Source organism: Actinoallomurus bryophytorum, assembly GCF_006716425.1.
Classification (GTDB): domain Bacteria; phylum Actinomycetota; class Actinomycetes; order Streptosporangiales; family Streptosporangiaceae; genus Actinoallomurus; species Actinoallomurus bryophytorum.
The window spans coordinates 227,429-451,602 of record NZ_VFOZ01000003.1 but is presented as its reverse complement, the minus strand read 5'-3'; the positions used below and the strand labels follow the sequence as shown (position 1 = coordinate 451,602).

At 71.1% G+C, this 224,174-nt stretch carries 222 protein-coding genes, 3 pseudogenes and 1 riboswitch (1 of these 226 cut by a window edge); of the genes and pseudogenes, 111 read left to right on the top strand and 114 right to left on the bottom strand.

The window, feature by feature from the left end; genetic code table 11:
* Positions 1-14: 14 nt before the first annotated feature.
* Both FB559_RS43455 and FB559_RS43450 read right to left on the bottom strand, forming a co-directional pair.
* On the bottom strand, positions 15-701 hold the full coding sequence (locus FB559_RS43455; RefSeq protein ID WP_141964076.1) for a TylF/MycF/NovP-related O-methyltransferase: 687 nt from the start codon (positions 699-701) through the stop codon (positions 15-17).
* Between the two features lie 324 nt (positions 702-1,025).
* The gene (locus FB559_RS43450) at positions 1,026-1,277 is read right to left on the bottom strand and encodes a chaplin (protein WP_141964074.1); all 252 of its coding nucleotides are present in this window, start codon (positions 1,275-1,277) and stop codon (positions 1,026-1,028) included.
* A gap of 302 nt (positions 1,278-1,579) precedes the next feature.
* Between FB559_RS43450 and efeO the strand changes: the two genes are divergently transcribed.
* The 6 genes from efeO (at position 1,580) to FB559_RS43420 (ending at position 8,790) form a co-directional block, all read left to right on the top strand.
* Positions 1,580-2,701, top strand: coding sequence for an iron uptake system protein EfeO (gene efeO / locus FB559_RS43445; protein WP_141964072.1), 1,122 nt, complete (start codon positions 1,580-1,582; stop codon positions 2,699-2,701).
* Positions 2,698-3,921 (top strand): iron uptake transporter deferrochelatase/peroxidase subunit, encoded by a 1,224-nt coding sequence (gene efeB, locus FB559_RS43440; RefSeq protein WP_141964070.1) that lies wholly within the window; start codon positions 2,698-2,700, stop codon positions 3,919-3,921. Before efeO ends, efeB begins: the two co-directional genes overlap by 4 nt.
* 382 nt (positions 3,922-4,303) lie before the next feature.
* Positions 4,304-5,596, top strand: a complete 1,293-nt coding sequence (locus FB559_RS43435) for a hypothetical protein (RefSeq protein ID WP_141964068.1) — start codon at positions 4,304-4,306, stop codon at positions 5,594-5,596.
* A 345-nt stretch (positions 5,597-5,941) separates the two neighbouring features.
* The gene (locus FB559_RS43430) at positions 5,942-6,706 is read left to right on the top strand and encodes an SGNH hydrolase domain-containing protein (protein WP_141964066.1); all 765 of its coding nucleotides are present in this window, start codon (positions 5,942-5,944) and stop codon (positions 6,704-6,706) included.
* Positions 6,707-6,965: 259 nt separating this feature from the next.
* Positions 6,966-7,847 carry an EamA family transporter gene (locus tag FB559_RS43425; protein WP_141964064.1) on the top strand — a complete coding sequence of 294 codons (882 nt, stop codon included), beginning with the start codon at positions 6,966-6,968 and terminating at the stop codon, positions 7,845-7,847.
* A 103-nt stretch (positions 7,848-7,950) separates the two neighbouring features.
* Positions 7,951-8,790, top strand: coding sequence for an SAM-dependent methyltransferase (locus FB559_RS43420; protein WP_246122947.1), 840 nt, complete (start codon positions 7,951-7,953; stop codon positions 8,788-8,790).
* A 28-nt stretch (positions 8,791-8,818) separates the two neighbouring features.
* Here the strand turns inward: FB559_RS43420 and FB559_RS43415 are convergent, their stop codons facing one another.
* Complete coding sequence (locus FB559_RS43415; protein ID WP_141964060.1) at positions 8,819-9,349, bottom strand: MarR family winged helix-turn-helix transcriptional regulator; 531 nt, start codon at positions 9,347-9,349, stop codon at positions 8,819-8,821.
* An 87-nt stretch (positions 9,350-9,436) separates the two neighbouring features.
* On the opposite strand from FB559_RS43415, the gene FB559_RS43410 reads away from it, so the two are divergent.
* On the top strand, positions 9,437-10,327 hold the full coding sequence (locus FB559_RS43410; protein WP_141964058.1) for a VC0807 family protein: 891 nt from the start codon (positions 9,437-9,439) through the stop codon (positions 10,325-10,327).
* Between the two features lie 77 nt (positions 10,328-10,404).
* Here FB559_RS43410 and FB559_RS43405 read toward each other — a convergent pair whose 3' ends face one another.
* Together FB559_RS43405 and FB559_RS43400 are read right to left on the bottom strand one after the other, a co-directional pair.
* On the bottom strand, positions 10,405-11,085 hold the full coding sequence (locus FB559_RS43405; RefSeq protein WP_141964056.1) for an esterase/lipase family protein: 681 nt from the start codon (positions 11,083-11,085) through the stop codon (positions 10,405-10,407).
* Positions 11,086-11,171: 86 nt separating this feature from the next.
* Positions 11,172-13,913 carry an AAA family ATPase gene (locus FB559_RS43400; protein ID WP_141964053.1) on the bottom strand — a complete coding sequence of 914 codons (2,742 nt, stop codon included), beginning with the start codon at positions 13,911-13,913 and terminating at the stop codon, positions 11,172-11,174.
* A gap of 297 nt (positions 13,914-14,210) precedes the next feature.
* Here FB559_RS43400 and FB559_RS43395 point away from each other — a divergent pair, with 297 nt between their 5' ends.
* From FB559_RS43395 to FB559_RS43360, 8 genes are all read left to right on the top strand, one after another.
* Positions 14,211-15,686 (top strand): M1 family metallopeptidase, encoded by a 1,476-nt coding sequence (locus FB559_RS43395; protein ID WP_141964051.1) that lies wholly within the window; start codon positions 14,211-14,213, stop codon positions 15,684-15,686.
* 436 nt (positions 15,687-16,122) lie between these two features.
* Entirely contained in the window at positions 16,123-17,079 is a 957-nt protein-coding gene (locus FB559_RS43390; protein ID WP_185792770.1) for a MetQ/NlpA family ABC transporter substrate-binding protein, read from the top strand.
* Between the two features lie 49 nt (positions 17,080-17,128).
* Positions 17,129-18,199, top strand: coding sequence for a methionine ABC transporter ATP-binding protein (locus FB559_RS43385; protein ID WP_141964049.1), 1,071 nt, complete (start codon positions 17,129-17,131; stop codon positions 18,197-18,199).
* 1 nt (position 18,200) lies between these two features.
* Entirely contained in the window at positions 18,201-18,860 is a 660-nt protein-coding gene (locus tag FB559_RS43380) for a methionine ABC transporter permease (protein ID WP_141964048.1), read from the top strand.
* A gap of 138 nt (positions 18,861-18,998) precedes the next feature.
* Positions 18,999-21,479 carry a PEP/pyruvate-binding domain-containing protein gene (locus FB559_RS43375; RefSeq protein WP_221640754.1) on the top strand — a complete coding sequence of 827 codons (2,481 nt, stop codon included), beginning with the start codon at positions 18,999-19,001 and terminating at the stop codon, positions 21,477-21,479.
* Entirely contained in the window at positions 21,476-22,468 is a 993-nt protein-coding gene (locus FB559_RS43370; RefSeq protein ID WP_141964043.1) for a class I SAM-dependent methyltransferase, read from the top strand. The genes FB559_RS43375 and FB559_RS43370 overlap by 4 nt, the downstream gene beginning before the upstream one ends.
* 75 nt (positions 22,469-22,543) lie before the next feature.
* Positions 22,544-25,492: a helix-turn-helix transcriptional regulator gene (locus FB559_RS43365; RefSeq protein ID WP_185792769.1), complete on the top strand. Its 2,949-nt coding sequence runs from the start codon at positions 22,544-22,546 to the stop codon at positions 25,490-25,492.
* Positions 25,493-25,690: 198 nt separating this feature from the next.
* On the top strand, positions 25,691-26,767 hold the full coding sequence (locus FB559_RS43360; RefSeq protein WP_246122946.1) for a class I SAM-dependent methyltransferase: 1,077 nt from the start codon (positions 25,691-25,693) through the stop codon (positions 26,765-26,767).
* On the opposite strand, the gene FB559_RS43355 is transcribed toward FB559_RS43360, so the two are convergent.
* Positions 26,745-29,579, bottom strand: coding sequence for an ATP-binding protein (locus FB559_RS43355; RefSeq protein ID WP_246122945.1), 2,835 nt, complete (start codon positions 29,577-29,579; stop codon positions 26,745-26,747). The genes FB559_RS43360 and FB559_RS43355 overlap by 23 nt on opposite strands.
* Before the next feature lie 157 nt (positions 29,580-29,736).
* Between FB559_RS43355 and FB559_RS43350 the strand changes: the two genes are divergently transcribed.
* The 3 genes from FB559_RS43350 to FB559_RS43340 all read left to right on the top strand — a co-directional run bounded on the left by FB559_RS43350 (position 29,737) and on the right by FB559_RS43340 (position 32,530).
* A complete protein-coding gene (locus tag FB559_RS43350) occupies positions 29,737-30,078 on the top strand; it encodes a DUF5713 family protein (RefSeq protein ID WP_141964039.1) in 342 nt (113 codons plus the stop codon).
* A gap of 77 nt (positions 30,079-30,155) precedes the next feature.
* Positions 30,156-30,626 carry a hypothetical protein gene (locus FB559_RS43345; RefSeq protein WP_141964037.1) on the top strand — a complete coding sequence of 157 codons (471 nt, stop codon included), beginning with the start codon at positions 30,156-30,158 and terminating at the stop codon, positions 30,624-30,626.
* Between the two features lie 467 nt (positions 30,627-31,093).
* Positions 31,094-32,530: an FAD/NAD(P)-binding protein gene (locus FB559_RS43340; RefSeq protein ID WP_185792768.1), complete on the top strand. Its 1,437-nt coding sequence runs from the start codon at positions 31,094-31,096 to the stop codon at positions 32,528-32,530.
* Positions 32,531-32,544: 14 nt separating this feature from the next.
* Here the strand turns inward: FB559_RS43340 and FB559_RS43335 are convergent, their stop codons facing one another.
* Both FB559_RS43335 and FB559_RS43330 read right to left on the bottom strand, forming a co-directional pair.
* On the bottom strand, positions 32,545-32,769 hold the full coding sequence (locus FB559_RS43335; RefSeq protein WP_141964033.1) for a hypothetical protein: 225 nt from the start codon (positions 32,767-32,769) through the stop codon (positions 32,545-32,547).
* Positions 32,770-32,812: 43 nt separating this feature from the next.
* On the bottom strand, positions 32,813-33,316 hold the full coding sequence (locus FB559_RS43330) for a hypothetical protein (RefSeq protein ID WP_141964031.1): 504 nt from the start codon (positions 33,314-33,316) through the stop codon (positions 32,813-32,815).
* Between the two features lie 141 nt (positions 33,317-33,457).
* Here FB559_RS43330 and FB559_RS43325 point away from each other — a divergent pair, with 141 nt between their 5' ends.
* The gene (locus FB559_RS43325) at positions 33,458-34,138 is read left to right on the top strand and encodes a pyridoxine/pyridoxamine 5'-phosphate oxidase (RefSeq protein WP_141964030.1); all 681 of its coding nucleotides are present in this window, start codon (positions 33,458-33,460) and stop codon (positions 34,136-34,138) included.
* Positions 34,139-34,216: 78 nt separating this feature from the next.
* Here FB559_RS43325 and FB559_RS43320 read toward each other — a convergent pair whose 3' ends face one another.
* From FB559_RS43320 to FB559_RS43305, 4 genes are read right to left on the bottom strand one after another with little or no spacing between them, the layout of a single operon-like run.
* Positions 34,217-35,986 (bottom strand): ABC transporter ATP-binding protein, encoded by a 1,770-nt coding sequence (locus FB559_RS43320; protein ID WP_246122944.1) that lies wholly within the window; start codon positions 35,984-35,986, stop codon positions 34,217-34,219.
* Complete coding sequence (locus FB559_RS43315) at positions 35,983-37,659, bottom strand: ABC transporter ATP-binding protein (RefSeq protein ID WP_246122943.1); 1,677 nt, start codon at positions 37,657-37,659, stop codon at positions 35,983-35,985. Before FB559_RS43315 ends, FB559_RS43320 begins: the two co-directional genes overlap by 4 nt.
* 35 nt (positions 37,660-37,694) lie before the next feature.
* Complete coding sequence (locus FB559_RS43310) at positions 37,695-38,885, bottom strand: ArgE/DapE family deacylase (RefSeq protein ID WP_141964028.1); 1,191 nt, start codon at positions 38,883-38,885, stop codon at positions 37,695-37,697.
* Positions 38,882-39,820, bottom strand: a complete 939-nt coding sequence (locus FB559_RS43305) for a methionyl-tRNA formyltransferase (protein WP_141964026.1) — start codon at positions 39,818-39,820, stop codon at positions 38,882-38,884. Before FB559_RS43305 ends, FB559_RS43310 begins: the two co-directional genes overlap by 4 nt.
* A 94-nt stretch (positions 39,821-39,914) precedes the next feature.
* Here FB559_RS43305 and FB559_RS43300 point away from each other — a divergent pair, with 94 nt between their 5' ends.
* Positions 39,915-41,213, top strand: coding sequence for a lysine N(6)-hydroxylase/L-ornithine N(5)-oxygenase family protein (locus tag FB559_RS43300; RefSeq protein ID WP_141964024.1), 1,299 nt, complete (start codon positions 39,915-39,917; stop codon positions 41,211-41,213).
* Between the two features lie 28 nt (positions 41,214-41,241).
* Here the strand turns inward: FB559_RS43300 and FB559_RS43295 are convergent, their stop codons facing one another.
* The gene (locus FB559_RS43295; protein ID WP_141964022.1) at positions 41,242-41,961 is read right to left on the bottom strand and encodes an SDR family oxidoreductase; all 720 of its coding nucleotides are present in this window, start codon (positions 41,959-41,961) and stop codon (positions 41,242-41,244) included.
* A 78-nt stretch (positions 41,962-42,039) separates the two neighbouring features.
* On the opposite strand from FB559_RS43295, the gene FB559_RS43290 reads away from it, so the two are divergent.
* On the top strand, positions 42,040-42,519 hold the full coding sequence (locus FB559_RS43290) for a winged helix-turn-helix transcriptional regulator (protein WP_141964020.1): 480 nt from the start codon (positions 42,040-42,042) through the stop codon (positions 42,517-42,519).
* A 304-nt stretch (positions 42,520-42,823) separates the two neighbouring features.
* Complete coding sequence (locus FB559_RS43285; RefSeq protein WP_221640753.1) at positions 42,824-44,206, top strand: WS/DGAT/MGAT family O-acyltransferase; 1,383 nt, start codon at positions 42,824-42,826, stop codon at positions 44,204-44,206.
* A gap of 13 nt (positions 44,207-44,219) precedes the next feature.
* Here the strand turns inward: FB559_RS43285 and FB559_RS43280 are convergent, their stop codons facing one another.
* Positions 44,220-44,894, bottom strand: a complete 675-nt coding sequence (locus tag FB559_RS43280; RefSeq protein WP_141964016.1) for a response regulator transcription factor — start codon at positions 44,892-44,894, stop codon at positions 44,220-44,222.
* Positions 44,895-44,931: 37 nt separating this feature from the next.
* Positions 44,932-45,411: a hypothetical protein gene (locus FB559_RS43275; protein ID WP_141964014.1), complete on the bottom strand. Its 480-nt coding sequence runs from the start codon at positions 45,409-45,411 to the stop codon at positions 44,932-44,934.
* 58 nt (positions 45,412-45,469) lie between these two features.
* Between FB559_RS43275 and FB559_RS43270 the strand changes: the two genes are divergently transcribed.
* On the top strand, positions 45,470-46,807 hold the full coding sequence (locus FB559_RS43270; protein ID WP_141964012.1) for an ATP-binding protein: 1,338 nt from the start codon (positions 45,470-45,472) through the stop codon (positions 46,805-46,807).
* Positions 46,808-46,816: 9 nt separating this feature from the next.
* Here the strand turns inward: FB559_RS43270 and FB559_RS43265 are convergent, their stop codons facing one another.
* Positions 46,817-47,914, bottom strand: a complete 1,098-nt coding sequence (locus tag FB559_RS43265; RefSeq protein ID WP_141964010.1) for a LacI family DNA-binding transcriptional regulator — start codon at positions 47,912-47,914, stop codon at positions 46,817-46,819.
* Between the two features lie 136 nt (positions 47,915-48,050).
* On the opposite strand from FB559_RS43265, the gene FB559_RS43260 reads away from it, so the two are divergent.
* The 6 genes from FB559_RS43260 (at position 48,051) to FB559_RS43235 (ending at position 55,407) form a co-directional block, all read left to right on the top strand.
* Entirely contained in the window at positions 48,051-48,911 is an 861-nt protein-coding gene (locus tag FB559_RS43260; protein WP_141964008.1) for an ABC transporter permease, read from the top strand.
* Between the two features lie 12 nt (positions 48,912-48,923).
* Positions 48,924-49,940 carry an ABC transporter substrate-binding protein gene (locus FB559_RS43255; RefSeq protein ID WP_141964006.1) on the top strand — a complete coding sequence of 339 codons (1,017 nt, stop codon included), beginning with the start codon at positions 48,924-48,926 and terminating at the stop codon, positions 49,938-49,940.
* Positions 49,941-49,948: 8 nt separating this feature from the next.
* On the top strand, positions 49,949-50,767 hold the full coding sequence (locus FB559_RS43250; RefSeq protein ID WP_246122942.1) for an ABC transporter ATP-binding protein: 819 nt from the start codon (positions 49,949-49,951) through the stop codon (positions 50,765-50,767).
* A 221-nt stretch (positions 50,768-50,988) separates the two neighbouring features.
* Entirely contained in the window at positions 50,989-53,061 is a 2,073-nt protein-coding gene (locus tag FB559_RS43245; protein WP_141964002.1) for a PQQ-dependent sugar dehydrogenase, read from the top strand.
* A gap of 141 nt (positions 53,062-53,202) precedes the next feature.
* Complete coding sequence (locus tag FB559_RS43240) at positions 53,203-54,264, top strand: LamG domain-containing protein (RefSeq protein ID WP_246122941.1); 1,062 nt, start codon at positions 53,203-53,205, stop codon at positions 54,262-54,264.
* A 63-nt stretch (positions 54,265-54,327) separates the two neighbouring features.
* The gene (locus FB559_RS43235; RefSeq protein WP_141964000.1) at positions 54,328-55,407 is read left to right on the top strand and encodes a hypothetical protein; all 1,080 of its coding nucleotides are present in this window, start codon (positions 54,328-54,330) and stop codon (positions 55,405-55,407) included.
* On the opposite strand, the gene FB559_RS43230 is transcribed toward FB559_RS43235, so the two are convergent.
* The 10 genes from FB559_RS43230 to FB559_RS43185 form a co-directional block, all read right to left on the bottom strand.
* Complete coding sequence (locus FB559_RS43230) at positions 55,373-56,629, bottom strand: glycosyltransferase family 87 protein (RefSeq protein WP_185792767.1); 1,257 nt, start codon at positions 56,627-56,629, stop codon at positions 55,373-55,375. The two genes, FB559_RS43235 and FB559_RS43230, sit on opposite strands and share 35 nt — an antisense overlap.
* Positions 56,630-56,790: 161 nt before the next feature.
* On the bottom strand, positions 56,791-57,258 hold the full coding sequence (locus FB559_RS43225) for an SAM-dependent methyltransferase (RefSeq protein ID WP_141963996.1): 468 nt from the start codon (positions 57,256-57,258) through the stop codon (positions 56,791-56,793).
* A gap of 84 nt (positions 57,259-57,342) precedes the next feature.
* Positions 57,343-58,422, bottom strand: coding sequence for a methyltransferase (locus FB559_RS43220; protein ID WP_141963994.1), 1,080 nt, complete (start codon positions 58,420-58,422; stop codon positions 57,343-57,345).
* Between the two features lie 182 nt (positions 58,423-58,604).
* Entirely contained in the window at positions 58,605-59,570 is a 966-nt protein-coding gene (locus tag FB559_RS43215) for an N-acetylglucosamine kinase (protein WP_246122940.1), read from the bottom strand.
* Positions 59,567-60,829 (bottom strand): 6-phospho-beta-glucosidase, encoded by a 1,263-nt coding sequence (locus FB559_RS43210; protein WP_141963990.1) that lies wholly within the window; start codon positions 60,827-60,829, stop codon positions 59,567-59,569. The genes FB559_RS43215 and FB559_RS43210 overlap by 4 nt, the downstream gene beginning before the upstream one ends.
* The gene (locus FB559_RS43205; RefSeq protein WP_141963988.1) at positions 60,826-61,722 is read right to left on the bottom strand and encodes a carbohydrate ABC transporter permease; all 897 of its coding nucleotides are present in this window, start codon (positions 61,720-61,722) and stop codon (positions 60,826-60,828) included. The genes FB559_RS43210 and FB559_RS43205 overlap by 4 nt, the downstream gene beginning before the upstream one ends.
* A gap of 13 nt (positions 61,723-61,735) precedes the next feature.
* The gene (locus FB559_RS43200) at positions 61,736-62,659 is read right to left on the bottom strand and encodes a carbohydrate ABC transporter permease (RefSeq protein WP_246122939.1); all 924 of its coding nucleotides are present in this window, start codon (positions 62,657-62,659) and stop codon (positions 61,736-61,738) included.
* A 30-nt stretch (positions 62,660-62,689) separates the two neighbouring features.
* Positions 62,690-64,012, bottom strand: a complete 1,323-nt coding sequence (locus tag FB559_RS43195; RefSeq protein WP_185792766.1) for an ABC transporter substrate-binding protein — start codon at positions 64,010-64,012, stop codon at positions 62,690-62,692.
* A gap of 50 nt (positions 64,013-64,062) precedes the next feature.
* Positions 64,063-65,256, bottom strand: coding sequence for an ROK family transcriptional regulator (locus FB559_RS43190; RefSeq protein ID WP_141963984.1), 1,194 nt, complete (start codon positions 65,254-65,256; stop codon positions 64,063-64,065).
* Between the two features lie 138 nt (positions 65,257-65,394).
* On the bottom strand, positions 65,395-65,925 hold the full coding sequence (locus tag FB559_RS43185; RefSeq protein ID WP_141963982.1) for an FHA domain-containing protein: 531 nt from the start codon (positions 65,923-65,925) through the stop codon (positions 65,395-65,397).
* Positions 65,926-66,194: 269 nt separating this feature from the next.
* Here FB559_RS43185 and FB559_RS43180 point away from each other — a divergent pair, with 269 nt between their 5' ends.
* Both FB559_RS43180 and FB559_RS44445 read left to right on the top strand, forming a co-directional pair.
* Positions 66,195-66,842, top strand: a complete 648-nt coding sequence (locus FB559_RS43180; RefSeq protein WP_141963981.1) for a hypothetical protein — start codon at positions 66,195-66,197, stop codon at positions 66,840-66,842.
* A 15-nt stretch (positions 66,843-66,857) separates the two neighbouring features.
* Positions 66,858-67,019: a hypothetical protein gene (locus FB559_RS44445; RefSeq protein WP_185792765.1), complete on the top strand. Its 162-nt coding sequence runs from the start codon at positions 66,858-66,860 to the stop codon at positions 67,017-67,019.
* A gap of 107 nt (positions 67,020-67,126) precedes the next feature.
* Here FB559_RS44445 and FB559_RS43175 read toward each other — a convergent pair whose 3' ends face one another.
* The 5 genes from FB559_RS43175 to FB559_RS43155 all read right to left on the bottom strand — a co-directional run bounded on the left by FB559_RS43175 (position 67,127) and on the right by FB559_RS43155 (position 71,952).
* Positions 67,127-68,281, bottom strand: coding sequence for a cytochrome P450 (locus FB559_RS43175; protein WP_141963979.1), 1,155 nt, complete (start codon positions 68,279-68,281; stop codon positions 67,127-67,129).
* Between the two features lie 46 nt (positions 68,282-68,327).
* Complete coding sequence (locus tag FB559_RS43170) at positions 68,328-68,837, bottom strand: SRPBCC family protein (RefSeq protein ID WP_185792764.1); 510 nt, start codon at positions 68,835-68,837, stop codon at positions 68,328-68,330.
* A gap of 97 nt (positions 68,838-68,934) precedes the next feature.
* Positions 68,935-69,933 carry a zinc-dependent alcohol dehydrogenase gene (locus FB559_RS43165; RefSeq protein ID WP_141963975.1) on the bottom strand — a complete coding sequence of 333 codons (999 nt, stop codon included), beginning with the start codon at positions 69,931-69,933 and terminating at the stop codon, positions 68,935-68,937.
* Positions 69,934-69,944: 11 nt separating this feature from the next.
* On the bottom strand, positions 69,945-71,117 hold the full coding sequence (locus tag FB559_RS43160; protein WP_141963973.1) for a mandelate racemase/muconate lactonizing enzyme family protein: 1,173 nt from the start codon (positions 71,115-71,117) through the stop codon (positions 69,945-69,947).
* A 52-nt stretch (positions 71,118-71,169) separates the two neighbouring features.
* Entirely contained in the window at positions 71,170-71,952 is a 783-nt protein-coding gene (locus FB559_RS43155) for an IclR family transcriptional regulator (RefSeq protein WP_141963971.1), read from the bottom strand.
* A 198-nt stretch (positions 71,953-72,150) separates the two neighbouring features.
* Here FB559_RS43155 and FB559_RS43150 point away from each other — a divergent pair, with 198 nt between their 5' ends.
* The 5 genes from FB559_RS43150 to FB559_RS43130 all read left to right on the top strand — a co-directional run bounded on the left by FB559_RS43150 (position 72,151) and on the right by FB559_RS43130 (position 77,774).
* Positions 72,151-73,086 carry a U32 family peptidase gene (locus FB559_RS43150; protein ID WP_221640752.1) on the top strand — a complete coding sequence of 312 codons (936 nt, stop codon included), beginning with the start codon at positions 72,151-72,153 and terminating at the stop codon, positions 73,084-73,086.
* Positions 73,087-73,282: 196 nt separating this feature from the next.
* On the top strand, positions 73,283-74,422 hold the full coding sequence (locus tag FB559_RS43145; protein WP_141963969.1) for a sugar ABC transporter substrate-binding protein: 1,140 nt from the start codon (positions 73,283-73,285) through the stop codon (positions 74,420-74,422).
* The gene (locus FB559_RS43140) at positions 74,422-75,459 is read left to right on the top strand and encodes an ABC transporter permease (RefSeq protein WP_141964199.1); all 1,038 of its coding nucleotides are present in this window, start codon (positions 74,422-74,424) and stop codon (positions 75,457-75,459) included. The genes FB559_RS43145 and FB559_RS43140 overlap by 1 nt, the downstream gene beginning before the upstream one ends.
* Complete coding sequence (locus FB559_RS43135) at positions 75,456-76,223, top strand: ATP-binding cassette domain-containing protein (RefSeq protein ID WP_141963968.1); 768 nt, start codon at positions 75,456-75,458, stop codon at positions 76,221-76,223. Before FB559_RS43140 ends, FB559_RS43135 begins: the two co-directional genes overlap by 4 nt.
* A gap of 54 nt (positions 76,224-76,277) precedes the next feature.
* Positions 76,278-77,774: an aldehyde dehydrogenase (NADP(+)) gene (locus FB559_RS43130; RefSeq protein WP_141963966.1), complete on the top strand. Its 1,497-nt coding sequence runs from the start codon at positions 76,278-76,280 to the stop codon at positions 77,772-77,774.
* 61 nt (positions 77,775-77,835) lie between these two features.
* Here the strand turns inward: FB559_RS43130 and FB559_RS43125 are convergent, their stop codons facing one another.
* Positions 77,836-78,324, bottom strand: a complete 489-nt coding sequence (locus FB559_RS43125) for an aldo/keto reductase (protein ID WP_221640750.1) — start codon at positions 78,322-78,324, stop codon at positions 77,836-77,838.
* Between the two features lie 13 nt (positions 78,325-78,337).
* Positions 78,338-78,913 carry a methyltransferase family protein gene (locus tag FB559_RS43120; protein WP_141963964.1) on the bottom strand — a complete coding sequence of 192 codons (576 nt, stop codon included), beginning with the start codon at positions 78,911-78,913 and terminating at the stop codon, positions 78,338-78,340.
* 73 nt (positions 78,914-78,986) lie between these two features.
* Here FB559_RS43120 and FB559_RS43115 point away from each other — a divergent pair, with 73 nt between their 5' ends.
* Positions 78,987-79,193 carry a hypothetical protein gene (locus FB559_RS43115; protein ID WP_141963962.1) on the top strand — a complete coding sequence of 69 codons (207 nt, stop codon included), beginning with the start codon at positions 78,987-78,989 and terminating at the stop codon, positions 79,191-79,193.
* A gap of 10 nt (positions 79,194-79,203) precedes the next feature.
* Here FB559_RS43115 and FB559_RS43110 read toward each other — a convergent pair whose 3' ends face one another.
* Entirely contained in the window at positions 79,204-80,640 is a 1,437-nt protein-coding gene (locus FB559_RS43110) for a KamA family radical SAM protein (protein ID WP_246122938.1), read from the bottom strand.
* Between the two features lie 125 nt (positions 80,641-80,765).
* Here FB559_RS43110 and kdd point away from each other — a divergent pair, with 125 nt between their 5' ends.
* From kdd to FB559_RS43080, 6 genes are all read left to right on the top strand, one after another.
* On the top strand, positions 80,766-81,803 hold the full coding sequence (gene kdd / locus FB559_RS43105) for an L-erythro-3,5-diaminohexanoate dehydrogenase (RefSeq protein ID WP_141963960.1): 1,038 nt from the start codon (positions 80,766-80,768) through the stop codon (positions 81,801-81,803).
* The gene (gene kamD, locus FB559_RS43100; protein ID WP_141963958.1) at positions 81,800-83,392 is read left to right on the top strand and encodes a lysine 5,6-aminomutase subunit alpha; all 1,593 of its coding nucleotides are present in this window, start codon (positions 81,800-81,802) and stop codon (positions 83,390-83,392) included. Before kdd ends, kamD begins: the two co-directional genes overlap by 4 nt.
* Positions 83,389-84,207 (top strand): lysine 5,6-aminomutase subunit beta, encoded by an 819-nt coding sequence (kamE, locus tag FB559_RS43095; RefSeq protein WP_246122937.1) that lies wholly within the window; start codon positions 83,389-83,391, stop codon positions 84,205-84,207. The genes kamD and kamE overlap by 4 nt, the downstream gene beginning before the upstream one ends.
* Entirely contained in the window at positions 84,204-84,596 is a 393-nt protein-coding gene (kal, locus tag FB559_RS43090) for a 3-aminobutyryl-CoA ammonia lyase (protein WP_141963956.1), read from the top strand. The genes kamE and kal overlap by 4 nt, the downstream gene beginning before the upstream one ends.
* A gap of 445 nt (positions 84,597-85,041) precedes the next feature.
* Positions 85,042-86,622, top strand: coding sequence for an apolipoprotein N-acyltransferase (gene lnt, locus FB559_RS43085; protein ID WP_246122936.1), 1,581 nt, complete (start codon positions 85,042-85,044; stop codon positions 86,620-86,622).
* A gap of 3 nt (positions 86,623-86,625) precedes the next feature.
* The gene (locus FB559_RS43080) at positions 86,626-87,378 is read left to right on the top strand and encodes a polyprenol monophosphomannose synthase (protein WP_221640749.1); all 753 of its coding nucleotides are present in this window, start codon (positions 86,626-86,628) and stop codon (positions 87,376-87,378) included.
* A gap of 7 nt (positions 87,379-87,385) precedes the next feature.
* On the opposite strand, the gene FB559_RS43075 is transcribed toward FB559_RS43080, so the two are convergent.
* Together FB559_RS43075 and FB559_RS43070 are read right to left on the bottom strand one after the other, a co-directional pair.
* Positions 87,386-88,009, bottom strand: coding sequence for a DJ-1/PfpI family protein (locus FB559_RS43075; RefSeq protein ID WP_141963952.1), 624 nt, complete (start codon positions 88,007-88,009; stop codon positions 87,386-87,388).
* Positions 88,010-88,024: 15 nt separating this feature from the next.
* Positions 88,025-88,993, bottom strand: a complete 969-nt coding sequence (locus tag FB559_RS43070) for a GlxA family transcriptional regulator (RefSeq protein ID WP_141963950.1) — start codon at positions 88,991-88,993, stop codon at positions 88,025-88,027.
* Positions 88,994-89,165: 172 nt separating this feature from the next.
* On the opposite strand from FB559_RS43070, the gene FB559_RS43065 reads away from it, so the two are divergent.
* The gene (locus FB559_RS43065; RefSeq protein WP_221640747.1) at positions 89,166-89,678 is read left to right on the top strand and encodes an FxsA family protein; all 513 of its coding nucleotides are present in this window, start codon (positions 89,166-89,168) and stop codon (positions 89,676-89,678) included.
* Between the two features lie 162 nt (positions 89,679-89,840).
* Here FB559_RS43065 and FB559_RS43060 read toward each other — a convergent pair whose 3' ends face one another.
* Positions 89,841-90,185 (bottom strand): RNA polymerase-binding protein RbpA, encoded by a 345-nt coding sequence (locus FB559_RS43060; RefSeq protein ID WP_141963948.1) that lies wholly within the window; start codon positions 90,183-90,185, stop codon positions 89,841-89,843.
* 308 nt (positions 90,186-90,493) lie between these two features.
* Here FB559_RS43060 and FB559_RS43055 point away from each other — a divergent pair, with 308 nt between their 5' ends.
* Positions 90,494-91,777, top strand: a complete 1,284-nt coding sequence (locus FB559_RS43055) for an MFS transporter (protein WP_141963946.1) — start codon at positions 90,494-90,496, stop codon at positions 91,775-91,777.
* Between the two features lie 250 nt (positions 91,778-92,027).
* Here the strand turns inward: FB559_RS43055 and FB559_RS46040 are convergent.
* Together FB559_RS46040 and FB559_RS46385 are read right to left on the bottom strand one after the other, a co-directional pair.
* Positions 92,028-92,177 (bottom strand): annotated as a pseudogene (locus FB559_RS46040) (IS481 family transposase); the annotation flags it as partial.
* Positions 92,178-92,599: 422 nt separating this feature from the next.
* A pseudogene (locus tag FB559_RS46385) lies at positions 92,600-92,779 on the bottom strand (helix-turn-helix domain-containing protein); the annotation flags it as partial.
* A 110-nt stretch (positions 92,780-92,889) separates the two neighbouring features.
* On the opposite strand from FB559_RS46385, the gene FB559_RS43045 reads away from it, so the two are divergent.
* Positions 92,890-93,852 (top strand): zinc-binding dehydrogenase, encoded by a 963-nt coding sequence (locus FB559_RS43045; protein ID WP_141963942.1) that lies wholly within the window; start codon positions 92,890-92,892, stop codon positions 93,850-93,852.
* A 19-nt stretch (positions 93,853-93,871) separates the two neighbouring features.
* On the opposite strand, the gene cynS is transcribed toward FB559_RS43045, so the two are convergent.
* The 3 genes from cynS to FB559_RS43030 are packed head-to-tail and all read right to left on the bottom strand — an operon-like array spanning position 93,872 to position 96,566.
* Positions 93,872-94,315, bottom strand: a complete 444-nt coding sequence (gene cynS / locus FB559_RS43040) for a cyanase (protein ID WP_141963940.1) — start codon at positions 94,313-94,315, stop codon at positions 93,872-93,874.
* Between the two features lie 35 nt (positions 94,316-94,350).
* The gene (locus FB559_RS43035; protein WP_141963938.1) at positions 94,351-95,769 is read right to left on the bottom strand and encodes an MFS transporter; all 1,419 of its coding nucleotides are present in this window, start codon (positions 95,767-95,769) and stop codon (positions 94,351-94,353) included.
* The gene (locus FB559_RS43030) at positions 95,766-96,566 is read right to left on the bottom strand and encodes a glycerophosphodiester phosphodiesterase family protein (protein WP_141963936.1); all 801 of its coding nucleotides are present in this window, start codon (positions 96,564-96,566) and stop codon (positions 95,766-95,768) included. Before FB559_RS43030 ends, FB559_RS43035 begins: the two co-directional genes overlap by 4 nt.
* Positions 96,567-96,943: 377 nt before the next feature.
* Between FB559_RS43030 and FB559_RS43025 the strand changes: the two genes are divergently transcribed.
* Positions 96,944-97,156 carry an EF-hand domain-containing protein gene (locus FB559_RS43025; RefSeq protein ID WP_141963934.1) on the top strand — a complete coding sequence of 71 codons (213 nt, stop codon included), beginning with the start codon at positions 96,944-96,946 and terminating at the stop codon, positions 97,154-97,156.
* A gap of 52 nt (positions 97,157-97,208) precedes the next feature.
* Here FB559_RS43025 and FB559_RS43020 read toward each other — a convergent pair whose 3' ends face one another.
* Both FB559_RS43020 and FB559_RS43015 read right to left on the bottom strand, forming a co-directional pair.
* Complete coding sequence (locus tag FB559_RS43020) at positions 97,209-97,751, bottom strand: TrmH family RNA methyltransferase (RefSeq protein WP_141963932.1); 543 nt, start codon at positions 97,749-97,751, stop codon at positions 97,209-97,211.
* Positions 97,748-98,377: a class I SAM-dependent methyltransferase gene (locus FB559_RS43015; RefSeq protein ID WP_141963930.1), complete on the bottom strand. Its 630-nt coding sequence runs from the start codon at positions 98,375-98,377 to the stop codon at positions 97,748-97,750. The genes FB559_RS43020 and FB559_RS43015 overlap by 4 nt, the downstream gene beginning before the upstream one ends.
* A gap of 264 nt (positions 98,378-98,641) precedes the next feature.
* Here FB559_RS43015 and FB559_RS43010 point away from each other — a divergent pair, with 264 nt between their 5' ends.
* Positions 98,642-100,075, top strand: a complete 1,434-nt coding sequence (locus FB559_RS43010) for an amidase (protein ID WP_141963928.1) — start codon at positions 98,642-98,644, stop codon at positions 100,073-100,075.
* Positions 100,076-100,200: 125 nt separating this feature from the next.
* Positions 100,201-100,650, top strand: a complete 450-nt coding sequence (locus FB559_RS43005) for a hypothetical protein (protein WP_141963926.1) — start codon at positions 100,201-100,203, stop codon at positions 100,648-100,650.
* A gap of 38 nt (positions 100,651-100,688) precedes the next feature.
* On the opposite strand, the gene FB559_RS43000 is transcribed toward FB559_RS43005, so the two are convergent.
* The 3 genes from FB559_RS43000 to FB559_RS42990 all read right to left on the bottom strand — a co-directional run bounded on the left by FB559_RS43000 (position 100,689) and on the right by FB559_RS42990 (position 103,667).
* On the bottom strand, positions 100,689-101,636 hold the full coding sequence (locus FB559_RS43000; protein ID WP_141963924.1) for a VWA domain-containing protein: 948 nt from the start codon (positions 101,634-101,636) through the stop codon (positions 100,689-100,691).
* Positions 101,637-101,700: 64 nt separating this feature from the next.
* Positions 101,701-102,666: a DUF58 domain-containing protein gene (locus FB559_RS42995; RefSeq protein ID WP_141963922.1), complete on the bottom strand. Its 966-nt coding sequence runs from the start codon at positions 102,664-102,666 to the stop codon at positions 101,701-101,703.
* The gene (locus tag FB559_RS42990; protein WP_141963920.1) at positions 102,663-103,667 is read right to left on the bottom strand and encodes an AAA family ATPase; all 1,005 of its coding nucleotides are present in this window, start codon (positions 103,665-103,667) and stop codon (positions 102,663-102,665) included. The genes FB559_RS42995 and FB559_RS42990 overlap by 4 nt, the downstream gene beginning before the upstream one ends.
* A 158-nt stretch (positions 103,668-103,825) precedes the next feature.
* Here FB559_RS42990 and FB559_RS42985 point away from each other — a divergent pair, with 158 nt between their 5' ends.
* Positions 103,826-104,593 carry a hypothetical protein gene (locus tag FB559_RS42985; RefSeq protein WP_141963918.1) on the top strand — a complete coding sequence of 256 codons (768 nt, stop codon included), beginning with the start codon at positions 103,826-103,828 and terminating at the stop codon, positions 104,591-104,593.
* A 2-nt stretch (positions 104,594-104,595) separates the two neighbouring features.
* Here FB559_RS42985 and FB559_RS42980 read toward each other — a convergent pair whose 3' ends face one another.
* Positions 104,596-105,594, bottom strand: a complete 999-nt coding sequence (locus FB559_RS42980) for a protein kinase family protein (protein ID WP_141963916.1) — start codon at positions 105,592-105,594, stop codon at positions 104,596-104,598.
* A 729-nt stretch (positions 105,595-106,323) separates the two neighbouring features.
* Here FB559_RS42980 and FB559_RS42975 point away from each other — a divergent pair.
* Positions 106,324-107,211 carry a LysE family translocator gene (locus tag FB559_RS42975; protein WP_141963914.1) on the top strand — a complete coding sequence of 296 codons (888 nt, stop codon included), beginning with the start codon at positions 106,324-106,326 and terminating at the stop codon, positions 107,209-107,211.
* A 648-nt stretch (positions 107,212-107,859) separates the two neighbouring features.
* Positions 107,860-109,266: an MFS transporter gene (locus FB559_RS42970; RefSeq protein WP_141963912.1), complete on the top strand. Its 1,407-nt coding sequence runs from the start codon at positions 107,860-107,862 to the stop codon at positions 109,264-109,266.
* Here the strand turns inward: FB559_RS42970 and FB559_RS42965 are convergent.
* The 5 genes from FB559_RS42965 to FB559_RS42945 are packed head-to-tail and all read right to left on the bottom strand — an operon-like array spanning position 109,227 to position 114,577.
* On the bottom strand, positions 109,227-110,261 hold the full coding sequence (locus tag FB559_RS42965) for a tyrosine-type recombinase/integrase (RefSeq protein ID WP_141963910.1): 1,035 nt from the start codon (positions 110,259-110,261) through the stop codon (positions 109,227-109,229). The genes FB559_RS42970 and FB559_RS42965 overlap by 40 nt on opposite strands.
* Positions 110,262-110,299: 38 nt before the next feature.
* On the bottom strand, positions 110,300-111,082 hold the full coding sequence (locus FB559_RS42960; protein WP_141963908.1) for an FAS1-like dehydratase domain-containing protein: 783 nt from the start codon (positions 111,080-111,082) through the stop codon (positions 110,300-110,302).
* The gene (locus FB559_RS42955; protein WP_141963906.1) at positions 111,079-112,236 is read right to left on the bottom strand and encodes a CoA transferase; all 1,158 of its coding nucleotides are present in this window, start codon (positions 112,234-112,236) and stop codon (positions 111,079-111,081) included. The genes FB559_RS42960 and FB559_RS42955 overlap by 4 nt, the downstream gene beginning before the upstream one ends.
* A 14-nt stretch (positions 112,237-112,250) precedes the next feature.
* Positions 112,251-113,507: an acyl-CoA dehydrogenase family protein gene (locus FB559_RS42950; RefSeq protein ID WP_246122935.1), complete on the bottom strand. Its 1,257-nt coding sequence runs from the start codon at positions 113,505-113,507 to the stop codon at positions 112,251-112,253.
* Between the two features lie 17 nt (positions 113,508-113,524).
* Complete coding sequence (locus FB559_RS42945; RefSeq protein WP_141963904.1) at positions 113,525-114,577, bottom strand: amidohydrolase family protein; 1,053 nt, start codon at positions 114,575-114,577, stop codon at positions 113,525-113,527.
* 98 nt (positions 114,578-114,675) lie between these two features.
* Between FB559_RS42945 and FB559_RS42940 the strand changes: the two genes are divergently transcribed.
* Positions 114,676-115,038 (top strand): DUF488 domain-containing protein, encoded by a 363-nt coding sequence (locus tag FB559_RS42940; RefSeq protein ID WP_141963903.1) that lies wholly within the window; start codon positions 114,676-114,678, stop codon positions 115,036-115,038.
* 5 nt (positions 115,039-115,043) lie between these two features.
* Here the strand turns inward: FB559_RS42940 and FB559_RS42935 are convergent, their stop codons facing one another.
* The gene (locus FB559_RS42935) at positions 115,044-115,493 is read right to left on the bottom strand and encodes an oxidoreductase C-terminal domain-containing protein (RefSeq protein WP_246122934.1); all 450 of its coding nucleotides are present in this window, start codon (positions 115,491-115,493) and stop codon (positions 115,044-115,046) included.
* A gap of 114 nt (positions 115,494-115,607) precedes the next feature.
* Positions 115,608-116,210, bottom strand: a complete 603-nt coding sequence (gene folE, locus FB559_RS42930; RefSeq protein WP_141963899.1) for a GTP cyclohydrolase I FolE — start codon at positions 116,208-116,210, stop codon at positions 115,608-115,610.
* Between the two features lie 140 nt (positions 116,211-116,350).
* On the opposite strand from folE, the gene FB559_RS42925 reads away from it, so the two are divergent.
* On the top strand, positions 116,351-117,040 hold the full coding sequence (locus FB559_RS42925) for a helix-turn-helix transcriptional regulator (RefSeq protein WP_141963897.1): 690 nt from the start codon (positions 116,351-116,353) through the stop codon (positions 117,038-117,040).
* 35 nt (positions 117,041-117,075) lie between these two features.
* On the opposite strand, the gene FB559_RS46990 is transcribed toward FB559_RS42925, so the two are convergent.
* A complete protein-coding gene (locus FB559_RS46990) occupies positions 117,076-117,276 on the bottom strand; it encodes a VOC family protein (RefSeq protein WP_425455138.1) in 201 nt (66 codons plus the stop codon).
* A 308-nt stretch (positions 117,277-117,584) separates the two neighbouring features.
* Here FB559_RS46990 and FB559_RS42915 point away from each other — a divergent pair, with 308 nt between their 5' ends.
* From FB559_RS42915 to FB559_RS42900, 4 genes are all read left to right on the top strand, one after another.
* Positions 117,585-119,234, top strand: coding sequence for an ABC-F family ATP-binding cassette domain-containing protein (locus tag FB559_RS42915; RefSeq protein WP_141963895.1), 1,650 nt, complete (start codon positions 117,585-117,587; stop codon positions 119,232-119,234).
* A gap of 160 nt (positions 119,235-119,394) precedes the next feature.
* A complete protein-coding gene (locus FB559_RS42910; protein WP_141963893.1) occupies positions 119,395-119,742 on the top strand; it encodes a DoxX family protein in 348 nt (115 codons plus the stop codon).
* Between the two features lie 139 nt (positions 119,743-119,881).
* Positions 119,882-120,610: a hypothetical protein gene (locus FB559_RS42905; protein WP_141963891.1), complete on the top strand. Its 729-nt coding sequence runs from the start codon at positions 119,882-119,884 to the stop codon at positions 120,608-120,610.
* A 17-nt stretch (positions 120,611-120,627) separates the two neighbouring features.
* Positions 120,628-121,248, top strand: a complete 621-nt coding sequence (locus tag FB559_RS42900; protein ID WP_141963890.1) for a hypothetical protein — start codon at positions 120,628-120,630, stop codon at positions 121,246-121,248.
* 462 nt (positions 121,249-121,710) lie between these two features.
* Here FB559_RS42900 and FB559_RS42895 read toward each other — a convergent pair whose 3' ends face one another.
* Positions 121,711-122,811, bottom strand: a complete 1,101-nt coding sequence (locus FB559_RS42895) for an epoxide hydrolase family protein (protein WP_141963888.1) — start codon at positions 122,809-122,811, stop codon at positions 121,711-121,713.
* A gap of 111 nt (positions 122,812-122,922) precedes the next feature.
* Between FB559_RS42895 and FB559_RS42890 the strand changes: the two genes are divergently transcribed.
* The 6 genes from FB559_RS42890 to FB559_RS42865 all read left to right on the top strand — a co-directional run bounded on the left by FB559_RS42890 (position 122,923) and on the right by FB559_RS42865 (position 129,257).
* Positions 122,923-123,387, top strand: coding sequence for a MarR family winged helix-turn-helix transcriptional regulator (locus FB559_RS42890; protein ID WP_141963886.1), 465 nt, complete (start codon positions 122,923-122,925; stop codon positions 123,385-123,387).
* Positions 123,388-123,447: 60 nt separating this feature from the next.
* Positions 123,448-124,470, top strand: coding sequence for a tyrosine-type recombinase/integrase (locus FB559_RS42885; protein WP_141963884.1), 1,023 nt, complete (start codon positions 123,448-123,450; stop codon positions 124,468-124,470).
* A gap of 265 nt (positions 124,471-124,735) precedes the next feature.
* Positions 124,736-125,983: a cyanophycinase gene (locus FB559_RS42880; RefSeq protein ID WP_185792762.1), complete on the top strand. Its 1,248-nt coding sequence runs from the start codon at positions 124,736-124,738 to the stop codon at positions 125,981-125,983.
* 80 nt (positions 125,984-126,063) lie between these two features.
* Positions 126,064-127,026 carry a ribonucleotide-diphosphate reductase subunit beta gene (locus tag FB559_RS42875; RefSeq protein ID WP_141963880.1) on the top strand — a complete coding sequence of 321 codons (963 nt, stop codon included), beginning with the start codon at positions 126,064-126,066 and terminating at the stop codon, positions 127,024-127,026.
* 2 nt (positions 127,027-127,028) lie between these two features.
* Positions 127,029-127,481: a hypothetical protein gene (locus tag FB559_RS42870; protein ID WP_141963878.1), complete on the top strand. Its 453-nt coding sequence runs from the start codon at positions 127,029-127,031 to the stop codon at positions 127,479-127,481.
* A 129-nt stretch (positions 127,482-127,610) separates the two neighbouring features.
* A complete protein-coding gene (locus tag FB559_RS42865) occupies positions 127,611-129,257 on the top strand; it encodes a class I adenylate-forming enzyme family protein (RefSeq protein ID WP_246122932.1) in 1,647 nt (548 codons plus the stop codon).
* Between the two features lie 5 nt (positions 129,258-129,262).
* On the opposite strand, the gene FB559_RS42860 is transcribed toward FB559_RS42865, so the two are convergent.
* A complete protein-coding gene (locus tag FB559_RS42860; RefSeq protein WP_221640746.1) occupies positions 129,263-129,607 on the bottom strand; it encodes an ArsR/SmtB family transcription factor in 345 nt (114 codons plus the stop codon).
* A 92-nt stretch (positions 129,608-129,699) separates the two neighbouring features.
* On the opposite strand from FB559_RS42860, the gene FB559_RS42855 reads away from it, so the two are divergent.
* Positions 129,700-130,761: a cation diffusion facilitator family transporter gene (locus FB559_RS42855; RefSeq protein ID WP_246122931.1), complete on the top strand. Its 1,062-nt coding sequence runs from the start codon at positions 129,700-129,702 to the stop codon at positions 130,759-130,761.
* A gap of 7 nt (positions 130,762-130,768) precedes the next feature.
* Here FB559_RS42855 and FB559_RS42850 read toward each other — a convergent pair whose 3' ends face one another.
* From FB559_RS42850 to FB559_RS42840, 3 genes are read right to left on the bottom strand one after another with little or no spacing between them, the layout of a single operon-like run.
* Complete coding sequence (locus tag FB559_RS42850) at positions 130,769-131,713, bottom strand: SDR family NAD(P)-dependent oxidoreductase (protein ID WP_141963874.1); 945 nt, start codon at positions 131,711-131,713, stop codon at positions 130,769-130,771.
* A gap of 34 nt (positions 131,714-131,747) precedes the next feature.
* A complete protein-coding gene (locus tag FB559_RS42845; protein ID WP_185792761.1) occupies positions 131,748-132,329 on the bottom strand; it encodes a TetR/AcrR family transcriptional regulator in 582 nt (193 codons plus the stop codon).
* Between the two features lie 41 nt (positions 132,330-132,370).
* Positions 132,371-133,006, bottom strand: coding sequence for a TetR/AcrR family transcriptional regulator (locus tag FB559_RS42840; protein ID WP_221640745.1), 636 nt, complete (start codon positions 133,004-133,006; stop codon positions 132,371-132,373).
* Positions 133,007-133,077: 71 nt separating this feature from the next.
* On the opposite strand from FB559_RS42840, the gene FB559_RS42835 reads away from it, so the two are divergent.
* On the top strand, positions 133,078-134,448 hold the full coding sequence (locus tag FB559_RS42835; RefSeq protein ID WP_141963869.1) for an MDR family MFS transporter: 1,371 nt from the start codon (positions 133,078-133,080) through the stop codon (positions 134,446-134,448).
* A gap of 40 nt (positions 134,449-134,488) precedes the next feature.
* On the opposite strand, the gene FB559_RS42830 is transcribed toward FB559_RS42835, so the two are convergent.
* The 3 genes from FB559_RS42830 to FB559_RS42820 form a co-directional block, all read right to left on the bottom strand.
* Positions 134,489-135,337 carry an RCC1 domain-containing protein gene (locus tag FB559_RS42830; RefSeq protein WP_141963867.1) on the bottom strand — a complete coding sequence of 283 codons (849 nt, stop codon included), beginning with the start codon at positions 135,335-135,337 and terminating at the stop codon, positions 134,489-134,491.
* Positions 135,338-135,383: 46 nt separating this feature from the next.
* A complete protein-coding gene (rox, locus tag FB559_RS42825) occupies positions 135,384-136,811 on the bottom strand; it encodes a rifampin monooxygenase (protein ID WP_141963866.1) in 1,428 nt (475 codons plus the stop codon).
* A gap of 351 nt (positions 136,812-137,162) precedes the next feature.
* Positions 137,163-137,792 carry an IMPACT family protein gene (locus tag FB559_RS42820; RefSeq protein WP_141963864.1) on the bottom strand — a complete coding sequence of 210 codons (630 nt, stop codon included), beginning with the start codon at positions 137,790-137,792 and terminating at the stop codon, positions 137,163-137,165.
* Between FB559_RS42820 and FB559_RS42815 the strand changes: the two genes are divergently transcribed.
* The 3 genes from FB559_RS42815 to FB559_RS42805 all read left to right on the top strand — a co-directional run bounded on the left by FB559_RS42815 (position 137,686) and on the right by FB559_RS42805 (position 139,929).
* A complete protein-coding gene (locus tag FB559_RS42815) occupies positions 137,686-139,104 on the top strand; it encodes an MFS transporter (RefSeq protein ID WP_342781063.1) in 1,419 nt (472 codons plus the stop codon). The two genes, FB559_RS42820 and FB559_RS42815, sit on opposite strands and share 107 nt — an antisense overlap.
* A 100-nt stretch (positions 139,105-139,204) precedes the next feature.
* Positions 139,205-139,606 carry a YciI family protein gene (locus tag FB559_RS42810; protein WP_246122950.1) on the top strand — a complete coding sequence of 134 codons (402 nt, stop codon included), beginning with the start codon at positions 139,205-139,207 and terminating at the stop codon, positions 139,604-139,606.
* Positions 139,528-139,929, top strand: coding sequence for an RNA polymerase sigma factor (locus tag FB559_RS42805; RefSeq protein WP_221640743.1), 402 nt, complete (start codon positions 139,528-139,530; stop codon positions 139,927-139,929). The genes FB559_RS42810 and FB559_RS42805 overlap by 79 nt, the downstream gene beginning before the upstream one ends.
* A 242-nt stretch (positions 139,930-140,171) precedes the next feature.
* Here FB559_RS42805 and FB559_RS42800 read toward each other — a convergent pair whose 3' ends face one another.
* A complete protein-coding gene (locus tag FB559_RS42800) occupies positions 140,172-140,678 on the bottom strand; it encodes a cupin domain-containing protein (RefSeq protein WP_141963860.1) in 507 nt (168 codons plus the stop codon).
* A gap of 315 nt (positions 140,679-140,993) precedes the next feature.
* The gene (locus tag FB559_RS42795) at positions 140,994-141,530 is read right to left on the bottom strand and encodes a dihydrofolate reductase family protein (protein WP_141963858.1); all 537 of its coding nucleotides are present in this window, start codon (positions 141,528-141,530) and stop codon (positions 140,994-140,996) included.
* Positions 141,531-141,619: 89 nt separating this feature from the next.
* Between FB559_RS42795 and FB559_RS42790 the strand changes: the two genes are divergently transcribed.
* Both FB559_RS42790 and FB559_RS42785 read left to right on the top strand, forming a co-directional pair.
* Positions 141,620-142,123 carry a MarR family winged helix-turn-helix transcriptional regulator gene (locus tag FB559_RS42790; protein ID WP_141963856.1) on the top strand — a complete coding sequence of 168 codons (504 nt, stop codon included), beginning with the start codon at positions 141,620-141,622 and terminating at the stop codon, positions 142,121-142,123.
* 478 nt (positions 142,124-142,601) lie between these two features.
* Positions 142,602-142,829 (top strand): hypothetical protein, encoded by a 228-nt coding sequence (locus FB559_RS42785; RefSeq protein WP_141963854.1) that lies wholly within the window; start codon positions 142,602-142,604, stop codon positions 142,827-142,829.
* Here FB559_RS42785 and FB559_RS42780 read toward each other — a convergent pair.
* Complete coding sequence (locus tag FB559_RS42780; protein ID WP_141964179.1) at positions 142,820-143,764, bottom strand: NADP-dependent oxidoreductase; 945 nt, start codon at positions 143,762-143,764, stop codon at positions 142,820-142,822. The two genes, FB559_RS42785 and FB559_RS42780, sit on opposite strands and share 10 nt — an antisense overlap.
* A 102-nt stretch (positions 143,765-143,866) precedes the next feature.
* Here FB559_RS42780 and FB559_RS42775 point away from each other — a divergent pair, with 102 nt between their 5' ends.
* Entirely contained in the window at positions 143,867-144,433 is a 567-nt protein-coding gene (locus FB559_RS42775) for a TetR/AcrR family transcriptional regulator (RefSeq protein WP_221640742.1), read from the top strand.
* 112 nt (positions 144,434-144,545) lie between these two features.
* Here the strand turns inward: FB559_RS42775 and FB559_RS42770 are convergent, their stop codons facing one another.
* Positions 144,546-145,637, bottom strand: a complete 1,092-nt coding sequence (locus tag FB559_RS42770; protein ID WP_246122930.1) for a tyrosine-type recombinase/integrase — start codon at positions 145,635-145,637, stop codon at positions 144,546-144,548.
* A gap of 149 nt (positions 145,638-145,786) precedes the next feature.
* Between FB559_RS42770 and FB559_RS42765 the strand changes: the two genes are divergently transcribed.
* Genes FB559_RS42765 through FB559_RS42755 form a run of 3 tightly spaced genes read left to right on the top strand, consistent with a single transcriptional unit; the run spans position 145,787 to position 148,837 of the window.
* Positions 145,787-146,686: an alpha/beta fold hydrolase gene (locus FB559_RS42765; RefSeq protein ID WP_141963850.1), complete on the top strand. Its 900-nt coding sequence runs from the start codon at positions 145,787-145,789 to the stop codon at positions 146,684-146,686.
* A 55-nt stretch (positions 146,687-146,741) separates the two neighbouring features.
* Positions 146,742-147,911 carry a coiled-coil domain-containing protein gene (locus FB559_RS42760; RefSeq protein ID WP_141963848.1) on the top strand — a complete coding sequence of 390 codons (1,170 nt, stop codon included), beginning with the start codon at positions 146,742-146,744 and terminating at the stop codon, positions 147,909-147,911.
* 35 nt (positions 147,912-147,946) lie between these two features.
* Complete coding sequence (locus tag FB559_RS42755; RefSeq protein ID WP_141963846.1) at positions 147,947-148,837, top strand: carboxylesterase family protein; 891 nt, start codon at positions 147,947-147,949, stop codon at positions 148,835-148,837.
* A gap of 9 nt (positions 148,838-148,846) precedes the next feature.
* On the opposite strand, the gene FB559_RS42750 is transcribed toward FB559_RS42755, so the two are convergent.
* On the bottom strand, positions 148,847-149,470 hold the full coding sequence (locus FB559_RS42750; protein WP_141963844.1) for an NADPH-dependent F420 reductase: 624 nt from the start codon (positions 149,468-149,470) through the stop codon (positions 148,847-148,849).
* 33 nt (positions 149,471-149,503) lie between these two features.
* Complete coding sequence (locus FB559_RS42745; RefSeq protein WP_037738440.1) at positions 149,504-150,238, bottom strand: SDR family NAD(P)-dependent oxidoreductase; 735 nt, start codon at positions 150,236-150,238, stop codon at positions 149,504-149,506.
* A gap of 144 nt (positions 150,239-150,382) precedes the next feature.
* On the opposite strand from FB559_RS42745, the gene FB559_RS42740 reads away from it, so the two are divergent.
* Positions 150,383-150,973 (top strand): TetR/AcrR family transcriptional regulator, encoded by a 591-nt coding sequence (locus FB559_RS42740; RefSeq protein WP_141963842.1) that lies wholly within the window; start codon positions 150,383-150,385, stop codon positions 150,971-150,973.
* Positions 150,974-151,136: 163 nt separating this feature from the next.
* Here FB559_RS42740 and FB559_RS42735 read toward each other — a convergent pair whose 3' ends face one another.
* Complete coding sequence (locus FB559_RS42735) at positions 151,137-151,460, bottom strand: YciI family protein (protein ID WP_141963840.1); 324 nt, start codon at positions 151,458-151,460, stop codon at positions 151,137-151,139.
* A gap of 53 nt (positions 151,461-151,513) precedes the next feature.
* Positions 151,514-152,137, bottom strand: coding sequence for a dihydrofolate reductase family protein (locus tag FB559_RS42730; RefSeq protein WP_141963838.1), 624 nt, complete (start codon positions 152,135-152,137; stop codon positions 151,514-151,516).
* Between the two features lie 439 nt (positions 152,138-152,576).
* Between FB559_RS42730 and FB559_RS42725 the strand changes: the two genes are divergently transcribed.
* Genes FB559_RS42725 through FB559_RS42715 form a run of 3 tightly spaced genes read left to right on the top strand, consistent with a single transcriptional unit; the run spans position 152,577 to position 155,208 of the window.
* The gene (locus tag FB559_RS42725; RefSeq protein ID WP_185792760.1) at positions 152,577-153,440 is read left to right on the top strand and encodes an ABC transporter substrate-binding protein; all 864 of its coding nucleotides are present in this window, start codon (positions 152,577-152,579) and stop codon (positions 153,438-153,440) included.
* The gene (locus tag FB559_RS42720; RefSeq protein WP_141963834.1) at positions 153,437-154,435 is read left to right on the top strand and encodes an amino acid ABC transporter permease; all 999 of its coding nucleotides are present in this window, start codon (positions 153,437-153,439) and stop codon (positions 154,433-154,435) included. Before FB559_RS42725 ends, FB559_RS42720 begins: the two co-directional genes overlap by 4 nt.
* A complete protein-coding gene (locus FB559_RS42715; RefSeq protein ID WP_141963832.1) occupies positions 154,432-155,208 on the top strand; it encodes an amino acid ABC transporter ATP-binding protein in 777 nt (258 codons plus the stop codon). Before FB559_RS42720 ends, FB559_RS42715 begins: the two co-directional genes overlap by 4 nt.
* Before the next feature lie 82 nt (positions 155,209-155,290).
* Here the strand turns inward: FB559_RS42715 and FB559_RS46380 are convergent, their stop codons facing one another.
* The 3 genes from FB559_RS46380 to FB559_RS42705 form a co-directional block, all read right to left on the bottom strand.
* Positions 155,291-155,425 carry a hypothetical protein gene (locus FB559_RS46380; protein ID WP_281286374.1) on the bottom strand — a complete coding sequence of 45 codons (135 nt, stop codon included), beginning with the start codon at positions 155,423-155,425 and terminating at the stop codon, positions 155,291-155,293.
* Positions 155,422-155,703 (bottom strand): RNA polymerase sigma factor, encoded by a 282-nt coding sequence (locus tag FB559_RS46025; protein WP_342781062.1) that lies wholly within the window; start codon positions 155,701-155,703, stop codon positions 155,422-155,424. Before FB559_RS46025 ends, FB559_RS46380 begins: the two co-directional genes overlap by 4 nt.
* A 114-nt stretch (positions 155,704-155,817) precedes the next feature.
* Complete coding sequence (locus FB559_RS42705) at positions 155,818-156,576, bottom strand: GbsR/MarR family transcriptional regulator (RefSeq protein WP_141964175.1); 759 nt, start codon at positions 156,574-156,576, stop codon at positions 155,818-155,820.
* Between the two features lie 222 nt (positions 156,577-156,798).
* Between FB559_RS42705 and FB559_RS42700 the strand changes: the two genes are divergently transcribed.
* Positions 156,799-157,461, top strand: coding sequence for a DUF4097 family beta strand repeat-containing protein (locus tag FB559_RS42700; RefSeq protein WP_141963828.1), 663 nt, complete (start codon positions 156,799-156,801; stop codon positions 157,459-157,461).
* Between the two features lie 80 nt (positions 157,462-157,541).
* Here FB559_RS42700 and metH read toward each other — a convergent pair whose 3' ends face one another.
* The 3 genes from metH to FB559_RS42685 all read right to left on the bottom strand — a co-directional run bounded on the left by metH (position 157,542) and on the right by FB559_RS42685 (position 163,257).
* On the bottom strand, positions 157,542-161,165 hold the full coding sequence (metH, locus tag FB559_RS42695) for a methionine synthase (protein WP_141963826.1): 3,624 nt from the start codon (positions 161,163-161,165) through the stop codon (positions 157,542-157,544).
* A 14-nt stretch (positions 161,166-161,179) separates the two neighbouring features.
* Positions 161,180-161,258, bottom strand: a riboswitch (S-adenosyl-L-homocysteine riboswitch).
* A 182-nt stretch (positions 161,259-161,440) separates the two neighbouring features.
* Positions 161,441-162,097: a response regulator gene (locus FB559_RS42690; protein WP_141963824.1), complete on the bottom strand. Its 657-nt coding sequence runs from the start codon at positions 162,095-162,097 to the stop codon at positions 161,441-161,443.
* A complete protein-coding gene (locus tag FB559_RS42685) occupies positions 162,094-163,257 on the bottom strand; it encodes a sensor histidine kinase (RefSeq protein ID WP_141963822.1) in 1,164 nt (387 codons plus the stop codon). The genes FB559_RS42690 and FB559_RS42685 overlap by 4 nt, the downstream gene beginning before the upstream one ends.
* A 133-nt stretch (positions 163,258-163,390) precedes the next feature.
* Between FB559_RS42685 and FB559_RS42680 the strand changes: the two genes are divergently transcribed.
* The 5 genes from FB559_RS42680 (at position 163,391) to FB559_RS42660 (ending at position 168,201) form a co-directional block, all read left to right on the top strand.
* On the top strand, positions 163,391-164,467 hold the full coding sequence (locus FB559_RS42680) for an alpha/beta hydrolase (protein WP_141963820.1): 1,077 nt from the start codon (positions 163,391-163,393) through the stop codon (positions 164,465-164,467).
* A complete protein-coding gene (locus FB559_RS42675) occupies positions 164,464-165,606 on the top strand; it encodes an acyltransferase family protein (RefSeq protein ID WP_141963818.1) in 1,143 nt (380 codons plus the stop codon). The genes FB559_RS42680 and FB559_RS42675 overlap by 4 nt, the downstream gene beginning before the upstream one ends.
* Positions 165,607-165,650: 44 nt before the next feature.
* Positions 165,651-166,472 carry a pentapeptide repeat-containing protein gene (locus tag FB559_RS42670; protein WP_246122929.1) on the top strand — a complete coding sequence of 274 codons (822 nt, stop codon included), beginning with the start codon at positions 165,651-165,653 and terminating at the stop codon, positions 166,470-166,472.
* A gap of 71 nt (positions 166,473-166,543) precedes the next feature.
* Positions 166,544-167,272 carry a Clp protease N-terminal domain-containing protein gene (locus tag FB559_RS42665; RefSeq protein WP_141963809.1) on the top strand — a complete coding sequence of 243 codons (729 nt, stop codon included), beginning with the start codon at positions 166,544-166,546 and terminating at the stop codon, positions 167,270-167,272.
* On the top strand, positions 167,269-168,201 hold the full coding sequence (locus tag FB559_RS42660; RefSeq protein ID WP_141963802.1) for a serine hydrolase domain-containing protein: 933 nt from the start codon (positions 167,269-167,271) through the stop codon (positions 168,199-168,201). The genes FB559_RS42665 and FB559_RS42660 overlap by 4 nt, the downstream gene beginning before the upstream one ends.
* Before the next feature lie 63 nt (positions 168,202-168,264).
* On the opposite strand, the gene FB559_RS42655 is transcribed toward FB559_RS42660, so the two are convergent.
* On the bottom strand, positions 168,265-169,212 hold the full coding sequence (locus tag FB559_RS42655; protein WP_141963797.1) for an alpha/beta hydrolase: 948 nt from the start codon (positions 169,210-169,212) through the stop codon (positions 168,265-168,267).
* 88 nt (positions 169,213-169,300) lie between these two features.
* Between FB559_RS42655 and FB559_RS42650 the strand changes: the two genes are divergently transcribed.
* Both FB559_RS42650 and FB559_RS42645 read left to right on the top strand, forming a co-directional pair.
* Positions 169,301-170,239, top strand: a complete 939-nt coding sequence (locus FB559_RS42650; RefSeq protein WP_141963795.1) for a hypothetical protein — start codon at positions 169,301-169,303, stop codon at positions 170,237-170,239.
* Between the two features lie 43 nt (positions 170,240-170,282).
* Entirely contained in the window at positions 170,283-170,843 is a 561-nt protein-coding gene (locus FB559_RS42645) for a GNAT family N-acetyltransferase (RefSeq protein ID WP_141963792.1), read from the top strand.
* A gap of 3 nt (positions 170,844-170,846) precedes the next feature.
* Here the strand turns inward: FB559_RS42645 and FB559_RS42640 are convergent, their stop codons facing one another.
* Positions 170,847-172,316: an AlkA N-terminal domain-containing protein gene (locus FB559_RS42640; RefSeq protein WP_141963790.1), complete on the bottom strand. Its 1,470-nt coding sequence runs from the start codon at positions 172,314-172,316 to the stop codon at positions 170,847-170,849.
* Positions 172,317-172,474: 158 nt separating this feature from the next.
* Here FB559_RS42640 and FB559_RS42635 point away from each other — a divergent pair, with 158 nt between their 5' ends.
* Positions 172,475-173,185, top strand: a complete 711-nt coding sequence (locus FB559_RS42635; protein WP_185792759.1) for a DedA family protein — start codon at positions 172,475-172,477, stop codon at positions 173,183-173,185.
* Positions 173,186-173,193: 8 nt separating this feature from the next.
* Here FB559_RS42635 and FB559_RS42630 read toward each other — a convergent pair whose 3' ends face one another.
* The 3 genes from FB559_RS42630 to FB559_RS42620 form a co-directional block, all read right to left on the bottom strand.
* Positions 173,194-173,700, bottom strand: a complete 507-nt coding sequence (locus FB559_RS42630; protein ID WP_141963787.1) for a universal stress protein — start codon at positions 173,698-173,700, stop codon at positions 173,194-173,196.
* 4 nt (positions 173,701-173,704) lie between these two features.
* Complete coding sequence (locus FB559_RS42625; RefSeq protein ID WP_221640740.1) at positions 173,705-175,018, bottom strand: arsenic transporter; 1,314 nt, start codon at positions 175,016-175,018, stop codon at positions 173,705-173,707.
* 93 nt (positions 175,019-175,111) lie between these two features.
* On the bottom strand, positions 175,112-175,885 hold the full coding sequence (locus FB559_RS42620) for an SDR family NAD(P)-dependent oxidoreductase (protein ID WP_141963785.1): 774 nt from the start codon (positions 175,883-175,885) through the stop codon (positions 175,112-175,114).
* Positions 175,886-175,937: 52 nt separating this feature from the next.
* Between FB559_RS42620 and FB559_RS42615 the strand changes: the two genes are divergently transcribed.
* Positions 175,938-176,405: a MerR family transcriptional regulator gene (locus FB559_RS42615; RefSeq protein ID WP_141963783.1), complete on the top strand. Its 468-nt coding sequence runs from the start codon at positions 175,938-175,940 to the stop codon at positions 176,403-176,405.
* 71 nt (positions 176,406-176,476) lie between these two features.
* On the top strand, positions 176,477-177,112 hold the full coding sequence (locus FB559_RS42610; protein WP_221640739.1) for a VanZ family protein: 636 nt from the start codon (positions 176,477-176,479) through the stop codon (positions 177,110-177,112).
* An 80-nt stretch (positions 177,113-177,192) separates the two neighbouring features.
* On the opposite strand, the gene FB559_RS42605 is transcribed toward FB559_RS42610, so the two are convergent.
* Positions 177,193-178,161, bottom strand: coding sequence for a CU044_5270 family protein (locus FB559_RS42605; RefSeq protein ID WP_141963781.1), 969 nt, complete (start codon positions 178,159-178,161; stop codon positions 177,193-177,195).
* 44 nt (positions 178,162-178,205) lie between these two features.
* Positions 178,206-178,814, bottom strand: coding sequence for an RNA polymerase sigma factor (locus tag FB559_RS42600; protein ID WP_141963779.1), 609 nt, complete (start codon positions 178,812-178,814; stop codon positions 178,206-178,208).
* A gap of 266 nt (positions 178,815-179,080) precedes the next feature.
* Here FB559_RS42600 and FB559_RS42595 point away from each other — a divergent pair, with 266 nt between their 5' ends.
* The 4 genes from FB559_RS42595 to FB559_RS42580 all read left to right on the top strand — a co-directional run bounded on the left by FB559_RS42595 (position 179,081) and on the right by FB559_RS42580 (position 181,494).
* The gene (locus FB559_RS42595) at positions 179,081-179,902 is read left to right on the top strand and encodes a helix-turn-helix domain-containing protein (protein ID WP_141963777.1); all 822 of its coding nucleotides are present in this window, start codon (positions 179,081-179,083) and stop codon (positions 179,900-179,902) included.
* Positions 179,899-180,012, top strand: a complete 114-nt coding sequence (locus FB559_RS42590; RefSeq protein ID WP_141963776.1) for a DUF397 domain-containing protein — start codon at positions 179,899-179,901, stop codon at positions 180,010-180,012. The genes FB559_RS42595 and FB559_RS42590 overlap by 4 nt, the downstream gene beginning before the upstream one ends.
* Before the next feature lie 38 nt (positions 180,013-180,050).
* The gene (locus FB559_RS42585) at positions 180,051-180,818 is read left to right on the top strand and encodes an SDR family NAD(P)-dependent oxidoreductase (RefSeq protein WP_246122928.1); all 768 of its coding nucleotides are present in this window, start codon (positions 180,051-180,053) and stop codon (positions 180,816-180,818) included.
* A gap of 79 nt (positions 180,819-180,897) precedes the next feature.
* The gene (locus tag FB559_RS42580) at positions 180,898-181,494 is read left to right on the top strand and encodes a hypothetical protein (RefSeq protein ID WP_141963774.1); all 597 of its coding nucleotides are present in this window, start codon (positions 180,898-180,900) and stop codon (positions 181,492-181,494) included.
* Here the strand turns inward: FB559_RS42580 and FB559_RS42575 are convergent.
* Positions 181,491-182,432: a helix-turn-helix transcriptional regulator gene (locus FB559_RS42575; RefSeq protein ID WP_141963772.1), complete on the bottom strand. Its 942-nt coding sequence runs from the start codon at positions 182,430-182,432 to the stop codon at positions 181,491-181,493. The genes FB559_RS42580 and FB559_RS42575 overlap by 4 nt on opposite strands.
* A gap of 105 nt (positions 182,433-182,537) precedes the next feature.
* Between FB559_RS42575 and FB559_RS42570 the strand changes: the two genes are divergently transcribed.
* Positions 182,538-183,269, top strand: a complete 732-nt coding sequence (locus FB559_RS42570; RefSeq protein WP_141963770.1) for an alpha/beta fold hydrolase — start codon at positions 182,538-182,540, stop codon at positions 183,267-183,269.
* Here FB559_RS42570 and FB559_RS42565 read toward each other — a convergent pair.
* Positions 183,258-183,770, bottom strand: coding sequence for an SRPBCC domain-containing protein (locus FB559_RS42565; RefSeq protein WP_185792758.1), 513 nt, complete (start codon positions 183,768-183,770; stop codon positions 183,258-183,260). The genes FB559_RS42570 and FB559_RS42565 overlap by 12 nt on opposite strands.
* 195 nt (positions 183,771-183,965) lie before the next feature.
* On the opposite strand from FB559_RS42565, the gene FB559_RS42560 reads away from it, so the two are divergent.
* Positions 183,966-184,424 (top strand): SRPBCC family protein, encoded by a 459-nt coding sequence (locus FB559_RS42560; protein ID WP_141963766.1) that lies wholly within the window; start codon positions 183,966-183,968, stop codon positions 184,422-184,424.
* Positions 184,425-184,436: 12 nt separating this feature from the next.
* Here FB559_RS42560 and FB559_RS42555 read toward each other — a convergent pair whose 3' ends face one another.
* The 4 genes and pseudogenes from FB559_RS42555 to FB559_RS42540 all read right to left on the bottom strand — a co-directional run bounded on the left by FB559_RS42555 (position 184,437) and on the right by FB559_RS42540 (position 187,734).
* Positions 184,437-185,342 carry a DUF2510 domain-containing protein gene (locus FB559_RS42555; protein ID WP_185792757.1) on the bottom strand — a complete coding sequence of 302 codons (906 nt, stop codon included), beginning with the start codon at positions 185,340-185,342 and terminating at the stop codon, positions 184,437-184,439.
* A 99-nt stretch (positions 185,343-185,441) separates the two neighbouring features.
* Positions 185,442-186,800 carry a pyridoxal phosphate-dependent decarboxylase family protein gene (locus FB559_RS42550; protein ID WP_185792776.1) on the bottom strand — a complete coding sequence of 453 codons (1,359 nt, stop codon included), beginning with the start codon at positions 186,798-186,800 and terminating at the stop codon, positions 185,442-185,444.
* A gap of 184 nt (positions 186,801-186,984) precedes the next feature.
* Positions 186,985-187,357, bottom strand: a pseudogene (locus FB559_RS42545) (hypothetical protein); the annotation flags it as partial.
* Positions 187,358-187,401: 44 nt separating this feature from the next.
* Positions 187,402-187,734: a hypothetical protein gene (locus FB559_RS42540; protein WP_185792755.1), complete on the bottom strand. Its 333-nt coding sequence runs from the start codon at positions 187,732-187,734 to the stop codon at positions 187,402-187,404.
* On the opposite strand from FB559_RS42540, the gene FB559_RS42535 reads away from it, so the two are divergent.
* The gene (locus FB559_RS42535; RefSeq protein WP_141963756.1) at positions 187,690-188,349 is read left to right on the top strand and encodes a TetR/AcrR family transcriptional regulator; all 660 of its coding nucleotides are present in this window, start codon (positions 187,690-187,692) and stop codon (positions 188,347-188,349) included. The genes FB559_RS42540 and FB559_RS42535 overlap by 45 nt on opposite strands.
* Here FB559_RS42535 and FB559_RS42530 read toward each other — a convergent pair.
* From FB559_RS42530 to FB559_RS42520, 3 genes are all read right to left on the bottom strand, one after another.
* Positions 188,333-189,562: a cytochrome P450 gene (locus tag FB559_RS42530; protein WP_141963755.1), complete on the bottom strand. Its 1,230-nt coding sequence runs from the start codon at positions 189,560-189,562 to the stop codon at positions 188,333-188,335. The two genes, FB559_RS42535 and FB559_RS42530, sit on opposite strands and share 17 nt — an antisense overlap.
* A gap of 79 nt (positions 189,563-189,641) precedes the next feature.
* Positions 189,642-191,246 carry an FAD-dependent oxidoreductase gene (locus tag FB559_RS42525; protein ID WP_141963753.1) on the bottom strand — a complete coding sequence of 535 codons (1,605 nt, stop codon included), beginning with the start codon at positions 191,244-191,246 and terminating at the stop codon, positions 189,642-189,644.
* 71 nt (positions 191,247-191,317) lie between these two features.
* Positions 191,318-191,971 carry a TetR/AcrR family transcriptional regulator gene (locus tag FB559_RS42520; protein WP_246122927.1) on the bottom strand — a complete coding sequence of 218 codons (654 nt, stop codon included), beginning with the start codon at positions 191,969-191,971 and terminating at the stop codon, positions 191,318-191,320.
* Positions 191,972-192,043: 72 nt separating this feature from the next.
* Between FB559_RS42520 and FB559_RS42515 the strand changes: the two genes are divergently transcribed.
* Positions 192,044-192,973, top strand: a complete 930-nt coding sequence (locus FB559_RS42515) for an ATP-binding cassette domain-containing protein (protein ID WP_141963751.1) — start codon at positions 192,044-192,046, stop codon at positions 192,971-192,973.
* A complete protein-coding gene (locus FB559_RS42510; RefSeq protein ID WP_141963749.1) occupies positions 192,963-193,700 on the top strand; it encodes an ABC transporter permease in 738 nt (245 codons plus the stop codon). The genes FB559_RS42515 and FB559_RS42510 overlap by 11 nt, the downstream gene beginning before the upstream one ends.
* A 12-nt stretch (positions 193,701-193,712) precedes the next feature.
* Here FB559_RS42510 and FB559_RS42505 read toward each other — a convergent pair whose 3' ends face one another.
* Complete coding sequence (locus FB559_RS42505; protein WP_141963747.1) at positions 193,713-194,279, bottom strand: peroxiredoxin; 567 nt, start codon at positions 194,277-194,279, stop codon at positions 193,713-193,715.
* A complete protein-coding gene (locus FB559_RS42500) occupies positions 194,279-195,274 on the bottom strand; it encodes an EamA family transporter (RefSeq protein ID WP_141963745.1) in 996 nt (331 codons plus the stop codon). Before FB559_RS42500 ends, FB559_RS42505 begins: the two co-directional genes overlap by 1 nt.
* Before the next feature lie 93 nt (positions 195,275-195,367).
* On the opposite strand from FB559_RS42500, the gene FB559_RS42495 reads away from it, so the two are divergent.
* Complete coding sequence (locus FB559_RS42495; RefSeq protein WP_141963743.1) at positions 195,368-197,800, top strand: hypothetical protein; 2,433 nt, start codon at positions 195,368-195,370, stop codon at positions 197,798-197,800.
* 102 nt (positions 197,801-197,902) lie between these two features.
* Positions 197,903-198,685, top strand: coding sequence for an alpha/beta fold hydrolase (locus FB559_RS42490; RefSeq protein ID WP_141963741.1), 783 nt, complete (start codon positions 197,903-197,905; stop codon positions 198,683-198,685).
* A 251-nt stretch (positions 198,686-198,936) separates the two neighbouring features.
* Here FB559_RS42490 and FB559_RS42485 read toward each other — a convergent pair whose 3' ends face one another.
* Positions 198,937-200,391, bottom strand: a complete 1,455-nt coding sequence (locus FB559_RS42485; RefSeq protein ID WP_141963739.1) for a DHA2 family efflux MFS transporter permease subunit — start codon at positions 200,389-200,391, stop codon at positions 198,937-198,939.
* Positions 200,392-200,536: 145 nt separating this feature from the next.
* A complete protein-coding gene (locus tag FB559_RS42480; protein WP_185792754.1) occupies positions 200,537-201,385 on the bottom strand; it encodes a hotdog domain-containing protein in 849 nt (282 codons plus the stop codon).
* Between the two features lie 180 nt (positions 201,386-201,565).
* Here FB559_RS42480 and FB559_RS42475 point away from each other — a divergent pair, with 180 nt between their 5' ends.
* Positions 201,566-202,405, top strand: a complete 840-nt coding sequence (locus tag FB559_RS42475; protein WP_141963736.1) for a nuclease-related domain-containing protein — start codon at positions 201,566-201,568, stop codon at positions 202,403-202,405.
* Here FB559_RS42475 and FB559_RS42470 read toward each other — a convergent pair.
* The 7 genes from FB559_RS42470 to FB559_RS42440 form a co-directional block, all read right to left on the bottom strand.
* Complete coding sequence (locus FB559_RS42470; protein WP_246122926.1) at positions 202,384-203,520, bottom strand: acyltransferase family protein; 1,137 nt, start codon at positions 203,518-203,520, stop codon at positions 202,384-202,386. The genes FB559_RS42475 and FB559_RS42470 overlap by 22 nt on opposite strands.
* 418 nt (positions 203,521-203,938) lie before the next feature.
* Positions 203,939-204,142, bottom strand: coding sequence for a DUF3040 domain-containing protein (locus tag FB559_RS42465; protein WP_141963734.1), 204 nt, complete (start codon positions 204,140-204,142; stop codon positions 203,939-203,941).
* 204 nt (positions 204,143-204,346) lie between these two features.
* Positions 204,347-205,210 carry a carbohydrate ABC transporter permease gene (locus FB559_RS42460; protein ID WP_141963732.1) on the bottom strand — a complete coding sequence of 288 codons (864 nt, stop codon included), beginning with the start codon at positions 205,208-205,210 and terminating at the stop codon, positions 204,347-204,349.
* Positions 205,207-206,133 carry a carbohydrate ABC transporter permease gene (locus tag FB559_RS42455; RefSeq protein WP_141963730.1) on the bottom strand — a complete coding sequence of 309 codons (927 nt, stop codon included), beginning with the start codon at positions 206,131-206,133 and terminating at the stop codon, positions 205,207-205,209. Before FB559_RS42455 ends, FB559_RS42460 begins: the two co-directional genes overlap by 4 nt.
* Positions 206,133-207,482, bottom strand: a complete 1,350-nt coding sequence (locus FB559_RS42450; protein ID WP_141963728.1) for an extracellular solute-binding protein — start codon at positions 207,480-207,482, stop codon at positions 206,133-206,135. The genes FB559_RS42455 and FB559_RS42450 overlap by 1 nt, the downstream gene beginning before the upstream one ends.
* A 123-nt stretch (positions 207,483-207,605) precedes the next feature.
* Complete coding sequence (locus FB559_RS42445) at positions 207,606-209,033, bottom strand: extracellular solute-binding protein (RefSeq protein ID WP_185792753.1); 1,428 nt, start codon at positions 209,031-209,033, stop codon at positions 207,606-207,608.
* A 121-nt stretch (positions 209,034-209,154) separates the two neighbouring features.
* Positions 209,155-210,105: a helix-turn-helix transcriptional regulator gene (locus FB559_RS42440; protein WP_141963724.1), complete on the bottom strand. Its 951-nt coding sequence runs from the start codon at positions 210,103-210,105 to the stop codon at positions 209,155-209,157.
* 64 nt (positions 210,106-210,169) lie between these two features.
* Here FB559_RS42440 and FB559_RS42435 point away from each other — a divergent pair, with 64 nt between their 5' ends.
* Both FB559_RS42435 and FB559_RS42430 read left to right on the top strand, forming a co-directional pair.
* Complete coding sequence (locus tag FB559_RS42435; RefSeq protein ID WP_141963723.1) at positions 210,170-210,547, top strand: putative quinol monooxygenase; 378 nt, start codon at positions 210,170-210,172, stop codon at positions 210,545-210,547.
* Entirely contained in the window at positions 210,544-211,143 is a 600-nt protein-coding gene (locus tag FB559_RS42430) for a YdeI/OmpD-associated family protein (protein ID WP_141963721.1), read from the top strand. Before FB559_RS42435 ends, FB559_RS42430 begins: the two co-directional genes overlap by 4 nt.
* Before the next feature lie 33 nt (positions 211,144-211,176).
* Here the strand turns inward: FB559_RS42430 and FB559_RS42425 are convergent, their stop codons facing one another.
* Positions 211,177-212,571 (bottom strand): glycoside hydrolase family 10-like protein, encoded by a 1,395-nt coding sequence (locus tag FB559_RS42425; RefSeq protein ID WP_246122925.1) that lies wholly within the window; start codon positions 212,569-212,571, stop codon positions 211,177-211,179.
* A gap of 256 nt (positions 212,572-212,827) precedes the next feature.
* Between FB559_RS42425 and FB559_RS42420 the strand changes: the two genes are divergently transcribed.
* The gene (locus tag FB559_RS42420; RefSeq protein WP_141963717.1) at positions 212,828-213,913 is read left to right on the top strand and encodes a site-2 protease family protein; all 1,086 of its coding nucleotides are present in this window, start codon (positions 212,828-212,830) and stop codon (positions 213,911-213,913) included.
* A 3-nt stretch (positions 213,914-213,916) separates the two neighbouring features.
* Here the strand turns inward: FB559_RS42420 and FB559_RS42415 are convergent, their stop codons facing one another.
* A complete protein-coding gene (locus FB559_RS42415) occupies positions 213,917-214,327 on the bottom strand; it encodes a DUF6924 domain-containing protein (protein WP_141963715.1) in 411 nt (136 codons plus the stop codon).
* Positions 214,328-214,413: 86 nt separating this feature from the next.
* Here FB559_RS42415 and FB559_RS42410 point away from each other — a divergent pair, with 86 nt between their 5' ends.
* Together FB559_RS42410 and FB559_RS42405 are read left to right on the top strand one after the other, a co-directional pair.
* On the top strand, positions 214,414-215,442 hold the full coding sequence (locus tag FB559_RS42410; protein WP_425455137.1) for an Rv2578c family radical SAM protein: 1,029 nt from the start codon (positions 214,414-214,416) through the stop codon (positions 215,440-215,442).
* Positions 215,443-215,465: 23 nt separating this feature from the next.
* Positions 215,466-216,110 (top strand): spermine/spermidine synthase domain-containing protein, encoded by a 645-nt coding sequence (locus FB559_RS42405; RefSeq protein WP_246122924.1) that lies wholly within the window; start codon positions 215,466-215,468, stop codon positions 216,108-216,110.
* Here the strand turns inward: FB559_RS42405 and FB559_RS42400 are convergent.
* From FB559_RS42400 to FB559_RS42385, 4 genes are all read right to left on the bottom strand, one after another.
* Positions 216,086-217,030, bottom strand: coding sequence for an SRPBCC family protein (locus FB559_RS42400; RefSeq protein WP_141963713.1), 945 nt, complete (start codon positions 217,028-217,030; stop codon positions 216,086-216,088). The two genes, FB559_RS42405 and FB559_RS42400, sit on opposite strands and share 25 nt — an antisense overlap.
* Positions 217,027-217,362, bottom strand: a complete 336-nt coding sequence (locus tag FB559_RS42395; RefSeq protein ID WP_141963711.1) for an ArsR/SmtB family transcription factor — start codon at positions 217,360-217,362, stop codon at positions 217,027-217,029. The genes FB559_RS42400 and FB559_RS42395 overlap by 4 nt, the downstream gene beginning before the upstream one ends.
* Before the next feature lie 137 nt (positions 217,363-217,499).
* Positions 217,500-218,411 carry an LLM class flavin-dependent oxidoreductase gene (locus FB559_RS42390; protein WP_141963709.1) on the bottom strand — a complete coding sequence of 304 codons (912 nt, stop codon included), beginning with the start codon at positions 218,409-218,411 and terminating at the stop codon, positions 217,500-217,502.
* Positions 218,412-218,477: 66 nt separating this feature from the next.
* Positions 218,478-218,933, bottom strand: coding sequence for an Lrp/AsnC family transcriptional regulator (locus tag FB559_RS42385; protein ID WP_141963707.1), 456 nt, complete (start codon positions 218,931-218,933; stop codon positions 218,478-218,480).
* A gap of 93 nt (positions 218,934-219,026) precedes the next feature.
* Here FB559_RS42385 and FB559_RS42380 point away from each other — a divergent pair, with 93 nt between their 5' ends.
* The 3 genes from FB559_RS42380 to FB559_RS42370 are packed head-to-tail and all read left to right on the top strand — an operon-like array spanning position 219,027 to position 221,372.
* Positions 219,027-219,875, top strand: a complete 849-nt coding sequence (locus FB559_RS42380) for an LLM class flavin-dependent oxidoreductase (RefSeq protein WP_141963705.1) — start codon at positions 219,027-219,029, stop codon at positions 219,873-219,875.
* Between the two features lie 2 nt (positions 219,876-219,877).
* Complete coding sequence (locus tag FB559_RS42375) at positions 219,878-220,303, top strand: nucleoside deaminase (RefSeq protein WP_185792752.1); 426 nt, start codon at positions 219,878-219,880, stop codon at positions 220,301-220,303.
* Positions 220,304-220,343: 40 nt separating this feature from the next.
* On the top strand, positions 220,344-221,372 hold the full coding sequence (locus FB559_RS42370; protein ID WP_141963703.1) for a zinc-binding dehydrogenase: 1,029 nt from the start codon (positions 220,344-220,346) through the stop codon (positions 221,370-221,372).
* 4 nt (positions 221,373-221,376) lie between these two features.
* Here the strand turns inward: FB559_RS42370 and FB559_RS42365 are convergent, their stop codons facing one another.
* The 3 genes from FB559_RS42365 to FB559_RS42355 are packed head-to-tail and all read right to left on the bottom strand — an operon-like array spanning position 221,377 to position 223,850.
* Positions 221,377-222,246 (bottom strand): ABC transporter permease, encoded by an 870-nt coding sequence (locus tag FB559_RS42365; RefSeq protein ID WP_141963701.1) that lies wholly within the window; start codon positions 222,244-222,246, stop codon positions 221,377-221,379.
* Positions 222,247-222,249: 3 nt separating this feature from the next.
* Positions 222,250-223,230, bottom strand: coding sequence for an ATP-binding cassette domain-containing protein (locus tag FB559_RS42360; protein WP_141963699.1), 981 nt, complete (start codon positions 223,228-223,230; stop codon positions 222,250-222,252).
* The gene (locus FB559_RS42355) at positions 223,227-223,850 is read right to left on the bottom strand and encodes a PadR family transcriptional regulator (RefSeq protein WP_141963697.1); all 624 of its coding nucleotides are present in this window, start codon (positions 223,848-223,850) and stop codon (positions 223,227-223,229) included. The genes FB559_RS42360 and FB559_RS42355 overlap by 4 nt, the downstream gene beginning before the upstream one ends.
* A 221-nt stretch (positions 223,851-224,071) precedes the next feature.
* Between FB559_RS42355 and FB559_RS42350 the strand changes: the two genes are divergently transcribed.
* Positions 224,072-224,174, top strand: the start of a protein-coding gene (locus FB559_RS42350; protein WP_141963695.1) for an isochorismate synthase. 1,124 nt of this gene lie beyond the right edge of the window; only the first 103 of its 1,227 coding nucleotides appear in the window; the start codon lies at positions 224,072-224,074; its stop codon lies off the right edge, out of view.

Genomic DNA, 224,174 nt, shown 5'->3' with positions numbered 1-224,174 from the left:
CGTACGCGGGTGACTCAGGCGAACGCGTGCGTTCCGGAGACCTGCGCCGGGTCCCGGCGCAACACGCCCATCCCGTACGCGTACTCCTCGGGCAACGCGAAGTCGGCGCAGAACCGCTGGAAGCCGTCGCGGGCGCGGAACTTGGTGTGAGGGTCGCAGTCGTCGACGAGCACCATCCCGCCCGGCGCCATGAGAGGCCATACCTTCCGCAGCGCGGCGTGTACCGGCTGGGACAGGTCGACATCGACGAGAACCGCCGAGATCTCCGGTGGCAGGGCCTCTGGTGCCATGGTGACGATGTCGGCCCGGATCAGCTCGACGTCGGGAGCCCCGAGCTGCCGGAGGATCTGCCGGACCAGGCCGTGGGAGGACGCGGCGAACCCGTGGCGGACCGCCTCGGGCGTGCCACGCTCGGCATCGTGGTCGAACTGTTCCGGCACGAACCCGTTGAAGGTGTCGATCGCCACGTAACGCTTGCGCACCCCGATGTTGCGCAGCAGCTGGTCGCAGTGGGCCGAGGTTCCGCCCGACGCGCAGCCGATCTCGACAACGGCTCCGGGTACGTCCGCGGTCTCGATGAGCGCCTGCGACCACAGATAGAGGCGTTCGGGGCTTAGCTGTGAAAGAGGTCTGCGGTACAACCAGCGGGCAAGGGCCCGCCGGCGCAGATAGGTGAGCCGGTCGCGTGTCGTCTTGGCCATGTCGGTTTTCCTTACTATGCCGGTGCTTCAAAGCGGCCACTGCGGATGAAGTTGCCTGGATTCTGGCACGCCGCGACCGGACGAATCAGGCGCCGATCCTAAAGTTCCGAAATGGATTAACCAAAAATGGCTTCTGAAAGGCGAAACGCTGCTACAAGGCCGTCGACCGGTCTCGCCGGAAACGGAGCCCCCTGCGTGATCGGCGTTCATTCGCGACATTCTGAGTGCTCGGAAATGGCTGCTTCGAGGCAAAGACGGCGGACCCCCGCACGCAGATCGTGCGGGGGTCCTGATAAGCCGGTGACCTGGGGTCGTCGGCCGTGGTCAGAAAATCGGGTAGCGGTGACCGTGGCCGACCGAGGCGCCGCCCCTGCAGCGGGAACCGGCCGAGCCGAGAACCGCGAGGGCGTTGCCGCAGGCGTTGACCGGGATGGAGACCGGAATCACTGCCTGGTTTCCGGAGAGCAGCCCACCCGCGCCACTCGTGTCGTTGTCGGCATATGCGGGTGAACCGAGCAGCAGGGCACCAGAGGCAGCGGCCGCCACTACGCCTGCCGCAGCGAACTTCTTGATCACGTGCATCCTCCCGTACATCGCGAATTCACGGCCGCTGGAGAAGCAGCCGCACGCAAGGTAGTTAGGCAGAGGCTCGCCGTCGTCGCCACCCTGACTCGGAGCACATTGCTAAATCATTATTCGGCGTCGTCTGTCTTGACCGCTTCCATAGCGACGGCGTAGGGGGCTTCAATATTCGGGGCGGGGTCATAAAGTCGTACGCGCGGTGCTTGACGTTATGAGATTAAGTAAGGCTAAGTTAGGCACGCCTGGCCTGAGTAAGGCACCCTAGTCCGATTTATTGTCGTCTTGCTGGAGATCTCATGCGTCCCGTTCGCCCGCTTGCCACCGCGAGCGCCGTCTTCGTGTCATTTTCGGTGCTGTCGGCGTGTGGGAAGGACGACACGGTGTCCGGCGACGGCGCCGCGGTCGAGGTCACCGCGACCGATTCGTCGTGTGAGGTCGGTGCTAAGACCGGTGCGGCCGGTGCGACGACGTTCAAGATGACGAACAATGGTTCGCAGGTCAATGAGCTGGAGATCCTCGCTCCGGACGGCAAGATCGTCTCGGGACGAGAGAACATCGGCCCCGGTACGGGGGCGGAGGTCACCGTTTCTTTGGAGGCGGGTACGTACCGGGTCCTGTGCAGTGCCGGGATGACCGGCAGGGGCCCCTCGCAGGCGTTCACGGTGACGGGTAAGGGTAAGGCGACCGATCCGCGTCTGGATGCCGCGGTCGCGGCGTATCGGGTCTACATCGGCGCGCAGGTGGACGACACCCTCGCCAAGACCAAGACGTTCGCCGCGTCGGTGTCGAAGGGTGACATCGCCGGCGCGAAGGCCGAGTTCGCTCCGTCGCGGTTCGGGTGGGAGGCGATCGAGCCGGTGGCCGAATCGTTCGGTGATATCGATCCCAAGACCGATACCCGTGAGGCCGACCTGGAGAAGGGTCAGAAGTGGACCGGGTGGCACCAGATCGAGAAGGCGTTGTGGAAGACGAAGTCGTTGAAGGGTGAGGGCCCGTACGCTGATGATCTTGTGAGGAACATCGAGACGTTGAAGGTCCGGGTGGGTACCGCGTCGATCACTCCCACCTCGATGGCCAATGGTGCCAAGGAGCTTCTGGACGAGGTCGCGACGGGGAAGATCACCGGTGAGGAGGACACGTTCTCTCACACCGATCTGAGTGACTTCAAGGCGAACGTGGATGGGGCGCAGAAGGCGTTCGAGCTGCTCAAGCCGGTCGTGCAGGAAAAAGACGCCGGGCTGACCGGTGACCTGACCGACGAGTTCGCGAAGGTGCAGAAGCTGCTGGGCAAGTACAAGAAGGGTGACGGGTACGTCTCTTATGACACCGTCGGTAAGGCGCAGCGCAAGGAGTTGTCCGATGAGGTCAACGCCCTGGGTGAGCCGCTGTCGAAGCTGGCGGGGGTCGTCGCGCGGTGACGGAGGTCAGCAGGCGCAGGTTGCTGGGGTATTCGGGTGCGACGCTGGCCGCGGGTGCCGCGGCCGGCGCCGGTCTGGTCAGCGTCGCCCAAGCCCACGAAGGGCCCTCTTCCGGTAACGGCCCGGTGCCGTTCTTCGGGGCGCATCAGGCCGGTATCGCCACCCCGGTCCAGGACCGGTTGCATTTCGCGTCGTTCGACGTCGTCACCGACGACCGCGACCGTCTGATCCGCATGCTGAAGGAGTGGACCGCCGCCGGCGCGGCGCTGACCGCCGGGCACCCGTACGGGTCGGCGGCGGGTGGCCTGCCCGAGTCCCCACCCGATGACACCGGAGAGGCGCTCGGCCTGCCGCCGGCCCGGCTGACGCTGACGGTCGGGTTCGGGCCGGCGTTGTTCGGGTCGGGGGGTAAGGACCGGTTCGGGGTGAAGGCGCGGCGGCCGGCGCCGCTGATCGATCTGCCGCATTTTCCTGGTGACAATCTGGCCGCTGATCGTAGTGGCGGGGATGTCTGTGTTCAGGCGTGTGCTGATGATCCGCAGGTGGCGGTGCACGCGATCCGTAACCTGGCGCGGATCGGTTTCGGTGTGGTGGCGGTGCGATGGTCTCAGCTGGGGTTCGGGAAGACCTCTTCCACGACGCCGGACCAGCAGACGCCGCGGAACATGTTCGGGTTCAAGGACGGCACCCGAAACATTCCCGGCGATGACCACGCGGCGCTGGACCGGTACGTGTGGGCGTCGGCCAAGGACGGTGCCGGGTGGATGGACGGCGGGTCATATCTGGTCGCGCGGCGGATCCGGATGCACATCGAGACGTGGGACCGTACCTCCCTCAAAGAACAGCAAGACGTCTTCGGCCGGATGAAAGGCGAAGGCAACCCCTACGGGGCCCCACGCGAACACGACCCTGTACCGCTGGCGAAGCTGCCCGCGGACTCTCATGTCCGGCTGGCGCACCCGGACAGCAACGGCGGTGTTCGGATCCTGCGCCGGGGTTATTCCTTCACCGATGGCAGCGACGGACTCGGGCGCCTGGACGCGGGCCTGTTCTTCATCGCCTACCAGCGAGACCCCCGAACCCAGTTCGTCACCCTCCAGAACAAACTCGCCGCCACCGACCACATGAACGAATACGTCCAACACGTCGGATCCGGCATCTTCGCCTGCCCACCCGGCATCCGGAAAGGCGGATTCTGGGGAGAGACCCTCTTCACCTAGATTTTTTCGGACAATAAGGCGAATAGGGCATGAAGAGTCTCCGTATTCATCGGAGAACCGAGTGTCAGTGCCGGCCGCTCTATGTAACCGCGTTCTGGACATTGATTCCGCATTCCGATGAACAGCCTATAGTGCGCTTCCGTTCACAGCATCCGAGTTTTCGCACAACGATCAAGAAATTATGCATTATCGATTCGCTTTACGAAAGTAGAGTGCATGTATTACGGGGGACTGGTCGAACTCAATAATTGGCGCGGGTAAGCAGCACATCATGCATAACTTCTTCAAGCACAAGCCCGGCGGCAGGCGAATCTACCGCGGCCCAGAATTGCTGCATCGACCACGTCCACTCCTGGTGGCGGCCGCAGCCCTTGTCCTGAGCATGGCCGTCGTGGACGGGCTGCCCGCGCACGCGGGCCCGCCCACGCGTGCGCTCCCGGCAGCGGGAGTCAACACGGGCGTCGACGGCTTCGCCCCGAATCTGTACACCACGGTGAACGGCCAGATTCGCCAGGCATGGGTGCTCGCCCACCACGGCTACGCGCCTGAGGACACTCCGAAGGTCTCATGCATCGACGTCGACACTGGCGACTTCTGCACCGACGCCACCGGCAATCCCACGACCTGGCCCAAGCCGCTGAACACGACACCGAAGCCGCTGGGCTCGGGGAACACCGGGGACCTGTCCACGACGCAGGCCCCCAACGGCGTGATCCAGACCGACGCCGCGCGGGTGCTGCGCTTCCCTGTGATCACGCAGTCGCCGAACTCCACCTTCAGCGGCGGTTCGGTCGGCATCGGCTGCCTGAACATGCAGTTGCAGGCCAACTGCCAGTACGCGCCGCTGGCGCCGCTCACCACCCAGGTGGGCAGCAACATCAACGGCATCAGCGGGCTCGTTGCGATTTCAAACAGGATCTACGCGCAGCTCACCAACGGCCGGATGGCGTGCTATGACGTCGCCAGCGCCCTGCCCTGTCCTGGGCAGCCGTTCACCACCAACAGCCCGCCGAGCAACGACCTGGCGGGCCTGGGGCCGTCCAACTACAGCGGTTCCGTCGTCGGGATCAGGAACCGGATCTACACGATGTCCAACGGCCTGCTGGCCGACACGAACACCAGTCCGCACATGCCGACGCTCACCTGCTTCGACCCCGCCACGAACGCGCCGTGCGCCAACTGGACCACCCGGGTCATCTCGAATCCGGCGGTCTACCAGGCGCTGGCGGTGTTCCCCAGCTTCAACCCGCAGGGTGCGGAGACGGGGCTGTGTGCCGTCACCACAAAACGGACACCCGGCGTACTCCTGAACTGCTTTGACTTCAACGGAAACGACGCGTTGGTCCCGGCGGGACTTCTTTCGATCTTCCCCAGCACGGGCACTTCGGCGGTCGTCTTCCCGCCCACCGTGACCCAGGTCAACGGTACCCAGCGCAGTTACTTCCCGTTCTACACGCAGGACAATGTCCACAAGGGTGGCACGGCTTGTTACAACTGGAACGCCCAGGCGCCGTGTACCGGTTTTGCGAACCCGCGTAGCCATCCCTTGGTCAACGGTGGGCTGACGCATGACTACGGCTACGCCTACAACCCGCAGAACAACTGCATGTACGGCATGGGCCACTACGCCTATATGTTCAGCTTCCAGCCTGATGGCGGTGCCGCTCCTTGCTGATCACCACGATTCTGTTCTGATCGACTGACAATGGCGTTCCCTGCCCGGGTACCGACCGGGCGGGGAACGCCTTTCGCGAGCGAGTCACTCCCAGCATCATGAACAATAGTTGTGTGTAAATCGGTAACTGAAAACGCCAATAGATGATGTGGCAGCGGCTGGGGTTGTGCGGTTTGTATGCGTTAAAATCCAAGCTCGCTGGCAATGGGTTCGGAAGTGTATGGAAGAAGTCTGGTTAAAATGGTATCGACATATATTTGCGGCGTTCTCTCGCTGGCGCTGGCAGTGAGCCTTGGTGCGATAACGCCAGGGCTGGCGCCGGCGGAACCGGTGCCTCCGTATCACATGAACCTGCCGAAGCCGACGCCCGCGGGCGGTGACACGAGCCCCTTCATCGTCACCGGCTCGTCGTCCGCGCCGTCGGCGCCGACCGTGGCGGTGATCGGGGACTCGGTCGCCCGCGACTACGCCTACTACCTGGCACGCCGGCTCGGCCCGCGCGGCGTGCGAGTGATCGACGGAGCGCTGACCGCCTGCCCGGTGGGGACCCTGCCGCTCGTCGCCATCTACCCGGACGGGGACAGCAGGCCGCTCCGGGCCGGCGCGTGCCCACGGCTCGTCGCGGCCAAACAGGCGGCACTGACTGCGACGTACGCGCCGGGACTCGTCCTGTGGCAGTCGATCACGGAGATACGGGGCATTCGCCTGCCGGATCGGTACGTTCCCCCCGGGACCGATGAATGGCGTCGACGGGTGCTGGCGGAGTGGGACGACACCCTCCGTCGCGTCACCGCCCGTGGTGCCAAGGTCGTCGTGATCCTGCCGCTGTGGTACGAGCACGCGCCCGCGGCCCGTCTCGACGCGCCCGGCCCGAGCATCGACAAGATCCGGGACCTCTACGTACGTTGGGCGACGCTCCACCGGGACAAGGTGAGCCTGGTCGATCCCGCCCCGGTCGTCTGCCCATCCGGCCCGCCCTGCGGGCTGGTGAACGGCGTGGACTTCCGGCCGGACACCATCCACTTCGACGACCAAGGCGGTGTTCAGGTCGTGGACTACCTCATCGCGCACGTGCCGGAGCTGGCACGAGTCGCCGCCGGACGGGGGTGACGGCGGCTCCTTCGCGGGAATAGAAGCCTGGGGCCAGCCACGCTGCGGATCGGACCCGCGAGCCTTCACGTCGCGGTGGCCCGGAATACCAGCCGTAGGTGGCGGACATGCCCGCCACCGATCACGCGGGTGCGCCGGACTCTGGCGTCCGGCAGACCCGTGCCGCTGCGGGGAACCTATGCAACCAAGCGCACCAGTGCCTCATCGCAGGCAGTTACTCGGAGCCGTCCTCGCCGGCGCGGCGATGACCGCCTGTGCGATGGGAGACGCCGTCAGCTCGCTCGCATTCGACCGGATGTCACCCGTGGTGGCCGGCGCCCTGGCGACCGTCTTCGGGAGCGTCGTCTTCGCCCTCTGGGCTGGACGGAGCGTGCTCGGCCGCGTCGTCGTCGGGCGCCTCCCCATCCGCCTCGGTCTCCGGAAGGCGTTCCAAGAGGTCAGGGTGCCGAAAGGCATGCCACTGCTGATCCTGCGGCTGGCCGTCGGCAACGCGATCGTGTTACCGGCGACGTACCTGTCGCTGGGGAGGCTGCACAGCCTGGAGACGGTGATCTCCATTGCCTTCGGCGGCCCGGTGATGGTGACCGTGTGGGGGCTGCTGTTCCCGAGAACGGGTCCCCGGCGGATCAGCGGGCTGCTCTGTCCGCTGCTGGCGGCGGTCGCGATGCTCGCGCTCACCCGCCCGTGGACCGGCCAGTGCGACGTGCTGGGCTTCGGGGCGGCACTGGTGGCCGCGGCCTGCGGCTGGAACCTGTTGAAGGTGTCCGGACGGATGGAAGAGGCCGGAAAGCTGGCCCATGGAACGGCCATCGCCGGGCTGCTGTCCTCGGCCATGCTGGCTCCGCTGCTCATCCTCGCGGAAGCGCACCGGACGACCGGTCACGTGCTCGGCATCTGCGCGGCGTCGGGCCTGCTGTCCGGGTTCGTCGAAACGGTGCTGGGGGTCCTGGCCCTGAGGTTCATCGCCGAAGAGACGTTCGGGGTCCTGACCGGCCTCGAACCGGTCGCCAGTCTGTTCGTCGGGTGGCTGTTCCTGAAGGAGCAGATCACGGTTCTGGCCTCGGCCGGCGTCCTGCTCATGGTCGCCGCCGGCTCCTGGGCGGTCTGGTCCGAAAAGCGGCTCAGAGAGCAGATCGGTTGACCTTCACAAGCGGGTCGAAGTAATGGCGAAGCCTGACGGCTACGCTAAGCGCCGACATAGCGTGATATCGGCATCGCGGGTCCATGCCGTTGAGGAGCACACCGTGAACGACCAAGGGGCAGACGACTCGTCCGCCGCCGGTGGAAACGTGGCGCAGATCAACACGAAGGTGGCGCACCCGGCGCGTGTGTACAACGTCTGGCTGGGCGGCAAGGACAATTACGCCGCTGACAGAGACGCGGCCGAGCAGGCCGTCGCCGCCAACCCCGACATCCGGCCCGCCGTGCACGCCAACCGGGCGTTCCTGGGCCGTGCTGTGCGCCATCTGGCGACCCAGGCGGGAATCAGTCAGTTCCTCGACATCGGCACCGGTATTCCGACCGCCGACAACACCCATGAGGTGGCCCAGCGCGCGGTGCCGGAATGCCGCATCGTCTACGTCGACAATGACCCCGTGGTGCTGGCCCACGCACGAGCCCTGCTCACCAGCCGGCCGGAAGGCGCCACCGCCTACATCGACGCCGACCTGCGCGACACCGGCACCATTTTGCGGCAGGCCGCGGCGACACTGGACTTCTCCCGGCCGGTCGGGCTCGTTCTCGTGGCGATCCTGCAGTACATCGCGGACGCCGACGATCCGTACGGGATCGTCACCCGGCTCCTGGGCTCACTGCCGCCGGGCAGTCATCTGGTGATCTCGCACCCCGCGAGCGACATCGGCGCCGAGAAGGTCGCCGAATCGATGCGGCGTTACAATGAGCGTGCCGGCCACCGCGAACAGGCGACCCCGCGAAACCATGCCGGGGTCACGCGCTTCTTCGACGGACTGGACCTGCTCGAGCCCGGGGTCGTGCGGCTGCCCCAGTGGCGGCCCGGCGCCGAGGCCGAGGAGACGCGCGAACTGCCCATGTGGTGCGGCGTAGGAGCCAAGACCACGACGTGACCACGGGCGCGGCCCCTCCTGAGACGTCTCAGCCGTGGGTGTCCGGCCGCCCGGGATGCGACGAGGTGCCCGGGCCGGCCCCGGACTCGTCCAGGTCCATGATGCGCCGAGTGTTGGCCACCAGCGTGTCGGTGGTCCGGGTTATCCAGTCGGCGATCGCACGGAGTTCGGCGTCGTCGTACCTGGCCGCCGTGTTCGCCATGTCCTCGATGAAGGGCCCGAACGCGGTGGCCATCAGCGCATCCATCCGCTCGTTCGGCAGTAGCCGCACGACGACCTTGCGACGGTCGTGCGGGTCACGTGCGCGCCGGACGTAGCCGGCGTTCTCGAGCCGGTCCACCAGACCGGTGACGGCGCCGGTGGTCAGGCCCGTGTGCTCCGCGAGCGCGCCGGCCGTCACCGGTCCCAGTTGCTGGAGCACGTCGATGCACTTTCGCTCGACCGAGCTGAGACCCACGAGTTTGCCGACGGCCTCATGGAACACCACGAGCGCCGTGGCGAACTTGCGCCCGAGCAGCGCGCCCGCCGCCTGATCGTCGGGAAGGGCACCTTGCGTCATCCCCTCAATATAGCTTAGCCTCTAAATACCTCAGCAACTAAGAGACTTATTGAGAGAGATACTTGAGAAGAGCCCAGGAGACGTCCCATGCCTGAGATCGGCGCAGGACGCAAAGCCGCGTACTTCGCACTGATGATCGCGAACGTGGCCGTCGACCTGCTCGTCCCGACGCTGGTCCTGGTCGCCCTCGCCCCGACCGGGATGCCCGCCGCGGTGCGGCTGGCCATCGGCGGAACCCTTCTGACCGGGAAGGCGATCGGCGGGCGAGTCGAAACCGGGGAGTTCCGCTGGAGACCGGCCACGGTCGCGGCGCTCGTGCCCACCGCCGCCATCGCCGGCTGCTACCTCGCCGGTATCGGCGACATCGCGAGCATGGTGGCAGGCGCGATCGTCTCCGGTGCGATCGTCGTCGGTGATCTGCTGCGAACTCGACCGCACGGCAAGGCCGGACGCCGGATCGACGGCTTCGCCATGCTGGTGCTGATCGAGGTCACGGCCAGCGTCGTGCTGACGTCGATCAGCGGCGACGCGCGCTTCGTGCTCGCCAGGACCTCGATCTACGTCGCCATCGGCGGAGTCGTCGTCCTGGCGACCACCTGGTCGGATCGGCCGTGGATGCGGATCGCCCTCAAGCCCGTGGCCTCGAAGGGCGACCCGGTGCGCGCCGAGGCGTTCGACCGGGCATGGCGGAAGTCGCGGCGGTTCCGGATGCTCTACCGGGCGATGACCGCCGGTCTCGGCGTGGTGTTCCTGGCCGACGCGGTGCTGCGCGTCGTGGTCGTCTACAGCTACCCGGCAGGAGCCGTGGTCCAGTCGTCGCTCACCTCACAGCTTCCCCTGATCGTTCTGATCGGCCTGTGGTTCGCCGCCGGCCGCGGCCTCGCGGTACCCCGCGCCGAACGTTTGCTCGACGCCGAGCTGGCGAGCTCACCCGCCGACGACGTCGTCTCCGAGGCGACCCCTCGCCGGCGCATCTGACGGGCGAGCACGAACGCCCGCGCGGTGAGAGGCCGGGCCACGGCGCCGCCGTGGCCCGGCCTCTCACCGCGCGGGGGTCAGGTTCCTAGGAACGTGCGCACCGCCGCGAGTGTCGTGGTGTCGGTGAGGTATCCGATGTGGGTCTGGCACGCCACGTTGTTGTTGGTGGCGCCGTTCAGCCGGGTGCTGGTGTAGGGGATGATCACGCCGTCGCAGGCGGAGTACCAGGTCGCGTACCTCGTGTTGCCCGGTGTCTCGTCGCCCGCGGTCACGGTCTGGATGAACGAGGAGCCGGGGAGCATCTCCACGCACGACGGGTTGATCGTGCACGCGGAGGCGAACGTCGTGCCGTGGTTCGCGCCGGCGATGGAGGCGAGGTGCCGGACGTACGGCTGGCCGCCGAGCTCGTTGATGTACCACTCGCTCACCAGCCCGCCCATGGAGTGGTTCACGATGTCGACCTGGGAGGCTCCCGTACGGGACAGGACCTGCTGGACGTAGGACCTCAGCGAGGCGGCACTGGTCTTGTTGGACTGCGCCCAGTTGTACTGGAAGGCGTACATCTCGGTGCTGGTGTACCCGCCGGCCGCGAAGACCGACTCGGCCGTGGTCCAGTTGGACGCGCTGCCGCTGTAGCCGTGGACGAAGACGACGGGGATGTGGGTGGCGGCGTTCGCGGTACCCGTCTGCCCGACGGCGAGCAGGCAGGTGAAGGCGGCGAGAACGACCGCGAGGAAGGTGCCGAGGGATCGGCGCATGGTTCCTCCTGGCTGGGGACTGAGGCGATGGGCGAAGTCTCATCCGGCGCCGGGTGCGCCGCATCGGCGAAATCACCAGTCCTCGGTCAGCTGAAGAAACGCGGAAGTTCGACTCGGGAGCGGATGCCGAGCCGTACGAAGACGTTGCGCAGGTGATGGTCGACGGTGCGGTGGGACAGGACGAGCCGCGCCGCGATCTCACGGTTCGTGGCGCCCTCGGCGGCGAGCCGCGCGATCTGGCGCTGCTGGTTGGTCAGCTCCCCGGCGTCCTTCGGCGCCATGGGCGGGGCGGTCTCCCCGGCCGCGCGCAGCTCGGCACGTGCGCTCCCGGTCCAGTGCTCCGCGTCGTAGTACTCGAAGATCTGCAGGGCGTTGCGCAGGTGCTCACGGGCCGCGCGCGGCTTGCGCCCGCGCCGCAGCCGGTGCCCGTACAGCAGCTCGGTACGCGCCGTCTCGAACGCCGAGTCGCCGCGAAGATGCAGCCGCAGCGCCTCGCGGAAGTGCTCGTCCGCCTCGGCGTCGTCGCCGGCCAGCAGCGCGTGGCAGCGGTGGGACAGGGCGAGGCGCACGGAGTTGCGGGTGCTGGTGGCCCATCGGTCGAAGACCTCCAGGGCCTGGAGCGCGCCCTTCCTCTCGTCGCAGCGGACGGCGGCCTCGACGAAGTGCGGGGTCGCCATCACGTGCACCACAGGGTGGGCGTGCCAGGTGCCCGCCATGAGCCGGATGCGTCCCGCGGCGTCTGCCGGACGGTCCTCGATCAGCTCCAGGCAGGCCAGCGCCCAGGAGGTGAACGCGCCGGGCCGCGCGAGCCCACGCCTGGTCGCGGCGTCCGAGACCGCGTCGAGGCGCAGCCGGGCGGTGTCCTTGTCGCCCTGCAACGCGGCGAGCAGCGCCATCGTCGCCAGATGGTCGACCGCGTGGTTCTCCTGACCGGCGGCGCGGGCCAGCCGGAGGCCCTCCAGGGAGTGCGCGGTGGCGGACGGGTAGCGGCCGAGCCACAGGTCGGCCATGGCGAGGTAGGCCAGCGCCCACGGCTTCACGGCGGCGTCCGGGCCGGTGCCGAGCCGCACCGCCTCGCCGGCCAGCTCGTGCGTGCGCCGGTCGTCTCCGAGGATCAGCGCCGCCATGCTCGCCCACACCTTGGAGGCACAGTCGTCCGTGGCGTCGGCCAGCCGCACCGTACGGCGCAGCGGCTCGGCCGCCTCGTGGTGGTGCCCCTGGTACGTCGCGGCCATCCCCTCGAAGTGGGCGAAGAGCAGCTCGGTGTCGGGCGCCTCGTGCCGCCGTCGCAAAACCGCGGCGCGCTCGGCGATCGCGAGGTAACGCCGCAGGTCCCCGCCCAAGCAGCTCGCCTCGCCCGCGTACGCCAGCGCCACGACCGCGCTCCGGCGGTCGTGGTCGGCAAGGCGGGCCGCCGCGTCGAGGAGCATCCGTGCCCCGGTGGCCGGCCTGCCGTCGCGCAGCTCGATCTCACCTCTCAGCAGGTCGGCGCGCCCGCGGAGCCGTCCCTGCCGTGCCGCGGGCGTGAGCTGGCGGACCAGAAAGCGCGAGCGCCTGCTCCGGCCGGCCAGCCAGGCGTCGGTCGCCGCCGCGAGCAGCATGGTCGCCTGCTCGCCCCGGTCGCGGGTCAGGGTCGCGGCACGCTGCCAGGCGCGCGAGGAGTCGGTGTACCGTCCGGCCGCCCCGGCCTCGGCCGCCGCCTCGCACAGCTCGGCGGCGAGCCCGTCGTTCGCCTCGCAGGCCAGTGCGGCCCGGTGCCAGACCTGACGGGCACGCTGCCGGTCGTCGTCGAGGACCCGCGCGAGCAGCTCGTGCACGGTGTTGCGCTCGGACAGGGGAGCGTCGGCGTACAGCGCGCTGCGGATGACCGGACTCGGCACGGTGATCGACTCCCCGTCGACGCGCACCAGCCCCCACGCGCGTACGGCCTCCAGCTCGCGCAGGTCGAGGCGGTCGGCCAGGGCCGCACGGGTCAGGGTCCTGCCGTCGAGGCGGTCGTCGGCGACGGCCAGCAGGGCCAGCCGGCGCGCGTCGGGCGACAGCCGGAAGAACCGCCGCCGGTACACCGCGCGTAACTGGCTCTCCGGCGGCAGCGTCTCCGGAGGCGGCTCGTCACCGGAGAGCTGGCCGGGCGTCAGCGCGGCGGCCATCTCGACCAGCGCGAGCGGGTTGCCGCCGGTCAGCTCGGTGAGCCCCGCCGCCAGGTCCTCGGTGACGCCGATCGGGCACCGGTCGGTGAGGACCTCCGTGCTCGCGGTCTCGTCCAGCGGGGGCAGCGGCAGCCGGGGTATGCCGGCGAGCCGGTCCCGCTCGGGCGTCGTCACGTGCTCGTTGTGCGCGGCGAACAGCATCACCACGGGCCTGTCGCCGAGCCGCCGCGCGGTGAACGTCATGGCGTCCAGTGACGCGCGGTCCAGCCAGTGCACGTCGTCGAGCCAGCACAGGACGGGGCCCGAGTGTGATGTTCCGGTCAGCAGGGCGTGCACGGCGGTGCAGAGCGTGTAGGGGTCGACGGCGCCGTTCCCGTCGAAGACGCGGGTGAGGGCCTCGGCCTGGCAGGCGGGCAGGCACTCGATCCGGTCCGCGAGCGGGCCCAGCAGCCGGTGCAGGCCGGCGAGTTCGAGCGAGGACTCCTGCCGGATTCCGCGGATGCCGAGCGTCCGGAAGTCCGCGCCCGCCCTGCGTACGGCGCATTCGAGCAGCGCGGTCTTTCCCATGCCGGGCTCGGCGAGAAAGGAAAGCGCGCCGCCCCTGCCGGAACGGGCTCGCGTGAGCAGTTCTTCCAGCACGGCGATCTGGTGGTCGCGACCACGTAACACAACGGACACATGTGCCAGTTTCACGCGTCCGCACGAGAAGGAAAAGCGCCAGGCCAGGTGAGGACGAGTGCGCCTCGCGTACGGGGGGACGGTCCGGGGCCCGCCTTTCCGGTACGGGACCTGCTCATGGGCGCGGGGGAGCGCGCCGGCCGGGTCGCGTTCTTGACCAGAGACCGTGACGGTGAGTTCTCGAAAGCGTTCGGCGGCGTTCTTCGCCCGGCGCCTCGGGGTGACGCTCCAGGGCTGGCGCGGTAGGTTCCCTGGTATTTCGACAACCTAATCCGGAAATGCGAAGGAGAGCCCCAGATGCGGAAAACGCCGCTTCTTGCGGTCGCCGTCGGTGCTGCCGGCGTTCTGCTGTTCGCCACCGCGGCGAGCGCCGCCGCGCCAGGAGCGCCCGGTATCGGCGACCCGTACTATCCGGACTACGGGAACGGCGGATATGACGTCTCGCACTACGACCTCGGCCTGAAGTACCAGCCCGCCACCGACACGCTGCAGGGCACCGCGAGGATCACGGCGCGGGCCACCCAGGACCTGTCCCGTTTCGACCTCGACTTCCTGCTGGACACCCAGGCGGTCACGGTCAACGGCCGCAAGGCGTCGTTCACCACGTCCGGCGCGCACGAGCTGGTGATCACCCCCGCCCGTGTCCTGCGAAAGGGCGCGTCGATCGCCATCACGGTGACCTACTCCGGCGTGCCGTCGACGAAGAAGTACAACGACTACGTCGGCTGGGCGAAGACCCCCGACGGCGCGGTCGCGGCGCAGGAGCCCGAAAGCGCCTGGTGGTGGTTCCCCAGCAACGACCACCCGCTCGACAAGGCCACCTACGACATCACGATCACCGTGCCCGAAGGCCTGCAGACGATCAGCAGCGGCGAACCCCACGGCGCCCGTACGGCGGGCGGCTGGACCACGTACAAGTGGCACGAGGCCAAGCCGGAGGCGACCTACCTGACCACCCTCGCGGTGGGCAAGTTCGAGATCCACCAGGGCCGCACCAAGAGCGGCCTGCCCGTGATCACCGCCTACAGCCCCGACGTCGACCCGGCCCTGCTCACGGCGGCCAAGGCCAGCGTCGAGACCACCGGTGAGGTCATCGACTGGGAGAGCACGGTCTTCGGTCCCTACCCCTTCACCTCCGCCGGCGGCTACGTCCCGAACGTCACGTCGCACTTCTCGCTGGAGGAGCAGACCCGGGTCTTCTACAGCCCTGCGGCCTTCTCCACCGGTGTCCGGCCGTACCTCATCGTGCACGAGAACGCCCACCAGTGGTTCGGCGACAGCGTCTCGCTCACGACCTGGCGCGACATCTGGCTGAACGAGGGCTTCGCCACCTTCGCCGAGTGGCTGTGGTCGGAGAAGACCGGCCAGGGAACCACCGCCGAGGTCGCGCGGCAGACGTACGACAGCTACCCGGCCGACGACCCGTTCTGGCAGGTCAAGGCCGGTGACCCGGGCCCTGGCGACAACCAGTTCGACGACGCCGTCTACGACCGCGGCGCCCTGACCCTCCAGGCCCTGCGCGCCACGGTCGGCGACGCGAAGTTCTTCACCATCCTCCGCGCGTGGGCGACCCTCCACCGTTACGGCAACGCCACCACCGCCCAGTTCGAGGCGCTGGCCGAGAAGATCTCCGGCAAGAACCTGGGGAGCCTCTTCCAGACCTGGCTCTACACCACCGGCCGCCCTGCCGCCCCGCCCCAGCAGGTCGCCCTGAAGACCACTCCCAAGAGCTGGAAGGAGATCCGCCAGACGCGGACTCTGGAGGCTCACTGACCCGCCACCCGTCGGTGATCATGCGGTCCCTTCCGTAAGGGTCCGCATGGTCACCGACGGGGCGTGCTCGCGTCGGCCTGGCCACTTGCGAGAGAAATACCTACTTAACTAGTATGAAAACCATGCTTTCCAGTCAGCCGCGCCGGCGGAGCCGCGCGACCGCGACCATCGGGTGGTCGCTCGCATCCGGCGAGACCAGGGTCTCGCCGGCCGGCAGACCGCTCCTACGTGAGGTGCTGCTGACCAGTCGACGCGTGGTCGACTACGCGCACGTCGCGAGCAGCCTCTGTCGCCGATGAGACCGGCACGGCGTCGCTCCTGACGACGTTCGCCGCTCGCGTGCCCATCCACGCGATTGCTCCCTTTCACTCCCCGGCGGCCGCCGCACGTGACGGTGGCCGGCCGGTGCACTCATCGATGAACCCCGGAGGTTGTTGTGTCCGATTCGTCCACGCCCAGCGAACCGGCGGACGAGCCCCAGTTGCCGGAACGCCGCTCCAGCGGCAGGCGACGCATCAACTGGATCGTCTCGGCCGTGGTCGTGGCCGCCATCGTCGTCGTCGCGGTCGTCGTCGCCGTGACCGGCGGCTCCGACGACGCGAAGACGGTACGCATCGGTGTCGCCGACGCGTCCGAGCCGTACTGGAAGACCTACGCGGCGCTGGCGAAGAAGCGGCTGAACGTCACCGTGACGTATGTCAACTTCAACGACTACAGCCAGCCGAACCCCGCGTTGAAACAGAAGCAGCTCGACCTGAACCAGTTCCAGCACATCCAGTACCTGGCGAACTACAACGTCACCGCGCACGAGGACCTGCAGCCCATCGGCGCGACGGCGGTCTACCCGCTGCCGCTCTACGCGCTGAAGTACCACGCCCCGGCCGCGCTGCCGGACGGCGCCAAGGTCGCGATCCCGAACGACGCGATCAACGAGGCGCGCGGGCTGCTGGTGCTGCAGGCCGCCAAGCTGGTGACGCTGAAGAACGGCGGCACCGCGTTCTCCAGCACCTCCGACATCACCTCGCACCGGGTCGACGTCGTCACCCTGGACGCGTCACAGACCGCGCGGGCCGTACTCAACGGCTCGGCGGCCGCGGCGATCGTCAACAACAACTACGCGACGAGCGCGAAGCTGGCGAAGTCGGACGCGATATTCCAGGACGACCCGGCCAGCCCGATCGCCGCCCCGTACGTGAACCTCTTCGTCTCCCGCGCCGCGGACAAGGACAACCCGACGTACCTGAAGCTGGCCGCGCTGTACCACGACCCATCGGTGGAGAAGGGCGTCCAGACGGCCAACGGAGGCACCGCGGTGTTCCGCGACGTGACGCCGGCGACGTTGCAGGCGGAGCTGAAGACCGTCCAGGCACAGGCCCAGGCGGCGCAGAAGTAGGAAAAGGAGAGGTGGCCCGGACCGTACGGTGCCGGGCCACCGGTGCGATATGTCCGTCACCACCAGAGACGCCGAGCCGGCCGGCTCCGAGCCGTACGTCCGTATCGAGCACGTGACCAAGCGTTTTCCCGGGAACGGCCGGCGCGGCACGCCGTTGACCGCGTTGCGCGATGTGAGCCTGGAGGTCGCCCGCGGCGAGGTCTTCGGCGTCATCGGCCACTCCGGCGCCGGCAAGAGCACGCTGGTACGGCTGATCAACGGCCTGGAGACGCCCACCGAAGGGCGGATCCATGTCGGGCCGCACGAGGTCACGGCCCTGTCCGAACGCGATCGGCGAAACGTACGGCGCGACATCGGCATGATCTTCCAGCAGTTCAACCTGTTCCGGTCGCGTACCGTCGCGGGCAACGTCGCGTACCCGCTCAAGGTCGCCGGAGTCGGGCAGCCCGAACGCGACCGCAGGGTGGCGCGGCTGCTGGACTTCGTGGGGCTGCTGGACCGTGCCCACGACCATCCGGAGCAACTGTCCGGCGGGCAGAAACAGCGGGTGGGGATCGCACGGGCCCTGGCCACCGAACCCTCGCTGCTGCTCGCCGACGAGGCCACGAGCGCGCTCGACCCGGAGACGACGGGCGAGGTGCTCGCCCTGCTCCGGCGCATCAACCGCGAACTGGGCGTCACGATCGTCATCATCACCCACGAACTGGACGTCATCCGCAGCATCGCGGACCGGGTGGCGGTACTCGACGGAGGCGAGCTCGTCGAGTCCGGGAGCCTGTACGAGGTCTTCGCGCACCCGAGCACCGAGGCCGCCGCCCGCTTCGTCGGCACCACCCTGCGCGACCGTCCGTCGGCCGCGACGCTGGCGCGGCTGCGGCGCACGCACTCCGGGCGTCTCGTCACCGTACGGGTGCGCGACCGTACCGGCTTCCAGACCGCGCTCGCCGCCACGTTCCTGCGCCACGAGGTCGCGGCGGAGATCGTCTTCGGCGGCATCAGCGAGCTGCAGGACAGACCTGTCGGGAGTCTCACCTTCGAACTTACGGGGCCGCCGGACGCCGTGGACGCGTCGCTGGCGGCGCTGCGGTCCGACGGCGTCGAGCTGACGGAGGAGGACTGAGATGCACGAGTTCCTCACCAACCTGCCGGTCTTCCGGCAGGCGATCGGGCAGACCTTCTACATCGTGGTCATCTCGGTGGTGGCCGGTGGTGTGCTCGGCCTGGCCATCGGGCTCGTCCTGTACGCCACCCGGCCGGGCAACCTCATGGCCAACCGGCCCGTGTACGTCGCCGTCAACGTCCTCGTCAACGTCGTACGGCCGATCCCGTTCGTCATCTTCCTCACCGCGATCCAGCCGCTGATGCTGAACACCCTCGGCACGACGATCGGTACGAACGCGGTCACCTTCGCGCTGTCGCTGTCCGCGGCGTTCGCGGTCAGCCGCATCGTCGAGCAGAACCTGCTGACGGTCGGCCCCGGCGTGATCGAGGCGGCGCGCGCGGCCGGGGCCCGGCCGGTGGGCATCATCGTCACGGTGCTCATCCCGGAGGCGCTCGGTCCGATCATCCTCGGCTACACGTTCATCTTCGTCGCGGTCGTCGACATGTCCGCGCAGGCCGGGCTCTTCGGCGGCGGTGGCCTGGGCGACTTCGCGATCACCTACGGGTCACAGCGCTACAACTGGCCGATCGTCTACATCACCGTCGCCACGATCGTCGTGATCGTGCAGGCGGGGCAGTTCCTCGGGAACCGGCTCGCCCGCCGGGCGCTGCGCCGCTGACCCGCGCGGGGGACGAGCCGATCCACCGCGGCCTCAGGTCCCGGCCATCGCCCGACGCGGATACGTAGGGATACGTATCGGCCGAGGCGCCGGCGCAGGCCGATGCTGGACGTATCCGATCGGCGAAGGAGCGGTGCTGTGGTCGGTCAGCGGACGTGCGACATCGTGGCTTTGGACGAGGCCGGCCGGCTGGGTCCGGCGGAGGCCGGGGGTAAGGCGGCGAGTCTGGGCCGGCTGCGGGCGGCCGGGTTCCCGGTGCCGGACGGCTTCGTGATTCCGGCCGGGACGCTGGACCGCGCGCTGGTCGGCGGTCGTCTCGACGACCGGTTGGCGGCGGCCGTCCTGACCGCGGCCGGGCGGCTGGGGGGCGGACCGCTGGCCGTGCGTTCCTCGGGCGTCGAGGAGGACGGCGAAGACGCCTCGCACGCCGGGCAGTACGAGACCGTGCTGGACGTGAGGGCCGGGGAGCCGCTGCTGGCGGCGGTGGTCGCGTGCTGGACGTCAGGTCGCCTGGCGCACGTCCGCCTCTACCGCGAGGCCCACGGCCTGCCGCAGGACAGCCGGCTCGCGGTGCTCGTCCAGCGGCTGGTGCCCGCCGAGGCGGCCGGCGTGGCGTTCACCGCCAACCCGGTCACCGGCGAGCGGGGGGAGGTGGTGGTCAGCGCCGTACACGGTCTGGGGGACCGGCTCGTCTCCGGGGCGACCTGCCCGGACGAATGGGTGGTGCGGGGCGGTACGGCGACCTGTGGTGCGCACCCGGAGGACGCGGTCGACGCGGCTCAGGTCCGATCGGTCGCCGAGCTGGCCCGGCGGGTGGAGGCGCACGAGGGCGTACCCCAGGACATCGAATGGGCGCTCGCCGAGGGCGGGCTGTTCCTGCTCCAGGCCCGGCCGATCACCGCACTACCGGAGCCCCTCCCCGAACCGGTGCCGGTCCCGGTCGAGCCGCCGCCCGGGTACTGGACCCGCGAGGCCACACACGCTCCCCAGCCGTGGTCGCCGTTCATGCGGGCCCTGTTCGAGGTGCGCACCCGGGCCTTACGGGACGCGTTCGCCGAGCATGGTTTCCTGCTGGAGGGCTTGGACGTACGCGACATCGGGGGCTGGGAGTACTTGCGGCTGGTGCCACTGGGCGGCAAGGACCGCGGTGCCCCGCCGAGCCGGCTGTGGCCGCTGCTCATCCGATGTGTGCCGGCGCTGCGGAGGCGGATCCGCACCTGTGTCCGCGCGATCCGCGCGGACACGGCGGGGCGGCTCGTCGAACGCTGGGAGGACGTCTGGCTGCCGGAGTTCGCCGGCCGGTTCGCGCGGCTGCGCGATGTCGACCCGAGCGGCTACTCCGACGAGGAGCTCGACCGGCACCTCGACGCCGTCGTCGCCCTGCACGACGACGGCGACTTCGTGCACATGCGGCTGCACCCGGCGATCGGGCTGATGCTCGCCGACCTCGCGGTCACCTGCCGCGACCTGCTGGGCTGGGATGACGCGCGAGCCTTGACGCTGTTGTCGGGTCTTTCCCGGCGTTCGACCGAGCCGGCGCGCCGGCTCGCCGACCTGACCGCGCTCGCGGCGGCCCGCCCGGCGGTACGTGAGCTGGTCGAGCGGGCCGGTCCGATGACCGAGCCGCGGACCGGCGCGGACGCCGAGTTCACCGCGGCGCTCGCCGTCTACCAGCGTGAGTACGGCTGCCGGGCGGTGCGCTACGAGGTGGCCGATCCGACCATCGCCGAGCTCCCCGGGCTCACGCTCGGGCTGATCCGCGACCAGCTCGCCCGGGGCTACGACCCGCGGGCGGAGGACGCGACGTCCGAAGCGTGCCGCGCCGAGGCCGAGCGCGAGGCCCGCGGCAGGCTGGCGGCGCGACCGCCCGCCGATCGGCGGCGCTTCGAGCGGGCGCTCACCCGCGCCCGGCGCGCCTATCCGGTCCGCGAGGACAACGAGTTCGTCACCGTCAGCGGGCCGATCGCGCTGGTACGCCTGGCCGCTCTGGAGTTCGGCCGGCGGCTCGCCCGCCGAGGCCAGATCGTCCACCGCGACGACGTGTTCTTCCTGGAGCCGGCGGAGGTTCGCGCCGCGCTGCGCTCCGGTGACGACCGGCGCGACCTGGTCGTGCGGCGCAAGGGCGAGCGGGCCTGGGTGCTCGCCCACCCGGGGCCGTCCTCGTACGGCAGGGATCCCGGACCTCCGCCGTCGCTGGACCCGCTGCCCGCCGAGGCGCGGTTCGCCATGAAAGCGCTCCTGTGGCTCGTGGACCTGGTCCTCGGCCCCCAGGCGCAGGCCGGCGTCCCCGTGGACGGTGATCGGCTGCAGGGCATCGGGGTTTCCGCCGGGCGCTACACCGGGCCCGTTCGCATCGTCCAGGACGAGGGGGAGTTCGGGAAGATCCGTGCCGGCGACGTACTGGTCTGCCCGATCACCTCTCCGGTGTGGTCCGTGCTGTTCCCCAGCATCGGCGCGCTGGTCACCGACACCGGCGGTCTGCTCTCCCACCCGGCGATCATCGCCCGCGAGTACCGGGTGCCGGCCACCGTGGCCACCGGGCGCGCGACCCGGCTGCTGCGTGACGGCGAGCTGGTCACGGTCGACGGCACGGCCGGCACCGTGGAGCGTGTGTCGTGACCGCCGCCGTCCCGTCCTCCCCGCCGCGACCTGCCACCGGGTCCGATTTCCTGGCCGAAGCCGCGACCGCGACCGCCGCGCTGGCCGCCGCCGAACGCCTCGGGGTCCTGGACCGGCTGGACCGCGGCCCGGCCGACGCCGCCGCGCTGGTCACCGACTGCGGCCTCACCTGCCGCGCCGCGCCGCTTCTGCTCGACGTGCTGGCCGCGGTCGGAGCGGCGACCCCGGTCGGCGACGGCAGCTACCGTGCCGTCCGCGGCATCCGGCGGCTCGGCGAAATGCTGCGGCTCACCGCCGCCGGGCTCCCCGACGTGCTCCGCTCCGGCGTTCCGGCGGTCGCCACCGACACCCGGTCCGGTGCCGAACAGCTCTACCCCGGCACCATCGACCACCTGGGAGCACTGATGGCCGATGCCGCCGCCCAGGCCGCCGCCCATCTGGCGTCCGCGGCCGTACCCGGCGCGGTGCTCGACGTCGGGGCCGGCGCCGCCCCATGGAGCCTGGCGCTGGCCCACCGCCTGCCCCGCTGCCGGTTCACCGCCCTGGACCTGCCCGCGGTCCTGGCCACCACGCGTACCACCGTCGAGGCCGCGGGCCACGCGACCCGCTTCACCTTCCTCGCCGCGGACATGTTCACCGCCGACCTGCCCACGGCCGCGTACGACCTGGTGATCGTCGGCAACGTCTGTCACCTCTTCGACCCGTCGGCCAACCGGCGGCTGCTGGCCCGGCTCACCCGTACGCTGCGGCCCGGCGGAACGCTCGCCATCCTGGACATCCTGCCGGACTCACGCGGCACCGACCGCCGCTGGCTCGCCCTCTACGCGCTCGGCCTCCACGCACGCACGACCAGCGGACAGGTCCACCCGTACGCCGCCTACCAGGAGTGGCTCGCCGAGGCCTTCCTCGTCTCCGTACGCCGCCACGACCTGCCGACCACACCTCCGCTCACCCTCCTCACCGCCCACCTGCCAGACCGCGCGCCGTAGGTGTTGGTCCTGTCCGCGATTCCGGAGACGATAGGAGCTGAGATGCTCCTTCGGGGGACGACCGGGAGGACGCGGATGGCAGGCGCTGCGGGACGCGGCCCGGCAGACGTCCCCCTGGTGGGGCGTTCCGCCGAACTCACGCGCGTCCGCGCGGCCGTGGATCGGGTGGCCGCCGGGCAAGGCCGCATGCTCCTGCTCGCGGGCCCGGCGGGGATCGGAAAGTCCCGGCTCTTGGACGAAGCGACCGCGCTGGCGGGGGACCGTGGCTTCGTCATGCTGCGAGGCGGCGCGCGGGTCCTGGGCCGGGGTTTGGCGTACGCGCCGATCGTGGAGGCGTTCGGGCCCTATCTGCGCGCTCTGACACCAGGCCGGCGGGTCCGCCTGCTGGACGGGCTGGCGGATCTGGGGCGGCTCTTCGCGGATCTGCATCTGCCTCCGGCGGAGCCGCTGGGCGATCCGGCGCTGGAGCGCACAAGGCTGTTCGAGGCGGTGGCGCGGCTGCTCGCCCGAATGGCCGAGCGAACACCGGTGGTACTCGCCGTGGACGATCTGCACTGGGCGGACACCGCCACGGCCGAACTCCTGCACTATGTGGCGCGGGGCGTCAGCGGGCACCTGATCCTGATACTCGGCGCCTACCGCAGCGGCGAGGTCGCCGGGCAGCCGGCGCTGCAGGCACTGGTTCAGGATCTGCGCGGGGCAGGGCTTGCCGAGGAGCTGATGCTCGGCGGCCTGACGCCGGAGGCGATCCGATCGCTCGCCCGAGCCGTTCTCGGCGGCGAGCCTCCGTCCGCACTGGTGGAGTTGCTGGCGGCGCGGGCCGCAGGCAGCCCTTTGGTGGCGACCACGATGGTCAGTGAACTCGTACGCAGCGGCGGCCTGTTCCGCAGCGGCGGCGCCTGGATCCTGGGGCGAAGCGCGGGGGAACTCGTCCCGATCCTCGTCCGCGACCTGGTCCACGGCCAGCTGCGGCGCGCGACCGACGAGCAGCGGAACCTCCTCGAACTCGTCGTGGTCGCCGGTGACGCGGCGATGTTGCCGGTGCTCTGCGAGGTGGCGGGCACCGGGGAGGAAGACCTCGTCAGCCGGCTGCGCGACCTGCGTGACCTCGACCTGGTGTTCGAGGTGACCGACGGACGGGACCTGGTCTACCGCACCGCTCACCCGGTGTACGCCGAGGTGATCTATGCCGAGCTGCCAGAGGCGGTCCGCCGCCGCCGGCATGCCGACGTCGCGGCCGCGTTGGAGCGACGAGAGCCGGAAGACCTCGCGTTGCTCGCCCCGCACTATCGTGACGCGCACGACCAGGTCGGGGCCGAGCGCGCACTGGAGGTGCTCACCCGCGCAGGTGAGCGTGCGCTCGACGTGCTGGCGGGCAAGGACGCCGCAGGTTACCTGGAGGCGGCCCGATCGCACGCCGATGACCGGGCCCCGGGGCTGCTGGAGCGCCTCGGCGACGCGCAGCAGATAGGCGGTCATCTCGACGCCGCGGTCGCAGCGTGGAAAGAGGCGCTGGAGGCGTACCGGCGATCGGGAGATCACGCGGCGGTGGCGCGGCTGTCCCAGCGGCTCGCGTTCGCGGTGTGGGATCAGGGTGAGTTCGAACGGGCACAGCGACTGCTGGCCGAGGGCCTCGCGGCGCTTCCGGCGACCGAACCGGATCTCGGACTCGGCCTGCGCGAGTCCCAGACCCGGCTGCTGATCCGGATCGGCGACCTCCCCGCCGTGAAGGCCGAGGTGGGCCGGCTACGGGCGGCGGGGGAGCACGCGGGTTCGCTGCGGACCATCGCCGTGGCGGACATGATCGACGGCGACGTCCAACTTCGGGACGGGCCATCTCCACGAGCCCACCAGACCTGCCTGCGCGCCCTGACCGCCGCGGAACGGCTGGCGGACCCGGTCCTGATAGAAGAGATACACCGGCCTCTGATGATGATCGAGCTCATGCTCGACGGACCCGGGCCGGCGCGTCGCCGGGCGCTGTACGCACTGCGGCTGGCCCGCGCCTCCGGGGTACCGACGCTGGAGATGGCGTCGCGGTTCCTGCTCGTGCTCGTCGACTTCCACGGCGGCGACTGGGAGCAGGCGCAACGCGGCGCCGTCGAAGTCCTCGCGCTCGGGCACCGGGTGAGCAACGTACGTGCCGTCGTCGCCGGTCTGATCGTCCAGGCGCTCGTGCTCACCTTCCGTGGCGACATCGCCGAAGCGGCGGCCTGCCTGGCAGAAGCACGTACCGTCCTCGGTCCCCGGCCCGCGGACCGCCGGATGGTCACCCTGATCCAGACCGTAGAGGCCCAGATCGCGCTGGAGCGCGGAGATCCGGACCAGGCCGTCGCCGCGGCCGCCGACCTGGACACGAGCTGGCTGATGTCGCCGGCGTTCAGCCTGGCCGTGCTCGGCGGCACTCAAGTCGCCGCAGGCGGGCTCGACGCCGCGCTCGGCACGGCCGACCGGCTCAGGCGGTTCGGACCACGGGCGCGGTACGCGGCGGCACTGGCCGATGAACTCATGGGCCTGGTCCACGGCGCGCGGGGCGACCGGACGGCGGCGCTGGACGAACTGGGCCGCGCGGTCGAGCGGTTCACGACGCTCGCGATGCCCTTCGACGCCGCGAGGTGCCGGCTGCAGTGGTCGCTCGCCGCCCCGCCGAAGCGCCGGGACGAGGCGGTGGCCGCGGCGCAGAGCAGCCTGGCGGTGTTCACCGAGGTCGGCGCCCGCCGCTACGCCGACCGGGCACGCCGCCTGCTCCGCGACCTCGGAGCACGGCCCGCGCAGCCCCGGCGGAGCCCGGCCGCCGGGCTGAGCGGACGTGAGGCGGAGGTCGTACGCCTGGTCGCACAGGGCCTGAGCAACGCCGACATCGCCCGCCGCCTGGTGATCAGCCCACGCACGGTGACCACCCACCTGCAACACGTGTACGCCCGGCTGGGCGTCGAATCCCGGATCGCACTGGTCCGCTACGCGATGGACCACGACCTGCTCGCCGAGCCGGCGGCACGAAGGCGGAAGGCCGGCGATCCGTAGGACGCCATATCGCCGGGACCGTGGAATGGCCGATGCCCTTGGAAGACCCACTCTCGGTCGGGCGCGGCCACCGGGCATCCGTGGTCGGCACTGATCCGGGGTTCCGTGGTGGTCACGGATGCCCTGTCCCCGTACCGGCCGGCACGCTCGTCTCCAGGCGGGTTCGTCGGGGACCCGCAGGGGAGAGGGGAGACGCAAGTGACCACAACCGGTATCGCACGGCTGGACGAGGCGAGACTCGAGGCGTTCGTGGGACAGGTGGTCGCCGACATGGGCGCGGCCATCTCCGGGCTGTTGCTGCACATCGGCGACCGGCTGGGTCTGTACAAGGCGATGGCCGGCGCCGGCCCGATCACATCCTCCGATCTGGCGCGGCGCACCGGCACCGCCGAGCGGTACGTCCGCGAATGGCTCGGCAACCAGGCGGCCGGCGGCTATGTCGTCTACGACCCGGCCGGTGGCACCTACGAGCTGCCCGCGGAGCAGGCCATGGTGGTGGCCGACGAAGGCAGCCCGGTCTTCCTCGGGGGCGCCTTCGAGACCATCGCCTCCTGCTACGCCGACCATGACGTACTGGTCGAGGCGTTCCGCACCGGCGCGGGAGTCGGCTGGCACGAGCACGACGCACGGCTGTTCTCCGGGGTCGTCCGGCTCTTTCGCCCTGGCTACGCCGCCCACCTCGTCCAGGAATGGCTACCGGCGCTGGATGGAGTGGTCGAGAAGCTACGGGCGGGCGCGAGCGTCGCCGACGTGGGGTGCGGACTCGGCGCCTCCACGGTCATCATGGCGCAGGCGTTCGAGCGTTCGACGTTCGCCGGCTTCGACATCCACGAGCCCTCGATCGAGGCCGCCCGTACGGCCGCGGCGCAGGCCGGCGTGGACCAGCGGGCGAGGTTCGCCGTCGCGCAGGCCAAGGACCTGCCCGGCGAGGGGTATGACCTGGTGTGCCTTTTCGACGCCCTGCACGACATGGGGGACCCGGTCGGCGCCGCGCGGCACATCCGGCGGGCGCTGGCTGCGGACGGCACGCTGCTGCTGGTCGAGCCGAACGCCGGCGACGCGCTGGAGGACAACCTCCATCCGATCGGGCGGACCTACTACGGCCTGTCCACCGTCATCTGCACGCCGGGGTCACTGGCGCAGGACGTCGGGCTGGGATTGGGCGCGCAGGCCGGTGAACGCCGGCTTGCCGTGGTGCTGCGCGAGGCGGGCTTCACGCGCGTACGGCGGGCGACCGAGACCCCCTTCAACATCATTCTGGAGGCCAGACCATAGGCACCGCACCCATCGCCGCCAGCGCGGACTCACCACGTGCCCGCTGCTCCCCGCCCAGGAGGACAAGGGTCCGGGCCCACTGGTAACGGCAGCCGGCATCCGACAGGGCGGCGGCCGCGGCGGTCAATCCGTCGCGGTCGCCGCCGTGGGTGGTCAGGGCCGCCGTGCGGTCGACGATGGCGGTGGCGATCGGGTTGCCGGCCGTCGCCAGGCGCGCACGCCGGATGCGGTCGGCGGCCTCCCGATGCCCGCTGAGCACCGCGGCCTCGGCCCACAGCGCGCCGTACCAAGGGCGCCACATGCCGCTGTACCACTCGGTGAACTCCTCCGGCGGTGTGACCATCACCCGCACCGCCCGCTCGGGCAGACCGCGGTGCAGCAGCAACAACGCGTCGAAGAACTCGCCGAAGTGCACCTCGGAAACCGAGCGTCCCGGCGTCTCGAGGGCACCGACGATGTCCAGCCAGGCGGCGCGAGCGTCGTCGTCGCCGCACAGCCCGTGCACCGTCGCGGCCGCGTACGCGGCGCGGCTGAGATTGCCCGCGCGAGGGCGGCCGGCCCGCTCCCATCCCTCGCGGAAGCGCTCGGCCAGGCCGAGGGCCTCGGGCCAGCCACCCGCCAGCGCCGTCACGAGGAGCAGCCGCGCGCCGGCCAGGTGCCCCTCCTCCCGGTAGAACGGCAGGTCACGCAGGCCTTCGGCCAGCCTTCGCCCGGCCCGCAGGTCACCGGCGGCGACGGCACAATCGGCGGCCATGATGAACCCGTCGAAGAACTCCAGCGCGGCCCTAGCCGTCACCGGCATCGGCGCCAGCAGCTCGGTGCGCCGCAACGCGCTCGCCGCCGCGGCGCGGACCTCGCCGCGCGCCAGCTGTACCGCGGTCAGCTGGTCGAGCGCCGCGCTCTCGGTCAGCGGATCGCCGACGCGCCGGGCCAGGGTGAGAGCGCGCTCGACGAGCTGGAGGGTGGCCGGATCGGCCACGGCCCCGGCGCACGCCTCGGCGATGAGCAGCCGCGCCTCGGCGGCCGGGTCTCCGTCGGCCAGCGCCCATCCCCGCGTGATCAGTAGCTCCACCTCCCCGGCCGCGGGTACGGTCGCCATCAGGCCTGGGCCGCGATTGATCAACTCGGCGTTCTGCGCGAGGTCACCGGCCGCACCGGGCCGATCGCCCGCGCGGAGCGCCGCGTCGGCGGCGCGCATCCGCAGCCGCAGAGCCTCGCTACCGAAATGTCGCGACTCGGCGGCGCCCGCGGCACTGCGCAACGCGTCGGCGGCGGCCAGGTCGTCGTCGGCGAGCCCGGCCGCCTGCTCATAGCGGCGCTGCGACTCACCGGGCATGCCGCGGATGAAGCTCAGGTGGGCCAGGCAGATCGCCAGGCGGTACGCCTCCGTACGGTGGCGCGCATGGCCCGCCGCCCAGGTCAGCGCGCCGCGCAGCTCGCCGGCGACCTGGTCGAACGCCGTCCGCCACGTACCGGCGACCTCACGCGACGCGAGCTCGACGACGGCGCTCTCGGCGAGACACCAACGCAGGTGGCGCGACAGGGTCTCGACCGACTCACCTGCCTCGTCGAGCCGATCGGCGCCGTACTGGCGGATCGTCTCCAGGGCCCGGTAGCGCGTACCGCCCGGCCCCGCGAGCGCGATCAGCAGACTCTGGTCGGCGAGCCCGGCCAGGATGATGGGGACATGGCCGGCCGGCACCGGTGACCAATCGGCCACGACCGCCGCCGCCGCGGTCGCGGTGAACGGTTCGGCGAAGGCCGAGACCCGGCGCAGCACCGCCTGGCCGGGTTCGTCCAGCAGCGCGTAACTCCAGTCGAGCGCCGAGCGCAGCGAACGGTGCCGGTCATCGATCCGCGGACCGCCCGCGAGCAGCCGCAATCGGTCGGTCAGGCCGGCTTCGAGCCCGTCGACCCCGAGCGAGGGGTAACGGGCGGCGGCCAGCTCGATCGCCAGCGCCATTCCGTCGAGGGCCCGGCAGACGGCGGTGATGCCTTCGATGTCGCCGGACCGCGCCGGGCTCCCCGCTGCCGCCGCCCGCCCGAGGAACAGCCCGACCGCGTCACCCGGCCCGCCGTCGTCCGCCTCGACGGACAGTCCGGGCACGGGGAACACTCGCTCGAAGGGCACCAGCAACCTGGCCCGGCTGGTGGCGAGTACCGTCGACCGCGGGCTGCCGGCCAGCAACCGTTCGAGCAGGACCACCACGCCGTCCAGCAGGTGCTCGCAGTTGTCCAGCACGAGCAGCGTCTCCCGCTCGGCCAGCCAGCCCAGGACGTCGTCCACCGCGGAGCCGCCCGGACGCTCGCCGAGGCCGAGCGCGTCGGCGATCGCCGGTGCGATCATCAACACATCGGTCACGGGCACGAGATCGACGTACCAGACGCCGTCGGCGAATCGGTCACCCATGTCGGCGGCGACGCTCAAGGCCAGACGCGTCTTGCCGACCCCGCCCGGTCCGACGGCTGTCACGAGGCGGTGTTCGTGCAGCGCGGTGGACAGCGCCGCCCTCTCGGCCAGCCGCCCGACGAACGGCGTCAACGGCGACGGCAGCGCGGCGGCGACCGTGGTCGGGGCGGCCGACCCGCCCGCCGGATCGGAGCGCAGGCTCCCGGCAACGCCGGCCAGTGCGCGGCGGTCGTCCGCCTGCAGCTTGCGCAGCAACGAGGAGACGTGGCTCTCGACGGTGCGGATGGAGATGAACAGCCGAGCGCCGATCTCGGCGTTGGTCAGGTGTTCGCCGAGCGCGGCCAGGACCTCCGCCTCACGGGCGGAGATGCCCACCTCGCGAGGACTCCCCGGATTGGCCACCTTCAGATTGTGCACGTCGCGGGCGGATGACACAGGCCCGTCGACAGGGTCACGTTGAGTCGCCGCGACACCACGGACGGCGTGACGACCGGGCCGGCGAGGTTGTCAGTGGCATGGTGCAGCATCGACACGAGTCCCGGCGAGTAGGGGAGGCAGGGTGACGGTGACGAACCAGCAGGTCGTCGACCATTCGTTTCTGACGGAGATGTACGCGGACGGGTACTACCCGGATCACGTCGTCTGCAAGGGAGAGGCGATCCTGCGGAGGCTGTGCGAGCGGATCGAGGCCGAGCGGCCGGCGGATCTGGCCGCGCTGTACGTGCTGACCGAGGCCGCGACGGAGGAGTTCAACGCGCTGGAGGCGGAGTTCGAGGCGGCCGACAGCGAGATCGAGACCGTGGCGCGCGAGGTGATCTCGGGGGACTTCTGGTTCGTCGCCTCGGCGTACGGCTTCCCTGAGGCGGACGTCGAGGAGCTGGTCGCCACCCGCGACTGGTGACACGACCGGCAAAACGATCGGCGACGCCCGCGCGGGTCGGCGGGACAGCGGTGTGCGGGGTGCTCGATGATGTGCCCATGCGTCTCGTCACGATCATGACCATTGCCGCACTCGCGGCGACCTCGGCCTGCGGTTCGTCGAATGGCCACACGGCGGGTTCGGCCGCCGCCGCACGGACGAAGTCGCCGGCAGCGACCGCGAGTACGCCGGCGGCCAAGGTCAACATTCCCGGTTTCTCCGGCCCGGCCGAGCCCTCCCACGGGGGGGTCACGCACCTGTACGGCCGGTGTCTGCACTCGTGGTACACCAAGGCGGGCTCAGGCACGAGCGTGCACGTCGAGTATCCGGGCCGGGCGGCCGTCAGCGTCGACCTGACCATCACGAACGAGTCGGAGCCGCCACCGGAGGCGCACCAGCAGTTCACCATGGCCAAGGGCCAGCGGGTCCGCAACCTGCACTTTCCCGCGATCCCGCACGCCGGCTACCCCCAGATCACCGTCACCGCGGGGCAGCAGACGATGACCTGCGAAGCAGCCCCCAAGCACTAGGTGTACTCACCCGAAGTCCCCGCCCCTGGCGAGGTGTCCGGGCGGCGCGTCGCAAGGCGGAGGAGGGAGTCGGCCTGATGTCGGCCGGCGACTGACGACAACGCGGCAAGGCGTCGTCTGGGCGTCTCGCGGTAGGACGGCGGGACTTCGGATGAGGCCGCAGACGGCGGACCATCGGCGCACCGGCCACCCGCGCCGCGCCACCCGCGCCGCGCCACCCGCGCCGCGCCACCCGCGCCGCGCTACCCGCGCCGCGCTACCCGCGCCGCGCTACCCGCGCCGCGCTACCCGCGCCGCGCTACCCGCGCCGCGCTGCGCCGGGAGGGGCCGTGCCCGCCGATCAGTACGGGCCGGCCCAGGATCCGGTGACGTCTCGCAGCAGGATGTCCCGGCCCCTTGGGAGTCTTCATCAGCGATACACAAGTTATCCACAAAACCTGTCGGGATTACCGGCTACCCTCGCAAGGGTGAGTGACTCTTCGGCTCGCCGTGAGGACATACCGTCCGTAGTGATCGTCGGGGGTGGCGCGAGCGGCACCCTGACCGCGGTGCACCTGATCCGCGGCGCGCAGGCGCGCGGGCGGTCGCTGCAGGTCGTGCTGGTCGACCGGGACGGGCGCCACGGGCTCGGGCAGGCGTACGCGACGACCGATCCTCATCACCTTCTCAACGCCGGCGCCGCGAAGATGAGCGCCCTGGCCGATGATCCGGACCACCTGCTGCGCTGGGCGCGCGGGCAGGGCCTGAACCCCGCCGGTTCCGACTTCCTCCCGCGCTGCGCGTACGGGCGTTACCTGCGGGAGCTCCTCGACGGCTGCGCACGCCGGCTGCCACACGGCGGGCGTTTCACGCGGCTCACGGCGACCGTCACCTCACTCACCACGGCGGCGCCGGGACGGCCACTGCGGCTCCGGCTGTCGAACGGAGACCGGCTCGACGCGGACGCCGTGGTGCTGGCCACCGGCAACCGCCCGCCCGGGCGGTGGCCGCGCATCGAGGCCGGGCCCCGTTATGTCGCGGATCCATGGGGTCCTGGCGCACTGACCGAGATCTGTGACGGCAGTCCCGTCCTGGTGATCGGCACCGGTCTGACCATGGTGGACCTGGCGACCACGGCGACCCGGGCGAACAAGGACACGGTCGTGTACGCGATCTCCCGGCACGGCCTGCTACCGCGCCGGCACCGATGTCCTGCCTCGCCCCCGGCCGAGATTTCCCTGCCCGTCGGCGAGGTCCGCCTCGCCGAGCTGCTGGGGACGGTTCGCACTGCGATCAAGAGCAATGGCGGTGACTGGCATGGGGTCATCGACGGTCTGCGCCCCCACGTCCCTCAGCTGTGGGCGCGGCTCAGCATCGATGACCGGCGGCGTTTTCTGGCCTCGGTGGCCAGGTACTGGGAGGTTCACCGGCACCGGATTCCGCCGGCGACGGCCGCCCAGATCGCGGGCCTTCGGGCCGCGGGCCGTCTCAAGGTGCTGCGTGGTCGCCTCGTCGAAGCGACGGCGGGCCGTGACGAGATGAGGGTTCGCGTCGACGTCGACGGTGTCGGCCGGGAGCTCCGTGTCGGCTGGCTGGTCAACGGCACGGGTCCGGCCGCCGAGATCACCGAGGATCCCTTTCTGGGCGGTCTGGTCGACTCGGGTCTGGTCCGGCCGGATCCGCTGCGACTCGGCCTGGACGCGGAGGGGGACGGCGCGGTCCTGGACGCCGTGGGACGGCGGCACGACCGGATCTTCGCGCTCGGGCCGACGCTGCGCGGCGTACGGTACGAGACGACGGCGATACCCGAGATCCGCGCCCAGGCCGCGGCGCTGGTCCGGCCGCTCCTCGAGACGATCGCCGCCGGCGACCCGTCCCACCACGCCTCGGCCCGCACGGCCGGAAGGCCGGCGGCCATCGCGTGACACCTCGCCGGCGGTCAGGGGTGGCCGCAGGGCGGGACGGTGTGGTTCCAGTGCAGGACGGTGAGAGGGCCGCGGCTGGAGGGATGATGAATGCTTTCAGCGGTGATGTGGTACTCGGTGGTTCCGTCGGCAGGTGGCGGCAGCGGGACGGTGACCAGGCCGATGTCCTGGTCGATGTGGGTGACTTTGCCGTGGCAGGGCCCGCCGAGACAGATCGCGTTGGCGGGTGAGGGTCGCATCGGGATGCCTCTGTGAGGGAGCGGGTGTGACGTCGGGGGCCGATCAGGGTTCCCGCGGGGGCGCCGGATCCGGCGCCCGGGGTCTCTCCGGGGCGGCGAAGAACGCGCGGCTCTCGGCCACGTACCAGTCGCCGGCGCCGGCCAGCCGGAGGGCGACGTGGCGGATCATTGGCCAGGTCCCGTCATGCAGGTCGAGCACGATGTCGGCGTCGTGTTCGGCGTCCTGGCTCGCCGGCTGGGAGGTACGGAGCCAGATGGTGACGTCCCACGCCCCTGCTGCCGGGTGCCCGTCGGCGAGGGTGAGCGTCCCGGGCATCTCGGGTACGGGGGCGTCGCAGGCCACGCGGGTGCAGGGGCGTCCGGCGGCCTCCAGGCGAACGGCGAGCCGATCGGCCACCGTGGCGTGGGCGCGCTCGCCGTCGACCACCACGCGCGCGGCATCGGAGGGGACCATGCCGGCGAGAGTGCTCAGCACCTCCTCCCAGCGGTCGACCTGCTCCTCGGTCATCGCCTGCCATGGAGGTATCGCCGTGACGCCGCTCGTCATATCCATCATCATGCAGAAGCGAGTCCGAATCGCCTAATGGCATCGCAGATACGAGGCCACCGACCCGGGCGAGCGTCCGGCGGCCACCCGCCGGCGTGGCAGGATCGAAACGACCTGTCTGTCCCGGAGAGGAACGACGTCATGGCCGATGAACCCCAGGCGGGCAGCACCTCGATGCGGGATCTGCTGCGCGGTCTGCCGGTGTTCGCCGCGGATCTACCGGAGTTCGACGCCGATGCCGCCCCTGAGGAGCCGGTGTCCCTGTTCGCGGAGTGGCTGACCGGCGCACTTGAGGCCAAGGTGCCCGAGCCGCACGCGATGACCGTGTCCACGGCCGACGGCGGTGGCCATCCGTCGGCGCGGATTCTGATCTGCAAGGACGTCGACGCGGACGGCCGCTGGTACTTCGCCGCGAACGACACCAGCCGCAAGGGCCGTGACCTGGCGGCCAACCCGTACGCCGCGTTGACCTTCTACTGGCCGCCGCAGGGCCGCCAGATCCGCGTCCGCGGTCCCGTACGCGCCACCGGAGCCGACCGCAGCGCGGCCGACTTCCTGGCCCGGTCCCCGGGCTCGCGCGCCGAGGCGCTCACCGGCCGGCAGTCCGATGTCCTGGACGACCCGGCCGAGCTGGAGGCGGCCGTCCGGTCCGCTCAGGAGCGGCTCGCCGCGGACCCGGAGCTGGTCGCCCCCGGGTGGACCCTCTACGCCGTGACCGCCGACGAGGTGGAGTTCTGGCAGGCCGACCAGGACCGCCGCCACACGCGCCTGCGTTACACACGCGACGGGGCGCGCTGGACCCGTCACCGCCTCTGGCCCTGACCGAGCCGTACAGGGGGACGACAGGCCCGAGGGCGTGTCTGGCGAATTCTCGTCGCACGACCCGGTAAGCCGGGCGTGTCAGCGCTGGCTCGACCAGGCCGACCACAGAGCGGCGTACCGGCCGCCGGCGGCCACCAGTTCGGCGTGCGTGCCCGACTCCGCGACGCGGCCCTCGGACAGGACGACGACGCGGTCGGCCGTCGCGGCCTGGGTGAGGCGGTGTGCGACGACCAGCGCGGTGCGGCCCTCCAGCGCGGCCGAGGCCGCCGCCTCCAGCACGCGTGCGCCCGCGCTACCCGCCTCGGCGGTGGCCTCGTCGAGGACGACGACCGGCGGATCGGCCAGTACCAGCCGGGCGAAGGCGAGCTGCTGTGCCTGGGCGATGGTCAGGGCGTGGCCGCCGTCGCCGACCTCGGCCTCCAACCCGGACGGGAGGCGTTCGGCCCAGCCGAGCGCCCCCACGAGGTCGAGGGCCGACCGCAGCTCGGCGTCGGCCGCCTCGGGTGCGGCCAGGCGCAGGTCCTCGGCAAGCGTTCCGGCGAAGACGTGGACCTCCTGGGTCACCAGGACGACGTCCGTGCCGGCCGCCGGCGGGGCTCCGCCGACGCGTACCGAGCCCGTGGCGGGCCGGTGCACACCGGCGATCAGCTTGGCCAGCGTGGTCTTTCCCGCGCCGCTCGCCCCCACCAGCGCGACCCGCTGCCCGGGGGCGACGTCGAGCGTGACGTCGTGCAGTACGGGGTGTCCCTCGACGTACGCGTGACCCAGCGCGCTCGCCGCGATCGACGCGTCGCGCGGCGTGGCCGCCGCGGCGCCGGGCGGTTCGGACAGGTCGGCGACGCCCACCAGGCGGGTCAGCCCGGCCGCCGCGGCCTGGGCGTCGTCCACCAGTGACAGGGCGACGTTGATCGGGCCGAAGAGGCCGTGGAAGTACAGCGCTGCGGCCGTCGCGGTGCCGGCCGTCGCCGCCCCGTCGCGGACCAGGACGAACCCGACGACGAGGACCGCGAAGAGCCCGAGGTACTCCCCGACGTGCAGCCGGCTGTAGAAGCGTGTCTGCAGGGAGACGCCGCGCAGCAGCAGATCGACGGCCGCGCGGGACCTCCGCTCCACCCGGTCGAGATGGCGTTCGGTGAGCCGGAACGCCCGTACGGTGCCGGCACCGTCGATCGCGCCGAGCAACTCCTGCTGCTGCGCCCCGACCGCGACCCGCTGCGCCGCGTACAGGGGCCCGGCCCGCCGTCCGTACCAGCGGACGGTGTACAGCTGCACGGGCACGGCGACCAGCGCCGCGAGCAGGAACCTCCAGTCGAGCACGGCCATCCCTGCCAGGGTCAGCCCGATGGTGAGCAGTGAGGTCACCATGGCCGGCATCGCCTCGCGCACCGCCTCGGCGATCACGGTGACGTCGCCGGTGACCCGTGAGGTGAGGTCGCCGGACCCGGCGCGCTCGAGCTGTTCGAGCGGCAGCCGCAGCGCGCGGGCCACGAAGCGTTCGCGCAGGCCGGCCAGTGCGCCCTCCCCGGCCCTGGCCAGTCGCGCGATCCCGGCGGCGGACAGTGCCCCTTCGACCAGGGCGGCCGCGACGAGCAGGATCGCGGGCCAGGTGACCGAGCCCGCGCCCCGCCGGTCGTCGACGAGGTCGACGATGTGCCCGATCAGCGGAGGCGCGAGCAGGCCGGCCAGCGTGCTCGCGACGAGGATCGTCAGCGCCGCGGCGATGGTCCAGGCGCGCGGCCGCAGCAGCCCGCCGACGGCGCGCAGCGTACGCCGACCGCTCGCGACCGGCAGCAGCTCCCGCGCCATCGTGTGCCCTCCGTCGGAGGCGTGACCGGATCGCTCGCTCATGACAGGACCGCCGTCCGGTAGAGGGGATGTTCGGCCACGAGCGAGGCGTGGTCGCCGTGCGCGGTGATCGTGCCCTCGTGCAGGAGGACCACCCGGTCGGTCGCGGCGAGGAGGGCCGGGCTCGTGGTGACCAGGATCGTCGTACGGTCGCGGCGGAGCGCGCGTACCCCCTCGGCGATGCCGGCCTCGGTGACGGTGTCGACGGCGGTCGTCGGATCGTGGACGACCAGCACCGGGGGATCGGCGGCGAGGGCGCGCGCCAGGGCCAGGCGCTGGCGCTGCCCGCCGGACAGGGACCGGCCCCGCTCGTCGAGCAGGGTGTCCAGTCCGTCCGGCAGTGTCGAGACGACCTCGTCGGCGCCGGCCGCGGCAAGGGCCGGGACCAGGTCGGTGCCGGGTGAGGCCGTGAGGTTGGCCCGTACCGTGCCGTCGAACAGGCGCGCGTCGTGCGAGGCGACGAGGATCGCGGCGCGCAGCTCGCCCGGATCCAGGCCGCTGAGCGGCACGCCGTCCAGCTCGACGGAGCCCTCCTCGGGATCGGCGGCGCGACCGAGGTAGGCCAGGAGCGCGGTGGCGGTGGCCGGGTCGGTCGTGACGACACCGACGAACTCCCCGGGCGCGATGTCCAGGTCGATTCCGCGCAGCCCCGGACCGGACAGACCGCGCAGCGCGATCTTCCCGGCGGCCGGACACGGGACGCAGAGCGGTCCGGGCGTCACGGCCGGGGGAGCGGACAGGATCGCCGCGATCCGCCTGGCCGACGCCCGGCCCTGTGCGAACTCGCCGTTCACCCAGGAGAAGGTGCCGAGCGGGGTGAGGAGGTACTGCGCGAGCCCGGCCGTGGAGACGAGCCGGCCGATGGTGATGTGGCCATCGGCGGCGAGCCGCCCGCCGACCAGGGCGATGAGGGCGAGGAACACGCCGTTCAGGGCGATCATGATGCCGTGGTAGCCGGCCTCGGCCCGTGCGGCCTTCACCGTGGCCCGCAACGACTCCTGGCTCGTACGCCGGTAGCGGCGTAGCGCGTTGCCCTCGGCGCCGAGCCCCTTCAGCACCCGGATGCCGGACACCAGGTCGGTCGCGACGCCGGAGGCACGCGCGGCGTGCTCCTGCTCGATCTCGCTGCGGTGCTCCAGCGGCTTGCCGAGCAGGTGCGACAGCCACAGCAGAGGCGGTGTGCCGAGCAGGACCAGCAGGCCGAGGGGGAGCGAGATCAGCAGCAGGAGGATCGCGGTCAGCGCGATCCCGGCGCAGGCGGAGATCCCCGCGGGGACGACCAGGTTGACCGCGCCGACCCGGCCGGCGTCCCCGGTGGCGATGTTCACCAGCGCGCCCGGAAGCCGCCCGGTCTCCGCGCCACCGCCGTGGTCGAGGACTCGCCGGGTCAGCGCGAGCCGCAGTCCGTGGGCCGCCTGCTCCGAGGCCCGTTCGGCGGCCCGGTCACCGAACCGGTAGCTGAAGCTGAGCCCGACGTAGACCACACCGAGGACGCCGAGCCACAGCGCGAGCGCGCCGGTGCCGCCGCCCACCGCCTGGTCGATCACCACGCCGATCACGAACGGGACGAGCGCCTCACCCGCCTGGTGGCCGGTGATCATCAGGGAGCTGAGCAGTACGTCACGGCGCTGCCCGGCGATGGCCTGGACCAGGACGGCTCGTCCTGTGAGTGACACGTGATACCTCCGGGGGAGCCGGTCAGGGGAGCCGGTCAGGCGCAGTGGCGTACGGCGAGGCGGGTGAGGGCGCGTGCCGCCTCGCGGACCTGGGAGAGCGGGACGTGTTCGCCGGGCGCGTGCGCGAGGTCCACGTCGCCGGGGCCGTACTGGACGGTGGGGATCCCGGCGGCGGTCAGCAGGCGAAGATCGCTGCCATAGGGGGCGGCCCACTGTTCGGCGCCCTGTGCCGCGTCCGTCATCGCCGCCACGAACGCCGCGTCGGTCGTACGGGCCGGGGCGAACTGACCGCCCCACCATTCGACCGTCACCGGGTGGCGCGCCAGCCACGGATCGGCGTCGCAGGCGCGTCCGACGGCCTCCTCCATGGCCCGGCGGGCCCGCTCCGGCGACTCGTCGAGAGCCACGCCGATGCGGCCCTCGGCGACGAGCTCGCCCGGCACCGAGGACGCCCAGTCACCCGCGCGGACCATCCCGATCTCCAGCGGGTACGCCAGGTCCCAGCGGGCGAACAGCGGGTCGGCGCCGGTGTTGCGGCGTGTCTCCAGCTCGCGGAGCGCGGTGAAGACCGGCAGGAACTTCTCGACCGCGCTGACGCCGCTCGCGCGCCGGGCGGCGTGCGCGGACAGGCCGGGCACCCGCAGCCGGAACGTGAGCGCACCGGCCGCGGCGGGCACGACCGCCAGCCCGGTCGGTTCGGGGATCACGCAGGCGTCGGCCCGCCAGCCCCGGTCGAGCAGCGCGTACGTGCCGAGCCCGCCGTCCTCCTCACCGACCACGCAGGCGACCACGACGTCGCCGCGCGGCCGGTCCCCGGCCAGCTCCTCGACCGCGGTGAGGGCCGCGACGAGCCCGCCCTTCATGTCGCACGAGCCGCGCCCGTACAGCCGGTCGCCCTCGACCCGCCCGCTGAACGGGTCGCCGCCCCAGGCAGGCGACGAGCCGGGCGGGACGACGTCGACGTGTGCGTTGAACATCAGCGAACGTCCGCCGCCGGTGCCGGGCAGCCGCCCGACCAGGCCCCAGGCGCGCGTACGTGGCGCCTCCATGCCGGGAAAGTCCGGCCGGCCGGTCAGCTCGTCCAGGTCGATCGGCCAGTGGTCCACCTCCAGGCCCGCGGCGCTCATCCAGCCGGCGAGGCGCTCCTGGATGAGCGTCTCTTCGGGGGAGCCGCCGACGCTCGGGATCCGGACGAGTTCGGCGAGCAGGGTGGCCGGGTCGTTCACCTGAGGTAGCCGCCCATGGTGGGGAAGTACTCGGTGGCGGGCAGCTCGGTGCCGTCCTGGGTGCGGACCCGCTCGATCCGCAGGCCGTGGCTGCGGCCGCGCCGTGCCTCGGCACCGGCGACGATGACGACGCCGTCGCCCTCGCGGATGAACACCCGGCCGGGTGTCCCGCCGTAGACACCGTCGGAGACCGAGGCCTTGACCACCCGTACGCGCTCGTCCCGGTAGTGGGTGAAGGCGTTCGGGTACGGGTCGGACAGGGCACGCACGAGGCGGTCGAGGTCCTCGGCGGGCCACGTCCAGTCGATGCGGTCGTCCTCGTCGGCGCGCTTGTGGAAGAAGCTGGCCTGGGAGCGGTCCTGTCTCGCCCACTCGGTCCTGCCGGACGCGATGAGCGCGAGCCCGTCGATCGTGATGGGCCCGAACAGCGCCAGGGTCTTGTGGAACAGGTCGGCGGTGGTGTCGCGGTCGCCGACCGGGACGGCCCGCTGCAGCACGATGTCGCCGGCGTCGAGCTCGTCGTTCATCATGTGCGCGGTCACGCCCACCTCCTTCTCCCCGTTGATGAGCGCCCAGATGAGCGGGGAGAAACCGGCGTACCTGGGGAGCAGCGCGTCGTGCACGTTGAGCGTGCCGTACGGGGGGAGGTCGAAGATCTGCGGTGGGATCCAGGTGCGCCAGTTGGTGGCGACGATCACATCCGGCTCGGCGTTCTTGAGCTCGGCGAGCAGGTCCTCATCGCCCGGCCGGTCGCGGATGAGAACGGGAACACCGTGGTCGGTGGCGAGGTCGGCGACGGAGTCGCTCCAGATCCGCTCGTAGGCGTGGTCGCTCTTCGGATGGGTGACGACGAGGACGACCTCGTGCTCGGAGTCGAGCAGGGCCTGCAGTGTGCGATGTCCCCAGGTCTGGTAGCCGAACATCACGACCCGCATGCGCGTTCTCCTCTGGACTTGGAATGTAGGTAAGCCTTACCTTCGTAAGGCTTGCCTAACCTACCCCCCGGAACGGCCACGCGAAAGGGTCCCCATGTCCAGCACCGCTGAGCACGTCCACGATCTGGTGGGCATCGGCTTCGGCCCCTCCAACCTGTCCCTGGCCATCGCGTTGAGGGAACAGGATGCCGAGCTGGACGCGGTCTTCCTGGAAAAGCAGCCGGCGTTCGGCTGGCATCGCGGGGCGCTCATCGAGGGCACCACGATGCAGGTGTCCTTCCTCAAGGACCTCGCGACGATGCGGAACCCCTCCAGTGAGTACAGCTTCCTCAACTACCTGCAGGACCGCGGGCGGCTGGCCGACTTCATCAACCACAAGACGATGTTCCCCTCGCGCGTGGAGTTCCACGACTACCTCGAATGGGCCGCGGCCCGCTTCGCCGGCCAGGTCGAGTACGGCGCGGAGGTCGTGGCGGTCCGTCCGGTATTCGCCGGCGACCAGGTCGTGGCCTGCGAGGTCGTGGTGCGTGACGCCACGGGGGACCTCGTCGCGCGGCGGGCACGCAACCTCGTCATCGCCACCGGCCTGGAGCCGGTGCTGCCGGCGTCGATGACGCTGGGCGAGCGGGTCTGGCACAGCTCCGAGCTGATGCGCCGGATCCCCGAGCTGAACGCCCCGAAGCGGCTGATCGTCCTGGGTGCGGGGCAGAGCGGCGCGGAGGTCACCGACCACCTGCACCAGACCTTCGCCGACGCGGAGATCTGCGCGGTCTTCGCCAAGTACGGGTACACGCCCGCCGACGACAGTTCCTTCGCCAACCGCATCTTCGACCCGGTGGCGGTCGACCACTTCTTCGCGGCTCCCGGCGACGTGAAACGGATGCTGCTGGACTACCACGGCTCGACCAACTACTCGGTCGTCGACCTGGACCTCATCGACGAGCTCTACCGGCGCGCCTACCAGGAAAGGGTCCGTGGCGCGGAACGCCTGCGGATCCTGAACGCCTCACGCCTGGTCGAGCTCACCGAGCGTCCGGACGGGGTCCGCGCGGTGGTGGAGTTCCTGCCGACCGGCGAGCGGACCGTCCTCGAGGCCGACGCGATCATCTGCGCCACCGGCTACCGCAGCCGCGACCCGCTGACCCTCCTGGGGGAGCTCACCGAGTACTGCGTCCGCGGGCCCGGCGGCGCCCCGGTGATCGACCGCGACTACCGCCTCGCCACGCCGGCCCATGTACGCTGCGGCATCTACGTCCAGGGCGCCACCGAGCAGACCCACGGTCTGAGCTCCACCCTGCTGTCCAACACGGCCGTCCGCGCGGGTGAGATCACCCGTTCCCTGACCGGCTCCGCGCTGCTTCCCGTCCCGTCCCTGGACGGCTCCCTCCGCTGACGCGGAAGCGGAGCCGTTCCCCTCCGGCTCAGGCGGTCTCCGACGCGAGCAGGTGCGGGTAGAGCAGCTCGAGCCCACCGGAGAGCGCGCTCCTCGTGCGCCGGCTGGCGTCGTCGGCCAGGACCTCGGGGAGCCGCGCCTGGACGGCGTCCAGCGCGGCGGCCGCGACGCCGGCGGGATCGACCTTGTTCGAGGCGTCGACATAGTCGGCCATGTCCGTGTCCATGTAGCCGACGTGGAGTGCCGTCACGTCGATGCCCGAAGGGGCGAGTTCCTGGCGGAGGACGTTGGTCAGGGCCAACTCGGCCGCCTTGGCCGCGCTGTAGCCGCCGTAATCGGGGAAGTGGGCCCAGGACAGCACGGACAGGACGTTGACGATGGCCCCGCCGCCGTTGCCGGCCAGTTTCGGGGCGAAGGCGCGGCTCACGCCGAGTGTGCCGAAGTAGTGAGTCTCCATCTCTCGCCTGATGTCGTCCAGGTCCCCGTCGCTCAGCCTCGCGTGAGTGCTGATGCCCGCGTTGTTGACCAGCAGCGTGACGTCCGAGGCGGTCGCGGCGGCCTCGGCGACGGAGGCCGGGTCGGTGATGTCCAGCCGGATCGGCACGACGCCGGGGAGGTCGACGGCCGAAGGGTTGCGGGCGGCTGCGTAGACCTTGGCGGCGCCACGGTTCAGCAGTTCGGCGGCGAAGTGACGTCCGAGGCCGCGGTTGGCGCCGGTGACGAGAGCGATCGAGTTCTTGATCTCCATGAGTGCCTCCACTCTGAGTTGGTTTCTCCAAGCTAGCTTACTAAGTTGGAATTGCCAACGCAGAGGTACGCTTGGCCCATGGAGACCGCAGGCCACGAGCTCGTCGACAACTCGTTGTGCTCCATCGCCCGTACGCTCGAGGTGGTGGGTGACAAGTGGACGCTGCTGGTCCTCAGGGAGGCGGCTCTGGGGGAGGAGGTCACGCGGTTCGCCGACTTCCGCAGCCGCCTCGGCATCGCCACGGACGTGCTGGCCGGCCGCCTGGGCGCCCTGGTGGAGGCCGGGATCATGGAGAAGCGTCCATACCAGGAGTCGGGCTCCCGTACCCGGTTCGGCTACCACCTGACGACGGCGGGCGAACAGCTGCGGCTGATCCTCGGTGCGTTGCAGCAGTGGGGCGACGACAACCGCCCGCCGGACGTCGGCCCCACCGTCGCGAGACGTTCGGCGGATCAGGACCGGCCCGTACGCGTCGCGTTCGTGGACGACACCGATGCGGTCGTACGGCTCGCAGACGTGAGGTTCACCCCCACCGCGGCCTATCCGTCCGGAGCCTGAGTCCGGTGAGGGCAGGGCCGCGCCGGCCGGAGCCGTTGCTCCGGCCGACGCGGCCCCTTTTCGGGCACGCCCATGTGACGTAGGGGACTGCCGCATGTACGTGCCCGGCTCGATGGCCGGCCACTGGGGCCGGTCCCGCCGGCGGGGATCCGGCGTTCATAAGGCCCACTCTGCATCCGGTCACGTGAGAAAGGCATGAAAGCGTCCCGGGGGTCGTATTCACCCCGCCGGGTCGGCGTCGTCGGCTGCGTACCCGGCGGGACTCCCGCCGCGCTCAACGGGGAAGACCGTCTAGATGCAGCGCATGAGCGGTATCGATGCCGGGATGTTCTTCGCCGAGAACGAGACGACGCCTCTGCAGATCGCCTCGGTGAGTGTCTTCGAGGGGCCGGCGCCGACGTACGGCGAGTTCATCCGGGCGGTGGTCGCCAGGCTGGTGCGGCTACCGAGGTTTCGTCAGCGGGTGCGCAGGGTTCCGCTGGACCTGGGCCGTCCGGTGTGGATCGACGACCCGCACTTCCAGTTGCTCTACCACGTGCGGCACACGGCCGTTCCGGCTCCCGGCGGGGCGGAGGAGCTGCGTAACCTCGCCGGGCGCGTGCTCGCGCACCGCCTGGACCTCAGCCGCCCGCTGTGGGAGACGTGGCTGGTCGAAGGCCTCATGGCGGACCAGTGGGCGATCATCAGCAAGGTGCATCACTGCATGGTCGACGGTGTCGGCGGCAGTGACCTGATGACCTCGCTGTTCGACCTCGGCCCCGAGGTGCCGGCCGCGCAGGCGCGGCACGCCGAGATACCGCTTCCGGAGGTCGAGCACCAGCCCTCCCGCCCGGCGCTCGCGCTCGGGGGCCTGATCGACACGACCGCCGAGCAGGTGCGGCAGGTGGCCCGCCTGCCGTGGGTGGCGCGCGACAGCACCGACGCCGCGACCGGTCGCTTCGTCCGTGGACTGCCCGGTTACGCCCGGCGGATCTTCTCCGGACGCGGCGCGCCGTCGCTGAACGGCCCGACGAGCCCGCATCGCCGCTGGTCATGGACGCAGGCGGATCTCACCGAGGCACGGCGTATCAGCGCGGCCTTCGGCGGGACCGTGAACGACGTGGTCCTGGCCGCGGTCGCCCGCGGCTTCCGTGACCTGCTCGCCGGCCGCGACGTGCTGGAGGCGGACACCGTCGTACGGACCATGGTCCCGGTCTCGGTACGGATGCCCGACGAACGGGGGACCCTCACGAACCGCCTGTCCGGCGTGATCGTGATCCTGCCGTGCGGCGAGCCCGACCCCGTCACCCGTCTGCGGCTGGTCCGCGAACAGTCCGAGGGCCTCAAGGCCGGCCGCCAGGCGGCCGGGCCGGAGATCCTCACCACGATGCTCGGCCTGGCGCCGAACTTCCTGGCGGTGGCGGCGCATGCCGCGTTGCGGATTCGGCAGCCGCTCATCCACACCATCACCACCAACGTGCCCGGCCCTGCCGTCCCCCTGTACGCCATGGGGCGAAGGCTGACGGCGATATACCCCTATGTCCCGTTGGCCGCCGGAATCCGGGTGTCGACCGGACTCGTCTCCTACCTGGACACGCTGTACTTCGGGGTCACCGGCGACTTCGACGCGATGCCCGACCTCGAAGTACTCGCGGGTGGCATCCGGCAGGGGTTCGACGAGCTCGCCAAGGCCGCGGCCCGGGTCTGAGGAACGCGGCCCGTCATCCGCCGGGCGTGATCCGGTAGCCGGCGCCGCGGACGGTCCGGATGGTGTCGCGGCCGAAGGGGCGGTCGACCTTGTCCCGCAGGTAACGCACGTAGACGTCGACGATGTTGGAGCCGCCCTCGTAGGCGAAGTCCCAGACATGGTCGATCAGATGGCTGCGGCTGAGCACCTCCCCGGGCCGGCCCATGAGCTCACGCAGGAGTTCGAACTCCTTGGGCGACAACCGGATGTCCGCGTCGCCGCGGCGTACCGAATGCGTGCTCGGGTCCAGCACCAGGTCGTCCACCCGCAGCACGGCCGGGCGTTCGAGGGGCTTGCGGCGGATCAGCGCGCGCAGCCGCGCGAAGAGCTCCTCGATCGCGAACGGCTTGACCAGGTAGTCGTCCGCGCCCGCGTCCAGACCGCCGATCCGGTCCGCCACCGTGTCGCGGGCGGTGAGCATGAGCACGGGCATCCAGCGGCTCCGCTCGCGCATCCGGCGGCACACCTCGAATCCGTCCGGAGCCGGGATCATCGCGTCGAGCACGACCACGTCGTAGTCGATCTCCAGCACGCTCCACATGGCGTCTTCGCCACCGGTCACCGCGTCGATCGAGTAGCCCTCCCTGCGCAGGCCGCGCAGGAGCATCGCAGCCATGCCCGGATCGTCCTCGACGAGGAGCAACCGCATACCGCAGATCTTATTACCGGGGCCCCGGTCGCCCGGCTCACGGGTCGTCTCCGGCCGCCCGGCACCGGATGTTGAGGATCTCGACCCGGGCCGAGAGCCGTGCGAGCCCGGCGTTCAGCTGCTCGGTCTGTTCGAGGATCTCCTCGTTCACGGCCAGGAACCGCCGCGCCGACTCGCGCTCGTGGAACGCCCGGTCGCGGGCGAGGCGGTCAAGACGGCGAGTCGCCATGAGCACCAGGGAGACGAAGGCCAGCGTGATGCCGGACACGAGCAGAGTGAGCACGACCACGGCGTCCGCGTGGCGGTCGTGCAGGTCCGTCAGCGTCACGCCGGCGGCCATCAGGACCAGGATCGCGGCAAGGGACGCCCAGGATCCCAGCAGGTCGCGGACCACCTCGGCGGCGCGCTCACCCCGGTCGGGCCGGGACTCGCCCCGGCCGGGGTACGGTCTCCCGCCGCGACGGGGCGCGTCCGGTGGCGGTGGCTCTCCGGTGAAGAAATACCGTGTCGGCCTCATAGGCCCAGGTTGCGGCGCCGCACATGAGAGGATCGTGAGTATGGGGAGGTGAGACCCCGTGCGACCGGTGCCGGGCTCGCTACGCGCCCGGTTGCTCCTGGTCTCCACGCTGGGCGCGTCCGCGGCGCTCGTACTCAGCCTCATCCTGCTCTACCTGATGCTCGTCCGGCAGCTGAACACCGCGCTCGATGACGACCTCGCGCAACGCGGACACGACCTGGCGACCGCCACCACCCAGGGAGATCTCGGCGCCGTCCAGCGCGACCCGCTGGCCCAGCTGTACGCGGGTGACGGCACGTTGATCGGCGGCTCGCCCTCGCTGGCCCGCGTACGGCTCCTCAGCGTCCCCGAGGTGCGATCCCTCACCGGAAGCGAACTCACGCACCGGTCGCTGCCCCAGGCGCGGGGGGACGAGCCCGCGCGCCAGCTCTCACGGCGGATCCCGCACGGCCGCGTCCTGGCCGTCGCGGTGTCGACCAGGACCGTACAGGCCGCCCGCGAACGCCTCGCGGTCGTGCTCTTCCTCGCCGCGCCCGCACTCATCGGTGTTCTGGCGGTCGTCGGCTGGCTCGTCATACGCGCCGCCCTGCGCCCCGTACGCCTGCTGACCCGCGAGGCGGCCGCGATAACGTCGCTCGACATCGGTCACCGGCTTCCCCGGGTCCCCGGCGATGACGAGATCGCGGAACTGGCCCGCACCTTGGACGGCATGCTCACCCGCCTGCGCGTGGCCGTCGAACGGGAGCGAGCGTTCGTCGACGACGCCAGCCACGAGCTCCGCACCCCGGTCGCCGTCCTGAGGGGACAGCTCGAGCTCGCCCTGGCCACGATCGATCACCCGGAGGAGGTGGAACGGTCGCTCCACGCCTCCCTCGCCGAGGTCGAACGGCTGACCGGGCTGACCGACGACCTCCTGCTCCTCGCACGTGAACGAGCCGGGACGCTGATCCTTCGCGCCGAGCCGATCGACCTGCTCGACCTGGCCGGCGCGGAGGCGCGACGCCTCGGACCGGCGCTCGGGCTCCGCGTCGAGGTCGCCGGCGAGCCCGCGGTCATCGACGGGGACGGCGAGCGCCTCCGCCAGGTCATCGGTAACCTGGCCGCCAACAGCGCCGCCGCGGCGGCCTCGGTCCTGCGGCTCACGATCACTCGCGGACCCGGGAGCGTCACGCTCGAAGCCGCGGACGACGGCCCCGGATTCCCGCCCGGCCTGCTGGACTCGGCCTTCGAGCGCTTCGCCCGCGGAGATCCCGCCCGGACCCGTGGCGCCTCGGGGGCGGGGCTGGGCCTGTCGATCGTCCTCGCCGTGACCGTCGCGCACGGCGGCTCCGTGGAGGCCGGCAACGGTGCCCCTCTGGGCGGCGCGGTGGTCACCGTCCGGCTGCCGGTCGGGTGACGGTGAGGCCTACCCGGGGACCGTGCGGGACGGGGCGGCGGTGCTGGCGCGGAGGACGACCTCGCCGGCGATCCGCTCGACGCGCCTGCGACTGCCGTGTGGCTCGCGCAGGGCGAGGTTCATCACGCGCTCGCCCATCTCGACGAGCGGAAGCGCGACGGTGGTGAGCGGGGGGACCAGGTCACCGACGATCGGGATGTCGTCGAAGCCGGCGAGGGAGATCTGGCCGGGCACGTCGACGCCGTGATCGCGGAAGGCCGCGAGCGCGCCGATCGCCATCACGTCCGTGACGGCGAACACACAGGTCGGGCGTGATCCGCGGCGGAGCAGCTCGGTGGCGGCCGCGTATCCGCCGTCGCGGGTGAACGCCTCCTCGATCACCAGGTCGTCCGCGAGGCGCACGCCGCCGTCGGCCAGTCCGTCGCGGAAGCCGCCGAGCCGGTCGGCGACGGTGGTGAGCGCGTGCGGCCCGGTCAGCACGGCGAAGTCACGGTGTCCGAGACCGGTGAGCGCGCGGGCGAGCGCGGCCGCCCCCTCACGATTCTCCGGCTGCACGGTGTCCACCTGCAGGCTGTGGTGGCGGCTGATGACCGCGACCCGGCCGCCGGCGCGGATGTAGGGCTCCAGCTCGGCGTTCATCGCGCGTGCCCAGTCGCGGTCCTCGAAGCCGGAGCCGATCAGCAGGATGGCGCGTGCACGCTGGGCGCGGAGCATCGCGGTGTACGCGACCTCGCGTGCGGGGTCGCGCGACGTGCTGGCCAGCATGACGAGCAGTCCGTGCTCGGCGGCGGCACGCGTGACACCACGGGCGATCGTGGCGAAGTACGGATCGCCGACGTCATGGCAGATCAGGCCGATGGCCTGGCTGGAGGCGCGGGCGAGGGCCTGCGCGTGGGCGTTCGGGGCGTAGGCGAGTGCGGCGGCGGCGGCGATCACGCGTTCTCGCAGGTCCGGCCGGACCTGCGTCGTTCCGTTGAGCACACGGGAGGCGGTCGCGAGGGAGACGTCCGCGCGCCGTGCGACGTCCTGCAGGGTGACGTGGGTGCGGTCGTGGCTCGTGCCGTCCCGAACGGACCTCCCGAGCCGGCCCGGTCGTTCGTCCCCCACTGCCCGCCCCCTCGGTCCGGCTCGTGGTGCGGCTCACGCCGGGATCGCCAAGCTCTTGACCGCGCCGTACGCCATCCATACCGTACAGCAGAAAGCGCTTTCTGAAGTGCTTTCCGAGCCTGAGCGCGGAGGGCCGATGGTGAGTCAGGGCACCACACTCAGTGGGTCGGTGGCCGGGGTGGCCGAACGCGAGAGGCTCGGACCGGGCGAGCGCGTCCGCGACGCCCTGGGTCGGTCGTGGCGGCCGGTCGCGCTGCTCCTCGCGTGTCTCGCCGCCTGGTGGGGGATCACCGTCTTACGGCTGGTCGAGCCGTACCTGGTCCCCTCGCCGGTGACGACGTTACGGGTGATGAGCGGCAAGCCGGGCTACCTCTGGCACCACACCTGGGTGACCACGTACGAGACGCTGCTCGGCCTGGGGATCGCCGTGGCCATCGGAGTCCTCGCCGCGGTGGTCATGGTCTACTCGACGGCCGTCGAGAGGACCCTCTACCCGGTCTTGCTGTTCGCCCAGGTCATACCGAAGATCGCGATCGCGCCGCTCTTCGTCGTGTGGCTGGGCTTCGGCATCGCCCCGAAGGTCGTCATCGCGGTGCTCATCGCGTTCTTCCCGGTGGTCATCTCGATGGTCACGGGCCTGAAGGCGGTGGACCCGGAGATGATCGAGCTCTCGGCCACGATGGGCGCCGGGCCGCTGCAGACCTTCGCCAAGATCCGGTTCCCGGCGTCGCTGCCCCACCTGTTCGCGGGGCTGAAGGTGGCGGTGACGCTCGCCGTCACGGGCGCCGTCGTGGGGGAGTTCGTCGGTGCCAACCAGGGCCTGGGATACGTGATCCTCCAGGCCAACGGGAACCTCGACACCCCGATGCTCTTCGCCGGGCTGCTCGTCATGTCGATGATCGGCGTCGTCCTCTTCGTCATCGTCGAGCTCGCCGAGAAGCTGCTGCTCCCGTGGCACGCCAGCCGCCGGGGCGACGCCGTCACCACCACCTACTGATGGAGCCTGGACATGAAACCCTCCCGACTCGCCTTAGTCCTCGTCCCGATCATGGCGCTCACCGCCGCCTGCGGAGGAGGTGGCGAGAAGACCAGGAGCGCCGGGGGCAGGGAGCTGGACAAGGTCACGCTTACGCTCAACTGGTACCCCTACGGTGAGCACGCCCCGTTCTACTACGGCCAGCAGCAGAAGATCTTCGAGAAGCACGGTCTCGACCTGCGGATCAACGCGGGGCAGGGTTCGCAGAAGACCGTGCAGGCGGTCGGCGCGGGCCATACCGACTTCGGCTGGGCGGACACCCCGGCGCTGCTCGCGGGTGTCGGCACGGGCCTGCCGGTCAAGAGCGTCGGCGTGTTCCTGCAGACGACACCGGCCTCCGTGCAGTCCTTCACGGCCCAGGGCATCAAGACGCCCGCCGACCTCAAGGGCAAGCGCATCGCGGGTACGGCCGGAGACGCGCTGTCGCGGACGTTCCCGGCGTTCCTCAAGAAGAACGGCATGAGCACCTCGGACGTACGGATCCAGAACACCGACCCGGTGGGCAAGATGTCCGCCGTGCTGTCCGGCCAGACCGACGGCCTGCTCGGCTTCGCCAACGACCAGGGCCCGACGATGCACACCAAGTCCGGACGGGCGATCTCCTACCTGCGCTTCGCCGACTTCGGCCTGAACTTCTACTCCAACGGCCTGCTGGTGGGCGATCGGACGCTGAAGAGCCGGTCCGGCCTGGTCAGGCGCATGGTCGCGGCGACGAGCGAGGCGTGGGCGGCGGCGGAGAAGGACCCCGCGGGAGCGGTCGCCGCCATGCAGGGGGCGTCCCAGCAGCTCCCGCCGCCCGCCGTTCTCACCGAGCAGTTCGCGACGACGCTGACGCTGCTGCACACCGACGCCACCAAGGGCAGGGCGCCCGGAGCCAACACCGAGGCCGACTGGCAGCGGACCATCGACCTGTTCGCCCAGACCGGGGTCATCGGCAAGGCACAGCCGCCGTCGGCGTACTGGGACGCGTCGCTGTCCCCGCAGGGATGAGCGGCCGGGTGGCGAGCGGGCCGGGGAGCGCGGAGCGCACGGCGGGGGTGAGCCGCGCCGGCACCGTCGAGATCGACGACGTGGACGTACGCTTCCGCACCCGGCGGAAGGACGTCACGGCGCTGCGGCAGGTGTCGTTCGACGTGGCCGAGGGCGAGTTCGTGGCCATCGTGGGACCGTCGGGCTGCGGGAAGTCGACGCTGCTGAAACTCGTGGCGGGGCTGCTGCGGCCGTCCTCCGGCAGCGTCCGGCTACGGGGCGAGGCGGTCACAGGCCCGCGGCACGACATCGGGTACGTCTTCCAGCGGGCCGCGCTCCTGGAGTGGCGCAGCGCCCGCCGCAACATCCTGCTGCAGGCCGAGATGCGCCACCTGCCCGCCGCGCGAGCGCGCGAGCGGACGGCGGAACTGATGGCGATGACCGGGCTGACCGGGTTCGAGGACGCCTATCCGCACGAACTGTCCGGAGGCATGCGGCAGCGGGTCTCACTGTGCCGGGCGCTCCTGCACGAACCACCGGTCCTGCTGATGGACGAGCCCTTCGGCGCACTCGACGCACTCACACGGGAGCAGCTGAACGTCGAGCTGAACCGCATCTGGAGGGAGACGCGTACGACTGTGCTGCTGGTCACGCACTCGGTCGCCGAGGCGGCCTACCTCGCCGACCGGGTCGTGGTCATGACCGAGCGGCCGGGCACGGTCGCCGAGGTCGTCGAGGTCGGGCCGTCCGAGGACCCGGACTACGCCACGACCGTGGCGCGGCCTGAGTTCGCCCGCGCCACCCGCCGCATCCGCGGGCTGCTCGGCGCGGCCCCGGCCGCGGACTGAGACGGCGCCTCGCGGCCGGACCGGAGCGGGCCGGCGACGCCGCGCTGGCCGCTACCGGACATGGCCGCGACAGGCTCTGGCCAGGCGTTCTGTCCGTCGTGCCCGGGTGCTGCCGGGCGGCGGACGTTGGTGCTTGACGCCCCACGGAACCTCTTCTACTTTTCGGGAAAGCGTTTCCAGAAAGCGCTTTCCGCCACTCCCTCGACCCCACGGGCAGCAGGATGACGAAGCTCAGATGGTGCCTTCTGACGATCGTCGCTGTTCTCGCGTCCCTCGTCTTATCACCGCAGACGGCCGCGCGAGCAGACGACCAGCCGATCACCGATCCGATCCCGGAGAACCCCATCACGACGGGCCTGGGACTCACCGTCGAGGAGTTCGCCTCGTTCCCCAAGTCCGAACCCATTCCGGCGCCGATCGACGCGCGCCTCATGCGCTGGGCCCGGATCAACTACATCGGCGAGGTTCCCGACGGCTCGGGCCGCATGTACGTGCCCGACCTCAACGGCAAGATGTACCTGGTCGACAACGGCACGCCACATGAGTACCTCGACGTCGGCGCGGCGTTCGCCCCGGAGTTCTTCTCCGGCCGCGGTCTGGGCCAGGGGTTCGGCATCGTGGCCTTCGACCCCGACTTCAAGCGGAACGGCAAGTTCTACACGGTCCACACCGAGTTGGCCTCCGCCACGGCGAAGGTCCCGGACCTGACACCGCAGCCGAACACCATCTACCACGGCGTCATCGACGAATGGACGGCGGACGACCCGTCCGCGGGCACCTTCCACGGCACCCGCCGGGAGGTGCTGAGGCTCGGGTTCGCCGGCCAGATCCACGGCATCCAGGAGATCGGCTTCAACCCGAACGCCAGGCGCGGCGACAAGGACTACGGCCTGCTCTACATCGCCGCCGGCGACGGCGGTCAGGGACAGGCCGCGGGCAACACCGATCCGCAGAACCTCGGCATCCCGCAGGGGAAGATCCTGCGGATCGACCCCCACGGCACGAACAGCGCCAACGGCAGGTACGGGATCCCGGCCACGAACCCGTTCGTCGGCAAGCCCGGTGACATCGGCGAGATCTACGCGTACGGCATGCGCGACCCGCACCGCTTCAGCTGGGACACCGGCGGGCAGCACCGGCTGTTGCTCGGGCACATCGGTGAGCACGCCATCGAGGGCGTGTGGGACGTCCGTGCGGGCGACAACCTCGGCTGGCCGAACCGGGAAGGGCCCTTCGTCTTCAACAAGGACGACCGGTGCGACCTCTACCCGCTGCCGGCCGACGACGCGAAGTACGGCTACGACTACCCGCTCGCCGCCTACGACCACGACCCGCCCGCCGACTGGACGTGCAACGCGGACGTCGGGCGCGCGATCTCCGGTGGCTACGTCTACCGAGGCCACAAGCTGCCCGAGCTCTACGGCAAGTACATCTTCGGTGACCTCGTCGACGGCAGCGTCCTCTACACGAACGAGCGCGAGATGCGCCGGGGCGGCCCGCGTGCCCCGATCTACCGGCTCATGGTCTTCGACAGGACGGGCAAGCGGGTGACGATGCAGGAGCTGGCCGGCGACAAGCGGGTCGACCTGCGCTTCGGCCGCGACAGCGAGGGGGAGCCCTTCTTGATCTCGAAGGCGAACGGCAAGATCTGGAAGGTCGTCGGCACGCGTCACTTCGCCGCCGGGCCCGTCGGCCACACGCGCGTCGCCCACACGGCCGGCGCGCGGAACTGGGCCCCCGTCACCCCGTCGAAGTGGACCTTCAAGGGTGGCCAGGTGATCCTTTCCGAGGCCGGTGTCGAACGCCCTGGCCCGCGCCGGCCCTTCGAGTACGCGGTGCTGACGAAGGGACCGGAGTACGGCAGCGAGCGGATCGACGCCGATGTCCGGATCGACACCCCCACCGACGTCAGCAACCGCGATGTGATCATCGTGTTCGGCTACCGGTCCGACACGGAGTTCTCCTACGTCCATCTGTCGCAGGACAACTCGATCTACCCGCACAACGGCATCTTCGTCGTGAACAACGCCGACCGGCTGCGGATCGAGGATCAGTGGGACCCGGTCCGCTCGCGCGGCGCCCCGCCCGCGATCACCGATACGAAGTGGCATCACGTCAGCGTCGTACGGCACGCCGACACGGGTGAGATCGCGGTGTACCTGGACCACGCGAAGAACCCGCTGATGACGGCCGTCGACAGGACCTTCACGTCCGGACGGGTCGGCTTCGGGTCGTTCGACAACATCGGCAGGGTTCGCAACTTCGAGGTCACCGGCACCGAGGTGAGCGGCTGACCGCGGGCGACGACCGCGGCCCGCGCCTACGGTGACGGCCGCGGTCGCGCCCTTTCGCGCCTTCCGGCGGCCACGGCCGGTCCATGGCCGGTCCGTGGCCGGTCCGTGGCCGCCGGGAACCCGACGTGTCTGGAGGAGATCATGAGAGACCCTCGCTTAGGCGTCAGCCGCGGTGTCGCGGTCGGTATGAACCGCCCGTTGGCCTGGGGCCGCCGGTCACGCGGCCTGCGGGCGGCTCTGGTGGCCGCGTTGATGTGCGTGCCGCTCGCCGCGGTCCCGGACGCCGCGGACGCGGGCGTCGGCACCACGTCCACCGGCCGGGCCGGGGCACCCGGGCGCTCCGGTTCGAAGGTGCTGCCCAGCCTGAGGCGGAACCTGGTCTCCTACTACGACTTCGAGCATCCCGCCCCGGGCGACCCCGCCGTGGAGCGGGACCGCGGCCGGTCGGGCACGAACATCGGGCTCGTCAACGGCGGGGCCGCGATGCGGGTACGAGACGGCGCCTTCCCGGGCAGCCGGTACTCCATTCGCACGAAGCAGGTCGACCCCGCCGTCGCCGGCACCGACGACTGGAAGGCCGGCGTCTACTCCGGCGGCGGCGTGCCGAGCCTGCGCGCCTTCAACGGCGTCAGGGAAATCTCGATCATGGGCTGGTTCAAGATGACCGGCCCGAACCCCGGCCCGAACACCACCACGCCCGACCCGGCGGACTACTACAACGCGGTCGGACTGGCGGGCCTGCTCAGCGGCGACTCCCAGGGCCACGACGTACGGGCGCTGCTCGAAGTGATCAACGTGTCGGGACGACTGCGCGTGGTCGCCCTTGGCCGTCGCGTCGACGGATCCGGTTCCCAGACCTTCGCGGCCGACGACGAGTGGCAGACCGTCCTGCCGCTGAACACGTGGGTCTTCCTCGCGGCGACCTTCGACTTCGACGACGGGACTCTGGGCCTGTACAAGAACGGGCGGCCACTGGCGGGCACGTACGTGCTCCCCGGCGATCCCTGGGGCGTCGCCGGAGAGCCGGAGCCGGACCTCACCTCGGCGACCGACCCGAGGGGCATCAAGATCGGTGGCAGCTATCCGCAGAACACCGAGGAGCGGAACCCGTGTAACTGCCGCATCGACAGCCTGATGTTCCTCGACCGTGCCGTGACACCGGGGGAGGTCCTGCACCAGTACCGCCGCGCGCTGGGCCGCTGAGACCTCCGGTCACCACGGCTCCCGGAGCCGTACAGTGATCGTTCTCGAACGACGGAGGGCCCGATGAGCCATGTCCCGCGGCATGCCAGCGCGTACACCATCGACGTGCCGGGCGATGACACCGCCCGGGAGATCGCCGAGGTCCTGGTCGGGCGCGGCCATGCCGTGGTCTGTACGGCTCCCGGAGGCAGGGTCGTCGCCGTTGATCTGGGGCCCTACCCGAGCGACGACGAGCACTGGTGGACGGCCGCCGAGGAACGGTTCGTCTCCGGTCTGGTCGAAGAACACGGCGGTCGCGTGATGCGCTCGCAGGCCCTGCCGGGCACGGCCCGGCGTCTTCTCGTCCAGGGCGAGGTCGTCGCCGACCGGACCGTCGAACAGGCGCGGGACCAGCGGATGGCGGCGCTGTCGCGTGAGCCGGCCCGCGTCCCCGCCCCGGTGATCGTCCATCGGCTCAAGACCCCGGAGCCTTCCGCCGGGCCGATCGGCGAGCCCGTCACCCTGAACGGGCTCGACGACGTCGACTGGGCCTCGCTCTCCCATGCGTACGGATCGGCGTGGGACGTCCCGGACCTCCTGCGGAGGCTGGCCGCCAACGACGAGGCCTGGGACGAGGCCATGCGGGACTACTTCGACGCCGTCGTCCACCAGGGCACCTGCTACGACTCCACGCCGCGGACCATCGGGCCTCTCGTCCGGCTGGCCTGTGCGCCGCGGTTGGTTCCGGAGTACCGGCTGGGCCTCCTGGCCGATCTCGCCCACGTCGCCACCCTCGATCCGGCGGGCTCCGTCGAGGACGAGACCCCCACCGGCCGGGAGGTCATCGCCCGCGTTCCGGACCTGCTGGACCTGTGGCCGGACGTCTCACCGTCGGCACGGGCGTGGCTGGTCGTCCTGGCGGCTCTGGAGCCGGCCACGACCCGGCTTTCCGACTTCCGGGCGTTCCGGCGGCAGGTCGAGGGGCCCAGTCCCGCGCTGGACCTGGCACTGGCCTTGATCGGCGGTGACGACGCTCTCGGCCTGATGCTCGGCGCCGCCGCCTGGGACGAGCGGATCCCCGGCATGCTGAAGGCCGCGGGATCGCCGCGCGCCGGCCGGCTGAAGGTGCTCATTCACCTGGCCGCGGCCGAACTCGCGCGCTGACGGCCCCGGTGGCGGTGAGCGGCTCCGGCCGTACGACCGCCGGTTCGTCCGTCCCGGCCGGGAAGCGGCGGCTCCAGGGCATCGCGAGGATGAGGACCGGGATGACGATGATCGAGCTCCGGGACCACCACTGGTGGTTCTGCCACCAGCCGGTGTCGTCGAAGTGGGTCAGATAGATGTAGCCCAGCCCCGCCCACAGTGCGGAGAGCCACATCGCCGGCCGGCTGAAGAACGTGGGCCGGGCGACGAGGAACGGCACGAACCACAGCAGGTACTGGGCGCCCATGCGCGGGGTGACCACCATGAAGGCCAGCAGGACGGCGGAGATCATGTCGACCGGGTCGGCGCGCCGCCACAGCCACATCATCCCGAGCAGGGTGAGGTACAGGACGACCTGCCCGATGCCGGCGGCCGTCGGCGCCAGCGCCCAGTTGCCACCCGTCATCCACGCGGTCCAGCCCCATTCGCCGACGACGGGCCGTACACCGCCCAGGTACCGCGCGACGTCGAGGAGGTTGGACCAGGAGCTGTGCACGACGAGCGGCATGGTGACCAGGAAGAACACCGGAACGGCGGCGCCCGCGGCGACGCTGTGAAAGCGCTCGCGCCAGTTGGGCATCAACAGCAGCAGGGCCGGAAACAGGATCACCGGCCAGGTGCCCGCCGACAGTGCGAACCCGAACAGGGCCCCGGCCCAGCCCCCGCGCCCGGAGCGCGCCATGACGCATGCGGCGACGAGGAACACCAGCGCCACGGGTTCGATCTGCCCGTGGATCACCGCGACCATCAGCGCGATCGGACTGCAGGCGTACGCGAACCGTGCCGCGGCGGCGTTCCGGCCGCCGGCCAGCTTTCCGACCAGGGGGATCAGCGCGATGTCGGCGGCCACGGTGACCAGCCGCCCGGCGATCTCCCACGGCAGCCCCGCCCGCAGGCCGAGGCCGTACAGGTAGGGGATCATCGGCAGGAAGTGCCACGACCCATGGGTGGCCAGGATCGGGTCCTGGCGGGCCAGGATCGCCTGCCCGGCGGCGTGGAAGCCGTAGAAGTAGTCGATCGGCTGCCAGGAGTCGGCGGCCGCGCTGATGAGCAGGATCAGCCGGAGCGCGATCCCGACGCCCAGGGCGGCACGGAGCGACGGCCGCCAGCCGCGCCACAGCGCGACGACGGACAGGAGAAGCCCGGCGACCAGGACGGATGTGGTGAATATGGGATGGTCCATCGCCTCACAGGCTGCCACATGATCGCCGAGACCCTGCCGCTGACCTGCGGATTCGCAGCCAACTCTCAGCCTGGGCACGGGATACACCCAGCCGGAGCCGCCGAGGGCGCCGGGCCGGTCACCGCTTGAATGATCGTGCCGATGGCGGTGAGGGCGCTCGTTTACGGCTGGAAGTACTCCGACATCAGGCGGCCGACCCATTCCGGCTGTTCGATGTTCGCCGCCTGGAACTCCGCCATCGCGGGCTTCACGTCGATGACCGGGGTGCCGGAGACCGCGTCGAGGCCCACCACCGTCAGTTCGCGGCCGTGGACGGACTCGATGGCGCAGCACGTCACCCCGATGCGGTTCGGCCTGCGGGGGCCGCGGCCGGCGAAGACACCAACGGGCGGGAGGTCGGAGCGGCCGCGGTTGGGGCGGGGTTCGCGGTGGTCGTCGTGTTCGGGGAACTGGTCGAAGATGAAGAGGATCTCCACGTGGGAGAAGCCCTCCAGGCCCTGGAGGCACGCCTCGCCGAAGCGCTCATCGATGGTGATCGTGCTGCGGACGGCACCCCAGTTGTCCGTGTGCTGGACGTCCGTTCGGTCGTTATGGACCGTACCTATCGGTGTGACCTCGAAGCTCGACATGGCAAGGTTCTATCGCTTGGGCCGGCGTCGTGCCCAGCACCCCGATCCACAGAGACACGCCTAGTACGGCAGCGGCACTGTGATCTATGTGCTGGTGGCCGGGTCGAGGCGGTGGTGATACTTGCACGCAGCGCCGCGGCGATCACACACCGCCTCGAGGATCGATACGTCTGATGCCGTCGCAACGACCCGCTCGAGCCGGAAACCGCAGGTCTGCAACAGCGACTCGTGTTCGCTGCGGGTGCGTTGCCTGCCCCCGGTGTGGACGAGCATCATGATGTCCATGGCTTTAGACCAGTCGGGCCCAGGGCCGTCGGGGATGACGCTTTCCACCAATAACAGCCGCGCGTGCGGTGGAGCGGCCTTCCGTACGGCGGCCAGGATCGCCGTGGCCCGCTCGACGTCCCAGTCGTGGATCACGTCCATGAGCATGTAGGTGTCGCAGACCGGCAGCGGGTCCTTGAAGAAGTCGCCGGCTTGCAGCGTGAGCCGATCGGAGGCGATCTCCGCGGCACGCTCGATCACCGGGGGCAGATCGAAAAGGATGCCCGTGGTTCGCTCGGCCGCGTCCACCACCGCCTGCAGTAGGTGTCCTCGGCCGCCGCCGATGTCGGCGATCGTTCCGCAGTTCGAGAAGTCGTAGGCGGCCAGGACACTCGCGACCTGGATACGCGCCTTTGAGACCATCGCGGCGTCGAAGACCCGGCCCGCCTCGGGATCACTCTGAAGGATGGCGAAGAACCCGTCCGGGTTCAGCTTGTTGGCGGCCGGGAGTCCAGTCTGGAGTGAGTAGTCGAAGTAACCCAGTTGCCTTGCAGTGCGTTCGGTTCCGAATGTCGCCGCGAAGTCACGCCAAGACTGGGGATGGTCGGAACGGAGCATTCGCGACGCGCCGGTGTGGGTGAAGCGGTCGTCGCCGGCCGCGAAGACGCCATGGGCAGCGAGGAGGCGAAGCACACGACCGAGGGCCTCGGGATTCGCCCCGGTGACTTCGGCCAGTTCCTCGGCCGTCCGCGGCGTGTCGTCGAGCGCGTCGGCGACGCTGAACCTGGCCACGGAGGCCAGACAGTGCCCGACGAACATGCCCCCGATCGCGCCGGTCAGTGTGTCGAAGGGCCCCGTCTGTCGATGGATCGCGGCATGGTGATCATCCTTGGCGGGCATGAAACGCCTCCGATCTGTCCCCGGCTGCACGCGGACGGCACAATTGTCGTCGCAATCATTGTGCGAGCCGTAAGGCGTCGTCGACAGAGGGATGACCCTGGTTCGGTAGGGACGAAGCGTGTTGACTCAGCTGCGCCACGACCCGACTGCGTACCCCTGACAGGAGTCTTGCCGCTGCCGTACTAGGCGTAGAAGGCGCGCAGGCGTTCGTGGGCCTCCGGGGTCGCGCCGGCGGCGTCCAGGCCGAGCAGGGCGGCGCCCAGGACGGGCGGGGCGTCCACGACGACGAGCTTGGCCTGCGGGGCGAAGCGTGCGAAGCGGTCCTGGATCGCGGTCATCAACAGTGCGTCGCGGGCGGCGAGCACTCCGCCGCCCAGGACGACCTCGACGGGGGAGCCGAGCAGGCCCAGCCGCCGCAGGACGACGGTGGCCAGCGCGCTCACCTCGTCGGCCTGGCGTTCGACCAGCCGGCCCGCGACCTCGTCGCCGGCCGCGGCGACCGCGAACAGCACCGGTGACAGCTCACCCAGCCGCTCCTCGGAGATGTCCCCGAAGTGGATGCCGAGGCCGACGTCCAGGGCGGTCTCGACGCCGAAGTGCACGGCGACCGCAGCGGCGAGCGCCGTCGCGGGGCCGCGCCCGTCCTCGGCGCGCACGCCGTGCCACAGTGCCTCCTCGCCGAGGTGGTGGCCGCCGCCCCAGTCGCCGGTGACCCGGCCGATCGAGGGAAACCGGGCGACCTGCCCATCCGGGCCCACGCCGGCGCAGTTGATGCCGGCGCCGCACACGACGGCCACACCCCACTGCTCGGTCACGCCCGAGCGCAGCAGCGCGAAAGTGTCGTTGCCGACCCGGACGTTGCGGCCCCAGTTGCAGGCCGTGATGATCCGGTGGAACTCCTCCTCTTCCTCCGGCAGGTCCACGTTGGCCAGGTACGCCGACACGTGGTCGGCCACCGGCCAGGGCGCGGTCAGCCCGGCGGCCTCCAGCGCGCGGGTCACCGCGTCGGCCAGAACGTTCACCGCGGCCTCGACACCGTCCGCGACCGGCCGGAAGCCGCCGCCGCGTACGGTCGCGAGCACCTCGCCGTCCGCGGTCAGGACCGCGACGTCGGTCTTGCTGTTGCCGCCGTCGATCGCGACGATCACGCGTCCACCGCCCAGTGCAGGTACGCGGCGTTGGCGGTGACGAGCCGGTCGGCCAGGTCGGTGGCCATGCTCACCTGCCCGATCAGCGGATGAGCCAGCAGGGCGTCCGTCACCCGGTCGACACCTCCCTTGAGCGCGGCCTCGATGGCCAGCTCCTCGTATGCGGTCACGTGCGCGATCAGGCCCGCGTAGAGCGGCTCGACCGGGTCCACCGGAAGAGGGTCGGCACCGGCGGCGGTGATGCGGGCCGGCACCTCGATCACCGCCTCGGCGGGCAGGAACGGCAGCCGGTCACCGTTGCGGACGTTGACGACCTGCACGTCGCCGCGGTCGGCGGACAGGGAGGCGACGAGATCGACGGCGGCCTCGGAGTAGTACGCGCCACCGCGCTCCTCCAGCAGCGTGGGCTTCTCGTCCAGCGCCGGGTCGGCGTACATCTCCAGGAGTCGCTCCTCGATGGCCGTCACCTCCTCGGCACGCGACGGCGCGGAGAGCTGTTCGGCCACCACCGCGTCGTGTTCGTAGAAGTAGCGCAGGTAATAGGACGGTACGACACCGAGGCGCCGCAGGAGGGCCGGTGGCAGGCCGATTCCGGACGCGAGCTCCTCGGCGTGCCGGTCGAGCAGCTGGGGCAGCACGTCCTCGCCGCGCAGCAGGACGCTGCGCTCCCAGGTCAGATGGTTGAGGCCGACGTGCCCGAGCTGAATGTCGGAGGCCGGGACGCCCAGCGTCTTGGCGAAGCGCCGCTGGAAGCCGATCGCCACGTTGCACAGCCCGACGGCGCGGTGCCCGGCGTCGAGCAGCGCACGCGTGACGATGCCGACGGGGTTGGTGAAGTCGACGATCCACGCGTCCGGGGCGAGCTCGGCGACCCGGTCCGCGATGTCCAGGACGAGGGGGACCGTACGCAGTGCCTTGGCGAGCCCGCCCGCGCCGGTCGTCTCCTGTCCTATGCAGCCGCAGGTCAGCGGCAGCGTCTCGTCCACGTGCCGGGCCGCCTGGCCGCCGACGCGCAACTGCAGCAGCACCGCCCCGGCCCCCTCGACACCCTCGTCGAGAACGGTCGTCGTACGGATCACGCCCGGATGGCCGTACCGCGCGAAGATCCGCCGGGAGAACCCGCCGACCAGCTCCAGGCGGCGCTCGTCCGGGTCGACGAGCGCCAGCTCGGAGACCGGCAGCGTGTCCCGCAGCCGGGCGATGCCGTCCACGAGTTCCGGCGTGTACGTCGACCCGCCGCCGACCACACAGAGCTTCAACCCTTCACCCCCGTCAAGGTCACACCCTGGATGAACACCCGCTGCGCCAGGAAGAACACGACGATCACCGGCAGCACGGTCAGGAGCGTCGCGGCCATGGTGAGGTTCCACTCGACATGGTGCGCGGCGCGGAACGTCGACAGGCCGACCGCCAGCGTCCACGAGTCCGGCTTGGTGTAGATCAGCGGACCGAAGTAGTCGTTCCAGGCGTAGAAGAACTGGAACAGCGCGACCGCGGCGATCGCCGGCCGGGCCATCGGCAGGATGACGCGCATCATCGTGCGGAACTCACCGCAGCCGTCGACCCGTGCCGCGTCGGCGTACTCCTTGGGGATCGTCACCAGGAACTGCCGCAGCAAGAAGATCGAGAACGCGTCGCCGAACATCAGCGGGATGATCAGCGGCCACAGCGTCCCGGTCAGGTGGAACCGCGCCCACATGATGTACATGGGCACGATCGTCACCTGCGGCGGCAGCATCATCGTGGTGATCACCAGGACGAACGCCAGCTTGCGACCACGGAAGCGGAACCGGGCCAGCGCGTACGCGACCGGGACGCTCGACATCAGCATGAACACGGTGCCGAGCACGGCGTAGATGAGCGTGTGGAGCAGCCAGTGCAGCATCACGCCGTGGTCGGTGGTCAGGGCGGTGCCGAAGTTGCCCCAGTGCCAGCTCTTGGGCCACAGGCCGCCGCCGAGGGTCTCGTTGCTGCTCATCACCGCGGTGAGGAACATGAAGATCAGCGGCGCCAGGAACATGATCGCCAGGGCGATCGCGATCGCGTGCGTCGCGACCCAGTACAGCAGCCTGCGGTTGCGCCTGCCCGGCCTCCGTGACGCGGGGGGCCGGACCGCGGGGGCGCGCCGCGTGGCGACAGTGGTTCCGCTCATCGCGGTCATCCCTTCAGTCATCGTCGCCGAACGCATGGAACTGGCGGAGCAGGATCAGCGTGAAGAACATGGCGACGACGAACAGCACGAGTGCCAGGACGCAGGCGTAGCCCATGTTGAACTGCTGGAAGCCCTCGTTGTAGAGCGTCTGGGGGAAGGTCAGCGAGGCGCCGTCGGGGTAGCCGGGCGCCGTGGTGGTGCCGGCCTGGTCGGCGTTGCCCTGTGAGGCGTTCGCGGCGACCATCGCCTGCGTGAAGTACTGCAGGGTCTGGATGACCCCGGTCACCGCGGAGAACATCAGCACCGGCGAGATCGTCGGCAGGGTGATGCGGCGGAACTGCTGCCAGGCGTTGGCCCCGTCGATGGCGGCCGCCTCGTACAGGGACTTGGGCACGTCCAGCAGCGACGCCAGCAAGATGATCATCACGTCGCCGATGCCCCACAGCGCCAGCAGGGTCAGGCCCGGCTTGGTCCACGTGGGGTCGTTGAACCAGTCCGGCAGGTGGATGCCGACCTTGGCGAAGAGGTTGTTGATGGGGCCGGTGCCGGGGTTGACCACGAAGACGAACGCGACGGTGGCCGCGACCGGCGGGATCAGGAACGGCAGGTAGAAGACCGCGCGCAACAGGTTGCCGCCGCGCTTGATCCTCGTCAGCAGCTGCGCGAGGCCGAGCCCGAACAGCACCCGCAGCGGCACCATCACGATGACCAGCCACATCGTGTTCTTGATGGCCTGCCACGCGTACGGGTCGTGGAACAGGAACCGGTAGTTGGTCAGCCCGATCGGCGTGAGCTGGAACAGGTTGTAGCGGTAGAAGGAGAAGTAGACCGTCGCGGCCAGCGGGTAGGCGAAGAACAGCGCGAACCCGATCAGCCACGGCGACATGAACGCGAGGACGCGAAGCCGGTGACGGCGCCGCGCACGCGACGCCGTCACCGAGCGAACAGAGACTGCCGCGGCCATCGATCAGCCGCCGGCCAGCTGCAGCGAGTCGTTGACCTTCTTGTCCAGGCCCTGCAGGCCCTTCTGCAGGTCGGGCACCTTGCCGGGTTCCCACTGGTCCTGCACGAAGCTCTGGAACTTCACCACGAAGTCACCGCCGTTGATCGTGGAGGGGATCGTCGTGCTGTTGGGGTTCTTGAAGACGTCCAGGAAGGTCTTGAACTGCGGCGGGAGCTTGAGGTTCGGCGAGGCCAGCGCCGGGATCGTGCTGGGGACGTTGCCGAGGCCGTTGGCGAAGGTCACCAGGGCGTCGGTGTTGGTCGTCAGGTACTTCACGAACTCCCACGACGCCTGCGCGTGCTTGGCGCCGCGCGGGATGCCGATGATGGTGCCGGTGACGAAGCCGCCCCCGTAGGTGTTCTGCCGGTCGTCGTTGACCGGGACCGGCGAGGTGTCGTACTGGACCTTCGGGGCCTCCTCCTCCATGAACTTGGTCCGCCACTCACCGTCGATCCCCATCGCGACCTTGCCCTTCTCGAACGGGTTGGAGGCCTCGAACTCCTGACCCATCGAGTGGACGAACTTCTTGACGTTGTCGTAGCCGTACCAGTCCAGCAGGCTCTTCTCCCACTGCAGGTACTTGGTGAAGGCGGGGTCGGTGGCGAAGTTCGCCCGGCCCTGGGGGTTGAGGTACTGGCCGCCGAAGCTCGTGGTGGCGATGTGCTCGGGCACGTGCTCGTAGTACGTCACCGAGGGCAGGAAGCCGGCCACCTTGATGGTGCCGTCCGGATTGCGGACGGTCAGCTTCTTGGCCAGCGCGGTCAGCTCACTGATCGTCTTCGGCGGCGGGTTGCCCTTCATGAGGGCCTTGTTGCTGTAGAGCGCGTAGTCGTCGGCGAGCAGCGGGAGCGTGCACCGATTGCCCTTGTACTGCGTGTAGTCCTGTACCGCCTTCGGGAAGATGGACAAGTTGACCTTGTCCTTCTCCAGGTACGGCGTCAGGTTCTGCAGCGCGCCGCTGGAGCAGAACTGGCCGACGTTGTTGGTCGAGAAGGAGGACACGACGTCGGGCGGCGTACCACTGCGGATCGCGTTGAGGATCTTGGTGTCGTCCTGGCCCTTGACGAGCTTGACGGTGATGTTGGGGTGCAGCTTGTGGAAACCGGCGATGGCGTCCTCGAACGCCTTCACCTCGTGGGGGGCGCTCCAGCCGTGCCAGACCTCGATCGTCTGGGGGGCCTCGGCCTTGGGACCGCTGTCCGTCGTCGTCTGGTTCCCCGCGGTACACGCGGTGGCGGCGGCGGTGATGGCGAGAGCGGTGATGAGCCGCCATGGGCGAGGGGACACTCCGGTCTCCTTTGGGGGCGCCGGCCGTACGAGACGGCCAGGGGAGGGTTCTAACGGACGGTGCTGGAGAAGAGCTCCTCGCGTGTTTCCCCGAGTGCGAGGTGCAGTGCGCCGGCCAGGACGGGGTTGCCGTCGACCGAGCTGAGCCGAAGCGGCGGGTGCGGGATGGTCATCGTGTGGAGTTCGCGCTCGACGAGCGCGCGGAACGGCTCGCCACCGGAAAGGGGTACCTCGCCGGCGAGCACGATGAGTTCCGGGTCGAGCACGCTGACGATCGCGGCGAGTCCGGTGGCGAGCCGGGTGGCGAGCTCGCCGAGCGCGGCCACCCCCCGTTCCTCCCCGTTCTCGTACGACTCCCGTGCACGCCGGATGATCTGGTCGGCCTGGCTGCCGCGGAAACCGTGCTCGCGCAGCAGCCTGATCACGGCGGGCGCGCCGGCCACGGCCTGCAGGCCACCGGTGTTGGCCCTGCCGGGCTCGCGGATGATGGGGGCGGAGGCGACCGGCATGTAGCCGACCTCCCCGGCTCCTCCCGTCGCGCCGCGCACGAGTGTGCCGCCCAGCACGATGGCCAGGCCGATGCCGGCGCTGACCCACAGGAGGACGAAGTCGCGCGACTCGGTGACCTGACCGTGTGCGAGCTCGGCCATGGCCACCAGGTTGACGTCGTTCTCGACGGCGACGGGCACGCCGAGACCGTTGCGCAGGCTGCTCAGCAGGTCCGGGATGTGCCAGCCCGGCAGGTGCGAGGCGTAGCCGAGCCGTTCGGTACGCGGGTCGACGGCGCCGGGGACGCCGATGACCACGCGGTTGAGCCGGTCCATGCCGAGGCCGGCGGCGTCCATGGCACCTTGCACGGTCTGACGGGCGCGGGCGACCGCGTCTCCGCCCGACGTTCCCGGTGTCGGCAGTTCGAAGCGGCCGACGACCGTGCCGGTGAGGTCGGCCGCGCAGGCCCGGATCCGGGCGCGGCGCACCTCGAGCGCGACGACATGACCGGCCTCGGGGTTGATGCGGTAGAGCTCCGCGGTACGGCCGGGGCCGCCCTCGCGGATGCCGTCGAGGACGACGAGCCCGGCGTCACGCAGCCGGGTGAGCAGCTGGGAGGCGGTGGGCTTGGACAGCCCGGTGAGCGCGCCGATCTCCGGGCGGGTGAGCGGGCCCCGCTGCAGCAGGACCTCGAGCGCGGCGCGATCGTTGATGGCGCGCAGCAGGCTCGGGGTTCCCGGCGTGGAGGTGGACAACGGCGACTCCGGCGGTCATCACTCGGCAACGGAGTTAGGAAACTTTCCTAACTTGCCGGTGAAGCTATGACCACCGGAGCGTGACGTCAAGAGGCCGGGTACCTGGTGTTATCAAGCCGAGACCGGTGCCGGAGGGCATCAGTCGCCGGCGAGGATGAAGCGCGTGTTCCCGAACGCGATCTCGTCGCCGGGCCGTACGCGTGTCGGCGCGACGATCCGGTAACCGTTGACGATGGTGCCGTTCATCGAGCCGAGATCGGACAGCAGCCAGTTGTCGCCCGCACGGCGCAGCTCGGCGTGCACCCGCGAGACGCTCAGATCGGTGACGACGAACTGGCAGCCGGGGGAGCGGCCGATCAGCAACTGGGTCCAGTCGTGCGGAGGCAGGGCGAAGCGCGGCAGCCGCGGCGCGCGCCAGGCGGCCTCGATGCGCGCGGTCACCGACGACAGCGAGGTGATCGCGCCGGTGAGGCCGCGTACGAGGCGGCTGGCCGGTGGCAGGTCGCTGACGAGGGCGGAGAGCTCCTCGTTGTTGCGCGCCCGCAGCGCCGAGTCGACACGCCGCTCGAACGTCTCGTGGGACAGCCGGCCTTCGGCCACGCGCTCACGGAGCTCGCGAAGCACACGGTCGCGGTCGTCGTCCGATGCGCGGACCGGGAGCCCTTCCATGAGATGAGTATCCGGACCGGAAAGAGCTGTGTCCAGTCTGTGACAAACCGTCCAGGTCGGCGTGTTGAGCCGCCTCGCCATCGGTGGAATCGGCCGGGCAGGCCGGAGCCGGGCGCTCTGCCCGATCTGGACGGGATTGGCGGGCCGCTGCGGCAATGATGTTCCGGGCGTAGCGGGCCGCGGCGCGTTACATCGGACGTCGGCCTAGGATTACCCGGCCGTCTATGACCTGACCGCCTTACCGGAGCTCACCATGATCGGCGTGTCATTTGAGTAAGCTCGGGCAATCCGTAGAACGCGGCATCTTCCGTAAAGCCGTAGAGCTCTTCCGCGGCGGCGCAGAAGTTCTTGAACGTGATGCTCCCCGCCCACCGGTCCCAGGATTCAATCCCGTTCATGGCGCCGGAAGTGGCTCGAGAACACGCCTGTCCGCCATATACGGTCACCGGCTCAGAATCGGCGGGAGTGGGTTCGCCGTCCAGCAGCACCTACGTGACCTGGAACTCCTCCCGGACAGTTTTCACAGCAAACTCCTCGGATACTTCGCCGGCCACCCCCAGGGCGGTATCCGTATCGTCGATGGCCGGGTCACCGACGTCATGACCGAACTTCGCGGAGTGCACCCGCGGGGCTGGCCTGCGGGAAAGACCTGGGATGATGTGTTGGGGCTGCTGGATCCGTCAACGAATCGAGTGGTCCTTGGTGGCAAGGGTGAGAGCGGCAGTGTCTCCCCGGCCGTGCACGAGGTCGCTGAGGGCCTTGCCGGCTGGGCAAAAAACCGCCACATGCCGCCCGATTACCGGGCCGACGCCATGGCCGAAGCGCTAAGCATCGGCACGAACAAACGTTCCACGGGGGCTCTGTTCGACGGCTACTACACGAGCCTGCTGCACGGTCTTGAGCCACGCCCGCTCTGATAGGGAACGCTTCACATGAAGGCAACACGAAACTCTGACGGAACCCTGACGGTGCCGATGCGCGCCGAAACGGACGGAATCATCGGCGACGCTCTCGTCGTCATCGGTCCAGACCACCCCGACTACGAGGCGTGGGACTCCTGGCTGCGTAGACAGGAGGACGACGGCGACACCTGATCAGCGGCATACCGGCGAAGCCGCCGCGGCGCCGTTCGCGGGCACCGAGGGTCGCCGAGGGTCGCCGAGTTAATGATCTACAATGTAAAGGCGCCGGGCCGGGTCGCTCATCCCTCGTCCCAGCGGACACGGACCTCCTCGGGCTTGCGGAACACCAGGCCGCGCGCGCCGTCGGTGTGGTCCAGGCGCAGGCCGGGCAGTTCGAGCAGGGCGCGCAGCGCGGTCGTGGTCTCCAACCGGGCCAGGTGGGCGCCGAAGCAGAAATGCGGGCCGCGCGCGAAGGACAGGTGCTGGTCGGCGCCCGCGCGCCGGATGTCGTACCGGTCGGGGTCGGGGAAGACGCCGGGGTCGCGGTTGGCGCCGGCGATGGAGATCCGTACGAGGTCACCGGCGCGGACGGGGGAGTCCCCGAGCGTCACGTCGCGCACCGCGTACCGGTCGATCACCGACGCCGACGGCTCCAGGCGTACCGACTCCTCGACGGCGGCGGTGAGCAGTGCGGGGTCCGCGCGGACCCCGGCGAGCTGGTCCGGGTGGCCGAGCAGGTGCGCCGCCGCATTGGTGATCATGCCTTCGGTGGTGTCGATGCCGCCGAACATGAGCACGGCGGTGTCCGCGACGACCTCGGCGGAGGTCAGGCCCTCCGGCCGTCCGGCCACCTCCACGAGCAACGCCGACGGCGGGCCGTTCTTGATCGCCTCTTCGACGCGGGCGCGCAGCAGCGCGTACGCCTCCGGCGTGACCGCCTCCCCGCCCGCGGTGATCGCCGAGACCGCCGTGACGAGCGCCTCGTACCAGGACCGGATCGTGGTGGGGTCGGTGTCGCCGAGGCCGAGCGCCTCGGCGACGACCGCGACGGCGAGCGGCCCGGCGAGCTCGGCACGCAGTTCCGCGCGTCCGGACGGCCGTAGCGCGGTCACCAGCCGCTCGACCTCGGCCTCGACGAACGCGGTGAACCGCGCACGCGTCTCGGCGGGCCGGAACGTGCGGGCGAATGGCTCCCGGTGCCGCGTGTGCGCGGGCCCGTCGAGGGAGAGCATGCTCGGCCCGATCAGCCGGGAGGTGGAGAAGCGTGGGTCGTCGACCGTGTACGTGCGCGCGTCGCGCATGACGGCCCGTGCCAGGTCGTGCCGGGTGACCAGCCAGCCGTCGAGGGCGGGCAGCCAGGAGACCGGCTCGGCCGCCCGCAGCCGTGCCAGCAGCGGATGCGGGTCGGCCGTCAGTTCGTCGACGGTGGCGCTCTCACCGATGGGGTAGCTCACGCACGCGACATTACGACCTTTCGGCCGTGAACCGGACAGAGGGTGCTCACCCCACCGTCTGCCGCACCAGGACCCGCAGGGTGGCGCTCATGTTGGCGCGGAGCACGGCCAGCCGGTCCTCCAGTGTCGCCCGTGCACGGTCCGGATGGTCCTGAATGTCCGCACGTAGGCCGGTCATGCCCGGACCGTGGGTGAAGCGGTGCCGGACGCGGGTGCTCCGTCCTTCGCGTTCGAGCGTGTAGCGCCAGATCGATCCCGGCCGGTCGACGTCCTGGTCGTGGTCCAGGACGACCCACGCGAACACCGACGGGCGGGCGGCCTCGGTCACCACGCACTCGGCGGTGCCGGTGAACCCGCTGGGGAACACGTTCCGCCCGTCGAACCTCGCTCCCGCACGCGGCACGTCGCCCTGGCCCGGCCGCCACGCCGCGGCGACACACTCGGGGCTCGCGTCGGCGGTACGGCTCACGTCGGTGACCAATGACCAGACCTCATCGATCGGCAGGTCCACGACCAGTTCCACCTCGGCGACCGCGCCCGTCACTCCGTCGTCCATACCGGCTCCGTCCTTCTCGTCCCCTGGGCTCCGCGACCGGAGCCCTCGGCAACACGACGATCGGGAACCCGTGAGACGGACACCTCCGGCGACGGACTCAGGGGCGTATGAGCACCTTGCCGACGCCGTCCTCTGAGTCATGGAGCAGCTCCACCGCCCGCCCGAACTCCGTCAGGGCGAACTCGTGCGTGACGAGCGGGCCGAGGTCGAGCAGCCCGGCCGCGAACAGGCCCACGACGTGGGTCCACGCGGCGGACCGCGCGCCGAAGACGCTAGTGATGGTCAGCTCGCCACCGACGATCGCGGCCGGTGCGATCCCGGTCCCCGAACCCGGGATGCCCGTCAGCACCACCCGGCCACCACGGCGTGCCAGCTCGACCGCCGCGGACGCCGTGCCGCTCGCTCCGGCCGTCTCGATCACCACGTCGAAGGCGCCCGCGGGCAGCGGCCCGGTCTGCGCGCGCGTGGCGCCGCACGCCAGCGCGGTCGCCGTACGGCTGGGGCGTGGATCGGTGGCGGCCAGTTCGGCGGGGGAGGAGAGCCGCAGTAACTGAACACACAGCGCGCCGATCGTGCCCGCGCCGACCACGGCGATCCGCTCGCCGGGCACCACGCGGGCCGAGAGTACGGCGGCCGCGGCGACCGCGGCCGGCTCCAGGAGGGCGGCCGCGCGCAGGTCGGCGCCGGCGGGCAGGAGATGCAGTAGCCGCGCGGGCAGCACCAGGAACTCCGCGAATGCGCCGGGCCGGGTGAACCCGGTCTCGTCGTAGCCGGCCGTGCACAGGTTCGTCTCGCCGGCGCGGCAGCGGTCGCAGACCTGGCAGTTGCGGAAGCCCTCACCGACCACCGGGCGGCCGGCCAGCGCGGTGTCGACGCCCGGCCCGGTCGCGGTCACGACGCCGGACCATTCGTGGCCCGGCACGATCGGGTAGCGGCGGAACGGCTCGGGCCGCGTGCCCTGCAGCAGCTCGCGGTCGCTACCGCAGATGCCCGCCGCGGCGACGCGGACCACGACCTCTCCGGCGCCGGGCTCAGGCGGATCCGTCGTCACGAGGGAGTAGGCGCCCGGTGTCTCGATCACGAGCGAACGTGTCATCGGGGGCCTCCTCATTCCGCGGACGTGGCTCCGGTCCGCTCGGGGTCGCGCAGGTGCCAGTCCTCGGCGAACAGGTCGAACTTGGCGCGCTGGCGGGGGAACTCCGCGCACGCCTCGACGTCGAGCTCGACGCCGAGGCCCGGCGTCGTCGGGAGCGCGAAGTAGCCGTCGACGACCTCGGGGAGGCCGGGTGCCACGCCCTTGATCGCGGAGTCGGCGAAGTCGTTGAAGTGTTCTTGGATTTTGAAGTTGGGGGTGCAGGCGGCGAGGTGGAGGTTGGCGGCGGTCAGTACGGGGCCGCCGACGTTGTGGGGGGCGATCATGACGTAGTGGGTTTCGGCGGTCGCGGCGAGTTTGCGGGTTTCGGTGATGCCGCCGATGTGGGAGATGTCGGGCTGGATGATGTCGGCGGCCTGGAGTTCGAACAGTTCGCGGAATTCGATGCGGTCGTGGATGCGTTCGCCGGTGGCGATGGGCAGGTCGGTGTGGGTGGAGACCTTGGCCAGGGCCTTGAGGTTCTCCGGCGGGCACGGCTCCTCCAGCCAGCTCGGCTCGAACGGCGCGAGCAGCCCGGCGAGCCGGATGGCGGTGGCGGGGGAGAAGCGCCCGTGCATCTCGACGAGCAGGTCGGTCTCGGGCCCGATGGCGTCGCGTACCGCCTCGACGAGGCTGACCGAGCGCATCGTCTCGGCGTGGTCCAGCTCCATCGTGCCGGTGCCGAATGGGTCGAACTTCAGGGCCTGGTAGCCGCGTTCGACGACCTTGAGGGCGGCGGTGTGGAAGGCCTCGGGGGTGCGTTCGACGGTGTACCAGCCGTTGGCGTAGGCCTTGATCCGTTCGCGTACCTTGCCGCCGAGTAGCCGCCAGAGGGGTTGGCCGAGGGCTTTGCCGACGATGTCCCAGCAGGCCATCTCGACGCAGGCGATGCCGGACATGGCGATTTCTCCGGCGCGTCCGTAGTCGCCGTATTTCATTCGGTGGACCAGGTCCTCGGTGTCGAAGGGGTCCGAGCCGATGACGTGGTTGCGCTCGGCCTCCGCCAGATAACCGATGAGCGCGTCGGTGTGGCCGAGCATGCGGGCCTCGCCGACACCGGTCAGGCCCTCGTCGGTGTGGACCTGGACGTGGGTGAGGTTGCGCCAGGGTGTACCGACGACATGGGTGGACAGCCGGGTGATGCGCACACGTGCCTCCAGGTGAGCGGGGGTCTCACGGCGAGTGCAGGCGGTCAGGCGGTCAAGACGGTCCGGTGGCGGGCGGACGGTGGCCGAGGCGCTGGGACAGTTCGGCGGCGCCGTGGCGGATCAGCTCGCCCCACTCCTCGCCGCGTTCGGGGTTCCAGCGCAGGCTCGGGGCGGAGACGCTCATCGCGGCGACCATGTCTCCGGTGTGGTCGTAGACGGGCGCGGCGACGCACAGGACCGCCTCGTTGGACTCGCACTCGTCATAGGAAAGTCCGCTCTGGCGGATCTCCTCCAGGTGGGCGCGCAGCCGCGCCGGCGAGGTGATGCTGTGCGGGGTCATGCCGGTCAGCTCGCGGTCGCGTGGATAGCGGGCGTCCAGGGCCTCCGGCGACAGCCCGGACAGCATCATCTTGCCCACGCCGGTGCAGTGCGCGGGCAGCCGCCGGCCGACGGCCGACACCATGCGAACGGGGTGGGTGCTGTCGACCTTGGCGACGTAGACGACGTCGGCCCCGTCCAGCACGGCGACGTGCACGGTCTCGTCGCAGCTTGCCGCGACCCGCTGGGCGATCTCCCGTGCCTCGTTGGCGAGGTCGAGCTGGTCGGCGAATATGCTGCCGAGCTGGAACAGCCGCATGCCCAGGCGGTAGCGCGTCGGCTGGCCCGGCGTCGGGATGAGGTACGCGCGGTCGGTCAGCGTGGTGACCAGCTCGTGGACGGTCGTGCGCGGCAGCCCGAGGCCCTCGGTGATCTCCGGGGCGGTCAGGCTGGGCCGGTCCAGGAACAGCTCGAGGATGTCCAGCGCACGCGTGACGGCCGGCACCGCACGTCCCATCACTGATCACCCCGTCGAACGCTGTACGAAATCTCGGGCGCAGGCTAGGCGCCCGTCCGCGGCCCTGTCAATGTGACCGGCGCCTCCGCGCACCCCGCCGCGCTGCGCGGCCGGGCGTTGACGCTGCCAAAAGCCGCGATTACCGTCCGAACGTCGACCGATTTCCGAATTGCGTCCGAAATTTCGAACAGGAGCGTCATGACCGACGACCCGATGGGGAAGACCCGGCGCTATCTGTCCTCTCTGGGACTTCCGGAACGGGATCTCGGCACCCTGCCGGACTCGGCGGGGCGCTTCCCCGACGGAGGGCAGTTCCGGGTGGAGATCCCCTCCGTCGAGGGACCGGCCGCCTTCCGCGCCGTCATCGAGGCCGGCCGGGAGCGAGGTGTGCGGATCCACCGGATCAGCCAGGGCAGCGGCATCATGTTGCAGACCGACGCCGAGATCGAGGAGATGGTCGCCCTCGGGGCCGAGCACGACATCGAGGTCTGCCTCTTCGTCGGGCCGCGCGCGTCGTGGGACGTCGGCGTCCAGGTCACCGCCTCATCGGGCGTCGTGGCCGCCGGCACGCTGCGGGGCGCCGACCAGCTCGTGTACGGCATCGAGGACGTCGTGCGCGCGGTCGGGCTCGGCCTGCGGAGCGTGCTGGTCGCCGACGTCGGCCAGCTGTGGGTGCTCGGCCGGATGAAGCGCTCCGGCGACCTGCCCGCCGACCTGATCCTGAAGTCCTCGGTGTCCCTGCCGTCCGCCAACCCGGCGACCGCGCGGGTGCTGGAGGACCTCGGCGTCACCACGATCAACCTCCCCATCGACCTCACCCTCGCCCAGATCGCCGCGGTGCGCGCCGCGGTGGAGGTGCCCCTGGACCTGTATGTCGAGGGGGCCGACGACTTCGGCGGGACGGTCCGCTACTACGAGGTGCCCGAGCTCGTACGGGTCGGCGCGCCGGTCCACCTGAAGTTCACGGTGCGCAACGCCCCCGGCATCTACCCGTCCGGCAGGCACCTGGAGACCGTCGCCGTGACGACGGCGCAGGAGCGCGTCCGCCGCGCGGCCATCGGCGTGGCGATGCTCCGGCGTTACTACGGGCAGGCGGTCGAGAGCCCCACCTCGACGCTCCTGGGGCCCTCCTGAGGGTTCGGTCTCGTTCTGGAATCCATCCCGGTGGATCTCCTTGACAGGCCTTTCGCCGCAACTTACCGTCATGCGGCAGATACTTCGAACAGCATCCGAAATATCGAACAACCGCCCGGATCGGGGGGCGGGCGGGGAGACATGTCCGGTCGCGTCAGCGTCGGCCCATTGATCCCGCCATGATCTGGAGTCTGCGATGAAGAAGGTCCACCCCAAGGTCGAAGAGGCCGTCGACACTCTCAACATCGAGGGCGTCGCGCGGCGGCGGCTCCTCAGCGGAACGGGCATGGTCAGCGCCGCGGCGGCGGCCTCCGCGCTGCTCGCCGCCTGCTCCTCGGACAACAAGAAGGACGCCGGCACGGCCGCCAAGGGCGGTGTGGGTGCCTTCCCCGCGACGCCGAAGTGGAAGTTCGTCTTCGTCAACCACGTGACGACCAACCCGTTCTTCACCCCGACCCAGTACGGGGCCAGGGACGCATGCGCGCTGCTCGGCTGTGACTTCCAGTGGACCGGATCCCAGGACTCCGTCGTCCCCCAGATGATCAACGCGTTCAACTCCGCGATCTCCGCGAAGGCCGACGGCATCGCGGTGGCGGTCGTGGACAAGACGGCGTTCGGCGCGCCGGTGGACAAGGCCCTGGACGCGGGGATCCCGGTCGTGTCCTACAACGCCGACGGAGCCAAGGGCGACCCCGGCACGAACCGGCTGGCCTACATCGGACAGGACCTCTACACCTCCGGGTACCAGCTCGGCCAGCGCATCGCCTCGCTCATGCAGGGCGGCGACGCCGTCGGTTTCATCGCCACGCCCGGCTCGCTCAACATCCAGCCGCGCATCGACGGCGCCAAGGACGCGATCAAGGCGTCGGGCAAGCCGATCAACTTCACCTCGGTCGCCAGCGGCGCCGAGCTGCCCAAGGAACTCTCCACGATCGACGCGTACGCCCAGGGCCACAAGAACGTCAAAGGCATGTTCGCCGTCGACGCCGGCTCCACCGAGAACGTCGGCAAGGTCGTGGCCAAGTACGGCCTCAAGAGCAAGGGCGTGGCCGCGGGCGGCTTCGACCTCAACCCCGCCACCCTCACCGGGATCAAGGCCGGCAACCTGGACTTCACCATCGACCAGCAGCCCTACCTCCAGGGCTTCCTGCCGGTCCTCTACCTCTACCTGTACAAACTCTCCGGCGGGCTGACGGCGCCCTCGGAGACCAACACCGGGCTGCTGTTCGTCACCAAGGACAACGTCGACCCCTACCTGGCCACCAAGACCAGATTCGAGGGATCGAGCACCCAGCAGCAGCTGCTCAACCGCACCGGCCCCATCGCGCACAAGTGATGGACGGAGCAGTCGGCCGGACCGAGGCCGAGAAGACCCCACCCAAGGGGACCGCGCCCGGCGCGCCCAGGGCACTGGGCCGGGCCGCCGACGCGTTCCTGCGGCGCCGCGAGGCGACGATCCTGGTCGTCGCCATCGCGCTGCTCGTCTACTTCCAGTGGTCCAGGTCCGCGTTCCTGAGCCACGACAACCTCGTGAACATCTCCCAGGGCACCGCGCCGTACGCGATCGTCGCGGTCGGCGAGGTGCTCCTGCTGGTCAGCGGCGAGATCGACCTGTCCGCCGGCATGATCTTCACGCTTTCGCCGTTCCTCATGCACTACTTCATCGACTACTACGGCATGTACCCGATCATCGCGATCGTGGTGGCCCTGCTGGCCGGCGCGGCCATCGGCCTGGTCAACGGGGCGGTGACCGTCCTGTTGAAAGTGCCCTCGTTCGTGACGACCCTGGGCACGCTGTTCCTCGTCCAGGGCATCACGCTCACGACGTCGCACGCCTACCCGGCGGAGATCCCGCCGGCGGCGCAGGGCCTCGCGGGCTGGTTCGGGCACGCGGACTGGTCCGAGCTGATCTGGTGCCTGGCCATCGTCGCCTTCTTCCACATCGTGCTGATCCGCACCCGCTGGGGGCTGCACACGGTCGCGGTCGGCGGCAACCTGCTCGGCGCGAGCGAGGCGGGCATCAAGGTCGCCCGCATCAAGATCGGCAACTTCATGGTGACCGGAGGCCTCGCCGCGTTCGCCGGCATCCTGGAGGCGTTCCGCACGAGCACGATCGACCCGAGCTCGGGCGGTACGGGCGCCATGTTCACGGCCGTGTCCGCCGCGGTGATCGGCGGGACCGCGCTGGCGGGCGGCTCGGGCACGGTGATCGGCGCCCTGCTCGGCGCGCTCGTGCTGGCCGAGCTGCAGAACGGGTTCAACCTGATCGGCATCAGCGCCAACCCGTTCAACATCATCCTGGGGGCGGCGATCCTCGTCTCGATGATCCTCAACGTCCATCTGGCGAGACTGCGAAGGGCGGGCCGGTCATGACGGAGGTGCTGCGGGCCGAGCACCTGGCCAAGAGCTTCGGGGCCGTCACCGCGCTGACCGACATCAACCTGCGCCTGGAGCAGGGCGAGGTCCTCGGCCTCATCGGCGACAACGGCGCGGGCAAGTCGACGCTCATCAAGATCCTGTGCGGCTTTCACCAGCCGGACTCCGGGCGGATCCTGCTGAACGGCGAGGAGGCCACGTTCAAGTCGGTCGAGCACGCGCGCGGGCTCGGCATCGACACCGTCTACCAGGACCTCGCGCTGATCAACGAGCTCAGCGTCTACCACAACATGTTCCTGGGCCGGGAGCGCGTCCGCTGGCCGCTGCTGAGCAACCGCGCCATGCGCAAGCTCGCCAAGCAGCACCTGGACGACATGGGTGTGAACATCTCCTCGGTCGACGTGGAGGTGGCCAAGCTGTCCGGTGGCCAGCGGCAGGCGATCGCGGTGGCGCGCTCGGTCTACTCCGACGCCAAGATCCTGCTGCTGGACGAGCCGCTCGCCGCGATGGGCGCCAAGGAGGGCGCCCTGATCCTGGACCTCGTACGCGAGCTGAAGGACCGCGGCGAGGTCTCGGTGATCATCATCGCGCACAACTACGCGCAGGTCCTGGAGGTCTGTGACCGGGTCAACCTGCTCCAGCACGGCGAGATCACCTTCGACAAGGCCGCGGGGGAGACCTCCCTGACGGAGCTGACCGATCTGGTCGTCGCCGAGTACCGCGCCGCGCGTACACGCGGCACCCCTCCCGCCGGCGCCTGACGGCGGATGAGACGCTCACGTGCGGGAGCACCTCAGGGAGGAGAGTGATCGCGGGTGACCGCGGTAACGAGTGTGGACGCACGGAGCGGCGAGGTCGTCACGACCGTCGCGCAGGAGAGTACGACCGAGGAGACCGCCGCCGCCTGCGAGAGCGCGGCGGCGGCCTTCCCCGGGCTGGAGGCCATGGGCCGCCACGGCCGTGCCGGGCTGCTGCGGGCGATGGCGGAGTCACTGGAGGCGGCGCGGGAGCAGGTCGTCCAGGTCGCCGACCGCGAGTCCGCGCTCGGAGAGCAGCGCCTGAACGGCGAGCTGACCCGTACGTGCTTCCAGCTGCGTCTCTTCGCGGACGTGCTGCACGAGGGCTCCTACGTCGAGGCGACGATCGACCACGCGGGTCCCACCGGCATGGGCCCGCGGCCGGACGTACGCCGCATGCTGGTGCCGCTCGGCCCGGTGGGGGTGTTCGGCGCGAGCAACTTCCCGCTGGCGTTCTCGGTCCCCGGCGGTGACACCGCCTCGGCGATCGCGGCGGGCTGCCCGGTCGTGGTGAAGGCCCACCCGTCCCACCCGGCCACCTCGCAGCTGTGCTCCGACCTGCTCACCGGCGCCGTACGCGAGGCGCGGGCACCGGAGGGCACGCTCGGCCTGGTCCACGGCGGCCAGGCCGGAACCGACCTGGTCGGCCACCCCGCGATCCGCGCGGTGGGCTTCACCGGCTCCTACCGCGGTGGCCGCGCCCTGTTCGACCTCGCGAACGCCCGGCCCGACCCGATCCCGTTCTACGCCGAGATGGGCAGTCTGAATCCCCTGGTCGTCACGCCCGCGGCCGCCGCCGAGCGGGCCGCCGAGATCGCCGAGGGCTACGTCGCGTCGTTCACCCTCGGCGCCGGGCAGTTCTGCACGAAACCGGGCCTGGTCTTCGTCCCGGCGGGCGAGGCGGGGCGTCGGTTCCGCGAGGAGGCGGCACGGCGCGTGGGCGAACTGGGCGGCATGGTGCTGCTCAACGCCGGGATCCGTGACGCGTTCTCCGAGGGCGCCGAGCGTCTGGGCGGGGCGCCCGGCGCCGAGGTCGTCGCCGCCGGCAACGGGCCACTGGCGCCGGTCCTGGTCGCGGTGCGCGCCCCCGACCTGAACGGCCCGCTGCTGGAGGAGTGCTTCGGCCCCGCCGCCGTCCTGGTCGAGTACTCCGGTGAGGAGGAGCTGCTGGCGGCCCTGTCGGCCCTGCCGGGCAACCTGACCGCGACGATCCACGCGGGCGAGGACGACACCGCCCTGACCGCGCGGCTGGCCACGGTGCTGCGGGAGAAGGCGGGGCGCCTGGTCTGGAACGGCTTCCCGACCGGCGTGGCGGTCAGCCACGCGATGCACCACGGCGGCCCGCATCCGGCCACCTCGAACCCGCTGCACACCTCGGTGGGCGCGACGTCGATCCGCCGCTTCCTGCGCCCGGTCGCCTGGCAGGACGCCCCGGAGACCGTACTCCCACCCGAACTGCACGACGCGGGCCCCGGCATCCCCCGGCGCGTGGACGGGGTCCTGCTCACGGAGTGAGGCGCCGGCCCTCCAGCGAGGCTCAGGCCGGCTCCCGGCGCCGGTATGCGGCTTCGCCGGTTCACCGCACGACGGCGCGGCGGCGGTGCTTCGGGTCGGACAGGACGGCCGCGCTGTAGCCCGCGTCGTCGGCGATGCCGGCGAGCTCGGTGGCGGCGTCGAGCTTGGCCTGGTTACCCGGGATGTCCAGGTCGTAGTGGGCGGACGTGGTGCGGAAGGGCATCGTCCGCGTGCGATGGCTGGACAGGTCGGCCGCGTCGCGGTGCCAGCGGCCGGACAGCCGGCCCCCGGCCGGCGGACTCCAGGCGAGTACCCCCATCCGGTACGTCTCGCAGGTGGGCAGTACGTCGGCCTCGACGCCCCGGACCAGCAGGGAGTAGGGCGGCTGTTCGCAGACGAAGCGCTCGCGCTGCCGTCGCTCGGCGGTCCACTGCGCCTGCACGATCGTCGAGGGGGCGAAAGTCGAGGACCCCGCGTAGCGGATCTTTACCTTGGTCGCCAGGACGACGATCCGGGCCGCCACGGCCGCCGGACACGAGCGCGTGCTCACCGCCGTTCGCGGCTCACCACAGGCCCGGCACGAGGCGCCGTGTCCTCCTCTGGTAGCCGCGGTACTCCTCACCGAGCACTCGCGCCAGCTCGGACTCCTCGACCGCGATGCGCGGGAGCAGTCCCAGCGCCGGGACGGCGGCGCAGACCAGCAGGGACAGCCAGTTACCCGCGCCGAGGCCGATTCCCAGGGCGATCAGCAGCAGGCCGGTGTAGGAGGGGTGCCGGACCCACCGGTACGGCCCGTGGGTGACGACGGCCTGGCCCACGTCGGCCTGGACGAACGTCCTGAACGACCCGCCGAGCGCCACCACCGCCCAGGCGCGCACGGCCAGGCCCGCCCAGAACACGACGAGTCCCGCGCCGGCGAAGGCGGCCCGTACGGGTGTGTCCAGCGCGGGCAGCCAGCGCCGCAGCATGACGCCGACGAAGATCGATCCTCCGAGGGAGAGCGCGACGATCCCGCGGGTGCCACGGTCCGAGGAGTGGCGTGCCCTCCACCGCACGAGGTCACGTAAGGCCAGGGCCACCTCCAGCGCCATCCAGCAGCAGGCCGACACCAGGTATGGGGTGGAGAACGCCGCGCTCATGCCCCGCAAGGTACTCCGCTCCGGTGTCGGTGGGCTCGTCTTTCGATGCCTGAGAAAGCGTCCGGGACCTACGGTGGCACCATGCACAGCCACGAGACCCGCCTGTACGGGGACGGCTTCGTCGCCCGGACAGCTCGGAGCGCTGGGCGGGCTGCTGGCAGACGCGGGAGTCAACGTGCTCGTCCAGTACAGCGACCACACGGGCAACCTCGTCCTGCTCGTGGACGACAAGGATGTCCCAGCGTGCCGCGAAGTCATCGCACGCTGGGAGCACCCCTGAAAGACACGTCTCAGGCGTCCCGCATCGCCTCGGAGGCGGCGCGGCTGGCCGCGGCGAGGTGGAGGTCGCGGCCGTGGGCCTCGCGGGCGTGGTCGCGCCACCAGTCCTGACCGGCGGCCGGGAGGGTGTGGATCGGGTCGTAGTACTCATAACGACGCTGTAGTGCCTCGGGGTCGTCGGCCTCGATCGCGGTGCGGTAGTTCTTGGTCCAGTACGAGATTCCACGCGCGGCGTCGTAGTCGGCGACCTGGTGCACCCAGCGCTTGCCGACGTAGGGCACGTCGCAGACGATCCGGGGAGTGGCGAAGCCCGGCAGGTAGCCCATGATGCCGTGCTGCAGCCGCTGCGCCTCGGCCAGCGACAGCCGCCAGTGCTCACTGAACGGGATCATGTCGCACAGGTAGAAGTAGTAGGGCAGCACGCCGTTGTCCTGTAGCGCGAAGCACAGGTCCAGGAGCTGCTCGACGGTGCCGTTGACGCCGCGCATCAGCACGCCCTGGTTGCGGACGTCGCGGACGCCGGCCTCCAGCATCGCGCCGGTGGCCTTGGCGACCAGCGGCGTCATCGACTGGGCCGCGTTGATGTGGGTGTGGATGGCGATCTGGGCGCCGCGTTTCCGCGCCTTGGTGGCGACGCGCTCGACACCGGCACGTACGTCGTCCTGCAGCCAGTGCTGGGGCATGCCCATCAGGGCCTTGGTGGCGAGCCGGATGTCACGGATGTTGTCGATGTCCAGGAGCCGGTCGATGAAGGTCTCCAGGCGGGCCCACGGCATGTTCGCGACGTCGCCACCGGACACGACCACGTCGCGTACCTGCGGGGTGCGGGCGAGGTAGGCCAGCATCTCCTCGAGCCGGTCGGGCTGCTTCATCGCGAACTTGTGCTTGTCGATCTGGGGGGTGGAGTTGCCGACGAGGTCCATGCGGGTGCAGTGACCGCAGTACTGGGGACAGGTGGGGAGCAGCTCGGCGAGTACCTTGGTGGGGTAGCGGTGGGTCAGTCCCTCCACCGCCCACATCTCGGCCTCGTGCAGGGAGTCACGGCTGGCGAACGGGTGGGACGGCCAGTCGGTACGCCGGTCGCTGAAGACCGGAAGCATGTAGCGGCGCACGGGGTCGGCGTAGAACTCCTCGGTGCTGCCGGTGTTCATCGTGTTCAGCATCTGGGGCGGCAGCAGCATCGACATCGTGGCCCGCTCGCGCTGGTCGCGCTCCAGGTCGGCGTAGAAGTCGTCGCCGAGCAGGTCGCCCATGACGCGGCGGAGCTGGCGGACGTTCTTCACACAGTGCGCCCGCTGCCACTGCGCCGACTCCCACTCGGCCGTCGTGACCTCACGCCAGGCGGGGAACCGGCGCCAGTCCGGTTCGATCAGCTCGTGACGTTGGTACGTGTACGGCTGGAGATGGCCCTCGGGGGTCACCACCGAGTCCTCTGCTAGAGCGGTCACGAGCTTCACCTCTATTACGCTGGTCGACGGATGATATTCAGTGTCAGCGGGACGATACGGGAAATTCTTTCTCTAAACTAGGTTGCCTCAACAGATATTCCACTACACGCTACCCGAGGAGATGGATGAACAGCTCTCCGGTCGGACTGCACCGGGTCCTGGAGCCGCCCGGTGTCCTGCCGCAGGCGGCCCGCAGGCTCGATCCCGATCCACGGATACGGGAGGACGAGGTACGCGTCCGCCTCGAACGCCTGAACCTGGACGCCGCGTCCTACCGGCAGCTGCACACCGAGCACGACGGCGACCCGGACCGCATCCGCGCCGAGGTGCTGGAGATCGTCCGCAGCCGCGGCAAGATGCAGAACCCGGTCACCGGCTCGGGCGGGATGCTGATCGGCGTCGTCGACGAGGTCGGGCCGCGGTCCCCGCTGGGGCTCGAGCCCGGAATGCGGATCGCCACCCTCGTCTCGCTCACGCTCACCCCGCTGCGCATCGACGACGACCTGCGCCACTGGGACGGCCGCAGCGAGCAGGTCCCGGCCGAGGGCCACGCGATCCTGTTCGCCCGCTCGATCGCCGCCGAGCTGCCCGGTGACCTGCCCGCGGCGCTCAGCCTGGCCGTCCTGGACGTCTGCGGCGCTCCGGCTCTCACCCACCGCGTCGTGGCGGAACGCACCGATCCGGTCGTGGCCGTGATCGGCGCCGCCGGCAAGAGCGGGTCGCTGGCCCTAGCCGCGGCGCGCAGCGCCGGCGCCGCGCGGACCATCGGCGTGGTCCCGGTCGAGGCCGAGGCGGAGCGGCTGCGCGCCACCGGGCTGGCCGACGACGTCGTACGCGCCGACGCGCGCGACCCGATCGCGCTCGCCGCGGCCGTCCACGGCACCGGAGCCGAGGCGGGCGCCGACGTCACGGTGGTGTGCGTGGACGTGCCGGGCTGTGAGCACGGCGCGATCCTGGCCACCGCGGCGGGCGGCACGGTCGTCTTCTTCTCGATGGCCACCTCGTTCCCGGCCGCGGCCCTCGGCGCCGAGGGCCTCGCCGCCGACGTGACGATGCTGATCGGAAACGGCTACGCCCCCGGTCACGCACGTATGGCGCTGGACCTGTTGCGCACCGAGCCGGGCGTAATGAAGATCTTTACCGAGCGTGTGGAGGCGTCATGAGCAAACTGGACCTGGATCCGCAGGTCGTGCGCAAGGCGCGGCAGTTGGCCGAGCGTGCCGCCGAGCCGGTCATCGAGATGGCCCGCACGCACACCACCGTGTCGGTCGAGCGCGCGCAGCTGCGCCTGGCCGGGCTGTCCGGCGCCGACTCCGACGGGCGGCCGTGGGTGAACCACCTGGTCGACGCCGTACGCGACCAGGTCGGGCTCGAACACGGCGTCGCCCTGCCGGTCTGGGACGCGCTGCGGGCCGAGTCCCACGCCGACCTGCCGGCGCTGGCGCGGGCGGCGGCCCTGGGCGCCGTGACGTTCCGCCTGCCCAAGGGCGCCGACGCCGACGCCGCGGCCTCGCTCGCCCGCCGCGCCGCGCGCGAGGGCATCGGCCGCATCGACCGGCGCCGGGCCGAACGCGACACGATGCTCGCCGAGGTCGGCGATCCGCCGAAACCCTGGATCTACCTGATCGTCGCGACCGGCGACATCTACGAGGACATCCCGCAGGCGCAGGCGGCCGCGCGCGAGGGCGCCGACGTCGTCGCGGTGATCCGCTCGACCGGGCAGTCCCTGCTCGACTTCGTGCCCGAGGGTGCCACCCGTGAGGGCTATGCCGGCACGTACGCCACACAGGAGAACTTCCGGCTCATGAGAGCCGCCCTCGACGACGTGTCCAAGGAGCTGGGCCGCTACGTCCGGCTGACGAACTACGCGTCCGGGCTGTGCATGCCCGAGATCGCCACGCTCGCCGGCCTCGAACGCCTCGACATGATGCTGAACGACTGCATGTACGGCATCATCTTCCGCGACATCAACCCCCGGCGTACCTTCATCGACCAGCGGTTCTCCCGCCAGGTCCACGCCCGCGCCGGCATCGTGATCAACACCGGCGAGGACAACTACCTCACCACCGCCGACGCCGTCGACGCCGCGCACACCGTGGTGGTCAGCCAGCTGCTGAACGAGCGTTTCGGCCTCGAGGCCGGCCTGGCCGACTCCCAGCTCGGTCTCGGCCACGCCTTCGAGATCAACCCCGCCGTCCCGGACTCCTTCCGGCTGGAGCTGGCCCACGCCCAGCTCGTCCGCGAGCTGTTCCCGGACGCGCCGCTGAAGTACATGCCGCCCACCAAGCACATGACCGGCAACGTCTTCGCCGGCTACCTGCTGGACGCGTTCTTCAACCTGGCCGGCGTGATGACCGGCCAGTCGATCATCTTGATCGGGATGATGACCGAGGGCATTCACACGCCGTGGCTGTCGGACCGTGACCTGGCCCTGGAGAACGTCCGTTACGTACGTGACGCCTGCGGCGCGCTCGCCGAGGACTTCGTGCCCCGCCCGGACGGCCTCGTCGTCCAGCGCGCCAAGCAGGTCCTGTCCGAATCGGTCGACCTGCTGGAACGCGTCTGCGACGACTCGTTGCTCAAGGCGATCGCCGAGGGCACCTTCGGAGTGACGCGGCGGCCCGCCGACGGCGGTAAGGGGCTCGATGGCGTCGTCGAGCGCGCCGACGCCTACTTCGGCCCCGCCCTGGACATCCTCGACAACGAGGACCCCCACACGGCCCACATACCCGCAGGGAGCGTGCAGCGGTGACCCGGCAGCAGCAGACCAGGACCGACGTCCCGGAGATCCAGGACATCCCCTCGATCATCCGCCCGTACGGCGACACCACCGGCGACGCGATGGTGCAGACCTCCTTCACCCTGCCGGTGCCCGCCGGCAAGCGCGCCGAGCTGGCGGCACTCGCCCTGGCCCGGCAGATGGGCCTGGACCCGGCCAGCGTCGTGCACGTCAAGCCGATGGGACCCGACTTCACCTTCTTCATCGTCTACGGCAAGGTGAACCACCTGATCGACTACGCCGGCATCGAGGTGCCCGAGGGCCGGGAGTACCCGCTGCTGCCGGCCAAGGAGATCGAGCTGGCCATCCGCACCGTGCTGAACCGCAGACTCGTCGTCGTGGGCGCCTGCATCGGCACCGACGCCCACACGGTCGGCATCGACGCGATCCTCAACGTCAAGGGGTTCGCGGGGGAGAAGGGCCTCGAATACCACCGGGAGATCCAGGTGGTGAACATGGGCGCCCAGGTCACGGTCGAGGAGCTGGTCGCACGCGCCAAGGCCGACAACGCCGACGCCGTGCTCGTCTCCCAGGTCGTCACCCAGAAGAACGCCCACATCCACAACACCAAGCAGATGGCGGCCGCGTTCCACGACGCGTACCCGACCGCGGTCGGGCCGGGCATGGGCCGGCCGCTGCTCATCGTCGGCGGGCCGCGGTTCGACACCGTGACCGAGGACGAGCTCGGCGTCGACCGCATCTTCGGCAAGGGCACCACCCCGGGCGAGGTCGCCTCCTACCTGGTGCACGCCCTGCTGCCGAGCTGGACCCCCGAGGAGAGCGCATGAGCGATCCCCGAGAGGGACTGGTCGTCACGCACCGGCGCTACGTCCCGTACGGTCACGCGCACTACGGCGGGAGCCTGGTAGACGGCGCGTACGTCCTGGGCATGTTCGGCGACGTCGCGACCGAGATGTGCGTCCGCACGGACGGCGACGAGGGCCTGTTCGCCTCCTATGACGACGTGCAGTTCCGCGCCCCCGTACGCGCCGGCGACGTGCTGGAGGCGACCGCCACCGTCACGCGGGTCGGCCGCCGCAGCCGCACGCTCGCGTTCGAGGCGCGCGTGGTGTGCCGGTCGCGCCCGGACAAGGGCGAGTCGGCGGCCGAGGTGCTGACCGAGCCGATCGTCGTGGTCACCGCGACCGGAACGGTCGTGGTCCCGGGCACGGCCTGACGATGTCGCCACGACACGGGTTGACATCGCAACGGATACCGATAAGTTGCCTAGGCGGTCCACCAGAGGGATGACCGGCCGGCCGGCCGGGGCCCGCGGCACCTGCGCCACGACGGGGGAAGGACACGCGCCACACAGGCGCCGATCCGTCGAGAGCCAGACGCAGGAAGACGCGTACACCCGGCCGGGAGCACCCCGGACGGCGCCGGTGAGACTCGGTAGGAGCCTGGGCACCCATCAGACAACGGACCAACGCGCTCGCCGCCGACGAGACGGGTCCGGTTCGAAGGGACCGCCCGGGCTCTTTCCCGTTCCGGCCCTGTTCGGCCGCCGCCATACCGTCCTTGCCGCGCCGTTGATCCGGCGCCGCGACGCCCCGCGTTCGTCTAGTGGCCAACCGGACGATACCGTTCCGCTTGAACGGACCATTCGACGAGGAGTGCTGGTGGCGCAGGAGACGCTCGCCGAGGAGTCCCCCGGCGTCGCCGAACGACCATCGCGGCGGCATGTCCCGGCGCGGCTGCGGCGCCCGGCACTGGCGATGATCGCCGGCCTGCTGCTCGCCGCGGCGTTCCCGCCGATCGGCTGGTGGCCGCTCGCGCCCGTCGCCGCGGCGATGTTCGCCCTGGTCCTGCGCGGCCGGCGTCTGCGCGGCGCGACCGGCCTGGGCATGCTGTTCGGCCTGGCCTTCTGCTTCCCCCTGTTCGAGGGGCTGCGGCCCGTCGGCATCGACGCGTGGCTGGCGCTGAGCGTCTTCGAAGCGCTCTACTTCGCGCTCCTCGGCACCGGGGTCGCCCTGGTGACCCGGCTGCGCGCCTGGCCGCTGTGGACCGCCCTGCTGTGGATCACCGAGGAGTTCGTACGGGGCCGGGTGCCCTTCGGCGGTTTTCCGTGGGGACGGCTGGCCTTCAGTCAGACCGCCTCGCCCTTCACCGGGTACGCGCCGGTCGGCGGCGCACCCCTGATCAGCTTCGTGACCGCCCTCACCGGCGGGCTGCTCGCCGCGGTAGCGCTGACGCTGTGGCGGCGGCGCGCCGAGACCCCCTCGGGTTCCCTGCGGGGCGTGGCGCTCATGCTGGCCGGTGTCCTCGTGCTAGGCCTGGGCGGCATCCTGGTGCCCCGCCCGAGTTCGACGGGCGGCCGGCAGGTGACGGTCGCCGTGGTGCAGGGCAACGTCCCGCGCGCCGGCCTGGACTTCCTCGGCCAGCGCGAGGCCGTCCTGGACAACCACGCGCGAGAGACGCACGTCCTCGCGAGCGAGGTGCGCGCCGGCAAGCTCGCCAAACCCGACATCGTGATCTGGCCGGAGAACTCCAGCGACCTGGACCCCTACCAGGACGCCCAGGCACGTCAGGTGATCGACGCCGCGGTCCAGGACATCGGCGTGCCGGTCCTGGTCGGCGCCGTGATCGACCACGGTGACGGCGAGCACGTGGAGAACCGCGGCATCGTGTGGGACCCGGTCAAGGGGCCCGGCGCGTACTACGTCAAGCGGCACCCGCTGCCGTTCGGGGAGTACATCCCGATCTTCCGTGGCTTCCTTCGCAAGGTCATCACGCGGTTCGACATGGTGGGGGAGTTCGTCAAGGGGCGGTCACCCGGATCCCTTCAGCTCGGTCCGGTCAAGATCGGCGATGTGATCTGCTTCGAGGTCGCCTACGACGGCCTGGTCCGCGACGTGGCGCAGAACCCTCTGCTCGTCGTGCAGACCAACAACGCGACCTTCGGGCGCACCAGCCTGCCCCCGCAGCAGTTCGCGATGTCGCGGCTGCGTGCGGTCGAGCACGGGCGCACGATGGTGGTGGCCTCGACGAGCGGCATCAGCGGCATCATCACCCCGAGCGGACGCGTGCTGGACCACTCGAAGGAATTCACACCCGTACTGCAGGTCGAGCGCGTACCGCTGCGGACGTCGCGTACGCTTTCCGATCATCTTGGCGCCGCCCCCGAGTGGGTGCTCGCGCTGCTTGGTTTCGCTGCGGCGGCCGTCGCCGCCGCCAGGACACGGACGAGCAAGGGGACCTAGCGGGTGGAGACCACGGAGGACGTCGGGCGGGTTCTCGTGATCATTCCGACGTACGACGAACGCGAGAACATCGAGTCCATCATCGGCCGGGTCCGCGTGTCCGTCCCGGAGGCCGAGATCCTCGTCGCCGACGACGCGAGCCCGGACGGCACCGGTGAGCTCGCCGACCGCATCGCCGACGGCGACGACCACGTGCACGTACTGCACCGCAGCGGCAAAGAAGGACTCGGCGCCGCCTACGTCGCCGGGTTCCGCTGGGGGCTCGAGCGCGGTTTCGACGTCCTCGTCGAGATGGACGCCGACGGCTCGCACCAGCCCGAGGAGCTGCCGCGGCTGCTCACCGCGCTGGAGGGCCACGACCTGGTGATCGGCTCGCGCTGGGTCAACGGCGGCCGGGTGGAGAACTGGCCGAAAAAGCGCGAGGCGCTCTCCCGCGGCGCCAACACCTACTCGCGCCTCCTGCTCGGCTTTCCCGTGCACGACTCGACCGGCGGCTTCCGCGCCTACCGCGCCACGACGCTGACCAAGATCGGCATCGACGAGGTGACGTCGCAGGGGTACTGCTTCCAGGTCGACCTGACCCTGCGCACCGTACGCAGCGGGCTGCGGGTCGCCGAGGTGCCGATCACGTTCGTCGAACGCACCCACGGCGCCAGCAAGATGAGCCGCGACATCATGGTGGAGGCGTTCCTGAAGCTCACGCAGTGGGGCCTGGAGCACCGCCTGGGCCGGCTCACGGGCCGGCCCGACGCCTGAGCCCGCCTCACCCCCTGTGGGCCAGGAAGTCCTTCGCCTCCTGTGAGGCCTTGGCGTAGGACCCGGAGTCGAAGGGCGGCTGGGGGTCGTACTCCACGGCGAGCTGGCACGCCTCGGCGGCGACCCGTCCCGCGATCAGCTCGGCCAGCCGCAGGGCCATGTCGATCCCGGAGGAGACCCCGGCGGCGGTGATGATGCCGCCGGGCTGTTCGACGACACGCCGGGCCGTGTACGTCGCACCGTAGGACTCCAGGGCGTCGACCGTCGACCAGTGGGTGGTGGCCTCCAGCCCGTCGAGCAGTCCGGCCGCGCCGAGCAGCAGTGAGCCGGTGCACACCGAGGTGGTCCAGCGGGTGGTCGCGTGGACGCGGCGGATCCACTCCAGCAGCGGCTCGTCGGTGACGAGGCGTCGCGTACCGAGGCCGCCGGGCACCAGCAGGACGTCGGCGCCGGTGACGTCCTGGAGGGCGGCCGTCGCGACGAGAGAGAGCGCCCCGTCGCCGTCGGCGTACGGGCCGGGCGCGTGGGCGGCGAAGACCACGTCGGACTCCGGCAGCACGCGCAGGACGTCGTACGGGCCGACGGCGTCGAGCGCGGTGATCCCCTCGAAGATCGGGATGACGATCCGCATGGGCGTGTCCTTCCGTCAGACGGCTGAGGTGGGTGCGGAGAAGCATCTGCGGTACTCGCCCGGCGTGACGCGCAGGGTCCGCCTGAAGCTGCGGTGCAGGGTCTCGACGGTGCCGAACCCGCAGGCGCGCGCCACTGCGTCCAGCGTGGCCGTGGTCGTCTCCAGGAGCCGCCTGGCGGCCTCGACGCGTGCGCTCTCGACGTACGCGGCCGGGGTGCTGCCGGTCTCGGCGAGGAAGACGCGGGCGAAGTTCCGCTCGCTCATCGCGGCGCGCGCGGCGAGCGCCGGCACGGTGAGGTCGTCGTCGGGATGGTCGGTGATCCAGCCCAGGACCTCGCGCAGCGGCGCACGCTCCGGCCGCCGGGCCGCGAGCTGGGCGCTGAACTGCGCCTGCCCTCCCGGACGCTGGACGAACATCACCAGCCGGCGGGCGATGGTGCGGGAGACCTCGGGCCCGTGGTCGTCCTCGACCATGGCCAGGGCGAGGTCGATGCCCGCGGTGACCCCGGCGGAGGTCCACACGTCGCCGTCGCGGACGAAGATCGGGTCGGCGTGGACCGTCGCCTCCGGATACCGCTCGGCCAGCCCGCCGCAGCGGGACCAGTGGGTGACCGCCCGCCGCCCGTCGAGCAGCCCGGCCGCGCCCAGGAGGAAGGCACCGCTGCAGACCGAGGCGGTACGCCGGGCGGTCCGCGAGGTCCGGGCGAACCAGTCGACGAAGCGCCGGTCCGCGCACGCCGCGTCGACGCCGCCGCCGCCCACCGCGACGAGGGTGTCCACCGGCCCTGTCTCCTCGTCGATCGTCAGCGTCGGTGAGATCGCGAGGCCGCCACTCGAGGCCACCGGACCGGGCGCGGCGGCCACGGTCGTGATGACGGCGCCCCCGGTGAGGCGCCCGGCTTGGGTGAACACCTCGTGCGGCCCGGTCAGATCCAGGATCTGAAAGCCCGGGAAGACGGCGAAGACGATGTTCGGGCTGGTCACCCCTCCATCGTGGCCGCACCGTCGCGATGGCGGCAAGGACATGTCTATGACGATTTCCGCCATCGCCCGGGGGACGGCACGGCTACGAATCGCTCACCGGGGTCCCGCGATTATGCCGTCAGCGTGGCGGGGACCGGCCCAAAGCGAGGGCGCGGCACGTCACAATGGATCCATGTTGCCGGTCGCGTTGCTCGTCGCCTTCCTCCTGGTGCCCATCGTTGAGATCTACGTGATCCTGCAGGTCGGTCACCTCATCGGCGCCTGGCCGACGGTGGCGTTGCTGATCGCCGAGAGCGTCCTGGGCGCGTGGATCGTTCGCCGCGAGGGCCGCCGGGCCTGGCGCGCGCTGACCGGCACGTTCCAGAAGGGCGGCCTGCCCGACCGTGAGCTGGCCGACGCCGCGCTGGTCCTCATCGGCGGTGTGCTCCTGCTGACGCCGGGGTTCGTCACCGACATCCTGGGCTTCCTGTTCGTGCTGCCGTTCACGCGGCCGGTCCTGCGCTGGCTGCTGTCGGCCTTCGTCGCGCGCCGCGTACGCGTCGCCCAGAGCCGCACCGCGGCCGCGTTCGAGGGGCTGGGCGGCATGCCCGGCGTCCGGATACGGCCGGACGCCCAGAGCGCCCCGGAGGGCCGGGAACCCGACGCGCGGGTCGTGCGCGGCGAGGTCATCGAGGAGGATCGCTAGAGCGATCCGGGCCGCCGGCCTGACGTGACATCGGCCCCGGGCTCCCGCGAGCGCCGCCGCCGCCGAAGGGCATCGGCCCCGTTCAGTCATGGCACCACAGACGCCGACGGGCCGCGCCACCGAGGGGTTGGCGGCGCGGCCCGTCAAAGGCGTTGTCGGTTGTTACGCGGTCTTCCTACGCTGGGCCCGTAGCACGGCCAGCCGCTCGGCGAGGACCTCTTCCAGGTCCTCGATCGAACGACGTTCCATGAGCATGTCCCAGTGGGTACGCGGTGGCTTGCCCTTCTTGGACTGAGGCATCTCACCGTCCACCATCAGGGCCGTGGCGCCGCAGCTCCGGCACTCCCAGGTCATCGGCACCTCTGCCTCTGCGGCAAGGATGACGGTGAACCGGTGGCCCTTCGGGCAGTCGTACATGACCTCCTGACGGGGTGCCAGGTCGGTATTGCGATCATTCTCGTAGCTCGTGGCTCCGAGTCTCGTGCCGCGAAGTGCGCGCTCGGCCATCGTGACGTGCCTCCCAGACGGCTTGCGTTCTCGTAGTAAAGGAACGCTGGATACCGTCACAAGATTCCCGCCCCGGCCTTGGTCCAACCCTGTGGTTTTCCTGTCTTCCCCTGTACCGCCGAAGATCGTCCGCTCGCGCGGCGTGCCAGACCGTGCGGGGCCGGTCACAAGGGGCGTCTCATCCCTGCCGTGCCGAGCGCCGCCGGCCGGTCCCGTATCCCATTCCGGGCGGCGGCAGTCAATTAAGTTGAGCCATCCTGACGCAACCTGGGTTGCGGAAACGGTGGCAAATCTGCATGATCAGACGGATGGCGGACGGGTCATCGGGGGACAACGGCGGTCTACTGCGGCAGCGGGACTTCCGGCATCTGTGGGCGGCGGACCTGATCAGTCAGCTGGGCACCCGCGTGAGCTATCTGGCGGTGCCGCTGCTGGCGGTCTCCACCCTGAACGCGAGCGCGTTCGAGGTCTCGCTGCTCCGCGCGTTCCAGACCGTCGCGTACCTGCTGATCGGCCTGCAGGTCGGAGCGTGGTGTGACCGGATCCGCTGCCGGCCGGTCCTGGTGGTCGCCGACCTCGGCCGTGCGGTCGCGCTCGGCTCGGTTCCGCTCGCCGCCGCGCTGGGCGTGCTGGGCATCGGGCAGCTGTACGTCGTGGTGTTCGTCGTCGGTGTGCTGACCGTCTTCTTCGACGTGGCGCACCAGACGTACCTGCCCCGGCTGGTCGAGCGGGCACGCCTCATCGAGGGGAACGCCCGGCTGCAGGGCAACGCGTCGGTGGCGGCCGTAGCGGCGCCGACACTGGCCGGTTACCTCGTGCAGTGGTTCACCGGCGCCGGCGGCGTCCTGGCGGACGCGGCGAGCTACCTGTGGTCGGCGCTGTGGCTCCGCTCGATCCACAGGCCCGAGCAGGCTCCGCCGCGCGAGGGTTCGACGCGGATGCGCGAGGAGATCCGCGCGGGCCTGCGGCTGGTGTCCGGCGACCCGATCCTGCGCGCGATCGCGGGCAGCACCGCGACCTTCTGCCTGGCCCAGGCCATCTACACCGCGATCATCGTGGTATTCCTGGTGCGGGTCGTGCACTTGTCGCCCGCGGCGATCGGGCTGCTCAACACCGTCGGCCTGACCGGCGCGCTCGTCGCGGCGTTCGCGACGCGCCCCCTGGCCGCACTGCTCGGCCAGGCGCGGCTCCTGTGGCTGACCGTGCTGGTGGCCGCGGCGGGTTTCGTGCTGGTGCCGCTCACCGGCCCGGGCGCGCGACTCGCGTTCTTCGCGGTGGGCGGCTTCGTCACCAGCTTCGGCATCATCGCCTGCAATATCGTCGAGGTCAGTTTCCAGCAGGCGCGCTGCCCGGCCCACCTGCTCGGCCGGTTGAACGCCACGGTGAAGTTCCTGATGTGGGGCACGATCTCGCTGGGAAGCGTCCTCGGCGGCGTCCTGGCCGGCCTGGTGGGCCTGCGATCCACGCTCTGGATCGCCGCGATGATCGTCGGGCTCTCGACGCTCTGGCTCGTCCTGTCGCCCCTGAGACGCATGCGCGACCTCCCGACCGCCACACCCACCCCGCACGCGGACCAGGCGCCCGCGACCTAGCCCTGTCTCGAAGCCCTCGGTCTGTGCCCCGCCCCGTCTGTGCCCCGCCCCGTCTGTGCCCCGCCCCGTCTGGAGCCCACCCGTCTGGAGCCCACCCACCTGGAGCCCACCCACCCGGGGGTGCCATCCCACTCTTATTGTCCAGCGGGAACAGCGGCGGGTGGAAGTAGAGCGGGGTTCTGTGGATAACGCCGCCCAAGCGCCGCCCCAGGCGGCGCCGCGCGGCAACAGCATGACCTGGAGACAGGGCCTAAATGTTCTGTCCCGTGAGGTTGGGGATGTGGCCGGCGGGTGGTCGGCCCTTCAGCGCGGTGTGTCCGCGGTGGTGATTGTAGGTGTGGAGCCAGTAGGGGAAGGCGTCGCGTCGTTCGGTCTCTGACCGGTAGGGGCGGGCGCCAGCAGTGCCACCGGCGGAAGCGGCGCGTGCTCCGGGGAGGCGTGGAACGCCTGGATCACGAGCGCGGCGAAACGCCGGGAGGCCGCGACCCGGACGGCCACCGAGGCGGCGTGGATGCCCCTGTTGGCCATGAGCATGAGGATCAGGTCGTCCAGGACGAAGTCGGGGCGCAGCCGTCCGGTGTCCTTGGCGCGGCGGGCCAGTTCGGCGATCGAGCTCAGCGCGTGTTCACGGCCCGCGGCGAAGTCCATCGCGCCCGGGAAGGTCGACATGAAGGCCGCGGTGAAGCCTCGGTCGCGTGCGTGCAGCTCGCAGATCTTCTCGATCACCAGGCAGAAGCCGCGCCACGGATCCGGGTCGGCGAGCCCCTCGTCGACGATGGTGTGGCACGCGATCATCTGGTCCGTGAAGGCCTCGGTGGCCAGCGTCTCCTTGGTGGGGAAACGGCGGTACAGGGTGGCGGGGCCGACCCCGGCGCGCCGGGCGATCTCCCGCATCGACACGTTCAGGCCCTCGGCGGCGAAGACCGCGCGTGCCGCGTCGAGGATGCGTTCGCGGTTGTCCCGGGCGTCGGAGCGCAGCGTGTGAGGCAAACGGTCGGTCACCACTCTCACTTTAACCAAGAGGACGGTGACGTCCGTATAGCGTCCGCGGTCATGCGCGTCCGGGGGCACAGGGTGCCCGGGACGGTTCTCGGCGAAGCAAGGAGACGACAGTGAAGGCAGTCGCGATCCAGGCGTTCGGAGGTCCGGAGGGTCTCGCGGTCATCGACCTCCCTGACCCGAGCCCCGCCGGGGGACAGGTGCTGATCGCCGTCGAGGCGATCGGCGTCGGCGGCGTCGACGCCGTGATCCGTCGCGGTGCCCTCGCCGCCTACGGTTTCGAGGAAGGTCACGTTCCCGGCGGCGAGGTGGCGGGCACCGTGACCGCGGTCGGCGGCGGCGTCGACACGTCATGGGTCGGCCGGCGCGTGTGGGCGTTCACCGGCGTGGGCGGCGGCTACGTCGAACAGGCGGTCGCCCAGATCGGGGAGGTCCTGCCCCTCCCCGCGAACCTGTCCGCCGTCGACGCGGTGACGCTCGGGAGCTCCGGCGTGGTGGCCCACTTCGGCCTCTCCCATGCTCACTTCGCCCCCGGCGAGTCGGTGCTGGTACGCGGCGCGGCCGGCAGCATCGGGATCATGACGGTCCAGCTCGCGGCCCGTGGCGGAGCCGGTGCGGTGGCGGTCACGACGTCGTCGGCCGAGCGCGGCGAGCGCCTGCGCGGGCTCGGTGCGACCCATGTGCTGGACCGCTCCGGCGAGGGGGGCCGGGACGCTCCCGCGGGCTACGACGTCATCATCGACATCGTCGCCGGCGCGCACATGCCGTCCTTCTTCGCCAGGCTCAACCCGAACGGCCGCCTGGTGGCCGTCGGCGCGGTCGGAGGCATGCCACCGGCGGACTTCGGCACGGAGATGATGGCCGCGTTCCAGAGGTCGCTGTCGTTCGCGACGTTCAGCGCCGCCACCGTGGCCGGGCCCGAACTGCGCGCCGTGAGGACCGCGCAGTTCGCCGCCGCGGGCGGCGGCGAGCTGCACACGGTGGTGCACGAGCTGCTGCCGCTCGGGCAGGCCGCACTGGCGCACCGGAAGATGGACGCCGGCGAGGTGTTCGGCAGGATCGTGCTGACGACGTAGCCACGGCCCGCGGGGAGCCTCACCACTGGTAGGGCAGGAACTTCCCGTCCAGGGTCACCACGACCCGGTCCCCGGCCGGGTCGGGTACGCGCCGGATGTCGAGGCGGAAGTTGATGGCGCTCATGATGCCGTCGCCGAACTCCTCGTGGATGAGCTCCTTGATCGTCGGCCCGTAGACCTGGAGCACCTCGTAGAACCGGTAGATCGTGGGATCGGCCGGCACCGCGGTCTCCAGCGCCCCGCGCGTGGGCTGGAGCCGCAGCGCCGCCTGAACGTCCTCGCCCAGGTCCAGCAGCGACGCCGCGGCCGCCGCCTGTTCGGCGCTCATCGGCTGCTGGCCCAGCAGCGCCGACGTCGTCCACGCCGGGGGCCGCCCGACCGCCTCGGCGAGCTGGTCCCACGTCAGGCCCAGCCGGGCCTTGGCCGCGCGTACGGCCTCCGCCGCCTCTTTCTTGGTCATCATGGCCGGCACGCTACGCGGCGCAGATGCCATCGGCGTTACACGGGCGCCTTCGTGCCGTTCGGGCGCCGGGGGAGCGCGTTGCCGGCCTCGAGGGTCCCGCGTGACATGTCGACGGTGAGGAGCAGCGCGAACCCGACGACGAAGAACACCACGAGCGACACGATCGCGCTGCGGTAGCTGTCGGTCAGCTGCAGGGCGATGGCGAACACGAACGGACCCAGCCAGCTCGTGCCCTTGTCGCTGATCTCGTAGAACCCGAAGTACTCCGCCGTACGCCCGGGCGGGACGAGGTGGGAGAACAGGGACCGCGACAGCGCCTGCGTGCCGCCCAGCACGGTGCCGATGATCGCGGCGAGGACGATGAACTGCACCGCGGACCCGCGCTGCAGCGTGTAGCTCACCATCGTCACGAGGGTCCAGGCGACCAGGGAGACGAGCACCACCCGCTTGCCGCCGTAGCGGTCGGCGAGCCGGCCGAGCAGCAGCGCGCCGCCGAACGCCACGAACTGCACGAGCAGCACGGCCGCGATCACCACCGACTGGCCGAGGTCCAGCTCCTCGGTCGCGTACGTCGCCGACAGGTTGATGACCGTCTGCACGCCGTCGTTGTAGATGAGGAAGGCCAGCAGGAACATCATCGTGACCGGCCGGTTGCGCATGTCGCGCAGGGTCACCCCGAGCTGGGTGAACCCGGCGCGTACGGTGGCGAGGCCGGACTCGCCGGTGCGCCTGCGGTGCCGGTCGCGCAGCCGCCGCAGCGGGATGAGGGTGAAGCCGCCCCACCACAGGCCCGCCGAGGCCAGGCTGAGCCGCACGGCCATGCTCTGGGACACCCCGAAGGTGTCGTGCAGCAGGTACAGGACGAGGTTGAGGGCGAGCAGCAGCCCGCCGCCGAGGTAGCCGAAGCCCCAGCCGCGCGAGGAGACCGCGTCTCGTTCGTCGGGGCCGGCGAGGTCGGGCAGGAAGGAGTTGTAGGCGACGCTCGAGCAGCCCAGGGCGACGTTGGCGACGACCAGCAGGCCGGCGCCGAGCAGGTAGCGCCCGCCCGCGGCGAAGTACATGCCGACGGTGGCGAACGCGCCGACGTACGCGGAGACCGCCAGGACCAGCCGCTTGCGGCCGGTGTGGTCGATCAGCGCGCCGGTGGCGGGCAGCACCAGCACCTGCGTGATGACCGACAGGGCGAGCGCGAACGGGTAGACGGCCTTGGCGCGGATGTCGAGGCCCAGCGGGTGGACGTAGCCGTCCGCGTCGGCGGCGGCCTTGGCGACCTTGGTCAGGTACGGGCCGAGGAAGACGTTGAGGACCGTCGTGGAGAAGGCGGAGTTGGCCCAGTCGTAGAAGTACCAGCCGCGCCGTTCCCGGCGCACGCCGCGGTCCGGCGCGGCGCTCTCGGGGGAGGTCGCGACGGACCCGCGTGAGGGCTCGTCCCCGGGGCCGCCCGGGTCGCTCATGTGCTGGCCGTCGCCCAGAGCCCGCGGTCCCGCATGAGGTCGCGCAGCGTCTCGATCTCATCGGTGATGATGCCGTCGACGCCCAGGTCCAGGAGGCGTTCCATCTCCGCGGCGTCGTTGACCGTCCAGGCGTGCACCTTCAGGCCGAGGGAGTGCGCGCCGGCCAGGAACGAGGCGGTGATGAACGGTGTGCGCCCGAGCCGGTAGGGCACCTGGGCGCACGGCGCGCCGGTGGCGATCGGGCGCAGGGGCGCGCCGAGCCGTCCGGCGAGGGAGTGGATGCGCAGCGCGGCCACCCCGCGCGGGCCGAGCGCGGTGCAGACCTCGCGGCCGGACAGCAGCCGCATCCGCGCGCGTACGTGTCTCAGCCGGCGGGAGGAGAACGAGGTCACGCACACCCGGTGCCAGGCGGCCGTGCGCCGCAGCACCTCCGTGAGCGGCGCGATCGCGCTCTCGGCCTTGACGTCGATGTTGAGCCGCGCCCGCGGCCAGGAGCCCAGGACGTCCTCCAGCAGGGGGATGGGCTCGCGACCGCCGATGCGGGCCTGGGACACCTCGGCGTAGGGGAGCCGCGCGATGTCCCCGTCGCGGTCGGTGACCCGCTCCAGGTCCTGGTCGTGGAAGGTGAGCAGCACACCGTCGGCGGTGGCCCGCACGTCCGTCTCCAGGTAGCGGTAGCCCAGCTCGACGGCGTGTTCGAACGCGGGGAGGGAGTTCTCCAGGCCGTCGAGGGAACCGCCCCGGTGCGCGAACGGGATGGGCCCGGGATGATCGAGGAATTCATACTCCGGTGACACGTGCCCGAGTATGACGGTTCCGGTGCGCCGAACGCGATTCACCACACTGACCTTACTACGTAAAGGCGGCGGCCCGGGTCGGCTCGGAGCCTCACCGAGAACACGCACCACACGCGCCGCCAGAGTCGGCCGGCGGCGTCTCCAGCTGTGAGCTTCCGGGCGCCCGGCCGGTGATCGGCTTGGCGATCTGGCCGGTAGGCCTGGTCACGGTCGCCGGCGGCTCCGCGGTGACCTTAGGTCAGGGTTCCCCGTCTTCGCCCAGGGCGGCATCCGGCGGCGTAGCGCGGTCATTCCCGTCCTTGATGTGGCTTTTGGACTAGGTTGTGTGCCGCTGTGGCCCACGAGGGCCGTACCCCTGAGCAGGAAGGCTCTTGATCATGGCGGACACCAGCTCGTACGCGGCGACGTTCGAGATCGTCGATATGAACAAGGACGGGCACATCTCGGCCGCCGAACTGAAGCAGCTGATGACGGCGCTCGGTGAGGACATCACCGACGAGACGGCCGCGGAGGTCGTCAAGAAGATGGACTCCAACGGCGACGGCGAGATCTCCCTGGAGGAGTTCTCCAGCTACATGTCGCAGGCCTGAGCACGGACCGCCGCCGCGGCCGGCACCCGGCCGGCCCGGCGCCGGCGACGGGTCAGCCGGCCCATTCGCGGCGCCGGGTCTCGGCGAGGGCGATGGCCGTGGCGACCGCGACGTTGAGAGAGCCGACTCGGCCGACCTGGGGGATGTAGGCGACCGCGTCGGCGGCCTCCAGCAGCGCGGGGGAGCAGCCGTGGTCCTCTCCGCCGACGGCCAGGCACACGTCACCGGACAGGGCCGCCTCGTGCAGCGGTACGGCGTCGGTGGTGAGCTCGAGCGCGATGATGCGGAAGCCGGCCTCGCGTGCCGCCCGCGCGGCCTCGGTCACCGGTACGGCGGGTTCCCAGGGGACGAGGCGCTCGGTGCCGAGCCCGGTCTTCTGGGCGCCCGGATGGGTCGGGGGAGTGGTGTTGCCGGCGAGCCAGAGGTGCTCGACGCCGAACGCCGCCGCCGAACGCATGATGGAGCCGACGTTGAACGGCTGTGTCACCGACTCCACCAGCAGGCCCAGGCGGCCTTCGGTACGGCGGCGCCAGCCGCGGTTGAGCCGTTTGACGTCGGTGGCGCGCAGCTGCCTGCGGGCGTCGGCGGTGGTCACGGTGTGTCCCTGGTCTCGGATGCGGTCGCGGTTGCGGGGTCGACGGCCAGGACGCGGTACCCGGCGCGTGAGGTGAGGCGCTCGGTGGGCCAGCCCTGGCTCTCCAGCCAGCGTTGCAGGGAGTCCGAGCCGAGGTTCTTCTGTACGACGAGGTGGGCGCGGCCGCCGGGGGACAGGCGGGCCAGCCAGGTGGAGAGCAGCTCGTGGAGGGCCTGCTTGCCGACGCGGATCGGCGGGTTGGACCAGATCGCGGCGAACCTGACGGCAGGCGGGATCTCCTCGTCCAAGCCGAACCTTACATTGTCAAGGCCGGCGGTCTGGGCGTTCGCCCGCCCGCATTCCAGAGCCCGTTCGTTGACGTCCACGCCCCACACGATCGCCTGCGGCGATCGCTTCGCCATGGTGAGGGCGATCGGGCCGTACCCGCAGCCGAGGTCGAGCAGATCGCCGGTGGCGGGCGGCGGCGGCACCGTGTCGAGCAGCACGCGGGTGCCGAGGTCGACGCGGTCGGGGGAGAACATGCCCCGGTCGGTCGCCAGCCGCAGGTGCAGATCGGCCAGGACGAGGTCGACGGCGCCCGGACGGCTCTGCGCCCCTGGCTGCTTCGCGAAGTAGTGCTCTCCCACGTCGGCAGACCGTACCAGCGGCTACGCGCCCCGGCCGCCTCGGACGGGGTTTCGCGGTGTGCGGTCCTCGAGAGTGGGCGACGGGGCTCCATCTCGATCGGTGTCCCGCAGAACGGTCGAAGTGTGCTCACCCAAGAATTCGCCCGGCATAAAGAGCATCACCGCCCCTATACGCCTTGCATCGGCTGCGGCGATTGAGACGCCTATTCCGTTGCGCGAAGCGGCATTTCATGGCCTCTGCGGCAGGCCAATACGGTCGCATTCATGGAATGGAACTTTCAAGCCGCCGAACAGCTTTTGGCCGCGTTGCGCGCCGGTGCGGTGACCTCGGTCGAGCTGACCGATGAGGCGATCGCCGGTATCGAGCGCGACGACAAGGTGGTCAACGCGATCTGTGTGCCGGACTTCGACCGTGCGCGGGCCGCCGCGCGCGGTGCCGACCAGGCGCGCGCCCGCGGCGAGGATCGGCCGTTGCTCGGTATTCCGGTGACGGTCAAGGAGTCCTACGACATCGCCGGGCTGCCCACGACCTGGGGCATGCCGCCGCACCGGAACCACATGCCGGCCGAGGACGCGGTACAGGTGTCGCGGATCAAGGCCGCGGGCGCGGTGGTGCTCGGTAAGACCAATGTGCCGCTCGGCCTGCAAGATATCCAGAGCTTCAACGAGATCCACGGCACCACCAACAACCCGTGGGATCACGCCCGTACGCCGGGTGGATCCTCCGGCGGGTCGGCGGCGGCGCTGGCGTCCGGATTCGGCGCGCTGTCCATCGGTTCGGACCTCGCCGGTTCGCTGCGCACCCCCGCGCATTTTTGCGGCGTCTACGCGCACAAGCCGACGCTCGGGCTGGCGGCGACCCGCGGCATGGTCGCGCCGCCTGGGCCGCCATTGCCGGCCGACCTCGACCTCGCCGTCGTCGGTCCGATGGCCCGCACCGCCCGCGACCTCACGCTCCTGCTCGATGTCATGGCCGGCCCGGACCCGCTGACGCTCGGCGTGGCGTACGACCTGACGCTGCCGCCCGCGCGCCACGAGCGCCTCGGCGACTTCCGTGTCCTGGTCCTCGAGGAGCATCCGCTCATTCCGAGCGGGTCCGCCGTGCGGGTGGGCGTGAACCGGGTGGCCGGCGCGCTTGCCGGCGGCGGCGCCCGCGTCGAACGGCACAGTCCGCTGCTGCCCGATCTGACCGAAGCCGCGACGCTCTACATGCAGTTGCTGATTTCGGGCTCCGTCGCGCGTTTTCCCATGCGGACCCGCGCCGCCGGACGGAGCGCGGACGACCAGAGTCTTGACGCCGTGCGGCTGCGCGCCATGGCGTTCAGTCACCGGGACTGGATCGAGGCGAACAACCGCCGCGAGCTCCACCGCCACGGCTGGCGGCGGCTGTTCGCCGAGTTCGATGCCGTGGTGTGCCCGATCACGCCGACTCCCGCGTTCCCGCACGACCACCACCCCGATCTGCTGGAACGCCGGATCGACATCGACGGCGTCGAGTACCCCTACTTCGACCAGCTCGTCTGGGCCGGTCTGGCCACCATGCCCGGCCTGCCCGCCACCGCGATACCGGTGGGCCGGTCCCCCGAGGGCCTGCCGGTGGGAGTGCAGCTCATCGGTCCGATGTTCGAGGACCGCACCCCGCTGCGGCTGGCCGAACTGCTCGAGCAGACGATCGGCGGTTTCCAGGCACCGCGGTAGGGCGTTCGCCGCGGCGGGCGAGACGGCCCCGGCCGGCGGCGGGACCGTCGACTGGGGGCAGCCTCAGGGACGACTCGGGGGAATCCCTGATGGCTTTCCGGTGCCCGGCACAGCATCATCAAGATATGACGTATCAACCGGATGTGCCCCGCCGCTCGGAGTCGACCTGGATCGCCATGTCGGCGGCCTCGCAGGGCCCGTGGGCCACCGCGCTGGCCGGGGGAGCGGTGGCGGGCGGCCTCGACCTCGCGCTCCATCTGCTGGGCGGGCATCTGACCGTGGCCGGGCCACTGTCGTTCGGCCTCGCGATCTTCTTCCTCATCGGCGCCGGCGGGGCCCTGCTGCGGCGCGGCTATGACCGTACGCGGGCGTGGGCGCAGCAGCACCCGTGGTCCTACGCCCTGATACCGGCGGCGGGGACGGCGGCGACCGTCTTCGCGTCGTTCCTGTTCCTCAGCGGCGACGGCCTGTTCGGCAGCCTCTGGGAGGGGCTGAGCGACGGTCTCGGCGTGCTGGTCCTGCTCGGCATCATCGGGTACGTCGCGCGCGGCGTACGCCCGGCGTCGCGCCGCTGATCCCCGGGCGGGTCACCGCCGGCACGTGCCGTACGCCGTCAGGGCAGCCGCTGGAACCACACCAGCGAGAAGCCTCCCGCGGCGAGGGCGAACAGCAGCGCGACCAGGATCCACTGCGAGGCCGCCTCCTGGCGTTCGATGCGGTACCCCAGCGAGCTGCCGATGTGCTTGTAGACCTCTGACAGCTCCGTACCGGCCTGCGCCTCGTACGGCTTGCCGGAGGTGTCCTCGGCGAGGTTGCGCAAGGTGGCCTTGTTGACCTGTACGGGGACGGTCTCACCGTCGATGTCGACGACGCCGTACGGAGTGCCGAACGCGATCGTGGAGACCGGGACCTTCGCGGCGCGCGCCGCGTCGGCGGCCTCGGTCACCGACCGGCCGCTCTGGTTGTCGCCGTCGGACAGGAGCACGACGTGGGACGGCGGCGGGTCCTCGTTGGCGCGGGCGTCGAAGGAGCGGATGGACTGCAGCGAGGTGAAGACCGCCTCGCCGATGGCGGTGCCCTTGCCGAGCTGCAGGCCGTCGATGGCGTGGCCGACCGCCTCGCGGTCGAAGGTCGGCGCGACCACGGCGGAGGCGCTGCCGGAGAAGCTGACGAGGCCGACGTTGAAGCGGATCGGCAGGTCCTGGACGAACTTCTTGGCGGCGGCCTTGGCCGCGTCGAGGCGGCTGGGGGTGACGTCGGTCGCCTTCATGGACAGCGACGTGTCGATCGCGACGATGATGGTGGCGCGTTCGCGGGGGACCTTCACCGGCTTGGCCGGCCGGGCGAACCCGACGGTCATCAAGACGATCGACAGCAGGAACAGGAGCGCCGCGAAGTGCCGGCGCCAGCCCGGATTGCGCGGGGCGATCTGGGACAGCAGCGCGAGGTTGGTGAACCGGACCGCGGCCTGCTTGCGCCGCGTCTGCATCAGCAGGTACACGCCGATGAGGACGGGGACGAGGACGAGCAGCCACAGGCGGCCCGGTGACAGGAAGGTCATGTGAGCGCCTCCGCCGGTGGGGCGGCCAGGGGACTGTGTTCGCCGGTTCCCTCGCTGCGCTCGGTCATGTGCGGCTCCCCTGTGGGCGGGCCCGGCCCGCGACGCGGCGCTGCCGCAGCGCGAACCGCGCGACGTCGTTGACCCAGTCACGGTCGGTGCGCAGGACGAGGTGGGACACACCGCAGCGGCGGATCGCCTCACGCGTACGCGTGCGCTGCGCCTCGGCGGCCGCCGCGTACACGGCGCGTACCTTGGCCGTCAAGATGATCTCACGGACCTCGCCGGTCTCCGGGTCGGTCATCATCACCGGGCCGATGTCGGGCAGGTCGAGCTCACGCGGGTCGATGATCTCAACGGCGATCACCTGGTGGCGTGCGGCGAGCCGCCGCAGCGGTGACTCCCAGGCGAGCTCGCCGTCCGGGGTCTGCCGGTGGTCCAGAAAGTCGGAGATGACGACGCGGAGGCCGCGCTTGAGCTGGCTGCGGGCCAGGCCGTCGAGCGCCGAGGCGAGCGGTGGCCCCCGGTGCACCTGGGTGCTGCGCGGGGAGTCCAGGAGCGCCTGCAGCAGCGCGTACATCGCGACGCGCCCGGTACGGGCGGGCCAGCGGCGCACGCCGCTGTCATGCAGGATGTAGGCGCCGAGACGGTCGCCGAGCCTCGTGGTCAGGAAACCGATCGCGGCGAGCGCGGCGACGACGAGGTCGCGTTTTTCCATCAGCGCGGTGCCGAAGTCCATGCTGGAGGACATGTCGGCCAGCGCCCAGGTCTCCAGCTCGTGGTCGGCGATCAGGTCGCGTACGTGCGGCACGGTGGTGCGGGCGGTGACGGCCCAGTCCATGTGGCGTACGTCGTCCTCGCCCGGCTGGTAGAGGCGCGCCTCGGCCAGGTCGCTGCCGGGGCCGGGGAGCATGCCGAGGTGCTCGCCGTGCAGCAGCCCGTCGAGGCGACGGGTGACGGTGAGCTCCAGCCGTTTCAGCGAATGCTCCGGAGTGAGCGTGCTGAGCTTGTCCGGCCGTCCCGCTCGTCTCATGAGGCGTATTCGCTGTTCCACACGACGCGCGGCGGGGGCACGGCCGCCAGGATCCGCTGGATGATCTCGATCGGGTCGATGCCGTCGGCCACGGCGTCGAAGGAGAGCAGGACCCGGTGGGACATGACGTCGACGGCCACGTCGCGTACGTCGTCGGGCAGGACGTAGTCGCGGCCGCGCAGCAGCGCCAGGGCGCGGGCGGAGGCGACCAGGCCGAGCGTGGCGCGGGGGCTGGCACCGATGTCGATGACGCCCTTGAGGTCGTCGAGGTTGTAGTCCTCGGGCTCGCGGGTGGCCATGACGAGACGCACGATGTAGTCCGCGACGAGCTCGTGCACGGCGATCTCGTCGGAGGCCTTCTGCAGCGCGATGAGGCTGTCGGGGTCCAGGATCCGGGCGGCCACCGGCGGGTCGACGCTCATCCGCTGCAGGATCTGCATCTCCTCGGTGGCGCTCGGGTAGGAGACGCTGACCTTCATCAGGAACCGGTCGCGCTGGGCCTCGGGCAGCGGGTAGACGCCCTCGGACTCGATGGGGTTCTCGGTGGCGATGACGACGAACGGGCGCGGCAGCGGGTGCGTCTTGCCGGCCAGGGAGACCTGGCGTTCGGCCATGACCTCCAGCAGCGCCGACTGCACCTTGGCGGGCGCGCGGTTGATCTCGTCGGCGAGGATGAAGTTGACGAACACCGGCCCGAGCTCGACGTCGAACTGTTCGGTCGAGGGATGGTAGATGCGGGTCCCGACGATGTCGGAGGGCACCAGGTCCGGGGTGAACTGCAACCGCGCGAACGACCCTCCGACGACGGTCGCGAGGGTGCCCACGGCGAGGGTCTTGGCGACACCGGGCACGCCCTCGAGGAGGCAGTGCCCACGGGCGAGAAGGGCGATCACCATCCGTTCGACCATGTGTTCCTGGCCGACGATGACCTTTTTGACTTCGGCCACGCTCTGCTGAAGCAGCGCCGCGGCCTGGTCGATGTCCCCTACAGCGATGGTCATGTAGTCCCTCATGGTCAGGGTCCGTGCAGCGCCAACGTCAATGACCTTATGCGATTCGGCTGAACGGGCGCTGTGTGGCGAGGCTGTTAGTGTGTCGCGCGCCAGGCCTGTATCTCACCGGCAGGCAGGCCGGCGGCGATGGGAGGTCAGGGCCGCACATGCCGAAGCCGCTGCAGTTCGGGGACCCCGCGGAGCTCGGGCCGTTCCGGCTTGAGTCGCGGTTGCACGAGTCCGCGGCCGGCATCGTCTACCTGGGCGCCGACCCGCAGGGCCGTCCGGTGGAGGTGGCGCTGCTGACGACGGCGGCGGCCGGCGACGCGGCGGCACGCGACCGGTTCCGCGCGGCCGTGTCCGCCGAGGCGCCACGGGTGAGTGCGTTCCCCCGTAACCCGCCCGCTCCCTCACCGGGTGATCCGTCACCGGTGGTGGCCGCGATGCCGGAGACGGCCGCGCCGTGGGTGGCCACCGCGCACGCGCAGGACCGTCCGGGCGCGGAGCGGTTTCTGCGGCCGGTCCTGCTCGAACGCGGCTGGGGGATGAGCCGCCGGCGGCGCGGCGGCCCGAGCTTCCAGCAGTACTGGGTGTCCGGCCCGAAAGGCCCCGCGCTGCACGTCGAGCGCCCCCCGGAGGTTACCGCGCCGCGCAACGACAGCCGGGGCCTGGCCACTGCGGTCGCGTCGCTGGCCGCGCTGCTGGTGCTGCTGGCCCTGCTCGTACTCCTGCTGTTCTCCTGCGAGCCGTCCGACCCGAAGCCGCCCGTGCCCACCGACATTCCGACGACGGCCCCGGTCCTTCCGCCTCCGCCGCCGTCGGAGCTGACGCCGACACCGGGACCGTCCAAGCCTTCGCAGCCCCGCGTGAGCCCGAGCGACGGCGACGGCACGGTGAACCCGGCGGTGCGCGCGAGGCCCGCCCCCGCGGGCTGATCTCAGTCCGTGGCCGCCTCGATCTCGGCGGCGGGGAAGGGCGTGCGCCTGCTCTCGGTGAGCAGCCGGCGGTGGAACCCGTCCAGGACGAGCGTGGGCCGTGCGTGCCGGTCGATGATCGCGGCGATCTCGGACCGTAGACCGCCGGGCCGCCCGCCCGCGGTCCACTCCCGCAGGGACACTTCGGGCTCGGTACGCGCGAGAAGGTGGCGCAGCAGCTGACTCGCGGTGAGGCGGCGGTCGTAGGTGAGGTGAGCGGACAGGAACCCCGCCTCGCGCGCGGAAAGCTCGAAGGCGTCACTCAGGGCGAGCCCGAAGTCGGCGAAGTAGAGCCGGCGGCCGTCGGTCAGCACGTTGCCGAAGTGGGCGTCGAAGTGGACGAGCCCCCGAGACCTCATGAAGGTGGCTCCGCGCGCCAGGGCCCGCTCCACCCGGGGTGCGGCGTGTTCGTGGCCGTCCAGCCACGCGGCGAGGGTCTGTGGCAGGTGCTCCAGGAACAGCACCAGGCTGGACGAGGACCTTCCGATGGCCTCGAGCCGCTCGCGTACCGCCGTCGAGCCCTCCCAGTACGCGACGGCCCCGCCGATGCCGCCGAACTCCTCCGCGAACCCCTCGGGAGGCGAATCGGGCAGGACCCGCCAGTGGTACATCAGCGGGAAGCCCGGATAGGCGTCCCCGAGAACCCAGCCGGTGGTCATGGTGTGCACGGCCAGCTCACGCCAGGCGCCGAACCCGGCCGATCCCACGCCGTAGTGGTAGAACATCGGCAGCCCGAACAGATTCGCCGTCGAACGCGCGTTGTCCAGCTCGACGCCGGTCAGGGGGATCCGCTTGACGAAGACGCGCCGCCCCGCGACGTCCAGCTCCGCCGACCGGCCACCGATGCCGGACCCGAGCGGAGCCGCGGCCGCCACCGCCCGGCCGAGCCGACGGTCACTCAACCGCGCCAGGCGCCTGCCCACGGCGGTGTAGGCGGCCAGGCGCGCGGCATGCCCGCTCACCCGTACGGTCCGGGTCGGCGCCTGCCGGCCGGGGGTTGTGTGGCCGGGGGCGGGCTGGCCGAGTCACCGTACGCGTGCGGGGGCGAGGTCGTCGCGTGGCCGGCGCTCACGCGATCGCTCGCAGGGGCAGGCGGCGGGGCCGTGCGGTCCGGGCGGGGTCTGGGGTGGTGCATTGAGGCTCCCACCGCCTGTCTCGAAGTTTTCGGACTGGGCTCCGCTCGGACTGGGCTCCGCTCGGACTGGGCTCCGCTCGAACTGGGTCCCGCTCGAACTGGGTCCCGCTCGAACTGGGTCCCGCTCGGTCTGGAGCCCACCTGTCTGGGCCGGGCACTGTGTGGGCCGGGGCCTGTCCTGGAGCCCTCCTGTCCTGGAGCCCTCCTGTCCTGGAGCCCTCCTGTCCTGGAGCCCTCCCGCCCGGGGGTGCCATCCCACTTTCATTGTCCAGCGGGGGGAGTGGTGGGTGGAAGTAGAGCGGGGTTCTGTGGATAACGCCGTGTGGCGCGACCCTGGCGGCGCCAGACGGCAACAGCATGACTTTGAGACGGACCCTGGGCGGCCCACGGTTGTGTTGCTCGTGGCCGACCTTATGCGCCGCAGTGTTCGTCCTGGTCGGGTCCGGCTGGGCGGGTGCGCCGCGATCGCCGGTCACTCGGTCGGCAGCCTGCGGGTGGCCGGGTGCGGCGGGTTAAGTCGGTTGCCGGGCGGGGGAGGGGCGGTCAGCATATGGGGATGTTGGAGACCCTCGTCGCGTTCGCTGGTGCGGCCGTCATCGTCGCTCTGGTGCCGGGCCCGAGTACGGCCGTCGTCGTCCGGAAGTCGATGAGCTCGGGCAGGCGCGCGGGCGTGGCGGCGATGCTCGGCAACGAGTCGGGCGTCGTGCTGTGGGGCCTGTCCGCGGCGTTGGGTCTGTCCGCGCTGCTGCTCGCCTCGAGAATCGCCTACGACACGATGCGGATCGCGGGCGCGGTGTTCCTGGTGTCGATGGGCGCCCGGTCCTTGTGGCGATCGCGACGCGCGAACGCCGAGGCGACCACCCCTACCCCGGCATCCCCGGCCGACGCGATCAGTTCGGCCGGCACGGTCACTCAGACCGGTCCGTCCATCACGGCCGAAGAGGCCACCACGGCCACTATGGCCGACGCGGCCGACCTGGCCGACCCGGCTGCTGCGGACGGCACGGCGAACGCGCCTGACGCGGCCAGCGCGAGCGATCTAGCCGACACCCCGGCCGACGACACCACAGCCATGACCACCACGGGTGTGGCGGCCAGCACAGCCGGTACGGGTGCGGCGGAGAAGGTATCGATGCCGGCGGAGTCGCGATGGCGGGCGTACCGGCTGGGGCTGCTCACCAACCTCGCCAATCCCAAGGCGGGCGTGTTCGCAGTGTCGTTCCTCCCTCAGTTCGTCCCGGACGGCGCGCGGGTGTTGCCGGTCCTGGTCGTGCTCTCGCTGATCTGGGCACTGATCGACATGATCTGGTACCTGAGCCTGATCTGGCTGGCAGGCCGAGCCGGACGTGCGTTCGCACGGCCTTCGGTACGCCGTCGTGTCGAACAGCTTTCCGGAGTCGTCCTGGTGGGCCTGGGACTGCGCATCGCCGCGGAGTCCCGCTAGCACTCCTGCGGGTGAAGCCCAGAAACCGTCGCACCGTCGCACCGTCGCACCGTCGCACCGTCGCACCGTCGCACCGTCGCACCGTCGCACCGTCGCACCCGCGATTCTGCCTACCACGCGGCTACCTCGCCACGCACGTCACCGCCCTCCGCCACCGCTGGCATCTTCGCCCGCCCCGACATCTCGGTGAGTGCCTGTGCCGTACTTCGTGCGAGCCGGACACGACCCACGGTGAATGAGCGTCTCGGGGCCTTACGCGCCCGCTTATCCACAGGCCGTCCACAGGCTCGCGCGAGAAATCAGCACCTATGTGGGTATCCCGAGGGAGATACCCACCGGTTTTCCACAACCGCTGTGGAAAACCGGATCGGGCGATACACCCCGCTCGTGGCAGGTGGTACCTCCGCCGACTTCCTCGAGACCGCGTGCTCGCCTCCCGCCCGTACCCCCAGGCTCTGCCCCTGGTCCGGCTCCGAACACATCCAGCGCGTCGGCCACGCAGAGCGCCGGGCCCAAGGCCCGCGACCACGAAGAAGGCGACCTGCGCCCACCGGCCGAGGATCATCTCACCGACCGGACAGACCCTGGTCGAATACGGGACAAAGGTGGTTTCATGCCCGGCATCTCCTGACGCGTGAGGAGTCGAGGATGGCGCCGGACCCGACCGAACGAAAGATCACCGCACGCCTGGACCGCCTGCCGATGACGCGCTGGCACTGGGCGCTGATCGTCGTCGTCGGTCTGGGCAGCTTCTTCGACCTGTACGAGGTTTTCCTCGGCGGTGTTCTCGGCGCGGTGCTGACCGACGAGTGGCAGCTGAGCACCAACGAGAAGTCCCTCGTCATCGCCTCGGCGTTCATCGGCATGTTCGTCGGCGCGATCGCGTTCGGCATCGCCGCCGACCGGTTCGGCCGCCGTCGCATGTTCCTGCTCAACCTCGGCCTTTACTCCCTGTTCTCGCTGCTCACGGCGCTGGCGCCCGACCTGGCGACGTTCTTGGTGCTGCGGTTCCTGTGCGGGCTGGCCCTCGGCGCCGAGCTCACCCTCGTCGACACCTACCTGAGCGAGTTCCTGCCCCGCCTCGGCCGCGGCCGCTACATCGCCTGCGCGTACACGATCGGGTTTTGCGGGGTGCCGGTCGCGGCCTTCCTCGGCGGCAGGTTCGTCGCGGACGAGCACCTGCTCATCGACGGCTGGCGGTGGCTGCTGATCTTCGGGGCGTTCGGTGCCCTGGTCGTGTGGATCCTGCGGTCCCGGCTGCCGGAGTCGCCGCGCTGGCTGCTCGCCCAGGGCCGTGCGGAGGAGGCGGAGGCGATCGTGGCCGGCGCCGAGTCCGCCGTACGCGGCCCGCTGCCACCCGTCCCCGACATCGCCGAGACGCGCGACGAGCCCGCCGAACGCCTCACGCTCGCGCGGATGTTCTCCGGGGAGTACCGCCGCCGTACCGTCATGTTGTGGATCTTCCAGATCCTGCAGACCGTCGGTTACTACGGGTTCGGTTCACTCGCGCCGGTCGTGCTGCACGCCAAGGGCTTCGACGTCGTGCAGTCCCTGGGGTACGCGGCGATCAGCTTCCTCGGCTACCCGATCGGGTCCGCGGCCTCCATCCCGATCATCGAACGTGTCGAACGCAAATGGCTGATCGTCGGGTCCGCGCTGGTCATGGGGGCGGGCGGCATGGTGTTCGGGTACGCGCGCGACGCCGCGCTGATCGTGACCGCAGGGTTCGTGCTGACGTGCGCCTCGAACGTGTTCTCCAACGGCTTCCACACCTACCAGGCGGAGATCTTCCCGACCCGGATCCGCAGCAGCGCCATCAGCATCGCCTACTCCCTGTCGCGGGCCACGTCCGCGGCGCTGCCGTTCGTCGCCCTCAACGCGCTGGACCACCTCGGCGCGGGCACCGTCTTCACCGGCTCGGCGGTCATCCTGGTCATCCTCTGCCTGGACGTGGCGATCCTGGGCCCCCGCAGTACCGGCCGCAGCCTCGAGACCGTGGTACAGACCGGCGCGCCTCAGCCGGGCGGGTCCTCGGGGGCGCCGAGCAGCGGGTGAGCGCGCATGGCCGCCTCCAGCTCACCGGGCAGGTCGTCGCGGTAGCGGCCCAGCGTGGACAGGTCCGAATGGCCCAGCACCCGGCGTACGGCGTCCATGTCGGTCGCCGCGGCGAGCAGGTGTGTCGCGGTGGTGTGCCGTAGCCCGTGCGGGGTCACCCCGCGCCGGTGCTGTGGGTCGACGCGGGCCAGCACCCGGTCGATCACGGCCTGCACGTCGCCGCGGGCCAGCCGGCGGCCGCGCCAGGACAGCAGCAGCGCGCCGGTGTCGGCCGTACGGGCCCGGCGCTCGGTGAGGTAGGCGTCGAGCACGCGGGTGACCTCGCGGGGGAGCGGGACGTCGCGGGTCGAGCCGCCCTTGCCGAAGATCCGCCAGTAGCGCACGCCGGCGTTGACGTAGAAGTGCTCGATGTCGGCGCGGGTCAGCTCCGAGACACGAGGGCCGATCGCCGCGAGGAGCAGGACGATCAGTGCGTCTCGCAGCTCGGTGCGCTGGTCCGCGCGTTTGCCCTGGTCCGGGGTGGTCTTCGCGAGCCGCTGCGCGGTGCCGAGCAGCCCTTCGGCCTGCTCGCGGGTGAGGGCACGGCGTTCGGGCCGCAGCCCACCGCGCTGACGCGGCGTGACGGTCGTGGCCCGCATGGGGTCCAGCTGCACCCAGCCCGTGATCGTCGCGTGCCGGAAGAACGCCGACACCGACCGCCGGAACCGGTTTTGCGACGCGCCGCTCTGCGGGAGGGCCTCACCGGCCACCGGCCCGCTGCGCCTCCCGTCGGGCTTGGAGGCGAACCTCAGCAGGACCTCGTCGAGGTCCGCGCCGCTCAGGTCGTCCAACACGCGGTCACCGCCGGCGAGCCGGGCGAAGGTGTGCACGTCACGGGTGTAGACCTCGGCGGTGCCGGGCGCCAGCGCACCGGTGACGGTCTTGGCGCGGACCATGTCGATGTAACGGTCGGCCGCCTCGGCGACGGTGACACGGTGGACCTCGGCAGGGCGCATTGGCGGTACGTTATCGGCCGCCTACGACAGAACCACGGTCACGAGAAGTCCGCGACCGCGGTCACCCGGTCACCGCTTCGGACCTCGGCGTGCCCGAGGGCGGTGAGCGACAGACGCAGCGGCTCGCCGAGGAACAGCGGCGCGAGCAGGCGGTAGCGGCAGGAGGACGGCACCGGGTCGCCCGCCGCCAGACACCGGCGGCGCGCCGCCTCGGCGAGGTAGAGCGCCTGCAGCGGCCCGTGCACCACCAGGCCGGGGTAGCCCTCCGCGTCACGCGCGTAGTCACCGTCGTAGTGGATGCGGTGCGCGTTGTAGGTCAGCGCGGAGAACTGGAACAGCGTCCGCGTGGACGGCGCCCCCGGCTGGTACGCCGCGGGCTCCGCCACAGCGCCGGTGGCGCCGGCGGGCGGTGCCGCATGCGGCCGGTCGGGGAGGTAGACGATGTCCTGGCGGTCCACGACCGCGGTGTGACCGTCCTGGATGATCGTGTGCTGGACGGTCACGAAGCTGAGCGGACCCGAACGTCCCTGCTTGTCACTGCGCCCGGTGACCTCGGTACGCCGCGTCGCCTCCCGGCCGAGGTGCAGCGGCCGGTGCGCGGTGACCTGCCCGCCGGCGAACATCCGCCGCATCCCCTCGCCGGGCGGTGCCGGGATCCCGCCGGCCGGATGACCGTCGGTCCCCAGCGCGGCGGGGGAGGGCCGCTCCAGGAGGTACACCCAGTGCCACATCAGCGGCAGCGTCCCGGCGACGTCGGTGTCCAGGAGCCCGGCCAGCCCCTGCGCGGGGCCGGGCACGAGCGTCTCGGTGCGCTCGATCATGACGTGGCCTCCTCGGGCCAGACCTCGCCGGTGTGTTCGCCCAGCGACGGCGCGGGCACCGCCGGCGGCGTCCACCCGTCGACCGACAGCGGCGAGCCCGGCGCCAGGTAGGGGCCGACACCGGGCTGGTCGACCGTGGTCATCAGCGGGTTCGCGCGCAGGCCCGGGTCGGCGACCAGGTCGGTGAAGGTCCGGTACCGCTCCCACAGCACCGCCGTGCCGGCCAGCGCGGCGGTGACCTCACCGATGGTGTGCTCCCCGAACCAGCGGCCGAACAGCGCAGCGAGGGCCTCCCGGTAGGTGTACCGGTCGGCGTCGTGGCCGAAGTCGGCGCCCAGGCCGTCCTCCAGCGCCCCTACGGCCGCGGTCATCCCGGTGACGGCCACGAGGTCGTTCCAGTGCCGTGGTGTCAACGCGACCACCATCACCCGTTCGCCGTCCCGGCAGGTGAAGTCGCGCCCGAACGTCCCGTACAGGTGGTTGCCGACGCGCTCGCGGGCGATGCCGGCCTGGGCCTCGGCGAGGAACCCGAGGTTGCCCGCCATGGCCAGCGCCACGTCCCGCAGCGCGATCCGCAGGAAGCAGCCCTCGCCGGTACGGCCGCGCCGCCGTTCGGCGGCGGCGATGCCCAGCGCCGCGTACAGGCCGCACGCGATGTCCCAGGCCGGCAGCACGTGGTTGACCGGCCCGTCGTGGCCCGGCGGTCCGGTCACCATCGGGAACCCGGTCCCGGCGTTCACGGTGTAGTCGACCGCCGGAGCGCCGTCGTTTCCTCCCCTGATCCGCAGATGGATCAGGTCGGGACGCCGGGCACGGAGCACGTCGTCGTCCAGGAACGGCCGCGCCGCGTTCGTCAGCAGGATCCCGCGGCCCTCACCGGCCTCGGTGACCAGGTCGGCGATCCGCCGCTGCCCCTCGGGGGAGCGCAGGTCGGCGGTCACCGACCGCTTGCCCTTGTTCAGCCCGGCCCAGTACATGGAGGTGCCCGACTCCGCGACCGGCCACCGCCCGATGTCGGGTCCGCCGCCCGGCGGGTCGACGCGGATCACCTCGGCGCCGAGCTGGGCGAGCGTCATCCCGCCGAGCGGCGCCGCGACGAAACTGGAGACCTCCACCACCCGCAGGCCCTCCAGCAGCCCGGCGGCTTCCACCATGGTGTCCTTCCGGCTCATGTGGCCTTGTACTCGCGCAGCAGGCCACGGCTGATGATGGTCTTCTGGATCTCGGAGGTGCCCTCGCCGATGAGCAGGAACGGGGCCTCGCGCATGAGGCGTTCGATCTCGGCCTCCTTGGAGTAGCCGTACCCGCCGTGGATGCGGAACGCGTCCTGGGTGACCTCCATGCAGTACTCCGACGCCAGGAGCTTGGCCATGCCGGCCTCCACGTCACCGCGCGCCCCGGTGTCCTTCAGCCGCGCCGCGTTCACCGTCATCAGGTGCGCGGCCTCCACCTTGGTGGCCATCTCGGCGAGCTTGAAACCGATGGCCTGGTGACCCGCGATCGGCCTGCCCGACGCCGAACGCTGCTGCGCGTACGCGATCGCCAGCTCGAACGCCCGCAGCGCGATGCCGCAGGCGCGGGCCGCGACGTTGACACGCCCGACCTCGATGCCGTCCATCATCTGGTGGAAGCCGTGCCCGCGCCCGGCGGGCCCGCCCAGGACCTCATCGGCCGAGACGGCGACGTCGTCCAGGAGCATCTCGGTCGTCTCGATGCCCCGGTAGCCCATCTTCTCCAGCTTGCCGGGGATCGTCAGGCCCGGCCGGGTCTGCCCGAACCCCGGCTCCTTCTCCAGCAGGAACGCCGTCATGTTCCGGTGCGGGCCGTCCGCGCCGAGCCCGTCGCGTACGAGAGTCGCCACGATCCCCGAGCGAGCGCCGTTGGTCAGCCACATCTTCCGGCCGTTGACCACGAACCCGCCGTCCGGACCGGCGGTGGCCCTCGTCGTGATGGCCGCGACGTCGGACCCGGCATCCGGCTCCGACATCGAGAACGCGCCCTTCAGCTCACCGGCCGCCATCCGCGGCAGGAGCCGGGTCCGCTGCTCGGGGGTGCCGTGCCGCATCAGCAGGTACGCGACGATGAAATGGGTGTTGATGACCCCCGACACGCTCATCCAGCCGCGCGAGATCTGCTCCACCACCAGCGCGTACGTCAGCAGCGACTCGCCGAGCCCGCCGTACTCCTCAGGGATCACCAGCCCGAACAATCCCATCTCGGCCATGGCCGCGACGATCCGCTCGGGGTAGGCGTCGGCGTGCTCGAGCTCCTGGGCGTACGGGATGATCTCCTTGTCCACGAAGCGCCGGACGGTCGACAGGATCTCCTGCTGCACGTCGGTCAGGCCGGACGTCTGGGCGAGGCGGGCCATGGGCACTCCGATCAGGTCGGCGGCCAGCCCATTGTCCCCGTACGGCACCGGCACGCGAGACCGGCCTCCCGTCAGCGGATCCGCAGGCCTCCGGCCACGACGGCGGCCGGCCGGGCGAGCGTCTCGGGGTCGGTACGCGGATCGTGATGGTAGGTGACCAGATCGGCCGGCCTGCCGTCGGCCAGGCCACCGACGCCCAGGAAGGACCGCGCCGCCGTGCCGGCCGCGGCGAGCGCGGCCTGCGGGGAGAGCCCGAGCTCGGTCAGCAGCGCGACCTCACGCGGGATCGTCCCGACGATGTCGGAACCCGCCAGGATCGTCACGCCGAGACGGTCCGCGACGACAAGCAGCCGCCGCAGGCGTTCACGGCGCCGCAACCGGCGCTCACGCCGCTCGTCGTCCTCGTCGGGGCGCGGGCCGATCGTGGCGCACAGCGTCGGCGTCCACGCGCCGCCCCGCCCCGCCAGCGCGGCCAGGTCGTCCTCGTCCAGACCGTCACCGTGCTCGACCGAGTCAATGCCCGCGGCGACCAGCTGCTTCGCGTACGCGGTGGTCGTGTGCGCGGCCACCCGTGCGCCGGCCTGGTGCACGGCGGCGACGAGCTCGGCGATGACCGGGATCGGGTACGTCGGCAGATGCTCACGCGACCCGGCACGGTCCAGCCGCGGGAAGTCCGCGACGAGCTTCACCCAGCTCGCACCCGCCCCAACCTCCGCGAGGGCCGCCTCGACCAGCGCCTCGGCCGGCACCGGATCGTGCAGGGCGGGAAAGTATTGCCCCGCGGGCGCCAGGAACCGGCCGCAGGCCATCAGCCGGGCACCCTCACCGTCCGCCACAAGGCCCAGCGTGACGCTCCTGGGACTGCCCGTGTCACGGACCACCGTGACACCCGTCGCGGCGAGCGCGGCGAGATTCGCCCGCGCCTCCTCCAGGCCCAGCGCGACCGGCCCGGGCCCGACACTGAGATGACAGTGCGCGTCCACCAGACCGGCCAGCACGAAACCACCGGGAAGCGGCTCGGCGTCCACCGCCGGAGCGGACGCCCAGTGACCCTCCGCCGTGACCGAACCGTCGACGGGGTCACCGCAGGGGAGCAGGATCCCGCGCACGCGCCACGAAGACATGCCGCCGCCTCCTCAAGTGATCATCGAGACGCGAGGTTCCATGCTGGAAGTATGGCGCGCGGCACCGACAACGATGCCGCGATACCGGGGGAGGGGCCATGAGCGACGCGGTGACGGTCGTGCGCGTCTACGAGGACGCCACGACGAGCGGCGTGACACGGGTGCTGGTCGACCGCGTCTGGCCGCGCGGAGTCTCCAAGGAGGCGGCGCACCTGGACCTGTGGCTGAAGGACGTGGCGCCCTCGACGGAGCTACGCCACTGGTACGGCCACGACCCCGCCAAGTTCGAGGAGTTCGCCCGCCGCTACGAGGCCGAACTGACCGGACCACCCGCGGCCGAAGCACTGCGGCGGCTACGCGACCTCGCCACCGAACGCCCGGTCGTGCTGGTGACCGCGACCAAGGACGTGCCGCACAGCCAGGCCGCCGTACTCGCGGAGCTGCTCAACCGGGACGCCTGACTCCCTCAGCCGAGCCCGTCGAGGGGCTGGTCGGGGTCGGCCGGCCTCCGCGGGTCGATGGCCCGTCCCGAGCCGATCAGCGCCTTGACCTGGTCGGCGACGTCCCAGACGTTGACGTTCATGCCGGCCAGCACACGGTCCTGCCGGCACCAGAACGCGACGAACTCCCGCGCGTCCAGGTCACCGCGGAAGACGACGCGGTCGTAGCCGCCCGGGACCACGTGCCCGGTGTACTCCATGCCCAGGTCGTACTGGTCGGTGAAGAAGTACGGCAGCCGGTCATAGGTCGCATGGTCGCCGAGCATCGTCGCCGCCGCGGTGGCCGGCTGGTTTAGGGCGTTGGCCCAGTGCTCGACCCGTACACGCGTGCCCAGCACCGGATGGGCGGCGCGGGCGATGTCACCGACGGCGCAGATGGCCGGATCGCTGGTGGCCAGGGTCGCATCGACGACCACACCGTCCTCGATGCTCAGCCCGGCCGTGGCGGCCAGCCGGGTCTCACGAACGTCGCAGTGGGTGCCATGGTGGATCTCCTCTTCCAGGTCGGGAAACCGCGGGGCGCGGGGCGTTCACGGCCCGACACCGGTGAGGGCGAAGAACTCAGCGCGTGAACGCGGATCCTCGCGCAGCGTGCCGAGCAGCGTGGAGGTCACGGTCCGGGATCCGGTGGCCTGGACCCCACGCAGGGTCATGCAGGTGTGCTCGGCCTCGACGACCACACCGACGCCCCGCGGGGCCAGCTGCTCGGCCAGCCAGTCCGCGATCTGCTTCGTGAGCCGTTCCTGCACCTGGGGCCGGTAGGAGAAGTGCTCGGCGACCCGGGCCAGCTTCGAGAGCCCCAAGATGCGCTCGGCCGGCAGGTAGCCGATGTGGATGGTCCCGACGAACGGCAGCAGATGGTGCTCGCACACCGAGCGCAGCGGGATGTCGCGGGCCAGCACGAGCTCGTCATAGCCCTCGTCGTTGGGGAAGGTGGTCAGGTCGAACGCGCGGGGGCTGAACAGCTCGGCGTACGCGCGTGCCATCCGTCCCGGCGTACCGCGCACGCTCTCGGACTCGGTGGAGACGCCCAGGGCCCGCAGGAACTCACCGGCGGCGCGTTCGGCCTCCACGAGATCGATGCCGCCGTCCGTCCCGACGACCCGCAATGCCGGAGTGGATCGCACCGGCATCTCCCTTCCCTCGTTGAAGACACGCCGACATGTGATCGGCTCAGTTTCGCCAACAAGATTTAGTCTTATTGGTGATGGGAGTCAACGTAGCAGGCAAACGTGCTGTTTTCACCCGCGAACTTACGCGTTACTGTGGGGAGATGACCTCCGACGCCGCAGCCATCACAACAGTCGCCGCACTCGGTGATGACCTGCGCAGGAACATGTACGACTTCATCCGCCGCAGCGGCCGGCCCGTCACGCGGGACGAGGCCGCCGCCAGCGTCGGCATCTCACGGAAACTGGCAGCGTTCCACCTCGACAAACTCGTCGCGGCCGGACTGCTGACCGCCGACTACGCCAACCCGCCCGGCGTCCGCAGAGTGGGCCGCGCACCCAAGGTCTACGAACCCAGCGACGTCGACGTCCACGTGAGCATCCCGCAGCGCGAACACGGCATCCTCGCCGACATCCTCATCGACGCCGTACTGAGCGAGACCGACGACGAGAACGCCCGCCAGGCCGCACTCCGCGTCGCCACCGACCGCGGCCGCGCCCTGGGTGAGGCCGAACGCGACCGCACCCGGCCCGGCCGTCTCGGCACTGAACGCGCTCTCACCCGCGCCGGGGAGATCCTCGGACGCCACGGCTTCGAACCCACGCGCGCGACGCCGGCCCTGCTGCGCCTGCGCAACTGCCCCTTCCACCCCCTCGCAGCCAAGGCCCCCGACCTCGTCTGCGCCATCAACCACGCCTTCCTCGCCGGCCTGCTGACCGGCCTGGACGCCGACACCGTGCACGCCACCCTCGCCCCTCGCCCCGGCGCGTGCTGCGTCGAACTCGGCACCTGACCCCGCCACGAGCGCCACTCGTATAAGTACGAGCCTTACAGCGTAAAGGTCGCCTGCTGGTTGATGAAATTGTCAACCAGCAGAAATAGAAAAACCCTCCGCAACGGTCCAGGGCACCGCGGTGTGAGGGCATCGTTGCCCTCCGGGTCGGCCAGGACCGTCCACGGCACTCTGCCCTGACCTACGTCGGCGGGCGTCGCACCGAGAGTCTGAAGACGCGCGACCAGTTCCGACACCTCGAAAAGGGGTTTGCCCGCCGGCCGACGGCTGCCTAGGGTTGGCGATGGCTCTGTTGTCGACGATAGAGGTGGACGTTGCGCATCTGAGGTCCGCGATCACCGCGCTGTACGGCTCTCGCCGTACGCCGGTCACGCCGCAGCGGCTGTCCCAGCCGCCCGTGACCCCGCGTGGAAGCGACCTCGGTGCACGAGCCGTCCGGCACTCCGTCCGAACGCGCGACACCCCCTCTTCCTCACGATCCGGTCGCCGCGTGGTGTTCGCCTACGCCGCCCGAACCACCGCGCCCGCGATCGCGAGGACCATCATGAGCACCCACACCGCATCTCCCGTCTCCCTGGCCTGTTCCGCTCTCCGCTTCGACTGGCCGGACGGCACCTCCGTCTTCGACGGACTCGCCGTCAGCTTCGGCCGGGAGCGCACCGGCCTGATCGGCTCCAACGGTGCCGGAAAGTCCACACTGCTGCGCCTGCTCGCGGGCCGGTTGAGCCCGTCGGCGGGCTCGGTGACCGCACACGGCAGCCTCGCGTACCTCCCGCAGACCATCACCCTCGACACGGACCTCCGCGTCGACCAGGCACTGGGGATCGCCGAGCGGCGCGCCGCGCTGCGCGCGATCGAGGACGGCGACGTACGCGAGGAGAACTTCGAGACGATAGGGGAGGACTGGGACGTCGAGGAACGCGCCCTGGCGACGCTCGGCTCCCTCGGCCTCGACGGGGTCGAACTGGACCGCACCGTGGGGGAGCTGTCCGGGGGAGAGACGGTGCTGCTGCGCCTGGCCGCCCTCCTGCTCGAACGCCCCGACATCCTGCTCCTGGACGAACCCACCAACAACCTCGACCTGTACGCGCGCAGGAGACTGTACGAGGCCGTCGACGCCTGGCACTCCGGGGTGCTGGTCGTGGTGAGTCACGACCGTGAACTGCTCGAACGCGTCGACCGCATCGCGGAGCTCCGGCCGGGCTCGGTGAGCTGGTACGGCGGCGGCTGGTCCGCGTACGAGGAGGCCCTCGCGACCGAACAGGACGCGGCCGGCCGGATGCTGCGCAACGCGGAGGCGGACGTACGCCGGCAGAAGCGCGAGCTGGAGGAGACCCAGATCAAGCTCGCCCGGCGCCAGCGGCACGGCAAGAAGATGGACGCCCAGCGGCGGGCTCCCCGGATCGTGGCGGGGGAGCGCAAGCGCTCCGCGCAGGAGTCGGCCGACAAGCTGCGCGTGCTCCAGCAGAGCCGGCTGAGCGAGGCGCGCGACCGGCTGGGGGAGGCCGCGGACGCGGTACGCGACGACGAGGAGATCCGGGTGGACCTGCCCCACACCGCCGTGCCCGCGGGCCGCACCGTCCTGCGGCTGCGCGACGTACGGCCACGGTACGGAACGCCGCACGAGGCGAACCTCGAAGTCCACGGGCCGGAACGGATCGCCCTCGTCGGGCGCAACGGAACCGGCAAGACGACCCTCCTGCGCACCCTCACCGGGGAGCTGCCTCCGCGGTCGGGGGAGGCCACGACGTTCGTCCCGCTGCGTTTCCTGCCGCAGCGCCTCGACGTCCTGGACGACGAGCTGAGCGTCACCGCGAACGTCGCTCGCGAGGCACCCGGAGTGACCGACAACCACATTCGCTCCCAGCTCGCGCGTTTCCTGTTCAAGGGAGCACGCGCACAGCAGCCGGTCGGCACGCTGTCCGGCGGTGAGCGCTTCCGCGCGGCGCTCGCCGCGATGATGCTCGCCGAGCCGGCACCGCAGCTGCTGATGCTGGACGAGCCGACCAACAACCTCGACATCGCCAGCGTCCAGCAGCTCACGGGCGCCCTGGAGTCCTACGAGGGCGCGCTCATCATCGCGAGCCACAACCTGCCGTTCCTGGAGTCGGTCGGCATCACGCGCTGGTTGCTGCTGGGCGACGAACTCCAGGAGAGCACGGGGGAGGAGGTCAGAGAACTCCTCGAGGGGTGAGGGCCTGGCGGGGGAGACCGGCGCCGCGGGCGCTCTGAAGAAATCGTCCGCCGTCCTGTCACACTCGCGCGCCACGCGGTGTCAGGGAAGTGACGAGCTGAAGACACCCCGGCGCGGGTTCGCCCGAGCCGGGGTGTCAGCATTTTGAGGAGCGCTTCTGATGTCCACCGCCCATGTTGTCGTGACCCTTCTGGCCGCCGCCCTGGTGGGCTTCTCGGCCGTCAGCGTCTTCGCCGGCGCCGAGTGGGTCGTCAAGCCCTTGGTCGACTACGGAATCCCGGGCTCCTGGAGGGTCTGGCTCGGTACGGCCAAGGCCGCGGGCGCGGCGGGCCTGGTGGCCGGCCTGTTCGTGCCGTTCATCGGTGTCGCGGCGGGGATCGGCCTGGTGCTGTACTTCACCGGAGCCGTCGTCACCGTGCTCAGGGCACGCTGGTTCTCCCACGTCCCGTTCCCGCTGGTGTACGTGGCGCCGGTGATCGTCTCCCTGGCGCTGGGCTTCGCCGCCTGAGCCATCTCGCGCCGTAACCGGATGTTCCGGGATCTTGATAAGTGAGTCGCAGGTAAAGTTCTGGGTTGCGTTTGATGGGTGTTCATTCGGGGGGGTCGCACGGGCATGCATGCGATGTCGGACACGATCGGGGTCATCCGTGCCTAACGTCGGCCGCGTTGCCGAAATGGGGATTTTCCGAGCAACGAAAGCATTCTTCAGGAACTCCGAATCCAAGGTCGCCGGCGCGGCCGGGTCGAGAATCGTCAGCACCAAGATTCCCCGCAAGGTCAGCCGCGAGTTGTCGCTCGCTGGGAACGTCGGCCGCGAGGCCGTAGAGACGATCGACAAGTACGGTGTGAAGACGGTCTTCAGGGAGGGGGGTGGATCCCTCTACAATCATGCGGAAAATACGATGTACATCGACGTCAAAAATGGGAACTCCGCAGTCGGCGTGGTACACGAGGCCACACACGCGCGGTGGGCACATGAAGGTCGAACGGCGGACGTGACCCGCCATAATCGAAGCGACTACGTCAATATAAACCTGGACGAAGAGACCGAAGCTGCGGTAAATGAGATCAGGGCCGCCTTTGAAATGCGAAAGAACCACATCGATGTACCTGTTTCAAACGTCCAATCTCATTACGTAAACGGCTACGAGCAGGCAGTCCGATGGAGTGAGTACACAGGTCGAGTCCAACACAGACCTCTTAGTTATGCCGAGCTGGACTACGCCGGTCGGATGGGCGGCCAAGGCGCGGTGCACGCGGCCTACCACAGCGGGCAGATACGAGGCTCGGTCACGGGGACGCCCTACCCTCAGTATTTTGGTGAGGGATGGGATAGTTACCATGCTTGGTACGGTCAACACGGGCAGATGCGCTAGTTTTCGGACCATGACGGGTGGAAACGATGATTACCGGCGACAGTCGCACGCGCGAGATGATAAGTAATGCGCTGAAGGCGGAGGGTCGCCCCGACAAGGCCTTTCTGGCGATCAATCCAGCGTCGGCGATCATGCGTCCATCCGCCGTGCTTCCGGGCGGTGCGGACGTGGTCCGATTCGATTCATTCCCTCACCCGAACACCAGCTTCTATGTCGGAGTCACGGGGGAGAAGGTCTTCTACCTCACCGAATCACCGGAAGCATTCACGGCGCTGATGCACGACGTCGGGCTCCGTGTCGCTTCGCCTGTCGATGCCGTCGCGGTCGCGCACTGGTTCGTCGAGACGACCCGCGCCATGCACGTGTTCAGCCGCGTCCTCGGCAGCGTCGGCGACATCGAATGGGCGTCCGGCCCGCTCGCACCCCGGCCGCAAGATGTCGCCGCTCTGGTCGGCCGGTTGCGGGACGTCATAACACCGCCAACGGCCGAAGCCCAGGGCAATGCTTACCTCGTCACCCTCTACGTTCTGCGTGGCTCGACACTGGAACGCCGAAGAATCACGGTCACCGGCGACGGCGACATCCAAGACCGCGCTGATCGGGTGGCCAAGGACCTCCCGGTACCGATCAGCATGTGATGTCGACGGCGCTGTCTGTCCGTGATCGCCTGGGCGATGCGGTTGTCATTGGCGCGCCGACCGACAGCGTTAATCGGACAACTAAGTCTATACCGGACAGAATCCCTCTTCTGTACGGTATTCGATCTTGTGTGCCCATCGGCGAGAGAGCCACGCGGCGACAATCCCGCAGGTCAAGCGCAAAGGCGGGCCTGCGGGCCCCAGAAAAGACCGGATGGCGACGCGGAACGGATCGTTCGCAGAGCACCTGGAAGATCCTGTCCGCGAGCCGGATGGCACTCAGAGTGACGATCACGCCGAACGCCACGTACGCGGACCAGATCGTACGTCGGTGCCTCACGCATCGGTCGTCCGGCGGCGAGGTCATTCCTCTCGCCGCCGCTCAACGCTGGATACGTTTCCACGACCTCAGGTTGCGGCTTGGCAGCCCGCCCCAACCCTGCGTTTCATGCATAATTTATATTATGCATGAAAGATTTGCGGCTCCTCCTTGAGGTGATTGAGGAAGAAGTCCCGGACGTCCTCGGCGAGTAGCTCCGGCACCTCCATCGCGGCGAAGTGGCCGCCGCGTTCGAACTCCGACCAGTGCCTGATGTCGTACAGGCGCTCGGCGAGCGGTCGGACCGACTGCGTGATGTCGTGGGGGAAGACCGCCACGCCGACCGGTACCGGGCACGGCTCACTCCCCCGTGGCGTGTCGTGGTGCAGCCGTCCCGAGGAGGCCGCGGTGGCGGTCAGCCAGTACAGCGAGATGTCGGTGAGCATCCGCTCGTCGCTGATCTGCGTGCGAGGGTCGGTCCACTGGGCGAAGCGCTCGGCGATCCAGACCAGCTGGCCGACCGGCGAGTCGGTCAGTGCGTAGCCGATGGTCTGCGGGGTGAGGGCCGTCAGGGTCTGGTACGGCGGACGGTTCGCCATCAGCCGCCTGATCTTGTCCAGCCGGGCCTCGTCCGTTTCGGACAGCTCGATGCCGGCGGCCGGCGGGGTCGGCAGGTAGTTGATGTGCACCCCGGCGACCTGTCCGGGTGCGACCGTACCGAGCGCCAGGGAGATGCCCGAGCCGAAGTCGCCGCCCTGCGCGCCGTAGCGCTCGTACCCGAGACGGCGCATCAGCTCGGCCCAGGCCCGCGCGATCCGTACGACGTCCCAGCCGCGCTCGTGGGTCGGCCCGGAGAAGCCGTAACCCGGGATCGACGGGATCACCAGGTGGAAGTCGTGTGAGAGCGGCTCGATCACGTCGAGGAACTCCAGGAACGAACCGGGCCACCCGTGGGTGAGGATCAGTGCGAGCGCGTCCGGGTTCGAGGACCGGACGTGGACGAAGTGGATGTTCTGGCCCTCGATCTCGGTGGTGAAGTGCGGAAGCTCGTTGAGCGAGGCCTCGTGCGCGCGCCAGTCGTAGCCGGTGCGCCAGTATTCGGCCAGTTCCTCGAGGCGTGCCAGCGGGAAGCCGTAGTCCCATCCGGCGTCGGCGACCTCGTTGGGCCAGCGGGTGCGGGAGAGCCGGTCGGTCAGGTCGTCGAGGTCCGCCTGGGGGATGTCGACGCGGAAGGGCTTGATCATGGTCCTGTCTCCACGGAAATTCGTGCAAAAAACGTTAGTAGCCTTAACGTTCACTGCCCAAACGATAGCAAGTAATCATTAGTGCTCCCAACGATTAGTTAGGCTTGTCGCATGGAGAACCCGTCCGAGGAGACGCCCGCCGGCTGGGAGAGCCTGCCCAGCTGGCTGCTCACCCAGACCGCCAACCACGCGCACCGGCTGGTGGCCGACGGGTTCTCGTCCGTCCAGGCCCGCGGCTACCACTACCGCCTGCTGGCGACGCTGGAGGAGCTCGGCCCGGCCAGCCAGGCCGCGCTGGGCCGCCGTAGCGGCATCCACCTCAGCGACATGGTCGCGACGATCAACGAGCTCGCCGATCGCGCCCTGGTCGAGCGCGCCCCGGACCCCTCCGATCGGCGGCGCAACATCGTCTCGTTGACCGCCGCGGGCAAGCGGCAGCTGCGGCGGCTGGAGAAGCGGCTGGCCGAGACCCAGGACGAACTGCTGGCTCCGCTGTCACCCGAGGAGCGGCGGCGGTTGACCGGGCTGCTGTCCAGGCTGCTGGACCACCACAACCGGCGGACCGCGTCGTCGTGAGGTGGCGCGCGGCCGCCAGGCTGGCTCCGAGTCGTGATCACTGGGAGAATCCGAGCTCTTATGACGCGTGCTTCCAGTAGCGGGTTCGCCGGCGAGCGTCCGGTGTCGTTCGCCGATGCCAAGGCGGAGTTCTTCCTCTCGATCCGGCCGGCGAAGCCCGCCCCCGGCACGGTCTCCGGGTACGACAGCGACCTGCGCATCATCGGTGAGCTCGCCGCGCGTTCGTGTGGTGTGCCCCTGGCGGATCTGCGGGTCGACCGGCTGACCGGCCGTGTCCTGCGGGCCGCGTTCGCGGAGTTCGCCGATGACCATGCCGCGGCGAGCATTCTGCGTGCGTGGTCGGCGTGGAACCGGTTCATGAACTTCGCGGTGGCCGAGGAGTTCGTCGAGGGGAACCCGATGGCGGCGGTCCCCCATCCCAAGGCGCCGTCGAAGGCACCGAAGCCGTTCCAGGGTGACGGGACGGCGCAGACCCTGCTGGAGAAGATCGCCGCGGGGGCGCGTGAGGCGCGGGACCCGTGGGTGGAGCGTGATCTGGTCGCCCTGGCGTTTCCCTTGGTCACCGGGGCGAGGTCGGCGGAGTTGCTGGGGGTGACGCTGGGCTCGTTCGGTGGCTCCCCCGGTGACCGGCGGGTCCAGTTGACCGGTAAGGGCGGTAAGACGCGGAGTGTGCCGGTGGAGGTGCCGCTGGAGCGGCTCGTCGACGCGTACCTGCTGTCGCGGATGGAGCGCTTCGGGCTGGCGACGCTCCCCCTGACCTCTCCCCTGCTGGTCAACACGGGTAACGAGCCGTTGCGCCGTGGTGGGCTGCAGTATCTGGTGGGTCAGTGTTATCGCTTCGCCGGCGTGCACGACCGGGTCTCGCGTGGGGCGCTGGTGCACACGCTGCGGCATGAGTTCGCGACGCGGCTCGCGGAGAACGGCGCGTCGGCGCACGAGCTGAAGGAGCTTCTCGGGCACTCCTCGATCACCACGGGCCAGCACTATGTGGAGTCCACGGCGCGGGAGCTGCGGCTGACGGCGAGTTCCAGCCCGACGTACGGGGTGCTGGACGCGCTGCTCGCCGATGCTCCTCCCCCGTGAGGCCGCCCAGAGTGCCGGGTGTGACGGCGGGCACCGCGAAGCGCTGGAGATGAGGCCGTGGCGGGCGTCGCCGCATGGGGTGCGACCTGCGAGGATGCCGCTGGTGTGCGGGTAGGCTGACTCTGATCGGCTTCATCCGGTTCGGCGACGACGACGATGCTGTCGCGGCCGGTGGATACGCGTTCCTGGCGGCAAGGACCCCGGCCCGCAGGGTCGCGTCAATGGCATCCTCGGCTTCGGCCTCACATTCCGGATGAGACCCCTCATGAAACGACTCGCGATGGTGTCTGCGGCTACGGTTCTGGCGGCGACGATGCTGACGCCCGCGCACGCCGAGCCGGCTTCGCGCGGCACCATGATCATGATCGGCGGGGCGCTGTCGGACGGCAACAAGGAGATCTATCAGGAGATCGTCCGGCGGGCCGGTGGGGCGCGTGCGCGGATCGGTGTGATCACCGCGGCGTCGCTTCCGCCGAGTCAGGACCCGCACGCCGGTACGCCGATGGCGGCGAACAGTGTCACCAACGGCCGTTTCTACGTCGACATCCTCAAGAGGTACGGCGCGGGTGGTGTGCGGTGGATCCCGGTGGACCTGGACCATGTCGCGGCGGCGGACAGTGCCGCGGTGGTCCGGCAGGTGTCGTCGATGACGGGGTTCGTGTTCGGTGGCGGTGACCAGTATCGGCTCGTGGCGACGTTGCTGCATGGTGCGGCGCACACCGACAGCCGGGTGCTGGCGGCGATCCGTGCCAGGTTCGACCAGGGTGCGGTCGTGGTGGGGACGAGCGCCGGCGCGCAGATCCAGGCGGGTCGTGACATGGTCACGGGCGGGGCGAGCTACCAGGCGTTGCGGGATGGCACCCATGACGGGTACTTCGACGATGACACGGTGCTGGCGGATCTGCCGGCGGGTGGGTTCGGGTTGTTCGGCGCGGGGCTGCTCGACACGCATTTCTCCGCGAACGGTCGGCTGGGGCGTGCGGTGCGGCTGGCCTCGGACAGGGGGCACGAGCGGGTGTTCGGTCTTGATCCGGACACGGCGCTGGAGGCGACGGGTGACTCGCTGCGGGTGCTGGGCCGGCATGGCGTGTCGGTGATCGACCTGCGTGGGGCGACGTCGGGTTCACGCGGCGGGTACTGGTCGATCAGTGGTGTGCGCTGGAGTTATCTCACGGCTGGGGCCGTCTACCATCCGGCGGCCTGGTCGAGTGAGATGCCTTCCGGTACTCCTGCGCTGACGCCCGCGGACCGTACGGCGGTCTCCCCCGTCGAGGACATCTTCGATTCGGCCGCGGCCGACCATAAGGGGTTCCGGTTGACCCGTGCGGCGTTGGATCTGGCGGGTGCGGGGCGGTCGGCGCTGCTGCTGGGCATGACGTACGAGACGAGCCCGGAGTTCGTGGTGGAGCTGCGCAAGGGGGACGGGTTCGCGGCGTACGGCAACGGGACGGGCGATGCCGTCGCCTTCGCCGGTCTGAGTGTGTCGATGTACTCCTCGGCGCGGCGGCCGTGAATTAGTCTCTACGAGCTGCCCGGGATTTCGGGTGATTCCGGGTGATGCGGCAGCCGGGTCATCGAAGGGAAGTGGGGCCGATGCCGGAGATGTCCGAGGAGAAGGTCGCGGCGGTCGAGGGGTCGTCGCTGGCGCAGATCAACGACATCGACATCGACGACGTCATCGACTACGTGCACAAGGACCTCAAGCGTCTGCCGGGTTATCTCGATCTGTACCGGCGTTACCTGCGTCAGCGCTGGGATGTCTTTGACATCGACTTCACGCGTGACGTGCGGGACTGGTCCGAGTCGATGACGCAGGAGGAACGCGACGCGTTCGTGGCGATCTCTTCCGGCTTCCATCACGGGGAGCGTCAGGTGGAGGTCGAGCTGCCGGTGTTCATGCTCGGGGGCAGCGAGGAGTCGCGGATCTACATGTCGAGCCAGATCGAGGACGAGGCGCGGCACACGGTGTTCTTCGACCGGTTCTACCGTGAGGTCGTCGGGCTGCCGGGTGATTCGGTGCAGGAGGTTCTGGACGCGTCGTTCGAGCATGTCTCGGAGACGTTCGTCGGGCCGTTCGGGCTGCTGGCCTATCAGGCGGACGAGCTGCGCGCCGATCCGGACGACCTGGCCGCGCGGGTCCGCTATGGCACGACGTACTTCCTGTGGATCGAGGGTGTGCTGGCGCTGTCGGTCATGAAGATCACGTTGAGCTACTGCCGGAACCGCGGTTTCCTGCCCGGTTACTACGCGGGGTTCACCGCGACGTGCCGGGACGAGGCGCGGCATGTGCAGTTCGGGATGCGGTTTCTGCGTGAGGCGGTCCAGCAGGACCCGCGGATGCTGCAGGAGATCCACGAGACGCTCCGGACGATCTTGATGATCAACGGTGCGACGAGCAGGCGGGTGATGCTGGAGGCGCTGGGCTGGTCGCAGGAGGAGGTGCGCCGGTTGATGATCCGGCAGCTGACGATGAAGCTCACCGACGTCGGTATCGGGCTGCCGCCCGATCTGGAGCGGATGATCTCCGGTATCCAGCCTGAGCTGGCGGGGGGCTGAGGGTGGCGGCGGTTCCGGAGTTGTTCAGCCCTGAGTGGGCCGAGGAGGTACGCGCGGCGGTCGACCGGGGTCCCGGGGAGGAGGCGCGTGCGGGCAAGCTGGACTCCTACTGGGAGTGGATCGCGCGGGCGCGGGCGTCGTACTCCTCTTCGTGGGCGCTGGGCGTACGTGACCTGGCCGGGCGTGGCCCGCATTATCTGCGGCTCGGGTGGAAGGACGGCGTGTGCGCCGAGGCGGCCGTCGTCGGTCCGGATGATCCGCTCGATGCGACGTACGTGCTCGCGGCCGATCTGGCGACGTGGGGTGCGCTGCTGGGCGGGGAGGATCCCGGGCGGATCGTGATGTATCGCGGGCTTCGGCTGGAGGAGGGTGAGGTGGTGCGTTTCTTCCGCGCCATCTATTTCTTCGTCGAGTCGGTGGCCGTAATCGGCCGGGTGCCGGCGCGCGTGCCCTGATCGCGGTTCGGGCCGTCGGGCCGCGGCGTGAGATGATCTTTCCGCTGCCGGGCCCTGGTGTGGGCGTGGCCGGTGTAGTGCTGGCCTGTCGCCCCGCCTGGGCCTCTCCCCCGCATCGGAAGGAAGCCCGTGAGCGACTCCGGCGATCTGAAGGGTGCGATGATCACCGAGTCGTACTGGCCCGCGGACACCTCTCGTCCGGTGCTGGAGCTGACCGCCGGTGAGGTGCTGCGGCGTGCGGCGGAGGCCGTGCCGTCGCGTACGGCGCTGATCGAGGCGGCGCCGCCCGGTGAGACGGTGACGGGCGCGGAGCGTACCGACCGTGCGTGGACCTATGCCGAGCTGCTCGCGGACGCCGAGCATGCCGCGGCGTGGCTGGGCAGCAGGTTCTCCCCCGGTGAGCATGTCGCGGTGTGGGCGCCGAACGTGCCGGAGTGGGTCGTGTTGCAGTACGGCGCGTCGCTGGCCGGGCTGGTGCTGGTCACGGCGGACCCGGCGTTGCGTGAGGCGGAGCTGGAGTATCTCCTGCGGCAGTCCGGGTCGGTGGGGGTGTTCCATGTCGACGTCTTCGACGGCATGGACATGGCGGGGACGGTCGACCGGGTGCGTGCGGGGCTGCCGGAGTTGCGTGAGGTGGTCAGTTTCACGCACTGGGCCGAGCACATCGCCGGTACCGCGCCGCGGCAGTTGCCTCGGGTCGCGGCCGATGATCCGGCGCAGATCCAGTACACGGCGGGGACGACAGGGTTTCCGAAGGGTGCGGTGCTGCATCACCGTGGTCTGGTGACGAACGCGGCGTTCGCCGCCGAGCGGGCGGGTTTCCCCGACGGTGGGGTGTGGGTGACGGCGCTGCCGTTGTCCCACACGGGTGGTTGTGGCCTGTCGGTGCTGGGTGCGGCGTCGGCGCGGGGCACGCTGGTGCTGGCGCGGTTGTTCCATCCCGATCTGGTCATGGCGGCGATGCACGACTGGCGGGGCGTGCTGTTCGCCGGGACGCCGGCGATGTACGCGCGGCTGCTGGCGAATCCGGAGTTCGACGCGTATGACGTGAGGGCGTGTGAGGTTCTGCTGTCCGGTGGTGACCTGGCGCCGGCGGCACTGGTGGAGGAGGCCGAGCGGCGTTTCGGCGCGTGTTTCTCGGCCGTGTACGGGCAGACGGAGCTCAGTCCGGTGCTGGCGCAGACGGGTCCGTCGGACGCGGCGGAGGACCGGCGGGATACGGGCGGGCGGCCGTTGTGGCAGGCCGAGGTGAAGATCGTGGATTCTTCGGGTGCGGTGGTTCCGGTGGGCGGGGACGGGGAGATCTGCGCCCGCGGCTACCAGCTGATGCTGGAGTACTTCGGCATGCCCGAGGCGACGGCGCTGGCGGTCGACCCGGACGGGTGGCTGCACACCGGTGATGTGGGGGTGCTGGACGAGCGCGGTTACCTGCGGGTCACCGGCCGTCTCAAGGACATGATCGTCAGGGGTGGGGAGCGCATCTCCCCGCTGGGGATCGAGGCCGCGCTGACGGCTCATCCTGGGGTCGCCGCGGCGGCGGTGGTGGGGGTGCCCGGCTCCGACGGCGACGAGCAGGTGACGGCGGTGATCACCCCGGCCGATCCGGCGCCGTCGGCCGCGGAGCTGCGGGAGTTCCTTCGCGCGTCGCCGGCGTCGGAGGAGACGCCGCGGTCCTGGTATGTCGCGGATCCACTGCCGGCCAACGCGATGGGCAGGGTGCAGAGGTTCGCGCTGCGTCGGGCGATCGCCGACGGGAGTCTGCCCGAGCTGCCCTGAGCGGTTCAGTCGTGGGGGGCGAGTCCGCGGATCTGGTGGTCGGCGACGTTGAGCGCCTCGTGGACGAGGCGTTCGAGGTGGCCGTGGCGCAGGGCGTACACGACGCGGCGGCCGTCTTTTCGGGTGGTGACCAGGCCGGCCAGGCGAAGGCGGGCCAGGTGCTGGCTGACGGAGGTCCGGGTCGCCTGGGCCGTCTCGGTGAGGGTGGTGACGTCCGCTTCGCCGTCGCACAGGCGGCGGAGCAGGGTCAGGCGGGTCCGGTCGGCGAGCAGGCCGAGAACCTCGGCGGCCGTGGCGATGCGCTCGCGTTCGTCTGGTTCTTGCGAGCCATGCGCACCTGATAGATGCATGCGTGCGCTCATATGCACATAATGGGGGTGTGAGCGGCCGCTGTCCAGCCGCGCCCGGCCGAACCCGCCACACGGAAGGACCCGCGCCCGCCGTGAACGCCGCACCGCAGCATCACCACACCCCTGCCGGTCACCACGCCTCCGGTCACGGGCACGAGCACCGGACGGGATGGGCGGCGGCGCGGCACCGGCTGGCGCACCTGGTCGTGCCGCACGGTCATGAGTCCGCGGACAAGGTCGACCCGGCGATGGAGACCTCCGCGGCGGGCATGCGGACCCTGTGGATCTCCCTGACCGTGCTCGGGCTGACCACGGCGTTCCAGGCGATCGTCGTGGCGTTGTCCGGATCGGTCGCGCTGCTGGGCGACACGGTCCACAACGCGGCCGACGCGCTGACCGCGCTGCCGCTCGCGGTCGCGTTCGTGCTGGGGCGCAGGGCGGCGACGCGGCGGTTCACCTACGGGTTCGGCCGTGCGGAGGACCTGGCCGGCATCGTCATCGTCGTGGTCATCGCCGCGTCGTCGGTGCTGGCGGCGGTGACCGCGATCGACCGGCTGACCGCCCCGCGGCAGGTCTCCCATCTGCCCGCGGTCGCGGTCGCCGCGGTGATCGGGTTCGCCGGCAACGAGTGGGTGGCGCGCAACCGGATCCGTACGGGGCGCAGGATCGGCTCGGCCGCGCTGGTCGCCGACGGCCTGCACGCCCGTACGGACGGGTTCGCGTCCCTGGCGGTCCTGCTCGGCGCGGGTGGGGCGGCGCTCGGCTGGCGGCTCGCGGACCCGGTCATGGGTCTGGTGATCACGGCCGGGATCGCGTTCGTGCTGAAGGACGCGGCCCGTGAGGTGTTCCGCCGTCTGATGGACGCCGTCGACCCGGCGCTGGTGGACGCGGCCGAGGCCGCGCTGCGCCGGGTGGCGGGTGTGGAGGACGTCGCGGAGTTGCGGACGCGGTGGATCGGTCATCGGCTGCGCGCGGAGGCGACCGTGGTGATCGACGGGTCGCTCAGCCTGCACGCGGCTCACCGGATCGCGGTCGAGGCCGAGCACGCTCTGCTGCACGCGGTCCCCCGGCTGACGGCCGCGCTGATCCACGTCGATCCGGCGGGTACGGGCCGGGAGGATCCGCACGCGGTCCTGGCCCATCACCGGGCCTGAGCGGCGGTCAGTGCCGCAGGAGCCGGGCGGTCTCGTCCCAGAGGCGGTCGGCGTCTTCGGGGTCGAGGGCGTAGGCGGCGACTCCGCTCATGGCGGGGCCCGGCTCGCCGGCGCCGGCCTCGGCTCCGTCCTCGAAGTAGCGTCCGCTCACTCCTCGCACGTGGGGGGAGGCGGCCAGCAGGACCGTGGTGGCGGCGCCCTGTTGCGGGGTCTTCCAGCCCGGGGGGACGTCCATGCTCTGGCCGTGTTCGTCCAGGGCGCCGACGAACCGCAGCTGTGTCTCGTCGAGGTGGCGCTGGAGGTTGGTCATGACGCCGCCGGGGTGGAGCGCGTTGGCGGTGATGCCGTCGGCGGCCCACTTCTTGGCCAGGGCGACGGTGAACAGGATGGTCGCGGTCTTGGACTGCCCGTAGGCGGACCAGGCGTCGTAGGGGCGTGCGGTGAAGTGGATGTCCTCGAAGACGACCGGGGACATCAGGTGGGCGGAGGAGGCGACGGTGACGACCCTTGCGCCCTGGGCGGCGGTGAGCGCGTCGTGCAGGCCCAGGGTGAGGGCGGCGTGGCCGAGGTGGTTGGTGGCGAACTGCAGTTCGTGTCCTTCGGGTGTCCGCCGCAGCTCGGGTACGGCCATGGTCCCGGCGTTGTTGACCAGGATGTGCAGCGGCCCGTCCCAGGAGGCGGTGAAGGCGCCGATGGTGGCGCGGTCCGCGAGGTCGAGGCGGGCGACGTGGACGGTGCCGGTGCCGATGTCTTCGGCGGCACGTTGGCCGGCGGCGGTGTCGCGTACGGCCAGGGTGACCTGGGCGCCGGCGGTGGCCAGGGCGCGGGCGGTCTCCAGGCCGATTCCTGATGAGCCGCCGGTGATGACGGCGCGCCTGCCGGTCAGGTCGACGCCGGCGATCACCTCGGCCGCGGTCGAGTGGGCGTCGAAGGGGGTGGTGATCGTGGGCATGGTTGTACTCCGTGGGTGGGTCGCGTCGTGAGGGTCAGTGCGCGGTGCGGTAGATCATCTGGACGGCGCGCCTGACGCGGTCGCCGAACTCGGCGCGGGTGGCCGCGGTCTGCTTCCAGGTCAGGGCGGCGGAGAAGAGGATGTCCATGACGTCGTCGGCGCCGAGCTCGTCGGTGAGCACGCCGGGCGGGGTGAGCGTCTGGAGCCGGGCGCTGATCGTCGCCCTGGCCCTTTCCTGGTAGTCGTGGAACATCGAGCCGAGCTGGGGGCCGCTGTTCGCCAGGAGTTCGCCCAGGTCACGGGCGACCTGGGTCTCGACGTAGGGGCCCATCAGCGCGTCCAGTGCCGCGACGACGCGTTCTTGCGGGCTTCGGGTCTGGTCGGCGAAGCAGGCCTCCATGGCCTGCTGGGCGCGTTCCATGACGCCCTGCATCGTGGCGCGGTACAGCTGTTCCTTGTTCGGGAACAGCAGGTACAGGCCCGGCCGTGAGATGCCGGCGGACTTGGCGACCGTCTCCATCGAGGTCTTCTGGAAGCCGTACCGTCCGAACACCTCGACGGCGGCCGCCAGCACGGCGGCGCGTTTGGGATCGTCTGTGGTGCCTGCGTCGCTCACACCAGGGACATTAGACAGAAAAACAGTTCTTGTCTAATCCGTCAGCCCGTTCGGGGGCCGTACGCGCGCAGGAAGACCGCCACTCCCCCGGTGACGAGCCGGTCGATCTCGGCGTCGGGCAGGCGTACCGCGCCGTACCAGGAGCGGTTGTTGACGCGGCCGGTGACCAGCAGCCCGAGGAACTCGGCTGCCTCGAGCGGGTCGGGCACCTCCAGGAGGCCCTGTTCGCCGAGGGCGGCGAGCCGGTCGGCAAGGGCGCGCTGGACCGGGCGGTCCTCGGGTGCGGGCCGGGTCAGCTGCGGGAAGTGGGACGCCTCGGCGATGATCAGGCGCATCACGGCGGCGCGCTCGGGTGACCGGGCGATCTCGGTGGCGAACACGCGGCCGAAGGCCGTCAGCGCCTCGGCGATGTCGGTGACCTCGCCGAGCGTGCGGTCCAGCAGGTCGGCGAAGACGGTGGTCTGCGCCTGTGCGGTCTCGCCCACCGCGGCCAGGAACAGGGTCTCCTTGTCGCCGTAGTAGTCATAGATCGTGCGTTTGGAGACCCCGGCCGTGGCGGCGATGGCGTCGACGCCGGCGCGCGCGTATCCCTCGCGCAGGAACACCTCCAGGGCCGCGCGGATGATCGCGGCGCGTTTGGCGGGTGAGCCCTGACGCAGAGCCGGGGTGTCGGGCACGGGGTTCCTTCCTGCGGCGGCTACACCGTGCAGTGTAGTACTACTACACTGCACGGTGTAGTGTGCTGCGCATGACGGACACGACCGCCCGTACGCGGCTGGACCCCGCCCTGCGGACCCTGGGGATCGTCATCGTGGTCGGGGGCATCACCGCGATGCTGGACATGACGATGGTCGCGGTCGCGCTGGCCGACCTCGCCCGCGCCTTCCGCACGCCGGTCACCACGATCCAGTGGGTCAGCGCCGCCTACCTGCTGGCCATCGCGGTCGTCATCCCGGTCACCGGCCGCCTCGCCGAGCGGTTCGGCGCCCGCACCATGTGGATGTTCGCCCTGTCGGCCTTCCTCGCCGGCTCGGCCCTGTGCGGCCTGGCCTGGTCGGCCGGGAGCCTCATCGCCTTCCGCGCGCTGCAGGGCGTCGGCGGCGGGATGATCGTGCCGCTGAGCCTGATGATCCTGGCGCGGGCGGCCGGCCCCGAACAGCGGGGGCGCGTGATGGCCATCGTCGCGATGCCCGCGCAGGTCGCGCCGATCATGGGGCCGCTGATCGGCGGCGTGATCGTGGACGCCGCGAGCTGGCGGTGGATCTTCTACGTCAACGTCCCGGTGTGCCTGGTGGCGCTGCTGCTAGCCAGGCGCGGCATCCCCGCCGACGCCCCCGAACACCGCGGCGAGGGCCGCTGGCTGGACCTGACCGGCCTGGCGCTCCTGGCGCCCGGGCTGGGCCTGACCCTCTACGGGCTGTCCACCTCGGCACACCGGCTCCCGCTGCTGGCCGCCGGGACGGCCCTGCTCGTGGTCTTCGCCGTCCACGCGTCGCGCCCGCGTGCCGTCGCGCCACTGCTGAACCTTCGGCTGTTCGCCCACCGGCCCTTCGCCGCCGCGACGGCGCTGAGCTTCCTGTCCCGGCTGTCGATCTTCGGGGTGCTGATCCTGATGCCGCTGTACTACCAGCAGGTGCGCGGGTACGGCGCGCTGAGCGCGGGCCTGCTCCTGGCCCCGCAGAGCCTGGGCACGATGCTCGCCCTCCCCTACGTCGGCCGCCTCACCGACCGGATCGGCGCCCGCCCCGTCGTCCTGGCGGGCATCGCCGTCACCACGCTCGGCACGCTCGTCTTCACCCAGGTGGGGCCCCACACCAGCGGGGTGGCACTCGGCGTGGCCCTGCTGATCTGGGGAACGGGGGTGGCGGCCGTCGCCGTCCCGGTCTCGGCGGCGGCCTATGAGGGACTGGCGCCGGCCGAGATCCCGGGCGCGACGAGTGTCATCACGACCGTGCAGACCGTGGGCGCCTCGGTCGGCGCGGCCGTGCTCACCGCCATCCTGGCGGCCCACCACGACACGGCCGCCGGCTTCGCCGGGACGTTCTGGTGGGTGCTGGGCTTCACCGCCCTGACGCTGGTGCCCGCGATGCTCCTGCCGCGCGTGCGCGGATCGCGGTAGGAGGCCGCTACCGGGAACAGGGCATGCCTGCGTGCGGTGTCTAGGCGGGCGACCGGATCGCGCCCCATCCGGTGATGTCGCACTGACCGTGCTCGTTGCCACCGGCGGCGACGACCGTTCCGTCCGCGCGTAGTCCGAGAGTGTGGGTGGATCCGGCCGCCACAGAGACGATTCCGCGCCAGCCGGCCACGTCGCACTGGCCGGAGTCTCCGCCGCCCACGGCGACGACCCGGCCGGCCCCGGTGACTCCGACGGTGTGGTGGCTTCCCGCCGCCACTGCCGTCATGTCCCTCCAGGCGCTGACATCACAGGCACCCGCCGATCGATCCCCGGCCGCGAGGACGCGCCCGTCATCGGTGAGACCGACCGTGTGAAGGTAACCGGCGGCGACGGCGGTGACGTCACGCCACGTGCCGACCGCGCACTGCCCGCGGCGATCGTTGCCCACCGCGACGGCGGTCCCGTCGGCTCTGAGGCCCACCGAATGCCAGTCGCCACAGGCCAGCGCGACGACCTCACGCCACCGGCTCACATCGCATGCCCCCTCGCGGAGCCGTCCCGCGGCCAGCACGGTGCCGTCACCCACCAGCCCCAAGGTGCGGCGCCAGCCCGCGGCGACACGGATCACGCCGCGCCAGCCCGCGACGTCGCACTGCCCGTCACCGTTCCAGCCCGTCGCCGTCACGGTGCCGTCCGCGCGGAGGCCGACGCTGTGGGACCGCCCGGTGTTCGACGCCGTATGCACGTTGCCCGCCGCCACGGCGACCACGTGGGCCCACTCCCCGACCCGGCACTCGCCGGATGTTCCCGTGCCGGCGGCGACCACGGTGCCGTCGGCACACAGCCCCAGCGAGTGCCGTCGTCCGGCGGCGATGACAGCACTGATCATGTGCACAGCATTCCGGATCGCAGGGGCCTTCGCGGATCCAGCGCGCTCAGCCGGCGGCGGCGCCGAACCACCGGGGCAGCCGGCCCAAAAGCTCCTGCTGGTCCTCACCGACCCACGCCACGTGGCCGTCCGGCCGCAGCAGCGCCGCGGGCACCTCCAGTTCCTCACCGCCGTCGACGACGTGGTCGACCCGGTCCGCCCAGCCCGCCACCGAGAGCCGGCCGGTCTGGTCGAGCAGCAGCCCGCGGCCGGCACGCATCAGCCCGTAGAGGTGGCCCCGCTTCAGCTCCACGTCCCGCAGCCGCCGGCCGAGCAGTTCGTGACCCTCGCCGAAGTCGTAGCGGATCCCGATCGCGGTGATCTTCTCGGTCAGGTACCGGTTCACGTCCTCGAAGGCGATCAGTTCCGACACCAGCCGGCGTACGGCCTGGGGACCCGGCTCGGTGGACAGCAACTGCATCTGCGCGAGGGTGTTGTCCAGTACCGCGGCGGCCACCGGGTGCCGTTCGGTGTGGTAGCTGTCCAGCAGCCCCTCCGGCGCCCAGCCGGCGACCTCGGCGGCCAGTTTCCAGCCGAGGTTGAACGCGTCCTGGATGCCGAGGTTGAGGCCCTGCCCGCCGGTCGGCGGATGGATGTGCGCCGCGTCTCCGGCCAGCAGCACCCGGCCGGTACGGTAGCGCTCGGCCAGCCGGGTCGCGTCGCCGAACCGCGAGAGCCAGCGCGGGGAGCGCACACCGAGGTCGGTGCCCGCCACGGCCCGCAGCTGCCGCTTGAACTCCTCGAAGGTCGGGGGGACCGCGCGGTCCTCGGACACCCCCGCGGCGGGCACGATGACGCGGTACACCCCCTCCCCGAGCGGCATGGCGCCGAACCGCAGCTGGGTCTTGCGTACCTCCTCGTTGACGGCGATGACCGTCTGCGGATCCTCGGTCACCTCCATCTCGCCCAGCAGCGTCTCGACCCTGGTGGGCTCGCCGGGGAAACCGACACCGAGAAGCCTGCGCACCGTGCTGCGGCCGCCGTCGCAGCCGACGAGGTAACGCGAACGCAGCCGCGAGCCGTCGGCCAGCTCGACGGTCACCCCGTCCTCGTCCTGGCTCAGCCCGGCCAGTTCGCAGCCGCGCCGGATCTCGGCGCCGACCTCGATGGCGTGCTCGGTCAGCAGCCGGTCGGTGGTGGGCTGCGGGATACCGAGGGTGTACGGGTGGGCGGTGTCCAGCCGGTCCGGCGACGGCTTGGGGATACCGGCGAAGAAACTCCCGACCGGGTACCTCCGGCTCACCGCGAGGAACCGCTCCAGCAGACCGCGCTGGTCCATCACCTCGACGCTGCGCACGTGCAGTCCGAGCGAGCGTACGTAGATGGTCGGCTCCGCCTCTTTCTCCAGCACGACCACGCGCACACCGTGCAGTCGCAACTCGGCGGCCAGCATCACGCCGGTCGGTCCGCCACCGGCAACGATCACGTCAATCATGAAACCCCCACCCACTCGACGAGGAGGCGATTCTGCGGCACCACCCGGGTCTTGCCGCAAGCCCCCCGGTGCGCTATATCTTGAAAATGGAGGGGGGTTGAGCAGCCTCCCTTTCCCTCCGCCGTCCGCTCTGGACGAGCGACCTCCTCGCGCGAAACGCCATCCGGTGGCGAGTTCGGTGCGCCCCACCTACGAGCCCCTCAGCCGGGACGCGCGCACCGCATGGTCCTCACCGGCGGCTCCGGGCCGACACGGCCGCCCGCTTCCCACCGGCCTGGCACGCGTTCACCGCCGCGTACCTGGCCACCGCGCAGAACGCCAGCCGCCAGTCGATCGCGCAGAACCTGGCGGCTACCGGCGGTCCGCCGGCACCTCCACGTGCCCGGCCTGACCGCGGCGGGTCCGCGCCCGCCCGCCGCCGGCCGCGGCCACCCACGCGTCGAACGCCTCCAGCTCACCGGCGGGGACCACGACGTCGATCTCGGCCGAGCCGCCGTACCGTGCGCCGGCCAGGGTGTACGGCGAGGCGTGCAGGTCACGGGTGAGACGTCCCGCGTGCGCGTGGTCGCTGATCACGGTGACGGTGACCACCGGCCGTCGTTCGACCACTCCTACCAGGTCGACCGTCTCGGCGACCGCCTGCCCGTACGCGCGGACCAGGCCGCCCGCGCCGAGCTTGATCCCGCCGAAGTAGCGGCTCACCACCGCGACCGTACCGGTCAGCTCGCGGCGCCCCAGGACCTCCAGCATCGGCCGCCCGGCCGTACCGCCGGGTTCCCCGTCGTCGTTGCTGCGGGTAATGTCTCCGTGCTCACCGAGAACGTAGGCGGTGCAGTGGTGGGACGCGTCGTGCAGGCTCCTGCGGCGTCCGGCGATGAACTCCTGCGCCTGCGGCTCGGTCGTGACGCGGGCGAGCGCGCAGACGAACCGGGACCGGCGGATCTCGAGCTCGTGCACGCCGGACTGCTTGATCGCGTGCATGTCGCGTCCACCGTACGCGCGTGGCCGAGACCGACCGAACCTGGGGGCGACGGGGCGATGCCGGACAAGGCGCGGCGGCGTTTCGTGCTGGACACCAGGCCGCTGCGGGACTCGGCGGACTTCCGGCGGCTCTGGACCCGGGTCATCGCTGTCGATCATCGGCGGCCAGATGACCGGGTTCGCGGTGACGCTGCAGGTCTACCGGATGACCCACTCGTCGGCCGCGGTCGGCGCGGTCGGGCTCGCCACCGGCGCCCCGCTGATCATCCTGGGCCTGTTCGGGGGTTCGGTCGCCGACGCGGTCGACCGGCGGCTGCTCGTCCTGATCACCAACTGGGGCTCGATCGTGGTGTCGGCGCTGCTGGCCGCGCAGGCGTTCCTCGGGCTGGGCCTGCTGTGGCCGCTGTACGTCCTGGTCGCCGTGCAGGCGCTGCTGGGCGGGATCGGAGCGCCGGCGCGCCGTACGTTCGTGCCCCGGCTGCTCGCGGCGGACCAGGTCGCGGCCGGGGTGGCGCTGAACCAGCTGAACTTCCAGCTCGGGATGATGGCCGGCCCGGCCCTGGCCGGCGTCGTGACCGCCGCCGGCGGCCTGCGGCTGTGCTACCTGGCGGACGTGGTGAGCTTCGCCGGCACCCTGTACGCGCTGAGCCGGCTGCCCCCGATGCCACCACAGGACGGCGCCACCCGGCCCGGTGTCACGGCCGTCGTCGAGGGACTGCGGTTCATCCGCCACCGGCCGGTGCTGGCCGGGGTGTTCCTCGCCGACCTGGACGCAATGGTCCTGGGCATGCCGTTCGCGCTGTTCCCCGCCCTGAACGAGGCGCACTTCGGCGGCACGGCCCAGACCCTCGGGCTGCTCACCGCGGCGCCGGCCATCGGGGGGCTGCTCGGCTCCACGCTGTCCGGCCCGGCCGGCCAGGCGTCACGCCCCGGCCGTACGCTGCTCGCCGCCGTCATGGTGTGGGGCCTGGCCATCGCCGGGTTCGGCCTGGCCCACACGCTGTGGCTGGGCCTGGTCCTGCTCGTCCTGGCCGGCGCGGCCGACACCACCAGTGTGATCATCCGCTCGACGATCGTGCAGGTCGCCACGCCGGACCGGTTCCGCGGGCGGGTCACCGGCGTCGACTTCGTCATCGGCGCCGGTGGCCCGCAGCTCGGCAACTTCCGCGCGGGCGCCGTCGCGTCGGTCACCTCACCGGGCGCGAGCGCGGTCGGCGGCGGCCTGGCCACGGTCCTGGGCGCGGCACTGCTCAAGGTCGCCATCCCGGCGCTGTCCCGCTACGCCGTGCCGGCGCGGGAGCGGGCAGACTGAGGCGTGAGGATCGGTTCGCCGCCGATGTCCGGGTCGGATCCGCGGCTCCGACGTCTCTGCCGAAGGACGGCGTCCGCGCAGAGGAGAGACCGTGAAGTACATGATCTTGATTTACGGTTCGCAGCAGGACTACGACAGCCTCGGCGGCGCCCCCGGCAGCGGGCCGGCCTGGTCCCCGGAGGAGTTCGCCGCGATGGGCGCCTTCATGCAGGCGTTCAACGAGGACCTGGAAAGGTCCGGGGAGCTCGTCGACACCCGCGGGCTGACCGCACCGGCGCACACCAGGCGGATCACCCTGAAGGAAGGCGTCCCGGTCGTCACCGACGGGCCCTACCCCGAGACCCAGGAGGTCCTGGCCGGCTACTGGATCGTCGAATGCGACGGCTTCGACCGCGCGACCGAGATCGCCGCGGGCCTCACCCAGTGCCCCGGCCCGGCCGGCGTCTCCAGCGTCATCGACGTACGGCCCGTCGCCGGGTCCCGTACCGAGCTGGACCTCTGACCGCTCCGCCGCCCCGGATCGAGGACCTGCCGCGCGACCTGGCGCCGCAGGTCCTCGGCGCGGTCGTACGGCGCTTCGGCCACTTCGACACCGCCGAGGACGCCACGCAGGAGGCACTGCTCGCCGCCGCCCTCCAATGGCCATCGCACGGCGTCCCGGTCGCCCGCGCGTTCCTGGTCCCCGAACCGACGATGGCCCGGCGCATCAGCCGGGCCAAGAAGACCATCAAGGACAGCGGCGTCCCGTTCGCGATGCCCGCCGACCGCGCCGAGCGGCTCGGCGCGGTCCTGCACACCCTCTACCTGATCTTCAACGAGGGCTAACGTGAGCACCGCGGGCCCCGACCTTGCCGCCGGCCCGCTGTCGGCCGAGGTGATCCGCCTGACGCGCATGCTCCACCGGCTGTCGCGGTAGCGAAGCCACTCATCAGTCAGAGGCCGATACCAGCCAGGCTCAGTGGATGCGTACGGTTGGGAGCATGGGTGTTGCGTACGGCGGTGGCCTGTCCGCGGCGGGCGACCAGCCTCACCAGCCCTGTGTTCTGCTACTGATTCTCTTTGCCGCTTCACTTTCCAGGCCTTGGCCGAAGGGTGTTCCAGGCGGCGCTGTTGTGGAAGTAGGTGTCGTAGAGTTCCTGGACCTCTAGCAGGCTTTCCGGTGGGACCTTGCCGTGGGCGATGCGTTCCAGGTGGCGGAAGTATTCGAAACGTTCCACGCCGGGGGTGATGACGATGAGGATGTCGGCGTTGAGGCCGGGGGCGGCGGCGAAGGCGTGGGCTCTCCCGGGTGGTACAACGACCAGGTCGCCGGTCTGTGCGGTGACGATCTGGTCGCCGGACAGCAGTTGGGCCGTGCCGTCGAGCATGTAGAACAGTTCGGCGGCGTTGGCGTGGTGGTGGGGTTTGGCGCCGTCGGCTCCGTCGGTGAGGGTGACTCGCTGGGTGGACAGGGCGCCGCCTGTGGAACTGCTGTCGGCCAGCAGGCGGATCGTGGTGGGGGCCTGGCCGATGACCTCGGCTTCGCCGCCGCGTACGACAACGGATTCGACGAAGTCCGCGACGATGAGTGACATGGTGCTGCTCCGTGGGGTTGAGATTGGGGTGGTTCAGGCGGCGAACAGCAGGGCCGTGTTGATCAGGACGACGGCTGGGGTGGCGAAGTGGGATGCCGAACGCCGACGGAGAAGATCAGCAGGTTCAGGACGATGGCCAGTCCATCGGCGAAGAGGTAAACGTCAGCCTTTCTCGTTGCCGACAGCGCCAGGTCCTAGATCAACGGCTTCAGCGCGATGACCAGGACCTGGGCGCTGGCAAGCACGAGGTCAGAGTGATGATCTTTGGCCACCACGGTCACGACCTGACAGCTGGCCGCAGGCCGGTGGAGGTGGTCAGGAGGCCTGCGTGTAGGTCTGATGGATCACTCCGGTGGAGAAGGTCTGGGCCGATGCCAGTCGCAGTTCGACGGTGTCGAGGTCGTCGAACCACCGGGCGCCCTTGCCGAGCACGATCGGGTGGACGAACAGTTGCAGCTGGTCGAGCAGTCCGGCCGTGAGCAGTGATCGCACGAGGGTGAGGCTGCCGGTCACGGCGATGTCCTTGCCCTCGGAGTTCTTGAGTGCCTGGAGCCCGCCGAGCACGTCGCCGCTGATGATCTCGGTGTTGTTCCAGGTGGCCTCGGTCAGGGTGTTGGTGACGACGTACTTCTTCTGGTTGTTCATGAAGCCGGCGAACTCATCCTCGCTGGAGGGCCAGTACGCCGCGAACTGCTGGTACTGGACGCGGCCGAGCAGCATTGCGTCGGACTCGGCCATGGCCGCGCCGACGGCGTTGCCCATCTCGTCGTTGAAGTAGGGGAAGTGCCAGGTGTCGGGCGCCTCGGCCACGCCGTCGAGGGACACGAACAGGCTCGCGATGATCTTGCGCATGAGGTCCTCCAGGTGTTCGGAACGCGTGTAGTTCGATGCCTAGATAGTAATGCGTCGAACTATCACTCGTCAAATAGTATGATGGCGGCATGCGTGAGAGTGATGAGGTCGACAAGGTGATCGAGCAGTGGCGGCGGGAGCGGTCTGACCTGGACTTGTGGCCGGTCGAGGTCCTGGCGCGGGTGACGAGGTTCGCCGCGATCATGAACCGTTCCTTTGACGAGGTTTTCGCCCGCCACGGCCTGCGAAACGGAGAGTTCGACGTGCTGGCCGCGATCCGCCGGTCCGGGCCGCCCTACGTGGTGACCCCGTCGGGGCTGTCTGAGCAACTGATGCTGTCACGGGCAGGGATGACCAACCGCCTCGACCGGCTCGACCGGGCCGGCCTGATCCACCGGCGGTTGGACCCCGAGGACCGCCGCAGCTTCCTGGTGACCCTCACCGACAAGGGCATGGCGACCGTCGACGCGGCCATGAGTAACCATGCCGCCAACGAGGCCGCGCTGCTGTCCGGGCTGTCCCAACGGCAGCAGCACCAACTGGACGACGCGATGTACACCCTGCTGCATGCGGTCAAGAACCGCGACATCTGAACGGGCTGAGCGGCGGCACGTCGCCGTTGCTCGGCCGGTTCACCAGGGCAACGGCGTCAAAGGACAGCCCGTCACCCCCGGATGCCGCTCAAGCCCCGAGTCGGCACGGTTCCCAGGGTTCCAGCCGCCTGGCCAGACGGGCACGCTGGTCTGCGGTCAAGTCGAGGTCGACCGCTTCGAGGCTCTCGACGAGCTCGGACACCGAAGACGCTCCGACTACGGAGATCATGGGGACGTCCCCGCCGATCAAGGCATGTCCACCGCGGAGTACTCCGTTGGCACGCCCGCGCCGGCTCGCTAACGCCACTGGCCGAGTGGTTGTTGCTCAAGCCCCTATCCCTGCGGGAGAAGACGCTGTGGACGCTGCTGTATGAGTCCGCGGCCCGCGCCGATTCCATCCTCGCGCTCGACATCGAGGACCTGGACCTGGAGAACAAACGCGGTCGGATCACCGCCAAGGGCGACATCCTGCGGTGGGGTGCACTGGCAGTCCGGCACCGCACGCCTGCTGCCACGCCTGATCGCGGGCCGTACGCACGGGCCGCTGTTCCTCGCCGACCGGCGCCCCCCGGCCCGCACGCCCGAGGCCGCGGATCTGTGCCTGATCACCGGCCGAGGCCGCCTGTCAGACGAGCGGGCCGAGTACACCTGTGATGTGTGTGCGGGCGAGCAGAGGCCGGCATCCGGCCGCTGCCCTCAGCGGTGATCACCGCTATCCGGGAGAGCGGTGAGGGCGATCTTGCCCTGGCGAGGTCCGTGCGCGGCGAGCGCGTGAGCCTCGGCCGCTCGGGTCATGGGGAACACCTCCCGCAGCGGAACGCGGAAGCGGCCCTCCCCCGCGAGTGCGGCCGCGGCGGCGAGACCGTGACGTCCGTCCGGTTCGCCGCCGAGCTCGCCCAGCGACAGGCGCACTCCCAGCTCCGGCCCGGCGAAGTCCGCGAGGGTCAGGACCGACGCCGGCGTCCCGGCGATCGCGACGAGCTCGGGCAGCGAACCCGCACCGGCCACGTCCAGCGCGCGGTCGACCCGCCCCAACCCACCTACCCTTCCGGGCAGTCCCGGCCCATAGGTGACGGGAGTCGCCCCGAGCCGGTCGATGAAGCCGTGACTCTCCGGCCGGCCCGTACCGATCACGCGCGCACCGCGGGCGACCGTCAGTTGCACGCAGGCGTTGCCGACCCCGCCCGCGACGACGGCGGCCAGCAGGACCGTCCCGGCGCGCACGCCGAGCGCGTCGAGTGCCCGCGTCGCCGTCTCGACGCTCGTGCCCGCCGCCCCGGCCTCCTCCCAGGACAGCGCCGGCGGCTTTGCGGCCCAGAACCGCAGGACGGCGAACTCGGCGCTCGCGCCGCCCAGCCGCGCGACGTCGACCGCGCCGAACACCTCGTCCCCGATGGCGGCGCCGGTGACGCCTTCGCCGACCTCGTCGATCACTCCGGAGGCGTCCACTCCCGGGACGTGCGGCAACGTGATCCTCTGGCTCGCGGGGGTCAGGCCCGCGCGCAGCGCGGCATCGACGGGTGAGACTCCGGCGGCCCTGACCCTGATCCGTACCTGTCCGGGGCCCGCGTGCGGCTCGGGGAACGGGCCGACGGTGAGCACCCCGGGCGGGCCGAACCGGTCGAACTGGACCGCGTACACGATCACCTGCCGGGGACTGGACGACGTGAGCGCGCACTACGCTAGATCCGGAAAAGGAACACTTGTTCCGGATCGCGGTAAGTGAGAGGTGCGCGGGCGGTATTGACTCGAAAACCCCGGACGGACGCGAAGCGCGACCGCGGGCAGATCGTCGCGGTCGCGCGAGCCGCGTTCGCCGCGGAAGGGCTGGACCTGCCGGTACGTGAGATCGCGCGGCGCGCCGGTCTGGGCGTCGCGACCGTCTACCGGCACTTCCCGTCGCGTTCGGACCTGATCTCCGCCGTCCTCGTCGAGCAGGTGACACTGTGCGGCGCGGAGATGCGGGCCGCTCTGGCCGACCCCGATCCGTGGCGCGCGCTGAGCGGAACCATCCGCCGGTTCGCCGAGCGCCAGGTCAGCGACCGGGGGCTGAACGAGGCACTGCTCGGTTCTCATGCTGCGGGGGCGCCGTTCGCCGAACAGCGCCGCGCGCACGCCGGCGCGCTGGCGCGTCTCGTCGAACGCGCCCGCAGCGCCGGCGCCGTCCGTGATGGCGTGTCCGTCGAGGACGTACGGGTCGGTCTGCTGGCGATCGCCTCGTTCCGTGCCCTTCCGGCCGAGAAGGCGGCCGCCGCGACCCAGAGACTCGCGAACCTGTTGCTCGCCGGTCTTTCCCAACGGCAGCCGTGAGCGCCGGCTCGAGGGCGCCCTGGCGGTCTGGTTCGGTGTCCTGGGGCGAGCGAGAACGGGGTCCGAGCCGCCTGCCTTGACCCGTACCCCGCGCAGGCTCGAGGCGTCCGGGTCAGGGCAGGCGGAGGCGGTCGACGGCCTCGCGGCGGCGGCGCTGGGGACGCCGGTCATAGCGTGCCGTGGTGGCCGGGGAGGCGTGCCCGGCCAGTTGCTGGGCGGTGGCCAGGTCGACGCCCGCGTCGAGCAGCTCGCCGATGAACGTGCGGCGAAAGTCATGGGGCGTGTGCGGGGCGACCTCCGCCTGTTCGAGCCGGCGCGTCAGGATCCCGGCGATCGCCTGGCCCGTCGGGTGGGCGAGCCGCCCGTCCGTGCCCCGGCACCGGCCGCCCCTGCTGATCGGCGGGAACAGCGCCCCTGGCGTACGGCCGCGTACCGCGATCCAGGCGTCCAGGCGCGCCGCCGCCTCGACCGTCACGTAGACGAGGCGTTCCTTGCCGCGCTTGCCGCGCACGCGCAGGGACCGTTCGGACGGGTCGTAGTCCGCCAGTGCCAGGCCGGCGATCTCGGCGCGGCGCGCGCCCGTGGTGTACAGGACGGCCAGCAGCGCGCCGTCACGCGCACCCGCCGGTGAGGTGTCCGCCGCGCACACGGCCAGGACCGCGCCCAGCGCTTCGCCGGGAAGGTGGTGGCCCCGGGGGAGCCGCGATCCCTCCACCGACTGAAGGTCCGCGGCCCGCTGGTAGTCCTCGGCGCTCATCAGGCCCAGCCGCCAGCACTCGCGCAGCACCTGCCGCAACGCCACCAGATGCTTGTTGACCGACGCCGGTGAGTACGCCGGGCCGCCGTTCTCACCGGTACGGTTGCGCAGCTCGGCGCGGATCCGTGTCGTGTGCTCATAACGCAGCAGCCACCACGGCCGCCCGGCCCCGGTCACCGAAGCGTCCATCGCGATGATCCGCGCGATCCGGTCCAGGCATCCCCGCATCGTCCGGCGCGAGCCGGCACTGTCGAGCCGGTCCAGGTAGACGCGGTACGGGTCACGCTCGGGGTCATAGAGCAGCGGCGTCTCAGGACCGCCCCAGCCGTCGACCGCTCGCTCCCCACCGGCCGTGCGGCCGGTCACCGCCGGCGCGGCGGCCGAGGCGCCGCCCTTCCTCGCCACCGGTTCACGGCCCGGGGACAACTCCCCCGCATGCGTCGTCACCGGGCCGATCCTAGCGAAGTAACTTGCGGGAATCTACATTCTCGTGAGTTACTCACCATCATTTTTCTGGAGTTGTTATTTTCCAGAAACAGAAAATCAGAAAATGCTAGCCTGCGAGCGCACGACGAACTCCGAGAGAAAGGGCCTCCGTGGCGGTTGAGCGCACCGTCCTCAGCGGCGGCGTACGCCTGGCCGTCCACGACCACAGCGGAACGGGACGGCCGGTGGTGCTGCTCCACGGCCTGGCCGGCCACTCCGGCGAGTGGGACGCCACGGCCGCGTGGATGAGCGAGCGCCACCGGGTCATCGCCGTCGACCAGCGCGGTCAGGGCGCGAGCGAACGCCACCCCGCCGACGTCTCCCGCGCCGCCTACGTCGCGGACGTCATCGCCGTCATCGAAGTTCCGTACGGTGACCGGGCCGGCCATGGCAGCAGCATGCACGGGCACCCCGAACCACGACCCACGGAGGCCCGGACCGGCCACACGGCATGCCGGAACACCGACGACGGCGGGCCCGAGCCGGTGGTCCTGGTCGGGCAGTCGCTGGGCGGGCACACCGCGATGCTCGTGGCCGCGGCGCGGCCCGATCTCGTACGCGCGCTGGTGATGGTCGAGGCGAGTCCCGGCCTGCCCGACGCCGGCGGCGTGGCGGGGGTCGAACGCTGGCTCGCCTCATGGCCGGTGCCCTTCCCCTCCCCCGCCGCGGCGGCCCGGTTCTTCGGCGGCGGCGCGGCAGGCGCCGGATGGGCGGCCGGCCTGGAGGAACGCGAGGACGGCTGGTGGCCGCGGTTCGACCCCGCCCTCATGGTCCGGTCCCTGACCGACGCCTCCCCGCGTTCGTTCTGGCGCGAATGGGAGCAGGTGGCGTGTCCGACGCTCGTGGTCCTGGCCGAGTCCGGGATCATCCCGTCAGTGGACGCGGATGAGATGAGGCGCACCCGCCCGGACACGGTGATGGCGCACATCCCCGGGGCCGGGCACGACGTTCACCTGGAGGCACCCGGCCTGCTGCGGGCCGCCATCGAGGACTTCCTGGAGGCGCGGTGAGCACGGACCCGCCCGCTGCGCGTCCCCGCCGACCCGACCCGACATGTGAGAGGCCATGACCAGCGATACCCGGCAGGAGACCGACGAGGCCGAGCGGCCGTGCCGCTACTGCGGGCGGCCGGTACCCCAGCGATCCGGGCGCGGGCGGCCACGCGCGTACTGCCTGGACCGAGACTGCCAGGTCCGGGCCAAGCGTGACCGTGAGCTCCGCCGCACCGTACCCGGGCTGGAAGGTGCCCTCGCCAGGGCCGAGGACCTGTACGAGCGGATGGAGCAGGGTCTCGCCGCGGCGATCGCGCCACTCGCCTCCGCGCTGGACGCCGAGCTGTCCCCGCGCGGTGTGGAGGCACGGCTGAGCGCCGAACGCGCCGAGGCGCAGACACGCGTCGCCGCCGCCATCGCCGGCAGCGAGCAGGCCGCCGAACACGCCGAACACGCACGCGCCGAGGCCGACCAGGCCGACGAACGCGCCCAGGAGGCCGAGCGGCGGGCACTGCACGCCGAGGCCGAACGGTCCGCCGCGCAGGCCGAGGCCGAGCAGGCGACCGGCGAGGCGGAGCGGGTACGTTCCGAGGCAGGGCGTCTGGTCCGCCAGGCCGAGGCGGACGCCGAACGCGCCATCGAACAGGCGACGGCGCAGGCCGAGGCGCGGACGGCCGAGGCCGAGCGGCGCGCGGCCGAGCAGATCGCGTCCGCCGCGGCGGAGGTCACGCGCGCCACGAACGAGGCCGAGGCGGCACGCCGCGCCGCAGCCGACGCCGAACGCGCCGCCGAGCAGGCCGGACGCGACGCGGAACGCGCCGTACGCGAGGCCGAGCACGCCCGCGAGTCCCTGACCGAGGCGCGGGCGGCCATGGCGAAGGCCGAACGCGCCGAGTCGGCCGCGCAGGCACGCGCGGAGGCGGCCGAGGCCGCCCGCGACCGCGCCGAAGCACGCGCCGGCGCCGCCGACGCCGAGCGCGCCTCGGCGGTCGCCGCCCGCGACACCGCCCAGGCCGAGACCGAACGCCTCCGCGGCGAGACCGCCGGCGCACGCGAGTCCGCCGAACGGCTACGCCACGAGCTTGAGGAGGCACGCCTCGCTCTGCGCGCCGAACAGGCACGTACCAAAGACCTCGAACGCGAACGCGCCGCGGCCCGCGCCGACGCCGACGGCCAGCGCGAGCGGGCGGTCACCGCCGAGCTGCGCGCCCAGCCCGGCCCGGCCCCGACCGCGAGCCCATGACGGGCCCGGAGCCACCTTTCCTGGAGGGCTGACAGATGAGCGACATGGTTCACGCGCCCGCCGGAGCGCTGCGCGGTGTCTCCACCGGCACGGTGACGGCGTTCCGTGGCATCCCGTACGCCGGCGCCGAACGGTTCGCCGCGCCACGACCCGTCCCCACCTGGGAAGGCGTGCGGGACGCCGTCCGCATGGGCCCGGCGGCGCCGCAGCCGCCCTCCCGGCTGGAAGGGGTCATGGGGCCCGGCAGCGACCTCGACCAGGACGAGGACTGCCTGTCACTGAACGTCTGGACTCCGGGCGGGACCGGCCTGCCGGTGCTGGTCTGGCTGCACGGCGGCGCCTTCACCAGCGGTTCGGGCGCGGAGGCCTGGTACGACGGCGCCCTGCTGGCCGAGCGCGGGCGGCTGGTCGTCGTCACGGTCAACTACCGGCTGGGCGCCCTGGGATACCTGGACCTGTCGCCGGACTTCGCCCCGGCCAACCTCGGCCTGCTCGACCAGATCGCCGCGCTGGACTGGGTACGGGCGAACATCGCCGCGTTCGGCGGTGACCCGGAGCGCGTCACGCTCGCCGGTCAGTCCGCCGGAGCGCTGTCCGCCCTCGCGCTGTCGGGACACCCCGCGGGTCGCGACCTGTTCCAGCAGGTCATCCTGCAGAGCACACCGACCGGGGTCCCGCCGTACGACCCGCGAGAGGCGGCCGGGATCGGCCGCCGCCTGCTGGACGTCCTCGGCCTGGGCGCCGGCGAGGCGGAGCGGCTGCGGACCGTGCCCGTTCCCCGCGCGGCTGGTGGAAGAGGTGCAGCGCGCCTGGACGGGCTTCGTCCACACCGGTTCACCGGGCCGGCCCTCATTCCCCCACGTCAGGCACTTCGCGTAGGCGCCGGGCGGCCGAGAGTACGGGCACGTCGCGGAGGCGGGACTTGAGCGCTTTGCTCAGGCGGGAAGTTCGGTGATGCTGAGGGCGAAGTCCAGGTTCCCCACCCCGTGGTTGGCGAGGCCGACCGCGACCAGGCCCGCTCCCTCCAGCCAGTGCGCCATCGTCAGGCCGCCGACGTCCAGCGGGCGCAGCCCGAGGCTCTTGATGAACGTTTCCACACGTGCCTTGGCCTGCTCGCTGTCGCCGGCGATGAAGATGTCGGGCCGGCCCTTCTCCAGGACCTGGCGGAAGACGGTGTTGAACGCCTTCACCACGCCGGCGCTCGCAGGGGCCGCCTTGGCGACCTCCTGCGCGATGGAGGTCTCCTCGCGGTGGGCCAGCCCGTCGAACGTGGAATTGAAGGGATTGCTGATGTCGACGATGACCTTGCCCGCCAGAGCGTCTCCGTACTGGGCGACGACCGGCACGACACCGTCGTACAACAGAGCCATGATGACGATGTCCCCTGCCGGGGCGGTGCCCCATTCCCCCATCGTGGCGCCGCCGCCGAGAGCCTTGGCCAGGTCAGCGGCCTTGGACTGATCACGGCCCATGACCTCGACGGTGTTGCCGCCCGCTACCGCCCGCGTGCCGATGGTGCGGGCCATGTTCCCGGTGCCGATGATGCTGATGCTGCTCATGAGATGTCCTGCCCTGGTTGCGTGTCGTTCGGTTCAGATGGCGGTGGTGCCGCCGTCGGCGACGAGTTCCATGCCGTTGACGTAGCTGGAGTCGTCGGAGGCGAGGAAGAGGGCGGCGGTGGCGATCTCGTCGGGGCGGCCCATCTGGCCGCGGGGGATGAGGGACTCGAACTGGCGCTTGGTGGCCTCGTCGAAGAGTTCTTCCTGCTTGGCGGTGGCGACCTGGCCGGGGGTCAGGACATTGACGCGGATGCGGCGGTCCTTGAGCTCGTTGAGCCAGATGCGGGCCCATGCCTGCTGGACGGCCTTGCTGCCGGCGTAGACGCTCCAGCCGGGGAAGGCGCCGAGGGAGGCGTTGGAACCGGTCATGAGGATGGAGCCGCCGTCGTTGAAGAGCGGGAGGGCCTTCTGGACGGTGAACAGGGTGCCGCGGGCGTTGAGCCCGAACCAGGTGTCGAACTGGGCCTCGGTGATCTCGCCGAGCGGAGCGGGCTCGCCCCCGCCGGCGCTGGCCCACAGCACGTCGAGGCTTCCCTTCTCCCGCTTGACGGTGTCGTACAGGCGGTCCAGGTCGTCCAGGTCGGCGGCGTCGCCCTGGACGCCGGTGACGTTGCGGCCGATCTGCTTCACGGCCTCGTCCAGGGCGTCCTGGCGTCGGCCGGTGATGAAGACGTGCGCTCCCTCGTCGACGAACAGCTTCGCGCCGGCCAGTGCCATGCCGGTGGTGCCGCCGGTGATGACCGCTACCTTGCCGTCAAGCTTCCCCATAGTCGCTCCCGTGGGTCGGTGGTGCTGTGCGCACCTGGGGCGACGGTGTTATGTACACCGCCCTGTTTTCTTAACGTACGGGGCGGGCGGCCGGGACGCAAATTATGTACACTGGTCGTTACCTAGCCGCGGTACGATGGAGCCATGACGCAGTTGGAGAAGGGCCCCACGGGCCGCCGCCGCGGCCGGGGCGCCCGCGAGCGCATCATCAGCGCGTCCCAGCAGCTGTTCCGCGAGCAGGGCATCAACCGCACCGGCATGGACCAGCTCTGCGCGGCGGCCCAGGTGTCCAAGCGCACGGCCTACCAGCACTTCACCGGCAAGGACGAACTCGTCGCCGAGTACCTGCGCCGGTTCGACCCCTCCGTTCTGTCCGGCGTGTTCGACCGCACCGACCTCACGCCCCGCGAACGGCTCCTCGCCGCCTTCGACATCCCCCCCGCCACTCCCCTGTGCCCCTACATCGCCGCCACCGTCGAGCTGCACGACCCCGAGCACCCCGCATCCCAGTACGCACGCGACTACAAGAAGGCCGTCGCCGCGCGGCTCGCCGACACCGCCCGCGAAGCCGGCGCCGCCGACCCCGAACAGCTCGGCGAGCAGCTCGCGCTGCTCATCGACGGCGCCGCGGCCCGCACCAGGGTCCTCAACGCCGACGCCTTCCCCACCGCCGCCGCCACCGCCGCCGTCCTCATCGACAACGCCATCCCCGCCACAGCCGGCGATGACCGGTGACCGAGACCGAAGGACGTGTCGAGTCGACGTGGCACCTCACCGCCGGGCTGGACGCGAGGGGAAAGGGAGAACGGTGCAGCCGAGTTACGCCAGGCCGGCGATGTGCATGAGCGCGCTCTGACACGGATGTTTCTCAGACCCCTGCACGCGGCGGGGCGACGGCTCACTGGAACGGCCGTACCTCGATCTTTCGATCGCAGACCTTCGACGCCTCGGCGGCGAGCTTGAGGACCACGTCCAGATCGGGGGCCTCCCACACCCAGACGCCGGCGAGGTACTCCTTCGACTCCACGAAAGGTCCGTCGCTGAAGACCGCCTGCTCGCCCCGGTTGTCGATGACCGTGGCCGCGTCGGTGTCCGCGAGTCCCCCCGCGAAAACCCAGTAGCCCTCGGCGATCAGTCGTTCGTTGAACACGCTGATGGCAGGCTGCCTGTCCGTGCTGCCGGGATTGCTCTTGTCATCGATCACGGAAACCAGGTAACGCATCTGAAGATCATCTCCTGTGGGTGTAAGACGGCATGGTTCGGTGGTCAGGGACTTCAAGCCGTCGGCGCATACTCCGGGCGCCCGGCCGGCCGGAAGACCTGGATCGTCACGCCCTTGGAGTCGACGCGCGACTCGACCAGGTCCAGCGCGAGATCCGGGCCCGCATCGGGGAACAACCGAGTGCCCTGGCCGACGACCACCGGGACGGTGATCAGGGTCATCTCGTCGACCAGATCGTTGTCCAGCAGCCACCGGGCCAGGATGCCACTGCCGTGCACCTGCAGCTCACCCCCCTGCCGGGCCTTCAGCTCTCGGACCGCGGCCGCGATGTCGCCGGACAGGACGGTCGTGAACAGCCACGCCGGATCGGTGAGCGTGGCCGACGCCACGTACTTGGGCCGGGTGTTCAACGCCTCCACGACGGACTCCCAGCCCGGGGCGTCCTGGGCCGTCAGGGTCCCCCATGAGCCGGCGAACAGCTCGTAGGTCCGCCGGCCGAACAGGAACGCCTCGGCGCGCCGGTAAGTCTGGTTGATGAACGCGTGAGTCTCGCGGTCGCCCTTCCCCCGGGCCCATCCGCCGCGCTCGAACCCGTTCCTGCGGTCCTCATCCGACGCGCCGCCGTTCCCCTGCATCACTCCATCGATGGTGACCTGAGTCATGGTCGTCAGCTTCATGATCGCGGTTCCTCTGCCAGGGTGCGCCGCCCCTCACGGGCGGCCTCACCCCTGCTACGAACTCCACCACGGCGATCCGACACCGTCTCCCGGACTTCTTCAAAGAACTTTCCGGGACGCGCACGCGAGGGCATCACGCGCCCCACAGACGGACGAACTAGGCGAAATGTGTGGAATGTCCTGTATCGCACCAACCAAGAGTTGACATTTTTTGCCCAGAAGGCGGGCGTTGGCCCTATCTTCGTCCTTTCGGCAAAAGACCGGCGGTGCACACGAGATCATGATCTTCAGTACGATCTCGGCCTGCGCGAAATATGGAACCGCCTGGTCCCGCCCCCGCCCCGGTCGGCCATCGAATGGCCAACGGACAATTAACCCCCGAATGGAGCCCGCTATGTTTCGAGCGCGTTTCGTAACGGCCACAATGGCCGTCGCCGCGTTGAGCGCCTCGCTGTCGGCATGCAGCAACACCGAGGATTCGACGCAGCCAAAGCAGAGCCAGGTGGCCGTCGCCAAGGACAGCGCCCTCGCCGCGATGGTCCCGGCGCGCTTCAAGGGCGGAGTCAACGTCGCCAGCGGCGTCTACGCGCCCATGGAGATGCTGACCGAGAGCGGGAAGTTCACCGGCTTCGACTACGACCTGGGGCAGGCGATCGGAGGCAAGCTCGGCATCGGCTTCCGCTTCGAGAACCAGGACTTCGACACCATCATCCCGTCGCTGCAGTCGGGCAAGCACAACATCATCATCAACGGGATGAACGACACCGCCGAGCGTCAGAAGACGCTCGACTTCGTCGACTACTTCCACGCCGGCATGGCCATTCTCGTCAAGAAGGGCAACCCCGACCACGTCGGCACGGTGCTCGACCTGTGCGGCAAGTCGGTCGCCGTCGCCAAGGCGACGGTCCAGTCGGACCTGATGAAGACCGAGTCCCGCAAGTGCCCCGGGGTCGGCAAGCCGGCGATGAAGCTCGTCGAAGTGCCGGCCGAGACCGACGCGCAGCTCGCCGTACGTGCGAGCAAGGCCACCGCGGACGTGCTCGACGCGGCTCCGGCGGAGTACGCCGCGGTCACGGCCGGCAGCGGCAAGCTCTTCGAGGTCGTCCACGACAGCCAGCACCCCGGCGGGTACGCGCCGGTCAACACGGGCATCGGCGTGCTCAAGAAGGACCATGACCTGACGCTGGCCCTGCAGGCCGCGCTGAAGTCGCTGATCCAGGACGGCACGTACAAACAGATGCTCGCCAAGTACAAGCTCACGCCCTACGCCATCGACGCCGCACTGATCAACGGCAAGGCATGAGCGGTAAGGCCATCAGCACCGAACACGGAGCCGGGCAGGCCGCCACGCCGTCGCCCGCGGACGATGACGTGGCGGCCATGCCGCTGCGGCACACGGGCCGCTGGGTCGCCGCGGCGGCCCTGCTGGTCGTGTTCGGCGGCACGCTGGCGTCGTTCTGGCGCAACCCCAACATCGACCACACTGTCGTCGCGAAATACCTGTTCGACACGCGCATCCTGAGCGGCGTGGGCCTGACGGTCACCCTGACGGCGACCTCGATGATCCTGGCGACCATGCTCGCCGTCCTCCTGGCGGTGATGCGGCTCTCGACCAACCCGGTCCTGCGGGTCCTGTCCTGGGTCTACGTCTGGTTCTTCCGCGGGACGCCGCTGCTGGTGCAGGTCGTCTTCTGGGGATACCTCGGGCTGCTGTACTCGCGGCTGAGCATCGGGATCCCGTTCACCTCGATCACCTTCGCCTCGGCGAACACCAGCACGATCATCACCGCGTTCGTCGCGGGTCTGCTGGCGCTCGGGCTGAACGAGGCCGCGTACGCATCCGAGATCGTCCGCGCCGGCCTGCTCTCGGTCGACGCGGGGCACATCGAGGCGGCCTACTCGCTGGGCATGTCGCCGACGTACACGCTGCGGCGCATCATCCTGCCCCAGGCCATGCGCGTGATCATCCCGCCGATGGGCAACGAGACCATCTCGATGCTGAAGAACACCGCGCTGCTGGAACTCATCGCCGTGCACGAGCTGTACACACGGACGAGCCAGATCTCGGCGCAGAACCTCAGCCAGGTCGAGCTGCTCATCGTCGCGAGCGCGTGGTACCTGGCCATGACGACGGTGCTCTCGATACCGCAGTACTACCTCGAACGCAGGTTCGGCCGCGGCACCGCCCGGCGGCCACCGACGTCCCCGTGGAAGCAGATCCGGCTGCGGTACCAGGCCGCGCGGGTACGGCTGCGCACCGTCGCACGAACCGACTCAGGCATGGGGAGCCCCTCATGAACACGGCGGGAGCCGCACCGATCGTCGAGGCCCGCAGCGTGCAGAAGCACTTCGGGCCGAACCACGTGCTCAAGGGCATCGACCTGACCATCGAGCGCGGGCAGGTGCTCTGCCTGCTCGGCCCGTCGGGCTCGGGCAAGTCGACGTTCCTGCGCTGCATCAACCATCTGGAGAAGATCGACGGCGGCCGCATCTACGTCGACGGCGAGCTGATGGGCTACACCGAGCGGGGCGGCCGCGCGCGGGAGATGAAGCCACGCGAGGTCTCGGCGCAGCGCCGCGGCATCGGGATGGTCTTCCAGCGGTTCAACCTCTTCCCGCATCTCACCGCGCTGGGCAACATCATCGAGGCGCCGGTCGGCGTCGCGAAGAAACGCCCGTCCGAGGCGCGTGCCCGCGGGATGCAGCTGCTGGAACAGGTCGGGCTCGGCGATCGCGCCGACGCCTATCCGAGCCAGCTGTCCGGCGGGCAGCAGCAGCGGGTGGCGATCGCCCGCGCGCTGGCGATGGATCCCAAACTGATGCTCTTCGACGAGCCGACCTCGGCGCTGGACCCCGAGCTCGTCGGCGACGTCCTGAACGTCATGCGGGACCTGGCCCAGACCGGGATGACGATGATCGTGGTGACCCACGAGATCGGCTTCGCCCGCGAGGCCGCCGACAAGGTCGCCTTCATGGACGACGGCCAGATCGTGGAGTCGGGAACGCCCGACCAGGTCATCAACAACCCGCAGCACGCGCGCACGACCAGTTTCCTCAAGAGCGTGCTGTAACCCGTCGCGTACGAGTCCGAAAGGGGGTCCCGCGGGACCCCCTTTCGGACCGGCCGGACCCGGTCAGCCGGGCGGAAGGGGCTCAGGGTCGCCTTTCCGCGGGGTGACCAATGGCCGCGAGCAGGGACCGGCCGCCGGCGCCGCCCGGTTCGCTCGTGATGTCGCTGTCGCGCACCGTTGCCAGACCCGCGACGAGCTCGTCGATCGGGGACGTCATGTCAGATCACTCTCCTGAAGAACGGACACCGCGGCGGCAGGCCGGTCGACGCCCGCGGACCGCAGGGCGCGCGCGAAGCGTTTGCGCGCCCGGTGCAGGCGAACGCCCACGGCGTTTGACGAGCAACCGAGCGTCGTCGCGATCTCGGCGTGGGAGAGGCCTTCCCAGGCCACGAGCGCGAGGAGTTCACGATCGCGGTCCGGCAGGCGGTCGAAGACCTCGGCGACCGCCGAGTCCTCCCGCGGCGGCGGCGCACCGGCCGCCAGCTCCGCGATCAACGCCGCCGTCTTCAGCGTGTGACGCCGTGCCCCGGGTCCCTCGACACCTGACCTCCTGGAACATGTGACCTTTTGGTGGACACCTGTCACATGTCCGGACCCCGCCGGAATCTTTCACCCCGTGGCCGGCCCGCTCGGCTCGGCGGTGTCGCCCGGCGTCGCCACGGCTTTGGTGTGGAGGACCTCGCGGGCCTGCTCCGCGGCCCGCGTCATGCTCTCGCTGACGAAGTCGACGAAACGGGCGATGTTCTCCAGGCGGACGGCGGCCGGGGTGCCGGGGCCGAGGATGCCCGCGCCCTTCCGTGCGGCCTCGATGACCTGGGCGAGGGACCGGGCGCTGGCGACCATCGCCTCGTACCAGATGTCGTCGTCGACGACGTAGCGGTCGCGGCGGCGTTCGTCGCGTTCCCGGCGGACGAGGCCCTGGCTTTCGAGGAACGTGATCGCCTTGGAGATGGACGCCGGGCTGACCTGGAGGCGCTGGACGAGCTCGGCCGCGGTGAGGCTGCCCGTGTCGGTGGTGTAGAGGCAGGCCTGCACCCGGGCCATCATCTTGGGCGTGCCCGCCTGCATCAGGACGGTGGTGAACAACTCCTCGTACTCGCGTACGGCCTCGGGGTCGCGTCCGTGGGGCTGGGGGAACGCCTCCGGTCCCCGGGGCGCGGCCTCCCTGCGCCGGTGGGTACGGCGTTCGGTGGCGCGGTGGGCCAGGTCCGCCCGGTAGGCGGTGGGGCCGCCGTTGCGCATCACCTCACGCGTGATCGTGGAGGTGGGGCGGTCGAGACGCCTGGCGATCTCCGCGTAGGCGAGGCCGTCGGCCAGCCCCAGCGCGATCTGCTGGCGTTCCTGCTGAGTGAGCCTGCCTCCCGGCATCGCGACCTCCATCGTGTCCCTGAATGCCGCCAAGATAGCGTTCACCTCCAATCCATTGCAACAAACGGGGGGACGGTTGTTGCATTAAATTCGAGGCTACTGCAACGATCTTGAGGCGTTCACCTGTGTAAATAAGGTATTCACGCAACGAGGATGTTGCCGAGTATTGAAATGCAACGTAGCGTTTCCAGTGTTCGAAACAACGAGCCGCAGGAGCGCATCATGCAGAAGTTCGAGACCCCCGCCCCGATCTCCGCCGTCCTGAACGTCCCCGCCGGGCGCGTCCGGTTCATCGCCGCCGACCGGGCCGACACCGCGGTCGAGGTCCTGCCCGCGGACGCCGCGAAGGGCCGCGACGTCAAGGCCGCCGAGCAGACCACGGTCGACTACCGCGACGGCGTGCTGCGGATCGAGACGCCGGCGAAGAACCAGCCCTTCGGCCCCTCCGGATCCGTCGAGGTGACGGTCCGGCTGCCCGCCGGTTCCCGCGTCGAGGCGAAGACGGGCAGCGCCGAGCTCCGGGCCGTCGGACGCCTCGGCGACGTCGCCTTCGAAGGCGCATACCGCCAGATCAAGATCGACGAGGCCGCGGGCGTCCGCCTCACCGCGGTCGACGGCGACGTCGAGGTCGGCCGGCTGGGCGGCCCCGCGGAGATCAGCACCGCGAGGGGCGACATCCGGATCACCGAGGCCGTACGCGGCGCGGTCGTGCTCCGTACCCGGTCCGGCGACATCTCGGTCGGCGCCGCCGCCGGTGTCTCGGCCTCCCTGGACGCCGGCACCGGCCACGGCCGCGTCAGCAACGCGCTCAAGAACGACGGCACCGCCGAGCTGGGCATCCGCGCCACCACCTCGCGCGGCGACATCAACGCCCGCAGCCTGTGACCTGCGGCCCCCACCCGGACAGGGCCGTCAGACCAACGGGTCTGACGGCCCTGAGCCGTGGAGGGCCGGCCACGGGGACCTCAGGTGAGGTTGGGGCGCAGCCAGCGGCGGACCTCGGAGGGGTCCTGGCCCCGCCGTACGGCGTAGTCGTCCGCCTGGTCCTCGCCGATCCGCCCGACGGTGAAGTAACGCGACGAGGGGTGGGCGAACAGCAGGCCGCTGACACTGGCGGCCGGCGTCATCGCGAACGACTCGGTCAGGTCCATGCCGATCCGGTCGGTGTCGAGCAGGTCGAACAGCTCGCGCTTCAGGGTGTGGTCGGGGCTGGCCGGGTAGCCGAAGGCCGGCCGGATCCCGCGGAAACGCTCGGCGTGCAGGTCCTCCAACGCCGGCTCGGCGTCCGGCTCGAACCAGTCGCGCCGCGCCTGCAGGTGGGCCCACTCGGCGAACGCCTCGGCGAGACGGTCCGCCAGCGCCTTGACCATGATGGCCTTGTAGTCGTCCTGCTGGGCCTCGTAGACGCCGGCGAGGGCCTCGGCGCCCTGTACGGACACCGCGAAACCGCCGACATGGTCACCGGCCGGCGCCACGTAGTCCGCAAGGCAGCGGTTCGGGCGGCCTTCGGGCTTGACCGTCTGCTGGCGCAGCATCGGCACGCGCAGCAGATCCCGCCCGGAAGCCGCCTCGATGAGGATGTCGTCGCCCTCGGAGTGGGCGGGCCAGAACCCGTAGACGCCACGGGCCTGGAGCAGGCCACCCGAGACGATCTCATCGAGCAGGGCGTTGCCCTCGTCGAAGAGCTCGCGGGCCTCGGGCATGTCCAGGATGGCGGGGTACTTGCCCTTCAGCTCCCAGGCGAGGAAGAAGAACTGCCAGTCGATCATCTCGCGGAGTTCTTTCAGGCCGGGCTCGACCTGGCGGATGCCGGTGAAGGCGGGCGTGGGCAGGTCCTCGAAGGTGACGCGCTCGGGGTTGGCGCGGGCCTTGGCGAGGGGCATCAGGGGACGCTGCCGACGGTTCTCGTGCTGTACGCGGAGCCGCGCCTGGTCGGCCCGGTTGGCCACGTCCAGCTGCTCGGCCCGGTCGGTGTCGAGCAGATCGGAGACGACGCCGACCACACGCGACGCGTCGAGCACGTGGACCGTCGTACGGTCATAGGCCGGCGCGATCCGTACGGCCGTGTGCTGGCGGGAGGTCGTGGCGCCGCCGATCAGCAGCGGGATCTTCAGGCCGCGGCGCTGCATCTCGGTCGCGACGGAGACCATCTCGTCCAGAGACGGGGTGATCAGCCCGGACAGGCCGACGGCGTCGGCGCCCTCGGCGACCGCGGTGTCCAAGATCTTGGCGGCCGGGACCATCACCCCCAGGTCCAGCACCTCGTAGTTGTTGCAGCCCAGCACGACGCCCACGATGTTCTTGCCGATGTCGTGCACGTCGCCCTTGACGGTCGCGAGCACCACCTTGCCGTTGCCGCGGGCGTTCTCCTCGTCGGACCGGCCCGCCTTGTCGGCCTCGATGAACGGCTCGAGGTAGGCGACGGACCGCTTCATCACGCGGGCGCTCTTGACCACCTGGGGAAGGAACATCTTGCCCGCCCCGAACAGGTCACCCACGATCTTCATGCCGTCCATCAGCGGCCCCTCGATCACCTCCAGGGGGCGGTCGGCCACCAGGCGCGCCTCTTCGGTGTCGGCCTCGATGAAGTCGACGATGCCGTGCACCAGGGCGTGGGAGAGCCGCTTCTCCACCGGCCCCTCACGCCAGGACAGGTCGACGACGCGCTGCGTGCCGGAGCCGGTGACGGTCTCGGCGAAGGTCACCAGCCGGTCGGTGGCGTCCTCGCGCCGGTCGAAGAGCACGTCTTCGACGAGCTCGAGCAGGTCGGCCGGGATGTCCTGGTAGACGGCGAGCTGCCCGGCGTTGACGATGCCCATGTCCAGGCCGGCGCGTACGGCGTGGAACAGGAACGCCGAGTGCATCGCCTCACGTACGACGTTGTTGCCGCGGAAGGAGAACGACAGGTTGGAGATGCCGCCGCTGGTCCGCGCGCCCGGGCAGCGCTCCTTGATGAGCGGCAGCGCGTTCAGGAACGCCTTGGCGTACCCGTTGTGCTCGGCGATCCCGGTGGCGACCGCCAGGACGTTCGGGTCGAAGACGATGTCGCCGGGGGCGAAGCCGGCCTGCTGGGTGAGCAGGTCATAGGCACGGCCGCAGATCGAGACCTTGCGTTCGGTGGTGTCGGCCTGGCCCTGCTCGTCGAAGGCCATCACCACGACGCCGGCGCCGTACGACTTGATCTTGCGGGCCTGCTCGAGGAAGGAGTCCTCGCCCTCTTTGAGGCTGATGGAGTTGACGACGCCCTTGCCCTGGACGCACTTGAGCCCGGCCTCCAGGACGCTCCACCGCGAACTGTCGATCATGATCGGGAGGCGTGCGACCTCCGGCTCGGTGGCGACCAGGTTCAAGAACGTGGTCATGGCCTCCACGCTGTCGAGCAGGTCGGCGTCCATGTTGACGTCGAGCAGGTTCGCGCCGCCGCGTACCTGCTCCAGCGCGACGTCCACGGCGGCCTGGTAGTCGTCGGCCTCGACCAGTTTGCGGAACCGGGCCGAGCCGGTCACGTTGGTGCGCTCACCGATCATGACGAAGCCGGTGTCGGGGCCGATCTCGAAGGTCTCCAGGCCGCTGAAGCGGGTGCCGGTGGCGGGCGGCGGCACGGGCCGGGGCGCCATACCGGCGACCGCGGCGGCGATCTTGGCGATGTGCTCGGGCGACGTGCCGCAGCAGCCGCCGACGATGTTGACCAGGCCGGATCCGGCGAACTCCCCGAGCAGACCGGCGGTCTCCTCCGGTGTCTGGTCATAGCCGCCGAAGGCGTTGGGCAGACCCGCGTTGGGGTGGCTGGCGACGTAGACGCCGGCGAGCCGCGACAGCTCGGCGACGTGCGGGCGCATCTCTTCGGCGCCCAGCGAGCAGTTCACCCCGACGACCAGCGGGTCGGCGTGCTCGATCGAGGCCCAGAACGCCTCGACGGTCTGGCCCGACAGCGTGCGGCCGCTCAGGTCGACGATCGTCACCGAGATCCACAGCGGCAGCTGCGGCGCGACCTCGCGGGCGGCGGCGATCGCGGCCTTGGCGTTCAGGGTGTCGAAGATCGTCTCGATGAGCAGCAGGTCGACGCCGCCCTCGGCCAGCGCCTGCATCTGCTCGGCGTAGGCGGCCTTCACCTCGTCGAAGGTCACCGCGCGGAACGCCGGGTCCTCCACCCTCGGCGACAGCGACAACGTCACGTTCAGCGGGCCGACCGATCCGGCCACCAGCCGCCCGCCCGCCTCGTCGGCGGCTTGGCGTGCCAGCTGCGCGCCCCGCAGGTTCATCTCCCGCACGAGGTCCTGCAGGCCGTAGTCGGACTGGCCGATGGAGGTCGCCGTGAACGTGTTGGTCGTGGTGATGTCCGCGCCGGCCGCCAGATACTGCCGGTGGACGTCCAGCACCACGTCGGGCCGGGTGAGGTTCAACAGGTCCGGATCGCCGGTCACGTCCTGCGGATGATCGGTGAACCGGTCGCCGCGGTAGTCGGCCGGGGTGAGCTCGGCTCCCTGCAGCATCGTGCCCCAGGCGCCGTCCAGCACCACGACACGCTCGTCCAGCAACCTACGCAGGGCACCCGTCGCCTCGCGCTGGGCGTTGACGGACTCGATCATCAGGCCACCTCCCGTATCGGGAGGCGCCCTTACCGTTACATGGCAGGCCGAGCGTGGCGGACCCTCGGGTCCGTTGCAGCGCCTCTCGACCTACGACCCCTAGATTACCGAGAAGTCCCGGCTTTCACATCCGACCGGCACCGAATGGCGAACCCCGGACACGGCGGGGGGTACGGACTGACGTTCATGGGTCGCGGCACCGGAGCGGCGCTCGCCGAGCGCCTGCGAGCCTGCTGACCGTTCCGGGAGATCGCTGAAGATCTGCCTGGGGTGCGTCATGACGGCGGTGCGACCAGGCCCGCCTCGTAGGCGATGATGACGAGGTGGACCCGGTCGCGGGCGCCCAGTTTGGTGAACAACCGGGCCACGTGCGCCTTGGCGGTGGCCACGCTGACGTACAGCTGCGCGGCGATCTCACCGTTGGACATGCCGCGTCCGACGAGGGTCAGCACCTCGCGCTCGCGTGCCGTGATGCCCTCGACGTTACGCCGCGGCGGGGCGGGCTCGGGGCGGCCGGCGAACTCCGCGATCAACCGGCGCGTGACGCCCGGCGCGATCAGGGCATCGCCCGCGGCGACGACGCGGATCGCCGCGAGGATGTCCTCCAGCGCCATGTCCTTGACGAGGAAGCCGCTCGCGCCGGCGCGCAGAGCGCCGTAGACGTAGTCGTCGTCGTCGAACGTGGTGAGGATGAGGACGCGCGGCGCCTCGGCGTCCGCCGTGATGATCCGAGTCGCCTCGATGCCGTCCATGCCGGGCATCCGGATGTCCATCACCACCACGTCAGGGTCGGAGTCCCCGGCGATACGGACGGCCTCGGTGCCCGTTCCGGCCTCTCCCACGATCTCCAGGTCGGGATGGTCGGCGACGAGCACCCGCAGCCCGGCCCGTACGAGCGGCTGGTCGTCGGCCAGGACGACACGGACCGTCATCGAGATTCCGCGGGGACCGGCAGCCGCGCCGACACACCGAACCCGCCGTCGGCACGCGGTCCCGCGCTGAAGTGGCCGTGCAGCAGGGCGGCGCGTTCGCGCATCCCGGCGATGCCGTATCCGGCGACCGGGGCACCGATGGTGCCACGCCCATCGTCGGTGACCTCGACGCGCAACTCCTCGTCCCGGTAGTCCAGGACCACCCGGCAGTCGCGTGCTCCCGCGTGGCGGATCACGTTGGTGAGGGCCTCCTGGACGATACGGAACGCGGACAGGTCGATGTCGGCGGGCAGCGCACGCTCCTGGCCGAGCCGCCGTACCTCGACCCGGACACCGGCGGCCAGCGACCTGCCGACCAGCCCGTCCAGGTCCGCCAGACCCGGCGTGGGGTCCAGAGGCGCCGACCCTTGATCGGCTTGGCGGAGGGTGCCGAGCATCCGGCGCAGCCCGGCCAGCGTCTCCCGGCTGGTGTCCTCGATGGCGTTCAGCGCGTTGCGTGCCTCCGCCGGTTGCGTGTCGATCACCCGGCCGCCCACGCCCGCCTGGATGGCGATGACGCCGATGCTGTGCGCGATCATGTCGTGCAGCTCACGGGCGATCCGCAGCCGCTCGGCCTGGACGGCCTGCACCGCGGCCTGCGCGCGCTGGGCCTCGCCGTACTCGCGGCGTTGCCCGATCGAACGGCCGATCAGCCAGACGACGACAAGTGCGAGGATCATGAACGCGGCCGGGGTGAGTCCCGGCACGGCCGTCGTGTAGTACATGGCGCAGGCGGACTCGACGATCAGGGTCGAGACGAAGGCGATGCCCGAGGTCCGTTTGGGTTGGTTGGCCGCGATGAAGCCGACGGCGATGTCGGCCGCGGCCACCTGCGCGAACCAGAGGTTCGACGGATAGCCGCCGCCTCCGCCCGGATTGAGCAGCACCATGGCGACCAGGACGAAGAGCATCAGCCCGAGCGCGAGCGACGGCCGGCGCCGCAGCAGGCCGACCGGCAGGAGCATGGCCAGGACGGGCACGATGAACCATGTGCCGAACAACCTGGCCGCCACGATGGCGAGAAGCACGATCGGGAACATGACACCCCCGATCCACGCCAGGACCGTCCGCGTCCTCGAGAACGACCGCCTGAGCAGCGGCGGACGCGGAGGGGTGGACATGCGCCGATCGTAACCAGCCGCGTCCGGCCGGGCATCGGCCCGTGGGACTACGCCCACGGGCTACCCCGAGCCGCCGCGAACACGGCCGGCGGGCCGATGCTCCGTCGATGCCGGTCACGACACCGTTGGCCGCGTGATCAAAACGAACGAACCGGCCGAACGGCGCAGAGGGCGTAAGAGGGCCACGGCGCTGGCCGCCGCGGCGATGACGGTCGCACCGGCGGCATGCACGCTGGCGGCCGCGCCGGGCGCGGTACGGGTCACGGCTCCCGCCGGCACCGCCGCGTGGCGCGCCGACGGCCGGCACCTGCCGGATCCGGTCACGGCCGATCCCGTCACGGTGCACCGCTTCCTGGCCGCCGCCGGCACCGCCGAGCAGCGCGAGCTCGCCGCCGAGTACCCGGGCGTGCTGGGCGGCTTGGACGGCGCGCCGGTCGCGTCGCGGTACGCGGCGAACCGGCGGGCGATGGACGCCGCCGGACCGCCGTACCGGGGCCGGCCGGGCCGGTACCTGCTGTTCGACGCCCGTGGCGACGGGCGGGTGGCACAGGTGTTCGGAGACCTGCGGGCGGCGGACCGGATCGCGGTCCTGGTGCCCGGCGCGGGCGCCCGCGGGGCGAACTTCTGGACCGGGGTGGGCGGCAGGCGGTTCCGCTCGCCCGCCGTCCAGGCGGCCGGGCTGTACCGCGAGGCGGCACGGTACGGCGGCCGGATCGCCGTGATCGCCTGGCTCGGCTACGAGACGCCGAAGGGGATCGAAGCGGCGGAGGCGCGTGAGGACCTGGCACGGGCGGGTGCCGCCGCGCTGGAGCGGTTCGTGGCCGGGCTGGTCGCGGTCCGCCCGGGTGCGACGGTCGCGCTGCTGGGGCACAGCTACGGGTCGACGGTGATCGGGACGGCCGCGCCCCGGCTGCCTGCTCAGGTGACCGACCTCGCGGTGTTCGGCAGCCCCGGGATGGGCGTCCACGACGTGACCGGGCTGGGCACCTCGGCCCGGGTCTGGGCCGGTCAGTCCGCGCGGGACTGGATCCGGTGGGTGCCGGGCGTGCAGGTCTTCGGCCTCGGCCACGGGACCAAGCCAGCCGACCCCGCCTTCGGTGCCCAGGTGTTCCCCACCGCGGACGTGACCGGCCATGACCACTACCTCTCCCCCGGGACCGACTCGCTGACCGCCCTGGCCCGCATCGCCGCGTACGGGGGCCGGACGTGACCACGGCGGGAGTGGAGGTGCCGGTGGGCTGGGCGGCGCGGATCGAGGCGGCGACGCCGGCGTACCGGGACCGGACCGTGGACGCGCTGCGGGCCGTGGCGATCCTCGGCGTGGTGTCCGGGCACTGGCTGGTGTCGGCGCTGGTCAGCGACCCGTACCGGCCGGCGGCGCTGCACGGCGCGAGCCCGCTGGCGTACGCGCCGGGTCTCGCGCCGGTGACGTGGCTCTTCCAGACGCTGAGCCTGTTCTTCTTCGCCGGCGGGTACGCGGCGGCGCGCAGCGTCGAGGGCCGCGACCGCCGGTCCTGGCTGGGGTCACGGGTCTCGCGGGCGGCGCGGCCGGTGCTGGTGCTCCTCGCCGTCTGGCTGCCGGCCCTGTGGCTGCTGTCCGCGACCGGCGCGCCCAGGAGTACCCGGCACGTGGTCTGGTCGCTGGTCTCGCATCCCCTGTGGTTCCTGCTGGTGTACCTGGTGCTGACCGCGCTCACGCCGGTGCTGCGCGCCGCGGTCCTGCGAGGCGGAGCGTGGTCGGTCCTGCCGCCGGTGGCGGTGGTCGCGCTGACCGACGCGGCGCACGGCCACGGGTTGCCCGGCTGGCTCGCGACGGCGACAGTGCCGGTGGCGTGGGCGGCGCCGTACCTGCTGGGTGTCGCGCTCGCCGAGGGCAGGCTGCCGCGCCGGGCCGCCGCGGTGCTGCTGCCGCTGGGCATGGCCGGCGGCGCGGCGCTCGTGTCGCTGGCCGGCTATCCGGCCAGCGCGGTCGGCGTGCCCGGCGCGGCACGGTCGAACCTGGACCCGCCGTCGCTGTTCACCCTGGCGCTGGGCGCCGCCCAGCTCGGCGCGTTCCTGCTGCTGCGGCCGTGGCTGGCCCGGCTGCTGCGCCGGCCCGCCGCGTGGGCGCCCGTCGCCGCGCTCAACCTCGCCGCGATGACCCTCTACTGCTGGCACCAGAGCGCGCTGCTGCTGGTCACGTTCGCGGGCCTGCTCGTGGGCGGGCTGCCGGGCCTGCTCGACGCCCCCACCGGTGACTGGCCCGCGCATCGGTTGCCGTGGCTGCCGGTGTTCGCCCTGGTCCTGGCGGGCCTGTGCTCGCTGTTCCACCGCTTCGAGGCCCGCGCGGCCGGGCGCCGGGGCGGATGAGAGAAGATATGCCGACATGCCGGTCAGAGCCGTACGGGAACACCTTGCCTGAACATCACCGAACCACGCCGCCGGACCCGAGCGGCCTGCGAGGCGACTGCGAGAGCTGCTTCGCGCTGTGCTGCGTGGCGCCGGCCTTCTCCGCCTCGGTGGACTTCGCCATCGACAAGAGGGCCGGTCAGGCGTGCCCGAACCTCGCGCCGGACTTCCGCTGCGGCATCCACGCCCGGCTGCGCGGCGACGGGTTCCGCGGCTGCACCGTCTATGACTGCTTCGGTGCCGGGCAGAAGGTCTCCCAGGTCACGTTCGGGGGCCGGGACTGGCGGTCCAGCCCCACCACGGCACGGCGGATGTTCCAGATCTTCTCGATCATGCGGGACCTGCACGAGCTGCTGTGGTACCTGACCGAGGCGCAGAGACTGACCCCGGCGAGCGCCCTGCGGGACGAGCTCGCCCGCGCGCTGGACGACACCGAGCGCCTCACCGGCGACGGCCCGGACGTTCTGGCCGGGCTCGACGTGGCGGCACACCGCCGCGACGTCAACACGCTGCTCGTGCGCGCGAGCGAACGCGTACGTGCCGGCGTCCCGCACCGGGACCACCGGGGCGCGGACCTGATCGGCGCCCGGCTCGCAGGCGCCGACCTGCGGGCCGCCAACCTGCGCGGGGCGCTCCTGATCGGCGCCGATCTGAGAGGCGCGGACCTGGGCCTGGCCGACCTCACCGGCGCGGACCTGAGAGACGCCGACCTGCGGGGCGCCGACCTGACCGCCGGCATCTTCCTCACCCAGTCCCAGCTGGACGCGGCCAGGGGCGACGCGCGGACCGGACTGCCCCGATCGCTGTCCCGTCCCGCGCACTGGTAGACGCTCGGTCCTTCCAAGACTGCGTCAACAGATCTATTGACGATGCATTCGCTGTCAACTAAAAAGATGTCATGGCTCAGATACCCACGCTGCGGGAACTCGTCGGCCTGGTGCTCCTCGATGGCATCGCCGAGCCACGCGACCCCGTCGCACAGATCGGCGCCGCGGAGCGGATCGCCGGTGAGCTCAACGTTCTCGGCGAGAGCCTGGTCGGCTTCTTCGTGGAGCTGGCCCGCGCCGAGGGGTGCTCGTGGGCGGACATCGGCGCGCCACGCGGCCTCAGCCGGCAGGGCGCGCAACAGCGCTACGCACCGTTGATCGGCCAGCTGACCGTCGAGGATCTCGTCCGCGCCGGCGTCCTGCGGCGATTCGACGACGAAGCGCTCGACTGCCTTCGCCGCGCCGAGACACGCGCGGGCCGGCTCGCCCACGACGCGGTCGACAGCGGCGATCTCCTCGTCGCGGTCCTCGACGATCCGGCCGGGCTTGCCGGCACCGTCATCCGCGCGCTCGGCGCCGATCCGGCGGACGTCCGCGCCGCCCTCGATGAGGAGCCGGACGATAACCGGCCGGCCGCGACGGCGCAGCCTGCGATCGGCTCGGACGTCCGCCGGGCGATCGACGGCGCGGCCGCCGAGGCCCAAGGGCACGGCGTCACGGTGGCGCACCTCTTCCTCGGGCTTCTGCGCACACCCGGCAGCCGCGCCGGCCAGGTACTCGTGGCGCGCGGCGTCACCCGGCCGGCCGCGCTCGCCCAGTTGCTCGGCCTCGCCGGCCGCCCGGCACGGGACCCGGCATGACGGCCCTGCAGCAGGTCGCCGACACGCTCGAAGCCCTGCCGACCACGGCGTTCCTCGTCCTCGACCGGGGCCGGGTCGTGCTCGACCACGGCGCGACGACCGCGCCGGGCCATCTGGCCTCGGCGCGCAAAAGCATCCTCTCCGTCCTCTACGGACCCGCGGTCGCCGACGGGACCATCCGGCTCGGCGCCACCCTCGGCGAACTCGGCATCGACGACACCGGCGGGCTCCTGCCGCAAGAACGTCGCGCCACAGTCCGCGACCTGCTGACGTCGAGTTCCGGTGTTTATCACCCGTCCGCGACCGTGGCCGGACCCGAGCAGGACGCGCCGGCCCGGGGCACACAGCCGCCGGGCGCGCTGTTCCTCTACAACAACTGGGACTTCAACACCCTCGGCACGATCTTCGAGCAGTGCACCGGCCGGTCCGTCTTCGACGCGCTCGCCGACGACCTGGCCGCACCGCTCGGCTTCGAGGACTTCGACCCGGGTCGCCAGCGACTGCTCGGCCGCCCGGACGTGTCCGAGCACCTCGCGCACCACTTCTCCCTCTCCGCCCGCGACCTCGGGCGGCTCGGCGCGATGCTGCTCCAGGGCGGGCGCTGGGACGGCCGGCAGGTGGTGCCCGCGCCCTGGGTGGCCGAAAGCACCTCGGTCCAGGTCGATCGCGGCGCCGGGGTGCAGCTCGACTACGGCTACTCCTGGTGGCTCCCCCGTTTTCTGGGACGCGGCTCCTTCCTGGCCATCGGCAACTTCGGCCAGTACCTGCTCTGCGTACCGCCAGGGCTGGTGATCGTGCACCTGCGGGCCGTGCCCGACGACATCGTCCTCGCCCGCTCCCAGGGCACGCAGCCACCGCAGATCGACTCCGTGAGTCCACAGCAGTTCATGAAGCTGGTACGGGCGGTACAGGCCACGCTGCGGCCGTGACCACCCACGCCGCGGGCGGCCGTCAAACGCGCCGTGCGCCACCTGAACGGCCGGATGGTGCGGTCAACGGCCCGCTACGGCCTTCGCCAGGAACTCCTCCTGGGCGATCAGCTCCCGCTCGCTGACGGTCAGCGGGAACTGCGTGAAGCCGTGGGCGGCCTCGGCGACCACCTCGAGTACGGTGTCGTTGCCCGCCGCCTCCCAGCGAGCCGCCATGAACAGCGTGTCGTCCAGCAGCAGATCCTGGGTGCCGACCACGAACCGGGCCGCCGGCAGGCCGGCCAGGTCGGCGTACAGCGGGGAGACGTCGGGCCGCCGGAGCTCCTCCGCGCTCATGCCCGGCACGAACTGCTCATAGAACCAGCCCATGGTCGGCGTGGACAGGACCAGGTTGAGGTCGCCCCACAGCCGCTGGCTGGGCGTCATCGCCAGGTCGAAGACGCCGAAGGTCAGCTGTGCGGCGCGGAACGCCGCGGCCCGCGCGCCCAGGCGCAGCAGGGTGACCACCGCCAGATGCCCGCCGGCCGACTCGCCGCCGATCGTCAGCCGGTCCGTGCCGAACTCACGCACGGCGTTGTCGATCAGCCAGCGCGCCGCGTCCTCGCAGTCATCGGGCCCGGCCGGGTACGGGTGCTCGGGTGCGAGCCGGTAGCCGACGCTGACCACCGCCATCTCGGCGGCCGTCGCGAGCCGCCACAGCGCGGCGTCCTGGCCGTCCGCCGAGCCGAAGACCCATCCGCCGCCGTGGATGTGCAGGTGCACCCCGCGTACGACGGGCGGGACGAACACCCGCAGCGGCACCTGACCCGCGCGCCCTGTGATCGCACGGTCCTGGCCCTCGTCCACCCGCGCCGGCACCGGGAACGGTCCCTCGCCGCTTTCACGCGCCGCCCGCGATGCCACCGGATCGTTCAGCTCATAGTGGGCAGGCAGAGTGGCGAGGACCTCGATCAGGGTCTGGTTGAAGGAGCGGGTCTGCGCGGCGACGTCCGCGCCGGTCGTGATGAGCATGGCCCCAGCCTGCCCCAGCCGCCCCCTGCGGAACAGGCCCGAACGCTCATCGCCGATGGTCAAGGCACGGGATCGCTACGCTCTGGCCATGAGCGAGTCCCCCCGAATCTTCTCCCGCGTCCTCGACGGAAACGTGTGCGTCTACGACCCGTCAGGCGATGCCCAGGGCGTGCTCGATCCGGTGGTGGTGTTCCCCGTACGGCCGGGGGACGAGGTCCTCGGCCATACCGGCTCCGCCGATCTCAGCCGTGCGGTCTACACGACCACGGACGCCGTTGCCTGCGTCACCGACGGCGGGACCGAGCTTTGGCGCTATGACCTCGAACCCCGGTCGACCACGAAACACGGCCACAGCCCCAGCTGCAGGTTCTCCGCCGACGGCGCACTGGTATGGGTCTACCGGCCCGACGCCATGGCTGGCCGGGGCGGCGTCGACAAGTGGGTCGTGCTCGATGCCGAGAAGGGCACCGTAGTGGCCCAAACCGACCTGGGAACCGTCGGCCATGGCGCCATCCACTTCCGGCATCCCGACGGCGTGCACATGCTCCTCGACGTCGGCGAAGGTCAGGACGGCTCGAACCTGTTCCGCGGAGCCCTCGACGGTGGCGACCTGAACCTGTTCACCTACCCGTGGGGCGACCGGGCGCTGATCGACCTGGCGGCCGACGGCGAGCAGTTCATGACCATCGATGACGACCAGTCCGACGTGGCGTTCCACACCTATCCGGACGGCGAGGAATTCCTTCGCCTCCCCCTCGAAGCCTTCGGATACGAGACCGAGGAGTGGAGCGAGGCCTACGTCGAATGGAGTAGCGGCTACCTGGACTCCGAAACGGCCATCGTCACGATCGGGGGCGAGGACGAGGACGGGCAGGAGTGGTGGCACCACTACCGGGTCGGCATTCGCACCGGAGAGGTCGGCCCCAGGCTCGACCAGCGGACGTCGTGTGTCATCGAGCCCGCCGGCGACGGTTCCTGGCTCACCACGGACGCCGACGGCCGCCCCGTACGCCGGTTGAACGGTTGAATATCCCGTCGAGCCGGGGCAGGCCGGTCCCTAGCATGGGGCGGTGCTGACACCCGAACTCCCGATCAGGACCGAACGGCTCCTCCTGCGCGCCTACACCGAAGACGACCTCGACGACCTGCACGACATCCAGTCCCGGCCGGACGTGGCCCGCTACCTGTACTGGGGCACGAGGGACCGCGAACAGACGCGCGAGTCCCTGCGGTTGAAAATCGCCGCGTCGGAGCTGCGCGAGGAGGGGGAGAACCTCACGCTCGCGGTCGAACTGCCCGGGACCGGCAAGGTGATCGGCGACGTCCTGCTCATCTGGGTCAGCCGCGAGCACCGGCAGGGCGAGATCGGCTACATCTTCCATCCCGGCCACGGCGGGCACGGGTACGCCACCGAAGCCGCCGAGGTGATGCTGCGGCTCGGCTTCGAAGATCTCGGCCTGCACCGCGTCGTCGGCCGCCTGGACGGGCGCAACACCGCGTCGGCGCGTGTGCTCGAACGCCTCGGCATGCGGCGTGAGGCCTGCTTCGTGCAGAACGAGGTCGTCAAGGGCGAATGGACGGACGAGCTGGTCTACGCGATGCTCGAGGACGAGTGGTCCGCGCGCGCCTAGCGATCAGGCGGGGAGCCGGTTGACGGCATGCTCGCCGGTGGCCCACAGGTACTGCACCGCGTACGCGCGCCAGGGCCGCCATGCCATCGAGTGACGGGTCAGCGCCGCCGGCGTCGCGGGCAGGCCGAGCTGCCGGGCGGCCATGCGAACGCCCAGGTCGGTGGGGATGAAGGCGTCCGGGTCGCCGAGTGAGCGCATCGCGATGGTCTCGATCGTCCAGGGCCCCATGCCGGGCAGCACGGCGAGCCGCTCACGTGCCCGCGCCCAGTCACTGCCGGGGCCCAGGTCGATCTCGCCGGCGGCGAGCGTATGGGCCAGGGTCGTCAGGGTCGTACGGCGTGCCTGCGGGAAGGCGAAGGAGGAGGGGTCCACGGTGGCCACCGTGGCCGAGTCGGGGAACAGGTGGGTCAGCCCGCCCTCGGTGTCGGTGACCGGCTCGCCGTGGGCGCTCACCAGACGGCCCGCGTGGGTACGGGCGGCGGCGGTGGAGACCTGCTGGCCGATCACGGCACGGATGGCGAACTCCTCCCCGTCCACGGTGCGCGGCACCCGCCGTCCGGGATGCTTGTCCACGTACGGTGCCAGCGCGGGGTCCTCGCGCAGCAGCTCGTCCACGGCCACCGGGTCGGCATCCAGGTCCAGCAGCCAGCGGCACCTGCTGATCGCGATCGACAGGTCGCGCAGGTCGGCGAGCGCCAGCCGGCACCCGATGTGGTCCGGGGCCGGCCGGAGGGAGACGATCCCCGGTCCGTGCGGAAGACGCAGGGTGCGCCGGTACGCGCCGTCGCGCCACTCCTCGACCCCGGGTACGCCCGTCGCCGCCAGGTGGCCGAACAGGTTGTCGGGAAGCAGCGGCGCGCGGAACGGCAGGCGCAGCGCGAGGGTCCCGGCGGTCTCCGGCGGGCGGCCGCGCCCGACGCGGGCCCTCAGCTCGGTCGGGGACAGGGCGAAGACCTCGCGCACCGTGTCGTTGAACGCCCGGATGCTGGAGAACCCCGAGGCGAACGCGATGTCGCTCATCGGCAGCGTGCTGGTCTCGATCAGCAGCCGGGCGGTCTGCCCACGCTGGGCCCGCGCGATCGCCAGCGGCCCCGCGCCGAGCTCGGCGCGCAGCTGGCGTTCGATCTGGCGGATGCTGTAGCCCAGGCGGCTCGCCAGCCCCGGCACGCCCTCACGGTCGATGATCCCGTCCGCGATCAGCCGCATGGCGCGGGCGACCAGGTCGGCGCGCTCGTTCCACTGCGGTGAGCCGGGGCTGGCATCGGGACGGCACCGCTTACAGGCCCGGAACCCGGCCTGCTGAGCCGCCGCGGCACTGGGGTAGAAACGCATGTTCGCCACCTTGGGCGGCACGACCGGGCAGCTCGGCCGGCAGTAGATCCCGGTGGTGACCACCCCGGTGAAGAACCAGCCGTCGAAGCGTGCGTCCTTGGACTGCACGGCCCGCACACAGCGTTCCACGTCCTCATGCATGAGGTGAGCATCACCTATGGCCACCCACCCAAGCTAGCGGAAAAACGACACCATGCTCGGTGTGCCTCCGGCGACGATGGGCCCAGCGGGCACCGAAGCGGCCGAACACGGGCGGACGGATGCGCGAAGCGCCTGCCGCCGCGCCCTACGATCAAAGAATGACAACGGCCCAGGACAGGGCGCCGAAGCCCCCGCAGCCCGGCCTTCCCTGGGCCGGCCGGCCGCAGCGCGCCGATCTGATCTGCTGGTTCGGCATCGCGGCGAGCGGTCTTTACGCCCTGGCTCTCATCCCCATCCGGCCGCTGCTCATCGGTCACCATCCGGTGCTGCTGGAGCTGCTCACGGGCAGCATGACCTCGATCGTGACCGCCGGGGCGTTCGCGCGCGTCGGACAGGTCCCCATAGCGGTCGCCGTCGCCGCGGCCGTACCCGGAATGATCATGTTCGACCCGTTCTTCTGGTGGGCGGGACGCCGCTGGGGCCGGGGCATGCTCACGATCTTCGCGGGCCGCAGCCGTCGCGGCGGGCGGCTGGTCGTACGGGCGGAGAAATACGGCCGCCGGCTCGGCTGGCTCGGCGTCGTGCTCGCCTACTACCTGCCGATCCCCGCGGCCCTCGTCTTCGTGGTCGCCGGCTGGACCGGGATGCGGCTGCTGACGTTCGTGCTCCTGGACGCCCTCGGCGCCCTGCTGTGGATCTCGCTGCTCGCCGGTCTGGGCTACTACCTCGGCCAGGACGCCGTGGACGTCGCCAAGACCATCTCCCACTACGGCCTGTGGATCTCGATCGGGCTGGTCGTCGTGGTCATCGTCACCCAGCGGGTGCGCAACCGCCGCCCGGAGGCCCCGGTGGAGGACCCGGCGCCCTGACCTGCGGGTCAGTGCCGCCGGTGCGGCGGTGGGGGTGGTGGCGGGGGCGGCAGGGAGTCCAGGCCGGGCGCCTCCTGCGGCCAGACCACCAGCACCGGACACGGCGCGTGGTCGATGACGAAACGCGTCGCGGGACCGAGACTGCGCGGCCCCAGCCGCTCGCGGTCGCCGTCACGCGCGCAGATCAGCAGGTCGGCGTCCTCGGCGGCCCGTACGACCTCCTGCTCGACGCGTCCACGGCGCCGCATCGTCCGTACCGGCCCGCCGAGGAGCTCGGCCGCGGCCGCCAGCAGTTCCTCGGCGGCGGTCTCCGACAGCTCCTTCAGCCGGTCACCGGGGTCGCGCCCGGGACGGCCACGGCCGAGCAGCCCGGCGAACGCCCCGTGCGCGGCACCGGCCGCCTCGGGCCCGATGACGTGGAGCAGGGTGAACTCCGCGCCGGGCGGCGCGAGCGTACGCGCCGCGTCGACGGCCGCCCGCCACGTGCCCTCCGTCACCCAGATGATCACCGACATGGCATCAACCTCCGATCACCGTCAGCATCGCCCACAGTGCCACCGTCGCCCCTGCCAGCGTGGCCGGAACCACCGCCAGCCCCAGGCGGGTGAACTCCCCCAGGGCCGGTTCCTCGTCGCGTTCGTGCAGGACCCGCCGCCACAGCAGGGTGGCCAGCGACCCGACATAGGTGAGGTTGGGGCCGAGGTTCACCCCGATCAGCGTGGCCAGCACCGGGCCGGGCCCGCCGGCCGCGACCAGCGGCGCCAGCGCCAGCACGGCGGGCAGGTTGTTGATCAGGTTGGCGAGGACGGCGGCGACGGCCGCCACCGCCAGCAGCGCGAGCAGGCTCGAACCGTGCGGGAGCACCCTCCCGGCCGCGGAGCCCAGGCCGTTGTCCACCACCGCCTTGACCACGATCCCGAGCGCCAGCACGAACAGGCAGAACAGCGGGCTCGCCGACCCGGCCAGGCCGCGCACGCTCGTACGCCGCCGCGCCAGCGCCCGTACCGACAGCACCAGCGCGCCGCCCAGCGCCGCCCACGCCGGGTTCAGCCCGGCGAGGGAGACCAGCGCGAAGCCGGCGAGGGTCAGCGCCAGCACCACCAGGGTGAACACCGGAAGGCGCGCGCGCTCCGCCGCCGGTTCGGCGCTCGTGCCGGCGCCGGCCGCGAGGTCGGTGCGGAAGAAACGCCGGAACACCAGGTACTCGATCGCGATGGCGACCAGCCACGGCAGCGACATCAGCGCGGCGAACCGGGCGAAGGACAGCCCGCTCGTGTGGAAGGCCAGCAGGTTGGTCAGGTTCGAGACCGGCAGCAGCAGTGACGCCGAGTTGGCCAGATGCGTGCAGGCGTAGACGTGCGGCCGGGGACGCGCGCCCGCACGCGCGGCCGTCGCGAACACCACCGGCGTGAGCAGTACGACGGTCGCATCGAGGCTGAGCACCGCGGTGACGAGGGCGGCCACCACGAACACGCCGGCCAAGAGCCGTTCGGGCCGTCCCCGGCAGGCCCGCGCCAGCAGGTCACCTGCGGCGGTGAACAGCCCCTCGTCGTCGCACAGCTGGGACAGCACCAGCACGGCCGCCAGGAACCCCACGACCGGAAGCAGCTGCCTGACCTGCCCCCACGCCTCCGACGGCGACACCGCGCCCACGGCCACGACCAGCAGGGCCGCGGGTACTGCCGCCGCGGCCTCCGGCAGCCGCCGGGGACGCGCGACGGCGAACGCCAGCACCGCGAGCAGCGACACGACGGAAACGACCTCGGCGACGACGGTGCTCAGTGCGGCCTCCCGACCCGGCCGCGGCCGGGTCGGCTCTCCCGCCCTGCCCACCGCGACGCCTCAGCCTCGGATTATGTCGGACGGCCGGGCTCACCTGCGCCGGGTGACGCGCACGACGACATCATCGAGGGGGCCGCTCGACCCTCATGGCGTGGCCGGGTCGAACTCGTTCGCCACGATGCGCCGGTCATGTACGCCGGCCGCCTGGTCCGAGGCGAGCCACACGATCGGCGGGGCCATCACGGCCGGGTCCAGCAGCCGCGCCCGGACCTCGGCGGGAGCGTCATCGGGGACCATCCCGGTCCGGGTGCCCCCGCCGGGGAGCAGGATGTTGACGGTCACCGGGCCGCCGGCCAGATCCGCCGCCATCACCCGCGACAACGCCTCGACGCCGGCGCCCGACGGCCCGTACGGCACGAAGCCACCGCGGACCATCGTCCGCTCGTTCATCGAGATGTTGACGATCCGCCCCCCGCCCTGGCGGAGCATCGGCGGCACCACCGCGCGGGCCATGAGGAAACAGCCGACGACCTTGGTCTCCACGACGTCACGGAAGCCGGCCGGCGTCACCTCCCAGAACGGCTGCGGCTCCGACAGGAAACGGGGGTTGACCGTACGCATGCCGATGCCCGCGTTGTTGACGAGCATGTCGATGCCGCCCCACGCGTCGTGAGCCCGGGCGACACAGGCGGCGACCGAGCGCTCGTCACGCACGTCGAGGCGGCACGGGATCACCGGCGGGCCGAGCTCCTCGGCCGCCTGTTCGGCCCGTGCCTGGTCGCGGCCGGTGACCATCACCCGTGCGCCGGCCTCGGCGAGCGCGGCCGTCATCGTCGCGCCCAGACCGCTGGTGGCGCCGGTCACCAGGACGCGGATCCCGTTCAGCTCGCTCCCGGGTGTTGATGTAGAGCTGGACATGACGCCCCTTCTCAGATGATCGTCGGTGGGGTTCGACGTTAGGATTTAGAGCATGCTCGAGGTCAACCCGGGACCCGCATCCGGACCCGCACGCTCCGGCCCGCAGGAGGGCCTGAGCATCGGCGAGGCAGCTCGCCGCACCGGCGTCAGCGTGCACACCCTGCGCTACTACGAACGCGCCGGGCTGGTCGTCACCCCCATCGACCGCACCGCCGGCGGCCGGCGCCGCTACCACCGGCTCGACCTCGACTGGATCCTCGTCTGCACCCGGCTGCGCGCCACCGGCATGCCCATCAAGACCATCCGCCGCTACGCGCGGCTCGTGTCAGCAGGGCGCGGCAACGAGAAAGAACGCCTCGCCCTCATGGAAGCCCACCGCGCCGACGTGATGGCCAAGCTCGCCGAGATACAGGAGAACCTCGAGCTCATCGACCACAAGATCGACGTCTACCGAGGCCGGCTCGCCGCGGGCGACGCCGACCGGCTGTGGGCACCCAGCCGCCTGCCGGATGCCCGCTGAGCGAGCCCTGACCGAAGTGACGATGGTGGCGAGTCCCTCCATGAGGACGGTCGGGCGGAAGCGGAGGTAGCGTGATCATCAAGGGGTGGCACAGCGTGTCCGGGACGTTCACCGGCGTGGTGGTCATCACGGTGGCCGCGCTCCCGTTGGCCGCGCTGGTGGTGTGGGCTCTGGCAGGCCGTCGACGCGTCACCGGCACCGCGCCGGCTTGGGCGTGGCGGATGTCGCTGGCCGAGGTCGGCATCGTCTACGGGACGGTGCCGTGGGTATGGATGATCATGTCGCCGGGCGGCCGGGCCGGCACCGCCCGGGTGAGCCTGGTACCGCTGCGGGACCTGTCCCACGTGCTCGCGGCCGGGCCGGGGACCGCGACGGGCCAGGTCGTCGGCAACCTGCTGGTGTTCGCGGCACTGGGGTTCTTCGCCCCGCTGCGGTTCGCCTCGCTGGCGTCGGTACCCCGGATTCTGACCCTCGCGGCGGGCTGCTCGGTCTCGGTCGAGGTCGCGCAGTACGTCCTGCGGCTGGACCGCGTGTCCTCCGTGGACGACGTACTGCTCAACGCCGCCGGCGCCGGGCTGGCCGCGCTGGCGTCACGCCGCTGGTGGCCCGCCACGGCCGGCACGTCGCCGGACCGACCTCCGCCGGCCCCGGTACCCGGCTCCGCCACCCCGCTCACGGAACCGGAGCCGTACGGGTCATGTCGATAGCCACAACGGAACGGTCAGTGGCGTCAGCGTGCTGGGGACCGCGGAGCCGCCGCCACTGACCGTTCGCAAGGGGAACCTGCTTATCCGCCTGAAGAAGGCTGCTGCCACGGTTTGTCCACGACGGCCGTCTTCAGCAGGGCGTCGCGATTTACTGGCCTTCCCGTCTTCGCGTCGGTAAAGGCCGATCCGAGGTAGTGGTAGGTGCGGGAGTCGACGATGATCTGTTCGCGAAACTTGCCGTCGCCCGAAAGGGACGTGAAAGCGTCACCGCGCCGTCCCGCCGCGTCGAGTACGCCACGCTGGAAGCCCACACCGCCGATCTTCGGGAAAACCCGGAAAAGGCCCGCGCTCACCCTTGGCGGCAGGGGGTAATTGGCGAACAGTGCGCGTATCAGACTCATTGTCTGGTCCAGCCGGGTCCGCATTGGAAGGTTGGCAAAGAACTTGCCGCCTGGATTGCGGCGCAGGTATCTAGCTTCCATTTGGTCGATCACAGTCTCATGGGCGTCTACCTTCGTGTTGATCCAGGCGAGCAGGCGATCCGGGTCACCGGGCAGTGCGGCGACCTCTGCGTGGTCCAGCACCGGTGGCCACAGGGTCTTGTCCCTCTTGAAGGTGCCGATGAAGCCGCTGTCCTTCGGCGGCATGGCCTCCAGGGCGCCGTCGCCGCGGAACCAGTACTGGTTCACCGTCGGCTTCCCCGTACGGTCTCCGTCGCTCCAGTCCAGGGACTTGATGTACAGCCACTGGTCTTTGCGGGGGTAGGGGGGCGGCTGCTTCTCGATGGCCTGGGCGGCGCGCTCGGCCAGTTCCTGGGCGTTCGCCGCCGGCGCGATGACGCGGGGCCCGCCGGATGGCAGAACCGACGGCACCACGGCGAGACCGGACACGACCGCCACGGTCACCATGGCCGCCACCGCCGATCGGCGGCTCCACCAAGGCCGTACGGACCGCCGCGCCGAACGTACCGGTCCGTGGATCTCTCGCATCAATGCGGCCCGCGCGGTGCGTTCCGCCTCCGATGTGATTGGCGGAATGTCCGAGCGCATTCCAGCGATCCTGGCTATATCGGCCGCTCTAGGGTCATTCACAATCACACCTCCTGAATCCGCGTCGTCGGGTCGGCCCCGAGCGCCGCCTGCATCTTCTTGCGCGCCCGGTGCAGCCGGGACCGTATGGTGCCGATCGGCACTTCAAGGGCCTGCGCCATCTCCTCGTAACTGAGTCCGCCCCAGGCCGCCATCAGCAGGACGTCCCGGTCGTCCGGTGACAGTCGCCCGAGCGCCTTGGCCATCCGCCGTTCATCCATCTGGGCGGTCACCCGGGCGGCCACGGCGTCCGCCATGGGCTCGGGTAGGGGATCCATGCCCGTACGGTGCAAGACGCGCAGGTACCGCTGTTCGCTGCGCCGGTGCCTGGCGACCAGGTTGGTGGCGATGCCGTAGAGCCAGGGGCGGGCCATGGCCCGTTCGGTGTCGTAGGAATGCCGCCGCCGAAACGCGGCGAGGAAGGTCTCCGCCACGATGTCGTCGGCGGCATCGGTGCCCAGCCGCCGGGCGACGTAGTGGTGAATCTGCTCCACGTAGCGGTCGAACAATCCGGCGAAAGCCTCCGGGTCGTGCCACGAACGTCGGATCAGGGCGGCGTCTTGTTCGTGGATGTCATGGCCGGACGCCTGCCGTGCGGTGTCCGCGCCCGTCACACTGCGACCCAATGTCGTCTCACCAGATGGCTCCTTCACGGATAAGAGGCGATGGTCACACTGATGTCTCCCGAAGCCCGGGGTCGAGTTCGCGGAAATTCCGCTTTTGAAAGGTCTCCACGGACGTATATCGCTGACCTGCGGAGACTCAGGAGGATTGGCCACGACAACTGAATGGCGCCCCGATACCCTGCCGGCCGGTTACGTTATGCAACGACCTGTCACTCACCGCGCTCGACGCGGTCTCCCCTCCCGGAGGTTCCGGAATGGTGGCACAGCGCGACCCGTACGATCTGCCCGCGGTCCGGGCGTTCGCCGCCGAGTTAGCCGCCTGGCGGTGCGACGCGGGCTCCTCCAAGATCGAACTCGCCGAGACGCTGGGATACACCCCGCAGCTCATCAGCCAGTTCGAGGCGAGCAAGAACATCCCGTCGAAGAAGTTCGCCGAGGACGCCGACACCCACTTCGAGACCAACGGCGTGTTCGTACGCCTCTGGAAACTGATCAACGAGACGCGTCACCTCGCCGCACTGCCACCGGGCTTCAACGATTTCGTCGCGCGTGAAGCCGCGGCGTCCACGATGCATGTCTTCGAACCCAACGTGATCAAAGGAATCTTCCAGACCCGCGAGTACGCCTACGAGGTAATGAGGGCGGGCCGCGGTCTCGAGGAGATCGAACAGCTCGTCAACAAGCGCATGGACCGCCAGGAGATCCTCAATCGGCCGGAGCCACCGCGCATCGTCGCCATCTTTGATGAGGTGGCCATCCGGCGGACGATCGGCGACCACCAGGTCATGCGCGGGCAGATCCATCGCCTCACCGAGGTGGCGGAACTGCCCAACGTGACAATGCAGATCGTTCCGAGTGGCAAGGGCGCCTATCCCGGGCTGATGGGAGCGTTCACCATTCTGGGATTCGATGACGGTCCGGAGGCGGTATACGCGGAAGGGCACGTGGGCGGCCAGATCACGGCCGATCGTGCCATCGTCCGGGAATACAAGCTGCGCTACGATTTGATCAGGGGAGCAGCGGTCTCCGCAGATGAATCCCTAAAATTACTCCACGTGACTTTGGAGAGTCTATGAGCGCCCTCGACCTGTCGCCTGACCAGTGGCGTAAGAGCAGCCGCAGCGGCGACACCGGTGGGGATTGTGTCGAGGTCGCCACGCTTACCGTGGACGTCCGGCCTGGCTAGGTGCGGCCCGTTTCCACAGAACCGATAGCGTTTCGGCCGTGACGGGGTTCCTCGAGAAGACGTTCGGGCTTACGGGCCGGGTGGCCATGGTGACCGGCGGAAGTTCCGGCATCGGGCGCGGCATCGCGGGTGCGCTGGCGGGGGCGGGAGCGAGCGTCGTGCTCATCGCCCGGCGCGAGGCCGCCCTGCGAGAGACGGTCGCCGACCTGGAGTCCGGCGGCGGCCGTGCCGCCTACGTCGTAGCCGACCTGGGCGAGCGTACACAGGTGGCACGGGCCGGCGACGAGGCGGAACGGGCGTTCGGCGAACCGGACATCCTGGTGAACTGCGCAGGTATCAACCTGCGGCCGCCCATGGACGAGCTGGACGAGCCCGCCTGGGACCACACCATGGCGGTCAACCTGGACGCACCGTTCCTGCTCGGCCAGCGGTTCGGGCCGGGCATGGCAGGTCGCGGGCACGGCCGCATCATCAACGTCGCCTCCCAGCAGTCGTTCCGCGCGTTCGGCAACAGCGGCGCGTACGGCGCCTCCAAGGGCGGACTGGTCGCCCTGACGCGCTCACAGGCCGAGGCCTGGTCCGCACGCGGCGTGTGCTGCAACACGCTGGTACCCGGCTTCGTGATCACCCCCTTGGTCACCCACATCCCCCCAGAACGCCACGCCGCGATGGCGGCCCGCACCCTGATCGGCCGCAACGGCGAACCGAACGACTTCGCCGGCGCCGCCGTCTTCCTCGCCAGCACCGCCTCGGCCTACGTCACCGGCCAATCGATCTTCGTCGACGGCGGCTTCTCCGTGCACTAGCTCAGCCGTCCGGGGCCACCGGCCCGTCCGAGGTGAGGACGCGGATGCGCGGCTGCGCTCCGGTCCATAATGGTCGGCCATGCGGCTCTCATGGACGCACGTGGGGCGGATCTGGACCAACGGTGAGCCGTTCCTGGCGATGGACGCGCGCTTGCGTGAGCACTGGCACGGCGGCACCGACGAGGACGCCTTCGAGGAGATCTGCGACCTCGGGTGGGAGGTGACGGGCCTGCCGGTGGGGCCGGACCGGGCGGCGCTGGTGGGCACCGACGGAGTCGTCGGGGACGAAGGATGGCTCGAGGTCTTCACCGCCGGGCACGATGCGCTCGCCGTCGTTCAGGTCTCCGGCGCGGACTACGGCTCGCTTCTCGGCACCGCGCTCGGCTTTCCCACTGGGGAGGACACCCCAGGCGACGTGATCGAGGTGGGCAGCGGCGCGCTCGCGCTGTTCAGCGCCGCCCTGGACGGTACGGGGCCGGACGGCGCAGAGCTGGTGCGCGCGGACCCGGGACCGCCACCCGTCACGAGACCGCGGACGCCGCGCGGCATCGCCCCCGGTCTCCTGGTCGCCATGGACCGAGGTGCGTACACGCTCCGCGTGCGGTGGTACACCGAGCTGGGAGACGACGGCTGTTTCGCGCGCTGGCTGCTCATGCCCCGGGGCGACGACGGCTAAGGCCCGGCCGAGTACTCAACGAGGTGCTCGGCCAGCGCCCGTACGGCCCCGCGCAGCTCCTCCGGCGTCCGGATGACGAACGGGCACCCAAGCCCGGCCAGCAGCTGCGCCATGCCGTCCAGGCGTTCGGCGCGGGTCCGCAGCAGGACGCCGCCCTCGGTCTCGCTGAGCGTGCCCACGGTCGGCGGGATCCGGCGGCGCGCATCGGCTAGGGGCGTTTCCAGCACGACCTCGACCTCATGCGCGTACGGCACCGACGCCAGCGACTCCGTCACCCGCGCGACGGCGTCGAACCCGCCCGGGTCCGCGTAGGTGGCCTCTAGCGGCACCGCCGACGTGACCCGGTCCACCCGGAACGTGCGCACCTGCCCGCGCCGGTGGTCGAACCCCGAGGCGTACCAGCGGCCGGAGTGGAACACCAGGCCGTAGGTGTCCAGTTCGCGTTCGCTGTCCTCGCCCTTCCACGAGCGGTACGTGAGGCGTACGCGATGGCGGTCGCGCGCCGCGGCGGCCAGCACCAGCAGCACCGAGGCGTCCGGCATCGCCCCCTCACGCGGCATCAGGGTGAACCCGAGGGTCTCGTGCAGCGCGGCGACGCGGTCCCGCAGTTGCGCGGGCAGCACGCGGCGGATCTTGTCCAGGGCGCCGTCCGTCGCGATCCCGAGTCGCTGCCCGACCAGCAGGCCCAGCACGACCGCCACCGCCTCGTCGTCGGTGAACATCAGCGGCGGCAGCTTGTACCCGGGCAGCAGCCGGTAGCCGCCGTAGCGTCCGCGCCGTGCCTCCACCGGGATGCCCAGCTCGGCCAGGCGCAGGGCGTACCGGCGTACGGTGCGCTCGTCCACGCCGAGGCGGTCGGCGAGTTCAGGGCCGGTCAGCTCACGGCGTGTCTGGAGCAGTTCCAGCATGGCCAGCACGCGCGTGGTCGGATGCGACATCGCCTCTCCCGTCATTCCCCGGCGAATATGCCATTTATACCGGGCGGACCCTGTCCGGATTCGCCTCTAGCGTCGGGGGCACACCGAACGGAAAGGAAATGCGTGATGGCGACATTCGTACTGGTCCCGGGGTTCTGGCTCGGCGCCTGGGTGTGGGACGCGGTCGGGCGGGAGCTGCGGGCGGGCGGCCATGAGGTGCATCCGGTGACGCTGACCGGGCTCGGCGACCGGGCGCACCTGGCAACGCCCGAGGTGGACCTGGACACCCACGCCGCCGACGTGGTCAACGCGATCGAGTACGCGGGGCTGGAGGAGGTGATCCTCGTCGGGCACAGCGGCGGCGGCCTGCCGGTCGCGCTGGCCGCCGACCGGATTCCCACGCGGCTGTCGCGCGTGGTCTACCTTGACTCGGCGCCGCTGCCGGACGGGATGGCCCAGTTCGACGTCAATCCGCCCGAGGCGCAGGAGGAGATCGAAAAGCGGGTGGCAACCGAGGGTGACGGCTGGCGGCTGCCTCCCCCGGCCTTCACCGGAGAGGACCCGGTCAACCAGGCCGGGCTGAGCGAGGCCGATCTTGCGCTGCTGCGCGAGCGCGGCGTGCCGCAGCCGTTCGCCACGGCCCGGCAGCCGCTGCGGCGCGACCACCACACGTCGGTGCCCGAGACGCTGGTGACCTGCATCTTCCCCGAGCCGCAGGTACGGCAGATGATCGCGGACCGGCACCCGATGTTCGCGGGGTTCGACGGACCGCCGCAGGTGGTGTCGTTGCCGACGGGGCACTATCCGATGCTGTCGCGGCCCGCCGATACGGCGCGGATGCTCGGGTCACTTGCCTGACTCGGCGCGCTTCTTCAGCGCGGCGTTCATCGCGTCGAAACGCGAGCAGTCCGCGTCCATGGTGCCGTGCATGAACGGCACCGCGATGCCACGGAAGGTCTCGGCCTGGGTGAACCTCACCCTGCCCTGACCGGCCGGCTCGATCGTGAACCGCTGCTCGCCGTCGGCCAGGCCGCCGATCTCGTGAAAGTCGTTCGCCCAGCGCAGCTCACGCCCGGGTTCGGCGGCCCGTACGGTCGGGCGGATCGTGGAGACGCCGCGGTCGGAGTGGACGCGCAGGGTCAGGGTCCGGCCCTTGACCGCCTGGCCGTCGACGACGGTGATCTCGGGATTCCAGCGGGAATAGGCGCGCAGGTCGGTCAGGACGTCCCAGACCCGGTCGGCGGGTGCGGCGATCTCGACGGACCGGCTGACGGTGTACGGGTGGCCGCGCCCCCACAGGTAGAAGGCGACGAACACGATGACGGGCGCGAGGATCCCTGCAAGCAGCCGCCTCACCATGCACGGGAGCATGCCACAGGCGTCGCTTATCGGACATACGGGTAGGGAATTTCCTACGCTTGACAGGTAGGAGATTCCCTACCTATTGTCTCCGCTACGGCCGGAGACCGGCCTCGAACGCCCCCGGCGCCGCGTGCCGGACCTGCGGTGATGGTCGGCGGCGCCGCCTCGCGACGTCCTTGATGAGGAGCACTTGTGAATGACGACCCGCGGACGATCCGCGTCGACGAGTTCCTGCCCCACCCGCCCGCGAAAGTGTGGCGGGCGCTGACCGACTCCGCCCTGCTGGCCCGGTGGCTCATGCCGAACGACTTCGAGCTGGAGATCGGCCACACCTTCACCTTCCACGGCACACCCCAGCCGAAGGCGGGGTTCGGCGGCATCGGCCACAGCGAGGTCCTCGACTTCGAGACGGAGCGCATGCTCAAGATCAGCTGGTGCGCCGATCCGGATGACGCGAGCGGGCTCGACTCCACGGTGACCTTCGTCCTCGAGTCCGAGGGCGCCGGCACCCGCCTGTTCCTCACCCACGACGGCTTCGATCCGGAAGACCCCTACCAGGTGGTGGGGCGGCGCTTCATGGGCGGCGGCTGGCCGCGCATCGTCAAGGGCATCGACGCCGCGATCAGGGACGGCGTCCAGGTCGGACCGTGACGCCGGAACGGGTCAGCCGACCTTGACGGAGTCGAGCACCTGGTCGAGGTCGCCCTGGTTGGCGAAGGTGTCGGGTATCGAGACCCACAGCTCCCCCAGGCGCCGGTTCCCGAGGTCGACGACCATGATGGCCACCGTGTCGGCCGAGAACTTCCAGTGCCGCGTCTTGGCGGCGGTGAAGTCGAGCCGGAACCGCTCCAGCCACGCCTGGTGCCCGTCCACGGCGCGCGCCCCGGAGAAGATCGGGGTCCGGTCGGCGGCGAGGTCGAAGTTCTCGTGCATGATCCGCGCGGTGACGTTCCGGTCGACCGTCGACAGGTTCTGCGGGCCGGTGTAGCCGGCGCTCTCGGCGGCGCGCGGGACGCCGGACAGGCTCGTCGCGTTGAAGCTCTCGTACTGCTCGAACGGCTCCTGCACGACCGACACCTGACCTCCGCTGAACATGTCCGTACGCAGCCAGCCGCTGTCGGCGGGCGTCCACGGCGGGCCCAGCCGGTCGTAGGAGATGCCCGCCTTGCCGTCGGTGACCGTGCCGATGACGGCCGACCGGGTCACCTGCGCCGTGGCGGAGGCGGAGGCGCTCGCGGTCACCGAGGGCGAGGCCGTCGGCTCGGACCCGCCGTCGCCGTCGTCGCCCGCGATGAACATCACCGCGACGATCGCGACCACCACGGCGACCAGCCCGGCACCACCCGCGAGCACCCAGGGCAGCGTGTTGCGACGGGCCGGCTGTACGGGGACCTGCCCGTACGGGGGCTCCGGCTGCCCGTAGAGCGGGACGGGCGGGTCGTACAGGGGTGCGGGCTGCGGGCCCTGCGCGCGTTCGGTCTCCTCCGTCCACTGCCCGCCGTCCCACCAGCGCAGCAGGCCGGGGGTGCCGTACGGATCGTCGTACCAGCCGGAAGGAGTTTCAGACACGTCGGGCAATGCTAGAGGAACCGCCACCGTCCGGACGAGGGTTCTCCCAGGTACACGGTCCCAACGCCCCTCGCGTCGAAGGGTGGAGTATGGCCGGCGTCAGGCGGCGAGGCGGGTGATCGCGGCGATCGACCGGTCCACGTCCGCCTCGGTCGTGGTGGCGTTCGACACCGAGATCCGCATCAGCCGCCGTCCCCGCCAGGTCGTACCGCCCGCCCAGCAGGTGCCGTCCGCCTGCACCGCCGCCACCACTTCGTCGGTGCGCGCGTCGTCGCCGAAGGCGACCAGCACCTGGTTGAGGACCACCTCGTTCACCACCTCGAACCCGGCCGAGGCCAGGCCGTCGGCGAACCGGCGGGCCAGCGCGCAGCAGCGGTCGACCAGTGCCTCGACCCCGTCGCGGCCCAGTTCGCGCAGTCCGGCCCACGCGGCGAACCCGCGGGCCCGGCGCGAGGACTCGACGGTGAGCTCCGATCCCGCCGGGGCGCCGCCGGAGCCGACCAGGTACGCGGCGGCGTAGGACATGGCCGCCGCGTGCACGTCGGGCCGGGCGCAGAACGCGAAGGCCGAGTCGTAGGGGAGGTTCAGCCATTTGTGACCGTCGCAGGCCCACGAGTCCGCGAGCTCGACTCCGTCCACGAGATGCCGGGTCGCGGAGCCGGCCGCGGCCCACAGCCCGAATGCCCCGTCCACGTGCGCCCACCCACCGTGCCGGTGGATGAGTTCGCACGCCTCCCGTAGCCGGTCACAGGCGCCGGTGTTCACGTTGCCGGCCTGAAGAGCCACGATGGTGGGGCCCGGGGAGCCGGCTCGCAGCAGCGACCGCAGCGACCCGAGGTCGATGGCGCCGTTCGGCCCGGCGGGCACCGGCTCGACCACGTCCGTCCCGAGCCCGAGCAGCCGCAGCGACCGGTCGATCGTCGCGTGTCGCTCGTCCCCGGCGATCACCCGGATCGGCGGCGCTCCGAGCAGCCCGCGGCGTTCGACGTCCCAGCCCGCGTCCGCCAGCACCTGGTGCCGGGCGGCGGCGAGCCCGACGGTGTTGGCCGCTTGGCAGCCGGTGACGAAACCGGTCGACGCGGACGGCGGGATCCCCAGCAGGTCCTTCAGCCAGGCGCCCGCGGCGGCCTCGGCCGCGATGGCCGCCGGCGACGTGACGGCGTTGTGCGCGTTCTGGTCCCAGCCGGCGGCGAGGATGTCGGCCGCGGTCGCCGCCGGCAACGCGCCGCCGATGACGAACCCGAAGTAGCGCGGGCCGGCGGTGGCGACGAGACCGGGCCCGGCCGCGGCGAGCAGGTCCGCCAGCACCTGCTCCGGTGGCGAGGGGGCGGAGGGCAACGGGCCGGAGAACGCGTCGAGCAGCGCACTCTGGTCGATGGGTACTCCGACCGGCCGGTCCGGCAACGACCGCCGGTATCCGGCCGCGTGGTCGGCGGCCGAGCGGAACAGGCGACTCATTTCCTCCACTGACGCACCATATCCGCCGCCACGCCCTCGGCCAGGGAGCAGAGTGGACGGCGTCCCCGCCGGCCGATCGGCAGGAGCCCCGTCATCCCGTACCGAGCAGGGCTTGGAGGCCCTTGACCGCGCTGCGGCGGAACGTCGCGAAGTCGTGCCCGCCGGGTGCCTCGTGGTAGGTCACGTCGTAGCCCTTGGCCTGGAGGACCGTGCGCAGATGCCGGTTGGCGGCGCGCTGGTCGACGCCCGGTGACAGCGGTGACGCGCCGGTCTCGAGCAGGCCGACGTCGACCCAGAACCGGACCGGCCCTCGTGGCGCCGCGGCGTACTGCCGGGTCAGCCACTCCGGCTCGCCGTCCTTGCCCCAGCCCTCCGGCGCGGACAGGAAGCCCCACCAGCGGGCTGTCCGAGACCGACGGCACCGCCCCGAAGACGTCGGGGCGTTCGTAGGCCGCGAAGCAGGCGGCGAGGCCGCCGAGGCTGTTCCCGCCGACGACCACCTCCGCGGACAGGTCGTACGCCGACCGCAGCAGCGGCAGCAGCTCCTCGGTGGGCATCCGGGTCGTGGCCGGGTGGCAGGCCATCTCGGTCATCCGGGCGCTCATGCCGTCCGGCGGTCGTCCACGAAGGCGACGACCGCCGACGCGATCGCGCCCTCCCCACCGGCTCCGGCGATCTTCGCGGCCTGCGGGAAGAGGCGGCGGGGGTTGAACGGGTCGGCGTAGGAGCGTTCGCGTGACTCGGCCACGAGGCGGCCGAGCAGTGCGAGGTCCTCGTGGTCGGCGTCCAGGAACGGGTCGTCCACCAGGTACTGGTAGACGGTGGTGACCCCACGCGGTGCGACCACGCTGAGGTGCCACACCTGCGTGTCCGCCACCTGCCGCATCGGATGCGAGATCGCGTTGCGGTCCTCGAACAGCTGGGCGCCGCCCACCGGCACCTGCCGCTGCGGCCCGATCCGCACGAACGTCACCAGCAGGTCCGCGCCGGAGGGTTCGACCAGAGGCCCGCCTGCGGCGCGCAGGTCGCCGACAGGGGCTTTACCGCACTGACCGTGGAGGGCGTGGCGGCCCGGTCAGGGGTGCACAAGACCACGGTCTACCGGCGGTGGGGAAACGTCGCTGGCCTCATCGCCGACGCGCTGGAGCTGGCCGGGGGTGAGCCGTGGCCGGTGCCCGACACCGGCACGATCGAGGGCGACCTGCGCGCGCTCGCCCGGCTGGTCGCCGACGGTTTCGCCGATCCTCGCGAGGGCCCCGTCTCGACCGCCTTCGTCTCCGCCGCGATGCACGACGCCGACGCCGCCCGTGCCCTGCACGCCTTCTTCATGGCCCGCCACGACCAGTCCTCGGCCATCGTCACGCGCGCCGTCGCGCGCGGCGAGCTGAGCGCCGACGTCGACCCCGCCGAGGTCGTACGCGCCGCGGTCGCGCCGGTCTACTACCGGCTGTTCGTCTCCCATGAGCCGGTCGACGCCGCGGTGGCCGACCGTGCCGCGGGCGGGGCGCTGGCCGCCGCACGTGCCGGGGCGCTCAACGCGTCGGTCTGACGCCGTCGAAGTCGACGACCAGCCGGCGGGGCCCGCGCAGCGAGGAGCTCGGACGGTACGGCGGCGGGTCGGCGACCGCCCGCGGGTTCCGCAGCCGCCGCGCCAGCTCGCCGAGGGCGACCTGCGTCTCCAGCCGGGCCAGCGGAGCGCCGAAGCAGTAGTGGATGCCGCCGCCGAAGCCCAGGTGCTGGTTCGCCTCGCGGCACGGGTCGAAGCGCTCGGGGGCGCTGACGTAGTCCGGGTCACGGTTGCCCGCGGCGAGTGCCAGCACGATCGGCGCGCCGCGCGGGATGGTCGTGTCGCCGACGGTGATGTCATCGAGGGCCACCCGCGTCGCGGGAAAGTGCACCGGCGGCTCGTAGCGGAGCAGTTCCTCGACCGTGCCGTAGACCAGGTCCGGTTCGTGCCGCAGCCGTTCCAGCGTCTCGGGGTGGCGCAGCAGGGTGAGCATGCCGTTCGCGATCAGGTTGACGGTCGTCTCGTGCCCGGCGACCAGCAGCAGCGTCGCGGTCGTGACCACCTCGGCGCGCGACATGCCGCCCTGCTCGCCGCCCCCGGCCAGCAGGCCGGACAGCAGGTCGTCCCCGGGATCGCCGAGGCGGGCGTCGGCGAGGTCGCCGAGATAGTCCCCGAGCGCGCCGGTGGCCCGGTCGCGCCTGCGCTGGCGCTCGGCCATGTCGTCCTCGCCGGGGCCGATGGTCTCCACGATCTCGGTCGACCAGCCGTGGAACTTCGGCTCGTCCTCGCGCGGCACGCCGAGCAGCCGGCAGATCACCGTCACCGGGAACGGGTAGGCGACGGTCTCGACGAGGTCGGCGCGCTCCCGCCCGGCGAGGGCGTCGATCAGCCCGGTGACGATCGCGGCGAGCTCGGGCCGCATGCTCTCGACCCGGTCCGGCGTGCCGGGCGGACCGAAGTGGCGCATCGCCAGCCGCCGCAGCCGGTCGTGGTCTGGCGGGTCGAGCGCGATGAAGGCGGGCGGCTGCCCGGACACGCCCGGCTCGCGTGCCGCGAAGCTCTCGTCGAGGTTGCGGCGGTCGGAGCTGATGCGCGGGTCGTGCAGCAGCGCGACGATCTCGCGGTAGGTGCTGACGACGTAGCTGCCGTCCTCCTGGAGCGTCACCGGAGTCTTGCGGAGCTCGGCGTACAGCGGGTACGGGTCGGCGCGGTTGGCGCGATCCAGGATCCGCCCGAACGCACGATTCTCGGTCATGTTTCCTCCTTCGTCGGAGGAGTGACCAGGGGACTGTGCCTTCTGATTCCCTCACCCATGTGACCTCCTGCCTGTGCGGTCATCGGGACCGGTGTACGAGCCAGGCGCGGCGTTCGGCCGGGTCGTGGCCGGTCACCACGACGGTCGCGCCGTGGCTGGCGGCCACCCGGTCGGGCACCTCGGCCGGGACCGGGCTGGTCGCCTCCGGCCGGTCGACGGTGCGGAACTCCGGCGGGAACGGCGCGGCCTGCTCGATCAGGCCCTGGTAGAACTCCAGCCACATGCCCTGGTCGAAGGTGACCGCGGCGGTGATCCGCCCGCGGTAGCCGTACACCGCGACGAACCGGTGCTCCTCGACCGTCCCCTGCGTGATCATCACCTCGTCGGCGAACGTCGGCACGCCCACCGACTTGATGTCGACGCCGAACTGACTGGACCAGAAGACCGGCAGGGCCAGATGGGGCCAGCGCCGGGTCTGGCCGCTGACCATGTTGTGGGCGGCGACCTCGGCCTGGGCGACCGCGTTCCCCCAGTGCTCCAGCGTCAGGAACTGGTACTCATAGACCGGATGGGGCAGGCGCGCGACGTCGCCGGCGGCGAAGACGTCGTCGGTGACCAGGCCGTTGATGTCGAAGACACGGCAGCCGGCGTCACAGGCCACCCCCCACGGCCCGGCGGCCAGCCCCGAGCCCTCCAGCCACTCGACGTTGCGGACCGCGCCGAGCGCGGCGACGGCCAGGTCGACCTCGATGGTGTCGCCGTCGGACAGCCGGGCCCGCCGCAGCCGCCCGCCGTCGCCTTCGAGCGCGGTGACGCTGACCCCGCAGCGCAGGTCCACGCCATGGGCGCGTTGCAGGTCGGCGGCGACCGCGCCGATCACGCCGCCCAGCGCACCGACCAGTGGCGCGGCCCCGCGTTCGGCGACCGTGACCGGGCGGCCCAGGTGCCGGCAGACCGAGGCGATCTCCGACCCGGTGAACCCGGCGCCGATGACCAGCACCCGGCCCGCACCGGTGAGCCGCCGCCGGAGCCGGGTCGCGTCCTCGGCGGTGCGCAGCGTGACCACACCGTCCAGGGCCGCCTCCGCCGCGTCCGGCCAGGGCCGGGCACGGGTCCCGGTGGCGATCAGCAGCCGGTCGAACCCGATGTCGCGGCCGTCGGCGAGGCGGACCCGGCGCCGGTCCAGGTCCAGGCCGGTGGCGGGCACGCCGCACAGCCACTCCGCGCCGAGGCCGGCGAGCGGGGGCAGGACGGTGTTGCGCGCGGGCACCTGCCCGGTGAGCACCTGCTTGGACAGCGGTGGCCGGTCGTAGGGCTCGCCCGGCTCGTCCCCGATCATCGTCAGCGACCCGGCGAAACCCTCCCTGCGCAGGACCGCCGCCGCGCGCATGCCGGCCAGGGAGGCCCCGACGATGACGATCCGGCCGGTGCGTTTGAAGTCGTCGCCGTCCGGCGCCGGGTGCGGGCCTGGTTCGTGGTCCGGTTCGGGCGCGCCCACGTGGTCGACGTGCAGGGCCTGGACCGGGCAGGCGGCGGCGGCGCGGAGCACGTGCCCGCGCTGGGCCTCGGAGGGTTCCGGGTCGTACGCGAGGGCCTCGGCGCCGGTCATCGAGAACACCTCGGGTGCCATGAAGACGCACTGGCCGTAGCCCTGGCAGCGCGTGAGATCGACGACGACTCGCACGGGACCCCCTTTTCCGGACGTGATGCCACCGCCCGGTCCCCCTCGGATCCCTACCCGGGTTCGGGGCCGGGCTACGCCGGAGGCGGATCCTTGACCGCGTACGCGCCGACACCGGACTCGACCAGGTCGAATCCGCGGTCGGCGGCGGCGCGCACCGGCGGCAGGACGGTCTGGAGGCTCTCCCCCGCCAGGCGCCGCCGCAGGAACTCCCCGGCGACGACGCGGGTCAGCGCGACCAGCTGGGCGGCGACCAAGCGTGGGGTCGGATCGTCGGGGCCGGCGTCGGTCTCCTCGGCCAGCACCCGCGCGAGGTATTCCTCGCGCAGGTCGCCCATCTGGCGCATCCGGGCCACGAGGGCCGGGCTCTCGTTCACCATGCGGGAGAAGTCGGGGCTGCCGCCCGTGATGCCGTAGCGCCAGTCGCGCTCGTCCAGTGCGGCGTGGAAGTCCCGGCGCACCGCCCGCACCGCGGACTCGCCGGGCCTCCGGTCGGCCACGACGCGGCCCAGGCTCTGCACCGCGGCGTCCTGCCGGTCGAAGAACAGGTCCTCTTTGGTGGGGAAGTAGTTGAAGACCGTGTTGACCGAGACGTCGGCGGCCTCGGCCACGTCGGCCACGGTGACCTTCTCGAAGCCGCGCAGCATGAACAGCCCCATGGCGACGTCCGCGATGCGCTGCCGGGTCTCGCGCTTCTTGCGCTCGCGGAGGCTGAGCTCTTCTGCCACGCCGACGATGGTACCCACTTTGGTGTAACTCCAAATTTGTGGTGACCCCAAAATTATGTCAGGGTGTGCGGCATGGATCACGTCATCGAGGCGCGCGGCCTCGCCAAGTCCTTTCCGGGTGCCGAGGCCGTACGCGGCGTCGACCTCACCGTCGGAGCGGGAGAGATCGTCGGGTTCCTCGGCCCGAACGGCGCCGGCAAGACGACCACTCTCCGGATGCTCACGACCCTGCTCCGCCCCACCGCCGGCACCGCCACCGTGGCCGGCCGCGACCTGACCACCGACCCGGCCGGCGTACGGCGCCGCATCGGGTACGTCGCCCAGGGCGGCAGCACCAACCCCGCCTGCACCGCGGCGCGGGAGCTGGTCCTGCAGGCACGGCTGTACCGGGTGCCGGACCCGCGGGCGCGGGCGCATGAGCTGCTGGAGCGCTTCGGGCTCGCCGACCAGGAGATCGGGACGCTGTCCGGCGGTCAGAGGCGGCGCCTCGACATCGCCCTGGGCATCGTCCACACGCCGGCGCTGATCTTCCTGGACGAGCCGACGACCGGCCTGGACCCGCAGAGCCGCGGCGAGGTCTGGCGCCACATCCGTGACCTGCGCGACGAGCACGGCACCGCGGTCTTCCTGACCACCCACTACCTGGACGAGGCCGACGCGCTCTGCGACCGGATCCTCATCATCGACCGGGGCGAGATCATCGGGGCGGGCACGCCCGAGGACCTGAAGCGCCGGCTGTCCGGCGACATCGTCACGGTCGAGATCGACGGAGACGCACGCCGCGCCCGCGACGCGCTCGCCGGGCTCACCGCCGTGCGGAGCGTACGGGCCGAGGAGCGGACGCTGAGGATCACCGTCGAGCACGGCGACCGCATCCTCATCGAACTCACCCGCGCCCTGGACGCCCAGGGGGTCCTGCCGCGCTCGATCCGGCTCACCCGGCCCACCCTCGACGACGTCTTCCTGGCCCTGACCACGCGGGAGGCCGGTCGTGCTGCGTGACATCTGGCTGATCTTCACCCACCAGCTCCGGCTCACCATGGGCAGCAAGGCCGGCCTGGTCTTCGGGGTGCTCCAGCCCGTGCTCAACCTGGCGCTGTTCGGCCCCCTGCTCACCACCTACATCGGGCCCGGCAGCTGGCAGGTCTTCGTCCCCGGCGTGCTGATGCAGCTGGCCCTGCTGAGCTCCGGCCTGGCCGGGTTCGGCATCGTGTTCGACGCGCGGTTCGGCGTGCTCGAACGCCAGCGCGTCACCCCCGCGAGCCGCATCGCGCTGCTCCTGGGCCGGGTGTTCACCAACGTGGTCGTGCTGCTGGGCCAGTCGGCGCTCGTCGTCGCCGTCGGCTTCGCGTTCGGCCTCCGGGTGCCGCCCGCCGGGCTGGCCATCGGCGCGGCGCTCCTCGTGCCGCTCGCGGTGAGCCTGGCCGCGCTGTCGTACGCCTTCGCGCTGGTGCTGCGCCGCCAGGAGGTGTTCGCGCCGATGGCCAGCACGTTCATCGTGCCGATGCTGTTGCTGTCCGGGGCGCTGCTGCCCATGTCCGCGGCGCCGGGCTGGCTGGACGCGATCTCTCGCGCGACGCCCTTCCGCTATGTCGTGGAGGGCATGCGGGCGGCCTTCGCCGGCCACTACGCCTCGGGCACCTTGGCGGCCGGCGCCGGTGTCTCGCTGGCGTTCGCGGTGGCGGCGGTCACGGTCGGCACCCGTACCTTCATCCGCCGCCACGCGTGATGGCCCGCGTCTCTACGCCGGGTTGTCGCGGAGCCAGGCGAGGACCTGCCGTGCGTGCTCGTTCGGCGGGAAGACGGGGTAGAAGACGTGCTCGATGACGCCGTCCCGGATGATCAGTGTCAGGCGTTTGAAGAGCGTCCGCCCGCCGGCCTCGAACGTGGGCAGGTCCAGCGCGCCCGCCAGGCTCAGGGTCAGGTCGGACAGCATCGCGAACGGCAGGCGGAGCCGTTCGACGACCTCCTCCTGATAGGCGAGGTCCTGGCTGGACAGCCCGAACACCCGCCCGGCCCCGGCCGCGAGAAGATCCTGGTGGTGGTCGCGGAAGTCGCAGGCCTCGGTGGTGCAGCCGCGGGCCCCGGGGATGGCGTCCCAGCCCTGCGGCAGGTCGGTGCCGGGGCGGCCGGTGAGCGGGTAGACGTAGAGCACCGTACGGCCCGCGCCGAGCGCGTCGATGCGGACGGTCTCCCCCGCGGTGTCGGGCAGTTCGACGGGCGGTGCGGCCAGGCCGGTGAGATGGTCGGCCGCACCGTCGTCCTCGGGGACGGGCAGGTCGGCGGGCAGCTGGTTCAGATCGCTCATCAGGTCGTCCTGGACCTCTCATCGGCGGTGCTCGTGACACCGGCCAGCTCCATGGCGGCCATCTCCCCGGCCGCCGGCTCGTGCGAGGCGACGGACCGCTGGGCCACGAACGCGCCGGCCAGTACGATCACGCCCCCGGCGAGCTGGACCGGAGACAGGTGCTCGCCCAGAGTAAGCCAGGCGAACAGGGCCGCGCCGACCGCCTCGACGTAGCCCACGGCGCCCGCGATCGCCGCCGACAGCCGCTGCACGGCCGCGACGCTGGTGATGTACGCGGCGACGGTGCTGACCAGGACCAGCAGGACGAGCAGAAGCCAGCCGGGCGGGGTGTGCCGGCCGACGGCGACGTCGGAGGTGAGCACGTGCCAGGGGATGTGCCACGGCGGGGCGACGAAGACGAGCGCCACCGTCGCGATCGAAAAGCCCGCGGCGGTCATCACCAGCGGGTCGATCTGGCCGCTCGCACGCTCGGCGGAAAGGAAGAAGGCCGCCTGGCAGGCCGCCGCCCCGAGCCCGGCCAGCACGCCCAGCAGGTCGAGGCGCAGCCCGGACCACACCTCCACCACGCACGAGAGCCCGATCAGGGAGATGCCGACACCCACCGCCGCCGAGCGCGGCAGTGACGTGCGCAGCACGAAACGGGTCCAGGCCACGACCAGGACGGGGCCGGTGAACTCCAGCAGGATGGCGACCCCGACCGGCAGGCGCGAGGCGGCGACGAAGTAGAAGGACTGGCAGCCCGCCACGCCCATCAGGCCGTTCAGGAGGAGAACCCGCCAGCACCGCCGTACGGCCGCCCCGGCGACGCGCCATCTCAGGGCCAGCATCACCGGCACCAGGACCACCGTCGCGCCGGCCACACGCGTCCAGGACGCCTGGAGCGGCGACATGCCCGCGCCGATCAGCGCCTTGCCGAACGCTCCGGAGGTCCCGAACGCCACCGAGGAGAAGACCCCGAATCCCAGGCCCCACGCCTTCACCCGTGCGGCCTCCATCACACACCTCTTTCTTCACGCATAAGGAGCATAGGTACATCATGCTCCTTACCTACGACAATCGGATTCGCGCGACGGACTACCATGCCCAGGGTGACTTGGCAGGTACCCGGCGCATCACCCGCAGACCCGTTCGCAGCGATCGAAGCGGACATCCGCGCCATGACCGCCTCGCCATGGTGGATGAGCGCCGTCCCGCAGCAACGCGCGCAGGCGGTCACCTCACGCATGCTCGCCGGGCCCGGCGAATGGTGGCTGTTCGGTCTCTGGGGCCGCTGGTACCGCTGCGGCCTCGACGGCAACTGGCAGCTGTGCCCACCGCCCCTCGACCCGATCGCGCGCCAGTCGATGGTGCCCGCACCTCCCGGCGCCGGCATTCCGCCCGTACCTCCCTCGCTCGTGACGACCGGCCCCGACCTGACGCCCGGCCCGCTGGCCGCCGACGGGCTCTTCGGGGCCCCGCCGCCTCCCGCGCTGTCGGCACGGCTCCAGCAGACGCTGGCCACGGCGAGCGCCGTCAACCCGGCGCAGTTCCCGATGCGCGACCCCCAGTTCGCGCCCGGGGTCCCGAGTCCGGTGGCGGTCAGCCTGTTCTCGGTGCTGTGGTGTGCCGGCGCGCCGGTCGCCGACGCCGACCACCCCATCTTCGGGCTGTTCGCCCACTCCCTCAGCGGCGTCGACGCCGGCCCGCGCTGGTTCCTCCAGCCCGACCTGTCGCTGATCGTCGGCGCCTACACCGACCGCCTGCGGGCCGGTGACCCGATGGCCGCCGCCCACATCGTCCGTACGATCTGGGAGACCGCCGAGTCGTTGCGCGGCGGCGCCGCCTTCCAGCCGCGCGCCGACGCCCTGGCCGCGATGGCCGGTTCGACCCTGCAGATGATCCAGAGCGACCACGGCGGCATCCGGTTCGGTGACGCGGCGATCTACCAGGAGTGGCTGCGCCGCTGCCCGGCGCCGCTGCGGGTCACACTGTTGCGCGAGACGGCGCCCGGCGATCACTTCCGGCTCGCCTGTTACGAGCTCGCCGCCGCCGCGGCGGCGCTGCCCTCGGCCGCGGCGGGACCGGGCGAGGCCAGGCGCGTGGCGTTCGCGCTGCTCGCCGCGGACCTGGAGAGCGTCCCCGGCGCCATCATGAGCGTGCTGCCCTGGCTCGACCCGGAAGGCGCCCGCACCCTGCAGTCGCTCGCGCAGCCGGACCATCCGCTGCGGCGGCTCTGGCCGGTCGGCGGGACGCTGCCCGACGCGGTCGCCGGTGCCGAGCCCCAGATCCTGCGGAACCTGCTGGCCGCCTCGTACTCGACCGCGCTGGCCTGGTGCCGCCTCGCGGGTGTGGCGCCGCCGAGGCCGGGCTTCACGGTGCCGTCGGCGCTGATGAACGCGATCGTCGCGGCGCCCGACCCGGTCGCCGGCGAGTCGATGACCCCGTGGGAGATCATCGAGGCGGCGCGGGCGCACCTTGCCGAGCAGCGCAGGGCCGATGAGGAGTCCGCCACGCCGCCGTCGGCCGACGGGTACGAGGCCACGTCGGCCTGGCCGGGCGCCGACCCGGTCGCCGACCCCGACCCCGTCGCCGACCCGGCCGGTCCGGAGCAGCAGGGTACGGGCGCGTGGCCGGAGTCCCCGCAGTCCACCTCGCCGCCCACCACGGTCGGCCCGGGTGAGTCCTCTGTGCCGCCGACCTCGGTCACGCCCGATCCGGCAGATGCCGGCCGTCCCGAGGGCCGGGCGCCCAAGCCGGTCGAGGCGTACGGCATGGCGTTCCTGCCCGGCGCCGACGACGTCGAACGGCTGCTGACCGAACTCCGCCGCCGCGGCAAGTGGGTGCAGAGCCTGCGCGGGCAGGAGGTCTCCAGCGCCTCCGCCCCGGCCGTGCTCATGGTCGGTGAGATCTCCTGCGGGCAGCGCCGGCTGACCCGCATGATCGCCCGCGCGCTCGCCGAAGGCGGCGTGAGCAGCGGCGACGTACGCACCCTGGACTCCGACGACCTCGCCGAGACCGATCCGCGGCAGCTAAGGGAACTGCTCGCCGAACATGGCGGCCACACCCTGCTGATCGAGGGCCTGGACTCGCTCATCCTGGATGACGACCGCGGCGCGGCGTACGCCTCTGCGCTGTACCGTGCCCGGGTCGAGGGCGTCAGCGACACGACCGTGACGGCCACGTGCGCGCCGGAGCGGCTGGCCGCGTTGAGCCAGGTCAGCCCCGAGCTCGTCACCGACTTCCGGTCCGTACGCCTGCCGGACCTGTCGGGCCTGGAGACGCGCGCCGAGCTGGCCTCGCTGCTCGCGACGGAACGGCACCTGCGGCTGACCGGGGGGGCCTGGGAGGTGGCCCGCCGCGACCTGGCACGGCTGCGCGGGCGCGGGCGCCTCACCAACGCCCGGCTCGTCGAGGCCTATCTCGACCGCGCCTGCAGCCGGCACCTCAGCCAGGCCGGCGAGACGCATGTGTTCCACGGCGAGGGCGGGATCACCCTGGACCCGAGCGACTTCGAAGGGGTCGCCGCGGAGCTCGAACCCTGACCGTCTGGGTGCCCTTCCGGACGATCTCCCGGCCGCACAGCGGCGCGAGGGTGACCGCGATCACGGTGACCGGCCGGTAACTTAAGGTCTAATCTCGGCGAAGTGGACATCGTCTTCGAGCGGCGGGGCGACGGCCCGCCGCTGCTCCTGATGCACGGGATCGGCCACCGCTGGCAGGCGTGGGAGCCGGTCATCGACCTGCTGGCGAAAGAGCGCGACGTCATCGCCGTCGACCTGCCCGGCTTCGGCGCCTCTCCTCCCCTGCCGCCCGGCGTGCCGTACGACCTCGGCACCGTCGTCACGGTGCTCGGGGAGTTCATCGACGAGCTCGGCCTGGACCGCCCGCACATGGCCGGCAACTCGCTCGGCGGCCTGTTCGCCCTGGAGGCGGCCGACCGCGGTCTGGCCCGGTCGGTCACCGCGCTGTCCCCGGCCGGTTTCTTCACCCCGATGGAGCTGAGGTACGCCGCGGCCGTCCTGCGCGCCTCCCGCCTCGGCGCCGGTCTCCCCCCGGTCGCGATGCGCTGGCTCGCGCGGTCGCCGCGGCGCCGGAACCTGATGTTCGGCATGATCTACGGCCGGCCCGACCTGATGGACGTCGAGACGCTCGTCGCCGACGCCGCCGCGCTGCACGGTGCCGCCGGGTTCTCCCCGACGCTGAAGGCCGGGCGCGGCATCACCTTCAACGGCGCGCTGCGGGACGTACCGGCGACCATCGCCTGGGGCACGCGCGACCGGCTGCTGCGCACCGGCCAGGCCGTACGGGCCCAGCAGGCCCTGCCGAACGCGAGGTTCGTGTGGCTGCGCGAGTGCGGGCACGTGCCCATGGCCGATGATCCCAAGCTGGTGGCCAAGGTGCTCCTCGAAGGAAGTTCGGCGGGATAGCTACCGTTTCGGCGATCCGCGAGTCACGATGGAGGTGTGGCCCTTTCTCCGCCTCGGCGGCCGGGGCCCACCGTTGGCACCCGCTGCGGGCACACCCGCTCGCCCAATGGCTGGCGGCTTCGACGCGTCGCAAGGCGCGGGCCGTACAGCGCGATACCAGCAGGCATTGGCCCGCAGCGGACTTTCACTTCCGCGCAGACGTGCCCTTCCTCACCCGGGGCGGCGTCCTCGTGGGACCAGCGCCGTACGTCTTACACGGGCGTACGGCGCCCCACAGCGTCCGCGGCGGTGTCCACGTCCTCGAACAGTGCCGCCGCCCGCCCGGCACTGTCCACGGGCCGGCGCCCCGTGCTGAGCAGCGCCAGGACCAGGATGCCCAGGCCGAGCCCGAGTACCAGCCACCACACGCCGTGCTCCGCGCGGGTGAACGCCGTCCCGCCGTGGGCGAGGGCCGATCCCACGATCGTCCCGGAGATCGCGACGCCCAGAGTGGTGCCGCTCTGGCGGCCGGCGGAGGCCAGCGAGGCGGCCACCCCGGCCATCGAGCGGGGCATTCCGGAGACCGCCGTGTTGGTGATGGGCGGGTTGACGGTGCCGAGGAAGACACCGAACAGCAGATAGATCGCGAGTACGGCCGGCAGCGGGGTGTCCGGCCCGAGCAGGACCGACGCGCCGCCGCCCAGGGCCAGGGCGGCCCCGGCGACCAGCAGCGGCAGCCGGGGACCGCGGGAGCCGACCAGCCGGCCGGTGCGCGGGGAGAGCAGCACGACCGGGACACCGACCGGGAGCAGGCACAGCCCGGCCGTCAGCGCCGACATGCCGCGCACGTCCTGCAGGTACTGGGTGGTCACGAACAGGAACGCGCCGAACCCGCAGAGGCCGAAGAGCGCCGTCAGGATCGCCGAGCTGAACGGCACGCTGCGGAACAGGCGCAGCTCCAGGAGCGGGTCGGCGCGGCGCCGTTCGTAACCGAGGACGGCGAGCACGCCCAGCGCGGCGACGGCGAGCAGGCCGATGATGACCGGCGAGGTCCAGCCCAGCGCGCTGGACTCGATGATCGCGTAGACGACGCTGCTCAGCACCAGGATCACCAGGAGCTGGCCCACCGGGTCGAACCGGCGCGCGCGGGGAGCGCGGGATTCGGGCACGAACAGCGCGGTGCATACGATCGCGGCGACCACGATCGGCACGTTGACCCAGAAGATGAAGCGCCAGCCCAGGCCGTCGACCAGGGCACCGCCGAGGATCGGGCCCAGCGCCAGTGACAGGCCCGACATCGAGCCGAACACGCCGATGGCCCTGGCCCGCTCGGCCGGGTCGGGGAACGTGTTGGCGATGATCGCCATCGACACCGGGTTGAGCATCGTGCCGCCGGCGGCCTGCAGCACGCGTGCCGCGATCAGCCAGCCGGTGCTCGGCGCCAGGCCGCACAGCAGCGAGCCGAGCCCGAAGGCGGCGAGGCCGACCTGGAAGACGCGGCGGCGGCCGACCCGGTCGGCGGTGGACCCGGCCAGCATCAAGAAGCCGGCCAGCACCAGGGTGTACGCGTCGACCGTCCACTGCAGGCCGGACGCAGAGGCGTGCAGGTCCCGGCGGATCGCCGGCAGAGCGACGTTGACGATGGAGATGTCCATCACCACGACGACCACGCTGGCGCAGCAGATCGCGAGCACGAGGAATCGGCGACGTTGGCTGAGTTCGGGCATTCAGGTCCAATCGGGGAGCACTGCTGAGGGTTCGCCGGTGAGGCTCTCTCGGTGACTGACCACGAAGTTAGGATTTCGAGCACGCTCTAGGTCAAATCGACGCCCCGCCGAGCGCCGGCCGGACGGGCGCCGTGAGCTCCGCCGCTCAGCCCTCCGGTCGGCACGCCGCGGCCAGCGTCGTGGGGAGGGGGACGGACCCGCCGCCGGCCCCGACGGCCACGTAGGTGATGCGGCCGGCGGCGACCTCGCCCTCGGGGCCGCTGACCGTGAACGACATCGTCAAGGACGTGGATCCGGCGCGGCCCGGCCGGGTCTCGATCGAGAGCCGGTCCCCCAGCCGCGCGGGGCGCCGGTGGTCACAGCCGCTCGCCACCACGACCATGTCGACGCCGCCGGACCGCAGTCGCTCATAACCGCCGGCGTGCTCGTCCAGCCAGTCGAGGAAGGCGTCCTCGAAGAACTCGTGGTACCGCCCGGCGTACACCATGCCCTGGGCGTCGCAGTGGCGCGGCCGGACCCGCACGACCGGTGTCGAGACGGCCGCCGCGGACATGGCCTCGCCCGCCCACACCGCGTCGAACACCTCCGGATCGAAGGGCAGGAGCCGGCACGCGGCGACCCGTCCGCCGCTGAGGCGGTAGAGGCCGGCCGTCGACCAGCCCAGCCTCCGGCCTCCGATGACGGCCTCGCCGTCGGTCAGCGCGGTCACCCACTCGCCGTCCCCGGTCAGCAGGTCGCGGGGGTGCAGCCGGAAGGTGCCCGCGGCCAGGTCGCGCCGCCTGGCGAAGTGGCCGAGGACGGCCTCGATGCCCTCGTAGTCGCCCGCGATCGCGTTGCGTCCGGGGACGTGCCAGGAGACGTCCGGGCTGAGCACCGCGCGCAGCGCGGCGTCACCACCTCCGGCGTAGAAGGCGTTCTGTGCCGCGTGCAGCCGGGCGAGCAGCTCGGCCGCGCTCGCCGTGGAGTCCACGGCCCGGTCCGTCGATGGGTCCATGGCGGCTTCCCCTTCTGCTTCGCGTGTACCGCCATGATCGGTCAACTCCCCCGGCGCGTCCGCACCGGACCCGGCCACCCCCGCCCCCATCGGACCCTTGGTGCCGTTCCGTCCCAGCCTTCCGCTTGCGGTGAAAGTTTTATCAACACTCGCATTACACATTCTGTAATGTAGCCCTGTTTGGCCAACCATCTATTACCTGCTAGTGCACCTTGCCGCGAAACAAGTAACAATGAGGGCGCCGTCGCGGAAAGGCTGCTGAAAATGTTCGGTAAGTCGATCTATGTCCAGGAGAACCCCGCGCTCGTCGGCGGGTCTCCGCAGTCCGTGCACGAGCAGCTGTGGGCACAGGGCCTGCGGCGCCGGCTCCAGATCCGCGGTGGCATCGCCGCGGCCGCGCTGATCCTCGGGACCGTGGCGGTCGCCTTCTGGTTCGGGCTGCTCGCCGCCGCGCTGGCCGCCGGCATCGACGCTCTGTGGCACTGGCGTCAGCGCCTGGCCTCGAGCGTGTGGCGCAAGGGGCAGCGGGGAGAGCGCCGGACGGCACGGGTCCTGCGGCTGGCCCTCGAATGGCGGGGATACAAGGTGCTGCACGGCCGGAGCGTCCCGGGCCGCGGCCAGATCGACCATTTGGTCATCGGCAGCACCGGCGTGATGCTCGTCGATAACAGGGCAGTTCCTCCGGAGACCGAAATAGCACAATACCGAGGGACCCTATATATCGATGATCGGCCGGGCGGTAAGGTGGCCGCCGAATTGCGCGAGATGGCCGATAAAACCGCCGAAATGCTGCGGGAGCGCCTCGGCGACGACATCGCCGTCGAGCCGGTGGCGATCGTGTGGGGTGGCGACCTTCGCCGCGGTCACGTCGGCGCCGAGGGCGTCACCATTCTGCGCGCCCACCGCCTCTCCGGGTGGATCCGCAACCGTCGCGCCCGCTACACGCCCGAACAGGTCGCCGCCATCTTCGACGCGGCGACGCGCCTGCCCATCAGCCGTCAGGCCCTCATCGTCCGCTGATCGCCGGAGTCACCCCGGGTGCGGCCGTCCGGCCGTGGCCCGGCCACGGCGGCGGGCTCGGGGACCCTGGGGGTGAACAGCCAGTTCAGGTGAGGCTCGACCGCCCAGCGGAACGCCGTGCGCGCGGCGCCGCTGGAAAGCAGCACCGCCAGTGCCACACAGCCGATGGTCACGAGCACGACCTCGGCGCCGCTGATCCGGTAGTACCAGCCCTGGTAGGACAGGAACAGGGTGGCGAACCCGTGCAGCAGGTAGACGTACATGCTCGCCGACCCGAAGCGCGTGAACCAGGTGCGCCTGCCCGGCACCACGGCCAGGAAGCCGATGGTCAGCGCCACCGCCGCGGCCAGGGCGAGCAGCCGGAACCCCACACCGGCGGGCGCGCCGACGCCGAGCTGGACGAAACTGCGCCGCCAGTGCACCCATTCGGGGTCGACGGTCATCGCGAGGGCGTAGGCGGCCCCGCCGCCCAGGACCAGCAGCGCCGCGCCGACGATCCGCATCACGCGGCGCCGCAGGAACGCGAAGTGGTGCGGGCGCAGCGTGAGACCGACGACGAAGAACGGCAGGAACGACAGCACCTGGGCGGCGTTCAGCATGCTCGGCAGCGTGTCGAACCCGGCGAGCATCGAGATCACCAGCGCCGCGGTGATCGGGTAGCGGATCTGCTTCCACAGCGGCGTGGACAGCCGCCACAGCAGCAGGGCCGGCATGAACCAGGTCAGGTAGTACGGCTCGAGAGGGTCCCAGCCGACGTGGTTGCCCGACAGGAGCCCGGCCCACAGCGGATAGGCGGCACTGAAGATCACGTACGGGACGATGATCCCGCCGACCAGCTTGCGCGTACGGTCTTGTCCGGCGGTGAACCCGCGCGAGAAGTAGCCGCACATCACGATGAAGACGGGAAGATGGAACGCGTAGACGAACGTCTGCGCGGCCTCCAGCACCCGTCCGCCGACGTCCGCCCCCCGCAGCGGCTCCCAGGCGTGGCCGATGACGACGAGGACGACCGCGAGGAACTTGGCGTTGTCGAAATAGGGGTCGCGCGCGCCCGGGCGCGGCGGGGCCGGTGAAACGGCGGCCGGCATCGCGTCGGCCGTGGCGGTGGTGGTCAAGGCGGGGACCTTGGTCTCGACAGCGGGTGACCAGGTCAGTCAACACGATGATCCTGAACATCGGCTCAACGGGATCCGGCAGGTCGGAGAACCGCCCGGCCTGCATACGTGGTGAAAACCGGTGGGCCGGCCGCGAAGGCCATCGGTGGTCCGCCCCGGCGTTATTGCTCCTGGGTCCCATGTGACGGAGGGGACCGGCGGGGCGACGGAGCAGGAATATCCACTGTGAGAGGCAAGTTAGGCTTGAGGTGCCGGTGTGGCATGTGTCCCCGGGCCTCACCTATCGCCTTCGTGGAATACCGTCCGGCCTCGGCCGGAGCAGGAGCCGCGTTGTGCATTTCGCCGAGAGGCGACCACCACACCGGGCCCTTGGCGTGCCGCCCTCGCCGGAGTCACCCGGCGGGGGCGCTCACGTCTGTCAGGTGGGGATCGTCACGAAGGCGGCTCCCACCAGGGAGGCGATCACGAGGATCGCGACGACGACCGCCGCGATGGACCTGATGCGCCGGCGCCTGCGAAGGCGCCCAAAGCCGGCCAGGCGGCCGGCCAGCGCCGGATCCTCCTGTCCTAGTTGAGATGCGATCTCTGTGAGGATCCGCTCCTCTTCCATCGAGAGCGCCATGCCGCACCTCCAGGGGGTCACACATTTCCTCGAATCATCCCCTCTTTGCCTCCTAGGGGAAACCTTCGGGAACTACCTTGATACAGGTCGTTTTCGTACGGCGCGGACGCACGAAGCGCCCCGCCTAGCCGGGCGGCCGCACCACGCGTACGCCAAGAGCCCCTCCGGCGCCGTACCGGACGGGTGACCGCGCGCTCCCCCGGCTCAGCCCTTGACGGCTCCGGACAGCGCGAAGGCGTTTCCGAGCACACGCTGGACCACCGTGTACAGGACGACCACGGGCATCGAGTACAGGATCGAGAAGGCGGCCAGCAGGCCGTAGGAGGCCGTCCCGTGCAGGCCGAAGTACTGGAAGATGACGACCGAGGCCGGCTGCTTGGCGGGGTCGACCAGCAGGATGAACGGCACGAAGAAGTTCCCCCACGTCAGCGCGAACGTGAACGTGAAGACCACCGCGGTGCCGGGCAGCATGAGCGGCAGAACGATCCGCAGCAGCGCCCGCAGGCCGGAGGCGCCGTCCACCCAGGCCGCCTCCTCCAGGGAGATCGGCACCTCGTCCATGAAGTTCTTCATCAGCCAGATCGCCATCGGCAGCCCGGTCGCGGTGAGGAACAGGATCGTCGCGGGGATGGAGTCGAGCAGGTCGAGCTGGACGAACAGCCCGTACACCGGGACGAGGATCGCGGTGATGGGCAGGCCGGTCGCGAACAGCAGGATGAGGAGGATCGGACGGCCGAACCTTCGGGTGTAGCGCGACAGCGGGTAGGCGGCCGGCGCCGCGAGCACCAGGGTCAGCACGGCCGACCCGAGCGACAGCACCAGGCTGTTGACCAGCGCGTGCAGGTTGTCGCCGGTGAGCACGTCGGCGAAGTTGCGCAACGTCAGGTGGTCCGGGACCGAGGTGTCCAGAGTCGCGTGTTCGGAGACCGAGGACAGGAACAGCCACGCGAACGGGACCAGGAACGCCAGCGCGATCAGCCCGAGCACGAGGTAGGCGGCCGCCGCGGCGCTACGGCGGCGCGGGGCCGTCGTGGACAGGCGCGGCGCGCTGCGGGTGGCCGTCGTCATACGTCCTCCCGCATCATCCGCAGGTAGACGACGGAGAAGACGCCACCGACGGCGAGCAGCACGATGGCCAGCGCGGCGCCGTACCCGAGCTGGTAGAACTTGAACGCCGACTGGTACATGTAGACCGGCAGCGTCTGGGTCTTGGTCCCGGGCCCGCCGCCGGTCATCACGAAGATCAGGGTGAACACCGCCAGGGTCTGCAGCGTGATCGTCATCAGGTTGGTCATGACCGCCCGGCGCATGAGCGGCAGGGTGATGTGCCGCAGCCGGGCGAAGGCCGAGGCGCCGTCGACCGCGGCGGCCTCCAGCAGATCGTCGGGCACGTTCGACAGCGCCGCGGAGTAGACGAGCATGGAGAACGCGGTGCCGCGCCAGATGTTGGCCAGGGTCACCGCCAGCAGCGGCGTGGCGTACAGCCAGCTCTTTCCGTGCAGGCCCACGGCGTGCAGGATCGCGTTGAGGGTGCCGTCATCGGACAGGAACGCGTACCAGACGAACCCCGCGACCAGCTCCGGCGTCACCCACGCGCCGACCACGATCGCGCCGACGACGGCGCGGGCGATGCGGCGGCGCGACTTCATCAGCAGCGCCAGGACCATGCCGCCGACGTTCTGGCCGATCACCGCGGAGCCGAGGACGAACACCACGGTCAGCCACAGCGACTGGCGGAACTGCGGGTCGTGGAGCATCTGCCGGTAGTTGCGCAGCCCCACCAGGTGCGGCGTGCTCGCGGTGGCGCCGGTCAGGGCGACGTCGGTGAAGGACGCGTAGACGCACCACAGGATCGGGCCGAGGAAGAACAGCGCCAGCAGGGCCAGGGCGGGCACCAGCGGCAGGATCCGGCCGGCCGCCCGCCGCCCGCGCACGTTGCGCGGGCGGCGGGCGGCGGCGCGGGTGGGCTCCGGGAGGCCCACCGCGACCATCAGGGAGCCCCTTCGACCTTGTCCGGTCCGGCGAGCCGTTTGATCTGGCCGGCCAGGTCGTTGGTGGCCTTCTCCGGTGCGGCCTGGCCCGTGACCACGGACTCGGTGGCCGCCTGGAGCTGGTTGGAGATCTGCGGATAGACGCTGTAGGCGGGCCGGTACTGGGTCACCGACACCAGGTCGGTCCAGAACTTCTGCGTCGGGTTGCCCTGCAGGTAGGCCGGTTCGCTGGTGACGTCGTTACGTACCGAGACCTGCGTGGCCTTGAGGTAGAAGAACAGGGCGTTCTCCTTGTTCATGGCCAGCTGGACGAGCTTCCACGCGGCGTCGGGGTTCTTGGTGTTGGCGCCGACCGACAGCAGCCAGCCGCCCGACAGCGACACCTTGCCGGGCGCCTGCCCGTTCTGGGTGGGCATCGGCGTGGTGCCGAGCGTCTTGGACCACTCGGGCCAGGCCGAGGCGCCGCCGGGGATCCACGCCTGGGGCAGCCACGAGCCGTCCAGGTCGATGGCCAGCTTGCCCTCCGGCAGTTCCTGGCCCTGGACGTTGTCGCTCCAGTGCGCGTCGAGCGCCTGCTGCGGCGTCGGGCCCAGCTTCTCGGAGAAGATCGTCTTGAGGAGGTTCATCGAGTCGTTCATGCCACGGCTCGGCGCGACCCACTTCTTCGTCTGGTCGTTGTAGAGCTTGTTCGCCGTGCCGTACAGCAGCATCTCGAAGCCCTGCATCGCCGACGCCTCGCCGACGCCCTTGCCGGCGTAGACGTTGAGCGGGATGACGCCGGGGACCTTGGCCTTGATCTGGCGCGCCGCGGTGAGGACGTCGTTCCAGCTCTTGGGCTGCCAGTCGGCGGGCAGGCCCGCCTTGGCGAAGATCTTTTTGTTGTACCAGAGGCCGCGGGTGTCGGTGCCCATCGGCACGCCGTAGGTGTGGCCGTCGCCGGCCTTGCCGGCCGCCTTGGCCGCGTCGACGAACTGGCCCCAGTCCGACCAGGCGCTCAGCTTGGAGTCCAGGGGCATGAGGAACTTGGCCTGGGCGTCGGAGTTGACGAAGAAGGTGTCCTCGTAGGCGACGTCCGGCGCGGTGGCCTTCGAGCGCCGCATCAGGCCGAGCTTGGTGTAGTAGGAGTTCTCGTCGGCCTCCACCGGGATGAGCTTGAGCTTCACCCCGGGGTTCTGCTGTTCGAAGACCGGCTTGATCTTCTTGAAGAGCTCGTCGGCACCGATGAAGTTCCCGAACTTCTGGTACGCGACCTTGATCGTCTTGCCGTCCGAGGATCCGCTGTCACCGCAGGCGCTCAACCCCGCCGCGAGCGTCACCGCTGTCATCACGAGAGCCCATTGCCGCCGCATGCGCAGCACCTCCGCGAATTTGGCATTGCGTTGTGGCAAATGTGGAAGGGCGGGCGAACGGCGTCAAGACGTAGCGGCAGAGGTGACGAATGCCTTACTTCCGGGGTACGTGTGCCTCGCGTGTCAGGAGCGCACGATGGGACGGCCGGTGATCGCGCTGATCCGGTCGGCGGTCAGCGTCACCGCGGCCGACGGACTCCACCTGCGGGTCAGCACGCCCTCCAGCATGGTCTGCAGCTGCGCCGACACCAGGGCGTAGGCCGGCGCGGCGGGCCGCACGACGGCGTGTTCGAGCAGCGCCGCCGTCTCGGCGTGGAACGGCGAGACCGGCGCGAGGGCGTCGATCACGCTGCGGCGGGGCGGCAGCTGGCCGGTCTCGCTGCAGACCTCGGCCAGCCACCTTGGCGCGGTCGCCGCGCGCAGCAGCCGCATCGCCAGCTCGGGATGGCGGGCCTGCCGCGGCACGCAGTAGACCATCCCCCCGCACAGGATTCCGGGCGGCCCGTGCGGCCCGGCCGGGATCGGCACGAACCCGAACCGTTCGGAGACGTTCGCCAGCGGAGTGCCGGTCTCCTCGGCGAGCGTCTCGGCCTGGTAGCTGGCGCCGACGAACATCGCGGCGCGGCCGGCGGCGAGCATCCGCGCGGAGCGGTCCTTGTCGTAGGTGACCACCTCGGCCGGCAGCACCCCGTCGTCCACGAGGCGCCGCAGGAACCTCAGCGTCTCGACGGCGGCGGGACCGTCGAGGGTCACCGCGTCGGGGGTGAACACGGTCGCGCCGTTCGCGACCAGCAGTGCCACCAGCGCGTACGTCGCGGTCTCCCCCGCCGCCGGGCCGCCGGGCAGCACCAGCGCGTGGCGGTCACGCGAGGTGCCCGCCGCGAGCGTACGGCCGAGGGCGCGCAGGTCGCGCCAGGTGTGCGGCGCCGGGGTCTCCCCCAGCGCCGCACGGTCGTACCACAGGCCGGTGACGTCGGCCGGCGCGTGAACGGCGACGGCGCCCTGGCCCTCGAAGCGGTAGGCGTCCACGAACGGCGGGACGAAGTCGGCGTCGTGCTCGGCGGCCCACGCGGGGTCCAGCTCACCGATCGGGGTGAGCATGTGCGACTCGGCGAACTCGGCCACCCAGACCGAGTCGACGATGGCGAAGTCGGGTCCGCGTCCTTCGGCGATGGCGCGGCGGAACATCGCCCGCAGCTCCCCCAAGGGCGCCGTCGTGATCTTCAGCCGGAGCTCGTTGCCCATCGCCTCGCGCAGCTGCCCGGCCCACTGGCCGTCGGTGGCCATGACCGACACCTGCGGGGCGGCCCGCAGCGCGGCCATCCAGCCGGGGTCGACGAAGGTGCCGCGCCGCCGGTGCCGCACCACGACGCCCTCGGCCGCCAGCTCCGACAGCGCCCGCGCCACGGGCGTGCGGCTCAGGCCGTACGCGGCGCACAGTTCGTGTTCGGTCGGCAGCCTCCCGCCGGTGCCGTAGTGCCCGGCCTCGATGTCGGCGAGCAGACGCCGCTTGAGCCGGTAGTACGCCGGAAGGGTTGGCGCGGGCTCCATGACTGTCCTCGGTCGGCGTGGTTTTGCCATCAGTGTGCAGCAAATCGGCCGCTCGGATCCACAGCCACCCGCCCCGGCCGGCGACATCGCCCGCCGCCCTGGTGGCTCGGAGGCCATCCGGTCATTGGTTGTCCTGGAGGAGTTGCCGTGTGCGGGCGAGGAACGCCTGGCGGACCTCATCGGGGTGCAGTATCCGTAGTGGCCGGCCGAGGGTGAGCAGGTAGCGTGCCAGGCCGTCGACGTCCGGCCCGCCGATGTCGATGATCGTGGCGTCATCGCCGTCCGGACGGTGGACCCCGACCGTCGGCGGCACCAGCGCGAGGGCCTCTTCGGCCGGCACGGCGAGGCGGATGGTCACGCGCACCGGGTACGGGCCCAGCGCGATGCCTGTGTTGACCATTTGCGCCGGATCCGGCGCGTCGGGCAGGTCGGTCGGCTCCCCCGTGGTCGTGGCGTCGATGATGCGGTCGGCGCGGAAGGTGCGCCAGTCCTGCCGTTCCACATCGTGGGCGACGAGGTACCAGCGGCGGCCGGTGTAGACGAGGCGGTAGGGGTCCACTCGCCGGGTGGACGTCGTTCCGGTCCGGTCGCGGTAGGTCAGCCGGGTGCGTTCGCCGCGTCGGCACGCTGTGGCCAGGTCGAGCAGCAGTGCGGGGGAGATCTGGCCGTCGTCCGGCCGCGCGGTGTGGGTGAACGCGGTGTCCAGTTCGCCGAGTCGGCGAGCGATCCGGGCCGGTAGGACCTGGCGCAGCTTCAGCAGCGCCGACAGGGCTGCCTGGTCGCTGCCGGAGACTCCGCTGAGCGCGGCGGTGCGCAGCCCGACGGCCACCGCCAGCGCTTCCTCGTCATCGAGGATCAGCGGCGGAATGCTGGTTCCTGACCCGAGGTGGTAGCCACCCCACGGGCCCATCTCCGATTCGATGCCGTAGCCGAGTTCACGCAGCCGGGCGATGTCACGGCGAACCGTCCGCTCGGTGACCTCCAGCCGCGCGGCCAGATCGGCGCATGTCCAGGACCGTCGTGTCGACAGCGAAGACAGCAGTTGCAGCAGCCGGGCCGAGGTGTTGACCACGGCCACCAGTGTGCTCGATGACCAGGACCGTTTCTGACCGGGTCATCCCCTAGCGTTGCCCGACATGACCGAGAACTCCTCGACCGAAGAGTCCATGACGACGGCGACCACCGGATCCCGCGTAGGCCGGTTGATGACCATGAAGGCACACCCCGGACGAGGGAACGAGCTGGCGGCCGCCCTGCTCACCGTCGCGATCGGCCTGCGAGAGTTCCCCGGCTGTGAGATTTATCTGATCAACCAGGATCAGACCAGTCCGGACATCGTGTACGTCGTCGAAGTGTGGGCCGACGAGGCCAGCGCGAACGCCGCACTCGAGGCGGCCCGCGCCGCCACGTCCACGGCAGTGAGCATCACCGACGTGCTGGCGATGCTCGGCGACGAACCGCAGCGCATCGATGTCGTCCCACACGGCGGGGTCGGCCTCGCCGATGCCGGGTGAGCGACGAACTGGCGGAACTGACCGTCACCGATATCCGGGCCTGGCGGGAGTGGCTCGGCGAGCACCACGACGGCTCCGCGGGAGTGTGGCTGGTCCTCGCCAAGCAGAACACGACCGAACCCACCAGCCTCACCTACGACCAGGCGCTCGATGAAGCCCTGTGCCATGGCTGGATCGATGGCCGGCTACGACGCCGGGATGAGATCACCTACTGTCGGCGCTTCACTCCCCGTGGGATACGAAGTCCATGGTCAGCGCGTAACGTCGCCATCATCACCCGCCTGGTCGGCGAGGGCCGGATGCACCCGGCCGGAATGACCGAGGTCGAGCGGGCCAAGGCCGACGGCCGCTGGGAGGCGGCCTACGCGGGACAGGCCGGCATCGAGATGCCGTCCGACCTGGCCGCCGCGTTGGTCGCGGAACCCAGGGCGCAGGCGATGTTCGACATCCTCACGTCCCAGAACCGCTACGCCGTCCTCTATCGAGTCGCGAACGCCAAACGCGCCGAGACCCGAGCCCGCCGCATCACCCAGTTCGTCGAAATGCTGGCCCGCGGCGAGACGATCCATCCGCAGAAGCGTGCCCTCGGCGGCTGACCGCCGGCCCGGTCCTCCGAACGCCGGGGCGGGTCAGTGGCCCTTGGTCACGTTCGCGCCGTGGGTGGTGGGGCTCTCGCGGTGTTGCCGGTCCAGGGCGGTGACGTAGTAGGTGTAGGAGTGCGCCGGCTTGGCGGTCTTGTCGGAGGTCTTGTGCACGTCGCCGCCGACGACCTTGACGAGGAACCGGCCGTCGGGCGCGATGCAGGCCGGTCCCTTCGCCGGGGTGCGGTAGATCGCGTACGCGGCCGCGCCCGAGCCCTTCCAGGTCAGTTCGCCGTCCTTGGCCTTCAGATGGGCCGGGGCGGAGGGCGGGGAACCGGTGCTCGCCGCGACGGGGGGCAGCGCCGGGCGGGAGTAGTGGTCGCGCAGTAGCCGTGAGGCGAAACCGTGCCGGTCCTGGGCCAGGTCGCGGGCGCTGAAGAACGCCTCCCCGCCGACCTGGGGGTACTTGGCGTCGATCCCGACGTGGCGGGACAGCTCGGCCGGGTCCTTCCAGGCTCCGGGCTGCCCGACCTGGTAGGCCGCCTGCCCGATCACGAGCTGGACGTGCGTGCCCGCGACCTGCTTGGACCACCACGCCACCAGGGTCCGGTAGTCGGCGGCCTTGAACCCGACGGGCCAGTACAGCTGCGGCGCGATGTAGTCGACCCAGCCGCTGCGCACCCACTTGCGGCTGTCGGCGTAGATGTCGTCGTAGCTCTGCAGGGCGGCCGTGGCCGAACCGGCCGGGTCCTTGCTCTTGTTGCGCCAGACCCCGAACGGGCTGATGCCGAAACGCACCGCGGGCTTGGCCTGGTGGATCTGGGTGTGCAGGCCCTGGACGAGCGCGTCGACGTTGTGGCGCCGCCAGTCGCCGATGTTCGCATAACCCTTGCCGTACTTCTTGAACGTGGCGCTGTCGGGGAACGCCTGGCCCGGTAGCGGATAGGGGTAGAAGTAGTCGTCCAGGTGCACGCCGTCGACGTCATAGCGGTTGACGACGTCGAGGACGACCTTGCCGACCAGGTCGCGTACCTGCGGCAGCCCCGGGTCGAACCACAGCGCGCCGCCGTAGCGGTGCACCCAGTCCGGATGCAGCCGCGCCTGGCTGTTCGGCGCGAGCCTGTTCCGGTCGGCCTGCGCGCTCGCCCGGTAGGGGTTGAACCAGGCGTGGAACTCCAGCCCGCGCTTGTGCGCCTCGTCGACGAGGAAACGCAGCGGGTCATAGCCCGGGTCGCCGCCCTGTTTTCCGGTGAGGTACTGCGACCAGGGCTCGAGACGGGAGGGGTAGAACGCGTCGGCGGCCGGGCGGATCTGGACGTAGACGGTGTTGAAGTTCAGCTTCTGCGCCACGTCGAGCAGGTGGCGGTACTGCCCCTGCTGCTTGGCCGCGGGAAGGCCCGCCTTGTTCGGCCAGTCGCCGTTGTTGACCGTTGTGATCCACATCGCGCGTGTCCGCCGCGTGGTCGCGTGCGCCGAAACGGTCTGGCCGCATTCGGCCGCCGGGAGGCCCGCGGCCGACGCCGGCGGCGAGTCGTGTCTGCCCGCGCACCCCCCGCATCCGGCGGCGACGATCAAAGCGATCGCCGCCACGGCCGTGCTTCGCCCCCGAGACCCGCCCATGAGATGGCATTCTGCCGGAGAGTCCCGGCGCACATCCGGGTATCGGTTCAGGAGAGGCACTCTCACAGGGCGGCGGCGGATGAACGACACCTTCCGGCTCGGCCGGATCGTCGGCGTGCGCGTCGGCGTCAACTGGACCGTTCTCGTCGTCTTCACCCTTCTCGCGTACGGTCTGGGGGCCGAGCGCCTGCCGCAGTCCTACAAGGGACTGCACCCGGTCATGTACATCCTCGGCGGGCTGTTCACCGCCGCGGCGTTCCTCGCGTCGCTGCTCGCGCACGAGCTGGCGCACGCCATCGTCGCACGGCGCAACGGGTTGACCGTCGAAGGCATCACCTTGTGGCTGCTGGGCGGCGTGGCGAGGTTCGAGGGCGAGCCGGAGAGCCCCGGCGCCGAACTCCGTATCGCGGGCTCGGGGCCGCTGGTCAGTCTACTGCTGGGCATGCTGCTGGCCGGCGCGTCGGCGGTGCTCCTGGTCGCAGGGATGAACGGCATGGTCGCCGGCTGCATCGCGTGGCTGGCCGCGATCAACGTCGTGCTCGCCCTGTTCAACGTCATCCCGGCGGCGCCGCTGGACGGCGGCCGGCTCGTCCATGCCCTGCTGTGGCGCCTGTCCGGCGACCGTACGCAGGCGACGCTGCGCACCGCGCTGGCCGGCCGCGGCTTCGGCTGGATCGCGATGGTGGCGGGCTTCTACCTGTCGCTGTGGACCTTCAGCGGCCTGTGGCTGATCCTCATCGGCTGGTTCCTGATCGCGGCCGCGAGCCTGGAGGCCGGCCAGGCACGCGTGCAGGCCCGCCTGGACGGCATCACGATCGGCCGGGTCATGACGCCCGACCCGTTCACCGTGCCCGGCTCGATGACGGCGGCTGAGTTCCTGCGCGAGATGCTCCCCCGCCACCGCCACACCGCCTATCCCCTGCTCGAGGACGGCGTCGTACGCGGCATCGTGACCGCCGAGCGGATCCGCGGCCAGGAGCCCGGAGCACCGATCGGCGCGGTCGTGGAGGACGCCGAGCGCACCGGCGCGCAGACGTCGCTGGCCGACCTGGTGCCCAAGCTGGCCCACGGCCGGCTGCTCGTCTTCGAGGGCGAGCGCCTCGTCGGCATCGTCACCCCACGCGACCTGGCCCGCGCCCTCGAACGCCTGCCCGGACCGGGCTGAGGGTCAGAATCCGCGGAAGACGCCGTGCTCGTCGGCGGCCGCGGTGAAGTCGTCGAAGTCCATGTTGGAGATCGACAGGTTGTTCTCGATACTCGACAGCTCCTCGACGACGACGCGGAGCACGCGCCCGCGCTCGTCCCACAGGTCGATGACCAGCAGCGGCATCTCCGGCGAGGTGAGGGCGACGTGGTCCGCCACGATGAGGATCGGATGCTCGCACTCTGCCGGCACCAGCGCGAGGACCTGCTCGAGGGTCAGGTCACGGTGCGCGGGGTCCTCGACGGAGTCCACGTACGCCATGAACCCGTCCTCGTTCGGCGTCGCGATCGCCGCGAGGAGGGCCTCCCACGCCGTCTCGTCGGAGAAGTCGGTGCGGAGCAACGGCGTGCTGACGGTCTTCGGCAGTGTGGTCATCGCGCGGCCTTCCGGGTACGGGCTGATCTCTCCTGGAGGCATACGGGGCACGCCCGCGGAGGGTTCACCGCAAGGTGATCGAACACATGTTCTACCATGAGGGAATGCGTTGGGACGCGTTGTCACTCGATGGTCAGGAACCGGGCCTGTTCGGGCAGCCGGTCACGGTCGACACCCCGGAGTTCCGCGGGATCACCTTCCACGAGATACGGGCCAAGTCGATCATCAACAAGGTGCCCGGCGCCTCCCGCGTGCCCTTCACCTGGACGATCAACCCCTATCGCGGCTGCAGCCACGCGTGCCGTTACTGCTTCGCCCGCAAGACCCACACCTACCTCGACTTCGACGCGGGCCGCGACTTCGACTCCCAGATCGTGGTGAAGGTCAACGCCCCCGAGCTGGTCCGCCGCGAGCTGGCCGCGCCCCGGTGGGCGGGCGAGCACATCGCGATGGGCACCAACGTCGACTGCTACCAGCGCGCCGAGGGCCGCTACCGGCTGATGCCCGGGATCATCGAGGCGCTGCGCGACGCGGCGAACCCCTTCTCCATCCTCACCAAGGGCTCGCTGATCCTGCGTGACCTGCCCTTGCTGGAGGAGGCGGCCGAACGCACCGAGGTCGGCGCCGCCGTGTCGGTCGGCTTCGTGGACAAGGAGCTGTGGCGGCTGATCGAGCCGGGCACGCCGAGCCCGCTCAAACGCCTGGAGGTCTGCGCGACGCTCGGCGAGCACGGCATCGGCTGCGGCGTCCTGATGGGGCCGATCGTGCCCTACCTCAGCGACACCCCGCGCCAGCTGGAGTCGGCGGTCCGGCGCATCGCCGAGGCGGGCGCCACCTCCGTGTCGGCCATCGTGTTGCACCTGCGTCCGGGCGCCCGCGAGTGGTTCATGGACTGGCTGCGCGAGGCCCGCCCCGAGCTGGTGGCCCCGTACGAGCGCCTGTACGGGCGTGGCGCCTACGCGCCAAAGGACTACCAGCGGCGCATCTCGGCCAAGGTCGCGGAGCTGGCCAACGAATACGGCATCGGCGACCACCGCAACCCGCGGCGCCCGCGCATCGTCCCTCCCCCGCCGGCTCCCCCGCGGCCGGCCGCCGAGCAGCTGCCCCTGCTGTGACGGCGGCACTAGGCTCACGCTACGTGGAGGTCTATGAGCGGTGCGCCGGTGAGAACGGCGAGCTGGTGCTGCGGAGCGACGGACGGCACTTCGAGATCATCAGCAACGGCGTCTTCCTCATGGACACCCGCGCCGGTGAGTCCGAGCGGCTTTTGGTCCGCGCCGCGCTGGAGCGCGTCGCACGGCCCGCCGACGTCCTCATCGGCGGCCTCGGAGTGGGCTTCTCTCTCGCCGAGGCGCTGCGCTCGCCGACCACCCGTACGGTGACCGTGGTCGAACGCGAGCCGGCGGTCATCGGCTGGCACGCCACGCACCTGCGCCCCTTCTCCGGCGGTGCCCTCGCCGATCCCCGGGTGCGGATCGAACGCACCGACCTGCTCGAATGGCTGTCCGCGACGCCCGGCGCCTATGACGTGCTGTGCCTGGACATCGACAACGGCCCCGAGTGGACGGTCACCGACGGCAACGCCGCCCTGTACGCGCCGGCGGGCCTGGACCTGCTGGCCGGGCGCCTGCGCCCCGGTGGCGTCCTGGCCGTCTGGAGCGCCGGCGCCGCGCCCGCCTTCGAGGCGCGGCTGCGGGAGCGGTTCACCGGCGTCACGGCGCATCCGGTCCAGGTCGCCCGGGGCGAACCCGACGTGGTCTACCTGGCGATCGTCTCGGCGTAGTGCTCCCTGAGCTCCTCGGTTCGCGCCTTGGGCCACGGGCAGTGGTCGATGCCGCGCAGGTGGTCGGCGAACACCTCCAGGTGGGTGTGCCAGGCGGCGAGCGCGGTCGCGCGCTGATCGGCGAGCCGTGCCGGTCCGCTCTGGGTGAGCACGACACGGGTGCCGGCGGGATGGCCGCCGGTCAGCTCCCAGCGGACCCGGCCGGCCGGCTCACCGCCGTCGAGCCATCCGTAGTCCAGGACGGCCCCCGGCTCGACCGCGGTCAGCACGCCCGCCGAGACGTACCCGTTGGTGGCTCTCACCGGCGGCGGCCCGCCCACCGAGGGCCCGCCGGACTCCCCCGCGCCCGCGAGCGCGGGCCATACGTCCTCCACCGGGTGGGGGATCATCCGTTCGAACCGGACCGTGAAGCCCTGCTCGTCATCGGCCACGGTCCCCTCGCCGAGCCCGAACGCCGCCACGTAGGCGTCGTGCCGCTCGGCGTACCGCTCGGGCCTGAGCATCCCTTCCGTGGCCGGGCCGGACAGGATCTTCTCCAGCGCCCCGAGGCAGGTCTCCCAGCCGGTCGCGAAGCTGCCGGCCATCGGGCGGTCCTCGAAGGTGTGGGTGAAGGTCAGCACGCTGCCCTCCCCGTCCGGGCGCAGCTCCATGCGCAGCGGGTCGCCGTTCCAGCTGAAGGCGAAGACGCGCGGCGGATCGAGCTCGGTGATCGACCCCTCGGCGGCGTCCATCTCGGCGCCGGGAAAGGCGAAGGTGATCCTCCCGCCGACGCGGAAGTCCATCTCGACGATGGCCGGGAACCAGTGCGCCATCTCGGCCGGGTCCGTGATCGCCCGCCAGACCTTCTCGACCGGATGCGCGAGTCGGCGTTCGAACCTCAGGACGTTGCGTCCGCCGACGGTGTGCAGGCTTCCGTTCACGAGTCCTCCGTACGGTCCGGCGCCGTGCCGGGCATGGTGTCCAGGTGGTGTTCGAGGGCGTCGAGCGCGTCCGACCACAGCCGCCGGTAGGGCCGCAGCCACGCGTCGATCTCGGCCAGCGGCTCGGGCCGCAGCTCGTACCAGCGCCGCTGCGCCTCGGCGCGTACGCGGACCAGCCCGGCCTCGCGTAGCACTCGCAGGTGCTTGGAGGTGCCGGGCTGGGTGAGGCCCAGGGCCTCGGTCAGCTCCGCCACCGGCCGGGGGCGTTCCAGCAGCAGATCCAGGATCCGCCGCCGGGCCGGCTCGGCGAGTACGTCGAATGTCGTTGCCACGCCCGCGAACATAGCCCGGCAGATATATACCCGTCAAGGCATATAGTCCAGGTCGGGCAGGTGTCGGAGTAAGTCGGTGTTCCGGCCGTCGCCGCACTGTGATCACCCGACCGAAGCCACCAGTGCGTACGCCCGGCTCAGGACAGCCGGGGCAGGACGTCGGCGGCCAGCCGCTCCATCTGCGTGGTCTCCTCGGACAGCGGGTTGAGCAGGATCATCTGCGCGCCCGCGTCGGCGACCTCCCGCAGTCCTCGCGCACACGCCTCCGGTGTGCCGGCGACCGCGACCGGGGCCAGGCCCGTCCTGCCGTAGAGCCGTTCGAGCGCGGCGTCGATGTCGCGCCGGGCGCGTGCCCCGTCGTCGTCGACGGCGATGTAGACGCGCTTGGCGATGCCGAAGCCGCCGGGGTCGCGGCCCTCCTCGGCGAGCGCCTCCCGTACGAGCCGCACCTGCTCGGCGAACCGCCCGGTCTCGGTGGACCCGGCGCCGAAGAATCCGTCGCCGTGCCGCACGGCCCGGCGCAGGGCGTCCGGGTGGTTGCCGCCGAACCACAGCGGCGGGTAGGGCTTCTGGAACGGTTTGGGTTCCATCGCCGCGTCCTCGAGCTGCCAGAAGCGGCCCTCGAAGGTGATGCGGGGCTCGGTCCAGCACGCCTTCATCAGCCGCAGTCCTTCGTTGAACCGGGCGACCAGGCCGCCGGGGCCGACGCCGAACGCGGAGAACATCCGGCCGCGCCCTCCGGTCCCCACCCCGATCTCGAGGCGGCCACGGCTGAGCTGGTCCAGCGTGGCGACGCTCTTGGCCAGGTGGACCGGGACGTGCAGCGGAGTGACGAACACCGCGCAGCCCAGCCGCAGCCGCTCCGTGCACGCGGCCGCGTACGTCAGGGTCTCGATCGGCCCCAGAGTGGGGGCCGCGCCCAGGACCTGTTCCTGTGTCCAGGCGCTTTCGAAGCCGAGCGCCTCGGCGCGCGCGAGGTGGTGGCGGAAGGCCGCGGGGTCGAAGGCGCCGTCGGCGATGAGCTGCGGGATCGAGATGGCGAATCGCACACATCCGACCGTAGCGCCCCGGCCCGCGTCCGGCCCGGCAGGCACGCGTCTCCCGGCGGCGGGGCCTCAGGTCCCGGCGGGCGCCTGGGGGCCGCGGAAGGGCAGGGTCTGGCTGTAGACGATGTTGGTGGTGGTGCTCCCGAACTGGGCCAGCTCGTCGATGACCTTCTCCAGGTGACCCATGGACTCCGCGGCGACCTTGAGCGTGTAACAGTCATCGCCGGTGGTCCGCAGGCACTCCAGGATCTCCGGCCGTTCGCCGAGCAGCCGGTGCAGGGGCTGGTGGTGGCTGCCGGGATACTTCAGGCGGACGACCGCGAGCACCGGGAACCCGGCCCGGCCCAGGTCCACCTCGGCCCGGTAGCCGGTGATGACCCCGGCCGACTCCAGCCGCCGCAGCCGCTCGGTCGTCGCGGACGCGCTGAGGTTCACCCGCCGGCCGAGCTCGGTCAGCGGGACGCGCCCGTCCCGCTGGACCTCGGCCAGGATCGCCCAGTCGGTCGCGTCAAGAGTCTCGGCCATCCGGCGAATATACCGGCGGATCCACGGCGGGACAGCCCGTACGCGGGGAGGAATCCCTTCCGGCGGCCGGGAGCGCCTGGATAGCCTGAGGCGATGCGAACAGGCGTCAACGTCCCCAACTTCGGGCCCGGCACCGACCCCGGCATGCTGCGCGACTGGGCGCAGACCGTCGAGGGCCTGGGGTTCGACCTGCTGATGGTCTCCGACCACCTCGCGGTCACGCCCGACGTCGCGAGGCAGTACCCCGCGCCGTTCTATGAGCCGTTCACGACACTGTCCTGGCTGGCCGGCATCACCCACCGGGTCCGGCTCGGGACGACGGTGCTCATCCTGCCGTACCGGCATCCGCTGCTGATGGCACGGATGGCCGCCAACCTCCACCAGCTCAGCGGCGGGCGGCTCGTCCTGGGGGTGGGCGTCGGCTGGGCCCGGCAGGAGTTCGCGGCGCTCGGCGTCCCGTTCGGCCGGCGCGGCGAACTGACCGACGAGGCCCTGCGGGCCATGCGCGCGGCCTGGGAGGACGAGGCGGACTACGGCCACGGGCCGATACCGATCTGGGTCGGCGGCAACAGCGACGCGGGCCTGCGCCGGGCGGTGCGGTTCGGCGAGGCGTGGCACCCGCTGCGGTTCACCCTCCCCTGGCTGCGGGACGCGCTGGAGCGGCTCGAGGCCGCCGCGGACGCGCAGGGACGGCCGGTGCCGGGCCTGGCGCCGCGCATCGCCCTGAGGCTGTCCCCCTCACCCATCGAGGACCCCGGCCGGCTCGCCGGCCAGGGCACGATCGAGCAGATCCTCGACGACATCGACCGGCTGAGGCGGCTCGGCGCCGGCACCGTCGTCCTCGACCCCTTCGGCGGTGACCCCGAAGAGACCCACCACCCGCGGCAGGCATGGCGGGCGCTGGCGGCCGTCGCCGCCGCCCTCCCCACGAAATCGGAGTGATCATGACGACCGACGAGCGGGCCCTCCTTCGCAGGGCCATCGAGCTGGCCGCCGCGGCGCGCGCGGGCGGCAACCCGCCTTTCGGGTCGCTGCTGGCCGGACCGGACGGCGGCGTCCTCGCCGAGGAACGCAACACGACCATCACCGACGCCGACATCAGCGCGCACCCCGAGCTGAAACTGGCACGGTGGGCGGCCCGCGAGCTCGACCCCGCCACCGCGGCCGCCACCACGATGTTCACCAGCTGCCAGCCGTGTCAGATGTGCGCGGGCGCCATCGAACGCTCCGGCCTGGGGCGCGTCGTGTTCGCCCTGTCCAACGAGCAGCTCACCGGCCTCAAACCCGGCCCCGGATGGCCCGGCGTAGCCCAGGAGGGCCCGGCCCTGTACGAGGAGGCGCGCGTCCCGGTCGAGGGCTACTACACCTGACCCGGGTACGGTGACGCCCGGACACGGGAGGAGCGGCCGGGTGCGAGCGGTGGTCTATGAGGCGTTCGGGCGTGAGCCGCGGCTACGTGAGGTGCCCGATCCGGTCCCGCCGCCGGGCGGGGTGGTGATCCGGGTCGGCGCGACCGGCCTGTGCCGCAGCGACTGGCACGGCTGGATGGGGCACGACGCCGACATCACGCTGCCACACGTTCCCGGGCACGAGCTGGCCGGGGTGATCGAGGCGACAGGACCGGGCGTCGCCGCGTGGCGTGCCGGGGACCGGGTGACGGTCCCGTTCGTCTGCGCGTGCGGGCGATGCGCGGCCTGCGCCGCCGGTGACCAGCAGGTCTGTGAGCGCCAGACCCAGCCCGGGTTCACGCACTGGGGGTCGTTCGCCGAGTACGTCGCGATCGAGAACGCCGACGTCAACCTGGTGGCGCTGCCCGGGGAGATGGACTTCGCGGCGGCGGCCGCGCTCGGCTGCCGCTTCGCCACCGCGTTCCGCGCCGTCACCGCGCACGGCCGGGTCGCGCCGGGCGAGTGGGTGGCCGTGCACGGCTGCGGCGGCGTCGGCCTGTCCGCGGTGATGATCGCGGCTGCGGCCGGCGCACGCGTCGTGGCGGTCGACCTGTCCCCCGGCGCCCTGGAGCTGGCCCGCGCGTCCGGGGCATCGGCCACCGTGAGGGGACCCGACGGTGTCCCCGAGGCGATCCTCGAGATCACCGGAGGAGGCGCGCACGTCTCCCTCGACGCCCTCGGCAGCGCGCCGACCTGCGCCGACTCCATCGCGTGCCTGCGCCGCCGCGGCCGGCACGTCCAGGTCGGCCTGCTGCCGGAGGAGCTGACCGGCCTGCCGATGGGCCGGGTCATCGCCTTCGAGCTGGCCGTGCTCGGCAGCCACGGCATGCCCGCCCACGCGTACCGCCCGATGATGGACCTGGTCGTCGCCGGGACTCTGCGGCCGGACCGGCTCATCACCCGGACCATCGGCCTCGACCAGGCCCCGGCGGCGCTGGCGGCGATGGGCACCGCCCCGTCCACCGGCGTGACCGTGATCCACCCGGGCTGACCGCTCAGTCGGTACGGCGGAACTGCGCGATCGCCACGGCGAGCAGACCGGCGCCCAGGACGATGACCAGGGCGACCTCCAGCAGGATCGGCACGTGCCAGCCGAACCACGTGACGCCGGGGTTGAACCTCGCCTTGAGCCGCGCGCTCGCGTGGATGTGCGTGAACACCACGTGGCGCAGCGGGTCCACCGCGTAGGTCAGCGGGTTGATCCGGGTCAGGAGGCTCAGCCAGCCCGGCAGGCCCGACAGCGGGAACAGCGCGCCGGACAGGAACATCATCGGCATCATCGCCATCTGCATGACGCCGAAGAAGGACTGCATCCTCTTGATCCGCGCGGCGAGCACCACCCCGAACGCCGTGATCGTGAACGCCCCGACGAACATCAGGAACACCAGCAGGACGAGCATGACCGGGTCGTAGGGCACTCCGGCCAGACCGGCCAGCGCGAGGATCACCACGCCCTGGGCCGTGGCGACGACCGCGCCGCCGAGGACCTTGCCGACCACGATCGAGGTGCGGCTGACCGGCGCGACGAGCATCTCCCGCAAGAACCCGAACTCCCGGTCCCACACGATCGAGCCGGCCGAGAACATCCCGGTGAACAGCACCGACATCGCGATGACGCCGGGGAAGATGAACGTCTTCAGGTTCACGTTCCCGCCGCCCGACACCAGCGACCCCAGGCCGGTGCCCAGGACGAGCAGGTACAACACCGGCTGGACCAGCTGGGAGATCATCCTGGTGCGGTCGTAGAAGAAGCGCAGCAGCTCACGGTGCAGGACGATCTTGATCGCCCCGAGGTCGTGGCCCAGGGTGTGCCGCGCGACGCGGACCGGGGCGGTCTCGATGACGGGTTGCAGATCGGTCGCCATCGCTCATCTCCTCATCATCCGGCGGGCCCATTCGTTGGAGCCCCCCTCGGCGTCGCGGATCGTGGTGCCGGCGTAGTTCAGGAACACGTCATCGAGTGAGGGCCGGGCGACGTGCACCGAGCGGATCGCCACCCCGAGCTCGGAGAACAATCGCGGCACGAACTCCTCACCGGAGGAGACCGCGAAGGTGACCGCGCCCTCGTGTACGCCCGCGTCGATGCCGAAGCGGTCCTTCAGCGCGGCGATCGCGGCCTCGTCGTCACCGGTCACGATCTGCACCCGGTCCTTGCCGACGCTCGCCTTGAGCTTTTCCGGCGTGTCCAGGACGACGATCTCGCCGTGGTCGATGATCGCGATGCGGTCGCAGTACTCGGCCTCTTCCATGTAGTGCGTGGTGAGGAAGATCGTGATGTCCTCGGTGTCCTTGAGCTGGTTGATGTAGCCCCAGATCGCCGAGCGGGTCTGGGGGTCCAGGCCGACGGTCGGCTCGTCCAGGAACAGCACCCGCGGGGAGTGCAGCAGGCCGCGCGCGATCTCCAGCCGCCGCTTCATGCCGCCGGAGAACGTCTCGACCTTGCCGTCCTTGCGGTCGGTCAGGTCGACCATGTCCAGGACCAGGGCGATCCGCTCGTTCATCACGTCTTTCGGCAGGCCGTACAGCTCGCCGTGGAAGCGCAGGTTCTGCTCGGCGGTCAGGTACGCGTCCAGCGTCGGGTCCTGGAAGACCAGGCCGATGTTGCGCCGTACCTCGTCGCGCTCGGCCACGATGTCGTGCCCGGCCACGCGCGCGGCGCCGCCGGTCGGGCGGACCAGCGTGCACAGCATCCCGATCGTGGTGGTCTTGCCGGCGCCGTTGGGCCCGAGGAAGCCGAAGACCTCCCCCGGCGGCACGTCGAACCCGATCCCCTTCACGGCCTCCAGGTCGCCGTACCTCTTCGACAGGCCCTCGACCGCGACGGCCGGGCCCCCGTTCGGCGTGGTCAATCGTCCCCCTCAGGATCTTCGGCGAGCAGCCGGTACAGCGAGCGCCGTGTCTCGGCCAGGATGCGCCGCGCGTGCTCGTGCTGGGCGTGCGTGCCCGCCTCGGCGACCTGCCGCAGCGCCATGCCGACCTGCCCGAACAGCGTCTGCAGGTCGACCATCTCCTCGGTGACCGAACCGGCCACCGCCGCCCAGGGCTCGGCGAGCGCCTCACGGTTGTCGGCCACGTGGGCGCGGCCCTGATCGGTCAGCCGGTACGTACGGCGCCCGCCGTCCTCCTCGGCCCGTACCAGCCCTTCGTCCTCCAGCTGCTGCAACGCCGGATAGACCGAGCCGGGGCTGGGTCGCCAGATCCCGTGGCTGCGCTCGCTGATCTCCTGGATGATCTGGTAGCCGTTGCGCGGGCCCTCGGTGAGCAGCGCCAGGGCGGCCGCGCGCACGTCGCCCTTCTTGACCTTCGGCGCCGCGCCGGCCGGCGGGGGACCCAGCCTGAAGAAGGTGGGCGGGCCGGGCCGTGGGGGCGGGCCTTCCCCGTACGGACCCGGCGGCCCGGGGCGTTGAGGCGGCCCGCCCATGGCGAAGAACGCGGCGAGATCCGGGGGGCCCGGTGGCCAGCTGTCCATTGTCCACTCCTCTGACGACTCTCTAGATACGTTAACGATATATCTAGAGAGTTCCACGAACAAGTGGATATGTCACGACCTGCCGGGCCTGTCGCCCGAACGCACGCTAGGATCCGGAGAACGGCGGTATCAGCGCAGGTCGGAAAGGCAACTCCGGCCCCGCCAGGCGCAACCGGCCCCCCTGTTTGAACAGGTTCAATTTTCCCGTACAGTGGTTCGTTGTGAACGTCGCTGTGGGAGTTTCCGACCGGCTCGTCGTCCGGACCACCGCCGTCTCCGCGCCCGAGGACCTGGTGGCGCGCCTTCCGCACTCCGAGGCGCTGG

Excerpts from the sequence above, each read along its gene's own strand:
- FB559_RS43455 (WP_141964076.1), bottom strand. The coding sequence starts at position 701 with ATGGCCAAGACGACACGCGACCGGCTCACCTATCTGCGCCGGCGGGCC.
- efeO (WP_141964072.1), top strand. The coding sequence starts at position 1,580 with ATGCGTCCCGTTCGCCCGCTTGCCACCGCGAGCGCCGTCTTCGTGTCA.
- FB559_RS43435 (WP_141964068.1), top strand. The coding sequence starts at position 4,304 with ATGGCCGTCGTGGACGGGCTGCCCGCGCACGCGGGCCCGCCCACGCGT.
- FB559_RS43430 (WP_141964066.1), top strand. The coding sequence starts at position 5,942 with ATGAACCTGCCGAAGCCGACGCCCGCGGGCGGTGACACGAGCCCCTTC.
- FB559_RS43425 (WP_141964064.1), top strand. The coding sequence starts at position 6,966 with ATGGGAGACGCCGTCAGCTCGCTCGCATTCGACCGGATGTCACCCGTG.
- FB559_RS43415 (WP_141964060.1), bottom strand. The coding sequence starts at position 9,349 with ATGACGCAAGGTGCCCTTCCCGACGATCAGGCGGCGGGCGCGCTGCTC.
- FB559_RS43410 (WP_141964058.1), top strand. The coding sequence starts at position 9,437 with ATGCCTGAGATCGGCGCAGGACGCAAAGCCGCGTACTTCGCACTGATG.
- FB559_RS43405 (WP_141964056.1), bottom strand. The coding sequence starts at position 11,085 with ATGCGCCGATCCCTCGGCACCTTCCTCGCGGTCGTTCTCGCCGCCTTC.
- FB559_RS43395 (WP_141964051.1), top strand. The coding sequence starts at position 14,211 with ATGCGGAAAACGCCGCTTCTTGCGGTCGCCGTCGGTGCTGCCGGCGTT.
- FB559_RS43385 (WP_141964049.1), top strand. The coding sequence starts at position 17,129 with ATGTCCGTCACCACCAGAGACGCCGAGCCGGCCGGCTCCGAGCCGTAC.
- FB559_RS43380 (WP_141964048.1), top strand. The coding sequence starts at position 18,201 with ATGCACGAGTTCCTCACCAACCTGCCGGTCTTCCGGCAGGCGATCGGG.
- FB559_RS43365 (WP_185792769.1), top strand. The coding sequence starts at position 22,544 with ATGGCAGGCGCTGCGGGACGCGGCCCGGCAGACGTCCCCCTGGTGGGG.
- FB559_RS43345 (WP_141964037.1), top strand. The coding sequence starts at position 30,156 with ATGCGTCTCGTCACGATCATGACCATTGCCGCACTCGCGGCGACCTCG.
- FB559_RS43335 (WP_141964033.1), bottom strand. The coding sequence starts at position 32,769 with ATGCGACCCTCACCCGCCAACGCGATCTGTCTCGGCGGGCCCTGCCAC.
- FB559_RS43330 (WP_141964031.1), bottom strand. The coding sequence starts at position 33,316 with ATGACGAGCGGCGTCACGGCGATACCTCCATGGCAGGCGATGACCGAG.
- FB559_RS43325 (WP_141964030.1), top strand. The coding sequence starts at position 33,458 with ATGGCCGATGAACCCCAGGCGGGCAGCACCTCGATGCGGGATCTGCTG.
- FB559_RS43320 (WP_246122944.1), bottom strand. The coding sequence starts at position 35,986 with ATGAGCGAGCGATCCGGTCACGCCTCCGACGGAGGGCACACGATGGCG.
- FB559_RS43305 (WP_141964026.1), bottom strand. The coding sequence starts at position 39,820 with ATGCGGGTCGTGATGTTCGGCTACCAGACCTGGGGACATCGCACACTG.
- FB559_RS43300 (WP_141964024.1), top strand. The coding sequence starts at position 39,915 with ATGTCCAGCACCGCTGAGCACGTCCACGATCTGGTGGGCATCGGCTTC.
- FB559_RS43295 (WP_141964022.1), bottom strand. The coding sequence starts at position 41,961 with ATGGAGATCAAGAACTCGATCGCTCTCGTCACCGGCGCCAACCGCGGC.
- FB559_RS43290 (WP_141964020.1), top strand. The coding sequence starts at position 42,040 with ATGGAGACCGCAGGCCACGAGCTCGTCGACAACTCGTTGTGCTCCATC.
- FB559_RS43285 (WP_221640753.1), top strand. The coding sequence starts at position 42,824 with ATGAGCGGTATCGATGCCGGGATGTTCTTCGCCGAGAACGAGACGACG.
- FB559_RS43280 (WP_141964016.1), bottom strand. The coding sequence starts at position 44,894 with ATGCGGTTGCTCCTCGTCGAGGACGATCCGGGCATGGCTGCGATGCTC.
- FB559_RS43275 (WP_141964014.1), bottom strand. The coding sequence starts at position 45,411 with ATGAGGCCGACACGGTATTTCTTCACCGGAGAGCCACCGCCACCGGAC.
- FB559_RS43260 (WP_141964008.1), top strand. The coding sequence starts at position 48,051 with ATGGTGAGTCAGGGCACCACACTCAGTGGGTCGGTGGCCGGGGTGGCC.
- FB559_RS43255 (WP_141964006.1), top strand. The coding sequence starts at position 48,924 with ATGAAACCCTCCCGACTCGCCTTAGTCCTCGTCCCGATCATGGCGCTC.
- FB559_RS43245 (WP_141964002.1), top strand. The coding sequence starts at position 50,989 with ATGACGAAGCTCAGATGGTGCCTTCTGACGATCGTCGCTGTTCTCGCG.
- FB559_RS43240 (WP_246122941.1), top strand. The coding sequence starts at position 53,203 with ATGAGAGACCCTCGCTTAGGCGTCAGCCGCGGTGTCGCGGTCGGTATG.
- FB559_RS43235 (WP_141964000.1), top strand. The coding sequence starts at position 54,328 with ATGAGCCATGTCCCGCGGCATGCCAGCGCGTACACCATCGACGTGCCG.
- FB559_RS43230 (WP_185792767.1), bottom strand. The coding sequence starts at position 56,629 with ATGGACCATCCCATATTCACCACATCCGTCCTGGTCGCCGGGCTTCTC.
- FB559_RS43225 (WP_141963996.1), bottom strand. The coding sequence starts at position 57,258 with ATGTCGAGCTTCGAGGTCACACCGATAGGTACGGTCCATAACGACCGA.
- FB559_RS43220 (WP_141963994.1), bottom strand. The coding sequence starts at position 58,422 with ATGCCCGCCAAGGATGATCACCATGCCGCGATCCATCGACAGACGGGG.
- FB559_RS43205 (WP_141963988.1), bottom strand. The coding sequence starts at position 61,722 with ATGAGCGGAACCACTGTCGCCACGCGGCGCGCCCCCGCGGTCCGGCCC.
- FB559_RS43185 (WP_141963982.1), bottom strand. The coding sequence starts at position 65,925 with ATGGAAGGGCTCCCGGTCCGCGCATCGGACGACGACCGCGACCGTGTG.
- FB559_RS44445 (WP_185792765.1), top strand. The coding sequence starts at position 66,858 with ATGAAGGCAACACGAAACTCTGACGGAACCCTGACGGTGCCGATGCGC.
- FB559_RS43170 (WP_185792764.1), bottom strand. The coding sequence starts at position 68,837 with ATGGACGACGGAGTGACGGGCGCGGTCGCCGAGGTGGAACTGGTCGTG.
- FB559_RS43165 (WP_141963975.1), bottom strand. The coding sequence starts at position 69,933 with ATGACACGTTCGCTCGTGATCGAGACACCGGGCGCCTACTCCCTCGTG.
- FB559_RS43155 (WP_141963971.1), bottom strand. The coding sequence starts at position 71,952 with ATGGGACGTGCGGTGCCGGCCGTCACGCGTGCGCTGGACATCCTCGAG.
- FB559_RS43150 (WP_221640752.1), top strand. The coding sequence starts at position 72,151 with ATGACCGACGACCCGATGGGGAAGACCCGGCGCTATCTGTCCTCTCTG.
- FB559_RS43145 (WP_141963969.1), top strand. The coding sequence starts at position 73,283 with ATGAAGAAGGTCCACCCCAAGGTCGAAGAGGCCGTCGACACTCTCAAC.
- FB559_RS43140 (WP_141964199.1), top strand. The coding sequence starts at position 74,422 with ATGGACGGAGCAGTCGGCCGGACCGAGGCCGAGAAGACCCCACCCAAG.
- FB559_RS43135 (WP_141963968.1), top strand. The coding sequence starts at position 75,456 with ATGACGGAGGTGCTGCGGGCCGAGCACCTGGCCAAGAGCTTCGGGGCC.
- FB559_RS43120 (WP_141963964.1), bottom strand. The coding sequence starts at position 78,913 with ATGAGCGCGGCGTTCTCCACCCCATACCTGGTGTCGGCCTGCTGCTGG.
- kdd (WP_141963960.1), top strand. The coding sequence starts at position 80,766 with ATGAACAGCTCTCCGGTCGGACTGCACCGGGTCCTGGAGCCGCCCGGT.
- kamD (WP_141963958.1), top strand. The coding sequence starts at position 81,800 with ATGAGCAAACTGGACCTGGATCCGCAGGTCGTGCGCAAGGCGCGGCAG.
- kal (WP_141963956.1), top strand. The coding sequence starts at position 84,204 with ATGAGCGATCCCCGAGAGGGACTGGTCGTCACGCACCGGCGCTACGTC.
- FB559_RS43075 (WP_141963952.1), bottom strand. The coding sequence starts at position 88,009 with ATGCGGATCGTCATCCCGATCTTCGAGGGGATCACCGCGCTCGACGCC.
- FB559_RS43065 (WP_221640747.1), top strand. The coding sequence starts at position 89,166 with ATGTTGCCGGTCGCGTTGCTCGTCGCCTTCCTCCTGGTGCCCATCGTT.
- FB559_RS43060 (WP_141963948.1), bottom strand. The coding sequence starts at position 90,185 with ATGGCCGAGCGCGCACTTCGCGGCACGAGACTCGGAGCCACGAGCTAC.
- FB559_RS43055 (WP_141963946.1), top strand. The coding sequence starts at position 90,494 with ATGGCGGACGGGTCATCGGGGGACAACGGCGGTCTACTGCGGCAGCGG.
- cynS (WP_141963940.1), bottom strand. The coding sequence starts at position 94,315 with ATGATGACCAAGAAAGAGGCGGCGGAGGCCGTACGCGCGGCCAAGGCC.
- FB559_RS43035 (WP_141963938.1), bottom strand. The coding sequence starts at position 95,769 with ATGAGCGACCCGGGCGGCCCCGGGGACGAGCCCTCACGCGGGTCCGTC.
- FB559_RS43025 (WP_141963934.1), top strand. The coding sequence starts at position 96,944 with ATGGCGGACACCAGCTCGTACGCGGCGACGTTCGAGATCGTCGATATG.
- FB559_RS43010 (WP_141963928.1), top strand. The coding sequence starts at position 98,642 with ATGGAATGGAACTTTCAAGCCGCCGAACAGCTTTTGGCCGCGTTGCGC.
- FB559_RS43005 (WP_141963926.1), top strand. The coding sequence starts at position 100,201 with ATGACGTATCAACCGGATGTGCCCCGCCGCTCGGAGTCGACCTGGATC.
- FB559_RS43000 (WP_141963924.1), bottom strand. The coding sequence starts at position 101,636 with ATGACCTTCCTGTCACCGGGCCGCCTGTGGCTGCTCGTCCTCGTCCCC.
- FB559_RS42995 (WP_141963922.1), bottom strand. The coding sequence starts at position 102,666 with ATGAGACGAGCGGGACGGCCGGACAAGCTCAGCACGCTCACTCCGGAG.
- FB559_RS42990 (WP_141963920.1), bottom strand. The coding sequence starts at position 103,667 with ATGACCATCGCTGTAGGGGACATCGACCAGGCCGCGGCGCTGCTTCAG.
- FB559_RS42985 (WP_141963918.1), top strand. The coding sequence starts at position 103,826 with ATGCCGAAGCCGCTGCAGTTCGGGGACCCCGCGGAGCTCGGGCCGTTC.
- FB559_RS42975 (WP_141963914.1), top strand. The coding sequence starts at position 106,324 with ATGTTGGAGACCCTCGTCGCGTTCGCTGGTGCGGCCGTCATCGTCGCT.
- FB559_RS42970 (WP_141963912.1), top strand. The coding sequence starts at position 107,860 with ATGGCGCCGGACCCGACCGAACGAAAGATCACCGCACGCCTGGACCGC.
- FB559_RS42965 (WP_141963910.1), bottom strand. The coding sequence starts at position 110,261 with ATGCGCCCTGCCGAGGTCCACCGTGTCACCGTCGCCGAGGCGGCCGAC.
- FB559_RS42960 (WP_141963908.1), bottom strand. The coding sequence starts at position 111,082 with ATGATCGAGCGCACCGAGACGCTCGTGCCCGGCCCCGCGCAGGGGCTG.
- FB559_RS42955 (WP_141963906.1), bottom strand. The coding sequence starts at position 112,236 with ATGGTGGAAGCCGCCGGGCTGCTGGAGGGCCTGCGGGTGGTGGAGGTC.
- FB559_RS42945 (WP_141963904.1), bottom strand. The coding sequence starts at position 114,577 with ATGTCTTCGTGGCGCGTGCGCGGGATCCTGCTCCCCTGCGGTGACCCC.
- FB559_RS42940 (WP_141963903.1), top strand. The coding sequence starts at position 114,676 with ATGAGCGACGCGGTGACGGTCGTGCGCGTCTACGAGGACGCCACGACG.
- folE (WP_141963899.1), bottom strand. The coding sequence starts at position 116,210 with ATGCCGGTGCGATCCACTCCGGCATTGCGGGTCGTCGGGACGGACGGC.
- FB559_RS42925 (WP_141963897.1), top strand. The coding sequence starts at position 116,351 with ATGACCTCCGACGCCGCAGCCATCACAACAGTCGCCGCACTCGGTGAT.
- FB559_RS42915 (WP_141963895.1), top strand. The coding sequence starts at position 117,585 with ATGAGCACCCACACCGCATCTCCCGTCTCCCTGGCCTGTTCCGCTCTC.
- FB559_RS42910 (WP_141963893.1), top strand. The coding sequence starts at position 119,395 with ATGTCCACCGCCCATGTTGTCGTGACCCTTCTGGCCGCCGCCCTGGTG.
- FB559_RS42895 (WP_141963888.1), bottom strand. The coding sequence starts at position 122,811 with ATGATCAAGCCCTTCCGCGTCGACATCCCCCAGGCGGACCTCGACGAC.
- FB559_RS42890 (WP_141963886.1), top strand. The coding sequence starts at position 122,923 with ATGGAGAACCCGTCCGAGGAGACGCCCGCCGGCTGGGAGAGCCTGCCC.
- FB559_RS42885 (WP_141963884.1), top strand. The coding sequence starts at position 123,448 with ATGACGCGTGCTTCCAGTAGCGGGTTCGCCGGCGAGCGTCCGGTGTCG.
- FB559_RS42880 (WP_185792762.1), top strand. The coding sequence starts at position 124,736 with ATGAAACGACTCGCGATGGTGTCTGCGGCTACGGTTCTGGCGGCGACG.
- FB559_RS42875 (WP_141963880.1), top strand. The coding sequence starts at position 126,064 with ATGCCGGAGATGTCCGAGGAGAAGGTCGCGGCGGTCGAGGGGTCGTCG.
- FB559_RS42860 (WP_221640746.1), bottom strand. The coding sequence starts at position 129,607 with ATGCATCTATCAGGTGCGCATGGCTCGCAAGAACCAGACGAACGCGAG.
- FB559_RS42850 (WP_141963874.1), bottom strand. The coding sequence starts at position 131,713 with ATGCCCACGATCACCACCCCCTTCGACGCCCACTCGACCGCGGCCGAG.
- FB559_RS42835 (WP_141963869.1), top strand. The coding sequence starts at position 133,078 with ATGACGGACACGACCGCCCGTACGCGGCTGGACCCCGCCCTGCGGACC.
- FB559_RS42830 (WP_141963867.1), bottom strand. The coding sequence starts at position 135,337 with ATGATCAGTGCTGTCATCGCCGCCGGACGACGGCACTCGCTGGGGCTG.
- rox (WP_141963866.1), bottom strand. The coding sequence starts at position 136,811 with ATGATTGACGTGATCGTTGCCGGTGGCGGACCGACCGGCGTGATGCTG.
- FB559_RS42815 (WP_342781063.1), top strand. The coding sequence starts at position 137,686 with ATGAACTCCTGCGCCTGCGGCTCGGTCGTGACGCGGGCGAGCGCGCAG.
- FB559_RS42820 (WP_141963864.1), bottom strand. The coding sequence starts at position 137,792 with ATGCACGCGATCAAGCAGTCCGGCGTGCACGAGCTCGAGATCCGCCGG.
- FB559_RS42810 (WP_246122950.1), top strand. The coding sequence starts at position 139,205 with ATGATCTTGATTTACGGTTCGCAGCAGGACTACGACAGCCTCGGCGGC.
- FB559_RS42800 (WP_141963860.1), bottom strand. The coding sequence starts at position 140,678 with ATGTCACTCATCGTCGCGGACTTCGTCGAATCCGTTGTCGTACGCGGC.
- FB559_RS42795 (WP_141963858.1), bottom strand. The coding sequence starts at position 141,530 with ATGCGCAAGATCATCGCGAGCCTGTTCGTGTCCCTCGACGGCGTGGCC.
- FB559_RS42790 (WP_141963856.1), top strand. The coding sequence starts at position 141,620 with ATGCGTGAGAGTGATGAGGTCGACAAGGTGATCGAGCAGTGGCGGCGG.
- FB559_RS42760 (WP_141963848.1), top strand. The coding sequence starts at position 146,742 with ATGACCAGCGATACCCGGCAGGAGACCGACGAGGCCGAGCGGCCGTGC.
- FB559_RS42755 (WP_141963846.1), top strand. The coding sequence starts at position 147,947 with ATGAGCGACATGGTTCACGCGCCCGCCGGAGCGCTGCGCGGTGTCTCC.
- FB559_RS42750 (WP_141963844.1), bottom strand. The coding sequence starts at position 149,470 with ATGAGCAGCATCAGCATCATCGGCACCGGGAACATGGCCCGCACCATC.
- FB559_RS42745 (WP_037738440.1), bottom strand. The coding sequence starts at position 150,238 with ATGGGGAAGCTTGACGGCAAGGTAGCGGTCATCACCGGCGGCACCACC.
- FB559_RS42740 (WP_141963842.1), top strand. The coding sequence starts at position 150,383 with ATGACGCAGTTGGAGAAGGGCCCCACGGGCCGCCGCCGCGGCCGGGGC.
- FB559_RS42735 (WP_141963840.1), bottom strand. The coding sequence starts at position 151,460 with ATGCGTTACCTGGTTTCCGTGATCGATGACAAGAGCAATCCCGGCAGC.
- FB559_RS42730 (WP_141963838.1), bottom strand. The coding sequence starts at position 152,137 with ATGAAGCTGACGACCATGACTCAGGTCACCATCGATGGAGTGATGCAG.
- FB559_RS42720 (WP_141963834.1), top strand. The coding sequence starts at position 153,437 with ATGAGCGGTAAGGCCATCAGCACCGAACACGGAGCCGGGCAGGCCGCC.
- FB559_RS42715 (WP_141963832.1), top strand. The coding sequence starts at position 154,432 with ATGAACACGGCGGGAGCCGCACCGATCGTCGAGGCCCGCAGCGTGCAG.
- FB559_RS46380 (WP_281286374.1), bottom strand. The coding sequence starts at position 155,425 with ATGACGTCCCCGATCGACGAGCTCGTCGCGGGTCTGGCAACGGTGCGC.
- FB559_RS42705 (WP_141964175.1), bottom strand. The coding sequence starts at position 156,576 with ATGCCGGGAGGCAGGCTCACTCAGCAGGAACGCCAGCAGATCGCGCTG.
- FB559_RS42700 (WP_141963828.1), top strand. The coding sequence starts at position 156,799 with ATGCAGAAGTTCGAGACCCCCGCCCCGATCTCCGCCGTCCTGAACGTC.
- metH (WP_141963826.1), bottom strand. The coding sequence starts at position 161,165 with ATGATCGAGTCCGTCAACGCCCAGCGCGAGGCGACGGGTGCCCTGCGT.
- FB559_RS42690 (WP_141963824.1), bottom strand. The coding sequence starts at position 162,097 with ATGACGGTCCGTGTCGTCCTGGCCGACGACCAGCCGCTCGTACGGGCC.
- FB559_RS42685 (WP_141963822.1), bottom strand. The coding sequence starts at position 163,257 with ATGTCCACCCCTCCGCGTCCGCCGCTGCTCAGGCGGTCGTTCTCGAGG.
- FB559_RS42665 (WP_141963809.1), top strand. The coding sequence starts at position 166,544 with ATGGCTCAGATACCCACGCTGCGGGAACTCGTCGGCCTGGTGCTCCTC.
- FB559_RS42660 (WP_141963802.1), top strand. The coding sequence starts at position 167,269 with ATGACGGCCCTGCAGCAGGTCGCCGACACGCTCGAAGCCCTGCCGACC.
- FB559_RS42655 (WP_141963797.1), bottom strand. The coding sequence starts at position 169,212 with ATGCTCATCACGACCGGCGCGGACGTCGCCGCGCAGACCCGCTCCTTC.
- FB559_RS42650 (WP_141963795.1), top strand. The coding sequence starts at position 169,301 with ATGAGCGAGTCCCCCCGAATCTTCTCCCGCGTCCTCGACGGAAACGTG.
- FB559_RS42640 (WP_141963790.1), bottom strand. The coding sequence starts at position 172,316 with ATGCATGAGGACGTGGAACGCTGTGTGCGGGCCGTGCAGTCCAAGGAC.
- FB559_RS42635 (WP_185792759.1), top strand. The coding sequence starts at position 172,475 with ATGACAACGGCCCAGGACAGGGCGCCGAAGCCCCCGCAGCCCGGCCTT.
- FB559_RS42630 (WP_141963787.1), bottom strand. The coding sequence starts at position 173,700 with ATGTCGGTGATCATCTGGGTGACGGAGGGCACGTGGCGGGCGGCCGTC.
- FB559_RS42620 (WP_141963785.1), bottom strand. The coding sequence starts at position 175,885 with ATGTCCAGCTCTACATCAACACCCGGGAGCGAGCTGAACGGGATCCGC.
- FB559_RS42615 (WP_141963783.1), top strand. The coding sequence starts at position 175,938 with ATGCTCGAGGTCAACCCGGGACCCGCATCCGGACCCGCACGCTCCGGC.
- FB559_RS42605 (WP_141963781.1), bottom strand. The coding sequence starts at position 178,161 with ATGCGCTCGGACATTCCGCCAATCACATCGGAGGCGGAACGCACCGCG.
- FB559_RS42595 (WP_141963777.1), top strand. The coding sequence starts at position 179,081 with ATGGTGGCACAGCGCGACCCGTACGATCTGCCCGCGGTCCGGGCGTTC.
- FB559_RS42590 (WP_141963776.1), top strand. The coding sequence starts at position 179,899 with ATGAGCGCCCTCGACCTGTCGCCTGACCAGTGGCGTAAGAGCAGCCGC.
- FB559_RS42580 (WP_141963774.1), top strand. The coding sequence starts at position 180,898 with ATGCGGCTCTCATGGACGCACGTGGGGCGGATCTGGACCAACGGTGAG.
- FB559_RS42575 (WP_141963772.1), bottom strand. The coding sequence starts at position 182,432 with ATGTCGCATCCGACCACGCGCGTGCTGGCCATGCTGGAACTGCTCCAG.
- FB559_RS42570 (WP_141963770.1), top strand. The coding sequence starts at position 182,538 with ATGGCGACATTCGTACTGGTCCCGGGGTTCTGGCTCGGCGCCTGGGTG.
- FB559_RS42565 (WP_185792758.1), bottom strand. The coding sequence starts at position 183,770 with ATGGTGAGGCGGCTGCTTGCAGGGATCCTCGCGCCCGTCATCGTGTTC.
- FB559_RS42550 (WP_185792776.1), bottom strand. The coding sequence starts at position 186,800 with ATGAGTCGCCTGTTCCGCTCGGCCGCCGACCACGCGGCCGGATACCGG.
- FB559_RS42535 (WP_141963756.1), top strand. The coding sequence starts at position 187,690 with ATGCGAGATCGCGTTGCGGTCCTCGAACAGCTGGGCGCCGCCCACCGG.
- FB559_RS42530 (WP_141963755.1), bottom strand. The coding sequence starts at position 189,562 with ATGACCGAGAATCGTGCGTTCGGGCGGATCCTGGATCGCGCCAACCGC.
- FB559_RS42515 (WP_141963751.1), top strand. The coding sequence starts at position 192,044 with ATGGATCACGTCATCGAGGCGCGCGGCCTCGCCAAGTCCTTTCCGGGT.
- FB559_RS42505 (WP_141963747.1), bottom strand. The coding sequence starts at position 194,279 with ATGAGCGATCTGAACCAGCTGCCCGCCGACCTGCCCGTCCCCGAGGAC.
- FB559_RS42500 (WP_141963745.1), bottom strand. The coding sequence starts at position 195,274 with ATGGAGGCCGCACGGGTGAAGGCGTGGGGCCTGGGATTCGGGGTCTTC.
- FB559_RS42485 (WP_141963739.1), bottom strand. The coding sequence starts at position 200,391 with ATGCCCGAACTCAGCCAACGTCGCCGATTCCTCGTGCTCGCGATCTGC.
- FB559_RS42480 (WP_185792754.1), bottom strand. The coding sequence starts at position 201,385 with ATGGACCCATCGACGGACCGGGCCGTGGACTCCACGGCGAGCGCGGCC.
- FB559_RS42465 (WP_141963734.1), bottom strand. The coding sequence starts at position 204,142 with ATGGCGCTCTCGATGGAAGAGGAGCGGATCCTCACAGAGATCGCATCT.
- FB559_RS42460 (WP_141963732.1), bottom strand. The coding sequence starts at position 205,210 with ATGACGACGGCCACCCGCAGCGCGCCGCGCCTGTCCACGACGGCCCCG.
- FB559_RS42455 (WP_141963730.1), bottom strand. The coding sequence starts at position 206,133 with ATGGTCGCGGTGGGCCTCCCGGAGCCCACCCGCGCCGCCGCCCGCCGC.
- FB559_RS42450 (WP_141963728.1), bottom strand. The coding sequence starts at position 207,482 with ATGCGGCGGCAATGGGCTCTCGTGATGACAGCGGTGACGCTCGCGGCG.
- FB559_RS42445 (WP_185792753.1), bottom strand. The coding sequence starts at position 209,033 with ATGGAGCCCGCGCCAACCCTTCCGGCGTACTACCGGCTCAAGCGGCGT.
- FB559_RS42435 (WP_141963723.1), top strand. The coding sequence starts at position 210,170 with ATGACCGAGAACTCCTCGACCGAAGAGTCCATGACGACGGCGACCACC.
- FB559_RS42425 (WP_246122925.1), bottom strand. The coding sequence starts at position 212,571 with ATGTGGATCACAACGGTCAACAACGGCGACTGGCCGAACAAGGCGGGC.
- FB559_RS42420 (WP_141963717.1), top strand. The coding sequence starts at position 212,828 with ATGAACGACACCTTCCGGCTCGGCCGGATCGTCGGCGTGCGCGTCGGC.
- FB559_RS42415 (WP_141963715.1), bottom strand. The coding sequence starts at position 214,327 with ATGACCACACTGCCGAAGACCGTCAGCACGCCGTTGCTCCGCACCGAC.
- FB559_RS42410 (WP_425455137.1), top strand. The coding sequence starts at position 214,414 with ATGTTCTACCATGAGGGAATGCGTTGGGACGCGTTGTCACTCGATGGT.
- FB559_RS42385 (WP_141963707.1), bottom strand. The coding sequence starts at position 218,933 with ATGGCCGAGACTCTTGACGCGACCGACTGGGCGATCCTGGCCGAGGTC.
- FB559_RS42380 (WP_141963705.1), top strand. The coding sequence starts at position 219,027 with ATGCGAACAGGCGTCAACGTCCCCAACTTCGGGCCCGGCACCGACCCC.
- FB559_RS42375 (WP_185792752.1), top strand. The coding sequence starts at position 219,878 with ATGACGACCGACGAGCGGGCCCTCCTTCGCAGGGCCATCGAGCTGGCC.
- FB559_RS42365 (WP_141963701.1), bottom strand. The coding sequence starts at position 222,246 with ATGGCGACCGATCTGCAACCCGTCATCGAGACCGCCCCGGTCCGCGTC.
- FB559_RS42355 (WP_141963697.1), bottom strand. The coding sequence starts at position 223,850 with ATGGACAGCTGGCCACCGGGCCCCCCGGATCTCGCCGCGTTCTTCGCC.